Source organism: Sphingomonas sp. AP28 (genome assembly GCF_056680455.1).
Genome location: NZ_CM155283.1, coordinates 114,715 through 345,400, shown reverse-complemented (window position 1 = coordinate 345,400; position 230,686 = coordinate 114,715). Strand labels below are relative to the sequence as shown.

190 protein-coding genes and 2 pseudogenes (2 of these 192 running past the window's edge) are annotated in these 230,686 nt (G+C 63.3%); 108 read left to right on the top strand and 84 right to left on the bottom strand.

Going from position 1 to position 230,686, the window contains the following annotated elements:
- The 4 genes from AC1MH0_RS01495 to AC1MH0_RS01480 all read left to right on the top strand — a co-directional run.
- On the top strand, positions 1-326 hold the 3' portion of the coding sequence (locus tag AC1MH0_RS01495) for a polysaccharide pyruvyl transferase family protein (protein ID WP_480964387.1). 607 nt of this gene lie to the left of the window's left edge; the window shows 326 of its 933 coding nt (coding positions 608-933); its start codon lies beyond the left edge, outside the window; it ends in the stop codon at positions 324-326.
- Positions 323-1,240, top strand: coding sequence for a glycosyltransferase family 2 protein (locus AC1MH0_RS01490; protein ID WP_480964386.1), 918 nt, complete (start codon positions 323-325; stop codon positions 1,238-1,240). The genes AC1MH0_RS01495 and AC1MH0_RS01490 overlap by 4 nt, the downstream gene beginning before the upstream one ends.
- A gap of 262 nt (positions 1,241-1,502) precedes the next feature.
- Complete coding sequence (locus tag AC1MH0_RS01485) at positions 1,503-1,685, top strand: hypothetical protein (RefSeq protein WP_480964385.1); 183 nt, start codon at positions 1,503-1,505, stop codon at positions 1,683-1,685.
- Positions 1,686-1,795: 110 nt separating this feature from the next.
- Entirely contained in the window at positions 1,796-2,671 is an 876-nt protein-coding gene (locus AC1MH0_RS01480; RefSeq protein ID WP_480964384.1) for an SDR family oxidoreductase, read from the top strand.
- A 123-nt stretch (positions 2,672-2,794) separates the two neighbouring features.
- Here AC1MH0_RS01480 and AC1MH0_RS01475 read toward each other — a convergent pair whose 3' ends face one another.
- Together AC1MH0_RS01475 and AC1MH0_RS01470 are read right to left on the bottom strand one after the other, a co-directional pair.
- Entirely contained in the window at positions 2,795-3,547 is a 753-nt protein-coding gene (locus tag AC1MH0_RS01475; protein WP_480964383.1) for a fatty acid desaturase, read from the bottom strand.
- Between the two features lie 26 nt (positions 3,548-3,573).
- Positions 3,574-4,065: a sterol desaturase family protein gene (locus AC1MH0_RS01470; protein ID WP_480965802.1), complete on the bottom strand. Its 492-nt coding sequence runs from the start codon at positions 4,063-4,065 to the stop codon at positions 3,574-3,576.
- A gap of 334 nt (positions 4,066-4,399) precedes the next feature.
- Between AC1MH0_RS01470 and AC1MH0_RS01465 the strand changes: the two genes are divergently transcribed.
- Entirely contained in the window at positions 4,400-5,263 is an 864-nt protein-coding gene (locus tag AC1MH0_RS01465) for a phosphatase PAP2 family protein (protein WP_480964382.1), read from the top strand.
- Here the strand turns inward: AC1MH0_RS01465 and AC1MH0_RS01460 are convergent.
- Together AC1MH0_RS01460 and AC1MH0_RS01455 are read right to left on the bottom strand one after the other, a co-directional pair.
- A complete protein-coding gene (locus AC1MH0_RS01460) occupies positions 5,211-6,251 on the bottom strand; it encodes a glycosyltransferase (protein ID WP_480964381.1) in 1,041 nt (346 codons plus the stop codon). The two genes, AC1MH0_RS01465 and AC1MH0_RS01460, sit on opposite strands and share 53 nt — an antisense overlap.
- Before the next feature lie 464 nt (positions 6,252-6,715).
- Positions 6,716-7,597, bottom strand: coding sequence for an endonuclease/exonuclease/phosphatase family protein (locus tag AC1MH0_RS01455; protein ID WP_480964380.1), 882 nt, complete (start codon positions 7,595-7,597; stop codon positions 6,716-6,718).
- Between AC1MH0_RS01455 and AC1MH0_RS01450 the strand changes: the two genes are divergently transcribed.
- Positions 7,596-8,969 (top strand): POT-type proton-dependent oligopeptide transporter, encoded by a 1,374-nt coding sequence (locus AC1MH0_RS01450; protein WP_480964379.1) that lies wholly within the window; start codon positions 7,596-7,598, stop codon positions 8,967-8,969. The genes AC1MH0_RS01455 and AC1MH0_RS01450 overlap by 2 nt on opposite strands.
- Here AC1MH0_RS01450 and AC1MH0_RS01445 read toward each other — a convergent pair.
- Entirely contained in the window at positions 8,959-9,714 is a 756-nt protein-coding gene (locus tag AC1MH0_RS01445) for a DeoR/GlpR family DNA-binding transcription regulator (RefSeq protein ID WP_480964378.1), read from the bottom strand. The two genes, AC1MH0_RS01450 and AC1MH0_RS01445, sit on opposite strands and share 11 nt — an antisense overlap.
- Positions 9,715-9,921: 207 nt before the next feature.
- Here AC1MH0_RS01445 and AC1MH0_RS01440 point away from each other — a divergent pair, with 207 nt between their 5' ends.
- The 3 genes from AC1MH0_RS01440 (at position 9,922) to AC1MH0_RS01430 (ending at position 14,782) form a co-directional block, all read left to right on the top strand.
- Positions 9,922-12,741, top strand: a complete 2,820-nt coding sequence (locus AC1MH0_RS01440; protein ID WP_480964377.1) for a TonB-dependent receptor — start codon at positions 9,922-9,924, stop codon at positions 12,739-12,741.
- A gap of 59 nt (positions 12,742-12,800) precedes the next feature.
- A complete protein-coding gene (locus AC1MH0_RS01435; RefSeq protein WP_480964376.1) occupies positions 12,801-14,042 on the top strand; it encodes a histidine-type phosphatase in 1,242 nt (413 codons plus the stop codon).
- 170 nt (positions 14,043-14,212) lie between these two features.
- Positions 14,213-14,782 (top strand): alpha/beta hydrolase, encoded by a 570-nt coding sequence (locus AC1MH0_RS01430; RefSeq protein ID WP_480964375.1) that lies wholly within the window; start codon positions 14,213-14,215, stop codon positions 14,780-14,782.
- Positions 14,783-14,891: 109 nt separating this feature from the next.
- Here AC1MH0_RS01430 and yghU read toward each other — a convergent pair whose 3' ends face one another.
- The gene (gene yghU, locus AC1MH0_RS01425; protein ID WP_480964374.1) at positions 14,892-15,785 is read right to left on the bottom strand and encodes a glutathione-dependent disulfide-bond oxidoreductase; all 894 of its coding nucleotides are present in this window, start codon (positions 15,783-15,785) and stop codon (positions 14,892-14,894) included.
- A gap of 628 nt (positions 15,786-16,413) precedes the next feature.
- On the opposite strand from yghU, the gene AC1MH0_RS01420 reads away from it, so the two are divergent.
- The 4 genes from AC1MH0_RS01420 (at position 16,414) to AC1MH0_RS01405 (ending at position 25,006) form a co-directional block, all read left to right on the top strand.
- Positions 16,414-19,089: a TonB-dependent receptor plug domain-containing protein gene (locus AC1MH0_RS01420; RefSeq protein ID WP_480964373.1), complete on the top strand. Its 2,676-nt coding sequence runs from the start codon at positions 16,414-16,416 to the stop codon at positions 19,087-19,089.
- 149 nt (positions 19,090-19,238) lie between these two features.
- Positions 19,239-20,804 (top strand): sulfotransferase family protein, encoded by a 1,566-nt coding sequence (locus AC1MH0_RS01415; protein ID WP_480964372.1) that lies wholly within the window; start codon positions 19,239-19,241, stop codon positions 20,802-20,804.
- Between the two features lie 141 nt (positions 20,805-20,945).
- Complete coding sequence (locus tag AC1MH0_RS01410; RefSeq protein ID WP_480964371.1) at positions 20,946-23,465, top strand: TonB-dependent receptor; 2,520 nt, start codon at positions 20,946-20,948, stop codon at positions 23,463-23,465.
- A gap of 155 nt (positions 23,466-23,620) precedes the next feature.
- The gene (locus tag AC1MH0_RS01405) at positions 23,621-25,006 is read left to right on the top strand and encodes a M20/M25/M40 family metallo-hydrolase (protein WP_480964370.1); all 1,386 of its coding nucleotides are present in this window, start codon (positions 23,621-23,623) and stop codon (positions 25,004-25,006) included.
- A gap of 81 nt (positions 25,007-25,087) precedes the next feature.
- Here AC1MH0_RS01405 and AC1MH0_RS01400 read toward each other — a convergent pair whose 3' ends face one another.
- The gene (locus AC1MH0_RS01400; protein ID WP_480964369.1) at positions 25,088-25,222 is read right to left on the bottom strand and encodes a hypothetical protein; all 135 of its coding nucleotides are present in this window, start codon (positions 25,220-25,222) and stop codon (positions 25,088-25,090) included.
- Between the two features lie 342 nt (positions 25,223-25,564).
- On the opposite strand from AC1MH0_RS01400, the gene AC1MH0_RS01395 reads away from it, so the two are divergent.
- The 10 genes from AC1MH0_RS01395 to AC1MH0_RS01350 all read left to right on the top strand — a co-directional run bounded on the left by AC1MH0_RS01395 (position 25,565) and on the right by AC1MH0_RS01350 (position 39,461).
- Complete coding sequence (locus AC1MH0_RS01395) at positions 25,565-26,794, top strand: MFS transporter (protein ID WP_480964368.1); 1,230 nt, start codon at positions 25,565-25,567, stop codon at positions 26,792-26,794.
- A gap of 155 nt (positions 26,795-26,949) precedes the next feature.
- On the top strand, positions 26,950-27,585 hold the full coding sequence (gene paoA, locus AC1MH0_RS01390) for an aldehyde dehydrogenase iron-sulfur subunit PaoA (RefSeq protein WP_480964367.1): 636 nt from the start codon (positions 26,950-26,952) through the stop codon (positions 27,583-27,585).
- Entirely contained in the window at positions 27,582-28,532 is a 951-nt protein-coding gene (locus AC1MH0_RS01385) for an FAD binding domain-containing protein (protein WP_480964366.1), read from the top strand. The genes paoA and AC1MH0_RS01385 overlap by 4 nt, the downstream gene beginning before the upstream one ends.
- A 4-nt stretch (positions 28,533-28,536) precedes the next feature.
- Positions 28,537-30,756 carry an aldehyde oxidoreductase molybdenum-binding subunit PaoC gene (paoC, locus tag AC1MH0_RS01380; RefSeq protein WP_480964365.1) on the top strand — a complete coding sequence of 740 codons (2,220 nt, stop codon included), beginning with the start codon at positions 28,537-28,539 and terminating at the stop codon, positions 30,754-30,756.
- Positions 30,757-30,788: 32 nt separating this feature from the next.
- A complete protein-coding gene (locus AC1MH0_RS01375; protein ID WP_480964364.1) occupies positions 30,789-31,397 on the top strand; it encodes a cysteine hydrolase family protein in 609 nt (202 codons plus the stop codon).
- The gene (gene paoC / locus AC1MH0_RS01370; protein WP_480964363.1) at positions 31,394-33,601 is read left to right on the top strand and encodes an aldehyde oxidoreductase molybdenum-binding subunit PaoC; all 2,208 of its coding nucleotides are present in this window, start codon (positions 31,394-31,396) and stop codon (positions 33,599-33,601) included. Before AC1MH0_RS01375 ends, paoC (AC1MH0_RS01370) begins: the two co-directional genes overlap by 4 nt.
- 26 nt (positions 33,602-33,627) lie before the next feature.
- Entirely contained in the window at positions 33,628-34,032 is a 405-nt protein-coding gene (locus AC1MH0_RS01365; RefSeq protein ID WP_480964362.1) for a (R)-mandelonitrile lyase, read from the top strand.
- A gap of 23 nt (positions 34,033-34,055) precedes the next feature.
- Positions 34,056-34,964 (top strand): LysR substrate-binding domain-containing protein, encoded by a 909-nt coding sequence (locus AC1MH0_RS01360; protein ID WP_480964361.1) that lies wholly within the window; start codon positions 34,056-34,058, stop codon positions 34,962-34,964.
- Positions 34,965-35,206: 242 nt separating this feature from the next.
- Positions 35,207-37,846, top strand: coding sequence for a TonB-dependent receptor (locus tag AC1MH0_RS01355; protein ID WP_480964360.1), 2,640 nt, complete (start codon positions 35,207-35,209; stop codon positions 37,844-37,846).
- Positions 37,847-37,868: 22 nt separating this feature from the next.
- Entirely contained in the window at positions 37,869-39,461 is a 1,593-nt protein-coding gene (locus AC1MH0_RS01350; protein WP_480964359.1) for an alkaline phosphatase D family protein, read from the top strand.
- Positions 39,462-40,097: 636 nt separating this feature from the next.
- Here the strand turns inward: AC1MH0_RS01350 and AC1MH0_RS01345 are convergent.
- The 5 genes from AC1MH0_RS01345 to AC1MH0_RS01325 form a co-directional block, all read right to left on the bottom strand.
- On the bottom strand, positions 40,098-41,189 hold the full coding sequence (locus AC1MH0_RS01345; RefSeq protein WP_480964358.1) for a Ca2+-dependent phosphoinositide-specific phospholipase C: 1,092 nt from the start codon (positions 41,187-41,189) through the stop codon (positions 40,098-40,100).
- On the bottom strand, positions 41,189-43,885 hold the full coding sequence (locus AC1MH0_RS01340) for a TonB-dependent receptor (RefSeq protein WP_480964357.1): 2,697 nt from the start codon (positions 43,883-43,885) through the stop codon (positions 41,189-41,191). Before AC1MH0_RS01340 ends, AC1MH0_RS01345 begins: the two co-directional genes overlap by 1 nt.
- 271 nt (positions 43,886-44,156) lie before the next feature.
- Complete coding sequence (locus AC1MH0_RS01335) at positions 44,157-44,987, bottom strand: 23S rRNA (adenine(2030)-N(6))-methyltransferase RlmJ (protein WP_480964356.1); 831 nt, start codon at positions 44,985-44,987, stop codon at positions 44,157-44,159.
- 271 nt (positions 44,988-45,258) lie between these two features.
- Positions 45,259-46,581 carry a glycoside hydrolase family 130 protein gene (locus AC1MH0_RS01330; protein ID WP_480964355.1) on the bottom strand — a complete coding sequence of 441 codons (1,323 nt, stop codon included), beginning with the start codon at positions 46,579-46,581 and terminating at the stop codon, positions 45,259-45,261.
- Between the two features lie 168 nt (positions 46,582-46,749).
- The gene (locus AC1MH0_RS01325) at positions 46,750-47,550 is read right to left on the bottom strand and encodes a class I SAM-dependent methyltransferase (RefSeq protein ID WP_480964354.1); all 801 of its coding nucleotides are present in this window, start codon (positions 47,548-47,550) and stop codon (positions 46,750-46,752) included.
- Positions 47,551-47,985: 435 nt separating this feature from the next.
- Between AC1MH0_RS01325 and AC1MH0_RS01320 the strand changes: the two genes are divergently transcribed.
- Positions 47,986-55,146 carry an autotransporter outer membrane beta-barrel domain-containing protein gene (locus AC1MH0_RS01320; protein WP_480964353.1) on the top strand — a complete coding sequence of 2,387 codons (7,161 nt, stop codon included), beginning with the start codon at positions 47,986-47,988 and terminating at the stop codon, positions 55,144-55,146.
- 438 nt (positions 55,147-55,584) lie between these two features.
- Here AC1MH0_RS01320 and AC1MH0_RS01315 read toward each other — a convergent pair whose 3' ends face one another.
- The 3 genes from AC1MH0_RS01315 to AC1MH0_RS01305 form a co-directional block, all read right to left on the bottom strand.
- Positions 55,585-58,080, bottom strand: a complete 2,496-nt coding sequence (locus AC1MH0_RS01315) for a TonB-dependent receptor domain-containing protein (protein WP_480964352.1) — start codon at positions 58,078-58,080, stop codon at positions 55,585-55,587.
- Positions 58,081-58,242: 162 nt separating this feature from the next.
- Positions 58,243-58,863 (bottom strand): hypothetical protein, encoded by a 621-nt coding sequence (locus tag AC1MH0_RS01310; protein ID WP_480964351.1) that lies wholly within the window; start codon positions 58,861-58,863, stop codon positions 58,243-58,245.
- A gap of 23 nt (positions 58,864-58,886) precedes the next feature.
- The gene (locus tag AC1MH0_RS01305) at positions 58,887-59,138 is read right to left on the bottom strand and encodes a PadR family transcriptional regulator (RefSeq protein WP_480965801.1); all 252 of its coding nucleotides are present in this window, start codon (positions 59,136-59,138) and stop codon (positions 58,887-58,889) included.
- 297 nt (positions 59,139-59,435) lie between these two features.
- Between AC1MH0_RS01305 and AC1MH0_RS01300 the strand changes: the two genes are divergently transcribed.
- The 5 genes from AC1MH0_RS01300 (at position 59,436) to AC1MH0_RS01280 (ending at position 67,334) form a co-directional block, all read left to right on the top strand.
- Positions 59,436-60,794 (top strand): glycoside hydrolase 5 family protein, encoded by a 1,359-nt coding sequence (locus AC1MH0_RS01300; protein WP_480964350.1) that lies wholly within the window; start codon positions 59,436-59,438, stop codon positions 60,792-60,794.
- Positions 60,794-61,816 (top strand): glycosyl hydrolase, encoded by a 1,023-nt coding sequence (locus AC1MH0_RS01295; protein ID WP_480964349.1) that lies wholly within the window; start codon positions 60,794-60,796, stop codon positions 61,814-61,816. The genes AC1MH0_RS01300 and AC1MH0_RS01295 overlap by 1 nt, the downstream gene beginning before the upstream one ends.
- Positions 61,813-62,907, top strand: a complete 1,095-nt coding sequence (locus AC1MH0_RS01290) for an SGNH/GDSL hydrolase family protein (protein WP_480964348.1) — start codon at positions 61,813-61,815, stop codon at positions 62,905-62,907. The genes AC1MH0_RS01295 and AC1MH0_RS01290 overlap by 4 nt, the downstream gene beginning before the upstream one ends.
- Before the next feature lie 87 nt (positions 62,908-62,994).
- Positions 62,995-65,520 carry a glycoside hydrolase family 3 protein gene (locus tag AC1MH0_RS01285; protein WP_480964347.1) on the top strand — a complete coding sequence of 842 codons (2,526 nt, stop codon included), beginning with the start codon at positions 62,995-62,997 and terminating at the stop codon, positions 65,518-65,520.
- On the top strand, positions 65,517-67,334 hold the full coding sequence (locus tag AC1MH0_RS01280) for a glycoside hydrolase family 9 protein (protein ID WP_480964346.1): 1,818 nt from the start codon (positions 65,517-65,519) through the stop codon (positions 67,332-67,334). The genes AC1MH0_RS01285 and AC1MH0_RS01280 overlap by 4 nt, the downstream gene beginning before the upstream one ends.
- Here AC1MH0_RS01280 and AC1MH0_RS01275 read toward each other — a convergent pair.
- The gene (locus AC1MH0_RS01275) at positions 67,331-68,347 is read right to left on the bottom strand and encodes a cupin-like domain-containing protein (RefSeq protein WP_480964345.1); all 1,017 of its coding nucleotides are present in this window, start codon (positions 68,345-68,347) and stop codon (positions 67,331-67,333) included. The genes AC1MH0_RS01280 and AC1MH0_RS01275 overlap by 4 nt on opposite strands.
- A 50-nt stretch (positions 68,348-68,397) precedes the next feature.
- Positions 68,398-71,793, bottom strand: a complete 3,396-nt coding sequence (locus AC1MH0_RS01270; RefSeq protein ID WP_480964344.1) for a TonB-dependent receptor — start codon at positions 71,791-71,793, stop codon at positions 68,398-68,400.
- 248 nt (positions 71,794-72,041) lie between these two features.
- Here AC1MH0_RS01270 and AC1MH0_RS01265 point away from each other — a divergent pair, with 248 nt between their 5' ends.
- The 7 genes from AC1MH0_RS01265 to AC1MH0_RS01235 all read left to right on the top strand — a co-directional run bounded on the left by AC1MH0_RS01265 (position 72,042) and on the right by AC1MH0_RS01235 (position 83,799).
- Positions 72,042-73,574, top strand: a complete 1,533-nt coding sequence (locus AC1MH0_RS01265) for a tryptophan halogenase family protein (protein WP_480964343.1) — start codon at positions 72,042-72,044, stop codon at positions 73,572-73,574.
- On the top strand, positions 73,571-75,043 hold the full coding sequence (locus AC1MH0_RS01260) for a tryptophan 7-halogenase (RefSeq protein ID WP_480964342.1): 1,473 nt from the start codon (positions 73,571-73,573) through the stop codon (positions 75,041-75,043). The genes AC1MH0_RS01265 and AC1MH0_RS01260 overlap by 4 nt, the downstream gene beginning before the upstream one ends.
- The gene (locus tag AC1MH0_RS01255; protein WP_480964341.1) at positions 75,040-76,554 is read left to right on the top strand and encodes a tryptophan halogenase family protein; all 1,515 of its coding nucleotides are present in this window, start codon (positions 75,040-75,042) and stop codon (positions 76,552-76,554) included. Before AC1MH0_RS01260 ends, AC1MH0_RS01255 begins: the two co-directional genes overlap by 4 nt.
- 97 nt (positions 76,555-76,651) lie before the next feature.
- Positions 76,652-79,594, top strand: a complete 2,943-nt coding sequence (locus AC1MH0_RS01250) for a glycoside hydrolase family 2 protein (RefSeq protein ID WP_480964340.1) — start codon at positions 76,652-76,654, stop codon at positions 79,592-79,594.
- Complete coding sequence (locus tag AC1MH0_RS01245) at positions 79,594-81,558, top strand: glycoside hydrolase family 97 protein (protein WP_480964339.1); 1,965 nt, start codon at positions 79,594-79,596, stop codon at positions 81,556-81,558. The genes AC1MH0_RS01250 and AC1MH0_RS01245 overlap by 1 nt, the downstream gene beginning before the upstream one ends.
- A 10-nt stretch (positions 81,559-81,568) precedes the next feature.
- Positions 81,569-82,342: a GDSL-type esterase/lipase family protein gene (locus tag AC1MH0_RS01240; RefSeq protein WP_480964338.1), complete on the top strand. Its 774-nt coding sequence runs from the start codon at positions 81,569-81,571 to the stop codon at positions 82,340-82,342.
- A complete protein-coding gene (locus tag AC1MH0_RS01235; protein WP_480964337.1) occupies positions 82,339-83,799 on the top strand; it encodes a carboxylesterase/lipase family protein in 1,461 nt (486 codons plus the stop codon). The genes AC1MH0_RS01240 and AC1MH0_RS01235 overlap by 4 nt, the downstream gene beginning before the upstream one ends.
- A gap of 129 nt (positions 83,800-83,928) precedes the next feature.
- Here AC1MH0_RS01235 and AC1MH0_RS01230 read toward each other — a convergent pair whose 3' ends face one another.
- A complete protein-coding gene (locus tag AC1MH0_RS01230) occupies positions 83,929-85,185 on the bottom strand; it encodes an ROK family transcriptional regulator (protein WP_480964336.1) in 1,257 nt (418 codons plus the stop codon).
- Positions 85,186-85,562: 377 nt separating this feature from the next.
- Between AC1MH0_RS01230 and AC1MH0_RS01225 the strand changes: the two genes are divergently transcribed.
- Positions 85,563-85,808, top strand: a complete 246-nt coding sequence (locus AC1MH0_RS01225; RefSeq protein ID WP_480964335.1) for an OmpA family protein — start codon at positions 85,563-85,565, stop codon at positions 85,806-85,808.
- On the opposite strand, the gene AC1MH0_RS01220 is transcribed toward AC1MH0_RS01225, so the two are convergent.
- The 3 genes from AC1MH0_RS01220 to AC1MH0_RS01210 all read right to left on the bottom strand — a co-directional run bounded on the left by AC1MH0_RS01220 (position 85,805) and on the right by AC1MH0_RS01210 (position 87,901).
- Positions 85,805-86,599, bottom strand: a complete 795-nt coding sequence (locus AC1MH0_RS01220; RefSeq protein ID WP_480964334.1) for a retropepsin-like aspartic protease family protein — start codon at positions 86,597-86,599, stop codon at positions 85,805-85,807. The genes AC1MH0_RS01225 and AC1MH0_RS01220 overlap by 4 nt on opposite strands.
- 395 nt (positions 86,600-86,994) lie before the next feature.
- Positions 86,995-87,450 (bottom strand): PaaI family thioesterase, encoded by a 456-nt coding sequence (locus AC1MH0_RS01215; RefSeq protein ID WP_480964333.1) that lies wholly within the window; start codon positions 87,448-87,450, stop codon positions 86,995-86,997.
- 52 nt (positions 87,451-87,502) lie between these two features.
- Positions 87,503-87,901 carry a TolC family protein gene (locus tag AC1MH0_RS01210; RefSeq protein WP_480964332.1) on the bottom strand — a complete coding sequence of 133 codons (399 nt, stop codon included), beginning with the start codon at positions 87,899-87,901 and terminating at the stop codon, positions 87,503-87,505.
- A 544-nt stretch (positions 87,902-88,445) separates the two neighbouring features.
- Between AC1MH0_RS01210 and AC1MH0_RS01205 the strand changes: the two genes are divergently transcribed.
- Both AC1MH0_RS01205 and AC1MH0_RS01200 read left to right on the top strand, forming a co-directional pair.
- Entirely contained in the window at positions 88,446-91,355 is a 2,910-nt protein-coding gene (locus AC1MH0_RS01205) for a TonB-dependent receptor domain-containing protein (protein WP_480964331.1), read from the top strand.
- A 162-nt stretch (positions 91,356-91,517) separates the two neighbouring features.
- Positions 91,518-91,865, top strand: a complete 348-nt coding sequence (locus AC1MH0_RS01200) for a hypothetical protein (protein ID WP_480964330.1) — start codon at positions 91,518-91,520, stop codon at positions 91,863-91,865.
- A 251-nt stretch (positions 91,866-92,116) separates the two neighbouring features.
- On the opposite strand, the gene AC1MH0_RS01195 is transcribed toward AC1MH0_RS01200, so the two are convergent.
- Positions 92,117-92,371 (bottom strand): DUF6966 domain-containing protein, encoded by a 255-nt coding sequence (locus tag AC1MH0_RS01195; RefSeq protein WP_480964329.1) that lies wholly within the window; start codon positions 92,369-92,371, stop codon positions 92,117-92,119.
- Between the two features lie 496 nt (positions 92,372-92,867).
- On the opposite strand from AC1MH0_RS01195, the gene AC1MH0_RS01190 reads away from it, so the two are divergent.
- The 4 genes from AC1MH0_RS01190 to AC1MH0_RS01175 all read left to right on the top strand — a co-directional run bounded on the left by AC1MH0_RS01190 (position 92,868) and on the right by AC1MH0_RS01175 (position 97,136).
- Positions 92,868-93,137, top strand: a complete 270-nt coding sequence (locus tag AC1MH0_RS01190; protein ID WP_480964328.1) for a hypothetical protein — start codon at positions 92,868-92,870, stop codon at positions 93,135-93,137.
- Positions 93,138-93,785: 648 nt separating this feature from the next.
- A complete protein-coding gene (locus AC1MH0_RS01185; RefSeq protein WP_480964327.1) occupies positions 93,786-94,847 on the top strand; it encodes a YihY/virulence factor BrkB family protein in 1,062 nt (353 codons plus the stop codon).
- Entirely contained in the window at positions 94,844-95,857 is a 1,014-nt protein-coding gene (locus AC1MH0_RS01180; protein ID WP_480964326.1) for an AI-2E family transporter, read from the top strand. The genes AC1MH0_RS01185 and AC1MH0_RS01180 overlap by 4 nt, the downstream gene beginning before the upstream one ends.
- A 34-nt stretch (positions 95,858-95,891) precedes the next feature.
- The gene (locus AC1MH0_RS01175) at positions 95,892-97,136 is read left to right on the top strand and encodes a DUF2254 domain-containing protein (protein ID WP_480964325.1); all 1,245 of its coding nucleotides are present in this window, start codon (positions 95,892-95,894) and stop codon (positions 97,134-97,136) included.
- Here AC1MH0_RS01175 and AC1MH0_RS01170 read toward each other — a convergent pair.
- The 4 genes from AC1MH0_RS01170 to AC1MH0_RS01155 form a co-directional block, all read right to left on the bottom strand.
- Positions 97,112-97,966 (bottom strand): Brp/Blh family beta-carotene 15,15'-dioxygenase, encoded by an 855-nt coding sequence (locus AC1MH0_RS01170; protein ID WP_480964324.1) that lies wholly within the window; start codon positions 97,964-97,966, stop codon positions 97,112-97,114. The genes AC1MH0_RS01175 and AC1MH0_RS01170 overlap by 25 nt on opposite strands.
- On the bottom strand, positions 97,963-98,676 hold the full coding sequence (locus AC1MH0_RS01165; RefSeq protein ID WP_480964323.1) for a bacteriorhodopsin: 714 nt from the start codon (positions 98,674-98,676) through the stop codon (positions 97,963-97,965). Before AC1MH0_RS01165 ends, AC1MH0_RS01170 begins: the two co-directional genes overlap by 4 nt.
- 132 nt (positions 98,677-98,808) lie before the next feature.
- Positions 98,809-99,168, bottom strand: a complete 360-nt coding sequence (locus tag AC1MH0_RS01160) for a sensor histidine kinase (RefSeq protein WP_480964322.1) — start codon at positions 99,166-99,168, stop codon at positions 98,809-98,811.
- Entirely contained in the window at positions 99,146-99,442 is a 297-nt protein-coding gene (locus tag AC1MH0_RS01155) for a winged helix-turn-helix transcriptional regulator (RefSeq protein WP_480964321.1), read from the bottom strand. The genes AC1MH0_RS01160 and AC1MH0_RS01155 overlap by 23 nt, the downstream gene beginning before the upstream one ends.
- Before the next feature lie 11 nt (positions 99,443-99,453).
- Between AC1MH0_RS01155 and AC1MH0_RS01150 the strand changes: the two genes are divergently transcribed.
- Positions 99,454-99,651 carry a hypothetical protein gene (locus tag AC1MH0_RS01150; protein ID WP_480964320.1) on the top strand — a complete coding sequence of 66 codons (198 nt, stop codon included), beginning with the start codon at positions 99,454-99,456 and terminating at the stop codon, positions 99,649-99,651.
- Between the two features lie 338 nt (positions 99,652-99,989).
- Here AC1MH0_RS01150 and AC1MH0_RS01145 read toward each other — a convergent pair whose 3' ends face one another.
- From AC1MH0_RS01145 to AC1MH0_RS01135, 3 genes and pseudogenes are all read right to left on the bottom strand, one after another.
- A complete protein-coding gene (locus AC1MH0_RS01145; protein ID WP_480964319.1) occupies positions 99,990-102,611 on the bottom strand; it encodes an HWE histidine kinase domain-containing protein in 2,622 nt (873 codons plus the stop codon).
- A gap of 388 nt (positions 102,612-102,999) precedes the next feature.
- Positions 103,000-103,826 (bottom strand): annotated as a pseudogene (locus AC1MH0_RS01140) (ATP-binding protein); the annotation flags it as partial.
- Positions 103,827-103,837: 11 nt separating this feature from the next.
- Complete coding sequence (locus tag AC1MH0_RS01135; protein WP_480964318.1) at positions 103,838-104,401, bottom strand: SDR family NAD(P)-dependent oxidoreductase; 564 nt, start codon at positions 104,399-104,401, stop codon at positions 103,838-103,840.
- 45 nt (positions 104,402-104,446) lie between these two features.
- Here AC1MH0_RS01135 and AC1MH0_RS01130 point away from each other — a divergent pair, with 45 nt between their 5' ends.
- A complete protein-coding gene (locus tag AC1MH0_RS01130) occupies positions 104,447-105,004 on the top strand; it encodes an AraC family transcriptional regulator (RefSeq protein WP_480965800.1) in 558 nt (185 codons plus the stop codon).
- 330 nt (positions 105,005-105,334) lie between these two features.
- Here the strand turns inward: AC1MH0_RS01130 and AC1MH0_RS01125 are convergent, their stop codons facing one another.
- The 4 genes from AC1MH0_RS01125 to AC1MH0_RS01110 form a co-directional block, all read right to left on the bottom strand.
- Positions 105,335-105,796 (bottom strand): VOC family protein, encoded by a 462-nt coding sequence (locus tag AC1MH0_RS01125; protein WP_480964317.1) that lies wholly within the window; start codon positions 105,794-105,796, stop codon positions 105,335-105,337.
- An 833-nt stretch (positions 105,797-106,629) separates the two neighbouring features.
- Positions 106,630-107,829, bottom strand: a complete 1,200-nt coding sequence (locus AC1MH0_RS01120) for a cytochrome P450 (RefSeq protein WP_480964316.1) — start codon at positions 107,827-107,829, stop codon at positions 106,630-106,632.
- Entirely contained in the window at positions 107,826-108,398 is a 573-nt protein-coding gene (locus tag AC1MH0_RS01115) for a YybH family protein (RefSeq protein WP_480964315.1), read from the bottom strand. The genes AC1MH0_RS01120 and AC1MH0_RS01115 overlap by 4 nt, the downstream gene beginning before the upstream one ends.
- 38 nt (positions 108,399-108,436) lie before the next feature.
- Positions 108,437-109,384, bottom strand: a complete 948-nt coding sequence (locus tag AC1MH0_RS01110; protein ID WP_480964314.1) for a LysR family transcriptional regulator — start codon at positions 109,382-109,384, stop codon at positions 108,437-108,439.
- 415 nt (positions 109,385-109,799) lie between these two features.
- On the opposite strand from AC1MH0_RS01110, the gene AC1MH0_RS01105 reads away from it, so the two are divergent.
- Complete coding sequence (locus AC1MH0_RS01105) at positions 109,800-110,627, top strand: helix-turn-helix transcriptional regulator (RefSeq protein WP_480965799.1); 828 nt, start codon at positions 109,800-109,802, stop codon at positions 110,625-110,627.
- A 21-nt stretch (positions 110,628-110,648) separates the two neighbouring features.
- Here the strand turns inward: AC1MH0_RS01105 and AC1MH0_RS01100 are convergent, their stop codons facing one another.
- The 8 genes from AC1MH0_RS01100 to AC1MH0_RS01065 all read right to left on the bottom strand — a co-directional run bounded on the left by AC1MH0_RS01100 (position 110,649) and on the right by AC1MH0_RS01065 (position 119,664).
- Positions 110,649-111,800: an N-acetyltransferase gene (locus tag AC1MH0_RS01100; RefSeq protein ID WP_480964313.1), complete on the bottom strand. Its 1,152-nt coding sequence runs from the start codon at positions 111,798-111,800 to the stop codon at positions 110,649-110,651.
- Position 111,801: 1 nt separating this feature from the next.
- Positions 111,802-112,797 (bottom strand): proline iminopeptidase-family hydrolase, encoded by a 996-nt coding sequence (locus AC1MH0_RS01095; protein ID WP_480964312.1) that lies wholly within the window; start codon positions 112,795-112,797, stop codon positions 111,802-111,804.
- A gap of 22 nt (positions 112,798-112,819) precedes the next feature.
- A complete protein-coding gene (locus tag AC1MH0_RS01090; protein WP_480964311.1) occupies positions 112,820-113,683 on the bottom strand; it encodes a cupin domain-containing protein in 864 nt (287 codons plus the stop codon).
- Between the two features lie 195 nt (positions 113,684-113,878).
- Complete coding sequence (locus AC1MH0_RS01085; protein ID WP_480964310.1) at positions 113,879-114,895, bottom strand: D-cysteine desulfhydrase family protein; 1,017 nt, start codon at positions 114,893-114,895, stop codon at positions 113,879-113,881.
- A gap of 85 nt (positions 114,896-114,980) precedes the next feature.
- Positions 114,981-115,817 carry an alpha/beta fold hydrolase gene (locus AC1MH0_RS01080; RefSeq protein WP_480964309.1) on the bottom strand — a complete coding sequence of 279 codons (837 nt, stop codon included), beginning with the start codon at positions 115,815-115,817 and terminating at the stop codon, positions 114,981-114,983.
- A complete protein-coding gene (locus tag AC1MH0_RS01075) occupies positions 115,814-116,326 on the bottom strand; it encodes a UrcA family protein (protein WP_480964308.1) in 513 nt (170 codons plus the stop codon). Before AC1MH0_RS01075 ends, AC1MH0_RS01080 begins: the two co-directional genes overlap by 4 nt.
- A gap of 193 nt (positions 116,327-116,519) precedes the next feature.
- Positions 116,520-119,144, bottom strand: coding sequence for a M1 family metallopeptidase (locus AC1MH0_RS01070; protein WP_480964307.1), 2,625 nt, complete (start codon positions 119,142-119,144; stop codon positions 116,520-116,522).
- Between the two features lie 31 nt (positions 119,145-119,175).
- Entirely contained in the window at positions 119,176-119,664 is a 489-nt protein-coding gene (locus tag AC1MH0_RS01065) for a cupin domain-containing protein (RefSeq protein ID WP_480964306.1), read from the bottom strand.
- Between the two features lie 286 nt (positions 119,665-119,950).
- On the opposite strand from AC1MH0_RS01065, the gene AC1MH0_RS01060 reads away from it, so the two are divergent.
- Entirely contained in the window at positions 119,951-120,856 is a 906-nt protein-coding gene (locus AC1MH0_RS01060; protein ID WP_480965798.1) for a helix-turn-helix domain-containing protein, read from the top strand.
- A gap of 699 nt (positions 120,857-121,555) precedes the next feature.
- Here the strand turns inward: AC1MH0_RS01060 and AC1MH0_RS01055 are convergent.
- Entirely contained in the window at positions 121,556-122,146 is a 591-nt protein-coding gene (locus AC1MH0_RS01055; RefSeq protein ID WP_480964305.1) for a DUF4142 domain-containing protein, read from the bottom strand.
- Positions 122,147-122,298: 152 nt separating this feature from the next.
- On the opposite strand from AC1MH0_RS01055, the gene AC1MH0_RS01050 reads away from it, so the two are divergent.
- The gene (locus AC1MH0_RS01050; protein ID WP_093400728.1) at positions 122,299-122,709 is read left to right on the top strand and encodes a DUF3597 family protein; all 411 of its coding nucleotides are present in this window, start codon (positions 122,299-122,301) and stop codon (positions 122,707-122,709) included.
- Between the two features lie 348 nt (positions 122,710-123,057).
- Here AC1MH0_RS01050 and AC1MH0_RS01045 read toward each other — a convergent pair whose 3' ends face one another.
- A complete protein-coding gene (locus tag AC1MH0_RS01045; protein ID WP_480964304.1) occupies positions 123,058-123,594 on the bottom strand; it encodes a DUF937 domain-containing protein in 537 nt (178 codons plus the stop codon).
- Between the two features lie 237 nt (positions 123,595-123,831).
- Here AC1MH0_RS01045 and AC1MH0_RS01040 point away from each other — a divergent pair, with 237 nt between their 5' ends.
- Positions 123,832-124,197, top strand: a complete 366-nt coding sequence (locus tag AC1MH0_RS01040) for a DUF4440 domain-containing protein (RefSeq protein ID WP_353454061.1) — start codon at positions 123,832-123,834, stop codon at positions 124,195-124,197.
- A 98-nt stretch (positions 124,198-124,295) separates the two neighbouring features.
- Here AC1MH0_RS01040 and AC1MH0_RS01035 read toward each other — a convergent pair whose 3' ends face one another.
- The 3 genes from AC1MH0_RS01035 to AC1MH0_RS01025 form a co-directional block, all read right to left on the bottom strand.
- Positions 124,296-124,922 carry a class I SAM-dependent methyltransferase gene (locus tag AC1MH0_RS01035; RefSeq protein ID WP_480964303.1) on the bottom strand — a complete coding sequence of 209 codons (627 nt, stop codon included), beginning with the start codon at positions 124,920-124,922 and terminating at the stop codon, positions 124,296-124,298.
- Positions 124,923-125,022: 100 nt separating this feature from the next.
- Positions 125,023-126,000, bottom strand: coding sequence for an SDR family oxidoreductase (locus AC1MH0_RS01030; RefSeq protein ID WP_480964302.1), 978 nt, complete (start codon positions 125,998-126,000; stop codon positions 125,023-125,025).
- A gap of 159 nt (positions 126,001-126,159) precedes the next feature.
- The gene (locus AC1MH0_RS01025) at positions 126,160-126,459 is read right to left on the bottom strand and encodes a hypothetical protein (protein WP_480964301.1); all 300 of its coding nucleotides are present in this window, start codon (positions 126,457-126,459) and stop codon (positions 126,160-126,162) included.
- Between the two features lie 234 nt (positions 126,460-126,693).
- Here AC1MH0_RS01025 and AC1MH0_RS01020 point away from each other — a divergent pair, with 234 nt between their 5' ends.
- A complete protein-coding gene (locus AC1MH0_RS01020; RefSeq protein WP_480964300.1) occupies positions 126,694-127,011 on the top strand; it encodes a hypothetical protein in 318 nt (105 codons plus the stop codon).
- Positions 127,012-127,122: 111 nt separating this feature from the next.
- Positions 127,123-127,677 (top strand): hypothetical protein, encoded by a 555-nt coding sequence (locus AC1MH0_RS01015; RefSeq protein ID WP_480964299.1) that lies wholly within the window; start codon positions 127,123-127,125, stop codon positions 127,675-127,677.
- Positions 127,678-127,699: 22 nt separating this feature from the next.
- On the opposite strand, the pseudogene AC1MH0_RS01010 reads toward AC1MH0_RS01015, so the two are convergent.
- Positions 127,700-127,929, bottom strand: a pseudogene (locus AC1MH0_RS01010) (integrase); the annotation flags it as partial.
- On the opposite strand from AC1MH0_RS01010, the gene AC1MH0_RS01005 reads away from it, so the two are divergent.
- The 8 genes from AC1MH0_RS01005 (at position 127,867) to AC1MH0_RS00970 (ending at position 131,872) form a co-directional block, all read left to right on the top strand.
- Positions 127,867-128,442, top strand: a complete 576-nt coding sequence (locus tag AC1MH0_RS01005; protein WP_480964298.1) for a recombinase family protein — start codon at positions 127,867-127,869, stop codon at positions 128,440-128,442. The pseudogene AC1MH0_RS01010 and the gene AC1MH0_RS01005 sit on opposite strands and share 63 nt — an antisense overlap.
- A 12-nt stretch (positions 128,443-128,454) precedes the next feature.
- Positions 128,455-129,024 (top strand): hypothetical protein, encoded by a 570-nt coding sequence (locus AC1MH0_RS01000; RefSeq protein ID WP_480964297.1) that lies wholly within the window; start codon positions 128,455-128,457, stop codon positions 129,022-129,024.
- Positions 129,025-129,308: 284 nt separating this feature from the next.
- Positions 129,309-129,533 (top strand): hypothetical protein, encoded by a 225-nt coding sequence (locus AC1MH0_RS00995; RefSeq protein WP_480964296.1) that lies wholly within the window; start codon positions 129,309-129,311, stop codon positions 129,531-129,533.
- 538 nt (positions 129,534-130,071) lie between these two features.
- Positions 130,072-130,281 carry a hypothetical protein gene (locus AC1MH0_RS00990; RefSeq protein ID WP_480964295.1) on the top strand — a complete coding sequence of 70 codons (210 nt, stop codon included), beginning with the start codon at positions 130,072-130,074 and terminating at the stop codon, positions 130,279-130,281.
- 16 nt (positions 130,282-130,297) lie between these two features.
- Positions 130,298-130,474 (top strand): hypothetical protein, encoded by a 177-nt coding sequence (locus AC1MH0_RS00985; RefSeq protein WP_480965797.1) that lies wholly within the window; start codon positions 130,298-130,300, stop codon positions 130,472-130,474.
- A gap of 221 nt (positions 130,475-130,695) precedes the next feature.
- Entirely contained in the window at positions 130,696-130,917 is a 222-nt protein-coding gene (gene vapB, locus AC1MH0_RS00980; RefSeq protein WP_480964294.1) for a type II toxin-antitoxin system VapB family antitoxin, read from the top strand.
- Positions 130,917-131,324: a type II toxin-antitoxin system tRNA(fMet)-specific endonuclease VapC gene (gene vapC / locus AC1MH0_RS00975; protein WP_480964293.1), complete on the top strand. Its 408-nt coding sequence runs from the start codon at positions 130,917-130,919 to the stop codon at positions 131,322-131,324. The genes vapB and vapC overlap by 1 nt, the downstream gene beginning before the upstream one ends.
- Positions 131,325-131,602: 278 nt before the next feature.
- Complete coding sequence (locus AC1MH0_RS00970; RefSeq protein ID WP_480964292.1) at positions 131,603-131,872, top strand: HU family DNA-binding protein; 270 nt, start codon at positions 131,603-131,605, stop codon at positions 131,870-131,872.
- 435 nt (positions 131,873-132,307) lie between these two features.
- On the opposite strand, the gene AC1MH0_RS00965 is transcribed toward AC1MH0_RS00970, so the two are convergent.
- The 4 genes from AC1MH0_RS00965 to AC1MH0_RS00950 form a co-directional block, all read right to left on the bottom strand.
- Positions 132,308-133,459 carry a glycoside hydrolase 5 family protein gene (locus AC1MH0_RS00965; protein WP_480964291.1) on the bottom strand — a complete coding sequence of 384 codons (1,152 nt, stop codon included), beginning with the start codon at positions 133,457-133,459 and terminating at the stop codon, positions 132,308-132,310.
- Between the two features lie 66 nt (positions 133,460-133,525).
- A complete protein-coding gene (locus AC1MH0_RS00960; RefSeq protein ID WP_480964290.1) occupies positions 133,526-134,230 on the bottom strand; it encodes a TetR/AcrR family transcriptional regulator in 705 nt (234 codons plus the stop codon).
- An 8-nt stretch (positions 134,231-134,238) separates the two neighbouring features.
- Complete coding sequence (locus AC1MH0_RS00955) at positions 134,239-135,849, bottom strand: AMP-binding protein (protein ID WP_480964289.1); 1,611 nt, start codon at positions 135,847-135,849, stop codon at positions 134,239-134,241.
- Positions 135,831-137,360: a carboxylesterase/lipase family protein gene (locus AC1MH0_RS00950; RefSeq protein WP_480964288.1), complete on the bottom strand. Its 1,530-nt coding sequence runs from the start codon at positions 137,358-137,360 to the stop codon at positions 135,831-135,833. The genes AC1MH0_RS00955 and AC1MH0_RS00950 overlap by 19 nt, the downstream gene beginning before the upstream one ends.
- Before the next feature lie 160 nt (positions 137,361-137,520).
- Here AC1MH0_RS00950 and AC1MH0_RS00945 point away from each other — a divergent pair, with 160 nt between their 5' ends.
- The 5 genes from AC1MH0_RS00945 to AC1MH0_RS00925 all read left to right on the top strand — a co-directional run bounded on the left by AC1MH0_RS00945 (position 137,521) and on the right by AC1MH0_RS00925 (position 144,559).
- Positions 137,521-140,391: a TonB-dependent receptor domain-containing protein gene (locus AC1MH0_RS00945; protein ID WP_480964287.1), complete on the top strand. Its 2,871-nt coding sequence runs from the start codon at positions 137,521-137,523 to the stop codon at positions 140,389-140,391.
- Complete coding sequence (locus AC1MH0_RS00940) at positions 140,388-141,698, top strand: spinster family MFS transporter (RefSeq protein WP_480964286.1); 1,311 nt, start codon at positions 140,388-140,390, stop codon at positions 141,696-141,698. The genes AC1MH0_RS00945 and AC1MH0_RS00940 overlap by 4 nt, the downstream gene beginning before the upstream one ends.
- Positions 141,695-142,012 carry a hypothetical protein gene (locus AC1MH0_RS00935; RefSeq protein ID WP_480964285.1) on the top strand — a complete coding sequence of 106 codons (318 nt, stop codon included), beginning with the start codon at positions 141,695-141,697 and terminating at the stop codon, positions 142,010-142,012. Before AC1MH0_RS00940 ends, AC1MH0_RS00935 begins: the two co-directional genes overlap by 4 nt.
- On the top strand, positions 142,009-142,935 hold the full coding sequence (locus AC1MH0_RS00930) for a CE1 family esterase (protein ID WP_480964284.1): 927 nt from the start codon (positions 142,009-142,011) through the stop codon (positions 142,933-142,935). Before AC1MH0_RS00935 ends, AC1MH0_RS00930 begins: the two co-directional genes overlap by 4 nt.
- Positions 142,936-143,332: 397 nt before the next feature.
- Entirely contained in the window at positions 143,333-144,559 is a 1,227-nt protein-coding gene (locus AC1MH0_RS00925; RefSeq protein ID WP_480964283.1) for a hypothetical protein, read from the top strand.
- Positions 144,560-144,668: 109 nt separating this feature from the next.
- Here AC1MH0_RS00925 and AC1MH0_RS00920 read toward each other — a convergent pair whose 3' ends face one another.
- The 4 genes from AC1MH0_RS00920 to AC1MH0_RS00905 all read right to left on the bottom strand — a co-directional run bounded on the left by AC1MH0_RS00920 (position 144,669) and on the right by AC1MH0_RS00905 (position 148,852).
- Complete coding sequence (locus tag AC1MH0_RS00920; protein WP_480964282.1) at positions 144,669-145,079, bottom strand: hypothetical protein; 411 nt, start codon at positions 145,077-145,079, stop codon at positions 144,669-144,671.
- A gap of 472 nt (positions 145,080-145,551) precedes the next feature.
- A complete protein-coding gene (locus tag AC1MH0_RS00915; protein ID WP_480964281.1) occupies positions 145,552-146,604 on the bottom strand; it encodes an aldo/keto reductase in 1,053 nt (350 codons plus the stop codon).
- An 82-nt stretch (positions 146,605-146,686) separates the two neighbouring features.
- Positions 146,687-147,811 (bottom strand): NADH-dependent flavin oxidoreductase, encoded by a 1,125-nt coding sequence (locus AC1MH0_RS00910; RefSeq protein ID WP_480964280.1) that lies wholly within the window; start codon positions 147,809-147,811, stop codon positions 146,687-146,689.
- 147 nt (positions 147,812-147,958) lie between these two features.
- Positions 147,959-148,852, bottom strand: coding sequence for a LysR family transcriptional regulator (locus AC1MH0_RS00905; protein ID WP_480964279.1), 894 nt, complete (start codon positions 148,850-148,852; stop codon positions 147,959-147,961).
- 99 nt (positions 148,853-148,951) lie between these two features.
- Here AC1MH0_RS00905 and AC1MH0_RS00900 point away from each other — a divergent pair, with 99 nt between their 5' ends.
- Genes AC1MH0_RS00900 through AC1MH0_RS00885 form a run of 4 tightly spaced genes read left to right on the top strand, consistent with a single transcriptional unit; the run spans position 148,952 to position 153,646 of the window.
- Complete coding sequence (locus AC1MH0_RS00900) at positions 148,952-149,788, top strand: SDR family NAD(P)-dependent oxidoreductase (RefSeq protein WP_480964278.1); 837 nt, start codon at positions 148,952-148,954, stop codon at positions 149,786-149,788.
- Between the two features lie 2 nt (positions 149,789-149,790).
- Complete coding sequence (locus tag AC1MH0_RS00895; RefSeq protein WP_480964277.1) at positions 149,791-150,282, top strand: (2Fe-2S)-binding protein; 492 nt, start codon at positions 149,791-149,793, stop codon at positions 150,280-150,282.
- Complete coding sequence (locus tag AC1MH0_RS00890) at positions 150,279-151,271, top strand: FAD binding domain-containing protein (RefSeq protein ID WP_480964276.1); 993 nt, start codon at positions 150,279-150,281, stop codon at positions 151,269-151,271. Before AC1MH0_RS00895 ends, AC1MH0_RS00890 begins: the two co-directional genes overlap by 4 nt.
- Positions 151,268-153,646 (top strand): xanthine dehydrogenase family protein molybdopterin-binding subunit, encoded by a 2,379-nt coding sequence (locus AC1MH0_RS00885; protein WP_480964275.1) that lies wholly within the window; start codon positions 151,268-151,270, stop codon positions 153,644-153,646. The genes AC1MH0_RS00890 and AC1MH0_RS00885 overlap by 4 nt, the downstream gene beginning before the upstream one ends.
- Before the next feature lie 163 nt (positions 153,647-153,809).
- On the opposite strand, the gene AC1MH0_RS00880 is transcribed toward AC1MH0_RS00885, so the two are convergent.
- Positions 153,810-154,175: a bleomycin resistance protein gene (locus tag AC1MH0_RS00880; protein WP_480964274.1), complete on the bottom strand. Its 366-nt coding sequence runs from the start codon at positions 154,173-154,175 to the stop codon at positions 153,810-153,812.
- Between the two features lie 308 nt (positions 154,176-154,483).
- Here AC1MH0_RS00880 and AC1MH0_RS00875 point away from each other — a divergent pair, with 308 nt between their 5' ends.
- The 3 genes from AC1MH0_RS00875 to AC1MH0_RS00865 all read left to right on the top strand — a co-directional run bounded on the left by AC1MH0_RS00875 (position 154,484) and on the right by AC1MH0_RS00865 (position 156,465).
- The gene (locus AC1MH0_RS00875) at positions 154,484-155,149 is read left to right on the top strand and encodes a PAS domain-containing protein (protein WP_480964273.1); all 666 of its coding nucleotides are present in this window, start codon (positions 154,484-154,486) and stop codon (positions 155,147-155,149) included.
- 527 nt (positions 155,150-155,676) lie between these two features.
- On the top strand, positions 155,677-155,994 hold the full coding sequence (locus AC1MH0_RS00870) for a hypothetical protein (RefSeq protein WP_480964272.1): 318 nt from the start codon (positions 155,677-155,679) through the stop codon (positions 155,992-155,994).
- A 132-nt stretch (positions 155,995-156,126) separates the two neighbouring features.
- Complete coding sequence (locus AC1MH0_RS00865; protein WP_480964271.1) at positions 156,127-156,465, top strand: hypothetical protein; 339 nt, start codon at positions 156,127-156,129, stop codon at positions 156,463-156,465.
- A 123-nt stretch (positions 156,466-156,588) separates the two neighbouring features.
- Here the strand turns inward: AC1MH0_RS00865 and AC1MH0_RS00860 are convergent, their stop codons facing one another.
- A complete protein-coding gene (locus AC1MH0_RS00860; RefSeq protein ID WP_480964270.1) occupies positions 156,589-157,539 on the bottom strand; it encodes a polysaccharide deacetylase family protein in 951 nt (316 codons plus the stop codon).
- A 38-nt stretch (positions 157,540-157,577) separates the two neighbouring features.
- Positions 157,578-157,877 carry a hypothetical protein gene (locus tag AC1MH0_RS00855; protein ID WP_480965811.1) on the bottom strand — a complete coding sequence of 100 codons (300 nt, stop codon included), beginning with the start codon at positions 157,875-157,877 and terminating at the stop codon, positions 157,578-157,580.
- On the opposite strand from AC1MH0_RS00855, the gene AC1MH0_RS00850 reads away from it, so the two are divergent.
- The gene (locus tag AC1MH0_RS00850; protein WP_480965796.1) at positions 157,773-159,167 is read left to right on the top strand and encodes an IS1182 family transposase; all 1,395 of its coding nucleotides are present in this window, start codon (positions 157,773-157,775) and stop codon (positions 159,165-159,167) included. The genes AC1MH0_RS00855 and AC1MH0_RS00850 overlap by 105 nt on opposite strands.
- A 213-nt stretch (positions 159,168-159,380) precedes the next feature.
- Here the strand turns inward: AC1MH0_RS00850 and AC1MH0_RS00845 are convergent, their stop codons facing one another.
- Positions 159,381-160,304, bottom strand: coding sequence for a CPBP family intramembrane glutamic endopeptidase (locus tag AC1MH0_RS00845; RefSeq protein WP_480964269.1), 924 nt, complete (start codon positions 160,302-160,304; stop codon positions 159,381-159,383).
- 181 nt (positions 160,305-160,485) lie between these two features.
- Between AC1MH0_RS00845 and AC1MH0_RS00840 the strand changes: the two genes are divergently transcribed.
- Together AC1MH0_RS00840 and AC1MH0_RS00835 are read left to right on the top strand one after the other, a co-directional pair.
- A complete protein-coding gene (locus tag AC1MH0_RS00840; RefSeq protein ID WP_480964268.1) occupies positions 160,486-160,965 on the top strand; it encodes a GNAT family N-acetyltransferase in 480 nt (159 codons plus the stop codon).
- Between the two features lie 14 nt (positions 160,966-160,979).
- The gene (locus AC1MH0_RS00835) at positions 160,980-161,486 is read left to right on the top strand and encodes an N-acetyltransferase family protein (protein WP_480964267.1); all 507 of its coding nucleotides are present in this window, start codon (positions 160,980-160,982) and stop codon (positions 161,484-161,486) included.
- 57 nt (positions 161,487-161,543) lie between these two features.
- Here the strand turns inward: AC1MH0_RS00835 and AC1MH0_RS00830 are convergent, their stop codons facing one another.
- A complete protein-coding gene (locus tag AC1MH0_RS00830) occupies positions 161,544-161,954 on the bottom strand; it encodes a GNAT family N-acetyltransferase (protein ID WP_480964266.1) in 411 nt (136 codons plus the stop codon).
- A 76-nt stretch (positions 161,955-162,030) separates the two neighbouring features.
- Here AC1MH0_RS00830 and AC1MH0_RS00825 point away from each other — a divergent pair, with 76 nt between their 5' ends.
- The 5 genes from AC1MH0_RS00825 (at position 162,031) to AC1MH0_RS00805 (ending at position 167,383) form a co-directional block, all read left to right on the top strand.
- Positions 162,031-162,441: a hypothetical protein gene (locus tag AC1MH0_RS00825; protein WP_480964265.1), complete on the top strand. Its 411-nt coding sequence runs from the start codon at positions 162,031-162,033 to the stop codon at positions 162,439-162,441.
- A 34-nt stretch (positions 162,442-162,475) separates the two neighbouring features.
- On the top strand, positions 162,476-162,631 hold the full coding sequence (locus tag AC1MH0_RS00820; protein ID WP_480964264.1) for a hypothetical protein: 156 nt from the start codon (positions 162,476-162,478) through the stop codon (positions 162,629-162,631).
- Positions 162,632-163,165: 534 nt separating this feature from the next.
- Complete coding sequence (locus tag AC1MH0_RS00815) at positions 163,166-164,362, top strand: HlyD family secretion protein (protein ID WP_480964263.1); 1,197 nt, start codon at positions 163,166-163,168, stop codon at positions 164,360-164,362.
- A 20-nt stretch (positions 164,363-164,382) separates the two neighbouring features.
- Positions 164,383-165,909, top strand: a complete 1,527-nt coding sequence (locus AC1MH0_RS00810; RefSeq protein WP_480964262.1) for a DHA2 family efflux MFS transporter permease subunit — start codon at positions 164,383-164,385, stop codon at positions 165,907-165,909.
- A 4-nt stretch (positions 165,910-165,913) separates the two neighbouring features.
- Entirely contained in the window at positions 165,914-167,383 is a 1,470-nt protein-coding gene (locus AC1MH0_RS00805) for an efflux transporter outer membrane subunit (protein ID WP_480964261.1), read from the top strand.
- Here the strand turns inward: AC1MH0_RS00805 and AC1MH0_RS00800 are convergent.
- Positions 167,374-167,502 (bottom strand): hypothetical protein, encoded by a 129-nt coding sequence (locus tag AC1MH0_RS00800; protein ID WP_480964260.1) that lies wholly within the window; start codon positions 167,500-167,502, stop codon positions 167,374-167,376. The genes AC1MH0_RS00805 and AC1MH0_RS00800 overlap by 10 nt on opposite strands.
- A 713-nt stretch (positions 167,503-168,215) precedes the next feature.
- Here AC1MH0_RS00800 and AC1MH0_RS00795 point away from each other — a divergent pair.
- The gene (locus AC1MH0_RS00795; RefSeq protein WP_480964259.1) at positions 168,216-168,419 is read left to right on the top strand and encodes a hypothetical protein; all 204 of its coding nucleotides are present in this window, start codon (positions 168,216-168,218) and stop codon (positions 168,417-168,419) included.
- Between the two features lie 797 nt (positions 168,420-169,216).
- Here AC1MH0_RS00795 and AC1MH0_RS00790 read toward each other — a convergent pair.
- The 5 genes from AC1MH0_RS00790 to AC1MH0_RS00770 form a co-directional block, all read right to left on the bottom strand.
- Positions 169,217-169,933 carry a TetR/AcrR family transcriptional regulator gene (locus AC1MH0_RS00790; RefSeq protein ID WP_480964258.1) on the bottom strand — a complete coding sequence of 239 codons (717 nt, stop codon included), beginning with the start codon at positions 169,931-169,933 and terminating at the stop codon, positions 169,217-169,219.
- A 42-nt stretch (positions 169,934-169,975) separates the two neighbouring features.
- A complete protein-coding gene (locus AC1MH0_RS00785; RefSeq protein ID WP_480964257.1) occupies positions 169,976-171,547 on the bottom strand; it encodes an AMP-binding protein in 1,572 nt (523 codons plus the stop codon).
- 16 nt (positions 171,548-171,563) lie between these two features.
- Positions 171,564-172,859 (bottom strand): spinster family MFS transporter, encoded by a 1,296-nt coding sequence (locus tag AC1MH0_RS00780; RefSeq protein ID WP_480964256.1) that lies wholly within the window; start codon positions 172,857-172,859, stop codon positions 171,564-171,566.
- The gene (locus AC1MH0_RS00775; RefSeq protein ID WP_480964255.1) at positions 172,859-175,096 is read right to left on the bottom strand and encodes a TonB-dependent receptor; all 2,238 of its coding nucleotides are present in this window, start codon (positions 175,094-175,096) and stop codon (positions 172,859-172,861) included. Before AC1MH0_RS00775 ends, AC1MH0_RS00780 begins: the two co-directional genes overlap by 1 nt.
- Positions 175,097-175,184: 88 nt before the next feature.
- Positions 175,185-175,394: a hypothetical protein gene (locus AC1MH0_RS00770; protein WP_480964254.1), complete on the bottom strand. Its 210-nt coding sequence runs from the start codon at positions 175,392-175,394 to the stop codon at positions 175,185-175,187.
- 201 nt (positions 175,395-175,595) lie between these two features.
- On the opposite strand from AC1MH0_RS00770, the gene AC1MH0_RS00765 reads away from it, so the two are divergent.
- The 4 genes from AC1MH0_RS00765 (at position 175,596) to AC1MH0_RS00750 (ending at position 180,810) form a co-directional block, all read left to right on the top strand.
- The gene (locus tag AC1MH0_RS00765; RefSeq protein ID WP_480964253.1) at positions 175,596-176,543 is read left to right on the top strand and encodes a CE1 family esterase; all 948 of its coding nucleotides are present in this window, start codon (positions 175,596-175,598) and stop codon (positions 176,541-176,543) included.
- Positions 176,544-176,677: 134 nt separating this feature from the next.
- Positions 176,678-178,201, top strand: a complete 1,524-nt coding sequence (locus AC1MH0_RS00760) for a carboxylesterase/lipase family protein (RefSeq protein WP_480964252.1) — start codon at positions 176,678-176,680, stop codon at positions 178,199-178,201.
- 111 nt (positions 178,202-178,312) lie between these two features.
- Positions 178,313-179,614, top strand: coding sequence for a glycoside hydrolase family 1 protein (locus AC1MH0_RS00755; protein ID WP_480964251.1), 1,302 nt, complete (start codon positions 178,313-178,315; stop codon positions 179,612-179,614).
- Positions 179,611-180,810 carry a DUF3089 domain-containing protein gene (locus AC1MH0_RS00750; protein WP_480964250.1) on the top strand — a complete coding sequence of 400 codons (1,200 nt, stop codon included), beginning with the start codon at positions 179,611-179,613 and terminating at the stop codon, positions 180,808-180,810. Before AC1MH0_RS00755 ends, AC1MH0_RS00750 begins: the two co-directional genes overlap by 4 nt.
- Here AC1MH0_RS00750 and AC1MH0_RS00745 read toward each other — a convergent pair.
- The gene (locus AC1MH0_RS00745; protein WP_480964249.1) at positions 180,765-181,838 is read right to left on the bottom strand and encodes an SGNH/GDSL hydrolase family protein; all 1,074 of its coding nucleotides are present in this window, start codon (positions 181,836-181,838) and stop codon (positions 180,765-180,767) included. The two genes, AC1MH0_RS00750 and AC1MH0_RS00745, sit on opposite strands and share 46 nt — an antisense overlap.
- Positions 181,839-182,789: 951 nt before the next feature.
- On the bottom strand, positions 182,790-183,773 hold the full coding sequence (locus AC1MH0_RS00740) for an aldo/keto reductase (protein ID WP_480964248.1): 984 nt from the start codon (positions 183,771-183,773) through the stop codon (positions 182,790-182,792).
- Between the two features lie 146 nt (positions 183,774-183,919).
- Between AC1MH0_RS00740 and AC1MH0_RS00735 the strand changes: the two genes are divergently transcribed.
- On the top strand, positions 183,920-184,813 hold the full coding sequence (locus AC1MH0_RS00735) for a LysR family transcriptional regulator (protein WP_480965795.1): 894 nt from the start codon (positions 183,920-183,922) through the stop codon (positions 184,811-184,813).
- Between the two features lie 153 nt (positions 184,814-184,966).
- Here AC1MH0_RS00735 and AC1MH0_RS00730 read toward each other — a convergent pair whose 3' ends face one another.
- The gene (locus AC1MH0_RS00730) at positions 184,967-185,332 is read right to left on the bottom strand and encodes a bleomycin resistance protein (RefSeq protein WP_480964247.1); all 366 of its coding nucleotides are present in this window, start codon (positions 185,330-185,332) and stop codon (positions 184,967-184,969) included.
- 337 nt (positions 185,333-185,669) lie between these two features.
- A complete protein-coding gene (locus AC1MH0_RS00725; protein ID WP_480964246.1) occupies positions 185,670-186,389 on the bottom strand; it encodes a TetR/AcrR family transcriptional regulator in 720 nt (239 codons plus the stop codon).
- Positions 186,390-186,572: 183 nt separating this feature from the next.
- On the opposite strand from AC1MH0_RS00725, the gene AC1MH0_RS00720 reads away from it, so the two are divergent.
- The 11 genes from AC1MH0_RS00720 to bktB all read left to right on the top strand — a co-directional run bounded on the left by AC1MH0_RS00720 (position 186,573) and on the right by bktB (position 200,398).
- Entirely contained in the window at positions 186,573-187,361 is a 789-nt protein-coding gene (locus AC1MH0_RS00720) for an alpha/beta hydrolase (RefSeq protein ID WP_480964245.1), read from the top strand.
- A gap of 81 nt (positions 187,362-187,442) precedes the next feature.
- Complete coding sequence (locus AC1MH0_RS00715) at positions 187,443-189,377, top strand: flavin-containing monooxygenase (protein WP_480964244.1); 1,935 nt, start codon at positions 187,443-187,445, stop codon at positions 189,375-189,377.
- The gene (locus AC1MH0_RS00710) at positions 189,374-190,132 is read left to right on the top strand and encodes a crotonase/enoyl-CoA hydratase family protein (protein WP_056413781.1); all 759 of its coding nucleotides are present in this window, start codon (positions 189,374-189,376) and stop codon (positions 190,130-190,132) included. The genes AC1MH0_RS00715 and AC1MH0_RS00710 overlap by 4 nt, the downstream gene beginning before the upstream one ends.
- Positions 190,133-190,174: 42 nt before the next feature.
- Positions 190,175-191,020 (top strand): 3-hydroxyacyl-CoA dehydrogenase family protein, encoded by an 846-nt coding sequence (locus tag AC1MH0_RS00705; protein ID WP_480964243.1) that lies wholly within the window; start codon positions 190,175-190,177, stop codon positions 191,018-191,020.
- Positions 191,021-191,051: 31 nt separating this feature from the next.
- On the top strand, positions 191,052-192,233 hold the full coding sequence (locus AC1MH0_RS00700) for an acyl-CoA dehydrogenase family protein (protein ID WP_082445142.1): 1,182 nt from the start codon (positions 191,052-191,054) through the stop codon (positions 192,231-192,233).
- 10 nt (positions 192,234-192,243) lie between these two features.
- Positions 192,244-193,764, top strand: coding sequence for an AMP-binding protein (locus AC1MH0_RS00695; protein WP_480964242.1), 1,521 nt, complete (start codon positions 192,244-192,246; stop codon positions 193,762-193,764).
- Positions 193,761-194,567, top strand: a complete 807-nt coding sequence (locus tag AC1MH0_RS00690) for an ester cyclase (RefSeq protein ID WP_480964241.1) — start codon at positions 193,761-193,763, stop codon at positions 194,565-194,567. The genes AC1MH0_RS00695 and AC1MH0_RS00690 overlap by 4 nt, the downstream gene beginning before the upstream one ends.
- Before the next feature lies 1 nt (position 194,568).
- Positions 194,569-195,495 carry a 3,5-dioxohexanoate:acetyl-CoA acetone transferase gene (gene kce / locus AC1MH0_RS00685; protein WP_480964240.1) on the top strand — a complete coding sequence of 309 codons (927 nt, stop codon included), beginning with the start codon at positions 194,569-194,571 and terminating at the stop codon, positions 195,493-195,495.
- 2 nt (positions 195,496-195,497) lie between these two features.
- Positions 195,498-196,289 carry a cyclase family protein gene (locus tag AC1MH0_RS00680; RefSeq protein WP_480964239.1) on the top strand — a complete coding sequence of 264 codons (792 nt, stop codon included), beginning with the start codon at positions 195,498-195,500 and terminating at the stop codon, positions 196,287-196,289.
- 321 nt (positions 196,290-196,610) lie between these two features.
- On the top strand, positions 196,611-199,199 hold the full coding sequence (locus tag AC1MH0_RS00675) for a TonB-dependent receptor (RefSeq protein ID WP_480964238.1): 2,589 nt from the start codon (positions 196,611-196,613) through the stop codon (positions 199,197-199,199).
- A 20-nt stretch (positions 199,200-199,219) separates the two neighbouring features.
- The gene (bktB, locus tag AC1MH0_RS00670) at positions 199,220-200,398 is read left to right on the top strand and encodes a beta-ketothiolase BktB (RefSeq protein WP_056025036.1); all 1,179 of its coding nucleotides are present in this window, start codon (positions 199,220-199,222) and stop codon (positions 200,396-200,398) included.
- A gap of 1,586 nt (positions 200,399-201,984) precedes the next feature.
- Here bktB and AC1MH0_RS00665 read toward each other — a convergent pair.
- Positions 201,985-202,911, bottom strand: coding sequence for an EF-hand domain-containing protein (locus AC1MH0_RS00665; protein ID WP_480964237.1), 927 nt, complete (start codon positions 202,909-202,911; stop codon positions 201,985-201,987).
- 163 nt (positions 202,912-203,074) lie between these two features.
- Here AC1MH0_RS00665 and AC1MH0_RS00660 point away from each other — a divergent pair, with 163 nt between their 5' ends.
- On the top strand, positions 203,075-204,514 hold the full coding sequence (locus tag AC1MH0_RS00660) for an IS1182 family transposase (protein ID WP_480964236.1): 1,440 nt from the start codon (positions 203,075-203,077) through the stop codon (positions 204,512-204,514).
- Between the two features lie 341 nt (positions 204,515-204,855).
- On the opposite strand, the gene AC1MH0_RS00655 is transcribed toward AC1MH0_RS00660, so the two are convergent.
- The 4 genes from AC1MH0_RS00655 to AC1MH0_RS00640 all read right to left on the bottom strand — a co-directional run bounded on the left by AC1MH0_RS00655 (position 204,856) and on the right by AC1MH0_RS00640 (position 206,946).
- Positions 204,856-205,011, bottom strand: coding sequence for a hypothetical protein (locus AC1MH0_RS00655; RefSeq protein WP_480964235.1), 156 nt, complete (start codon positions 205,009-205,011; stop codon positions 204,856-204,858).
- 407 nt (positions 205,012-205,418) lie between these two features.
- Entirely contained in the window at positions 205,419-205,757 is a 339-nt protein-coding gene (locus tag AC1MH0_RS00650) for a hypothetical protein (RefSeq protein ID WP_480964234.1), read from the bottom strand.
- Between the two features lie 325 nt (positions 205,758-206,082).
- Positions 206,083-206,541: a GNAT family N-acetyltransferase gene (locus AC1MH0_RS00645; protein ID WP_480964233.1), complete on the bottom strand. Its 459-nt coding sequence runs from the start codon at positions 206,539-206,541 to the stop codon at positions 206,083-206,085.
- A 174-nt stretch (positions 206,542-206,715) separates the two neighbouring features.
- The gene (locus tag AC1MH0_RS00640) at positions 206,716-206,946 is read right to left on the bottom strand and encodes a hypothetical protein (protein WP_480964232.1); all 231 of its coding nucleotides are present in this window, start codon (positions 206,944-206,946) and stop codon (positions 206,716-206,718) included.
- 331 nt (positions 206,947-207,277) lie between these two features.
- On the opposite strand from AC1MH0_RS00640, the gene AC1MH0_RS00635 reads away from it, so the two are divergent.
- The 5 genes from AC1MH0_RS00635 to AC1MH0_RS00615 all read left to right on the top strand — a co-directional run bounded on the left by AC1MH0_RS00635 (position 207,278) and on the right by AC1MH0_RS00615 (position 215,909).
- A complete protein-coding gene (locus tag AC1MH0_RS00635) occupies positions 207,278-209,728 on the top strand; it encodes a S9 family peptidase (RefSeq protein ID WP_480964231.1) in 2,451 nt (816 codons plus the stop codon).
- Positions 209,729-209,903: 175 nt separating this feature from the next.
- Positions 209,904-210,236, top strand: coding sequence for a hypothetical protein (locus AC1MH0_RS00630; protein WP_480964230.1), 333 nt, complete (start codon positions 209,904-209,906; stop codon positions 210,234-210,236).
- A 55-nt stretch (positions 210,237-210,291) separates the two neighbouring features.
- Positions 210,292-211,554, top strand: coding sequence for a TolC family protein (locus AC1MH0_RS00625; RefSeq protein WP_480964229.1), 1,263 nt, complete (start codon positions 210,292-210,294; stop codon positions 211,552-211,554).
- Positions 211,551-212,705 carry an efflux RND transporter periplasmic adaptor subunit gene (locus AC1MH0_RS00620; RefSeq protein WP_480964228.1) on the top strand — a complete coding sequence of 385 codons (1,155 nt, stop codon included), beginning with the start codon at positions 211,551-211,553 and terminating at the stop codon, positions 212,703-212,705. Before AC1MH0_RS00625 ends, AC1MH0_RS00620 begins: the two co-directional genes overlap by 4 nt.
- A gap of 3 nt (positions 212,706-212,708) precedes the next feature.
- The gene (locus tag AC1MH0_RS00615; RefSeq protein WP_480964227.1) at positions 212,709-215,909 is read left to right on the top strand and encodes an efflux RND transporter permease subunit; all 3,201 of its coding nucleotides are present in this window, start codon (positions 212,709-212,711) and stop codon (positions 215,907-215,909) included.
- 253 nt (positions 215,910-216,162) lie between these two features.
- Here AC1MH0_RS00615 and AC1MH0_RS00610 read toward each other — a convergent pair whose 3' ends face one another.
- The 7 genes from AC1MH0_RS00610 to AC1MH0_RS00580 all read right to left on the bottom strand — a co-directional run bounded on the left by AC1MH0_RS00610 (position 216,163) and on the right by AC1MH0_RS00580 (position 223,929).
- Complete coding sequence (locus AC1MH0_RS00610) at positions 216,163-217,659, bottom strand: hypothetical protein (RefSeq protein WP_480964226.1); 1,497 nt, start codon at positions 217,657-217,659, stop codon at positions 216,163-216,165.
- 336 nt (positions 217,660-217,995) lie between these two features.
- A complete protein-coding gene (locus AC1MH0_RS00605; RefSeq protein WP_480964225.1) occupies positions 217,996-220,359 on the bottom strand; it encodes a TonB-dependent receptor in 2,364 nt (787 codons plus the stop codon).
- Positions 220,262-221,230 carry a FecR family protein gene (locus AC1MH0_RS00600; protein ID WP_480964224.1) on the bottom strand — a complete coding sequence of 323 codons (969 nt, stop codon included), beginning with the start codon at positions 221,228-221,230 and terminating at the stop codon, positions 220,262-220,264. Before AC1MH0_RS00600 ends, AC1MH0_RS00605 begins: the two co-directional genes overlap by 98 nt.
- 69 nt (positions 221,231-221,299) lie before the next feature.
- A complete protein-coding gene (locus AC1MH0_RS00595; RefSeq protein ID WP_480964223.1) occupies positions 221,300-221,866 on the bottom strand; it encodes an RNA polymerase sigma factor in 567 nt (188 codons plus the stop codon).
- A gap of 305 nt (positions 221,867-222,171) precedes the next feature.
- A complete protein-coding gene (locus AC1MH0_RS00590) occupies positions 222,172-222,672 on the bottom strand; it encodes a hypothetical protein (RefSeq protein ID WP_480964222.1) in 501 nt (166 codons plus the stop codon).
- Positions 222,673-222,712: 40 nt separating this feature from the next.
- A complete protein-coding gene (locus AC1MH0_RS00585) occupies positions 222,713-223,405 on the bottom strand; it encodes a VIT1/CCC1 transporter family protein (protein WP_480964221.1) in 693 nt (230 codons plus the stop codon).
- The gene (locus AC1MH0_RS00580) at positions 223,402-223,929 is read right to left on the bottom strand and encodes a DUF3833 family protein (protein WP_480964220.1); all 528 of its coding nucleotides are present in this window, start codon (positions 223,927-223,929) and stop codon (positions 223,402-223,404) included. The genes AC1MH0_RS00585 and AC1MH0_RS00580 overlap by 4 nt, the downstream gene beginning before the upstream one ends.
- A gap of 320 nt (positions 223,930-224,249) precedes the next feature.
- On the opposite strand from AC1MH0_RS00580, the gene AC1MH0_RS00575 reads away from it, so the two are divergent.
- From AC1MH0_RS00575 to AC1MH0_RS00550, 6 genes are read left to right on the top strand one after another with little or no spacing between them, the layout of a single operon-like run.
- Positions 224,250-224,780: a thermostable hemolysin gene (locus AC1MH0_RS00575; protein WP_480964219.1), complete on the top strand. Its 531-nt coding sequence runs from the start codon at positions 224,250-224,252 to the stop codon at positions 224,778-224,780.
- Positions 224,777-226,882 (top strand): AMP-binding protein, encoded by a 2,106-nt coding sequence (locus AC1MH0_RS00570; RefSeq protein WP_480964218.1) that lies wholly within the window; start codon positions 224,777-224,779, stop codon positions 226,880-226,882. Before AC1MH0_RS00575 ends, AC1MH0_RS00570 begins: the two co-directional genes overlap by 4 nt.
- Positions 226,869-227,648, top strand: a complete 780-nt coding sequence (locus tag AC1MH0_RS00565) for an SDR family NAD(P)-dependent oxidoreductase (protein WP_333927622.1) — start codon at positions 226,869-226,871, stop codon at positions 227,646-227,648. Before AC1MH0_RS00570 ends, AC1MH0_RS00565 begins: the two co-directional genes overlap by 14 nt.
- Positions 227,645-228,304, top strand: a complete 660-nt coding sequence (locus AC1MH0_RS00560; RefSeq protein WP_480964217.1) for a tetratricopeptide repeat protein — start codon at positions 227,645-227,647, stop codon at positions 228,302-228,304. The genes AC1MH0_RS00565 and AC1MH0_RS00560 overlap by 4 nt, the downstream gene beginning before the upstream one ends.
- On the top strand, positions 228,301-228,927 hold the full coding sequence (locus tag AC1MH0_RS00555) for a class I SAM-dependent methyltransferase (RefSeq protein ID WP_480964216.1): 627 nt from the start codon (positions 228,301-228,303) through the stop codon (positions 228,925-228,927). The genes AC1MH0_RS00560 and AC1MH0_RS00555 overlap by 4 nt, the downstream gene beginning before the upstream one ends.
- Complete coding sequence (locus AC1MH0_RS00550) at positions 228,924-229,463, top strand: phosphatase PAP2 family protein (RefSeq protein ID WP_480964215.1); 540 nt, start codon at positions 228,924-228,926, stop codon at positions 229,461-229,463. Before AC1MH0_RS00555 ends, AC1MH0_RS00550 begins: the two co-directional genes overlap by 4 nt.
- Positions 229,464-229,571: 108 nt before the next feature.
- Here AC1MH0_RS00550 and AC1MH0_RS00545 read toward each other — a convergent pair whose 3' ends face one another.
- Together AC1MH0_RS00545 and AC1MH0_RS00540 are read right to left on the bottom strand one after the other, a co-directional pair.
- Positions 229,572-230,228, bottom strand: a complete 657-nt coding sequence (locus tag AC1MH0_RS00545) for a Dps family protein (RefSeq protein ID WP_480964214.1) — start codon at positions 230,226-230,228, stop codon at positions 229,572-229,574.
- A 118-nt stretch (positions 230,229-230,346) separates the two neighbouring features.
- Positions 230,347-230,686 carry the 3' end of a sensor histidine kinase gene (locus tag AC1MH0_RS00540; RefSeq protein ID WP_480964213.1) on the bottom strand. It continues 1,013 nt past the right edge of the window, so the window shows 340 of its 1,353 coding nt (coding positions 1,014-1,353); its start codon lies beyond the right edge, outside the window — the gene reads right to left on this strand; its stop codon occupies positions 230,347-230,349.

The following is a 230,686-nucleotide window of genomic DNA, read 5'->3' as shown; positions in this document are numbered from 1 at the left end:
CCAATCCAGCGACCGTCGTCGATTGGCTGGAGGATGACGCCGATCTACCGATTGGGGTCGACGCCAAAGCACGCGAAGCCCAAGCCGTCGCACGCGTCAAACGCGGGCTGCGATTGCTCACGCGGGGCCGGGTCGTCGTGACGGACCGGTTGCACGGCCACATCCTCGCCGACCTGCTCGGCATTCCGCACGTCGTTCTCGACAATGACTACGGCAAGATCGCCGCGTATCTCGACGCTTGGCCTGCCCCGGACTCGATCGTGACGAGGGCCTCGACGATCGAACACGCCATGGTTCTTGCCAAGCAGCGCGTCGGCACGCGGTGACTGCCGCCATCGACGTCAGCTTGCTCGTCTGCACGCGCAATCGCGCTAGCTCGCTGGCAGCGACGCTAGAGTCCGTGGAGCGCGCGGCAGCGTATGCTGGATACACGACCGTGGAAATCGTCCTGGTCGATAATGGCTCGGTCGACGACACGCAGCAGCGATTGGCGCAGTGGCAAGCCAGACAGGCTTTCCCCGTCCACCTCGTCCACGAACCGAACCCCGGGCTCGCCCGAGCGCGCAACACCGGGCTCGCGCACTGCACCGGGCGCATCATCGCGATGACAGACGACGACTGTGTCCTGCATCAAGACTATTTCGCCGCCGTCTGTGCGGCGTTCGAAAGAATCAGCGGGCCGGCGATCATCGGCGGTCGCATCCTGCTCGGCAACCCGGCCGATCTCCCCGTCACGATCAAGCTTGAGGACCATCCCATGGTCGCACCGTCGCGCGGGTTTCCGGGCGGGTTCATCATGGGGGCAAATCTGGCGTTCACCGCGGATGTCCTACGGTTGACGGGACGCTTCGACGAACGGTTCGGGGCTGGCGCGCCATTCGTGTCCGCGGAGGATACGGATTTCCTGTTTCGTGCAGCAGGCCTCGGCATTGCGGTGCTCTACGACCCCCTGATGGTCGTCGATCATCACCATGGGCGCCGTGATACTGAAGACGAGACTCGATTGCTGGCAGGCTACAGCTTCGGCGACGGTGCGCTGTACGCGAAGTACCTCTTCTCCGATCGGCGAGCGCTATGCGCCATTCTCGACGATATATGTGCAGTGCGCCTCGACGTGACACGGCCCGTAACGACACACACTGGCATCACGTGGTTCTACTGGTTCCGGCTCCGTCACAAGGCCAGGGGCTTCGCCTATTTCTGGTGGGTCGCACGCCGGTCGAAACTGCGGCTTGTCTAGCGACCGATCGCTCGGCGCATGATGCTGCAATATCAGAGGATTGTCATCAAAGATGCGCGGCATCGGGCTTGGCAGTCCGGGCTACCGCACCATATCCTCAGCATGGGCGGGCGCGTAAAACGATTGGCAGGGCTGAAGCAGGCCAAGGTACGATCGCGCGCGACCGACGACGTCGAGCGCTGCGCGCCTGTGCGAGCGTGTTCTCGGTAGAAAGGTGGAATTGCATCACCGCATTCCGAAAAGTCGCGGGGGTACCGAGGTATTGCCGGTTCATCCGATCTGCCACCGGATCATTGACGCCAGCGTTTCCAACCAGGATCTCGCGACGACCTTCGCCGATCTCGACGTCCTGCGAGCACGCCCGGACATTAGTCGCTTCCTGCGCTGGATCGCCGACAAGCCCGCGGATTTTCACGCCCCCACCCGTCGGCCCGATCCGCGCTAGGATTGCCCGCCTGTACGAACGCCCGATCGTCCCGCGCGGACTTGCTCGTCGGCGGCACTTAACGACCGACGGACCGTTCCTTCAGCGACCCGAACAGCAGGACGCGCTCCATGACCGAAGATCCCCGCACCATCCATCCCACGAGCTTTCCCGACGAACCGCAGCAGCCCCGCCCCGGGCTTGTCGCGAACATGAAAACCAAGCCGGACCACGGCGAGGAAAGCTATGTCGGCAAGGGCCTCCTCAAGGGTAAGGTCGCGCTGATCACCGGCGGTGACTCCGGGATCGGCAAGGCCGTCGCCATCGCCTATGCGCGGGAGGGCGCGGACGTCGCGATATCGTACCTCCCCGTCGAGCAGGACGACGCAGAAGATACGCAAGTCTGGGTGGAGAAGGCGGGACAGCGCTGCGTTCTCCTGCCGGGCGACATTCGCGACCGGGATCACTGCGTGACGCTGGTGGAGCGCACTGTCGGTGAGCTTGGCGGGATCGACATACTGGTCAACAACGCCGCCGCACAGACGATGAACGAGGATCTGGATAGCGTCGACGACGACGAAATGCAGGGCGCGTTCGCTGCCAACGTGTTCGCGATGATACGCCTGGCAAAGGCGGCGGCGCCGCACATGAAGCCGGGATCCGCGATCGTGAACACGACCAGCGAGCAGGCCAAGGTCGCAACCAAGAGCATGATCGTCTATGCGGCCACCAAAGGTGCGATCTCCAGCCTGACGGTGGGCCTCTCAAATCTGCTCGTCGCGAAGGGCATCCGCGTCAATGCAGTGGCTCCCGGCCCGATCTGGACCCCGATCCAGCCGATCGCGAAGTCGCCGGAGGAACTTGAAAAGCTGGGCCAGAATACTCCGCTGGGTCGCGCGGGACAGCCTGCCGAACTGGCACCTGCCTACGTCCTCCTCGCGTCGGCGGAGGGGAGCTACATGACCGGGGCAGTGATCGCGGTCACCGGAGGCGTGCCGATCAACTGATACGAAAAGCCGCAGTCAGGGCACGAACCCTGGACCTTAACTAAGACTTGGCCGTGACGCTCATGGAGGGCGTCACGGTTGTACGGAGGTTTCCATGCCCTCGAAGATTGATGATCGCGAACGTCAAGCTTGCTTCTGGACGACCCTGCGATCGGCGGTTCGCCCGGCGAGTGCACGGCGTCGCGATGGTAGACCCCACCACGGCGTTCCCGGCGACAGATGGTGCTCGTGATGATAGCCGCCGAAGTGGAAACAGGTCAGCAACGACAATGCGGGGCCTATCTCGATACTGTGAGCGCGATGGGCGTCCGCGAATGGCGTCTCGCGCTCCCGATGCGGTAGCCATGTTCCGAAGACGAACAATTGCGCCACCGCCCCCAGGGCCGGCAACGCCCAGAATATGACGATGTTGCCGAGCGGCGCCCCGAGCCACACCGTGTAGATTAGCGCCACCACGGTGATCCGAACGATCTGCCCGTGAGAATAATAGGTCTTGAAGAACTGCAGGAACCAACCGCCGAGGCTTGGATCACCACCGTGAAAATCGGGATCGCCCGCTCTTCCGGTTTCCTTGTGATGCATATGATGCTGCGGCAGCAGCGTCGCGTATGACAGGCAGGCGTAAAGCGAAAGACACGTCGCACCGATCGCTCGGTTCAGCCTCGGACGGTCGGGCGCCAGCGCGCCGTGCATCGCATCGTGCGCGACGATGAACAATCCCGTACTGAGCCATGTCTGGATGACGACCATCATGACGGCCAACGGAATTGCAGCCGCAGTCCAACGCCAGAAGAATATGCCGGTTATGTGGATCGCAAGCCAGGCCACGACGATCGCCGCAGCCAACGATACGCCAATTCGCGTCTGGCGCCTCATGGCCTGCGATCGGGGAACCGCCACGCTCACTTCTTCACGTCTGCCGTGACGAGGTTTCCCGCCTGGTCGGAACGTACCGCACGCCGCTGCGGGTCGGCGTTCGCTCGCAACTGCGCCTTAAGTACGGCAGGCTTACGCGCGAACAGGAAGCCATGGCTGACGGTACCGTCCTTGCCCTCGACCGCATGATGCAGACGATGCGCTTGCAGCAGCCGCTTGAAATACCCCTGCTTGGGTACCCAGCGAAAGCCGCCACGTTGATGCACCAGCATGTCGTGGACGAACGCGTAGATGCCGCCGTAGACCGTGATGCCGAGCGCCGCCCACCAGAGCGGCTCCCACCAAAGGCCGACGACGAACAGCATGATCGGCACGATCGCGAAGACGACCGCATACAGGTCGTTTTTTTCGAACCAGCCTTCGTGATCCTCGTGATGCGACTTGTGCCAGCCCCAGCCCCAACCATGCATGATATAGCGATGCGCCGCCCAAGCGAAGCACTCCATGAACAGGACCATGAAGACGACGATCGCGAGTTTCTCGAACCAGCTCACTTCGCTCGATCGCACGAACTGACGGTGGACGGGGGCAACGAATTCAACATGATCCACACATAACCTTTCGCTACGACCGATGCGAGGGCACTCGGCGACAAAAATCCAAAGTCCGTGGCGACCATGCGATTTCTGTCCGAGGCCACCTCGTCTCCCAGGACGCACGATGTCCGGCTGACCTGCGCGAAAACGTCCTGCCTGGGCACCGCATGGCGGCATGCGGCGTTCGACCGGTATGACTGCCCTATCGTTTCGCGCCGACCACCGGGATACTCCCTCATGGGTATTGATCGCGGCCATGCTGGCATGCTTTCTTGCCGCGCAGTATCACCACCGCTTCACGGTGGATCCGATCCGCGCCGCCCCCGCGGTGGCGGTGCTGATGGCGCTCGGCATCGCGCTGGCGATCGGCAGGTCCACGGCGCGACCTCGCCTGGCTGCCGGCGCGAGGGCCTTCCTCCAGATGACGCTGTTCACGGTCCTCGGTGTCGTCCTCGCGTATGCGTTGGCGGCAAACGCCGGCCCGCTGTGGGACGCCCGCCTGGCCGCCGCCGACCGTGCCATCGGCTTCAACTGGCCGGCAGCACGCGCAATCCTCGACACATGCCCTCCCGCGATCTGGCTCCTCGGTCTCGCATATCACAGCCTGACCGTGCAGATGATCGTCATCATCGTAGCATTGAGCAGCACGAGTAAATTCGAAACATTGAGGACGATGGTCTGCGCGGCGATCATGTCCGGCTTCGTCACGATCCTGATTTCGGGCTTCACCCCGGCAATGGGCAATCTGTTCGATCCATCCGGGTACGTGCATCTCTGGCCGTCCATAGCGTGGCTGGAACAGGGTTTGATATCCGGGCTGCGGGATGGATCGCTACGGGTTCTGGATCTTACGATGCTCATGGGGATCGTCAGTTTTCCCAGCTTTCATGCGACGCTCGCGGCCATCTTCGTCTGGGCGTTCGGCGCGGTACCACGTCTTGCCCTGCCGGGCCGTGCATGGGCGATACTCACGATCGTCGCGACGCCAATCTTTGGCGGTCACTACGGGGTCGACGTCATCATGGGGCTGTTGCTCGCGCCGCCTGCCATCATTGCAGGCCGCCGCATCACGCAGCGCAAGCAGGCTTCCCGTTTGATGGATTCAGCCTTGCCGGTATGACTTCGGTATCGCTGCGAAGGGCCGCATCGACCATCGCGGCCGACCCGGCGGCGCCCCCCGCCCCCGCCCCCGCCCTTGCCATCTCCGTGGCCAGCAACTTTGCCGCACGGCTGTATGCCGGATCCGTCAGTACGCGCCGCAACGCTGGTACGAGCCCCCCCTTGCCTGCTTCGACGGCCGATACGATGCAGGCCGCACCAATTCGCTTCAATCGCGCGGCGGTCGCGGGCTGTTCGAATGCCAGCGGCACCGCAACGATCGGAACGCCCGCAGCGAGCGCGTCCAGAACGGTGTTGAAGCCGCCGTGCAAAATCGCCGCCGAACACTGTGGCAGGATGCGAGTCTGAGGCCAGAATGCCCGCACCAGAGGCCTGCCAGGGAGCGAACTGGCCTCGCCGTCGCTCAACCCGCCGCCATGCGCAACCACCGCACGGGCGTCGACCGCTGCGCACGCAGCGGTCATCGCGGCGAACAATGATCGGCGGGCACCCTGCAACGACCCCAGCGAACAGAATATCAGCGGTCGGCCATCGTCTTCCGGAAGATGGACGTCAGGTTCGTCCAGCCGCCAAGGTGCGCCGTATCGAAAGCTCTGGGGCAATTCCGCGCGTGGAAAATCCAGGCCGGCCGGACATTGCGCGATCTGCAGGCGGTCCGACCATCGGTGCCGAGGGTCGGGATCGAGCCTCCAGCGGCGCGCATAGGATGCCACGACCTTGGTGATCGGTCGCATCAGCAGGTCGCTGACCGCGTATCCACCATTGTTGCGGCGGCGACCTGCCGCAGTCGCACGATACGCCCACCCCAGAAAGGGTGGCGGCACCATCGGCTCCCTGAGCAACGGCAGTCCGGTGACTGCAGTCACGAACGGCAATCGGAGATGCCGCGCCACCAGCGCACCGGCCGGCTCGACGGAGTCGGCGAGGACCGCATCGACCCCAAGCCTCGACAGCGCTGCGGGAAGGGCCTCCAATAACAGTTCCGTCATGGACGCCGTGCCGCGGATCATTCTGGGCAGTCCGACCGGCCCGGAAGGCTGCGCTAACTTTCGATAATAGTCTATCAGCAAGCCCGGACAGTCGGCTGGGTGATCGAGCGCCGCAAACCCCACGCCGCACTCGGGTACCAAGGGGGCGACGTCAGCCAGATGAACTATCGTGGCTTTCCAGCCCGCCTCGACGAGCGATGTTCCCAATGCTGCTAACGGATTGATATGGCCCGCTGTTGGCGGCGCGATGATGGCGATATGTCGCCGGTTGACCGTCAATGCAGTGGAGCTTTCCGTCGCCGTCTCGTTGACCGGTTACTACCAGCATGTTCGCGGGCAGCGATAGCGCGATTTTACGGGTCGCCCCTCACAACGCCCACTTCACTGATCGGCATCAATGCGTAAATTTTCGGCGACGCTGGTTTCCGCTATTGGGGTATGACGCGATGTTCGTTGTCAGTGCTCTAGCGAGGTCGCGCGGACAGCGATTGTGGGATTCCGAATTGCAACTCTGCAACGACGGGAAAATGATCCGATGCGAAGACACCGCCGGCATGATCGGTTCGTACTTCGGCGCGAAGCGGGGTCAGACCCCGTACGAAGATATAGTCGATCCGACGGTCGGGGTGGCCGGTGAAGTCGTGGAAGGTGAGCTCCGGGCCCTGGCGTACCGGCGCCGCCGTCCATGCGTCGGTCAGCCGCGCCGAAAGCCTGGCATAGGCCCGACTGTCTGGCGTCGCGTTCATGTCGCCGGTCAGCACGATCGGCAGGGTTCCGGCGATCGCTTTCATCTGGTCGAGTAGCAAGGCAGCGGAGCGTTCGCGGGCGATATCGTCTTCGTCACGGTGCGCGAAATGCGTGTCGAACAGGACGAACTGGCGTCTGATCCGGCCGCGTGTTTCGAAGACGCCCCAATTGACCATGCGCGGCAATGTCGCACCCCACGCCATGCTGCCGATCACGGACGGCGTATCCGACAGCCAATAGTCGCCATGCCGTATCAGGGTCAGGCGATCGCGTCGGTAGAATATTCCCATATGCTCGTCCGCATGCCCTCCCCGGCGGTCGCGACCGAACCATGCATAGCTCGGCAATGCGCGAACGATATCCGCACCTTGCAACGCGAACAGCTCCTGGGTGCCGATCACGTCAGGGTTCGCCGCTGCGATCGTCCGCAGGAACACCGCGCGTCGCCGAGCCCATATGTTCGGGCCGTCGTCCGGGTTGGGATAGCGGACGTTGAAGGTCATGACGCGGAGATGGTCGGCGTTCAACGGACGCCCCGCGACCGGCCCTGCAAACAGGAGCAACGCCAGCGCGATGAAGCATAACACGATGGTCGGCATGATAAATATCTCGGCAAGGAAGGACGTGCGCAGGCTGCTGCGTCGCGCCAATGTCATATCCGGCGATCATTGCGCGACGATGACGGACATGATGCCATCCCGGACCTCGCTCGATCGACGCTTCTATCACCTCGCCAGCACCGAGACGTGGGAGCGGTTTTCGCTGCACGGCGTGAGGGCTCTGCTGACGTTGTATCTGATCGATAACGTGCTGGTCGGCGACGCCGATGCGGTCCTGGGATTGGCGCCCGTGCGCGCATTGCTCGAATCGCTGTCGGGATCGCTCACTCCCCTTGCCTTCGCCTCTCAGCTTTACGGCCTGTATGCGGCGCTGTCGTATCTGGTGCTGCCGATCGGCGGCGCGATCGGCGACCGGGTGTTGGGCCGGCGCCGCGCGACCGTCCTCGGCGCGCTGTCGATTGCCAGCGGGCATCTTTGCCTGATGCGTGAGGCGCTGCTGCTGCCCGCGCTGGCGTTGCTGATCGCGGGCACCGGGTGCATGAAGGCGAACCTGTCGGCGCAGGTCGGCGACCTGTTTCCGGCCGCGGATGGCCGGCGTAATCGTGCGTTCGCGGTGTATCTCGCCTTCCTCAACATCGGCGTGATGCTCGGCCCGCTGCTCTGCGGACTGCTCGCACAGCAGTTTGGCTGGCGCTATGGCTTCGGCGCGGCCGCGTTGGGGATGGCTGTCGCGCTCACGATCTATCTCAGCGCGCCGCCTGCCCTCCCGGAGCCAACGACCAAGCGGAATACAGCCACGCAACCGCGCCTTTCCGGCACCGCGATTGCGACGATCGTCGTCGTCGTGCTCGCCTTCTGTGCGTATGAGCAGGTGTCGAACATCTTCCTCGTCTGGATCACGGGGCATATTCGGCTCGACGTCGCAGGCCTCTCCGTGCCGCCGGCCTGGTTCGCCGCCGCCGACGGGTTCTTCACCATCCTGCTCGTCGCGCTGGTCACGCTGATCGGCAAGTCACGCGCCGGGCGGGGCTATGCGGCGCTGTCGCCCGCCACATTACTGGCGATGGGCTGTAGCGCGATCGGCGCGGGGTTCATCGTGCTTGCCGCGGCGGCCATGACGGGAACCGGCAGCGTACTCGTTCCGCTCGCCGCGCTTGTCCTGCTCGATCTAGGCGTGGTGCTCGTCTGGCCGGCGGGGCTCGCACTCGTCACCGCGTCGGCACCTGCCGGTGCGAGCGGGACGATGGTCGGGCTGTTCTACCTGCACGGGTTCTTCGCCAATCTGTTCGTCGGCTGGGTCGGCGGCTTCTACGAACGCGTCTCGATCGCCGAATTCTGGAGTTGGCATGCCGCCATCGCTGGCGTCGCGCTGATGCTCGCGCTCGCGTTACGTCACACGATCAGCAGGTGACCCAATCGAGCTTTTCCATCGCCGCCGCATAGGCCTCGTCCGGCGCACGGTCGGCGACCAGGATATCGACATCGGCGAAGGTCGCGACCGCAGCGACGCTGCATCGGTCGAACTTCGAGGCGTCGACCGCGATCAGAACGCGTTCGGATTGCGCGATCATCTGGCGGCAGAGATCGGCCTCGCCGACGTGATAATTGGTGAAACCCGCGACCGAATCGACGGACTCGGTCGAGATGATCGCCAGGCGGGGCCGAAACCGTGCGAGATAGGCGCGCGCATCGCTGTCGAAATACGCGCGATAGCGACCGTCGAGTTCGCCTCCCGCCGCGTAGATTCGATTGCCGTTGCGCCCCCCAAGCTCCTGCACGACGCCGACCGCATTGGTGACGATCGTCAGATCGCGCTTCGAACGCAGCGCCTGGGCGACGAAATGGCCGGTCGAGCTGGCATCGATATACAGCGACTGGCCGTCTTCGACGAGGAGCGCGACCGCGGCGGCGATACGCTGTTTGGCGGCGGCATTGCGGCCGAGACGCACCTCGAACGCGCCTTCTTCCACGGTCTTGGCAAGGCGTGCGCCGCCATGGATGCGCTCGATCAGCCCATCGGTTTCCATCAGGCGGAGTTCGCGTCGGATCGTCTCGTCGGAGACCGCGAGCGCTTCGGCCAGTTCGGCGATCGCATGCGCATCGCCATTGCGGAGCAGGTCGAGAATATCCTGGCGACGATCGCTGCGCTTCATCATGCGCCGTGCCTACCGGTTGGCCTTCAGCCTTCCAAGCGCGTTTTCCCGATCCATGTGAAGTTATCCATGAATCCCATCACGTTTCCGCAGATATGATCAGATTTCTCACATCATTTTACGATGTTGTCACAAAACGGTATCTAATCGGTCCTACCGCGTCTCTCGAACGGGCAGCTCAGCCCAATTCGACCATCCCAGGGGGGACCCATGAATTCGACCTTCACGATGCCGGTACGCCGGCAGCGATCGCTCACGCTTGCCTTGCTGACCCATGCCGCCCGCGGCGCGCTTGCCGTGGCGACGATCGGTGTATCCGGTACCGCCGCGATCGCGCAGACGACAGCGCCCGAGACCCAGGCCGTACCTGCGCCGACCGAAACCGTCAGCGAGGCGCTGACCGGCGACATCGTCGTCAACGGGCGCCGCCAGCAGACCGCGCTCGCCGAGGAGCATGACGCAGTTGGCGTGATCGACATCGTCACGACCGGCGACGTCGCGATCCATTCGCAGACCGGGATCGCCGATCTTGCCGAGACGCTGCCGGGAATCTCGGTCAGCCGCGATCAGGGTCGCAACCAGAGCGCGACCGGCGAGGCGCAATATGTCTCGATCCGCGGTTTCGACACCAGCTACAACGCGTACTCGCTCGACGGCCTGCGCCTGCCGCAGGTCGCGGGCAGCTCGCGCGCGATCTCGCTCAACCTGTTCTCGCCGTTCGCGGTCGGCGCAATCGCGGTCGACAAGACGCCGGGCGCTGCCAAGGATTCGGACTCGATCGCGGGCATCGTCGATCTACGCACGCCGACCGCATTCGACTTCTCGACCGACTTCACCCGGGCCCGCGTCCTCGTCCAGGGCGCGCAACTCGCACTCGATCGCAAGCAGAAGGGGTTCGGCGGCGCGGTCGGGATCGATGCCGCACGTCGGTTCGGCAGCGACCGACAGTTCGGCGTGTACGTGGCCGGCTATTACGAGGAGCGCGCCAACGCCGCAGAGTCGACCGCGGTCCAGAACGACTACAAGACCACGAACTTCAACGTCGGCACCGCGCGCGCCAATGGCGATGCGCTGTCGGCCGACGGCGTCCAGTGGAATTTCTACGACAACGAGATCAAGCGCTATGGCGCGACCGGCTCGCTCGATTTCCATAGCGATCCCGTCGAGCTGTTCGCGCGCGTCAACTACGCGACCTATCTCAATACCAACACGATGAACCAGACCGGCCTGCGCAACGAGCTGACGCGCGGCCAGACGAACGCGAACCCGGTCCGTACGCTGAACAACGGCAGCACCACGCAGGCGTACAACGCGGCAGGACTCTACACCCCGCTCGGCATCAACCCCGCCAGCTATTTCCGCACCGAGGACGTCGAGCAGGAGCTGTTCTCGGCCCAGTTCGGCGGCAAGGCGCATTGGAACGGCGTCACCGCCTCGCTCGAAGGCAGCTACGCGGATGGCCGGTTCGACCAGCCGCAGCGGATCGAGGCGGCGTTCCGCGGCATCGCGTACAACGGCGCCGCCAGCAACACCGGCCTGTCCAGCGAGGGCGTGATAGTCGACCTGTCAAACCCGCGCTCGCCGCGCCCGGTGCTGTCGTCGGGCGCCGCCGCCTATGTCGGCTCACTCGACCGACCGACGCAGCTCTACGTCCAGCAGGGCTATGACTATCTGTCGGAGACCAAGAAGACCGTGAAGGGCAGCCTCGGCTGGGAGGGTACCGGGTTCCTCGCCAGCGTCGCGGTCGGCGGACTGTACGAGGATTCGGACCGCGACGGCCGGTCACTGTCGCCCGATGTCACGCGATACCGGTTCCTGACGCCGTTGCAGGCCGGCACCGTGCAGGGGCCGACGATCAACCAGTATCTCGGCTATGTCCTCAAGGATTTCCTCGATTACTACCCGGCGCGGGGAATCAAGGTGCTCGACCGCAGCCAGCTCGACTCGCAGGTCAGCCAGTATGTGAACCTCGCCAGCGTCTCGCCGCAGGTCATCAGCCAGGGCCTGCTGAAGGCGAACGAAAAGCGCAAGGCGGCCTACGGGACCGCGACGCTCAAGCTGGGGACGCTCGAAGTCGTGCCGGGGCTTCGGTATGAGGACAACAGCTTCGACGCGCGCTATTTCTCGACCAACGCGAACGGCGTTGGCGGCAGCTTCGTGAATGCCGGACGCAACTACGACCATCTGGATCCAAGCGTTCTCGCGGCGTGGAAGCCCGACGACCGGTTCGTCGTACGGGGTGCGGTCCGCTCCAGCTATGCGCGACCGGGGTTCGACCAGATCGCCGGCCCGACCCGGCGCAGTGATGCGGATTCGAACGGCGTCATCACCGTCACCCGGCCGAACCCCGACCTGAAGCCGGTCGAGGCTTGGAGCTATGACGCAGGCGTCGAATATTATGGCGGCGTCGGGCGGTATCTCCAGGTCGCGCTCTATTACAAGGACATGAAGAACATCCTCGTGCCGACCGGTACGCGGTCGCTGAGCGAGGCGGTGGGCAGCGTCATCACGATCCAGCCCGCCAATGGTCGCGGCGGCAATGCCAAGGGCGTCGAGGCGTCGGGTCGCTTCACGATCGGCGACATGGTCGGCTCCGGCTTCCTCGGCAATTTCGGGGTCGGCGGCAACATCACCTACCAGCGGACCCGCGCCAATTACCAGATTTCGGCGACCGACATCCGCCGCTCCAGCCTGCCGCAGGCGCCGGACCTGATCTACAATGCCGAGATCTTCTATGCCGACGGCCGGTTCCGCACCAACCTCGCGTACAATTATACCGGCCGGTTCCTCGCGACGGTGCAGGACAGTCAGCCCGACATCTACGTCCAGCCGGTCGGCGAACTGAACTTCGGCCTGGCGTTCGCCGCGACCGACAATCTCGAAATCGGCGTCGCGGCGCGCAACCTGCTCGATCAGCACACCTATTGGGCGACGGTCGGCAAGTCGGAACGCTACATTTCTAACGATCGCAACGGCGGCTACATGAACACGGGACGCGTGTTCCAGTTCAGCCTCACGATGAAGATGTAACCTCCTGCCGCCGGTGCCTGCGCGCCGGCGGCGCCTCGTCTGCAAGTCAGGACATCCCGATGCGCCTTCTTCATACCCTGTCGATCACGATGATGGCGGCGATCGTGACCGGATCGTCCGCAGCGCCAGCAGCGGCCCGAACACAGCCGGCGCGTCGTGAATTCCAACTCGAGCGCGTCGTCATCGTGATGCGCCACGGCGTTCGCGCTCCGCTATCGGGCGAGGTCCCGTCCGACACCCGTACGGGACTACCCTGGCCGCGCTGGTCGGTTCCGGAAGGTCATCTGACCCCGCACGGCGCGGCGGCGATGCGCGTGCTCGCACGGCACGACCGTCGCTGGCTGGCCCCGCTCGGCCTTTCTCGCTGCCCGGTTGCCGGCACGGTCCGGATCTGGGCCAACACCGCCCAGCGGACGATCGCCAGCGGCGAAGCCTATGCGGCGGGCTTCGCCCCCGAATGTCCGATACCCGTCGGCCATTTCGCTGCCGATCGGATCGATCCACTCTTCGAACCGCTAGGCGCAGGCGCTACCGTGTTCGATCCGAAGCAGGCGATCGCTTCGATCGACCACTACACCGGCGGCATGACCGCGCTCACGGCACGACACCAACCCGCAATCGCTCTTCTGAACCGGGTCCTCGGCTGCGACGTCGGCCAGGCTTGCAGCCCTGCCACCCCGGCAACGCTCGCACCCTCTGCGGACAGGCGCGGCATAGATCTTTCCGGACCGATCCGGGCAACGTCCGGGATCGCGCAAGTCCTGCTGCTCCAGGAGGCGGAGGGCATGCCTCGCACGTCGGTAGGCTGGGGGCGTGCCGATCCCGCCACGATCGAACGTCTCGGCGCGCTTCATGCAGCCCTGTTCGACGTCTTCACCCGTTCGCCGTACATGGCTGCACACCAATCCTCGGTACTTGGCGACCGCATCATCGACACTCTTTCGGCGTCCAGCTCACCCCGCTTGGACATCTTGGTTGGCCACGATACCAACGTGACCGCGCTTGCCGCCACGCTGAACGCCACTCTTGACGCGCCCGGCTTCGCCCGAAACGACGTTGCGCCCGGTGGTGCACTGGTATTCGAACGCCTGCGCGATCGGCGATCCGGCAAGCTCTACGTCCGTGTATTCTACCGGGCTCAAGGCCTAAGCGCCATTCGCTCGCTAAGTCCAAACGTGACCGTCACGCGGCTAGGCATACCGGGCTGCGCAACACCCTGCCGCCTCGATCGATTTACCAACCTGCTGAGGTTGCGGCTTCCTGTGCTCGTAGCCGAGCCTGACCACCATGGCAGGCGATAGCATCGACAGCATCTTACCGCCCAGAAACGGCAAATGTCCAATTCGAGAGGTAACTCATCCGAGTTCGACCGGGACATGGAATAGAACGGTTCGGCCTGGATCTCGGTAACGGCATTGCGTCGTGGTGGTGAAGCAGGCAGCATGCACATTCATGAACGGGAGACCGGATTGTGCCTGTTGCTGTTTTGGATACCCAGCGGCTGAAGCTCGTCGCTCTCGTCCCGGAAAATGCTGAATCCATCTTCGACCGGTTTCAGGAATTTGCCCGGTTTGGTGAAATGCAGCAGATCGCGGTTCGGGGCCGTACCACCGCGGAGCGGACCGCATTGGCAGCGCGCATCGATGACGCGGTGGCGGTCTCCAATCGCGCCGTGATGGTCCTGGCGCAGGGAAGCGCATGTGCGGCGGCTGCATGGTGGGCACGATTGTCGCCGAAATCATACACCGCAAACGTCCTTGGCGCCTTGCTGGTGGCGCCCGAAGAACCAGGTTTCCTCAATCGGGGTTTTGCATCTCCAAGGGTGGCTTTGCCCTTCCCATCGATCGCCGTCGGCGCAGACGACGAGACGCAACGGCTTGGCGTGGAATGGGGAAGCCGATTGATCGACGGCCCGCTTCTAAACGCTGCAACGGCGCCGACCGGTCGCCTTCGCGCGATCATCGAACGCTTCACCGCGGCCGTGATCGAGCGCGATGTCGTAGCTGCACATCGCATCATCCAAGCCATGGGAGATGGCTAGATAAGCGCGGCCGGATCGACGCCGGGGCAGGCATCGATCCGGTTCGACGTGAACGGGCGTCGCGGAGGCACTGATTTGGTAACGGCCGCTCGACGTCTCCAGTAAAGCGTTACCCCGCCACGCCGTCACTCGCTGCAGCGTCGAGCTTGTCCTGAGTGCGTGTTTTGAAGTCGCCCGCGTCGTGCCGCTCGGGGAGCTGGCTGGCGGGATCACCCATCACGCGGTTGACCATGCGCCCGCGCATCACCGCGGGCCGCGCGGCGATAAGGTCGGTCCAACGCGAGACGTTCTTGTAGTCGTTCACCTGCAGGAACTCGGCGGCGTCATAGACCAGCCCGTGCACCAGCGCGCCATACCAGGGCCACACCGCCATGTCGGCGATCGAGTACTCGTCGCCGCCAAGGTACTCGCTTTCGCCCAAGCGCCGGTCGAGAACGTCGAGCTGTCGCTTTACCTCCATCGCGAAGCGGTCGATCGCATATTCGATCTTCACCGGTGCATAGGCATAGAAATGCCCGAACCCGCCGCCGAGCATCGGCCCCGCCCCCATCTGCCAGAACAGCCACGACAGCACTTCCGCGCGCTTGGCGCGATCGGTGGGAAGGAACGCACCGAACTTCTCGGCGAGATAAAGCAGGATCGAGCCGGACTCGAAGACCCGGATCGGATTTGCGCTGCTGCGATCGACCAGCGCGGGGATCTTCGAATTGGGATTGGCTTCGACGAAGCCGCTGCCGAACTGGTCGCCGTCCATGATCTTGATGAGCCAGGCGTCGTATTCGGCACCCGTATGCCCGGCAGCGAGAAGCTCCTCGAGCATCACCGTCACTTTCACGCCGTTGGGCGTGGCGAGCGAATAGAGTTGGAGCGGGTGCTTGCCGACCGGCAGTTCCTTGTCGTGGGTGGCGCCGGCGATCGGGCGGTTGATGCTGGCGAACCGGCCCCCGCTCTCCTTGTTCCACGTCCAGATTCTTGGCGGCGTATAATCGGCGGCTTCGGTCATCGGGATTCTCCGCTACGGTTGTTCCTTGGGCTGGCCGTGAGCCGCTAAGGAATGCGACGCAAGCCTGGAATACGCCCGGTGCGGCCGGCTGCATTGAATCAACCCTTGGGGTGGGCCTCAGCACAGTATCTTGGGCAATAGGACAGGTATGAAGGCCGAGTTGCCGGTGCCCATTGTCACCGGCGACGGAAGGACCGCGCGATTACCCGACCTTCGACCTGAACCGATAGCGTCATTCGACGCCGATCGGTCGACTCGGGGCTGGCGTTGAGGGCGTTGCCGATCTGATAGTCTTGAGGGGTAGCCGATCGCCAGACAGCCGACGTTTTCGCGTTTGTGCGCGGTGCAGTCACCAGGTCTGTGGCGCCGTTAGACCGGGCCCGTCGCAACCAACTGCGGCAAAAATGCAACGTTGTTACGAATGAACGACGCGCGATACTGTTTACGGTTGTCAAACCAGGCCCATTGTGACCGTTTAATGCACGAGGGCGGTGCAGCGAATGACACCGCCACGACATTCGCAGGGCTGGTCAAAAAGCGTTTTCGATACGCCGAACATAATCGACGATCGAACGCGGGAACATCTGAAGAAGGCTCTTGAAGGGCCAGGTTTCTTAAGGGGTTTCAGATGATCAGATACACGACTTCAACCGTCGCCTTGGCGGTTGCCTTGCTATCGGGCTCTACCGCGTATGCGGCTGGATCGGGTACCGCGCAGGACGTAGCTGCGGCGTCTGCCCAAGATCCGACGCCTCAAGCGGTCGCGCCCGCCGAGCCCGAACCGACGAGCGACATTCTCGTGCTCGGTACGCGCCGGACCGATCGTACGCTCGCCAATTCGGCCTCGCCCGTGGACATCATCAGCGCGGAAGACCTTACCACGCAGCCCGCCGCCAATATGATCGACGCGCTGAAGAATATCGTACCGTCCTTCTATGCCGGCCAGAACTCGATCTCGGACGCCTCGACCTTCGTCCGCTCGCCCTCGCTGCGCGGCCTGTCGGGGGATCAGGTTCTCGTGATGCTGAACGGCAAGCGTTACAATCGATCGGCGCTCGTGCAGGTTTACGGCGGCAGCGACACCGGCCTTGGCCGCGGTGCGCAGGGCCCTGACATTTCTGCAATTCCGTCACTTGCGATCGGCAACCTTCAGGTGCTGCGCGAAGGCGCCACCGCGCAATACGGCTCCGACGCCATCGCGGGCGTGCTGAACTACGGCCTCCGTTCGGATCAGGGGATCGAGTTGGTCGGCCGCGCCGGACAATATTATGCGGGTGACGGCGAAAGCTATCAGATCGCAGGTAACGCAGGCGTGAAAGGCGACTGGGGCTTCATCAATGCAACCGGCGAATATGTCGACGAAGGACAGACCAGCCGAGGCCGGACGCGGCCATCGGCGGCAAACTTCGCGGCCAATTTCCCCGCGCTCGCGTCACAATTGCCGAACTTTCCGGGCCCCGTACAAATCTGGGGGAACTCGCCGTCGCACGGGTTCAAGTCGGTGGTCAACGCCGCCATCAACGTCACCGCCGACAGCAAGATCTACGCATTCGGCAACTATGCGCAAAGCAAGGGCAACCAGAGCTTCAACTATCGTGCGCCGGTTTCCAGCACCGCCGTCGACAGCACCGGGGTGGTCCGCAACCAGGGTGCGAACGGCGCCTTCAACAACACCTTCTTCCTGACGCCCTGCCCGACCGGCAACGCCACCTGCCCAACCGGCGGCTTCGTCCGGGACGGCAACACCTTCCGGTTCGGCACGCTCTATCCCGCCGGCTTCACGCCTCGTTTCGTGGGTAAGTCGCAGGAGTTGTACGGCGTGCTTGGCTACAAGGGCACCGCCGGTGACTTCACCTATGATTTGTCGGGTACGTTGGCCCGCAACAAACTGTCGTTGTCGATGTACGATTCCGCCAACTTCTCCTACGGCCCGGCGACGCAGACCAGCTTCGAATTCGGTGACCTGATCCAGAAGGAAGTCAACTTCAACGCCGACTTCACCTACGCGGCCGACCTCGGCCTCGCTGCACCATTGACCATTTCGGCGGGTGGCGAATTCCGCAAGGAAACCTACGAACAGACCGCGGGCGATCTACAGTCCTACAACGCCGGTCCCTACGCGATCGCCCAGCCACTCTACACGCTGACCGCTCCGGGCGTGTACACCGCCTCCGGCACCACCGCCGCGCAAGGCGTCGGCGCCAGCGGCTATGCCGGCACCAGCCCGGCCACCGCAGGCAAGTTCAGCCAGAAAGCCTATGCCGCCTATGTCGGTCTCGAAACCGATCTTACAGACGCGCTGACGGTCGGCGCTGCGGGCCGGTACGAGCATTACAACACGTTCGGCGATGCCTGGGTCGGCAAGGTGAACGCACTCTACAAATTCGTCGAGGGCTTCTCGGTTCGCGGCAGCTTCGGCACGGGGTTCCACGCACCGTCACCGGGTCAGTCGAACGTCTCGATCGTCACCACCTCGTTCAACAACGGTGTCGCGTTTCAGGCCGGCACGTATCCGACGAATACTGCCGTCGCGCAATATTATGGAGCGACCAACCTGTCGCCGGAAAAGTCGACCAACTACGGCTTGGGCGTTATCCTCGAACCGGTTCGGGGCATGACGATCACAGTCGACGGTTATCGCATCGATCTGCGCAACCGTATCGGCCTGACGTCACCGTTCATCGTCAGCGCAGCCGATCTGGCGGCCCAACCCGCATTGCTGCCAGTCGGCATCGGTGGGCAAGTGCAGTACTTCACCAACGGCTTCAAGACGCGCACTCAGGGCATCGATGTCGTCGGGACATACCGGACGAAACTGAGCGATGCCCTGCTCAACTTCTCGCTAGCGTACAACTACAACGACACTAAGGTCACCGACTACGACGCCCGGGTGGTCAGCGCCGCCCAGCTTATCGATGCCGAAAACCTGGCGCCGAAGCATCGCGTCGTGTTCAACGCGAACTGGTCGCTGGACAATCTGAGCCTTAACGTTCGCGAGAATTATTACAGCTCCTTCACCAGCGCACAGGATTACGGCCAGACCAACGGCGTCGCGAACCAGCGGTTCGGGGGCAAGTTCACCACCGATATTGAACTGAGCTATACGTTCGCCGACCATTTCACGCTTTCGGTCGGTGCGCAGAACTTCACCGACGAGCATCCCGATCGACTGGCGGCCAATTCGACGGTGCAGATCTATCCGCTCACCGGCGGTACGTCGGACGGCCAGGTCTATCCGCGTAACGGCGGCCCGTTCGGGTTCAACGGCGGCTTCTACTACACCCGCCTCCGCGTGAAATACTGATATCGAGTGGGAGTGCCAGTGCGCTCCCACTTCTGTACCTTGTGATGTAGCGGCAAGCCATGTTCATCACCGGTAGCTGCGTCGGTGAAGATGCGTGTGTCGGGCCTTCGCGCTTGACGCCGACATGGTCGGCTCCGAAAGTCGGGACAATGGCATCCACACCGAACCATCGTTGGTCTAGCGATCTCATGCAGGCCGCGCTCGCACTTCACGACAACCAGTTGCACGTCGCCGAACCGCTTCTGAAAGCGTATCTCAAGCGTGATCCGTTCGACGCACGCGCGATCCGCATGCTCGCCGAACTGGCCGGGCGGATCGGTCGATACGGGGATGCGGAAGCGTTGCTGCGTCGTGCGGTCGAGTTGGCGCCGGGCTTTACCGCGGCGCGTGCGAACCTTGCGCTAGTGCTCTACCGCCAGAACCGCGCACCCGAAGCGCTGACGTTGCTCGACGCCGTGATCGCCGACGAACCCGACAATCCCGGCCACGCAAATCTGAAAGCCGCCGCACTGGGTCGGCTTGGTGGGTTCGAGGATGCGATCTCGCTCTATGAAAAGGTGCTGCATGATGCGCCGGGTCAGCCCCGTGTATGGCTGAGCTACGGTCACATGCTCAAGACCGTCGGGCGGCGTGACGACGGCATCGCCGCGTATCGCCGCGCTTTGTCGCTTCTCCCGACGCTGGGCGATGCTTGGTGGAGTCTCGCCAATCTGAAAACGGTGCGGTTCGACGACGCCGACATCGCGGCGATGGAGGCTGCACTCGCGCGACACGACCTGGACGACGAAGACCGGTTCCATCTCGATTTCGCACTCGGCAAGGCGTTCGAGGACCGTCGAGACCCGGTCCGGTCGTTCGCCCGTTACGAAGCGGGCAATGCCCTTCGCCGCACCCGGATCGTGTACGAGGCCGACGAAACGAGCGCGTTCGTCGACCGCTGCACCGCGCTGATGACCCCGGAGTTTCTGGACGCACGTCGCGGCCAGGGATGCACCGCGGCGGACCCCATCTTCGTGCTCGGCATGCCGCGCGCGGGTTCGACGCTGATCGAGCAGATCCTCGCGAGCCACAGTTCCGTCGAGGGCACCACGGAACTGCCGGACATGCCAGCGCTCGCCCGGCGTATCGCTGAGTATCCGAATGGCATCGCCACCCTATCCGCCGACAACTTGCGCGAGATCGGCGAGGACTATCTGCGACGTGCCGCGATCCAGCGACGCACCGATCGCCCGTTCTTCATCGACAAGCTGCCCAACAACTGGGCGCATGTCGCGCTGATCCATCTCGCGCTGCCGAATGCGCGGATCATTGATGCGCGCCGCGATCCGCTCGACTGCTGCTTTTCGAACTTCAAGCAGCATTATGCGCGGGGGCAGGCGTTCAGCTATTCGCTCGACGACCTCGGCCGCTATTACCGCGACTATGTCCGGCTGATGACGCATATCGACGCCGTTTTGCCGGGCCGCGTCCACCGCGTCGACCACGAAGCGCTGCTCGAAAATACCGAGAGCGAAGTCCGCGCATTACTGACCGCCTGCGGCCTTGAGTTCGAGCCCCCCTGCCTCGCCTTCCACGAGACCGAGCGCGCGGTTCGCACCGCCAGTTCGGAACAGGTCCGCCGGCCGATCAACCGCGACGGGGTCGATGCCTGGCGCCCCTACGACCAGTGGTTGGGACCGCTGCGGGCAGCGTTGGAGGTTCCCGCTCCCGTCTGACCCGTGGCGAAAACGTCACGGATGCGTCATAAAATGTTCCGCAGACGAAGCTTCGTTTGACCTTTGTTGCGCCGCAACACAGGTTGCGGACACAAATCGTCGTGGGGGCAACGAAACATGCACATAATCGATCGTCGCGTAATGATCGCGTCGCTCCTGGCGTCATCCGCTATCGTCACGCCGACAGTCGCCCAGACGGCGCCTGCCGCCACGACGACTGCGGATACGGCCGCGCCGCAAGCCGACGAATACGAGGGCGACATCGTCGTCACCGCGCAGAAGCGCGACCAGACCATTCAGAACGTCCCGATCAGTATCCAGGCGATCGGCACCAAGCGTCTCGACGATCTCAACATCTCGAACTTCAATCAATATACGCAGCTCCTCCCATCGGTCTCGTTCCAGACGACCCAGCCGGGGTCGACCGTCGTCTACATGCGCGGCGTCGCATCGGGCGGTGACGGCAACCATTCGGGGCCCCTCCCCTCGGTCGGCACCTATCTCGACGAGCAGCCGGTGACGACGATCGGCGGCACGCTCGACGTCCACATCTACGACATCGCGCGGATCGAGAGTCTCGCCGGGCCGCAGGGTACGCTGTACGGTGCCTCGTCCGAAGCGGGCACGATCCGGATCATCACCAACAAGCCCGACACGAGCGATTTCTACGGCCGCGTCGACGGCGAGGTGAACAGCGTCAAGTCGGGCGGGATCGGCAGCAAGATCGAGGGCATGCTCAACATGCCGCTGTCGCAATCCGCGGCATTGCGCGTGGTCGGCTTCTATCAGCGCGACGCCGGCTATATCGACAATGTCGCAGGCTGCCGCAGCTACCTTCCAGAACCGACCCCTACCTCGTGCACGTCGGCGAATGGCGGGGTCGTCGTCGACAATGCGGCGTTCGTGAAGAAGAACTACAACGATACCGAGACCTATGGCGGCCGCGCGGCGCTGAAGGTCGATCTCGACAGCAACTGGACGGTGACGCCGACCGTCCTGTACCAGGAACAGCGCAACCACGGCACCTATGGCTACGACCCCAAGGTCGGCGATCTCCAGGTCCAGCACTTTTTCCCCGAGTTCCGCCGCGACCGCTTCATCCAGGGCGCACTGACGATCGAGGGCAAGGTCGGCAACTGGGACGTCACCTATGCCGGCGCGTATCTCGACCGGAAGACCTACACGTCGAGCGACTATACCGACTATGCCGAAGCGTATGACTCGGCCTACTCCTCGGTCGGTGGCCTCGCCGGCTATTTCTACTACCAGGACAATGCCGGGCGGACGATCGATCCCCGCCAGAAGATCATCGGCACCGATCACTTCAAGAAGACGAGCCAGGAACTGCGCGTCGCCTCGCCCGTCGAGGACCGGTTCCGGATCGTCGCCGGCGCCTTCTACCAACGGCAGACCAACGCGATCTTTCAGGATTATCAGATCGCCAATCTCGGCACCGCGGTGTCGGTCAACGGCTCGCCGGGCACCTTGTGGCTGACCAAGCAGAACCGCGTCGACAAGGATTACGCGATGTTCGGCGAGGCAAGCTTCGACATCCTGCAGAACCTGACCGCGACTGCCGGCGGCCGCGCGTACATCTACGACAATTCGTTGATCGGCTTCTACGGGTTCGGGCGTAATCCGGCGGTCGATCCGGCCGATGGGCGGCCCTACACCGCGACACCGTTCAACGCCGCGGGCAGCAGCCAGACCGGTGTCGCGGGGTGCTATCTCGCCAATGGCCAGACCTTGCGCCAGGCCTATCTGAGTGGTGGCGATACCTCGACGCTACTACCGGCGGCGGTCGCTGGTTCGCCCTGCACCAATCTGGCGACCTACACGACGACCGGGCTGATCCCCAAAAAGACGCAGGGCCAGGGCGCGACCTACCGTTTCAACCTGACGTTCAAGCCGACCGAAAAGGTCATGGCGTACGCCACCTTCTCGCGTGGCTTCCGTCCGGGCGGGATCAACCGCCGTGGCGACGTGGCACCGTATGACGCGGATTTCCTGACCAATTATGAGCTGGGCTTGAAGACGACGCTGTTCGATCGCCTGAGGCTCAACGCATCGATCTATCAACAGGCGTGGGACAAGTTCCAGTTTTCGTTCCTGGGGCTGAACAGCTTCACGATCATCCAGAACGGCCCGAACGCGCGGATCAGGGGCGCGGAGGCCGATGCGAACTTCTCGACCGGCGGGCTCTCGCTGACCGCGGCCGCCTCCTATACCGATGCGAAGACCCGCAACGATCTGTGCGCCACTCAGATTTGCAGCGGTACCGGCACCGACGTGCTCGCACCCAAGGGAACCCGCCTGCCGATCACGCCTCGATTCAAGGCGAGCGGGACGGCGCGTTACAGCGTCCCGGTCGGCACGGCGAAGGCGTACATCCAGGGGCTGGTCGCGCATCAGAGTTCGGCGGCCGCGGATATCCGCCTCGCGCAGGCGGCGAGCTTCGGCCGGCTGAAAGCCTACACGACCGGCAACGCGTCGGTCGGTGCCGAGTTGTCCGGCTACAGCTTCGAGCTGTTCGTCCAGAATATCTGGGACGAACGCGCGCAATTGTCGCGATTCCAACAATGCGGGACCTGCTCGCAAAGAACGTACATCGTGAGCAGCACACCGCGCACGATCGGACTGCGTGCGGGGGCGAAGTTCTAGTATCCTGACGATCCCCCCCGGCAGCGGAAGTTGGCAGGCGCCGGCTTGACGGAGGGACACGGCACGGCGGTTGCCCTTCCCCCTCCTCCGTCTGGTGAAAACCAGCCACCTCCCCCTGCCGGGGGAAGACAAGATTTCTTCGAGGAACGATGATGATGACGTCCAAGCTCAAGCTTCTCCTGGCCTGCACGGGTGCGCTCGCCTCGGCCCCGGTCTCGGCCCAGGCCCAGACGGCCGCCACCAACGGCCTCGACATCGCCAAGAAGATGATCGCCTTCCGCAGCGTACGCGGCCCCGGCAACCAGACGCCGCAGCTCGCCGCCTATCTGAAGTCGGTGCTCGTGGCGGGCGGCTTTGCGAATAGCGACGTGACGATCACCCCGGTCGACGACACCGCCTACCTGATCGCCACGTGGCGCGGCAGCGATGCGGCGTTGAAGCCGATCGTCGTTTCCGGCCACATCGACGTCGTCGAGGCCAAGCCCGCCGACTGGCAGCGCGATCCGTTTACTGCGGTGGTCGAGAACGGCTATCTCTACGGCCGCGGCGCGACCGACATGAAGCTCGATGCGGCACTGGCGATCGCCACCCTGCTCGACATGAAGAAGGCCGGCTACAAGCCCAAGCGCGGCATCGTCTTGGCGCTGTCGGGCGACGAGGAAACGGTGATGAAGACATCGTCGCTGATCGCGGACACGCTGAAGGCAAGCGAGATGGCGCTCAACATCGATGGCGGCGGTGGACTATACGCCGAGAACGGCAAGGCGGAATATTTCACGATCGGCGCCGCTGAGAAAACCTACGCGGACTTCCAGCTCGAAGTGACCAACCCGGGCGGCCACTCGTCAGCGCCGCGGAAAGTCAACGCCATCAACGAACTGTCCGCCGCGCTGGTCAGGATCGGCGACTACCGGTTCACGCCGCAGCTATCGCCGATCACCAAGGGGTATTTCGAAGGCGTGGCACCGCGCCAGACGCCCGAACTCGGCGCTGCGATGCGTGCGTTCGTCGCCAACCCCGCCGACCAGAAGGCGATCGAAACGCTCGCCGCCAACACCGGCTATGTCGGCCAGATCGGCACGACCTGCGTCACGACGATGATCAACGGCGGCCATGCCCTCAACGCGCTGCCGCAGCGCGCGACCGCGAACATCAACTGCCGCATCTTTCCAGGCGTCAAGCCCGCGACCGTGATGGCCGAGCTCGCCAAGGTCGCAGGCGATCCGGGCGTGAAGTTCAGCGACGTCACCGAGGGCTCAAACCCAACCGACGCCTCGCCGCTGCGCGCCGACCTTACCGGGGCGGTCAAGGCGGCGATGGGCAAGATCCGTCCCGGCGTGCCGGTCTTCCCGAGCATGTCGGCTGGTGCCAGCGATTCGATGTGGTATCGCTCGGTCGGCGTACCGAGCTACGGCGTCAGCCCCATCTTCATCAAGCAGTCCGACGACTTCAGTCACGGTCTCAACGAGCGCACCCCGATCGATAACATTCCGCTGGCGATCACCTACTACCGCTCGCTCTTCACCGACCTGACGAAGTAATGCGCGGGTGAGGACGTTACGAGGCGAGCGCCACCGTCACGCTCGCCTCCCTGATGTTTGACGACAAGTAATTCAATCGAGTCAGGCGGGATCGGGGATGCGGCAGTATCCTTGCAGCGTCTGCACGTCCTTGCGCGCTTCCCTCGCCGCGCGACCGTCATTCGCCACCGCGACCGTAGAGCGCTTAGGGGCCAATTGCCCGAAATCGGTGCTCACCCTCGGGCACGATTACCAGACGTGATGGAGAGCTCGCACTTGCCCTAGCGGCGCCGGTCGATGGCATCATGCTCGAGCCCGGCAACGTGTTCGGCACCAGCGGCGGATGGGCAGATTATGAGGCCCGAACCCGCTCGCGTGAAGAGCATCGATACATAATCGATACGATCACGATGAGAGCATTTCATCGCTGCATCAACGAAGCGGTAAATTGTTCGGCCCAATCAGACGGTATATTCGAATTCGCCAATCAGCGACGGTTCTGTCGCAGCGCTCGTACGGCGACTGCGGTCCACCCAGGATCGTTCGGACACTCCAAATCCACCAAAAGGACGTGCCTAAATGGCCACCCTAGTTGCCACTCCAGCAATCCGATCAGACACAGCGAGCGGGGGAACTCAGTCCGCCCGCTGGGGCGCGGTCTATGCGATGGCGCTGTGCAGCTTCGTGCTCGTCGCGTCCGAATTCCTGCCGGTCAGCCTGCTCAGTCCGATCGCGGAGACCTTGCGCCTGACCGAGGGCCAGGCGGGGCAGGCGATCGCGATCTCCGGCGTGTTCGCGGTCGTCACGAGCCTGTCGTTCTCGGTAATGCTCGGCCGGATCGACCGGCGCTACGTCGTCCTCGCGCTGATCGCCATGCTGATCGTGTCGGGCGCGATGGTGGCGTTTGCGCCGAGCTACACTCTGTTCATGACCGGCCGCGCGCTGCTGGGGGTCGCGATCGGGGGGTTCTGGTCGATGTCGGCGTCGATCGCGATCCGGTTGGTGCCCGCGGACTCGGTCGGCAAGGCGCTGGCGATCATCAGCGGCGGCACTGCGCTCGCGACCGCGCTCGCCGCCCCGCTCGGCAGTTTCCTCGGCAGCATCATCGGCTGGCGCGGCGCGTTCTTCTGCGTGGTGCCGGTCGCGGTCGGTGCGCTCGTCTGGCAGGCACTGGCGTTGCCGAAGCTGCCCGTCGCCGAGCGTCAGTCGGCGCGCGCGATGGTCGGCCTGCTCCGTAGCAGGGCGGTGCTGCTCGGCCTGTTTGCGGTCGCGATGCTGTTCGTCGGCCAGTTCGCGCTGTTCACCTATCTGCGGCCGTTCCTCGAACAGGTGACGCACGTCAGCGTCGTCATGCTCTCCGTGATGCTGTTGATCGTCGGTGTATCCGGTTTCGTCGGGACCGTCGTGATCGAACGGTTCATCGCCGGGAGCGTGTTCGTCACGCTATGGGCCCTGCCCGCGGTGATGGCGGTGGTCGCGGTACTGCTGGCGGTGTTCGGCGGTTCGACGATCGGCACCGCGGCGTTGCTCGCGATCTGGGGCTTTGCCGGAACGGCGGCGCCGGTGGCGTGGTGGACCTGGCTCGCGCGCACCTTGCCCGACGACGCGGAGGCAGGCGGTGGCCTGATGGTCGCGGTGGTGCAGATGGCGATCACGCTCGGTGCGACGGTCGGCGGGGTCGTGTACGACACGGCCGGCGCGATCCCCGAGTTTCTCAGCAGCGCGGCGTTGCTGGGCGTCGCCGCGCTGGCTGCCCTCGCGGTAGCACGCTACGCTGGGCGCGATGTCGCCATCCGCAACGAACAATGATGAATCTTTCTCATTGCTTCGATGAGCGAATACGAAGAGCCGAAACCTGCCACGCAGCGTTGTGTTGATAAGCGACGCACCGGAGGTCATCCCGGTCCGTCACCGACGATCGCACAGGGGACGGCCGCGCGCCGTACGAAAAGGAAATGCAAGCGATGCCCGACGTCTCCGAACTCGAACTTTCGCGCCGTGGCCTTCTGGCCGGCGGTGCGGCGACGGCCGTGGTCGCGGCGACTTCCGCCGCCTCGGCCGCACCTGCAACTCCAGCCAAGGCCGTGCCGATGATGCCCGTGACGTTCGAAGTGAACGGCAAGCGCCAACAGCTGTCGCTCGATCCCCGTACGACCCTGCTCGACGCACTGCGCGAGCATCTGCATCTGACGGGCACCAAGAAGGGCTGCGACCACGGCCAGTGCGGCGCGTGCACCGTGATGGTCGACGGTGTGCGGATCAATTCCTGCCTCAGCCTCGCGGTGATGCACGAGGGCGACAAGGTCACGACGATCGAAGGGCTCGGCACGCCCGAAAAACTGCATCCGATGCAGGCCGCCTTCATCAAGCATGACGGTTATCAATGCGGCTATTGCACGCCCGGCCAGATCTGTTCGGCGGTGGCGGTGCTCGACGAGATCAAGCGCGGCGTGCCGAGCCACGTCCAGGACGACCTGACCGCCAAGCCGCGCGCGACCAACATGGAAATGCGCGAGCGGATGAGCGGCAACATCTGCCGTTGCGGTGCCTATTCCAATATTGCCGAGGCGATGGGCGAAGTCGTGGGAGCAGACGCATGAGAGCCTTCACCTACGAACGCGCCAAGGATGCCGGCGCAGCGGCCCGCGCGGTGGCGGGCAATCCTGCGGCGAAGTTCATCGCCGGTGGGACCAACCTGCTCGACCTCATGAAGATCGAAGTTGAAACGCCGACGCATCTCGTCGACGTCCAGGACCTCGGGTTCGACAAGATCGAGAAGACGCGCGATGGTGGCCTGCGCATCGGCGCCCTGGTGACTAACACCAACCTTGCCGCCGACGAGCGCATCCGCCGAGACTATAGCGTGCTGACGCGCGCGATCGTCGCGGGCGCTTCGGGCCAGTTGCGCAACAAGGCGTCGACCGCGGGCAATTTGCTCCAGCGTACGCGCTGCCCGTATTTCTACGATACCAACATGGCCTGCAACAAGCGCAAGCCGGGGTCGGGCTGTTCGGCGATCGGCGGCTATTCGCGCCAGCTGGGCGTGATCGGGGTCAGCGACGCATGCATCGCCACCTTTCCGGGGGACATGGCGGTAGCGATGCGCGTGCTGGACGCCGTGGTCGAGACGATCGACGCAGGCGGCCAGCGCCGGATGATCCCGATCGCGGACTTCCACCGTCTCTGGGGTGATCATCCCGAACAGGACACGGTGCTGAAGCAGGGCGAACTGATCACCGCGGTCACCCTGCCCCGCCCGCTCGGCGGCAAGCATTTCTACGAAAAGGTACGCGATCGTGCGTCCTACGCCTACGCGCTGGTTTCGGTCGCCGCAGTGATCCAGCCGGACGGTACGGGTCGCGTCGCCTTCGGCGGCGTCGCGCCGAAGCCCTGGCGGGTCGAGGCGGCGGATGCGCTGCTGCCCCAGGGTGCCGCCGCCGTGACGGCCCGCGCCTTCCAGGGCGCGACGCCGACCAAGGACAACGCGTTCAAGCTGCCGCTCGCGACCCGCGCGCTGGCAGCCGTCATCGCCGAAGCGAAGGCCTGATCCCATGAAGTTCGAAACACCCGCCGGTACGAACCCGATCGACCGCATGAAGGTCGTCGGGCGTCCCCTCGACCGCATCGACGGCAAGCTCAAGACGACGGGCCGCGCGCCCTATGCCTATGAGCATCACCGCGACGTCGCAAACCCCGCTTATGGCCACATCGTTGGCGCGGCGATCGCCAAGGGACGCATCAACGCGATCGACCTGACCGCGGCGAAGGCTGCACCGGGCGTGCTGGCGATTGTCACCGCGCAGGATGCAGGCAAGCTCGGCAAGGGCAATTTCAACACCGCCAAGCTGCTCGGCGGGCCGGAAGTCGACCATTATCACCAGGCGATCGCGATCGTCGTCGCCGAGACCTTCGAACAGGCGCGCGCGGCGGGGAACCTCGTCCGCGTCGACTATGCCCGTGGCAAGGGTCAGTACGACCTCGACGAAGCACTCAAGACCGCACCGCTCGAGGGCGGTTCGAGCGAGGAAGGCAGCGGCGCGCCGCCGGTCGACCGGGTCGGCAAGTTCGAACCCGCATTCGCCGCAGCACCGGTCAAGCTCGATGCGGAATATTCGACGCCCGACCACAGCCACGCGATGATGGAGCCGTTCGCCTCGATCGCGTCGTGGACCGGCGATCAGCTGACGGTGTGGACATCGAACCAGATGATCGACTGGGGCCGCAGCGATCTGGCGAAGACGCTTGGTATCCCGAAGGACAAGATCACGTTCCTGTCGCCCTATGTCGGTGGCGGTTTCGGCGGCAAGCTGTTCCTTCGCACCGACGCGGTGATGGCGGCGCTTGCTGCGAAGGCTGCCGGACGGCCGGTCAAGGTCGCTTTGCCGCGGCCGATGATCGCCAACAACACGACGCATCGCCCGGCGACGCGCCAGCGCATCCGGATCGGCGCGACCAGGGACGGCATGATCACCGCGATCGCGCATGAAAGCGGCTCGGGCGATCAGCCCGATGGCAAGCCGGAGACTGCGGTCAGCCAGACCAAGCTGCTCTACGCCGGCGCCAACCGCCTGACGTCGATGCGGCTCGCCGTGCTCAACCTGCCCGAAGGCAACGCGATGCGCGCGCCTGGCGAAGCGCCGGGATTGATGGCGCTGGAGATCGCGATGGACGAAATGGCCGAGAAGCTCGGGATGGACCCCATCGCCTTCCGCGTGAAGAACGATACGCAGGTCGATCCTGAGAAGCCGTCGCGTCGCTTCTCGCAGCGAGAGCTGGTGCGGTGCCTGACCGAAGGTGCGACCAAATTCGGCTGGGATCGCCGCAATGCGAAGCCGGGCCAGGTGCGCGACGGTCGCTGGCTGGTCGGCATGGGCGTGGCATCGGCATTCCGCAACCACATGAACATGACGTCGGGCGCGCGCGTCCGGCTGGGTCGCGACGGCATCGTCACGGTCGAAACGGACATGACGGACATCGGCACCGGCAGCTACACGATCATCGCCCAGACCGCGGCGGAGATGATGGGCGTGCCGTTCGAGGCCGTCCAAGTGAAGCTCGGCAGTTCGGCCTTCCCGGTATCGGCGGGGTCGGGCGGGCAGTTCGGCGCGGCCAATGCCACCGCGGGCGTTTACGCCGCGTGCGTGAAGCTGCGTGAGGCAGTGGCGCAGCGGCTGGGCTATAATTCCGGTGACGCGGTGTTCGCCGACGGCAAGGTCGCCAGCGGCAATCGCTCGGCGGAGTTGCGCCAGGCCGCCTCAGCGGGCGAGCTGGTCGCCGAGGACAAGATCGAGTTCGGCGATCTCGACAAGAGCTGGCAGTTGTCCACCTTCGGCGCGCATTTCGTCGAGGTCGGCGTCGATGCCTATACCGGCGCGACCCGGCTGCGGCGGATGCTGGCGGTCTGCGCGGCGGGGCGGATCATCAACCCGATGACGGCACGGAGCCAGGTGATCGGCGCGATGACGATGGGCGTCGGCAGCGCGCTGATGGAAGAGCTGGCGGTCGACAAGCGCTTCGGCTTCTTCGTCAACCACGACCTCGCCAGCTACGAAGTGCCGGTCCATGCCGACATCCCGCACCAGGACGTCGTGTTCCTCGAGGAGGCCGACGCGAAGGCCAACCCGATGAAGGCGAAGGGCGTCGGCGAACTCGGGCTTTGCGGCGTCGGGGCGGCGGTCGCCAACGCGGTCTACAATGCGACCGGCGTGCGGATCCGCGATTACCCGCTGACGCTCGACAAGCATCTCGACCGCCTCCCCGCGGTCGCCTGACGCGCGCGATACTCGATCCAACAGGAGTTCCCATGACCCCGAACACCACGGCGCTTCTGCTGATCGAGTATCAGAACGACTTCGTGAGCGAGGGCGGCGCGCAGCACGACGCCGTCGCCGCGGTGATGCGCGATACCGACATGCTGGCGCACAGTCGCGCGGTCGTCGCGGCGGCGCGCGCGCAGGGCGTGACCATCCTGCATGCGCCGATCAGCTTTGCCGAGGGCTATCCCGAGGCCCCGTCCGAGCCCTACGGCATTCTCGCCGGCATCGTCGGCGCGAACGCCTTCCGCAAGGGTAGCTGGGGCGTCGAGATCGCCGAAGAAATGGCACCGGCGGAAGGCGACATCGTGGTCGCAGGCAAGTGCGGCCTCGATTGCTTCGCCACCACCAACCTCGATTTCATTCTCCGCCAGCGCGCAATCACCGGGCTCGTGATCGCCGGTTTCCTGACCAATTGCTGCGTCGAATCGACGATGCGCTCGGCCTATGAGCGCGGCTACCAGGTCGTCACGCTCACCGACTGCACCGCGACGCTCAGCCCGGAAGAGCAGGATGCCGCCGTGACCAAGAATTTCCCGATGTTCTCGCGGCCGATGACGCACGATGCGTTCCTCGCGGAACTGGACGCCCGTCGGTGAAGTTCGATACGCCCGCCGGCGAGACGCCGATCGATCGTCTCACCGTCGTCGGCCGCGCGCATCCGCGGGTCGAGGGCAAGCTGAAGACCACCGGCACCGCGCGCTACGCAGCCGAGCATGATGTCGGCCCCGACCTCACCTATGGCTGGATTCTCGGCGCGGCGATCGCGAAGGGGCGCATCGATTGGATCGACGCGACGCGCGCACGGGCCGCACCCGGCGTCCGCGCGGTGGTGACGCACGAGAATGCCGGACCGACCGGTACCGGCGAATTCTACGTGCAGCGCGTCCTCGCCGGGCCTCTCGTCGATCATTATCACCAGGCAGTCGCGGTGGTCGTTGCCGACACGTTCGAACAGGCGCGCGCCGCCGCCGCGCTGATCGGGGTCGGATATGCCCGCGCGCCCGGTCGCTTTGATCTCGCCGCGCAGAAGCCCTCCGCGTCGCTCGCGCCCAAGGAGGCGTTCGGTGGCCCGCCGGAGACCATCGTCGGCAATTTCGACAGCGCCTTTGCCGATGCCGCAGTGACGGTCGACCAGCGCTACACCGTTCCCGATCAGGCGCATGCGATGATGGAACCGCACGCGACGATCGCACGCTGGGATGGCGATCGGCTGACGTGCTGGACGTCGGTCCAGCAACTCGCCTGGGGCACGCGCGATCTCGGCCGGATCATCGGTACGCCCAAGGAGAATATCCGGCTGCTGTCGCCGTTCATCGGCGGCGGGTTCGGCGGCAAGGGCACCACGCAGAGCGATCTCGCGCTGGCGGCGATCGCCGCGCGGGTCGTCGGCCGCCCGGTCAAGCTCGTGCTGCAACGCCCGCTGATGTTCAACAACACGATCCACCGGCCCAGGACGATCCAGCGTGTCCGGCTCGGCGCGGGCAAGGACGGTCGATTGGTCGCGATCGGGCATGACAGCTGGTCTGGCAACCTGGCGGGCGGGCGGACCGAGGCCGCGACGATCCCGACGCGATTGCTCTACCACGGTGAGAACCGCCTGCTTCGCCGTTATCTCGCCACGCTCGATCTCGCCGAGGGCAACGCGATGCGCGCGCCCGGCGAGGCGCCTGGGATGATGGCGCTCGAAATCGCGATGGACGAACTTGCCGAGAAGCTCGGCATGGACCCGGTCGCACTGCGCATCGCCAACGATACGCAGGTCGATCCGGAGAAGCCCGGTCGTCGCTTCTCGACGCGGCCGTTCGTCGCCTGCCTGCGCACCGGCGCCGAACGCTTCGGCTGGGACGCCCGCCAGGCAGAGCCCGGCAGCCGCAGCGAGGGTCGCTGGCTCATCGGCATGGGCATGGCGAGCGCGATCCGCGGCGCACCGATCGCGAAGGCAGGCGCGCGCGTCCGGCTCGAGACCGACGGCCGCATCGTCGTCGAGACCGACATGACCGACATCGGCACGGGCAGCTACACGATCGTCGCGCAGACTGCGGCCGAGATGATGGGCGTGCCGCTCGACCGGGTGACGGCCAGGCTTGGCGACTCGACCTTCCCCGAAACGCCGGGATCGGGCGGCCAGCAGGGTGCGGCCTCGGTAACGGCTGGCGTCTATGCAGCCTGCGCGAAGCTCCGCGATCTCGTCGCACAACGGCTCGGCTTCAACACCGCGGATGTCGTCTTCGCGGACGGCCAGGTCCGCTCCGCCGGCCGGTCCGTGCGGTTGACCGACGCAGCGCTGGGAGGCGCGATCGTCGCCGAGGATTTCATGGACTATGGCGACCTCAAGGAGCGCTTTGCACAGCAGACGTTCGGCGCGCATTTCGCGGAGGTCGCGGTCGACCGCTATACCGGCGCGGTCCGCGTGCGGCGCATGCTGGCGGTCGTCGCGGCGGGCCGGATCATCAACCCGACCACCGCGCGCAGCCAGGTCATCGGCGGCATGACGATGGGCATCGGCGCCGCGCTGATGGAGGAGATGGCGGTCGACACGCGCTTCGGCCTGTTCGTCAACCACGACCTCGCGGGGTACGAGGTCCCGGTCCACGCCGACGTGCCGCATCTCGACGTCGCCTTCATTGACGAAGTCGACGCCACGATGTCGCCGCTGAAGGCCAAGGGCGTCGGCGAGCTTGGCCTGTCGGGTGTCGCGCCCGCGATCGCCAACGCGGTCTACAACGCCACCGGGGTGCGCGTGCGCGACTATCCGGTGACGCTCGACAAGCATGTCGACGGATTGCCCGACATCGTCTGACAGTCACATTTCGAAGGAAAATGCTCATGGAACTCAAGCGCGCAGGATCGCAGCCGTCGCAACAGGGCCCCGCCGACTGGTTCACGGGAACGGTCCGTATAGACCCGCTCAACACCGCGACGGAGCCCGCCCGCCACAGCTGCGCGGCGGTGACGTTCGAACCCGGCGCCCGCACCAACTGGCACACCCATCCGCTGGGCCAGACGTTGATCGTCACTGCCGGCGCCGGCTGGACCCAATGCGACGGCGAGGCGATCGTCGAGATCCGCGCCGGCGACGTGATCTGGTGCCCACCCGGCCACAAACACTGGCACGGCGCGACGTCGACCACCGCGATGACGCACATCGTCATCCAGGAAGCGCTAAATGGCAGCCCGGTCGACTGGCTGGAGCCGGTGACCGATGCGCAGTATCTTGGGTCGGCCGCCTAGGGCGCCAGGATACACAGTAGGACATGGTCACCAGTCGATCCGATTTCGCCGACTTCAGCTATTTCTTGGCGATCGCGAAGCACCGCAGCTTCCGCGTCGCCGGGCTAGAACTCGGCGTCAGCGCATCGGCGCTGAGCCACGCACTGAAAGGACTCGAGGGTCGGCTCGGCGTCCGATTGCTCAATCGGACCAATCGCAGCGTGACGCTGACCGCGGCGGGCGAGGAATTGCGCGACGCGATCACGCAGCCCTTCTCGGCGATCGGCCAGGCGGTCGAGGACCTCAACCGCTACCGCGATGCGCCGACCGGTAGGATCAGGCTGAACGTTGTCGTCGATGCCGCCGCGCTCCTGCTCAGTCACGTGCTGCCCGAATTCGCCGATCGCTATCCGGACATCGACCTCGACATCGTCGCCACCGACCGCATGGTCGACATCGTCGGCGGAGGCTTCGACGCAGGGATCCGCCACGGTGGCACCGTTCCCGAGGACATGGTGGCGCAGCGAATCTCTGGCGATCTCTGCTGGGTCGTCGCTGGCTCGCCCGCCTATCTCGATCGGTTTGGCGAGCCGCAGTACCCGGGAGATCTCCAGCAGCATCGCTGCCTCGGCATCCGGCTCGGCGACGACCGCATCTACCGGTGGGACTTCGAAGGACCGGACGGCGAGTTCGCGGTCAGCGTTCCCAGCAAGATCTACATCAACGAAGGTCGCGCTATGCTCGGGCTGGCGCTCGGCGGGGCTGGCCTGATGTACGGTTCCGAACAGCTGTTCGCGCCCTATTGCGCTCGCGGCGAATTGCGCATCGTCCTGCGCGACTGGGCGACGACGGGTCCCGGCTACCACGTCTATTATTCGAGCCGGAGACAGGTGCCCGCCGGCCTTCGCCTGCTGATCGACCTCATCCGCGAGTTGCGTCCTTTGGGACTCTAGTGACGATCCGGACAAAGGTGACGTCTAAGTAGGCGCCCTGGCGTGCTGCAGGACGAAGCCGCACAAAGCACCTGTGACGATATCGGCGTCATAAAAGGTCAGCATCACTGACACGATTGTGTCGCATGGGTGCCATAAGTGAGGCATTCAAGACCCCAGATTGGGGTTCCGCAGTCGATAGAGCCAGCCTTCCCGGCCCCAGGAAGACCTCTTTGCGCGTCCCTTTCGGAGATGCTGAACCAATGTCGTTTCTTTTGCCCGCCAGGCGGGTCCGTTTGATCGCGTCCGCCGCATCTACCCTCCCCTTGCTCCTCCTGGCGAACGCCGCACACGCGGAGGATCCGAAGGCCGATCCCGATCAGACTAGGTCCGACATCATCGTCATGGGCGATCGCACGATCCGTTCGGACAAGGAGCAGTCGACATCGGTGCGCGATTCGATCGTGTTCGACGATCTCGAAACGCTGTCGGCCGACGGCAGCGTCGCGGGGCAGTTGATCCTGCTGCCCGGTATAAGCGCGATCGAAGACGGCGATGCGCCGCGGTTCGTTAGCATCCGGGGCATCTCGCCCGATCTCAACCAGACCACGATCGACGGCATCACGCTCGCGACGATCGGCAACGACGGCGAAGGATCGCGCAAGGTCAATCTCCAGCAGATCCCGTCCGAACTCGCCTTTCACAATGACGTCTACAAGACCTTCACTGCCGAACAGGACGGCGCGGCGATCGGCGGGATCGTCGATATCGTCACGCGCAGTGCGTTCGCGCTGACGCGCCGCTACGTCATGGTCGACGGCTACGGCATCTATTCGTCGTTCAAGGGCGATGGTGGCAGCAATGCCGGCAACGGCAGCACGCCGCATTTCGGTGGCGGCGGCAAGATGGTGTTCGCGGACAAGTTCGGCGCGGGCGACCAGTTCGGCGTGGTCCTGTCGGCGCGCTACAAGAATCGCATCCGCAACTCGCGCAAATGGTGGCAGGACACCAAATATTACTTTAGCGACGCCGGCAAGAAGCTGACGGGCCCTGACGATCCCGCGTGGAACGGCATCGCCGTGCCCTACAACCACAGCTATGGCAGCTACACCAACCGCCTCCAGACCGCGGGCAGTTCGGCAAAGTTCGAATGGCGGCCGCTCGGTACCGACATTTATGCGTCGCTGCTGGGGTTCAATTATCGTCAGTGGGAATCCTCGACGATGAACAAGAACGATTACTACACCAAGAACAGCGTCAGCGACCTGACCGCGGAGGGCGGCGGGTCGGACATCAACAGCCTCTATTCACGCTATCGCTACGACACCTGGAACAAGGCGACGGTCGGCGCGATCGGCAATGTCGAATGGCACGACGACCGCTCGTCGTTGCGCGTTCGCGGCGGCTACACGCGCGCCCGGTACGACAATACGCAGCCCTATATCGGCGTTCGCGCCTATCCGGCCGGGCTTTCGCTCGATTGGGCGGCGGGCAATGACGGCACCGGCGGGCTGCCCTACGTCACCGGGATCAACAAGCCGAGCCTCGTACTCGGATCGCCATACAAGCTCAGCACCGCGCAGACGACATACCGCATGGCCAACGAGGGACTGGCGAATGCGCGCGTCGATTATGGCTGGAACGCCGAGCCCGAGGATCGTGGCTTCGGGTTCGTCACAGGGATCGAATTTCGCAACCTGGAACTGTCGCGCAACGTCGACATGACCGAATACAAGCTCGGTCAGGCGATGAACGCCTATCTCTATGATCCCGGCTACGTCCCGGTCGGCGCACCGCAATCGTTCCCGTGGGTCGACTGGGCCCGCGTGAAGAAGGAGTTGTGGCCCAAGTTCGTCAAGGACGTACCCAACTCGACCTACGACAGCATCACCGGGGATTATCGATACACCGAGCGGCTGGTAACGCCGTTTCTGTCGCTGCATTACGCCACTGACGACACGACGCTGGTTGCGGGCGTCCGTTACGACCACACCCGCTTTTCCGCGTTCCAGCCGACGATCACCGGCGGCACCGCGTCGGCGGTGATGAAGCGGAACAACGGCGGGTACCAGTATCTGCTGCCATCGTTCACCGGCATCCAGGACTTCGCCGGCGGCAAGAAGCTCCGTTTTTCGTACAGCCGCACGCTCGGCCGGCCGACGCCCGGCAACATCGCACAACCGGAGTCGCTCAATTGCGGTGACGAGGACTCGGGCGGGGCGGATTGCTCGATAAGCCGCGGCAATCCCGATCTGCGCCCGCGTCGGTCGGACAATCTCGATGTCCAGTTCGAGCAGTATTTCCACAAGGACGGGATCATCTCGCTCGGCGCATTCGCCAAGTGGATCAAGGACGACATCTTTACGCTGACCACGACGCAGTTGATCAACGACGTCACCTACCGGGTGCGCCAGCCGCTCAACGCCGACAATTCGCGGCTCTACGGCATCGAGTTCCAGGCGGCCGATCACGACGTGAACCTGTTCGGCCAGCGGATCGATCCGTTCTTCAACGCGACCTGGCTGAAGGGACGGATGTCGATCACCAGCGATGCCGGATCGCGTACGCTCGACCGGCTGATCTACCAGCCGAAATGGATCGTCAACGGCGGCGCGACGCTCCGCCTGCCGGCGATCGACGGCGCGTTCCGGGCCACCGTCACGCACCGCGGCAGCTATATGGAGGGCATCGGCGAGACCGCGCAGGACGATAACGGTCGCGCCGAGCTGACTACCGTCAACCTCGGCCTGTGGCACCGCGTGACGAAGCACGTGACGTTCAAATACGAGATCACCAACCTGCTCAACGACCAGCCGAAATTCCTGGTCGGCAACGGGCTTCGCTACGTCAGCGAAGTCGACGACTATGGCCAGGGTGCCTTTTTCCATATCATGCTGCGCTGATAAGCCGAACGGAGTTACGACCATGTACGAAGTCGACCGCCGCTATCTCTTGTCCGCCCTCGGCAGCCTGACCGCCGCCGGTCTGCTGCCGTGGCGCGCTGGCGCCGCCGAGGTGCGCCCGCGCAACCTGATCGAGGATCCGCGTTTTCCGACCCCGCCGTTCACGCTGGGTGTCGCGGCCGGCGATCCGGATGCCTCGGGCTTCGTCATCTGGACCCGGCTCGCCCCGCTGCCGCTTCAACCGGATGGCGGGATGATGATGGCTCCGGTGCTGGTCGCATGGGAAGTCGCGGCCGATCCCGACTTCCGCCAGGTGCTTCAGCGGGGCGAGGCGATCGCACACCCGGAGCTGGCACATTCGGTCCATGTCGAGGTCGCCGGTCTCGTCCCCGCGCGGCCCTATTGGTACCGCTTCACCTGCGGCGGCGAGCGTAGCGGTACCGGGCGCGGGGCAACCCTGCCCCCGCCAGGCGCACCGCTCGACCGGGTGCGGTTCGCGGTCGCCGGATGCCAGCATTACGAAGAGGGCTATTACACCGCGTGGCGGCACATCGCGACCGAACCGATCGACTTCGTGTTCCATTACGGGGACTATATCTACGAGGGGCCGGACCGCGGCGAACAATCGCGCGGCGTGAAGAAGCCGCTGGGGCGCCGCCATCTCGGCCACGAAATCTATTCGATCGGTGATTACCGTCAGCGCTACGGCCAGTACAAGAGCGATCCCGATCTCCAGGCCGCGCACGCCGCCGCGCCCTGGTTCGTCAGCTTCGACGATCACGAAATCGACAACAACTGGGCCGGCGACATCGACCAGGACAACACCACGCCCGAAGTGTTTAGAACGCGGCGGGCGATGGCGATGCAGGCCTATTACGAGCACATGCCGCTGCGCCGGTCTTCGATGCCCGACGGGTCGCACATGCAGATGTATCGCAGCGCGCAGTTCGGCGACCTGATGGACGCGTTCTTCCTCGACACGCGGCAATATCGGTCCGACCAGGTCTATGGCGACCACGACGCGCCGCAAGGACCCGACGCGTTCGCCACCGACCGCTCGATTACCGGCGCGCCGCAGGAGGCGTGGCTGTTCAAGGGCCTGGACCGCTCGAAGGCACGCTGGAACCTGATCGCGCAGCAGGTGTGCCTGATGAACCTCGGCTACCACAAGGCGGGCCAGCCCGAGCAGCTCGTCTCGATGGATCAATGGTCGGGCTACATGAACAGCCGTCGCCGCTTGCTGTCGCACATCGACGCAAATTGCCCCGGCAACGTCATGACCGTCAGCGGCGACGCACACCGCCATTACGCCGGCGACCTCATCCAGGATCACGGCAACGGCAAGATCATCAGCAGCGAATATCTCGCGACCTCGATCAGCTCGGGTGCGGACGGTGTCGGCGAGACCGACGACTACACCCGCTCGTCGCGCGCGGAGAACCCCCAGCTCAAGGCGCTGACCGACCGGCGCGGCTACGTCCTGTGCGACGTCGGCCGCGACCAGTGGCGCGGCGACCTGAAGATCCTCGACACGATCGCGACCCGCAACGGCACGCTGTCGACCCACGCCAGCTTCGTCACCGAACGCGGCAAGCCCGGCCTCCAACCCGCGTGACGCCCAGGCTCGGGGCTATCAAGACCACGCATCCAGCCTCGCCGTAAAGGACGGGGCAGCTTCCGCAGAAGCCGTCCCATCTCGTGATCGCTTCCTTTGAAATCGACGCGCGCGCCGGTCCTAAGGGAAAACCCAATTTTGTTGCCGGTGGTCCAGGTAGCCTTGGCGTTGCACGACACCGGCGACCCATCTTGGTAGGTCACCACCGACGACGATAAGACTGCATGAGAAAACGACGGCAGTTTCTACGCAGTCAGAAGCTCGATTTTTACCGATCTCTTCTCGGATGACATTTTGCATTCTCGCCGATAATTGCCGGCAATCACATTTTCGTTTCGACCGGGGGCGGGATCCAACAATTAGGCGCTGAACTGCGGTCGGACCTCCGCAGGTCGAGGATCGGCCGAAACATGCACAACCGTTAGGATTGCCGCCGAGCGCCTTGAAGAACTGTTGATATACGAATAGCGCGATGCCGATGTAGAGCGACGCGCGGTAAGAGAAGGTCACGGCCGAATAGGTCAGCACTGCTCGCTCGCCCCCCAGGCCGCGCTTCGGCGCAGGGCTGGCGGTTAAGCCGATCAGCATCTCGGCGACAGCGCATGGGATGCCGATCTCACCGCATTAGCTTGAACCTTACGGCTGCAAACTACACCCGCCCGAAACACGCACCGGACTGCAGCGCGCCATCGCGTTCCTCGGTAGCGTCACTGTGAACGCGGTATGCAGCGGATCGGGCGCCCCCGGGTAATAGTCGGTACTGACCGCCTGCGCCCCACTCGCCATCGCCGCGTTGGCCTTGGCATGATCGCCATTGCGGGCTTCCACCGTGCCGGCGTCGGTGCGGGTGCGAACGATCACGCCCTCGGTAACCCAGCGCCGGATCCGCTCGCCATCGACCAGCGGATCCTGGACGATCTGGATCGCGGACTCGGGTTGGTCGTCCGGGTACCAGCCGAACATCGCTCGACCGGCGAGCGAAGGATGGCCGGTGCGGTAGACATCCGATACCGCTTTGCGCACGTCGAGCAGTATGTAGATCCGCCCACGTGCCGCCGCCAGGGTCGGCCAGCCCCGCGCATGCACGGCATCACGCAGGGTCGGCGCCGACCCGCGAACTTCGTCCGGAGTGATAAGTCGCTTCCCCGGCAGTGCCGCGCGGATTTCTCCGTCTAGCGCATCGAGCAGGACCTTGTCGTCGAGCGGCAAAGGGCTGCTGATTCCCGGCCGCTCGGACGGCAGGTCGGCGGCGTTGATCGTCACCATGATCGGCAGGTGCCGCGGGTGTGCGCGGGACCAGCGGTCCACCTCGCCCAGGCATCGCATCAGCGTGACGCAGGAGCTGAGATAGTCGATGTCGGGAATGTGGAAGACCTTGTACCCGGGCTTCGACATCGCCGCACGATCGAAGCCGGTCGTCTCGCCCGCGGCCTTCGCCCAGGCCTCGCCCTTGGGCGACGCATAGCGCCCGCCCCGCGGATCGGCGAACACGTCGATCTCGATCTGCCGCACCCCGCGGTCGAGCTGCTGCGCGAGCGGCAGGTGATAATAGTCCAGCCCTTCCGCCAGTCGCGGCTCGGCTGCGCGAAGCTTCGTCATCACCGCGGTCGGGATCCGTGCCTTGAAGCTGTTGTGCGAGCCGACCACCTGGATATCGTTCATCGCCCGTTGCGCACTCGCGCCGGTCGAAATAAGCGCCGCGGCGGCGAGAAGTGTTGTCCTGAGCATCAGAACTGCGCCCGCACGCCGAACAGGATAGTGCGGCCGTAATTGTTGATCTCGCCGAACTGGAGCTCCCTTTCGTTGTAGCTGTAGCTGTAGCTGTTGGCGTTGGCGATGTTGATCGCCTCGACGCTGAAGGTCACGTCGCGGGTGGCGCGGACCGAGATATTGCCGTCGAGCGTGCCGAACGCTGCGACGAAAGTCGGCACCTGCGTGGTGCTGCCGATACCTGCCAGATATTTGTCGCGCCAGGTGTACGAAATCCGCGCTGCCAGCGGCCCCTTGTCGTAGAAGCCGACCACGTTGAAGCTGTTCTTCGACAATCCGATCAGCTGATCCTTGATCGGGCGCGCACCCGCCGTGTAGTTCGCCTGCACGGACGTGTGGGTGTAGGACGCCTGGACGCCGAGCCCGTCGAGCGGGGCCGGCAGGAACGTGAACACCTGGTTGTAAGCCGCTTCCGCACCGTAAACCTTGGCGCTGCCACCGTTCACCTGCGTGCTCAGCAGCACCGTGCCGCGACCGGGGATCTCGACGTTGATGTTCTGCGCGGTGATGTAGTCGTCCATCGCCTTGTAGAACAGCGCGCCGGTGAGCGATCCCGAGCGGTTGAAATACCATTCGAGCGATCCGTCATACTGGGTGGCGAGGAACGGCTGTAGGGCAGGATTGCCACCGCTTGCGGTCGGCTGGTCGGTCGAGACGCTGATCTGCGGAGCGCTCTGCGTCACGTTCGGTCGCGTAAGCACGCGGCTGGCGGCGAGACGCCCGACCACGTCGCGCGTCAGTTCGGCGCGCAGATTGAAGCTCGGCAACCAGTTGCTGAAGGTCTGCGGAAAGCGAGCGGGCGTGACGACGTTACCCGCGGTCAGATTGCCGCTCGCGACCTGGTCGGTATGGACATAGCGCACGCCGACATTGCCCGTGACCGCCACGCTGCCGACCGGGAATGCATAGTCGGCGCGAACATAGCCGCCCGCCGTCTTCTCCGTGACGATGTAGGATGCGCGCAGGTCTCCCGCCGAGAGCGGGCTGTTGGCGATCGCGGCAGTGAACAGCTTGTCGTAGAATACGCTCGTGATTGGGACCAGCCAGGTGCGTGGGATGTTGCCGTCGACTCCGGACAGGAAGTTGTCGAACGGAAGCTGTTCGAAGCCATTCGGTGCGAAACCGGTCAGCGACGTGTTCGCCGCCGGGTTCACCGTGAAATCGCGACGGCGATAGTCGCGCTTGCGCCAGTGATATTCACCGCCGGCGGCCAGCTTGGTGATGAACCCCTCCATCGCGTGATCAACGTCAAGCCGCCCATAGGTGTCCCAGTCCCTGCTGTTCTTGGGGGCGATGTTGAACGGATAGAGCGTGTAGTTGGCGGGATCGAGGACATTGACCGGCATGGAGATCGTCGGCGCAATTTTGTAGCCGGCCGATGAATCATAGGTTAGCGGCGCGAAGAACTGTATGCGACTGCGGACCGTGCCCTCGGCATAGCTCGGGTGGTAGCTGTGCGCGTACGACCAGTTGGCGTTGGCGACGACGTTCCAGCCCTCCGGCGTCCAGGCCTGCTTCAGCCCCACCGTGATCAGGTCGTGGCGGTTGAGGCTGTATTCGCGCGTGCCCATGAAACGCACGTCGTTGATCGTCGCCGCGACCACGGTGTTGCCATCGAGCTTGACCGAACCGGGTACCAGCACAGGCTTGTGACCCGCAACACTGGCATCGTCGGGATAAATGTCGAGGCCGTATTCGTCAAAGGCGATGTCGAGCCGGGTCGCGAGCACGTCGAGCGTCGTCTCCAGCTCCGGGCTGGGCTTCCACTGCGCCGAGATCATGCCCGACAGGCGCTTGCGATCCTCGGTCTCCACGGTCGGCCGGGTGCGCCCCGGCGTGTAGAAGCCCTTGCCCAGTGCCGACGCGAACTTATCGAGGTACCAGCCGGTGTTGTAGGAGCGATCGTTACGTACCTCCTTGCCCCAATATTGCGCGCCAGCCAAAATCCCGAAGGTTCCGTCGTCGGTCTTGGCGCTGATCAACGCGGTGGCGTTGGGCTTCACCTTGTCGGTCAGCGTCGTGTAGGTGCCGCGCAGGTTCAGCGTGGTCTTGTTGCCGACGTCGAGCGGGCGGAACGTCTTCACGTCGATGTTGCCGCCCAGTGCGCCCTCGGTCATGTCCGACGTCGGCGTCTTGACGACGTCGATCTGCGACACGAACTCGGCGGGAAGCATCTCGAACCGGAACTGGCGACCGTTCGCGCCGCCGTTCTCGATCAGGTCGTTGATCGCCACCGGGCGTCCGTTGAGCAACGTGCTCTGGAACTGTGGCCCGAGACCACGGACGCTGACGTACAGCCCCTCGCCGCGGGGACGCGTGATGGTGACGCCTGGAATGAGCTGGAGTGCTTCCGCCACGTTCTGTGCCGGAAACTTGCCGATGTCGGTCGCATTGATCGCGTCCACGCCGTAACCGGCCTGCCGCTTGGTCTCGGTCGCCGCGGCGAGGCTTCGCGCGTAGGAACCGGTAACGACGATATCTCCCGCGGTGTCGACGTCGGGGTTGGCGGCGGTATCAGCCGCTTCACCGGACGCGCGGTCTTGCTGCAAGTTAGACGCACCGGCGCTAGTCTGCGCGCTAGCCGATTGCGCTGCGCCCAGAGCAACAAGGGTAAGCGGCAGCGTCGCCCAAAGCAGGCGCGAATAGTGCAACATGTCGAGTATTCTCCCCCCGGACCGACCGATCCGAATGAGCGTGGCTTAGAACTCGCATGTTGCGCGCTGGCGGCATTAAAGTTTCTCTGCCGTTACGGTCTCATTGCAGACGTGTTGCACTGCAACACGGAAGAGCGCCTGCCGACATCTAGGCTGCTCACTCGATGAGATCGCCACAGGGGCGACGAGAACGCTTCTTTTGAACGGAGAATTATAGCGGGCCGCGGCGCATGAGACCCCGTTGTGATACGGGGAGCGATGACGGCTTACTTCAACTGCCCAACCACTCGGTTGTGATCTCACCCCTATGCCCCTCCGGCGCCAGCACTGTGCGCAGCGCTTCCAACAGCGGTGGCAGCGCCTGCACGAAGGCGTAGGGCGGGTTGACGATGTGAAGGCCCGCACCGTTATAGATCCCGATTTGATCTTCGTCATACAACCAATGCTCCACCCCCAGAAATTTCGGGATGCCGAGCTTGCGCAACTGCTCCTTCCACCGTGAATGCGTGGCGCGGTCTTTCAGCGGATACCAGATTACCGTCACACCATGCGCCCATTTGCGGTGAGCGGCGGCGAGGGTGGCGGTGACACGTGCGCGTTCGTCAGACTGCTCGTACGGCGGGTCGATCACCACCACGCCGCGCGCGGTGCGAGGCGGCAGCAGCGCCAACCAAAGCTCGTAGGCGTCGCGCTCATGCACGGCGGCGGAAGTGCCGCGCATCACCCCGCGCAAGGTATAGGCGTCCTCGGGATGTTTTTCGTTGAGGATGAGAAAATCCTGCGGGCGCAGAAGCTGCGCCAGGATCCGCGGCGAGCCGGGGTAGAGGTGCGGCTCGGCCCCGACATTCACCGCGTGCACGGCGGCGCGGTAGTCGTCGAACAGCGGGTCCGGGTCGGCAAAGGCCCGCAGCACGCCCTGTGAGGCCTCGCCGGTACGTTGGGCGTCCTTGCCGCCCAGGTCGTACAGCCCACAGCCGGCATGCGTGTCGATAAGGGTCAGCGCGCCCGGTTTTTGCTGCAAGGCCCGCACGAGGGCGATCAACAGGCTGTGCTTCACGACGTCGGCGCTATTGCCAGCATGGAAGGAATGGCGATAATTCATTGCGACCCAAAAATTCTGACGATCGACCTGCTTCCGTGCTGCTGGGCGCGGCTGCCAAGCGCGGGGCGACCGAAGTAACTGATCCGGTGTTACTATAAAGTCGGGCGAAAACCTTCAACGTACTTCTAAGTGATGCCATGAGCCGGCGTTGACGATCGTCATCAGAGGGGGACGCCACGCCTTGGGAATGGCGCCGACTCCTACTCGGACATGCGAGCGCCCTCCCCCTCCGCCCAACCTGGACAACCATCTAACAGGCGGAACGGCAGGTTTAAGCTGCCGGGGACGCGAGTCCGCACCGCGGCGGATCAACAGCGGTCATGACCGACAGCAGGTCATCCACGTCTCCCACGGCAAACGCCGAGAACTCGTCGCCGATCGCGTAGGGAAGCAGGATGCGGCGATTCTGGATCAGCGCGCCGCAGCTATAGGTCACGTTCGGCACATAGCCCCCGCGTTGCTCGGCGCTTGGAAACAGCAACGGCGACGCGGTGCGCGCCAGCACCTTGGACGGATCATCCTTGTCGAGCAGGCAGGCGCCGACGCAATATCCTCGCACCATGCCGACGCCGTGCGTAAAGACGAGCCAACCCTCGTCTATCTCGATCGGCGAACCGCAATTGCCCAGCTGCACGAACTCCCACGGGTATTTAGGCGCCATGATCGGCGCGCCGGTTTCCCACGTGTAGAGATCGTCCGATCGCAGCAGCCAGATACTCTCGCTGTCCTGCCGCCCCAGCATCACGAACTGGTTGCCGATCCGCCGCGGGAATAGAGCCATGCCCTTGTAGCCGGTCATTGCGCCGGTAAGCGGCCTCATCTCGACACGGCGCAGGTCGACCCCTCGTAGGATTTCCTGACGCGCGTCCTTGCCGTCGAACGCGGTGTACGTGCCGATGATGCTGCGGACGCCGTTGTGATCGGTGAAGTTGACGAGGCGAAGGTCCTCGATGCCCTGGCGCTGGCTAGGCAGAACGGGGAAGATAACGGTTTCGGACGCATCCTGACTGTCCGCGCACACCAGGCGTACCCAACCGTCGTCCTGCCGCTCGATGCGAGGCGGGACACCGTGTTCGCTGGCCGGATCGATCACCAGCCGGTCGCCCGGTCCCCACTCGCCGGTTCGAAACGTGACCGACGAGATATGCCCTTCGCCGATACCTCGAAGCGACATGACGAAGCGGACCGCACCCGGCACCGACGGCTCTTCATCGACCAGAGCGACGATGCTGGGATTGAACAGCGCTGCGGACTCGAACGCATATTCCTGACTGAAATAGGCACCGATGAGAAGTTGTTCGTCTTCGCTGAAGTCGCCGTCCCCTATTTCCTGCCGTACCTCCTCGAAGCGGCGTAGCAGTACCTGTTCGGCGTTACGGTGGCGTTCCTGCATAGGGGTCAGCAGAAGGTCTCGCATCCTTCGGCGCATCCGATCGTCGAGCGCCCGGATGCGGTCCACGACGACTTGGCTGCGCGGTGGGTGGTCGGCCGCGAAGGCCGCTGGATAACCGAAACTGAACGGCCGGATCACGGTACGCGCCGGATCGGGCTTCAGCTCGACGTCGAGCGTCGTAAAGACATCGGCAGCTTTCATCGGCATCGGCATCTTACCTTGGGCTATGTTCGCGAAACGCTCGGGACACGGAAGGTAACGATGCCGGGCGGCTCATGATCCCCGAGGACCATCTATATCGAGGTCGATGCCCCCCGCTGGATCAAGACGCCCCGGCGCGCCGATTCCTGGCCCTGCAACCCCGTGCGATCATTTCGCCTTGACGAACCGCAACGTGAACCGGTCGCTTTCGCCGATCGCAGCATATTTCGCGCGATCGACGTCCTTCAATCGATAGCTTGGCGGCAACGTCCAGACGCCTTCCGGATGATCGTGATTATCCCTGATGTTGGCGTTGATGCGGGATTCTGCGGCGAGCACAAAGCCGGCCTCCCGTGCCAGCCGAATGACCGTCGATCTTTTGATGTACCCGCTCGTCTTTTCGCGCGCCGTGTCCATCTCCTCCGGTAAACGATGATCGACCACGCCAAGAACGCCGCCGGGCTTGAGCGCCGCGTAGAACGCTTTGAACACCCGGCCTGCGACCGGAGGGTCGTCCTGCATCAAGAGGTTGTGGACGTTGCGGAACGTCAGCAGCACATCCGCACTTCCAGGGGAGATCGTGGATGCACCGGTGTTGAAGTCGATTGTCGCGACCCGCGTCGCGCCGTACTCCGAAGTTTTGCCGGCAAAGGTGTTGCGGGTGCGTTCAGCCTGCGCTGTCGGCACCAGCGCGACATATTGGCCGCGACCTTTCACTAGAGGTGCGAGGATCTCCGCATACCAACCACCCGCCGGCAAGAATTCGACGATGGTCTGCTTCGGCGTGACGCCAAAAAATGCCAGCGTCTGCCCTGGGTGACGATAGCGATCGCGCGCCCGGTTCGCAGGCGCCCGCGTCGGTGACGCGAGCACTGCTGCAATCTCTTTAGACGGTGCAACGGACTGTGCCCCCACCCCCGTAGCCGCAAACGTGGCAATACAGGCCAAAACGGCATGCGATCGGTTCATAGCATTCGACTCCCTGCGCGATCCTCGAGCGACAATGCCTTGCCCGAGCCAGACATACAATCTTACCCGCCTTGGCGAGGCCATAGACACCCGGCATCGGCTTGTCCCACCGCGCTATCGCCGTAAAATCAGTCACTACCTGCGTTCCAAGGTCAAAATGAACACGACCGTTGCATCGCCGCCTCATGCGCCGGCCCCCACGATAATCGAACGCGCGATCCGGCCGCCCGGCGATCGGAACCGCGACGATAGACGGGTCGCAATTGCGAGGTTGGCGCGCCAATAGCTCGAGCATCACACCGGCAAACGCCGCCGCAATAATGGAATCCTTCATGTTGTGCGGCGCCTACCCACGCTTGGCTGGACAACAACGCAAAAAGTTGCACAAAGAGAACGAAATACGGCAGCAAAATGCCGGTAAAGGGGAATGCAATCGTGATCTGTTCTGCTTCGGCCGTACGCCGCCGTCGTCTGTCGTTCGTGCTAGGGACGAGCGCGCTGGCATGGGGATTGGCGCTGCCCGCGGTCGCGCAGGCGCAATGCGTGCCCGATCCGACTACGACGAACACCGTCACGACTTGCGCTGGGACTGACGCCGATGGCGTCCGCGTGACGACCCGCGACACGACACTGGTCGTCGCGAGCGGCGCCACCGTATCGAACACGGGCGCGCCGGCAATCGCGGTGGATGTTCCGCGGCCTAGCTCGGCTCCCTATTCCACGAACACGCTCACCGTGCTGGGTGCCGTCTCCGCGCCGGGGCAGACCGCGATCCTGGTGAATTCGGGCGCGCTCAACCCCAGCTCCTATTACAGCACGCAGCAGACGGCGCTGACTGTCGAAGTCGGCGGCAGCGTTACCGGCGCGACGGCGCTGGCGTTGCTCCAGTCACCCGGCAACCCCAACGGGACCGTCTCCGTTAGTGTCGACAATGCGGGCATGATAATCGGCACCGGCGGAACCGCACTGCTCGCCAACACGGTGTCGAACGCGCAGGGTTACAGCAGCCTGCTCACCAGCTTCTCGACGATCTCCAACCGCGCCGGCGGTAGCATCGTCGGCGGGATTGTCGGACAGTTGTCCACGCTCGCCAATGCGGGCAGCATCGACGGCGGCGGTGGCAGCGCGCTCGATTCGACGATCGGTTATGCGCCGACGATCACGAATGCGGCGGGTGCGACGATCCGATCGACGTCGGCCGCGGCGACGATCACCGCCGGGCCGAATTACTACATGACCGTCACCAACGCGGGAACGATCACCAATGCGGGCAGCGGCGCGGCGGTGTCGGGCGGCTTGCTGGCTGTCACCAACGCGGCGGGCGGGCAGATCGGCAGCGCGGGCGCGACCGCGATCGCGGCATCAACGTCGCTGACGCTCACCAACCGCGGCACCGTGACGGGCAACGTCGTCGCCGGGAACGGTGGCAACACGATCGATTCGACCAGCGGCACGATCACCGGATCGGTAACGCTGGGCAATGGCAACGACACGCTGATCGCGCGGTACGTGGGGACACGCGCGCTGGCGACGGGGATCACCGGCGCGATCAACGCGGGCGGCGGCACCAATACCGAGCGGGTGGTGTTCGCCACCGACACCCTCGTGACGACGCCGATCGATCTGAACGCAGGCTTCGGGCAACTCCTGCTGGCGCCCGATGCCAAGGTCACGGCGACGCTGACGGCCGGCTTTTCGACCGCGACTCCGCTGATCGTCACTGGGCAGGGCACCGTGGTCAACCAGGCGACGATCGCGTTGTCCACGCGCGCGGTCAGCGACCTGGACTATGCGTTCGGCTCCAGCGCGCAGTTCCGCAACGAAGGATCGATCACCGCGTCGGTGCCCAACACCTATGGTTCCGCCGGGGTCGTGTTAAGCAGCCACAGCTTCGCCAACAGCGGCACCGTGACCGTAACCGGCGGCACGGGCGTATCGGTATCGTACAACCCGGTGATCAACAGCGGGGTCATCACCGCCACCGGCACGGGCGTGTCGTTGTTCGACGGCGTGCTGACCAACAGCGGGACGATCATCTCCACCGGCGGCGTCGGCGTCGATCTGTACGGGAACGTCGGCTATACCGGATCGAACAGCGGCACGATCAGCGGCGCGACCATCGGCGCTCTTACAGGTATCTATCTGACCAACACCGGCACGATCAGCTCGGCCGGTACCGGAGTCAGCGTGCAGGGCTATGGCTATCTGATCAACGCGGCCGGCGGCGTGGTCAATGGCGGTAGCGGTGGCGCCATCTCGGTCGGTCCGTTCAACGCGGGCGTCGCCAACGCCGGCACGATCAACGGCAATGTGAGCTTCGGCGGCGCGTTCAGCCGCGACAACAGCTTGTTCTATATCGCGCAGACCGGCGGCGTGCTGAAGGGCAACCTGTCGCTCGGCAACGGCGCGACGCTCGTTACCGATCTGGTCAACACCGGACCAGGCCAGTTCGCCGGGATCACCGGCACGGTCACCGCCGGTAGCAGCTCTGCACTGCGATACGCAGTCAATGCAGACGCAACCGCCACGCTTCCGACCGGCAATGTTGGTCCGTTCGCCAATGTCGGCTATCAGGTGGCGAACGGCGCCGCGTTGACGCTGACGGCGCCCGCCGGGCAGCCCCGCGTGCAGCCCCTGCAACTTGCCGGCAACGGCAGCGTCGACCTGAACGCAGCGATCGTGACGTCGAATGCCCCTGCGATCCAGTCGACCTATGCCATCACCTATCCCGGCGCACCGACGACCACGGGTGCGTTGTCGATCACCAGTCGCGGGGTGATCGCCGTTACGCGTACCAACACGAACGACGCGTATTACGCCGGCGCCGTCACGCTGCTTGCGAGCGACAGCTTCACAAACGCCGGCAGCATAGCCGTAAACGACCAGACGACCTATGCTACGGCGGCGATCTATGGCGGCGCAAACGTCGCCAACACCGGGACCATCGCGCTGAACGGTGCGACCGGGATTTCGGGTGCCGCCACGGTCAGCAATACGGGGCTCATCACGCAGGCCAGCGGCGGCAGGGTGTCGAGCGGTGTGACCAGCTTCGGTTCGCTAACGAACAGTGGCACCATCAGCGTAGCCGGCAGCGCCGCGCAGTTCGGCTATTTCTATTCGTCGGATTTCTCGGGACGTCGGACGATCGTCAACAGCGGTACGCTCGTTTCCACTGGTGGCGCTGCGATTACCACGAATGACGCAAACTATCTGCTTCAGGTCACCAACCAGGCCGGCGGTACGATCGCCGGCCTCGGCAGCGCGATCCTGCTCCAGAACGCGACTCTCTACAATGCCGGTACGATTACCGGTACGGTCGATCTGGGGTACGCGGGGCCAAATTCACGCAGTTACGGCTCCTCCAGCTACATCGCGGCCAGCAGCACGATCGCCGGCGACCTGCTGTTCGGTACGGGCAGCGACCTGCTGCTACAGACCGGCGATTCGCTGGGCGTATCGGGCATCGTCGATGGCGGCGCGGGTGCCGACATCTATGGCCGCACGTTCGCAAGCAGCGGTACGGTGGACATCACGCCGGTCGGCGTCCGTAATTTCGAGGATTCGCTGGTCCAGGCGGTTGGTGTCGATACGGTCGTGACCACGACTGCGAGCGGTACGTTCACCGGCAATCTCTACGTCGCCGGCACCGGTAGCATCGTCAACCAGGCCAATATCGCGGGCATGCTGACGACATCGTTGCCCTATCCGCTGTCTTCACCTTACAACTCCGATCCGATCTTCCCCGCCGATCAGGTCCTTGCGTCGCTGACCAACGCCAGCGCGGTGGCGGGCGGCGTGTACGCGACGGTGCCGTCGTTCACGAACAGTGGGACCATCACGACGTCCAGTTTCTACGGGTCCGCGGTCAGCCTGAGCGGCGCGCCGACGCTGGCCTTTGCCAATAGCGGCACGATCGGCGTTCCGAGCACGGCGACATATTATACGCAGGCCGCCAACCTGTACGCGACGCAGGGCCTGACGATCGACAATAGCGGCCGGATCGACGGCGGCCTGTTCACCGTGCTGCGGTCCGACGACGCCACGGCGCCGGTGTCGTTCCGCGTCGCCAACAGCGGCACGATCACCAGCAGCAACGGCGCCACCGCCGCCTCTTTTGCAATCGACGCGCGCGAGAATGGCGGCACGGCGAGCATCACCAACAACGGTACGATTACCGCTCGAAGCCCGGGATCCGCGTATGCGCTCGACCTCGACGTCCGCTCGTCGTTGCAGCCCCTCGCCTATGCGCTGACCAACACCGGCACCATTTCGGCGACGGCTACGCCGGCGATGGGCGGAAACTATCCGTCCTACGCCTACGGACTGATCGTGCAGGGCGGCAACCTGTCGGGAACGATCACCAACGCGGCCGGCGGCACGATCAGCGCGACCGGCGACCTCGCCAATGCAATCCTCGCCGGGGACAGCGCGTTGAACCTGATCAACGCTGGCACGATCAGCGCGGTCGGCGCGACGAGTAGCGCCGCCGTCGTCACGTACGGCGCCTTCGACAACACGATCCGCAACACCGGGACGATCACCGGCGACGTCCTGCTTGATGCCGGCTCAGACACGGTCGACAACAGCGGTACGATCAGCGGTCTCGTCGATCTCAACGCGGGCGACGATCGCTTCGTCCAGCGGGTGGGAGGAATCTCGAACGGGCTCGTCGATGGCGGCGACGGCACGGATAGCTATGAGTTGGCCACGACCGGCGGCACGGTATCGCTCGCCGCATCGCAGATCGCGAATTTCGAACGCGTGACGCAGACCGGCACCGGGACGGGTGTTTTCTCGGGCAGCTTCGGTGTCGACACGATCGGCCTCGCCGGCGGCACGCTTACCGTCGCGGCAGGCCGGACGCTGGCGACCCAGAGCGCGACCACCGTCACCGGATCGGCCGGTAGCGGGGCCCTGGCCCTCGTCAATGCCGGCACGATCGCGGGCGGCATCACGCTGGCGGATGGCAACGATATCGTCGTTAACACCGGTGCGATCGGCGGCGCGGTCCTGCTCGGTGCGAGCGACGACATCTATGTCGAAGGGGTCGGCAGCAGCGCCAATGCAGGCGTCGACGGAGGCGCGGGCGCCAATCTCTACCGCGTCGTGCTGGGAGGGGACCGCGCCGGCATCGGCGCGCGCACCAATTTCCAGACGCTGGCGGTGGATGGTACCGGCACGCTGGCGCTGAAACTCGACCAGAACTTCCAGTCGATCGCACTAAACGGCACCAGCCTGTCGCTGGGATTGGGCGGCTACGCGGTCAGCCAGATCACCGCGACCGGTCCGGCGACGCAACTGACGCTCGACGGCGATGTCGGCTCGGTCCTGCTCGGTGCGGGCAACGACACGCTCGCGATCAGTGCGGCGACGCTGGCCGGCCACTATGACGGGGGGCTCGGCACCGATACGCTGCGGCTGACCAATACGGGTGCCGTGACGCTGACCGGTGGCGCCACGGGGTTCGAGACGCTTGCGCTTTCGGGTAGCGCGCTAACTGTCGCCGGCACGCTCGGCGGCGCCGGGAAGTCGATCGCGCTTACCGGTGGCGACAAGACGGTGACGGTAGCGCGCGGCGGCGTTCTTGCGGGAACGATAGATCTGGGCGCTGGCAATGACGGCTTCCGGCTGGCCGCCGGCGGCACGCTCGCCGGCACGGTATCCGGGGGCGCGGGCAGCAACGCGGCGACGCTCGACCTGTCGGCAGGCGATCTCAACCTACGCGCGGGCACGCTTACCAGCTTCGCACGGTTGGCGACCGAAGGCTCGGGCACACTGACGCTCGGCAGTGGCGGCTTTGCCTATGATACGCTGGCCTCGGCGGGCAACGTGACGGTCGCTGCCGACGCGAGCCTTGCGGCACGCGTGACGTTCGGATCGGCCGATAACCGCTTCGTCATCGCCGGCGGCTTTGCGGGCGCGGTGGACGGCGGCGCGGGCAGCGACAGCATCGACGTGTCAGGCGGGAGCGCCACGGCGCCCGTCGCGTTCTCGAGCATCGCCAATATCGAGGCGTATCGGATGAGCGGCGGGTTCGCGACCATCGCTGGCGCCGCATCGCTGGGCAATGTCACGCTGAGCGGCGGACGGCTGGTCGGGCTGGCCGGCTCGGGCATGAACGCCGCGACGTTCACCGTGCAACAGGGCGCGACCTTCGGTTCGGCAGGCACGGTCACCGGCAACATCGCGGTTGCCGGAACGCTCAGCCCCGGCGCCTCGCCGGGAACGATGACGGTCAATGGCAATGTCGCGCTGGCCTCGACCTCGACATCGCTGTTCGAGATCACGCCCACGATTTCCGACAAGCTGGTGGTCAACGGTGCGCTGACGATCGCCGGCGGGGCGACGTTGCAACTGGTCTCCACCGGTATGCTGAAGCCGGGCCAGAGCTTGGATCTCATCACGACCAGCGGCGGCATCACCGGGAGCTTCACCACCGTCGTCAAGCCCGCCTCGCTGTTCGGCTTCGTGGTGCAGGATACCAACACCATCCGGCTGCTCGGCCAGTTCCTAAACGACCCAAGCTATACCGGCCAGGTGCGCAGCAGCATCGACTACGTCAACGGCGTCCTGACCAGCGGGCAGGCAAGCGCCTCGCTGATCGCCGCCGCGCCACTGCTGGTCAACGCATCGGGACGCACCAACGCCGCGGCGTTCGCGCGGCTCGCCCCCGAACCCTATGCCGCCGCACGCCAGATCGGCGTGGAGAACGGGCTGACGCTGGCCGACGCGGCACGCGGCGGTGCCTTCGCGCCGACCCGCGACACGCCGGGAGTGTACACCTTCGCCTCGGCGCTCAGCGGCACGCGCACCCTGGACGCGGACGTCGCGCGCGGCACCGCGCGAACGACCGTCAACGGCTATGGCTTCCTCGCCGGCTTCGGTGTCGCCGGCGAAGGCTGGTCGCTGGGGGCGTTCGGTGGTTGGCTTGACGGCCATCAGACCCTGTCCGGTCTCGGTGCGCGGACGCATGCCGATGGCGGCGTCGCGGGCGTGCACGGCCGCGTGCAGCGTGGCACGGTCGGCATCAAGGCGACGGTCGCCTATGACGGCGCGCAGGCGGACACGCGTCGCGCGTTGCCGGGTGGGACGGCGTTTGGACGCTACGACCTGCACAGCTGGACCGCGGACGCTAGCCTCGATGCTGCGATACCGCTGTCGGACGCCTGGACAATGCGGCCGAGCATCGGCGGCACCGCGATCCGCACCACGCGTGACGGCGTGGCGGAAACGGGGGGCATCCCCTTTGCGCTCACGGTCACCAAGCAGCGCAGCACCGCGGCGTTCGTCGACGGCAGCCTGACCTTTGCAAGTGCCGTTTCGCCAGACGGGATCATGGCTGCCCGTCCGTATCTGACGATCGGCGCGCGGTATCAGATGAAGGGACGCACCCCCTATGCTCTAGCCGCGCTAGGTGGCGGCGGTCTCGGGCTGCTGGCGACGGGTGCGGCCCGCGCGCCCCTGCTCGCGACTGCGACGCTCGGTGCCGACATCGCCGTGTCGCAGCGTCTGGCGGTGTTCGGCGCGCTTTCCGGCGAGAGCGGCGACGCGGACCATCGCGCGTCGGCCCGCGCGGGAGTTCGGCTGGCGTTCTGACGCGGAGCATCCGGAAGCGCGCAGGCCCGCTTCCGGATGCTTCGTCGCCTGATTGCATCGACGGATCGAATTGGCGTGCCGGACAGACTGGTGGAAACGGCTTGATTGGTCCGCGCGTGATCAGGTCAGCAACACTACCCCGGCGACGCCGCCAGACGCATCGTCGGTGCCAGGAATTTCCGACGGTGACCAATACCCGAATGACCTCGAGTAATGGACGGCCGACCCACTACGCGACATTCAGGACCCTATCCCCCCAAGGCGGACACCGGTTCGGCTTCGGATGACGCTCCGGACTGGATATCTCGACACCGCGTGGAGCGAGTTTCCCGTTTCCGGATCAGCCCAAACGGTACGGGTATGACGCTCGGTAACAACGCGCACCGATCGAGCGAGGATGGCCGCGTCAAGCTGCGTGATGGGCAACCGTCATCTCCATCAAAACAGTTTGCGGAGCGAAAGAACGACGTTGCGCCCGACGGCATCGAGCAGGTCCGGCTGATAGCGGTAGGGGACGACGCCGTTCGCATCGCGTACGCGCTGGCGCGCATCGGTTATGTTGACGAACTCCAGCTTGAAACCAAGATGCCGAGCCCAGTCCTGGCGTGGCAGGAAATGATGGATGCTCAGCGAACCGGTAACATTGATCTTGCACAGGGGGGCAAATTTTAGGGTCGATGCGGCGACACCCCCGCGGACGGTCGCCCCGCCGGTGCAGTAGAAGTCGAAAGTGCCGCCATTGCCAAGGTAGCTCAGTCCCCCATAGCCATAACCGGCAAGGCGCTGCGTGGTACCTCCCGAAAGCGTATCGCCGTCCAGCAGATCGAGCGTCGGTGCGCCCGGCCTCAGCTCGATCCGGTCGGCAAAGCGGACCGTGGGGCCGATCCCGCCATAGAAGGTCGGGCGGTCCGGCGGGCGACCGTCCGGTGTCGTCGGTGGCTTGGCGCGACCGAGCTGGCCGTTGGCGGCAAGCGTGATGTTCAACGTCCGTCGCCGCTCCCGGAAGACATTGATCGGCCGGAATGCCACTGACACCAACGCGCCGGTATCGTCGCGGACGAACAGTTCGGGCAGCGCCGCCTGCGCGGCAGGCGTGAGCGCAAAGATAGTCTGGATTCCGTCCCGGATGTCCAGCGCTTCGTAGGTAGCGCCGATCCGCAGTTCGCTCTTGGTAAAGGGCTTCACGGTCGCGCCGATCGACCGCGTTCGGCGACGCTCGGCGGACAGCGCGGGGTTGCCGCCTAGAAACAAGGTAACCAGCGTCGAACGACCGATTCCGAAATCGAACAGCGGAACCTGGGGTGCCGAAATCTGCGGGGCGGCGAGTTGGTCGAGCGTCGGCGCGGCGGCCGACCGCTTGATCTGAGCCAATACCTGAAGACCCGCGAACGGCGCCCAGTTCGCGCCCAGCGTCGAGTCGGACAGATCGCCGAAACCGCCGACGCGGCGGACCGTGGCAGAGACATTGGCCGATAGTTCCCCAACCCATGGCAGTACGTCCTCGCGCCGCGACGCGATCGGCAGGTCGAGCGCGACCGCCCCCTCGACCCGGCTGCGATCGAAGGCGACCGCGGACGGGTTGGCCCCGCGCGTCCTGCTGTCCGTGCCGATCTGCTCGCCCTCGATCGTGGCCGTCAGCGTGGCGCGACCGGCCGGCAGGCGCAGCGGGCCGTTGGTCGCGACGAATTTCGTACCCGCACCGTAAGTGGACTGGACCGTGCGATCGACCAGTCGGTTGGCGAGCAGTGCGGGATCGAACGGTCGGAATGGGTCGGCACCTGCGGCGATCGCGACAGCCGCCGCCGTGGTGTCGATCGCCTTGGCGACGATGCCGGTCCTATGCTGCGTATCGAGAGTCCCCGTCCAATCCCATTGCCACCCTCGCCACGCGCCCCGCACCACGCTGCCGGCGTGCAGCGTGGTGGTGTCGGTGCGCTGGCTGAGCGGCGGTGCCTCGACGAGGTAGCGTTGGAGCAAGACGTCGCGGCTGAACGGCGAATACGGATTGTCGCGGGGAATGACGAAGGTCGCGCTTGCGGGGCCGAACACGGCACGCTCGCGACTATGATCCGCCGTCAGCGTCAACGAACCGGACAGCCTGCGCCCGATCCGGTTGGCAATCACCGCCTCGCCGTGGAAAGTGTTGTTGGACGGTGCCAGCGTACGCAGCGGCGACAGGTCGAACAGCCGCGGTCGATTCGCGTCCACCACGAAACTGCCAAGGCCGATCGGGCCAGCCGGTAGAGGCTCGTTCGGCACCGGGACGATCGTCACGAACTGCCCGGCCAGGCCTGACAACACAGGGTCGATCTCGCCACCCGCCAACGTCCCGGTGATATTCCCGCTTGCATCGAACGGTACGTCCGGATCAGGCAGGACGCGACGTCGCGCCTGTAGCAACGCGTCGCTATGCCGGGCGTCCAGCGACAACGTCACGCGACCGTCCCCTCGCAGACGCGTGTAATCGACATGCGCGTTGGCATTGTCGGCACCGCCCCGCGTCGACGTGCCGACCGCCTGTTTCAACGACAGTTGGCGAAACCGGCGCTTGGTGATGAAGTTCACGATCCGCCGAGTTGGCGGATAGCCGTATTGGAGCGCGACCGGCTCCGGAAAGACCTCGACCTTCTCGATCGCTTCCGGCGGCAGGTTGCCGATCTCCTGATACCCCGACACGCGTTGGGCGTTCAGCAGGAAGATCGGATCCTGCCCGTCCCCTGATTGCGTCACGCCGCGGATGGTCCGCAGCAGTTCGTCGATCGAGGTCGCGCCGGTGGCGGTGATCGCCCCGGCGTCGAGCGTCGCTAGGGGCTGGATAGCGGTGTCTATCTGCCCCCGCCTCCCGACGATCACGATATCGGGATGGGCGGCAGACGCTTCGGGCTGATCTCCCGATAGCGCGGGATCGGGTTTGTCCAGCGCATTCGAAGGCACACTAGACTGGGATATGCCCGCCGCCGGCCAGCACAACAGGCAGGTGGCGAAGGCGATACGAGGAGCCCGCAAAGTATCCCGACGCATACTCGTGGGCGGCTGCATGGTTTTGCTACCTTTTCGGGCTGACAGGATCGATAGCGTCAAACGAACGGCGTACGGCTACTCTTGACGGTGCGCGGCCGCCGGCTCCCGGTCCATTCGCCAATGCCATTGCATCAGCATCAGGACCGCGACATGCTGGGCTACCAAACCCAGGATCGGCAAGATCATGCGGGTTTCATCGAAACCAAGCAGCCCGACGAAAACTATCAGCGTCGATGTCGCAGCCGCGGCAAACCGCTCGATGGCTGCAACACGGACCCAATGACGATCAAGTATCGCCCATGCGATCAGCACGCTCGTGCCGGCCAACAGGAATACGACCATCGAGAGCGACGACGCCGCCGCCCGATTACCGTCGTCGAGAAGAGTCGACGGCGCACCCCCGAAGGCGAGAATACCAACGACATTGTCCTGCGCGAAATCAAGATACGGGAAGCCGGCGATCGCGCCGACCGCCAGCACGGCCGCGAGCGGAAGGATCAGGCCGATGGCCAACCCGTAGCTCGCCAGCGCCAAGCGTCCGTCCGGGTCGGCCAACCGTGCGCGCGACGCACCCAGCAGACAGCCGAACGCAAAGGAAAGCGGCTTTCCGTCGGCGATCGACGCCTCGAATTCGCCCCGCATGGCGATCCCCCATTCGCGTCGACGATCACCCAGGCAGACGATCGCAGCCGCCATCACGCATCGGGAGAGTGCTGTCATCATATCCGGGCCAGGCGAGCCGAGGATGCGGTGCCCCCCGTAGCAACCGTTCGCGCGAGGGATATACCGGCAGTCGTAAGCCGATAGGCATGACGCGGAGGTCGTCCCACCTGTGAGGGTTCGCGCCATTCGGCCTCGAGCAACCCTTGCTCCGTCATGCGTATGAGCAACGGGTAAAGTGTGCCGGACGAGACCCCGGTATCCTTCATAAGTTCATACCCGTGTCGCCATCCCGCCGGGTGGCCGGACATTGCGGTCAACAGCGCCACCATCTGTTTCGAGGGTCGTCGATCATGGGCCATATGACTATCCAACATATGTAGATTTGATAGTCAAGGCGGCGGTTGATCGCGCCGGAACACTGTCGTTACCGGGCCCATCCCGTGAACACCGTATCACATTAGCGATTTGCCGACCTCGCCCGAGCTGACCGAATTCATTCGTCCAGTACATTCCGCGGTGGCGCCGAGCCGGGCGCAATCCTAAGGTCGATCCGATACGGACCGATCGCGATCGGTTGGGAAACACAGGCGTAACAGGGAGTTGGCATGGCGGTAATCGACAGACGCGCGGCATTGCTCGCGGGGGTGGCTCTTGTGGCTGCCTGCACGAATACGGCACGTCTCCCGACCGGCAGGCTCGGGAAAGGACGGGCGACCTCGTCGTTCGTGACGGTCAGCGGACATGGCTTCGAGCGCAATGGCAAGCCGTATCGCTATGCCGGCGCGAACATCTGGTATGGTGCATGGCTGGGTGCGGCGACCCCGTACGGCAACCGTGCTCGGCTGGCGCGTGAGCTCGACCGGTTACAGGCGCTTGGCATACGCAACCTCCGGATCCTCGGCTCGGCCGAGCTGTCGCCGCTGAAGAACTCGATCACGCCGGGGTTCCGTGACAGGACAGCGACCTATAACGAGGATCTGCTCAAGGGCCTCGACTGGACGCTCGCCGAGATGGCGAAGCGCGACATGACCGGCGTGATCTACCTGACCAACTTCTGGGAGTGGTCTGGCGGGATGATGACCTATCTGTCGTGGGTCAATGGCGGCAAATTCATCAACATGAACGACCCCGCGCACCCATGGCCCGAGTTCGCCGATTGGAACGCGGCGTTCTATACCAACGGCCAGGCGCAGGCGATGTACCGCGACTATATCCGCGCGGTCGTCTCGCGCACCAACAGCGTTACCGGCATAGCGTATGCCGCCGACCCGACGATCATGGCATGGCAGCTCGCGAACGAACCCCGTCCCGCCGGCGGAGCAGCGGTCGCCGTACCGAACCTTCCCGCCTTCTACCGCTGGATCGACGAGACCGCGCGCTACATCAAGACGCTCGATCCCAACCACCTCGTCTCAACCGGTTCGGAAGGGCTGAAGGGCTCGATCGAGCGTGAGGATGTCGTGCTTGCCGCGCACAAGTCGATATCGATCGACTATCTGACCACGCACATCTGGCCGAACAACTGGACCTGGATGGACGCGGGCAACCTAGCCGGCACCTACGACGCGGGCGCGGAGAAGGTCGCGGACTATATCGACGCCCACATCCGGCTCGCGACAATGCTCGGCAAGCCGTTGGTGATCGAGGAGTTCGGCTATCCGCGCGACGGCGAGACCGCCTATGATCCGACCATCACGACCGTCTACAAGGATCGTTTCTACCGCCAGATCTACGCGGCGATCGAAGCGAACGCGAAGGCCGGCGGACCGCTGGCTGGCTCGAACTTCTGGGCCTGGAACGGCGAGGCGCGTACGCCGCACGCCGACCACCGGTTCCAGCGCGGCGACCTCGGCTACATGGGCGATCCGCCGCACGAGCCACAAGGCTGGTACGGCGTATTCGACAGCGACGCCGCCACCCAGGCCATCATCCGCGGCCACGCATCGGCGATGGCGGCGCTCTGATGCTCGCCCCCGCTATGGTAAGTCGGCGCGAGACGCTGGGGATGACGGCCGCGCTCGGTCTGCTCCACGGCATGCCCGCGCTGGCGGCAGTACCTAACCGGAGGTTGAGCAATCCGAATGCGTCCCCCGCAGCCCAGAGGCTCTACGCCTATCTTTGGAGCCAATTTGGGCGCAAGACCCTGACCGGCCAGCAGGAACAAGGTTCGGGGCCGGCCAATCCGAACGGCGAACTCGACTATCTCCAGCGGGTCACCGGCAAACTGCCCGCCATCCTCGGCCTCGACTATATCGACCCGCGCGACAACGACGCGGTCAACGACCGGGCCACTGCCTGGGCGCGCTCCGGCGGCATCGTCACGTTGTGCTGGCATTGGGGCGCCCCCGATATCGGCACCGGCTACGAGAATTCGAAAAAGGACTTCGACGTCGCCGCCGCGCTCAAACCCGGCACGCCGCAAAACGTCGCGATGATGCGGGACATGACCGAGGTCGCGCGCCTGCTTACCGTCCTCCGGGATCGCGGCGTCGCGGTCTTGTGGCGCCCGTTCCACGAATTCAGCGGCGACTGGTTCTGGTGGGGCAAGCACGGGGCGGACGCGTTCAAGGCGCTCTGGACGCTGATGTACGACCAGTTCACCCGCGTCCACCGCCTGAACAACCTGATCTGGGTGCTCGGCTGGGCGGGACAGAACGTCGACCCCGCCTGGTATCCCGGCCGCGCGACGGTCGACGTTGCCGGTGCGGATATCTACGCGAACGACCACGGCAATCTCGCGGCCATGTTTGCGCAGGTGAAGGCGATCGTCGGCGACACGCTGCCGATCTGCCTGCACGAAAATGGCCCGGTCCCCGACCCGACGTTGCTCGGCCCGACCGCAGACTGGCTCTGGTTCATGACGTGGCACACCCGCTGGCTGACCGGCGCCGACCAGAACACGCCGGAACAGTTGCGCCGCGACTTCGCCTCGAAGCGCTACGTCACCAGGGACGAACTCCCCGCATCGCTGAAGGTAAAAGCATGAAGACGTTTCTCGGGTTTTTCGCCGCCGCGCTCCTGTCGACCGCGGCAACCGCTACCCCGCCAACCGTGACTCCGACGACCGAGAAAGCCGGCGCGCCGCTCCCCGTCCACATCGGCGGCCGCGTCGAGCGGATTGCCGACGGCTATAAACGCCAATGGCCGGGTACATATTTCGAGGCGGCGTTCCGCGGCCCCAATGCACTGCTGAAAATCGGCCAAGGCGACGCCACCCTGCATGTCTCCGTCGACGGCGCCCCCGTCGCCAAACTCGTCAAGCCAAAACCCGGCCTCTACCGCGTCGCCGGCCTGTCGAGCGGCCACCACACGATCCGCGTCGCCTTCGCGAGCGAAAGTCAGGCCGCACCGACCGTCTTCGGCGGCTTCTACGCCGACCGAGCAACGCGCGCCCTCCCCGCGCCTGCACGCGCCCGCCAGATCGAGTTCATCGGCGACTCCCACACCGTCGGCTACGGCAACATCTCGACCAAGCGCGACTGCACGCAGGACGAGGTTTGGGCGACTACCGACACCGCGCATGCCATGCCCGCACTGACCGCCAACCGCTATGGCGCGGACTATCAGGTCAACGCGATCTCCGGCCGCGGCATCGTCCGCAACTACGACGGCATGCCCGCAGACACCCTTCCCGTCGCCTATCCGTTTACGCTGTTCGACAAGGCGACGCGCTACGCCGACCCGGCCTGGCACCCCCGCCTGTTCGTCATCGCGCTCGGTACCAACGACTTCACCACAAAGCTCCACCCCGGCGAGCCATGGCAGACGCGCGACGCGCTCCACGCCGACTATGAACGGCACTATGTCGAGTTCGTCAAACGCCTCCGCGCGCGTGACCCGAACGCGCACGTCGTCCTGTGGGCGACCGACATGGCCGATGGCGAGATCGCGTCCGAAGTCGGCAAGGTCGCCGCGCGCCTCAAGGCCGAAGGCGAGCGCAACGTCACCTTCGTCCCCGTCACCGGTCTCGCCTTGACCGGCTGCCACGCGCATCCGTCGACCGCGGACGACGCCCGGATCACGACGGCGCTATCGACCCATATCGACGCGCATCCCGAAATCTGGACAAAGAAATAACCAAATGATTTGCACATTGTAGCGCTAGCCCGGTAGCAAGGATGCCAAGGTGCGGATCATGATCGCGCACCGTCCGGGGAGAGTATGATGTCGGCAGGGTTTTCCACGTTCACGATCGCGCTGCTGCTGCAATCCGCAGCGACGCCGGTAGCGCAACCGGCACCGGCGTCGGCGGTTGCCCATCCCCAGATCTGGCCGACCGCGAACGCCCGCCCCTCGCGCGACCCGCGGGTCGAGGCGCGGATCGACGCGATCATGAAGCGCATGTCGGTCGAGGACAAGATCGGGCAGCTGATCCAGGTCGACATCGCGAGCATCGAGCCATCGGACCTGCGCACTTACAAGCTCGGATCGATCCTCAACGGCGGCAATGCCGGCCCCGGCGGCAACGATCTCGCTCCCCCGGTCGAATGGCTCAAACTCGCCGATGCGTTCTACGACGCGTCGATGGCGCGCAGCGACGGCCGCCCGGCGATCCCGGTGATCTGGGGTACCGACGCGGTTCACGGCAACAACAATATTCCCGGCGCAACGCTCTTCCCGCACAACATCGGCCTCGGCGCCGCACGCGACCGCGACCTGATGCGCGAGATCGGCCACGTCACCGCGATCGAGACCGCCGCCGCCGGCATCGACTGGACCTTCGCGCCTACGCTGGCGGTGGTTCGCGACGATCGCTGGGGCCGGACGTACGAGAGCTATTCCGAGGAACCGACGATCCAGGCCGATTACGCCGGCGCGGTGATCGAAGGCGTCCAGGGCAAGGTCGGCACCAAGGAGTTTCTCGCGCCCGACCGCGTGATCGCGACGACGAAGCATTTCCTCGGCGACGGCGGTACCGGCGGTCGCGACCAGGGCGACGCGCTGATCCCCGAGACCGCGCTGCGCGACATCCACCTCGGCGGTTATCCCGCGGCGATCGAGGCGGGCACGCAGTCGGTGATGGCGAGCTTCTCGAGCTGGAACGGCGCGAAGATGCACGGCAACAAGAGCCTGCTGACCGGCGTGCTCAAGGATCGCCTCCACTTCGACGGCTTCGTGGTCGGCGACTGGAACGGCCAAGGCCAGGTCGATGGCTGCTCGAACGAGAGCTGCGCCGCCGCGATCAACGCCGGGCTCGACATGTTCATGTATTCGGGCAGCGGATGGAAGACGCTCTACGCCAACACGCTGAAGCAGGCACAGTCGGGCGAGATCTCCGCCCCGCGCCTCGACGACGCGGTTCGCCGCATCCTGCGCGTGAAGATTCGCGCGGGCACGTTCGATCGCGGCCGCCCGTCGTCGCGCGCGCTCGCCGGCAAGATGAACCTGATCGGTGCGGCCGACCACCGGGCGATCGCCCGCCGCGCGGCACGGGAGTCGATGGTGCTGCTCAAGAACGAGGGCAGTCTGCTCCCGCTGAAGCCCTCGGCCAACATCCTCGTCGCTGGCGGCGGCGCGGACAACATTCCGCAACAGGCCGGCGGCTGGTCGCTGACATGGCAGGGCGGCGGGACCACCAACGCGAACTTCCCCAATGCCGAAACGATCTGGTCGGGCATCAGCACCGCGGTCAAGGCGGCCGGCGGCACCGCGACGCTGTCGGCGGACGGCAGCTTCGCCAAGAAGCCCGATGCGGCGATCGTCGTGTTCGGCGAACAGCCCTATGCCGAGTTCAAGGGCGACCGTCCCAACCTCGAATACAGCCCCGAGGACAAGTCCGACCTCGACCTGTTGCGCAAGCTCAAGGCGGCGGGCGTTCCCGTCGTCGCGGTATTCCTGTCGGGCCGCCCGCTTTGGGTGAATGCCGAGTTGAACGCCTCCGATGCGTTCGTCGCGGCGTTTCTGCCGGGCAGCGAAGGCGGCGGCATCGCCGACGTGCTGCTGCGCAAGAAGGACGGCAGCGTCGCCAACGACTTCCGCGGCAAGTTGAGCTTTTCCTGGCCGAAGCGACCCGACCAGTATGTGCTGAACCGCTCCGACCCCGGCTACGACCCGCTCTTCGCATTCGGCTACGGCCTGAGCTACGCCAAGCCCGGCTCGGTCCCGAAGCTCGACGAAACCCGCCCCGCCGGCATGGCCGCATCGTCGAACGGCACGATCTTCGGCAAGGGCCGCGTACCCGAGGGCTGGTCGCTGACTTTAGTCGAGCAGGACCAGTCGAAGGTTCGCTTGCTCGGCGTCAACGCGACGACCGCGACCAAGCGCCTCACCGCCTCCGCCGTCGACCGCCGCCGTCAGGAAGACGCGCGCGCGCTCGTTTGGGCGGGCGGGGCTGCCGATGCTCGGGTCGAAGCGTCCGGTCCGCTCGACCTGACACGCGAGAGCAATGGTGAACTGAGCCTTGTCGTCGACGTCCGCGTCGATCGCGCCGGTAGCGCACCCGTCGGGCTCGGTATGGTCAGTAACGACGGAAAGGCCGTCACAGTCCCGATCACCAGGACGCTCGCGGCTGGCAAGCGCGGCGAGTGGCAGCAGGTGATCGTCCCGCTGCAATGCTTCGCCAAGCGCGGCATCGACATGGCGCACGTCACCGCACCGTTCGTGATCGCCACCGACGGCAAGCTCGGCCTGTCGATTTCCGACGTGAAGATCGACTCCGCTCCCGTACCGATGACGAAGTGCGGCGATTGAGCCAGCTCCTACTCGGTGCGGCGGCCGTCCTGCTGACGACCGCCGCCACGCAAGCTCCGCCCGCGGCGATCAGGATCGACCAGGCAGGGTTCGAGACGTGCGGCCCCAAGATCGCGGTCCTGCCATCGACGCAGGCCAGGGCGCTTGCGTGGACGCTCACCGACGCGCGCGGCAAGACCGCCGCGTCGGGCCAGACGATACCGGTAGGTGCCGACGCAGCATCGGGCGAAAGCGTCCACCGGATCGACTTCGGCAGCTTCAGGACGTCCGGCACCGGCTATCGCCTGCACGTCGGCGCAACCGCCAGCCACCCCTTCGCGATCGCAGACCGTCCGTTCGCGCCTGTCGCGACCGCAGCGATGTCGTTCTTCTACCAGCAGCGTAGCGGCGTGCCGATCCTGCCCGCGTTTGTCGAACGCAGTTACCTTGCCCGCCCTGCGGGTCATGCCCCCGACATCGCGACCTGTTTCGCCGGCGTCGACCAGAAGGGCGTGAAATGGCCTGGTTGCGGCTATAAGCTCGACGCGACCGGCGGCTGGTACGACGCCGGCGACCACGGCAAATACGTCGTCAACGGCGGGGTCTCGACCTGGACCTTGCTAGACCTCCACGAGCGCCTGGCCGCGTTCGGTGACGCCAACGCTTTCGCCGACGGTCGTCTCCCGCTGCCCGAACGTACCAACGGCAAGGACGATTTGCTCGACGAGGCGCGCGTCGAAGTCGCCTTCCTGCTCGCCATGCAGATTCCCGATGGCACCAAGCTCGCCATTGCCCCGGACGCGGGCGTCGCTGGCAAGGCCATCACCCGGTTCGAGACGATCGACGCAAGCGGGCTGGTCCACACCAAGATCGCCGACGAGAGCTGGACGGGCATCCCGACCGCGCCGGTCGACGATCACCAGACGCGGTTCCTCTATCCGCCCTCGACTGCGGCGACGCTCAACATGGTCGGCGTCGCGGCGCAGTGTGCGCGGATCTGGCGCACGATCGACCCCGCCTTCGCCACCAAATGCCTCACCGCGGCACGGCGCGGCTGGGCTGCGGCACTTCGTCACCCGAACCTGCTCACCAGTTCGGACTTCACCGGCAGTGGCGGCTACGGCGACCCGGATGTCCGCGACGAGTTCACCTTCGCTGCCGCGCAACTCTACGCAACCACCAAGGAACCGGTTTTCCTCGATCGCCTGCGCAAGGACGGGATCTTCACCGATCCCGGCACGGATATTGGCTGGGGCTCGCTCAAGCTGGCGGGCGCGCTGACGCTGGCGACGGTCCCCGGCGACCTACCGGCCGATGATCGCGCCACGCTCCGCAGCCGGATCACCGCACTGGCCGACGGCTTTGTCGCCGAAGGCAATCGCAGCGGCTACGGCATACCCTTTGGCGGCACCAACTACCCGTGGGGCTCGAGCAGTTCGATCCTCAATCGCGCGATCTTGCTGGGCGTCGCGTGGCAGATCGACCGCAAGCCAGCCTATCGCGACGCGGTCGTGGCGAGCCTCGACTATATCCTCGGCCGCAATCCGCTCGACCGGTCCTACGTCACCGGCATCGGCACGCGCCCGGTGCAGCATCCGCACCACCGCTTCTGGGCCGCCGCGGCGGACAAGCGCTACCCGGCACCCCCTACCGGCGTGCTGTCGGGTGGCCCCAATTCCGCGGCGGCGAACGAACCCGGTCCGATGAAGGGTTGCGCACCGCAAACCTGCTGGATCGACGATTACCGCGCGTTCACCGTCAACGAGGTCGCGATCAACTGGAACGCGCCGCTCGTCTGGACCGCCGCGTTCCTGGACGCGACGCGGGGGCGCTAGAGGCGTTCAAGCGTCCGCGCGAGGTATCCGCGGATCGCGTCGGTCCGCTCCGGCGACGGGCTTCCTAGCACGCCGCGCATCGCTTCGGGCAGATGCGCGGCCGCGTCCTGCGCCGCGTCTCCGAACACGTATTGATCGAACCACCCCCGCACCGCCGCGCGCTCACCCGCCGGCAGGTCGCGGATCGCGAGGATCGCGTGGATCAGCGCGGGGAACGGCGAAGCCGCGCCCGCCTGTCCCCACCAGTAATTGACGAGCACGTTGAACCGCCCGAGCGCCTTCACGTCGTGCCACCACATCGACGGTATGAAGATCGCATCGCCCGGCTCCAGCACAGTCACCTGCATCTGCGCGAGCGCCTCGGCGAACCGGGGGTAACGATCCAGATCGGGCGCCTCGAGATCGACCAGGCTGACCGGCTGGCCGGCGATCGTCACGTCGAGCGGCCCGACATACAGGTTCGGCCCCTGCTCGGGCGGGAACAGGCAAAACCGCCGCCGCCCCGCGACCACGACCGCGACATTGCTGGACACGTCGTAATGCGTCGACACGCGGCTTTCGTTACCGATCCACACCCGCGGCACCGCATCGGGCGTGGGCAGCGGCAACACGTTCGCCTCCGCCCAGCCCGGCAAAAACTCGCCGGCCGCAGCCGCCCCGGCATAGATTGCCGGCGCACCGGGCACTCCCTGCAACGCGATCAACTGGTCGACCAGCGTCGGGATCGGCGCCTTGGCACGCTCGAAATTGAAGCCGATCAGGTCGTCGTTGTAGAAGAACCGCCCGCGCACGTCGCTCTGCGCGACCATGACGTCGGCCGAGCGCCCGCCATCGAACGACACGATATGCTCGCCGATCGCACGATCGGACTTGCGCGCAGCCAGGACCGCGGGCCAGTCCGCCGCCAGTCCGCGCATCACCACCGGGCGATAGCCATGCGCAATCTCGGCTTCGAACCGCGCCGCGTCGATCGGGCCGGTTTCGGCAACCGGGAGGCCAGAGATCTCACTCATCGCGTGCGTGTAATCCCTGGCCTCGTATCCCGCTACCTTAGCCCGCTACCTCAGAAGGTCATGCGCGCCGAGAGCGTGTACGACCGATCGTTCTTGAAGAAACTGCGCGGCGCCTCGAGCCCTGCACCGTTCAGCAGGAAGTTGGTCTTGGTCGTTTCGTCGAGCAGGTTCGACGCGGTCACGCCCAGCTTGAAATGCTCGTTCACCGTCACGAACGCCGATGCGTCGAGCTGTCCGGTCGGCAGCGCGTAGACCGGCAGGAACGGGAAACAACAATCGCGGTTGGTGAGCAGGAACTTCGAGCGCCAGCTATACGCGACACGGGCATAGAACGGACCCTTGTCGTAGAAGCCGGCAACATTGACGGTATGCTTCGACAGCCCCTGCAGCGGGAGGTTGTCGTAGAGACCAGCGACGTCCTGCGGCGGACGGCTGCCATCCGCGGCGCCGTTGGCAGGCACCGGGTTGGGGATCTTGCCCGCCTTCACGAAGGTGTAGTTCGCCTGCATGCCGAGGCCGCTGAGCACACCGGGTAAGAAGTCGAAGGTCTGCTGGTACGCGATTTCCGCACCCTTGATCCGCGACTTGCCGTTGACGTTGGCGGGGCCATTGACCTGCACATCGAACGTCTGGCCGTTGTTAGTCAGCGTGCGCGTGTAGCCGAGATTGTCGACGATGATGTTCGACAGCGTCTTGTGGAACACGGTGGCGGTCAGCGAGCCGACCTTCGAGAAATACCATTCGCTGGTCAGGTCGAACTGCAACGCCTCGACCGGCCGGAGATACGGGTTCCGCGACGACGCCGAGAACTGGTAGTTGCCCGCGGTGTTACCCGACGAGACACCGACGCCCACGAAGTTGCGCAGGTCGCCGAAGTTCGGACGCGAGATCGCCTTCGATCCGGCGGCGCGGAACAGCAAGTTCGGCGTGACCTGCAGCTTCACGTTCGCGCTCGGCAGCCAGAAGTTGAACTTCTGCTTGGCGACGTCGGGGGTCGATCCGGAGTTCGCATAAGCAAGGATTGCCGCCTGCTGAGTCGCGGACACGGTGCAGATGGCGTTGATCGTGCCCGACGCAGGCGGCTTGTCACGCTGCGACTGGCAGAACCCTGCCAGCGTCTTGGGATACGCGCCGCCGGTCGGCGTGGCCGGCAGATTGGACGCATCGAAGATGCTGCTCTGATTCGGGAAGGTGATCGCGCCGTCCGAGCTGTCCTTGGTGTTGACGAAGCGCACACCCACGTTGCCGGTCAGGCTCATGCCGTTGCCAAAATCGTCGACACCGAAATCGGCGCGGACATAGGCGGACTTGGTCTGCTCGCGGTTACGATAGAGCTCGCTGTTCAGATACGCGCCATCGTTCAGCGGGCTGCCATCGCCGTTCTTGCGATCTTCCAATGCCGTGTATCCGCCGCCACCCAACGCAGTGATCTTGCGCAGCAGGTCAGTGAACGCGTCGTGATCACGCAGAATATCGTCCGCGACGAACGTCGCGCTCGGTGGCATGTTGGTCTGCCCACGGAAGAAGTTCGAGAAGCTGTGCAGCGTCTGCTCGTCCTGACCGAGCGCTGCGTAGCTTACCGGACCCTTTGCGGCCCACGTTTCCGACAGATAGCCCCAGTTATTGTAATCGGCCGAGCGCACCAACTGCTTGCGGTCGGCATAGCGGCCGCCGACGCGGACGTTGCGCAGGAACGCGGTGTCGCTGACGTCGAACTGTGCGTCGCCGCGGAAGGCCCATTCGTGCCCTTCGTTATCCTGACGGCCATTGAAGGCGTCGCGGAAATAGATCGAGTTCGGGTTGGCGAAATAGCTTGTCGTGTTGAAACCCGGCGTGATCGAGGTGATCTGCGGGATCTTGCCGCGCAGGTCGATCGCGGTCTGGCTGAACGTCGCGGTGTCGAGGATGTCGTCGCGCACCTTCACCTTCGACGTCGCATACTGCCCGTCGAAATTCAGGTGCAGGCGGTCGACCGGCTCGAACTTGATGTTCAGCGACTGATCCTGCGAGATCGACTTCGAAAAGAAGTGACGATTGGACTCGGTCGTGAACACGCCGTTCGGCGCAAACTGACTGAGCACGCCGTAGCCGTTCGGGCCATTGCCCTGCACCGCGCCGGAACGCTTACCAAGCGTACCGCTCGTGAAAACTCCGTTGTCGTCGTACGTAAAATCCGTACCACCGACCGGGAACACCGTGTTCGCGTCGCCATAGTACACGTTCGGCTCGACCGTGTGCTCAAGCCAGTCGTCGGTCGATTCAGCGCGAACGAACTGTGCGGTCACCAGCAGGTTGCCGGAAACGTTCTCATACTGCGCGCCCCCCGAATAGCCGATGCGCGTGCGGTCGAAATCCTGTGTACGTGAGCCAGCGCCCAGTGGCGCGTACACCACGTTGCGACCGGCCGGCAGCGGGAAGGTGTCGAACAGCGTCGACTGGAACGGCGTACCCGCATTCAGCACGCGACCCTCGCCGGCATCCTGGACGCCGTTGCCGTTCTTGTCGTCGTTATAACGCGGCAACATCGACGACACGAACACCGAGTCCGAGCGGCTGTAGAGCTTCTGATAAGTGCCGCTGGCCAGGATGCCGAACCGGCCGGCGCCGCCGAGATCGAACTGCTTCGAGACGAGCCCGACGAACTGCGGTGCGCCGCGCTTCTCGAGGTCGCCGAGGTTCATGCCGGCCGAGAGGAACAGCAGGTCCTTCTTCGAATCGAAGGGTTTGCGCGTGTTGATGTTGACGGTGCCGGCGATGCCGCCCTCGACCAGATCGGCGGTAAGGTTCTTGAACACCTCGACCGAGCCGACGATTTCGGCCGGGATATCGTTGAAGCCAATCTCGCGGCCGCCGCCTGCTGCAAATGCGTCACGACCATTGAACTCGCCGCGGACATAGCTGAGGCCGCGGATCACGACGCCCGAGCCCTGCGCGGAATAGTGAGCCGAGTCGCTCGGCGCTGCGAAGCGACTGATCGAGATGCCGGGCACCCGCTGCAGTGCTTCGTTGACCGAACGATCGGGCAGAGCGCCGATATCTTCGGCGGTAATCGCATCGACGACCGTGTCGGAGTTGCGTTTGATGTTCTGCGCGTTGGCGAGACTCTGGCGGATGCCGGTGACGACGATTTCGCCGCGATCGGTGTCCGGGGTCGGGTTACCGGCGTCCTGCGACGCACCCGATGTGCCCGTGGTGTTGCTGGCCGAACCGGGTGCCGTGCCTGCGGTTGCAGAATCCAGGCTGGCCGAGCCCGACGTCGTGCTGGCAACGCCCGTACCCGCGGGGGCGGGCACCGCCTGCGGATCGGTAGCAGCGGGACCAGCGACTGGATCCGCAACCTGCGCGAATGCCGATGGCGCCATGACGGCGATGGCCAGAACCGAAACGCTTGTCCCGAAAAGACGCGCGGCGCGAGCGATCGCGCGCGTTGATGCAACACCAGCCATGATAAACCCCTAAGCATCCTTCAGCGCGATCGCCGCCGCTTTTCGAGCGGACGATCTATCGCGCATCCCCAGATCGGCGAACGTCCTTCGGCCGCCTTAACAGTGTGTTAGGCAGCTATTTTTTGGACCACAAGGGGAATAAGGCAATTTAATAGTCAGATGTGTGAGACGTTGCCGAAGTGTGGCCAAAGTGTAACAGGCTCGAAACGGCCCTACCGAAACCGAAGCAAAAACGCCGTGACGAGAGGATGACGACGACGATGGATCAGGCGCCAACGAGGGTTGTGGTGGTTGGTGGCGGGACGGCGGGGTGGATGACCGCCGCAGCGCTCGTACGACTCTTGCCGACCGTCTGCACGGTCCATCTCATCGAGTCCGCCGAGATCGGTATTGTCGGCGTCGGCGAAGCAACGCTGCCCCACATCCGCGCATTCGTGGAGCGCCTGGGCCTTGACGAAGCCGACTTCATGCGCGCCACGCACGCGACCTTCAAATTGGGGATCGACTTTCGCGACTTCGGTGCGATCGGCGACAGCTATATCCATCCGTTCGGGACGTTCGGTCGACCACTGAACGATATCGCCTTTCACCATTATTGGCTTCGTCTCGCGGCCGAAGGACGGGCGGCACCGATCGGCGACTATTCGGTCGCGGTTGCCGCTGCAAAGAGGCATCGGTTCTCCATCCCGAACGGGACGCCGGATGATCTCGCGGCGAGCTTCGGCTATGCCTATCAGTTCGATGCGACCTTGTTCGGCCCCTATATGCGTCGCTTCGCCGAAGCGAACGGCGCACGCCGGACGGAAGCGCGGATCATCGGCGTCGAGCAGGACTCGATCAGCGGGAATGTCCGGGCGCTACGTCTCGACACGGGCGAGACTGTCGAAGGCGATCTGTTCGTCGATTGCTCGGGCTTCCGGAGCCTGTTGCTGGGTGACGCGATGGCCGAACCCTGGGAGGACTGGTCGCGCTGGTTGCCCTGCGACCGCGCCGTGGCAATGCCCTGTGCGTCGCCCGACGGACCTATCGAACCCTATACGCGCGCGACGGCGAAACCGGCGGGCTGGCAATGGCGGATCCCGCTCCAGCACCGAGTCGGCAACGGCTACGTCTATTCGAGCGCACACATCTCGGATGACGCTGCGGCCGATGCATTGGTTGCATCGGTCGAGGGCGCGCCGCTTGCCGATCCGCGGTTCCTGAAATTTCGTGCCGGCCGTCGCGCCAACAGCTGGGTCGGCAACGTTGTCGCAATCGGACTGGCCTCCGGATTCCTCGAACCGCTTGAGTCGACCAGTATCTATCTGGCGCAGATGGCGATCACGCAACTCGTCGAGCTGTTCCCGCAAAGGGCGGGATCGCAGGGCATCTCCGCCATCGACCGGACCGAGTTCAATCGGATGGTCGATATGGAGTATGACCGCATCCGCGACTTCCTGATTTTGCATTATCACGCCACGACCCGCGACGACTCAGACTTCTGGAACCATGTCCGGACGATGGATGTCCCCATAACCCTCGCCGACAAGATGGAGCTGTTCCGCAGCTCTGGCCGCGTGGCGCAGTATAGCGAGGGACTGTTTCTCGAGCCGAGCTGGATCGCTGTGTATCTGGGCCAGGGGATCATACCGCGGAGCTGGGATCAGCGTGCCGATCGTCCCGGGCTCGACGGTCTCGATCGGGCCGTTACCAACTTGCGGGACCATGTCGCTGCCACCGTGACGGCGATGCCCGACCATGCCGCCTACATCGCGCGCCGTCACGCGACCGTTGCTGCGTGACCGGCCGTACACCCATCGCCAGCATTGCCGTACTCGGTGCCGGCCTCGTCGGCCTGTCCGCCGCGATAGCGTTCGCGCGCGCGCTGCCCGGCCTGACGGTGACGATAATCGAGACCCCGGACGATCCCACGTCGCTGACGGACCGCCTGCCTGGTACGATGCCTTCTATCGCCGAGTTTCACGACCGGATCGGTCTGCGCGAACGCGATGTGCTGGCGGCAGGCGCGTCCCACCGGATCGGCACGCGCTTATCGGACTGGACGTCCGACGGAACACCGTTCGTGCTGGCGCATGGCGAGCGCGGCGGTGCGATCGGTCCGGGTCCTTTTCATCAGCATTGGCTGAACGCGCGACGCAAGGGCAAGGTCGCAGCGTTCGATGCCTTCTCCGTCCCTGCGGTGCTTGGTGCTGCGGACAAGTTCGTCCATCCGTCCGAGGAGCCGAACGCGCGATTATCGGGCTTCGGTTATGCTTTGCGGCTTGACCCTCCCCGTTACCGCGACCTGTTGCGCGCGCTCGCCCGGCATCTCGGCATCGTTCCCACTCCCGGTATCTTTGCCGCCGTGGAGCGCGCGGCCGACGGCAGCGCCGCAGCGCTCGTCCTCGCCGACGGCCGCCGGATCGTGGCCGACCTCTATCTCGACTGTTCGGGCCCTGTCGCTGCGTTGCGCTCGGCACTGGATACGCAGTGGGACGACTGGCGGACATGGCTGCCCGTCGACCGGCTGTTGTTGGGGACGACGTCGGCGCAACTCCCGACGCCGACAGACGACCTGATTGCCGTGCCAGCGGGCTGGCGGTTCGTGACTCCATTGCGCGATCGGACCCTGACGGGGCTCGCGTTCGCTGCCGATCAGACGCCGGACTCCAGCGCGCGCCGCATTCTGCCTGCAGGTGAGGTGATCGTTCCGATCTCACCCGGCACGCGCCGTGAACCGTGGCGCCACAACGTCCTCGCGTTGGGCGACGCCGCCGTCGTGCTCGACCCGCTCGCCGACGCCAATCTTCATCTTGCACACGCCGCCATCCTGCGCGCGATCCGTTTGCTGCCGGGTGGCGACTTCGCCCCGACCGAGCTTGCCGAGTATAATTTGCACACTCACCGGCAAGCTGAGCGGGTCCGCGACTTCCAGGCAGCCCATTTCCTGTCGACCGGGCGAACGCGTGGCCCGTTCTGGAAAAGGGCATCCCGCCTGCCGCGACCAGCCAGTCTTGCCCACACGTTGGAGCAGTTCGCGCACCGAGGTCGCTTGCCATTCTATGAGGATGAGAGCTTCGACAAGGACGATTGGCACGGGCTGTTGCTGGGCCTCGGCATGATCCCGCGCACGCCCGATCCGATCGCGTCGGCCATCGCGCCCGAAATGATTGCGGGCACGCTGGCGAGGCTCGCCAGCGCAACAGCTACGGTGCCGACGCAGCTGCCCCCCTACCCTGCCTATCTTGCGCAACTGGAGCGCGGACGATGACCGGTGCGAACCTCGGGCCGATACGCAAGGTCGTTATCGTCGGTGGTGGCACGGCCGGCTGGATGGCGGCGGCCGCGGCTGCGCGGTATCTCGACGACGGCCAGCGCCAGGTCGTCCTGATCGAATCCGACGCGATCGGCACGGTTGGCGTCGGCGAGGCGACGATCCCGCCGATCCTAGGGTTCAATGCCCTGATCGGCGTTGACGAACGCGAGTTCGTGCGCGCGACCGGGGCCACCTTCAAGCTCGGTATCGAGTTCGTGGGCTGGGACACGGGCGACGATCGCTACATGCATGCGTTCGGCGGACACGGCCGTGACATCCAGGGACTCGCGTTTCACCAGTTGTGGCTCAAACTGCGCGACTATCCCGGCGTCGGCGGGATCGAAGCATATGCCCCCTCTGCCGTCGCCGCGTATCTCCACAAGTTCGGCCTGCCGACCGGGCAGCAGTCGCAACCGCTTGCCTATGCCTATCATTTCGATGCCGGGCTCTATGCTGCATTCCTGCGCCGTCGTGCTGAAGCCGGGGGCGTTACCCGGATCGAAGGGCGTATCACCGGCGCCGATCGCCATTCCGACACCGGCCATGTCAGTGCGGTTCGACTGGATGACGGCCAATCCATCGATGGCGACCTGTTCATCGACTGTTCGGGGTTCCGCAGCCTGCTGCTCGGCGAAACGATGGGCGTGCCGTTCGAGGACTGGTCGCACTGGCTGCCGTGCGACCGTGCGGTCGCGGTGCCGACCGAACCCAGCAGTCCGCTGCTACCCTACACCCGCGCCACCGCCCGCTCCGCCGGCTGGCAATGGCGCATCCCGCTCCAGCATCGCACTGGCAACGGCCATGTCTATTCCAGCGCGCATATCTCGGACGACGAAGCGACGTCCATGCTGCTCGCCAATCTTGACGCCCGACCGACCGCCGAACCGCGACAACTGCGTTTCAAGGCGGGGCGGCGCACGAAGATGTGGGAAGGCAATGTGGTCGCGCTGGGGCTTGCGGGCGGGTTCCTCGAACCGCTCGAATCGACCAGCATTCACCTGATCCAGACTGGTATCTCCAAGCTGTTCGCATTGTTCCCCGACCGTGGCTTCTCCACCGTCGAACGCGACGAATATAACCGGCTGATGGGCGACGCTTACACGTCGATCCGCGACTTCATCATTTTGCACTATCACGCCACCCGTCGCGACGATTCTGCGTTCTGGCAGCATGCCCGGACAATGCCGATCCCCGACACCCTGACGCGCAAGATCGCGCTGTTCCGCGAAAAAGGCCGTATTTTCCGGTACGACGACGAACTGTTTGGAATTTCTAGCTGGGTGCAGGTGCTACTCGGTCAGAACGTGATCCCCACCGGCTATGATCCTATCGTAGACGCGCTCGATGCGGACCGCGTCGCCGATGCGGTTCGTCAGATCCGAGCCGCGACGTTGCGCGGTGTGCAGGCGTTGCCGGACCATGCCGCGTTCATCGCCAGCCATGCGGCGGCCGGGCGCCAAATCTAATCTGCCAAATGATTTGGCTTTTTCGTCCTCGCGTGCTTTTTGAGGCTTCGATCGCGCAGCCCGGCCACAGATCCGGCTGCCGAAAAGGGGATGACTGATGACCGACCGCTCGATCCGTATCTATGGCGCCACAGCTCTCGCATCGCTGCTTGCCTCGACGGCGATCGCCCAGACTGCCCCGCCTTCACGATTGCCTGCGGGCTACGCTCAGCGCGACCCGGTGCCGTCGCATTGGCCTGTGCAGGTCCGCCAGTCGCTCGGCCAGGTCAGTCCCCAGGATCCGGCTACGCTGCCGCGCAGCCGCGCGCCCTTGTCGAAGCCGATCGCAAAGCCTGTACCCCGCGGCCCCTCACTGGCGCAGCGGTCGCTCGGACTATGGACCATTGCCGGCTGGCGGCTAGCGGAAGCACCCACCGTGCGGGCGGATGGCGCGACGGTGTCCCGCGTCGGCTATGACATGAAATCCTGGTACGTCGCCACCGTGCCCGGCACCGTGCTGACCACGCTCGTCGATCGCGGCGTCTATCCCGACCCCGCGTTCGGGTTGAACAACATGGCGATCCCCGAACGCCTCGCGCGCCAGGACTATTGGTACCGCACCGAAATCGACGTACCCGTAGAGACCGTCGGCAAGCATCTCGAACTGAACTTCAAGGGCGTCAATTATGCCGCCGAGATCTGGCTCAACGGAGACCGTCTGGGGACGATGAAGGGCGCCTTCATCCGTGGCCGGTTCGACGTCACGGGCAAGCTTGCTCCCGGGCGGAACGTCATTGCGGTGAAGGTCTCGCCACCGCCGCATCCCGGGCTCGCGCACGAGGAATCGATGACGGCAGGCGTCGGCGAGAATGGCGGCATGCAAATGCTCGACGGGCCGACCTTCGTCGCGACCGAGGGCTGGGACTGGATCCCGTCGATCCGCGACCGCAACACCGGCCTGTGGCAGGGCGTCGACCTGATCGCGACCGGCCCCGCAGCCCTGGGCGATGCGCAGGTCGTCACGACCTTGCCCAACGCTGACAACAGCGTGGCGAACGTCGAGATCACCGTTCCCGTTCGCAACCTGACCGAGCAGCCGACGACCGCGATCGTTACCGCGAAGTTCGACGACGTGACGGTGACCAAGTCGGTCGCGCTTGCACCGCATGCAAGTGCTGATGTGACGATGGCGCCCGCCGAGTTCCCTGCACTCGCGGTCCGCAATCCAAGGCTGTGGTGGCCGAACGGTTACGGCGCGCCTGCACTCCATGACCTGACGCTCACCAGCACGGTTGGCGGCGCGATATCGGATACCAGGACGCTGCGCTTCGGTATGCGCCAGGTGACATACGAAATCTCGCTGATGGACAAGGACGATCGTCTGCGCCGTGTCGGGATCGACCTGTCCAAGGCGCGCGCGCTCGGTACGCAGATCGTCGACGGCACGCACCAGGGTATCCGACAGACCGAGAATGGCTGGGCCGCGTCGCTAGTCCCCGGCGCGGAAACTTCGCCCGCGGTGACGCAGGTCGCGGGCGATGCCGGCCTTGCGCCCTATCTGCTGATCAAGGTCAACGGCGTGCGGATCGCGGCACGCGGTGGCAATATCGGCATGGACGACTTCATGAAGCGGTCCGAGCGCGCACGTCTGCTGCCGTTCTTCCGCCTGCATCAGGATGCCAATCTCAACATCATCCGCAACTGGGTCGGCCAGAATACCGAGGAAACCTTCTACGATCTCGCCGACGAACACGGTTTGATGATCCTCAACGATTTCTGGGAGTCGACGCAAGATTACAACATCGAGGCGCAGGACGTGCCGCTGTTCGCCGCCAATGCCGAGGACGTGGTCAAGCGCTTCCGCAACCACCCGTCGATCGTCGTCTGGTTCGGCCGCAACGAAGGCGTGCCACAGCCTATCCTGAACGAGGCTCTGCAGGAGATCATCAACCGGAACGACGGAACACGCCTGTATATGGGCTCGTCGAACCGGGTGAACTTGCAAAACAGCGGTCCGTACAACTGGCGTCCCGAAGCCAGCTATTTCACCGAACACGCCAAGGGCTTCTCGGTCGAGCTCGGTACGCCAAGCTTCCCGACCCTGGAGGCGTGGACCCGCGCGATGCCCAAGGCGGATCTCTGGCCGATCGGCGATACATGGGCGTATCACGACTGGCACCAGACCGGGAACGGCGCAGTCAAGACGTACATGGATGCACTGGCGACGCGCTACGGTGCTGGCATCAACCTGCCCGACTTCGAACGCAAGGCGCAGATGATGGAGTATGACTCCTACCGCGCGATCTTCGAAGGGTTCAACGCAGGGTTGTGGACGACCAACAGTGCGCGGATGCTGTGGATGACGCAGGCGGCCTGGCCTTCATCCGCATGGCAGATCTTCTCGTCGGATTACGACACGCACGCCGCGTTCTATGGAACGAAAAAGGCCTCGGAGCCGGTCCATGTTCAGATGAACCTGCCCGATCACAAGGTCGTTTTGGTCAATAACGGCCGAGCGCTCGCGGACGCGGTGGTCCACGCCAAGGTCACGTCGCTCGACAACCGGCTGCTCGCGGAACAGCGCGCGACGCTCAGCGTGGGCGCGGGTCTCGTCGGCGACGCCTTCACGCTCGATCTCGCACCGTTGCTTGCGAAGGGCGTGGTGCTCGTATCGCTCGATGTCACCGACACGGGCGGCAAAATCGTTTCGCGGAACGTCTATTGGCAGGGCGCCGACGATGCAGCTTATCGCGGCATGACGACGATGCCCAAGGTTCGTCTCGCCGCCAGCGCGACCAGTCGTCGTGACGGCGACGAGATCACGACGATCGTCGACCTGTCGAACGCAGGTCCGGTCGCCGCCCTTGCTACGAAGATGACGATGATGAACGGCGACGGCACTCAGGTGCTGCCCGCATATTTCACCGACAATTACGTGTCGTTGCTGCCAGGCACATCACGCCGCATCGAGATCCGCTATCCGGCCTCTGCTGCCAAAGGTCGCACGACCGTCGCATTGCGCGGCTGGAACGTGACACCGACTGCCGTGACGGTGCGCTAATGAGGATTTTTTTCGCCCTCTCGCTCCTGTGCACCGCCGCCTCCGTGTCGGCGCAGGACCGTCACCTGGTGTCGCCCGATGGCGCCATCGACGTCACGATCGGCCAGGATGCGACGAGCAAAGGCCCGACCTACGCCATCGCGTTCCGCGGTCGGTCCGTCATCGCGACCTCACCGCTCGGTCTTGCGTTCGAGAGCTATAAAAAGCTTGGCCCGGATACCGCGGTCACTGCCACGACACGGGCGGGCGCAGATACCCGCTATCGCCTGCTGGCGGGCAAGACTGCGCTGGCGCGCGACCATTATAACGAACTCACGCTCGCATTCACCGAAACCGGCGGCGCACGACGTCGGCTGGAAATCGTGTTCCGCGCGTATGACGACGGGGTCGCGTTTCGCTATCGCTTGCCCGTCCAGCCGGGCTTTACCGACCTGCGGCTGGCAGGCGAGCTGACAGAGTTCGCTTTCCCCGCCGATTATCACTGCTGGGGCCTCAACCTTGGTCGGTTCGATACCAGCCACGAAGGCGAATACGACCCGTTGACCGCGTCGCAGGTCCGCCCGCACAACCTGTTCGAGACCCCCGTCACTTGCCGAACGGGTGCCGGCGACACCAGCTTTGCACTGACCGAGGCCGATCTGCGCGACTATGCGGGCTCCTACCTCACCGGTCGCGAGACCGGCGCGCTCGGGTTCACCACCCGGCTGTCGCCGCGACTGGACGATCCCGCGATCGCGGTGAAGGCCGACGTCCGGAATACCGGGCTGACGACGCCGTGGCGCGTCGTGATGCTGGGCGACACCGCCGGCAAACTGATCGAGTCCACGATCCTGACCAACCTCAACCCATCGTCGAAGGGCGATTTTTCGTGGGTGATACCGGGCAAGACGGCGTGGGACTGGTGGAACGGCCCGACGCTGAAGGCACTCCCCGCCGCGGGCATGAACGACGCGACGATCAAGGCCTATATCGATTTCGCCGCGGCCAACGGCCTGCCGTACATGCTGATCGATGACGGCTGGTACGTGAACAGCGGCGGCGGGCCAGTGGTGTATCCGGGTGTCGACATCATGAGTACCGTGCCGGCGATCGACCTGCCAGGCCTCGTCCGGTACGCGGCGGACCGTAAGGTGGGGCTGTGGCTGTGGGCGAACTGGCGCGTGCTGGATGCGAGAATGGACGCGGTATTCGCGCGTTACGCCGCACTCGGGATCAAGGGCTTCAAGGTCGATTTCATGGATCGCAGCGATCAGCAGATCGTCGAGTTCTACCAGCGCATCTTCAAGGCAACCGCGGCGCATCATCTGATGCTGGACCTGCACGGCGCGTATCATCCGACAGGCGCGACGCGCACCTGGCCGCAGTTCCTGACTCAGGAGGGTGTGCTTGGCGCGGAGTATAACAAATGGACGCGGCGGATCACTGCGCGGCACAACGTCACGCTGCCGTTCACACGCGGGCTGGCCGGTCCATACGACTATACACCGGGCGGTTTCCGCAACGCGACACCTGCGACGTTCCGGATCGAACCGCAGACGCCGATGGTCCAGACGACGCGGGGTCACGCGCTGGCGATGTATGTCGTGTTCGACAGTCCCTTCATGGGTGTGTCCGACAGCCCCGACAATTATACGGGCGCGTCGGGGCTCGACTTTCTACGGGCCGTCCCGGCAAGTTGGAACGAGACTCGGGTGGTGTCGGGCGCGATCGGCGAGCAGATCGTGACCGCGCGGCGATCCGGCAAGAACTGGTTTGTGGGGGCGATGACCAACGAAACGCCGCGCGTTCTCGACGTACCGCTTAGCTTCCTTGGCAGCGGCCGGTTTACCGCGACTATCTGGCAGGACGGTTCGACCCCGACCGACGTAATTACCACGACCCGCATCGTCACCGCGCGCGACGCGCTTTCCCTGACCCTCGCAGGATCGGGCGGCGCCGCCATCCGCCTCGTGCCGATCCGATAAGGAAACCCTGATGAAAATGCCCGCCCCGTTGCTCGCCGCGCTGGCCATCGCCATCGCATCTCCGGCGATCGGAGCCGAACCTACGCCCGCGCAGAAGGCGCAGTGGGCGAAGGAGGCGGAGGAGCGACTGCATACCGATTGGGCCTATCTCGGCCGATACCGCGACGCGAACGCCGCTCTGCCCGCACCTGTTGCGGGCCAGCCGCGGATCGTCCTGATCGGCGACTCGATCACGCAGGGCTGGTTCGACCAGGTCCCGACGTTCTTCACCCCCGGTCGCATCGGTCGCGGGATCGGCGGCCAGACCACACCGCAGATGCTCGTACGCTTTCCTGCCGACGTGATCGCACTGAAGCCTGCCGTGGTACAGATCATGGCCGGCACCAACGATATCGCGTTCAACACCGGGCCCATGACGCCCGACGAGACCAAGGCCAATATTCGCGCGATGACGGAACTGGCGCAGGCCAACGGCATCCGCGTCATCCTGGCGTCGATACCACCTGCGGATCGCTATCCCTGGCGCCCGGGTCTCGACACCGGCAGCAAGATCGTCGCGATGAACGGCTGGCTGAAATCCTATGCTGCTGCGACCGGCTCGACTTATGCCGATTACTGGTCCGCGCTGGTCGCCCCAGGTACCACTGGCATGCGCGACGGGCTGTCGTCGGATCATGTCCATCCGACCCCGGCGGGGTATGCGGCGATGGCACCGATCGCCGAACGTGCGTTCAAGGCGGCTCTGGCCCGCCCCGCCCCGACGCGTGCGATCATCGCCCGGTGATACTGCTCGCCGCGCTCGCCTTAGCCGCCACGGTCGTTCCGACCCAACACGGTGCCGTCCGCGGCGATGTCACCGCGGACGGCCGCCATCTCTTTCGCGGCATCCCCTATGCCGCGCCCCCGATCGGGCCCCTTCGCTGGAAACCGCCGCAGCCGGTGCAGCGCTGGAGGGTCGCGCGGGACGCCACCAGATCGGCACCGTCCTGCCCGCAGGTCGATCGCGGCTGGAATACCCAGGCGGCGACCTTTGCGAGCGAAGACTGCCTGTATCTCGAGGTGGCGACGCCGGACCTGAAGCCGCGCAAGGCCATGCCGGTGATGGTCTGGATTCACGGCGGCTCGAACTATGCCGGTGGTGGTGCGGGGACGATCCAGTCCGGGCTGGTCCGCAAGGGCGTGGTGCTGGTCAGTCTGCAATACCGGCTCGGCGCGCTTGGCTTCCTCTCGCACCCGGCGCTGACTCGTGAAGGTGGTGGCGCGTCGGGCAATTACGGGCTGATGGACCAGCAAGCGGCGCTACGCTGGGTCCGTGCCAATATTGCCGCGTTCGGCGGCGATCCCGCCAACGTCACGCTGTTCGGCGAGAGTGCGGGCGCCATGGATGTTGGCCTGCACCTGCTCAGTCCCGGATCGCGCGGACTGTTCGCCAAGGCGATCGAGGAAAGCGGCACGCCGGGCTTCGGTACCCCGCCACGCAGTCTCGCCGCGAACGAGCGCCTCGGCATGTTGATCGCAGCGAAGGCCGGGATCGCTCAGACTGCCACTGCTTTGCGTGCGCTGCCGGTTGCCGACCTGATCGCCGCGACCGAGGCGATCCAGGTGCCGGGGCTCGCCGACAAGAGCTTCATCTGGCTCCAGGCGATCGTCGACGGCCGCGTCCTGACGGAAACGCCCGCCGCAACGCTGGCGAAGGGCGGCAACCCCGCCCCGCTGATCATCGGCAGCAATGCACGCGAACTGACGCTGCACGGCGGCGTGGCGCGCGCGAGGGAGGCGATCGCCGATGCATTCGGAAGCAACGCTTCCATAGCGCGCAAGGCGTACGGCTTGGACACGATCCCCGTTGCTGATCCTCGGCTGGGTGATCTCGACCTGATCCTGTCCAACGACATCACGTTTCGCTGTCCGGTGACCCTGGTCGCCGCGGCGCGGGCGCGTGCGGGCCAACCGGTCTGGCAGTATCAGTTCGACTACAGCGCGCCCGACGGCAAACCCGTGACGCACGGCAGCGAGATCCGCTACGTCATGGCAGGCAGCGACGAACTCGAAGCGGGCGCGCCACCGATGCAGGCCTATTGGCTTGCCTTCGCGCGTACCGGCGTCCCGAACGCGGCGGGACTTGCGACGTGGAAGCGCTACGATCTGGCGACGAAAGCCTATCTCGGCTTCGTCAATGGTGGCCCGCAGCCCGGTGCCGACCTACGTGGCGGGGTCTGCGGCTTGCGCACCGCGCCCTGACGCGCCGGGCGTTGTCTCGCGGACGCAACGTCCGGTCCGAGCCCATTCGTCCGACCCGGATCGATCCACTCCTGACTGGCGGCACGGGAGAACGTATCTCCGGACGCCGCTGCGGTCACCCCAGTCTCGTTAATCACTACGACTTGCGTGGCCGACCTGCATGAGGATCGCATCGGAGGGCAGGACGTGATCGAGAAACGGCAGGATAGCCGCGCCGATCGCCGGCGCATCGTCCGACATGGCCGCGCGGACGACCCGGGCCGGGGACGGCAATTTCGCGTCGGCAAGCATCACGTTCAACCGGTCGACGAGCGCATTGACGAGCGCGGCAGGCAGGCGCCCACCGATCAGCACCGCATCTGGATCGACCAGACAGCTGACCGCGATCAACGGCTCGATCAGTGATTGCGCGGCGTCTTCGATCCAGCGCTCGGTGATCGCTGCCACCGCGGGGTCGTCGCGGGTCAACGCCTCGATCCCGTCGACCTCGCACCCACCAGCCCTCAGCCTTAAGTAAAGCGCGGACAGCGACACGGTTTCCTGTACCGTCTGACCCGCGGCGCGGCGCGTCATGTCGGGCATGAAGCCGATTTCGCCACTCCGCGCGCTCGCGCCGCGAAAATAATTGCCGTCGATCACCAATCCGCCGCCGAGGCCCGCGCTGACGAGCACGTAAAAGAAGCTGCTCAGGACCATTCCCGATCCGAACTGTGCTTCGCCTATCGCCGCCGCGGCGGCGTCATTGTCGACGTGCACGGACCAGGGGACGAGTTCCTCGACCATTGCCTTGACGTCGATGTCGTTCCAGCTTTCATACGCGGACGGTCGATGCGGCAAGGTAACCCGACCGAGATCGTCGGGCATCGCGACGCCGACGCCGAGCATGCGCCGTTCGTCGATCAGCTTCGATGCGCGGATAAGGGCAACCTGCTCGCGCAGCCATCCGGCAACCACTTCGGGCAGGGCGAAGGCCGCCTCCAGAGTCGCACGCGTCAGCACGGTACCGGCCAAGTCGAGCGATACGATCGTGATGTGATCCCGGTCGATGTTGATCCCGATCGAGAACCCGCCAGCGGGATTGATGACGAGCTGCAACGCAGGCTGTCCGCGCGCGCCCTGTCGTCGCCCGGCCTCGCTGATCAATCCGGCATTGAGTAGCCTGCGCGCGATGTTCGCGATGGTCGGCGCAGTCAGTCCGGTGATCGCGGCCAGATCGGTCCGGCTAGCTTCCCCGTTCACCCGGATCGCCTGCAGCACGGTACGCTGGTTGTAGTCGGCAGCGCGCTCAAGATTGGTGCCGGACAGGCTGATGCCCAGTCTGGCGCCGCGGTCTACGGATCTGGGCCTTGCGGCGAGGGGGTCGGAATTCGGGGGACCGTGCTGCATTGCCATGTCGTCGAGAATTTCGCTCCCTTCCCTGGTCTTATACTGGTCCTAACGTGCCAGTCTTGATCTCCCCTGGCAACGCCGTGCGTCACATTGATGAAAGCTGCCCCCGCCCTGCCGTCAGACCGTAGTCACACCGGCTGATGCCGATGGGACCGCGCCGACGATTGTCGGTAAAGCGCCCGAATACGCGAAAGACCTCGGGAAGCAGGGATATGGCCGCGCGGCCCCGGCCTAATATTGCTCCAGTGACGGCAAGGCGCGGTTTACTGCGCTGTAAGTCACGTTCGGCAGATGGCCCGCACGTTGCGCCGTCCGGTGCACTAAGTCAGGCGTCGCTCTCGCCCGGCGAATATCCGGCAACCGGTTCGGGGGTCGTGAGCCACACGGCCTCGATCAAATCGGATGCGCATAATCTCGCGCTATCGGAACGGCGCGGGCGCGGTGTGGAGGAGACCCTGGTCGATCGCGCAGCCGATCCGGGTCGCCTCGACCTCGAACCGATCGGCGAGTCGCAGCCGATCGGCGCAATGCGACGAACGCAGGCTGCGCCACCAACCGAAGGGTCGAGGTCGTCTTCCACCCGCACGAAGAGTCCCGCGGAGCAACTGGCATTGATTTAGCGCATGGCGACCTGCGTCGCCCCCCCACGCGGGGTGATCGTCATCACGCCGTCCTCGATCGTGACGCGTCCCAACCGCGCGATCTCGGGCTGTCCGAGCAGCGTATAGGGGATGCCGGGCTGGCCGATGCGCATCGTCATACGGCCGAGGCTCTGACCGCCGATCTCGACCGACGCGACGCGCGCGACGCCGACCCGCGTGTAGCCGCCGATGCCGACCGCCATCTCCTCGCGCTGCACCGCACGATCGGCACCGGTCTCGCGGGCGTCATCCGCCGAGAGGATGCTGTATGCCGCGCCGGTGTCGATGATGGCACGGATGGGTATGCCGTTTATGATCATCGACGCGACGAAGTGCCCGCCCCAGGGATCACGATTGATGCGCAGGACCCTTGGCGTCTCGGGGGCGACCGGGTCGTCGAGGTCGGCCAAATCGATCTCGATGCGGGGTACGGGGGGCGGCGCATACGCGACGACGGCAACGGTCGCCCGTTGCGGCACGATCGAGGTGACGATGGTGCGCGACAGCACGTGACCCTCACCGTCCTCGTCCGTGGTCTCGGTGGAGGTGATCGTGGCCATGCCAGGCGTCCCCTCGCCGCCCTGCCATGCGGCGTCGACGACGTGCGTGCGTCCGTTGACCGTGGTGACGGTTCGCACGGTGTTTGCGGGAACGTCCTGTATCTGTCCCTCGATCTCGACGCGGACCTGGGCGGCGGCGGGTGTCGCGGCCAGCGCAGATACAAGAGCGATCGCGATTGCTGCCGCATGGCCGGTTGCTCTGGTGGCCATCGCCTCCCTCGTTTTCGTCTCGTCCAGGGGAATCCGTGCCTGGCGCCGCGGTGTATTTTAGCGTCCGTTCGTTTACATCTGGTTAGCGAGTGCAGCGGGACCGTGATGCGTCTCGTGTCGACGCAAGGGCCGATAGGCGACAGCGGTCGGCTCCGTCATCTCTGCATCGGCATCCGGCCCGGCGAACCGAGACGAGTGTGATTGGTCGGGATCGGCAACGGAGACGATCCAGTCGTGGACGTTTGCGAGCTACTTTAAGCTTCCAGGCTTCGATCGCTCGTTGATTGCGCTGCGAAGGCGGCGTTGGGCGGCGAATTACCGACCGCCGCCCCTTTCCCGAAGCAAATGGCGATCTGGGAAAGTCCCAAATCAGATGTTGAAGCGCAAACTATTGCCTAATTTGCCGATGGCATCTCGAACACCAGCAACGTCGAGGTCGCCGTCGCACAGACCTGCCCCTTATCGTTGTGCAGCGTGGCTTCGGTGAAGGCGGCGCGACGGCCCATGGAAATCAGGCGGCCGGTGGCGCGGATCGTGCCGCTGGTGCTGCTAAGGCCCTTCACGAATGAGACCTTCAATTCCAGCGTCGTATAGCCGTAGCCAGGCTTCAGTGCCGTGTGTGCCGCGATACCGCAGGCGCTGTCGAGGATCGTCGCGATGTAACCACCATGAACCGAGCCCATCGGATTGTAGGAACTTCCGTCGGGCGTCGCTTCGAAGACCGCGTGCCCATGGTCCGCTTCGATCAGCGAGATACCGAGCTTTTCGCCTAACGGCGGTTGCCGTCCGGTCGCGAGCAGCGCGCGGACCTGAGTGAGCCCATCGGTTCCTTCGGCAGCCTCAGATGACATGGTCTTCCTCCTTCTACTTATTCTGGCTAGCTAGCATCATGCCGGCGCCGTTCTACGTCGTAAGTTGAGCAGGATCCCAGCCGCCGCCCAATGCCCGGAACGACACGACCGCGCCGCGACTTGCCGCCGCTCGCGCTTGGATCGCCCCGTCGCGGGCGTCCAACAGGCGCCGATCCGCGTCCAGCACTTCGATGAGGCTGATAGCGCCGCCGCGGTATGCCGTATCGGAGGTCGCCCTTGTCCAAGTGAGCGACAGCTCGTTCTGTGTCAGCATCGTGGCGCACGCTTCTTGATGTACAAAGGTCGAGAAGGCGTCCTCCACATCATGCGACGCGCGCAGGACGGCCAGGCGATAGGCCGCCAAGGCCTCCGCGTTGCGCCCTTTCGCTGCCTTGATCTCGGCATCAACGCGGCCGAAGTCGAACGATCGCCAGCACAGCCAGCAAGCCATTTGCCTGTATCGCACTGCCGCCGAACAGGCCACTCGCAGCCGTGGTGGCCGTGCCAAGCAGGCCGCTGAGCGAGAATTTCGCAATCGATGCTGCATTCATGTCCATTCGAATACGGCCTGCCCCAAATTGCGATGACGACGCCGGACACAGCATGAGCAGTTGGTCAGTCCAGCTTCAGCCATTCGTCCACTCAGTGAACGGAGGCTCGTTGCGGACGGATCAACTGGCCTCTGGCTCAAACGAGTGGCAAGCCGCAGTTCGCTTCAGCGGCCCGAAGCATGCGAAAAAACGTTCATTCTAATGACGCCGGCACCAATCAGCCTCACGCCACTAACGACAGCGCCATCGAGCTTTCGATCTCAGAACGCCCACGCCACCCGATGCCGGTCATCCCCGATCCGTTTCTGACATCAAACTCGCTTATGTTGCAGATTTGCAACGGCGGTTGAAACTTCGCAATAGAATGCTCGACACCAAACGACAGTCTATTGCGCCGCCGCACGATTTCCGAGACACCTCCGTCGATAAACCGGGGGAAAATTAATGATAAACCTGACTTTGCTGCGTGCAGGCATATGCCTGCCCGCCATGCTTTGTGCCGCGGCTAGCGCACATGCGCAGGCGGTGGACGTGGGACCAGCGGCTGCCGCAAGCGCTTCCAGCAACGAGGCGGCGGACACGCCCGACGATATCATCGTCACCGGATCGCGCATCCGTCAGAGCCCGCTCGAACAGCGCTCTCCTGTCGTCACGCTCGATACTGCCGCGCTCGCACAGACCGGCCTGACCTCGGTCGCTGATATTCTTCAGCGCCTCCCAAGCGCTGCGGGTGGGTTGAACACGAAGGCGAACAATTCCGGTAACATCGGCAATCCGCAGGATGGCGGCGGTGTAGGTGCTGGCTCGGCCGAGATCGACCTGCGCTACCTGCTGGCCAAGCGGACGCTCGTGCTGGTCGACGGGCTCCGCTACGTCAACGGCGCGTCGGCGAGCGGCATTCCCGGCACGGTCGATCTGAACACCATTCCCAACAGTTCGATCGAGCGGATCGAGGTGCTGCAATCGGGCCAGTCGCCGCTGTACGGTTCGGATGCCATTGCCGGCGTCGTCAACATCATCACCAAGGCCAGCCAGCAGGGACTGCGCATGTCCGGCCAGTTCGGTACGTATCGTGCAGGCGACGGCCATTCCTACAACGGCGACATCAGCTACGGCGTGAAGGGTCCCAACACGTCGCTCGTCTTCGGCGCCAGCTATGTGAAGGAAGGCAGCGTCCGCACCAGTGATCGGGCCCTTTCACAATTTCCAAATCCGGGCCAGACGACCTGCCTCGATCCTCGCGGCGGTTGCTCGGGCGCGGCGCTGGGCGGTCGCATCGTCTTCAACCCCGGCAACGCCATCCGTCCCCAAGGCGGCACGCTCACGGTGCGCCAGAACGGCTTGACCAGCCGCGGTGTCTACGATCCCACGCTCGCGGGCGGCGACTTCCGCGCGTTCACCACCGCGGACCGGTTCAACTTCTCACCGTTCAACTATTTCCTGACACCGTCCGAACGCTACGGTGCGTTCGTCAGCTTCAAGGGCGACCTCGGCTCGGGTATCAACCTGCGGATCAAGTCGGTGTACAATCACCGGAACTCGCAGAACCAGGCCGCCTTCCTGCCTCTGAACGTTGGTCCCGATGCGGGGACCGGCACGCTCACCGACCGCATCTCGATCGATGCGACCAACCCGTTCAATCCCTTTGGCGTCACGCTATCGGCTGGTGGCGCCGGCCAGCCCCCCGCAAACTACGGGTTTATCGGACGACGCCTCGTCGAGGGCGGGCAACGCACCTACAATCAGAGCGTCGATACGATGTCGGTCACCGCGACGCTGGACGGCAAGTTCCAGGTCGGCGGGAAGACGTTCTACTGGGACGTGAACGCGGTCCAGGGCTTCAACGACGCCAAGCAGGTGTTCACGGGCAACATCAACACACAGCGCCTCGCGCAGGCGCTTGGTCCGCTCGCGCAATGCACGGGGGAGTGCGTACCGTTCAACATCTTCGGCGGCGCAGGCTCGATCACGCCGCAGATGCTGGCCTTTGTCGGCTTTACCGAGCGCGCCAAGAGCAGCCAGGAACTGCGCGACTACACCGCCAACCTCACGGGTGAACTGTTCGACCTCCCCGCCGGCCCGATCGGCTTCGCGGTCGGCTACGAACATCGCTACCAGAAGGGATCGTTCACCCCCGATGCGTTGATCCAGGCCGGTTTCGGCGCCGACATTCCCGCGCAGGCGGCGAGCGGCGCGTTCAACTCGGACGAGTTCTACGGCGAAATTCGCGTTCCGCTGCTGAAGGACGTGCCGTTCTTCAGCTCGCTGGAAGCCTCGGGTGCGGTCCGCCATGTGAACTATTCGATCAGCGGCAGTAACACCACCTACACCGGCACGGGTCTCTGGAAGCCGATCCCCGATCTGCTGCTACGTGCCTCCTATGCCACGGGATTCCGTGCGCCCAGCATTGGCGAGCTGTTCGGCGCGCAGTCGCGGTCCGATATCGGTATCCCCGATCCGTGCAGCAATATCCCAGGCTCGCGCTATCAGGCCTCCGCCACGGTGCGGGCCAACTGCGCCGCCAACGGTGTTCCCACGAACGGCAGCTATCAGGAACCGACGGGTCAGCTCGGCGTGACGACGGGCGGCAACCAGGCGCTTGCGCCGGAAACCTCGAAGACCTGGCTGTTCGGCGCCGTCCTCAGCCCGGCGTTCATGCGGACAAGCGGCATCGCCAGCCAGTTCGCGTTGGAAGCGAATTATTACGACATCGAGGTATCGGGCGCGATCGCCTCGACCAACCCGCAGGTGACGTTGGCGCGGTGCTCCGAGGCGGGTGACGCGCTGAGCTGCTCGAACGTGGTGCGCAGCAGCAGCGGCCGCATCTCGAGCATCGTCGGCTTGCTGCAGAACATCGGGCAGATCCGCACGCGCGGCATCGACCTGACGCTCAACTATCGTTCGCCCCAGACCGGCATAGGCATTTTCGGCCTGTCGCTGAACGGCAATCATCTCATGAAGTACAGCGAGACGACACCAACCTCGACCGGGTTCAGTGCGATCAGCTATCGCGGCACGACCCGCGGTTCACCCGACCAGTCCTACCCCAAGTTCAAGGGAACGGGCGTGGTCAGCTGGAGCATCGCCGATGTCGAGGCGTCGTTCACCGGCCGCTACATAAACCATGTCCGCGAGAATACGGGCGCCCGGCTGGACAACACCTTCTACGGTGACGTGCAGTTGACCTTCTCGCCCGCCTTCCTGGACAGGAAGTTCGATTTCACGGCAGGCGTGCGGAACGTCTTCAACCAGGATCCGCCGGCGTGCACGACCTGCACCGGTCCGAACTATGATCCCACGACCTACGACGTACCGGGGCAGTTCGGTTATCTGCGCCTCTCGTACCGTATGTGATACGGTCATCTGATTATTCAGGCGACCTTTGGTGGCCTGATCGTATATCGAGGGGGGACGTCGCTCTTCCCTCGATATACGAACGATCTGCGCGCGTTGAACCTCGTGGCAATGTCGACGGCTACGTACAATAAGAACGGCATATTTACGTGGGACGTTGGAATGGCGAAACATCTCAGTTTGATGATCGTCATTGTGATCGTGACGGAGACGCTGGGTGCACCGTTGATCGCGAATGCCCAGACACCGATTCATTTCGACTGTGACGCACCGGTCGACCAATTCAGAACGGAAGCACAGATCGTGGCGCTGCCGGTCACGGTTGTCGGCACGATCTCAGCAGTCGCGATGGCATCGAAAGACTATGTTCCGTCCGCCAGCGTAGCGGTCGTCAGCGAAGATGATAAGAACGGTGTTGGATTTCAGATGAATTCGCCGGCAGACGATGCGACTGAATTAGATGTTGATCATATCGAGATGCAACGCGGTGTTCTTAAGGAGACACCTTAAGGTCGTGTACCTTCCGCTGGAGCAATGCCCTTTGCCTTGTCGGTTTCGAAACTAGGCGACGTCACGGTAAGTGTCGGCACCATAGTGTTCACCGCAAAGTTCGCGCCGGTTGCGCGTATGAAGGTGGCCGCAACCTGCACCAGCGGCCATTTCAAATATCTTGGCAGCCTATCAAATGCGGAGGGCGCGACCATATCCACGACGCCGTAGAGGCTCGGACGGGGAAAAATGGAATGGCCGGAATGGGAAGGTTAGTTACCGTCCTCACGCGCTCTGTCCCGCGCAGTGCATTTGGGTGTTTCCAAGCAACTTTTCGAAGCCGTTAAACCTCTTGTGCCTTCTGCCGTGGCGATTCTACTGGCTTTTAGAATCACGTCGTCCAGTGATCCCATTCCACCGTAGAGCCGCAAAAGTCGATCGACGCCGTGATAATCGGATTGTACGATACTCGATCTACACCGCTCGACCTGCTTGGCCAATCTGTTGTCACCGTGCAGCTTTACCAATGTGCCATTGCTTCGAGTGTTCCAGCGAGCCGAGCAACATCGGGATGCAGTGCCGTTTTTACTAGCGTAGCGGGTCTATCGGAATGACTGCAAGTGGGCGTAAGGCACCCTGCCCGACAGCTTCCAGCCAGCTCCAGATGCGGGCATTCCACCGGGAGCTTCGCCTCCCCAACTTCTGCCATTCATTCACGTCTGTAGCGATCGTCGGCAACCAGTCTTTACGGCCATAGACCAATTGGCCGATCACCTTCAGGGCGCAGTCCATCTATCCGTCTCGGTCCCCTTCTAGAGCTGGGTTTGGGGGATCGCTGGCGCGCTGATCGCGGTGCCGTTGACCGCTGCGATCGTGACGATCTGCGGCCAGTTCGATCGCAGCCGCTGGATCGCCAAGCTGCTGTCGTCGTGACGACGAGGTGAAGTTCCTGATGAACAGGAACAAAGCCTCGGGTCAGCGATTACGCCGTAAGAACACGCACTCAAAAACAGGGGACCGAAAATGAAGAAGACATTCGTAATCGCGATTGCAGTAGGGCTAGCTTCGCTTTCGGCCTGCAACTCCAGCCCACGTGAACAGGCTGCAGACAAGATCGAATCCAACACCGAAGCGGTTGCGGATAACCTCGAGGATGCCGCTGACCGGGTCGATAACGAAGCCGTCGAGGATCGCCTGGAGAACAAGGCCGACGCTGTTCGCGCAACCGGTCAAAACCAGGCTGAAGACATGCGAACGAATGATCCCGATACGAACCTGTCCAACGGCATGTAGTTTTGCGAGACAGAATGGGCCGCTCCCAAGCACAGCTCGTTCTGGAGGGGCGTCCAAGTAACATTGGGCGCCCTTTTCCGTTTCTTCCCCTGTCAAAGCTGCCTTCAAGACAGACGCAGGAAGTCCGGCCTTTCCATCTACTGACGTTCCTGACGATGATCGACGCTTTGTGCATCCTTGGGTCCAACGGGCATCGACGCCACGATGAATGCAGCGGAAAAACGTAGCTTCGACATCTCGTTCTCCTCGTTACCGCTCCTTCCACGCGGTGTTGGCCTAATTCGGTCGCGTGCAAATTGAAATTGCATTGTTGTCGTCTTCTTGATCTGGCTCGAGCACGAACAGATCGCGAGATTACGCTGCACGAACGCACGTATGCAGAGGTGGCGCCTCCTGCGTAAGTGCTTCGCAACACAAAAGACGACCCACATCCGGACATTCCGCTGGGCACTGCGCTTCCCGAATTCCTGCCATTCATTCAGGTCTGTAGTTATCGTCAGCAACCGGTCTTTACGGCAATAGCCCGATCGGGCGATCACCTTCCGAGTGCAGCTCAATCACGCGTTGCGGCAAGCCCCATCCCGGGGGCCGTAACTGACGGACCAACCTTGGCCATGATCGCAGATGGACCGCGGTAAGTGATCGACGATGCGGACGATTGCGCGGAACTCCGTCCCCATCTCGAACGGTATGCCGGAGCAATGTGGAGCTGACCGTGACCGACTTATCCTGCCGCTGGTCCACGGCTTGCCCATGGACCAGAAACAGCGACCCATGATGGCTACGGATTTAAAAGGTAGCCAAGCCCTTCGTGCCGGAGTTCGCCTTCTGCGCTTCAAGATGTCGACCCAAGCACATGGTCGGATCGGGCTGTGGGCTGTGCTTTCGGCTCGAACGGTCCGTAGCGCGCTCCGTGACGATTTTGGCATAGCGGCGAGTTCGATAGCGTTTGCCGCCTTCCTGGCGATGATCCCGCTCGCCGGTGTCATTGCGGGCGTTTATGGCATGGTGGTTCCACCGACAGCCGTCGCCGACAATATGCGCAGGATCGTCGCCATCCTGCCAGTCAGCGCGCAGCAATTGGTTGCCGCTAACCTGAACCGCGGACTTGCCAGCGGTCGCGACGGGATCTTCACGCTGATCGTGTCGCTCGGGATCGCGCTGTTCAGTGCGCGTCGTGCGGGACGGTCGCTGCTTCACGGAATCAACCTTGCCTATCGGATCGAACGCGAGCGTCGCGGGCTGCGTCGACAACTGGTGTCGACGATCGTCGTCTTGGGCTGCGCCGCGCTCGTACTGACCGCGCTTATCTCGCTGTCCGTCCTCACTTTCCTCCAGAGCTATGTTCCCGACGGACTGCCGGGTGCCCGGCTGGCGTCGGCGATCACGCTGTTCGGTTCGTTGACGCTCGACGCAGGTGGCGGCCTGATCGTGCTCTATCGCTATGCCCCGGCGTCGGAGGCGGTTCCGTGGCACAGCGCCCTGCCCGGCACGATCGCCGGCGTCGCCCTGTGGCTGACCGCGACGATGATGTTTCGCGCCTATGTCGCGCGGTTCGCGCGCTTCGACGACACCTATGGTTCGCTGTCCGCGGTCGTGGTGCTGATGCTCTGGCTGATGGTGTCGGCCTGGGCCCTTCTGCTCGGTGCGCGGCTCAATGCCGAAGCGATGCGCCATGTCGGCGAACACATAAAGGAACGTGCCGAATGACCGACATCCCGGTGCAGGACCGCTATCGCAACCGCCTGCTCGGCATCATCACCGCGATCCTGCTGATCGCCTCGCTACGCATCGGCTTTGCGGTCATCATGCCGATCGCCTTTGCCGCAATTATCGTCGCCGCGCTCTGGCCACTGAAACGCTGGCTGGCGCGGTTCATGCCGTCCTGGATCGCCTACACGCTGACCCTCCTGTCGCTGGTCATGATCCTCGGAGCGTTCGCCGCCGCGGTATACCTCTCGGTCGGCCAGGTGATCGGCGCGGTGGCGTCGCAATGGGCAGGTCTCGAGCGCGGATACAACCACCTCGCCAGCTGGGCGGCGGACCGCGGCGTGCCGATCGCCGGGACGATCAACCGGCAGCGGATCACGATGCTGGTCCAGATGCTGGCGAGCGGCGTCTACGCCTTCGTCACCTATGTCGGCTTCATCGGGATCGTGGTGATGCTCGGCCTGCCCGAAGTGCCACGGCTCTGGCGCAAGCTGTACGAGATGTTCGAGGGCGGTGCGCGACGCGACATGCTCGAAGTTGGCGAGGAGATTTCCGGCCAGATCCGCCGCTATCTCGGCACCACGCTTGCGACCAGCATCCTGACCGGCGTCGCGTCAGCGCTATGGTCGTGGATGACGGGGCTCGAGCTGGTGCTGGTCTGGGGCATCCTCAACTTCCTGCTCAACTTCGTCCCCGTCATCGGCAACATCGTCGGCATCGTCCCGCCCGTGCTCTTCGCGTTCATCCAGTTCGGCGGGTGGCAGATGCCGTTACTGGTGTTCGCCGGATTCGTGGTCCTGCAGATGACGATCAGCAACGTCGTCTACCCGATCCTGCAGGGCAAGCAGCTGTCGCTGTCGCCGCTGGCTATCATCGTCGCCATGACGTTCTGGAGCTGGGTATGGGGGATCGCCGGCGCGCTGATCGCGGTGCCGCTGACCGCCGCCGTCGTGATGATCTGCGGCCAGTTCGATCGTAGCCGCTGGATCGCCAAGCTGCTGTCGTCATGATGATCGGGGACAACGACCGCTCGAGGAACGCAGCATGAGGCAATGGTCGTGGATCCTGAAGCGGATCGTCCGGCAGATCTGGTTCCGCGCGGCGATCATCAGCATGCTCAGCGTCGCGCTGGCGATCGTCGCCGGGCTCGTCACGCCGTATCTGCCCTACACGTTCGACGCCGATATCGGGCAGCGATCGGTGGGTACGATCCTTCAGATCATGGCCTCCAGTATGCTGGCGGTCACGACCTTTTCCCTGACCGCGATGGTCAGCGCCTATTCCTCCGCGACGCAGCTCGCCACACCGCGCGCGACCCAGTTGATGGTCAGCGACCCGACATCGCAGAACGCGCTGTCGACATTCCTCGGCGCCTTCGTCTTCTCGATGGTGGGTATCGTCGGGCTGAACACCAGCGCCTACGGGCATGACGGCCGGATCATCCTATTCGCGGCGACGGTGCTGATTATCCTACTGGTGGTCGGCACGTTGTTGCGCTGGATCGGGCATATCACCGCCTTCGGACGGATGGCCGACGTGATCGACCGCGTCGAGGAGGCCGCGACCAACGCCATGCAGGAATTTGCAGCGCATCCGTATCTTGGTGGGCGGGCTCCTGTCGCCATCCCCGCCGACGCCGTGGCGCTGCGTGCTCCGCAGACCGGCTATATCACGCATATCGACGTCGCCGCGCTCGGCGCCATCGCCGACCGCGACCGCCTGACGATCTATGTCGACGTCCTGCCCGGCGCGATGATGCACCCCGCGCGGACGCTTCTGCGGGTCAAGGGGGAGGCGAACGACGCGGTCCGGTCCGCCCTGATCAAGACCTTCACGATCGAGCGACATCGCTCGTTCGATCAGGACCCGCGGCTGGGCTTGATCGCATTGTCCGAGATCGCGAGCCGTGCGCTGGCGCCGGCAACCAACGATCCGGGCACGGGGATCGAGGTCCTCAATGCCTTGCTGCGCGTGTTCCTGACGCTTCGGCCGGGCGAAGCACGCATCGATGACAAGGTCGAAACCCATCCGGTTCACATCGGCAGACCGACAATGGACGATATGCTGACGGACGCGTTCGGGCCGATCCTGCGCGAAGGCGTTCAAGAGGTCGAGGTATCGCTGCGGCTGACAGCGACGCTGGCGGCGCTGCACGCGAACCTGCCCGATGCACGGGCCGCGATCGAACGCTGGGCGCACCGCCACGCAAAGCGGGTGACGACCACCATCACGGATCCCGACGATCTGACGGCCTTCGATACGGCTTACAGGAAGCTCTGGCGTGCTTGAGGCGGGGGCATAATCCCCGATTGCCGGGCAACTCCTTCGAAATACGGGGTCACCAGCAGATGCGGCATTGCCAGTGCCGCGATGCCGGCAAACAGCGAACGCACGCCCGAAGGGTCCCATCGCAGCAGCAACCCGCTTACGATCCCCACCAGCGTCACGGCCGCGACGAGGACCGGCGCCGTGGTACGAAGGTACGCGGTGGTCGTGACGCACTGCAAGCGATCACGACGCTCTTTCGTCTGTGGCACCGCGTGCAGCACGAGGAACCCCAATGAAAACCCGACGAGCGGGGGTAGAACCAGAAGTGCCGTCGTTCCAACCAGGAGACGTCGATCTTGACTCGCCACGCCGATGATCGCGAGGCAGCCGGCGGCTATGCCACCGGCAATCGCCAGACTGCTGACCATGGTCGGCAGACTTGACGCTTGAACGCCGGCAGAATGGAGAATGCGGGTCAGGCTCGCCGCATGCAGCGTCGCAGGGGTGGCAACCAGGCTTATGCCGCGGGCCACCCTCTCGAACGGCCGGCTTGCCGGGGCATCCTCAAGGCCAAAATGGACGGCGGATGCCAGCAGGAATGCGGGAAGAGCGATCGCGGGATCGACGATCCACCACCAGAGACAGACCAGTAGCGCAGAGACGTACAGTGCCAGGAATGTCGGGCGTCGCTGGTGCTCGATGATTTCAAGATCACTGGCGCCGTGCACTATGCCGACGATGCCGACCGCGATGGCTGCGAACGCAAGCTGCACGGTGAGCGAGCACAATGATGCGATCAAAGCCGCCCCGAAAAGGAGGCCCCAGCCAAGGGCCGGGGCGCGTCGTGTCATGCCCGGTAGCCGCGTTCGTCGCCCTGATGCGCCAACGCCTTGTCGAGGTTGGCTGCCGCATAGAACGCATAGACGACCTTCGCGATGATATCCATTATCAGGAACGCCCAGACCGATGCGGGATCAGTGATCAGCTTTAGACCTTCCGGCCCGACCAGGAAGACGATGGGATAGAGGAACCAGATCACCGTCAGGAAGATGAGGTTCTTGGCGTAAGCAGTGCCCAACGCGGCGCCTCGGCTGAAAGCCTGTGACCGCAATGGACCCCAGAGCAGATACAGGACGCCGAGAAACGCGACGCAGGACCATCCGTACCAGATCCATTTCGCCAGCGATGGGGCGGCAAGCGACGATATCAGGCCCGTGACGATCATCAGGACATCGAGGACGATGACCGATGTCAGATACCCGCCGACTTCACCTGTCTTTCCGTGCTCGTGGAACGCCAGCAGCACCAGCCCGGACAATAGTATCGGCGTCGTTACCGACCAATCGACATAGCGTGCCAGATAGGTCGCCGAGCCGTCGCTGTTGACCAGCGTGCCGATCCCAAAGGCCATTGCGAGATACGCGGTTGCCGCGATGAACGGGACGCTGGCGTGCAGGAGCGTATGATGACCCGACGGCTGCGTCTTCTTACCCGTCGCGTATATCGCCAGCGACGCGACCGACATCACGCTGAAGCCGATCAGAAAAGCGGTTTGATCCACGAGGGAGCCCCCTGTCATGAGGACGACCCGGCGCCGACCTTAAGCCCCTAACATCGCTCACATGTTTTGGGTCCTAACTCGCGATAAGTTCATGAATGCGTCATGTTTGGTGGGGCCGCGACAGACTGATGCTTACGCTTTCGGAACGTGCACGGCCGCACAAAGCCCTGGCGCATTGTCGCTCAGCGTCAGCGAGGCGCCATGAACGCGGGCAGCGACCCGCGCGATGCTGAGACCAGGGCCGCTGCCTTCGGAATGACGGCTGGTGTCGAGCCAAGCGAAGCGCGTCATGGCATGCTCGCGCTGGTTGGCCGGTATGCCCGGTCCCGTATCTGCCACGATGAGCGTGACCCCATCCAGCCCGCGCGTGAGCGTCACCAAGCGATCCACGCTACGGGCCTTGCTGCGTTTGCGGCGCCTCGGATTGACCACGGCGATCCTGCATGCCGAAACCGAACAGCTGTTCCAGTCAATCGGCCAGTTCGCCGTCATCCGATTCGAACTGCGTCGGTTCGAATTGCTGCTCCTGCGCCAATCCGGGCTTGACCTTGATCTGAACGACGCTCGGTCCGACCTGACACATGATCGAGTGCCTCGCGGCGCGTGAACGTCCGTCGATCAGGCTCTCGATAGCTGAGCCAAGCGCTCTTCCTATGGCACTTAGGGCATACTCTACCTTGGGCGGCCCCTGGCCATAAGTCTTCCGGGTGACGATGCCGTCCTTTTCCAACTCCTTGAGTTGCTGGATCAGCATCTTCTGCTTCACGGGACGGTTGGATGGACACTGTCCCGCGCCATCCCGATGCTGAATCTGCGGGCGAGATCTTCGAGTGGTTCGGCGCGGCTAGCGACATCAGCGCCCTACGCAATGCGGAGGCCGCGCTACACAAAAGCGAAGCGAAGTTGCGCGAGCTAAACGCCACCCTTGAACAGCAGGTCAATGAGCGCACGGCCGAGCGCCACCGCCTTTGGTAAACGTCGCCAGCTCTATCGTTAATGATTGATTTCAAAGACGTTTCTCAGCGCGTCAACCCGGCCTGGACCACTCTTCTTGGCTATGCGCCTGACGAGCTGTCGGGTTGCGGAGAGGATGAGGGACGGTGTTGAAGTTTAGGCTTCAGGCGGCGGGAGATCAGGCATTTCTTACCGATGATCGTCTTACACGGAACAGCCTCACGCGCTTCGGTGCCGTACCGCCCCGACGGCAGCAAGGCCTTAGCAACACGCCGAACTCTACCTAAATTACCTCGCGGTGCAGCACGCCCATTTGTCACCATCTCACGGCAGGCCATTGCTATCGTTTGGAACGGATTTCAAAAAGCGCCGACGTCCATGGGTTTTATCGACGCCGGCGTATCCTCATGCCCTATGGACACAGGCGATAGGACTGCCGTGATTGCCTCGTGAAGATCATGTATACCGTACGGCTTTCGCACGACGACGCTCCTAGCGAGATCCGCGCCTAAACCTGCATCGTCGCCGTAGCCGCTTGCGAAGAAGAAAGGGATCGATGCCCCACGCAATCGCATCGCTATCCCGATACTCGTCTCATCCCCGAGGTTGATGTCTAGAATAGCGAAATCAACGGCCTCGCGGTCCAGGATCTCTTCGGCGCCCTCGATATAGGATGCCGTCCAGACGTGCAGCGCGCCTAGATCCTCCAACAAGTTTTCACCAGTCAGAGCAACGATCATATTGTCCTCGAGCAGGAGTACCCGCTTGCCGCTAAGCGGCTTGGCGGCGCCGTTAAGGCTGACCGGGGTAGCTGACTTGCGAACTTCGACCGCACGTTTCGTATCCTGTTCGGCCCGACCCGCGAGATGGCGAGCAGGAACGAAAAAGTCTGCTTCGAACCCTTCGACCGGGTACCGGACGGTCGCGGTACCTTGGAGGTCAAAGGGAATAGTCCGCTCGATAATGACGGTCCCAAAACCGATCCGGGTTGGCGGGGTTACGGGCGGCCCGCCCCGTTCTCGCCAGGTCACGGAGAGGCCTTCGCCAGCGCGGTGATCAAGTACCACCTCGACCGATCCGCCATCCGATAGCGCGCCATATTTCATGCTATTGGTTACAAGCTCGTGCACGACGAGCGCCATCGACGAGAACGCCTCGGGGCGCAGCAGGATGGCCGGGCCGACAACGCGAAAGCGGTCTTGCCGGTCGGGCATGAACGCGGCAATTTCCGCTTCGAACAGGTCAATGAGCGGTGCTGGCGACCAGTTCTGGAGGGTGACCTGGTCGTGGGCGCGCGCCAGCGCCTGAACCCTGCCGCCAAGGGCCTCGACATAGGCCGCCGTCGTTATCCCTGGCGCGTTGGTCTGAACGATGAGCCCGCGGATCAAAGCAAGAATATTGCGCACCCGGTGGTTGAGTTCGGCAATCAGCACCTCCTGCTGCTCGCTTGCGCGGTGTCGGGCAACGTCGGTCTCTTCCGACAAGCGGAGAATGACTTCGATGAGCGCGGTTCGGATAGTCTCGCCGACGCGGCGATCGCGCTCGACAAAGGGCACTGAACAGTCACGTACAGTTTGCTTGAACGCCTCGAAGCTCCTGCGGGGGCTCAGGCGGCCGCCTTCATCGGCAGTGACCGACTTATCAGGATTACCGCCCCAGGTGATCGCCTCGATACGCTCCCGCCTGAACAGCATGACGTAATCGCGGGGCGTTCGGGAAATCGGGATAGCCATCATCCCTGCTGCGTGATCGCTCACGCCGACGCCGTCCGCACCAATCTTGCGTATGCTGTCGGTATCGAACACCCGGCTGGCCGGCATCGTGTCTAGGTACCGTGCGATGCCCAGCAGTTGCCCACGATCGGGCGTCGCACCGGCTGCGTTGAGTTCTCCGCGTAGGTACACAGCGACGCCGTCGCACGCGATCACGTCACCGATTGTATCCATCAGCCAGATGGGATCAGACAGAAGCGGAGCATTGCTCGCAACAGTAAGGATGATGCGATCCGCGAAGCTTCTTGCGTGCTCGTCGTCGACCACAGCCAGGCTGCGCAGCCGGCTTTCCAGCGTCAGTGAAAACATCGCGCCGAACAGTTCGGCTGCGCTGCGCATGACGAAGCTTGGAATCCGAGCCGTCTCGTGGTGGCAGGCGATCAGTCCCCACAGGCGGCCCTCGACGATGATGGAGATCGACAGCGACGCGCCAACGCCCATGTTTCGGAGATATTCGATATGAATGGGCGAAACGGCACGGGTGACCGCGAGTGAGAGATCGAGCGGCTGAACCGCCTGCGATTGTGGTAGGATCGGGACGGTTGGTGCATGCACGTCGGCAATGATGCGAAAGGGATTGCGGAGATACAGCGCGCGCGCTTGCACCGGGATATCGGAGGCTGGGTAATGAAGGCCCAATAATGAGTCGGCTGGCGACTTGGCGGCCTCCGCAACAACCTCCCCGACGCCGTCTTCATGGAACCGGTAGATCATTGCCCTGTCAAAACCGGTGATCGCTCTAGCCTGTCTGACGGCATCCCGTAACAGGGCCGGCATCATCGATTGCGCCTGCAACCTCGCCATCATCGAGCGCACCAACGTCGCCGCCTCAGCAGGTAGATCTGTACCGCAGGGCTCTCCCTCGATGACTAGCACCTCGCCAGCATAATGCAGCGCGAGATCAAACAGGCGCCGATCAGCGGTCAGCCTGACGCCGTATAGTCGCTCTGTTCCGGTGCCGCCTGAAAGCGCGGCCAAACGATTGCGCACGTCATGAAGCGCACCTTGCGCAATCAGGCGATCGGCCTTCATGCCGATCGCCTCGCGTGCCTCGGTTCCAAGAAATTCGAGAAGGTTGGCTGACGCCCGGACAATGGTCCAGTCGTTTCCCAGTGCGATCAAAAAGCCGAAGCTTTGGATATGATCTAGAAAGGCGATCGGCTCGCGTGCACACTGATCGAGATCGGGCGAAGCAATTTGATCACGCATTTGTCATAGCCTTAACCCGAGACGAAGCCGTCCATCGGCAAGGGTTCTGACCGAATGAAAGTAGCGCTAGATACTTACACGGAACATACTGATCTTAATCGTAACACGCCACGGATATTATTACCGGAATCGAATATCAATGTTTCTTCCGATTTAACGCGCCTGCGAGCTTGAGATTGTTCGACCCGCAGTTAGCGAGATTTAGATCGTACCATCTGTCCTTTGCGGTGAGATCGATCGGCACGGCCGGGAAGATCCGTAAAAAATTTCGGATCGAATTGTCGGTCAGGCGCGGACAGGCGTGGACTGCTATGATCGGCGGATGCTTGTCTGCGGCAGACAGCCACCTTCGATAACGTCCTGAAAAATGCTACGACCGGCCGACATATCACAGCATTGTGGCGACCTTCGACGACAGTGCCTCTAGCGTAAAGGGCTTCGTCAGCAGCTCCATACCGGGCTCCAGATGACCGTTGCCCACCGCCGCGTTCTCGGCAAAGCCAGTGATGAACAACACCTTCAGCCCTGGTCGTAGCCGGCGTGCCTCGTCGGCGACCTGACGCCCGTTCATGCCGTTGGGAAGGCCAACGTCGGTGATGAGCAGATCGATCTTCGCACCGGACTGAAGCACCTTGATCCCGGCAGCGCCGTCCGCCGCTCCGATAACCGTATAGCCGAGGTCGTCCAGCACCTCGTCGATCAGATGCCGGATCGTCGCCTCGTCGTCGACGACCAACACGGTTTGTCCTTTCGTACCGTCGACGAGCGCACCGTGCTGATCTGATCCTCCTGCACTACGTCGCCGTGATGGCGTGGCAGGTAGATGCAGATGGTCGTGCCTTGCCCGATTTCGGAGTAGATGCGCACCTGCCCCCCGGACTGGCGCGCAAAGCCGTAAATCATCGACAGGCCAAGGCCCGTTCCCTGTCCGATCGGCTTCGTGGTGTAGAACGGCTCGAACGCTCGCGCGATCGTCTCCGGGCTCATGCCCGTACCCGTATCGGTGACGCAGACCGAGATATACTGGCCAGGCGGCAGGTCACGGTCACGACTGGTACGCTCATCGATCCACTTGTTGGCGGTTTCAATGGTCAGCCTGCCGCCTTCGGGCATCGCATCGCGCCCGTTGATGCACAGATTGAGAACTGCGTTCTCAATCTGTGCAGCGTCGATCTCCGCGGTCCATAGGCCGGCTGCCCCAACAATCTCGATGTCGGTCAGAAACGTCACCAAGCTACCGTACCATCATCGTCGAAGAAGCCACCGGTGGGTCCATCGTCAGGTAAAGTCGCTAGTCGAATGCCGATCGCGCCCCCCTGCTCCGGAGTGCGCGAGCCTGAGTGCTGGTTCAGGTCGGTAGCGGTGTAGCCTGGGCAGCCGGCATTAACCTTGAAGCCAAGCGGCGCGAGATCCTTTGCGAATGCCACTGTCACCGCATTCAATGCCGACTTGGCGCTGTTATAGCCAAGCAGATTGACCTCGGCCATCGGCGCCTCGAAGTCCGATGCCCAGGCAAGCGAGCCCAGGCTGCTGCTGACGATGACAATCCTCGGCTTGGACGCCTTCTTTAACAGAGGTAGGAAAGCCTGCGTTGCTTGGATCACGCCAAAGACATTGACGTCGTAGATTGCTCGCACATCCGTGATCGTCTCCTCGCTAAGCGGTCCCCAGCGGGTTGAGATGCCCGCGTTGTTCACTAGAACGTCGAGCCGGTCGACCTCTCGTCCCATAGTTTCTGCGGCCGCAGCGACGCTCGATCGTCCGCAACGTCTAGCGTCAGGACCAGCCAATGATGGCGTTGATCCTAAGCGGCGCAAAGGAGATCGCGATCGGCGATCGGCGACCGCCGGCTTCGCTATGATCCGGCCAGCTATTTCATCGCTACCGTCGAGCTACCCGCGTCCGGCTGCGTCAAACTCGATCAGCCAAACGAGCAGTATCTTGCCGTCGGCCTCGACCTCGACAGCGACCAGCTCGCATCCGTTCTCAGCGAGGCGGACGTGCCCTCCCCTATAGCCGAACCCGCGTTTGCAGTGAACCCGGTCACGTCGGAACTGCTCGACGCGTGGCTACGTCTCTTACGGCTTCTCGATGCGCCACAGGATATTGCCGTGTTGGCCCCGCTTTGCGAACGGGAGATCCTCTATCGTCTACTTCAGGGGCCGCGGGGGTCAATCGTCCGGCAGATCGCGCGCGCTGACAGCCGGCTTTCGCAGGTACGCCGGGCGATCGCACTGATCCGCGATCACTTCGATAGGCCGTTGCGCGTCGAGGCGTTGGCCGACGTGGCCGGCATGAGCTCGGCGTCGTTACACCGGCATTTTCGAACGGCAACGGCGATGAGCCCGCTGCAGTACCAGAAAAGCCTCCGACTTCAGGAGCTCGTCGGCTGATCCTGGCTGGCCGCGACGTCGCCGCAGCTGGCTTTGCGGTGGGCTACGAAAGTGCATCCCAGTTCAGCCGGGAGTACGCCCGCCTTTTTGGTTCCGCGCCGTCCCGTGATGCAAAGAGCACCAAGGTAGCAGGCGAAAGCAACCGCGCCCTAGCTGCCTGAAACGAAGCAGACTGTTGACCCACTTGCGGTCATTCGCGGCCGCTTTCTGGCTCCCCGATTTCCGCCATCCATTCAGTATTGCAGCAGAGAAGGTGCTGTGCCTCGGCCCTACCCGCTGCCTCACCAGCTTTCGAAAGGATGATGAGGCGGCAAAGCTTTTGCCGGCCCATCAACGGGCTGTCGGCTGCATAAGCTCTATCGTGATATGATCGGGGCCTGAAACGTAGGCCACCAACGTTCCCTTCCGTGGACCACCCGGGATCGGCAGCGGATTGCCTTTCGCCTTCCATCCTGCTGCCTCGACGCGGGCAATGGCGACGTGAATATCCTTTACGGTCAGAGCCAGGTGGGCCGCTCCGATCGATCCCGCGCCGCTGGGCACCGTCCCGTTCTGGAGCCCGTTTGAATATTCCAACAGTTCGACCACGTAGCCGCCTGGTGCCTTGACGATCGCCGTTTTCACACTCGGATCATCGACACCTGTCACCTGATGCAGGAAGTCGCCCCCCATCTCAGATTGCCGCTCAAGTGTGAAACCGAGCGCTCCCGTCCAGAACCGAACGGCTTCGTCCAGAGACGACACAGCGAAGCCTGTGTGGTCCACGGCAATTACGTTTGCGGCGTCCGTCATTACTGCCCTCTCACTGGTATGCCGGTCGTGCTTACCACGCGACCGTTCACCATCGTAAACCGCTTTCCCAAAACCCTTCCCCCATACACTTCCCAATATGGGCTGGTGGACACGGAGAAAAGGAAAGGCTTCGAGCCTCTTGAAGCAGCGGGTTCCAGGATGCGAAAGACCTTGGGAGCAGACTAGCGTGGTCATGCAGCGATCAGGCGACCAGCGGCCGCGGAGACGCAAGAGTGGACGTTCGAGCACCTACCTTGGCGTCCCAACGCCCGACACTCATTCATCGTGATAGTAGACTGTAATCGGCTGCCAAGTCAGTCGGGGGACAGCCCAATGGAGTGGGAGCAGACCGGCATTTCAGATACGCTGCCGTCTCTGAACGATCTCCGCGAGTACCGGCACGAGGGTGCATCGGATATTTACACCAGAGGTTTTCTGTCCGGGTGAGGCTGGATCAATCATGGATCAGAACGGTTCGCCTTACACAGCATTGCGTCGGATGTTCCTTAAACGCGCTAAACCCGAAGTTGACTTGTTTAAGGGGACGATACTACCCGGTTCAGTCCGCGAACAAGCCCGCACTTTACTACGATCTCGTACGGGCCGGCGTCCACTCCTTCGGGCGGTTGTAGGGTTCCCTGTTCTAGTGTTGGCGGCGACATTACTGCACGATCCATTCATACGTCCGCGCGTCGCGCAGAGATCAATTTGGAGGTGAACTGCTTGTTTATCGGGTTCGGCGCGTCGTTTGTGCTGAGGAGTTAACGGGCAGCGCAGTCAGCCGCTCCCCCGAGAAGAGCGGCTACGCGGCAAAAAGTCGAGCAGCTAGAAATTCAGTAGCGACTCAGTGCTACTGGCAGTTGGCGATAGCCATGGATGAAACAGGCCGCGACCCGGTCAGGCTCGCCCATGACGTTTACCCGCAGGCGCCGCTTCGCCATTTCCTCGAGCAGCACGGCGATCTGCAGTTCCGCCAATCGCGCGCCGACGCAGCGGTGGATGCCGTGGCCGAATGCCAGATGACGCCGGGCGTTGGGACGATCGATGACGATGCGGTCGCCGTCCGGAAACACGCTCTCGTCGCGATTGGCGCTGAGATACCAGAGGATGACCTTTTCGCCCGCTCGGATCGACTGGCCCTCCAGCTCGACATCCTGCGTCGCGGTGCGGCGCATGTGCGCGATCGGGGTCTGCCAGCGGATGATCTCGCTGACTGCCGAAGGGATCAGCCGCGGGTCGGCCTCGAGTCTGCCGCGCTCGTCGGGCTCGCGGTCGAGGCCATAGGCGCAGGCGGTCATGGAGCTGCGAGTCGTATCGCTGCCTCCGACGATAAGGAGGACCAGATTGCCGATGAATTCGAGCGGGTCCATGCTGCTCATCGCTTCCGAATGGATCATCATGCTGATTAGGTCGGGGCGCGGCGCGGCGTCAGCACGCTCGTTCCAAAGCTGCTGAAAATACGCGGCGCACTCGCGCACATGGACGAGCCGTTCCTGCCGCCTTATCGGATCACGCATCGCCTCGACATCACCCGCCCAGTCCGACCACAAAGTCAGCTTGCGTCGGTCCCTCCAGGGGAAGTCGAACAGGATCGCCAGCATTTGGGTCGTCAACTCGATCGAGACGCGGTCGACCCAGTCAAAGGTTCCGCCGATGGGCAGCGTATCGAGCACTTCAGCGGTTCGCGCCCGAATATCTGAGGAGAAGGTTGCCATCGCGCCGGGCGCGAAGGCTGGCGCCACTGTCCGCCGCTGACCGGCATGCTTTGGGCCATCCATGGCAATGAACATCGGCGTGCGCACGCCGTCCGGCGGGACGCTCGCGATCGTGATGCCGTCGGCGCTGGAAAACAGATCGGGTTGCGCCTCGACCCGCACGATCGGATCGAAGGTGGACACCGACCAATACGGCCCGAAGTCGCTGTCCTCGACATAATGAACGGGTGCCTGCGCACGAAGCTCGCGGAACGGCTCGTGCCATGTCCCGTCGCGGTAGAGTTCCGCACGGCTGACATCCCAGCGATCGGAGGTCATCGTGGGCTCACCACGTCGCGCACGATCTTCCACCCGCCTGCACGCGTGCGCCGCCAGACGACCTGGTAATTGGACTCTTGTATCTGCTGGTCGCTAACGAGCTGAAGCCGGGCGGTGCCGTTCTCGACCAAGATGTTCGGGCCAAGCGGTACGACGGACGTCGACTGGAGCTTCATGCTCGTCACGCCGCGCGCGAGAACCCGGAGGACTTCGCCAATCGCCGCACGCCCTTTGGCAGGTGGCGCGCCTGGAAGTACCAACCACGCGCCCTTCTCATACATCGCCGTGAGCGATGGCACATCGCCGCGCTTCAAGGCAGCGACCCAGCGATCTTCCTGATGCTGGACCACCGCGTTTCGTGTTTGCGCGAGGATGGGGCTGCTCACCAGCAAAGTGGCGGCGGCGATCGCGAAATATTTCAATGTATTCTCCGTTTGCCGTTCAGCAAAAGACCAAGTTCTCCCCACATTCCGTCGACGGCGAACCGTCGCTTGAGGGAGCTCCGTTTTAGCGGCCACGCCCTGCCTGCCCAGATCACCGTTGCTCAGCTCACCATGAAGGATCGTCACGGAGGGATCGTCACGCGATCCGCCTAGGCGAATTCAGGCTAGTGACGGACGGCAGGCTTCGCAGGCACACAGAGGTGCGTCAGGACCATGTTGCGCCACCAAATGTGAGACGGCTCGTCGTGAACGCGCGTATGCCACCAGAGATAGACATTGGCAGAGGGCAGATCGAATGGTGGCGCGACCGCCAGGACCTCGCCGGCCGAAATAGCATCACCGGCGACGCTTTCCGGTACAGTTGCGACCAGGTCGGAGGTCGCGACGCAGCGCACCGCAGCCCTTGCGTCGCTGACGGTCAAGATGACGCGCCGCTCCCTGCCAAGCGCCCCCAGGCTGTCGTTCACCACGCTGCGGGTCTGGTCCGAAAGGCGCACCGCAACATGGGACAGATCAAGATAGCGTTCCAGATCAAAGTCTTCGCCACAGAAACCGGGATGGTCGCGCCGCAGGACGCAGACGAACCGGTCGGTGCCTGCGGAAACCCGCATCGTCTCTCGGTCGAGTTCCAGGAAACTTTCGGCATCGCCATAAGCCAATGCGAGATCGACCTCGCCGCTCGCAAGGCGTTCGCTCAGGGGACCGTTGATGCCGAGCAGCTTCATCCGGACGTGCGGCGCGATGCGACGGATCGACGCGACCGCACTTGGGAGGCGCTCCATGATGCAGTCGCTCGCTGCCAGCGAGAAGCGATGCGCGGAGGTGCGTGGATCGAACTCGGCCTCCTCGGTTAGCACGGTGCGAAGATCGACCAGCGCACGTTGCAGCCTCGGCTGCATCGCGAGCGCGCGTGGCGTGGGACTGAAACCGCGTGCGTCGCACACGAACAGTTGGTCACCCATCCGCGTCCGCAACGCCGACAGCGAGTGGCTGACCGCCGAAGGCGTGACGCCTAGCGCCTGCGCCGCGCGGGTGACCCCGCCTGTATCGAGCAACGCGCTCATCACCCGCAGTAGTCGTAGATCTAGATCGCTCACCTGATTGCTGTTCATCGCGCTCCGTCTCGCGCTGCGCGGCAGGGGATGCCCCCTGAGCGGTGAGCAGGTCGTGGAAGCATCACAATTCTCCTTTCGGACATGCCTGTTCAGCAATCCGCGTTCGACGTCCCTTCCACGAAGATCGCGCTCGTTTCTTGAACGATTCTGCGGCGCGCAAAGAGCATCGGAAGGACGCTAGACACATCGGCGAAGCTTTTGGTCTATGGGTCTCACGTCTGATCAGAAGCCATATTGGCCGACCCGCGGTTCATAAAATCAGGAACACCTCAAGACGGGCGCAGATGTTCTGCTCGACGGACGGTATTGGATCGTCGCATTTGTTGCTCAACAGCCGGAGGTCGACGTGAGTACAGGCCGGTATAACGACGTCACGTCTTGGCTTCGTTCGGAGGAGGCGGGCGCGTTGACGGTGGAAACGCCGCGAAAGTCGACGCTGGCGATAGCGTTCATTCGCTACGGGCAGCCGTTTTCTGCAGAGCCGGACACTGTGTTGGTGCCCGAAGAGGCACATACCTTTGGCTGGAACTTGCGCGGTGCGGCAGGGGTCGAGTGCATATCACGCGATCCAAAGGTGAAGTCAGCCGCCAATGACTTCGAAACGACGTTCTGCGCGTTGCCGGAACTGGGTTTTCTACGTCTGAGTAAGCCTTGTGTCGCACAGCACTTTGTCTCTACGCGCGCGTTTCTCGATAAGCTTACGGACGGTCTGGAAGCTCCGCCGATCAGCCATGTCGGTCGGCCAGAACTAGCCATCGACGATCCAGTTCTTGCCACATACGGCAGCCGCCTTCTTCAATATGTTGGCTCGTCAGAGGAATTGGATGTCCTTTCGGCAGATTATGTCATGACGAGTATGGCTGTAGGTGTTTGCGGCCATTATGGTGGCTTGGTGACGAAGCGGCCGCTCATTGGTGGCTTGACGCGTTGGCAGATGCGTCTCGCCCAGGAGATGATCGACGCGAATCTCGTCTCGGGCGTACCGTTGAAGACGTTGGCGGAAGCGTGCGGGCTGCGCACAAGTCAATTCGCCCACGCGTTCAAGCGGTCAGTGGGAGTTGCGCCCCATCGATGGTTGATCAGCCGTCGGCTTGACCAAGCGCGGACGCTGTTGCGCGACACGAAGCTTCAACTGGCGGAAGTTGCGCTCGTCTGCGGGTTTGCCGACCAAAACCATTTCACACGCGCGTTTCGCCGTCACGAAGGTTTGGCGCCCAGCACGCGGCGCGCGGTCGCCTGACACGGGGCAAGATACGGCGCCCTACAATGTTCTTTCGTAGATGTTGTAGATCTTGTTGATCCGGCTGCCGAGCGTCATCGCGATCGATCGCATCCCCTGATTGTCGTCCAGGATCCAGCCGATTTCGCTTCGGCTAGCGCCGTAATTATCGATCGACGCGCGACGAATGTATCCGATCATCATGAAGGCGAGCTGGCTCGCGATTCGAGACGCCTGCAGTTCCTTGACGACGCCCATCAATGGCACGCGCATCGTACGGACCTTGGGTTTGCGCAGCCATAGCAGCAGCTTTACCCAGCCAAATGGGAGCAGCGATCCGTTAAGTGGCGCGATCGCTTCGTTTAGATCGGGGAGCGTGATCATGAAAGCAACCGGCTTGCCGTCCAATTCGGCTATGCGGATCAAGTCGTTGAATACGATCGGCTTCAACTTGACGCCGACGTCCTTGATCTCAGGCGGAGTAAGCGGGACGAAACCCCAGTTTTCGCTCCAAGCATCATTGAGGATCGTGAGGATGATAGCGGCCTCGTCCTCGAATCTGGATTTGTCGACCTCGCGCACCACGATCCGTGGATTATTCTCGCCGGACTTGATGATCCGCTGGACGATGGGCGGAAATTCGATGGCGAGGTCGAGTTCATAGGTTAGAAGTTGCTTAACAACGGCGTAGCCGGCACGCTCGATCCAGCCGCGATATTCGACCTTGGCATGCCCCATCATGATCGTCGGTGGATGATCATAGCCATCGACCAGGAGACCCGGCTCCTCCCAGATCGACTGGGAGATGGGGCCGAGCGCGCGGGTCATACCCTGGTCGCGCAGCCAAATCTCCGCACTGGCGAGTAGGGCGACGAAGATGTCTTCGCGCTCGGCGTCCATCAACCCCCATTGGCCGACGCCGGGACCGAAGCCCTGTGCCGCCGGCATGTCGAGCGCGAGCGTATCGAAATGCGCCGAGATCCGGCCGACGACCCGGCCATTCTCATGGGCAAGGAAGAGCTGCGCCTTGGCGTGGCTATACCAGCCGTTTTTCTCTGGGATGATCAATCCGAGCGCTTCCCCTTTCAGGGGTGGCACCCAGTTCGGGTCGTTGTCGTACACTCGATAAGGCAGATCGATGAACGCCTTGCGCTGCCGCTTGGTGGTCACAGCCGTTATGGTCAGATCGCTCAAGTCACTGGCTCCGCCCTCGGCGTGTCGTGGAAGGTCGATCTTTCTCGAGAAAGCCAAGGACGATGTCGGTGTAGCGTTCGGGCTGCTCGACCATCGAAAGATGGCGGGCGCGGGGTAGCACCGCGAGCGCAGACCCGCGGATGCCTTGATGCAGACGCTGGTGGCAGTCCAGCGTGACCTCATCCCATTCGCTCGTCATCACCAGCGTCGGCACGCGGATGTCGGCCAGCGCGGATCGGGCGTCCCAACCCTTCAACGTGCCGGTCACGCTGAACTCGTTCGGCCCGTTCATCACCGGATACGTGCGAGACGAGCCGAGGTTCTCGAATGTCCGCGTGAGATAGGCCGGTGGCTTGTCGACATGCACGACGTGCCGATCGTAGAACGTCTCGACGATCTTCGCATATTCGGGACTGTCCATCGCGCCGGCGGCTTCAAGTTGTCGACGCCGCGCGTCCATACCGTCGGGTAGCGCGGCAAGCAGACGCTGTGCACCAGCAACGAATTCGGCGACGCTCGCGGATGTGGATGCGAGGACGAGCTTTTCGACGCTTTTTGCACCATCGCTACGGCGCATATACTCCTGCGCGAGCCAGCCACCCCATGAGTGGCCGTACAGGACGACGCGATCGAGCTTCAATGCCTGCCGCAGGACATCGATCTCTTCGACGAAGCGGTCGATGCGCCACAGCGAAGGATCGTCGGGCTTGTCCGAGCGTCCACAGCCAAGCTGATCGTAGAAAATCACCGGGCGATCGACCGCCAGCGATGCCAGCGGCTCGAGATAATCATGTCCAGCTCCGGGGCCGCCATGAAGGAGGAGCAGCGGCGTCTGCGATCCAGACCATAACGAGCGCCACCAGACCCGTCCGCCTGGCACATTCGCGAACCCTTCTTCGATCACAGGCGGTTGCGACGCCAAGCTTTTGCGCGGCAGCGTCGCCGCGAACAGGGTAGCGGCGCCAGCCGTAAGAATCTCACGTCTTTGTAATGTCATAACGGTATCCTCAATCGGAAGATCAGTGGATCGGAAAACCGCGTCGCACAGAGTGGTCTTCGTCGGCAGCAGAGACCGCGCCATCCAATTTCAAGTAATTCGCAGAGTGAAGCGCGGTGAGGACGAGCATCAGTCGCCCAAGCGGTCCGCCATCGGCAATCATGAGCTCCGCCATGGAATGCTCGCGCAACAGTCGCAGCATTTTCTCGGTGGTAACTGCGAGCAAGGCAGGCTCCGATGCCGGCGTCAAAATGCCCTGCCGACTGCCGTTCGAGGAGGTTTTGCCCGCAAAGAACCGCGCGGTTGGCGCGTTTGGAGCGCGAAGGCCACTCTTCGGGGCGATCGCTACGGCACGAACCAGAACGATGCCGTCCTCCTCACCGCCAAGACGCGCCAGCATCTCGATCGTGGCGCCGAAAGCGATGAACGTTTCGCGCTGGTCAGACGGGACATCGTAGCGCGTCGGATGCGCAAACTCTGCGCCGTCCGTCAGGCGAACGCCATACGCCGCGGCATTGCCGACCAGCAGGCGCACGTCGTCGTCGTCCACGTCCCGAGGCATTGCCACGCCATCGACGATGCGAGTCCCCGCACGCCGGACGAATTGCTCGAAACCGGAGGGCGCACAAAGCAGCAGATAGCTGGCATCTTCGTCGCCAGCGTTACTCAGCCGGTGGACCTGACCGGGTGGCAGCGTCGCCCAATCGCCGGCACGCAGGATCATCGATCGCCCGAGCGTTTCCACAGTCAAGGCACCGCCCAGCATGACCAGTGTTTCGCTGTCGGTCTCGTGGAAGTGCGAAGGCGTCGTATTTCCGCGCGGAACTTGTGCGAGCAGCAGCGAGTAACGGCCGCCGGTAAACGCGGCGTCGGCGAACACGGTCATCAGCCCACCGGCGAATTGATAGATTTCGTGGCCGGCATCGGGGTAGGTGGATCGCATAGGAAGGGAAGCTCCGTGGGGGAGTTTCCAGAATAAACTGCACAGCCGTCAGGGGGAGGTCATACCTGTTCACGAACAGATGAACGCGTCTCATCATCGGGCGGCTGGTGAGGTTTGCCGGCACCGATGCAGCACCAGTCAGCCGTGGTCGTCGAAGACACTGCGATAGGCGTAGAGACCAGGCACGCCGCCCGTCATTACGAAAAGCACTGCCGATTTTGCGGGGAAGATTCCTGCGCGGACGTCGGCCATGAGACCTGCAAAGGCCTTGCCGCCATAGACTGGATCCAGCAATATCCCTTCGGTCCGTGCCACGGACCGTACAGCCTCGATCATCGCAGACGTCGGCATGCCGTACCCCGCCCCCAACTGGTCGCCCGACACGACGATCTGCTTGTCCTCGACTCGCGCGCTACCGTCGAGCAGCGCGAGCGTTTCGCGCGCCAGATGCAGCGTGTCCCGGTGCGTCCGATCGGTATCGGCTAGAACCGCGAACGACCGAATCCGACGAGGATCTTGCCCCAAGGCCGCAAATCCGGCGGCGAGACCAGCGTGCGTTCCGCCACTGCCGTTCGGGACGATGATCTGCGCAAAGCGCTCGTCCAGCGCGTCTTCCTGCGCCAGCAACTCCGCCCCGGCGGCAGCATATCCCAGGCACCCAGTGGGCGACGAGCCGCCCATACCGACCACATAGGGGTTGCGCCCATCACCCCTGAGAGCGTTCGCGCGGGCGTGCGCGGCGGCGAGCGCATCCGTGTCGCCGGGCAGTTCATGGATCGTCGCTCCGAACAGTCCGTCGAGCAGCACGTTGCCGTTAAAGCGATAGTCTTCATCGTTCCGTGGCACGACCCGGGTGAGGAAGAGTTCGCACGCCATCCCCGTACGCGCTGCCGCCGCGGCGCTCAGACGCGCGTGGTTCGATTGTAGTCCACCGGTGGTGATGAACGTGTCGCAACCTTGGGCAACGGCCTCCCCAAGCAGAAACTCCAACTTGCGCAACTTGTTGCCGCCGCCACCCAGCATCGCCTGATCGTCGCGCTTCGCATAGATGCGAACATCGACGCCCAGCGCGCGCTCCAGTCGCGGCAGCCGTTGGATGGGTGTCGGCACCTCGAGCAGGAGTACCCGTGGACGGTCGTTCAGTAACTCCAGCATTCCGATCCCCGCATTATCCTCGTGATCATCCTAGCATTCCTCATCGCTTTGCCGCGACGGTAGATTGAACACTGCACGGTGTTCGTCAGTGTGCATTCGAAAGCTGAGACGCAAGAAATTCGCTCAGAAGGCGGTTCACGAAGTCCGGTGCCTCAAGGCTCGCCGTGTGCCCGGCAAGCGGGATCTCGACGAACGCGCAGCCGATCCGCTCAGCCATTGCGCGCCCCTCTGCGACTGATCGCGCCTGATCTTCGGCGCCCGTGGCCACCAAGACCGGCATCTTCAACGCCGCAAGATCGGCTAGCGCTTCACGACGATCGAAGATGATCCGCCCGAGCGGCACGAGACTGTCCACCACGCGGCCAGGATCCCAGGACCGCAGTCGCGCCATGAATGCCGCCTGCAGCGTCGGATCACGCTCCTCCACTGCCGCCGAGAAGAAAAGCGGTGCGGCGGCGGCGATGACTGCCTCGGGAAAGCCTCGGTACGCCGCGATCGTGTCCAGCAAACCCATATAGGCAGCGTGTGTGGTTGCAGGCTCGGCTGCAAGCGACGTATCCATCAGCACCAGTCCGGTGACCCGGTCCGGCGCCATCAGGGCGAGTTCCGCGCCCCACATGCCACCGATCGACAACCCTGCGATCGTGCACCGATCGACCTTCAAGGCGTCTAGCAGTTCAAGATACTGACGGGCCACGTCGCGCATCGAGTCAACACCAGTCGGGAGGGGGCCGGACAGACCATGACCCCACAACTCTGGAACGATGACGCGGTAGCGCGTCGCCAACGTCTCGATCTGCGGCAGCCAGGCGTCGCCATCGCAAAGAAAGCCTGACCCAAGAACCACGGCAGGGCCCGAGCCTACGTCGATGACGCTTATGGCGGACCCCGCGACCGGGACCAACTTCCGCTCGTAGCTCATGCTGCGTCTTCGGCTTGAAAGAAGCGGTGTGAGCGATCGAAGTAACGGTTTTGACGGGTGATCCGAGCGGCAATCCCGGCTTTGAGAAGGCTTACCCGGCTGCGGATCGAAGCGGACGCTATCGGAGTGCTCGAGAGGTGAACGCCGTTAATAGCGGCGTATCGAACCAGCGCCAGTTCGCCGCGCGTGACGCTTTCCTTGCGACAGCGTGATGCGGCAGAAAACGTAAGCTGCATGGCACAGACGCGCGCTGCCGCGCTTGCCACACGTGACTTGGCCGATCGCCAGCCCTGCTTCGTCTGTAGATCGAGATCGTCAAGCCGGACGTGCTCGCTTGCAACGGGGTCATCGAAGCCGGTCGATACTGCGTTGGCGCCAGCTGGTTCGGAGAACAGCAACAGAAACGGTATGAAGGGAATAATGCACAGGCGTGACGCTGATTTAGCGGAGGCCAAGGCACCATCATACTCTGTGGCGCCGTCTTGCATTGGTATTGCTTCGAAAGTCATCGGTATCTCCATTTTTGGAAAATGACTTTTGAACCAGTAAAGTTTTTCGACCTAGATCACGGAGTCTCACCTTCACATGAGCGATGCTCAACTTGGCAATGACTGCTCTCACTCGCAGTCGGAAGTGCCGCGGACTGACGCTAATCTGCGTTGGCATCCCGCGTCGACACGGCGGCATGTGTCCGCCGCGTCCCTATGACCCCAGCGCGGCAGGGACCTCAGCGCTCCACCTGTCGTGCAACGATACGCAGTTGCGGATCTTCTCCAGCGTAGCATCCAGAAGCAACCGCATTTTCGCGTCCTTGCCGATCCGGGAGTTTAGGGCATCGCTCCAAGATCTTGCATCTGCCGCGGAGCAGGCATTGTCGGCCAAGCCGATAACCATCGGCCGGACGCCCTGACGTGACAGCAGGTCGAGATGCCCTTTGGCCCAAGTCAATGTGGCGGGACGCGTCGCTGGCTCCTCCGCCAGACTGAAGAGCACATGCTGTCGATCAAGATAGGAGAGCCGGGTATCGCCAAGGCGGTCGAGCAGCCAGGTGGCCCCGGCGGGGTCCCTCCGTGTACCGAGCGCATAGGCAATGATCTCGCGCTCGTTGGCGTCGGTCGTTTTGGCGAACCGCTCGAACAATGCCGGCACCCGCGTCCCCGGCATCGCCCTAAGATAGGCAGCAAAGGCGGCAACCTGGAGCTGGGGCGCCAGCGCCCCAACTTTGCCGGCAAGCGTATCCGCTGCCCCTTGCGCCAGCCCAGCGAGCACAATGGGATCTTCGGCTTCGTCAGCGAGCAATCGCTCCAGCCCGACCCGCAATCGTTGGTGTTCGGCCGTGTCGCCCGGCTTCGTTCCCGTGGCCACGAAGCCCACTTTGTCGAGCAATGGCCGGTAAAGCGCACGCAGCAGTTGGCTGTAGTGCGCCTGCTCGTCCGCCTGGATAATGCCTTGATGTCGCAGTACCGCCAATCGATTGCCGGCGTCGAGCGCAGCCGGCCCAAAGCTGTTGCCGACCATAAATCGGGCGGCATCGACCAGCAGATTCGGTGCAATCTCGCCCGCCCGAAATCCGGCCCATAGACTATCTGTCGTCATCAGCGCCTCTGCCGGTACCATGCTGGCCGAAGTGGCGATCAGCGCTCGCCAATCCTGCAGAGACAGCGAGAAGCGATAATACCCCTGCCCGCCCGCATTAGGCATCAAGACCCGGGCTCCACTGATGGGGATGGTCGCATCGAGCCCTTGGAGCATCACGCAGCTACGCGCAGCATCGGCGCGGTAGCAGATCGGAACCGTCCAACGTTGTGCCGCCGCGGTCGTGCCGATTGCTGCGTAGCGCGACTGGATCAGGCGATACCCGGTCGGCGTGCGGTCGAATCGGATCACGGGGATCCCGGGCTGGTCGACGAAACTGCGCAATGCCATCACTACCCGAGGATCGTGCACCGTGTCCTCCAGCGACGTGAAGAAATCTATCGTATCGGCATTGCCGTCGGCGAAGCGCGCCAAGTGGAGTTGCAGGGCGGCCCGAAACTTCTCTTCGCCAAGATAGGCCTCGAGCATCCCGAGGACCTGGCCGCCTTTTCCATAGGTAATATCGTCGAACGCTGGCTCGCTGTCTTCGCCGACGCGTTCGTGGACGGGATGGCTAGCCGCCAATTCGTCCAGGTTGAGTGCAGCGATGGCGTCCAGCGTCGACTGCACGCCTATTTGGAGCTCTGGGCGCCAGCGATCGCCTATCCGGTAGCTCATCCAGTTGGCGAAGCTCTCGTTCAGCCACAGGTCGTCCCAGGCTTTCGGCGTGACGAGGTCGCCAAACCATTGATGTGCAAGCTCGTGAGAAACGTCGCGAACAAAGTTCGCCTGGCTGGCCGGTGACCGGGGGTCTAGCGGAACGAGCTTCTCCTGATCGTATATGATGGCCGCCGCGTTCTCCATTGCGCCCGACATCATCGGAGACGCAATCTGGTCCAGCTTGGGATAAGGATAGGGCCGGCCCATATAGGCCTCGAGTTTCTCAAGGATCGGCCCGGTCTGCGCCAGCGCAAGATCAGGGCTGCCAGCCCCTTGCGGCGCCAGGATACGCAACGGTATGGGCGTTTTGCGCGCGGCGCTGGCCGGGATAGTGGCGGATGCAACCGCAAACGGCCCCACGGCGACCGCAACCAAATATGTCGGCAAAGGCGCGGTGGTTGCAAAGCGATGGCGGATCAGCGCGCCGTCTGCCTCCGCTGTCTGCTCGGCACCGTTGCTGGTGGCGACCATGCCGGCGTATGTCGTCACCGATACCGTGTAGGGAGTCTTGAACCCAGGCCGGTCGAAACTGGGGAACAGCCTGCGGGCGTTTCGTGCTTCGAGTTGCGACCAGGCGTACCAGCGGCCGCCGACGTCTGCGCGGTAGAGCCCCGCGAGCGATTCCGCGAAGCCCGCCTCATAGTCCAGTATCAGTGTCGCGCGTCCCGCCGAAACCGCACGCGCGAGATCGAGCCTTGCGTGCCCGCCTGAATCCATCTCGCGATACGTGGCCGGAAACTCGGCACTCCCTCGCCGCAGCACGGCGCGGCGGACAGTCAAATCCTGTCCATCGAGCGCCACGTGCGACGTGGCGTTGACCAGATCCACGTCGATCTCGACATGACCATTGAACCGCGCACGATCAGGCAAGATCGTAAGGTCCAGTCGGTAATTCACTGGCCGAATGCTCGCCTTTGGCGGCTGTGCAGGGACTGCGGCCGTCATGGGCATGACCGCTCCAGCGACCACCGCAACGGCATGTTGCAAAGTCCGAGTAAGTCCCGAAAACACCACGATCATGACGACCTCCATCGAGGTTGAGCGGTGCGCGATACCCAGATTGTCATGGTCGAGCGAACACAGAGTCCGTATCGTCACCAATTGCAGCTACGCGCGCCATGGCCGCCTCGGGCGGCATCGCCGCAAAGGGCTGCTCGCGGTCAGCCGCTACCAACGCGTCGAAAAATCGCTGGTGCTCCGGAACGCTGATGCTCAGCAGGCGCGCCTCGGTATTACCTTCGTTGGCGAACCCGTGAAGGCCGGTCGACCTCGCCACAACGACATCGCCAGTGCTCGACCTGAACGCATGACCGTTGTCCGGCTCTCTGAAGAAGGTAACGGTGCCTGCCAAAACGTAGAAGGCCTCAGTATAATGGTGGAGGTGGAGCGGTACGACGTCGCCCGGCGCGAGCACCTGCTCGAAAAAGCAAAACCGCATGTCCGAATCTTCGGCTTTGACTTTCCAGGTTAATTTCGCACCCGCCAGATCGAAATGTTCGCCGTTCCCCGCGGATATCATCGATAACCGTTGTGGATGAGAATGTTCAGGCATCGCATGCTCCCCTGGGCAAGCGCTCAGCGCTCATCCGTCGTAATATGAACTCGATTACTGCGTGTCCCGGACTGCCGATGCTCACCATTTAAAAATCCTCAAAGGCCGGTGAACCCAATTCACAATGACTGACAGGACGGGGAATAAGCGTCAACGATGGCATCTCTGTTGCGGTACTACGGTCTAGAATCTATCAAAAGTCTACGCTTCGACATTCCCACCGTAGTAAGCTAAGGATCGCTCGCCCACGTCTTTGCGGTAACGGGCAGGACGCGCGGAGGTGAAGATGGCAACATTTGGTCGCTTGGGCGAAGTTGCGACGGTGCCACTGGAGCTTTCTGCCGGAAGTTCTTTGACGCTGCGCGCCCGTGGCTTGGTCAAATCCAGGCTCTATATGGCGGAAATCGACATTGGCGAGCATGGCATTGCGCAGAACGACGAATATCCCCAATGGGACGACGTGTTCACGGTCGGAATACGTTATCGCGAAGAAGTAAGCGAAACCTTGGTTTACGGACAGAGATTCGATTTTAAAGCACCAGTGGGTTTCTCTCATATACTGTATTTGCCGGAAGTTGATTTTGTGGAATTCAGTTCCGAGCGCCATTCCGTCGAGATATTGCTGCCTCGGGCCTTCATGCGTCAGATCGCCGAAGATCTGGAGGTCCCGGCGATTACGCATCTCGGGAACGATGCCTGCTTACTGGCATTCGATCCCGTACTCGTTTCGCTGGCGAACCGTATCCATCCTTATCTCAACGACCCGGACATGCTCGACACGCTCTACGCCGATAGCTTTATGTGGTCGTTCGGGATCTACGTAATGAGCCGTTACGGCGATCTCGCCTCGCGTCGCTCCTCGGTCGGTGGGCTGACTACTTGGCAGGAACGGCTTGCTAAGGAATTGATAGAAATAAATCTCACCGACGGGATTGCCCTTGAGGAACTTGCGCGATGTTGTGATCTTCGCGTCAGCCAGTTCGCTCATGCCTTCAAGCACTCGGTTGGTGTGCCACCGCACCAGTGGCTCATCAATCGGCGAGTATCGCGTGCTACAGACCTGCTGCGCGGACGTAGTTTCAATCTTACCGAGATTGCGGGTCAATGCGGCTTCGCCGACCAAGCACATTTCAGCCGAGTCTTCCGAAAACGGGTTGGAGTTGCGCCGGCAGCTTGGCGCAAGCAAATTTGACATGTGCTCAAGCCTATCGGATCATTGACAGCAGTGTACGCTACCAATCAAATTTCCATGGAGTGGCTTGACTGAACCGAGCAGGTCTTTCAGATCTTGCCACAACTCGTTGCTACGTCACGTATAAGGCTCTTCATTACTGGTGTGTCACCCGCTGAGTTGTTGACGACGACGGCCAAGACCCACAATCGGACGTTCGCGCCCCTTTCCTCGCTTCCCAACTCTGGACGTGGTTCATTTTTGCCACAAACGCCAACACAGCGCTGTGAGGGCGGCAAAGATCGTTTTGTGTTGTAGGAGTCGGTTGCGGGGACAGGATTTTACCGCTGCAGAACTCGCTTCCCGCTATACGGCAGCGCTATCGTCGGCCGGTGACTAACATCGAGACGGCGCTACGATATCTAGCCCTCCGCGAGAATAGCGATTGTTCGTACAAGCCAGATGAGCGTAAAACCTAGTCATATTCACAACTGTGCGACAAACAGGTGTTTGCCGTCATCCCGTGAATGTCATGGGCGCGCGAGCTGCGCGATGAGCATCAACGTTCTAAAACGCGAACGTCCGTGCTGCGGTCGCAAATTCAGGACTTCCGCGACTATGCTGCGGAAGTCCCGTGTGGTTCCAGTTTAGGATAGACCAAGCCAAGCGGTACACGTGCGGTGTACCTCTTGGTTTAGAGCTTGATAAACTGAGACGCGATTAGGACTTCAGCGATTTCGCCATGTTGAGATGCGCTGCAACCGTCGGTGCCAAGCCCGCCGCAAACGTCTTCAGCTGGGACACGTCGCCGGTTGCAGCATATCCCTTGAGCGTATCGAGCGTCTGCTCATGCCCGGCGACCTGGGCCGCTGCATACGCGGTGTCGAAGTCAGTGCCCTGCTTGGTCTTCAGATCGGCAAGCTTCTGCTGCTGCTCGGCACTCAGCGCCGGGTCGGGCGACAAAGCTGGCGACAGCGTTGCCGTCAGTGCCTTCAGCTTCGCAGTCGAACCCTCGTGTGCGGTGATCATTTGGCCAGCGAACTTCTTTACCGCAGCAGATGCGCCATTAGTCACAGCAAGCTTCGAGGTCTCGATCTCGAACGCATCGCTCGCAGCTGCCATGTTGACGAAAGCCTGCCCACCTAAGACGGTTGCTGCCACGGCGTCATTGGAACCGGATGCATTAACGTCCGTGGCGGTCGTGTTGGCGTAGGTGCTGTTATTAACAACGGTCGTATCGTCGGCCTTCTTGCCGCATGCGGCCAGTGACAGGGCCGCTGCCGATACCAGTGCCAGGGTCTTGAAGTTCATCATACTCTCCATCCACTTGTGTATTGCTATTGCCGCTCAACGCGTGCCTCTTGAGGACCGTTCCGCACGAGTAACGAGCTCTGGACCGTTCCTGAGGTGCGTTCGTTCTAGCGGTCTGCCGGCGCAGCCGCCGGCCTTATCGGGACACGGCTATGAGCATCTTCAGCACGATCATGAACAAGGTTTTCCATCACAAAGCCGCACCAGCCGCTGCGCCGGCTCAGGCTCCCGCCGCTGCGCCCCAAGCTGCGCCACAGGCCGCGCCGACCGCTACCGCCCAGCCCGCCCCCGCAGCGGCTCAGCAGTCCGTCGATGTCGGTGCGGTCCTTAGCGAGATGGCATCGATGAAAGATGGCGGGGGCAATTACCAGAGCTCGATCGTCGATCTTCTGAAGCTGCTGGACCTAGATTCCAGTCTGACGGCTCGCAAGGAACTCGCTAGCGAACTGAACGTCCATGCAGCAGCCGACGGCTCGGCCGAGCAGAACATCGCCCTTCACAAGGCAGTGATGCAGAAGCTTGCCGATAACGGCGGTATCGTTCCAGATAGCCTGCGCAACTAAACAAGCCGATCCGGGGGACCACACCCAACGCGGTCCCCCCGGCCTCAGACCGCCAGTTTAATCGTCGTCACCGTTATTGGGCAGGAGCAGCGTTCGGAGGCGTCGCAGATACGGGCCCCTGCGCTGCCTAAGCTGGCAGCGTCTTACTACCACGCGGTGATCCATTCGGCTCTTTCTGAAAGCCACGCGCCGCGAGCCAGCAGATCGTTACGACGAGTGCCACGATCATCACGAAGATGACAATTGCCACAGGATCGGCTCGCTTGTTTCCCCGTCGCCGCATCACATGCGCTCCACAGTCGTGCCGTCGATGTTATCGCCGTGCCGTAGCCACGTGGCGACGAGGTGTTAGTGGACCCAGACGGCTCTATCGCCGCTCGCCGAAGACCGAACCAAGAATGCCCCCCAGGCCGCCGCCGAGACCGCCCCCGGGGCGCAGCGGCTGCGACTCCAGCGCCACCTAAGGCTGCCGAGTACAGATCCAAGGAGGCCACCCTGCTGCCCGGCCGAGCGCCCTGTCAGATGCCCGGCCACCAGCATGACCAGGATCGGCAGTATCTGCTTGAGAAGCTCGGGCGCCAGGCCGCTGCTCTGCGCCGCGTCGTCGGCGACCTCTCGACTGCCGTCCTTCGACCCGAAGATACCGCCGAGGAACTGATTGCCGCGATCAATCGCAGTCGGCTCATTGCCCAGCACATTGGAGGCAAGGCTTGCGCCGCCAAGCGTGTTCACATGGGCGTCTAACTGCGTCGTGTTATTCCCCATGCCGCCCAGAACCGACGGCAGCAGCGCTTCTGCGCCCCGCTGGGCTTGGTCACGCGGTATGCCTAGCTGGGCGGCGAGTGCGTCGATGCCACCATCTGGGAGGAGGTCATTGAGATTCATGGCAGCGTCCTTGTTGTTACGGGTGTCAACAAACGCTGGGACCGATACGTCCGGTCCCCTTTGATCGCGCTTGGACCATGGATCGGTAGGCATGCGCTGTTTGCGCAATGTTAGTCAGGGAGTTCGGGCGTACGGGCGCCAAAACGTCTTATCCGGCGGTAGATATTGACGCGATGGTGCCGAGACACGGGAACCCTCCCCCATACTCTCGCGCTTGAGCCATGAAGGAGAGACGGCATGGACGACCAGCGCGTATGGGAATTCGAAGGGAGCCTATGGGATGCCAGCGACGAGCATTACCAGAACCGGATCGACGAGGAGATCGTCATGGTCTTGCCCCGTCCGCCTTATGTCTTCCAGGGGCAGGAAGCGAAGGATGCGGTCAAGGCTACGCCTGATTGGGATACGGTTGAGCTATCGGATCGACGAGTGTCACGACCTCAAGAGGGGCTGATCGTCGTTGCGTACACGGCACGATGCGCGAGCGGCGACGAGAAGTACGAGGCGCATTGCACCTCGACTTTGCGGATGCGGGGACACGACGATTGGCTGGTCGTCCAACATCAGCAGACGCCACCCTTGACCGCCAGCGTCGAAGCCTGACCACTGGGTTGCCGTCGCGCCTGATACATACCTGTAACAGGCGCGACGGTACTGAACCGGGAGTCGGCGCCCTCGTCGCTGGTGTGATCCCGACAGCCTCAACTGCGACCGGTTATCGCGACCAATGGATCGCCAATGCAACCGTCGGCGAGTAGGGAAGCCGTGACATCGCGGAACCCTGCTTTTTCCAGATAGAGGCGGACAAGCGAGGCGTGCCCCTGCGTATCGAGAGCGCGCCAGACCGCCACGGCCTTGGTTGGGAAGCACCGGTTCGAGAAGCTTATGATGACGCGGCCTCCCGGCTTCAACACGCGACGAACCTCGCGCAGTACCGCCAGGGGGTGTTGCAGATATTGAATCCCGACACAGATCAGTACGGCATCGTAGCGCGCGTCCCCTTCGGACAACTCAGGCACATCGTTCAGGTCTTGGACGAACCAGCGGTCGAGGCGCGGATTGGCCGTCAGTTCCTCTGCGTTCATGCCGTGGCCAACGACCTCGCCGTAGGCGACGTCGTCCGGCAGGTGGCTGACCCAGCTCGACATGATGTCGAGCACCCGCCCGCCAGCAGGGATCGCATCGCGGTACAGGCTGGTCAGTGCGCAGACAGCTGCCTCGTCAATGTGCGTGACTAAACGCGGGGGTGCGTAGAAGCCAAGATCGTCGCCATCATCCTGACGGTCGAAGGCATGCGCCGGCAATCCCAACTCGATCGCTTCGGTCACGCGGTGAACCCCTGCCAAGTAAACCAGCCGGTATTTGCGACCACATCGTCCGTTCGTAGCCGTATGCCCAAGCGCAACGCGAGATAGCGGTCGTCCTCAATCACCGGCGACGGCCCAGCCATACACCGACCCCCGCAAGGCCGAGAACCGCCATACCGCCCGCTGCGGCTGCCACCTTGCGCCCCCGGTGTGGATCGCGTCGGCCACCATCAGAACCGGCCGGGACGCCATGTTCGAACAACACCCCATCGCTGTCGTTGCCGTCGGCCGCGCGGGCTGACCAGGTGTCGAGGAAGCCGCTCATGATCGCCGCCAGCAGGTTCGGCGCCGCGAACTCGCCGAGTTTGAATGCGATTGCCGGCGCGCCGACGGCGGTGAGGTTACGAGGGTGCGTGGCGAGCCGCACGACTGCCTTCGCCACCGTCTCCGGTGCGAGCGAACCGGGGGGAAGCGAAAGCCGGGCACCGGTATAGTTGCCGGCATGGTCCACGCCGGGCGTATCGACGAAGGTCGGGCAGACGTCGCATATGTGAATGTGCGGACGCTTCGACACCTCGCCGCGCAAAGCCGAACTGAACCCGCGCAACCCGAACTTGCTCGCCGAATAGGCCGCGGCATACGGCGTAGCGACAAAACCGCCCGCCGAAATCATGTTTACCCAGCTGCCGTGATCCTGCGCGAGGAAGATCGGCAGTACGGCATGGACGTCGTTCATGTGGGCGACGAGGTTCACATCGATGACACGGGCATGATCTGCGATCGGCACGTCTTCGTACCGGCCGAGCACACCGACGCCTTCGCAGCTGAACCAAAGGTCAATGCCACCGAGCAGATCGCGCGCCTCAGCGGCGAATGCGGCCACTGCGCCTGCGTCGGTGGAATCTACCGGTCGGACGATTGCGCTGCCGCCAGCTTCGACGCAGCGCTGCGCGACGTCGTCCAGCCCGTCCTTGCCGCGAGACCCTAGGACAAGCCGCGCTCCCGCTTTTGCGAAAGCCATCGCCGTTGCCGCGCCGATGCCGCTCGATGCACCGGTGATTACCACGCGGCGCCCGGCCAGGTTACGATCAGCGCTCATCGGACGATGTTCAAGGCGGCTGCCTCTACACTTACGGGAAGACAACGCGGTCGCGTCAGACGAACTTTCCTATCATCATGCATAGACACTCAACGTCTCGGAGGCGCAGGATGTCCAACCGAAACCGCGCGATGTTCCTTGAAAGTGATCCCAGGATGATCAGTTGGGATTGGTATGCGGTTCCTTGGGGCCATCGCTCAACGATCTGAGCTGCGCTTCGCGAGTTGGGTCACCACTACCGCCATGTGGAACTGGCACATCGATAGGGCTGTTCGGTGTCGCACCACCGCTAAGCTTTCCCGATCCGCTCAAGACATCCGCGGCGTCGGTACCGCCTAGACCACCGCCGCCCGGCGTTTTGGTCATCTGCGCATCGTCCAAAACGGTCGCAGTGCTATCGGCGTCGTTCGGCTCCGGCTTCATGTCGTCAGGTACAATGTTCGGCTGTTCGGTTGCCATGTCGATCTCCTTGACTCGCTCTAGAACCTTTCAGCCGGCGCAAGTTTCCCACCAATTCAATGATCCTGGTGCTCGAGGAAGATAGCCAGCCCCTAGAATACCGTCTCGGTTTGCCCTTCCCGATGGCCTAGTCATCCAGCATCACCTGGGAGGGCCAGAGGCAATACCGCCGATACACGCTCATGGATATGTTCGAAAATCTAGGCGTTTGAACATTGCCACAGGGAGAGCATGATGCCCGATACGTTCAAACCAACCACGAAGATCGCCGCTAATGCAAAGAAGGGGCTAAAGTTGCGCGACGATTTCGGACGAGGCGGTACGGACGTCGGGGTTCGTCGTGCCGAGCAACTCGCGGCGCAGGACGATGTGACCGCCGAGGATGTGAAGTCGATGCACAGCTACTTCGCGCGTCACGAGGTCGACAAAGACGGCAAAACCCATGAGTGGGGATCGGACACCGATCCGTCCGCGGGCTACATCGCTTGGCTCCTATGGGGAGGCGATGAGGGGAAGGAATGGGCTGGTCGACACGCCGAGAAGCTCGACTAGAGTGCTATCGGAACGGCAGATCGCGATCACGATCGTTGTTCGATCACGGTTCATTACCACTTCCAACGCGGAGGGTCGACGCGATGCCGTTAGCCCCCCTCGCCCCAGTAATTGATCGGCACATGTCAGATGTACGTTCTCCTTTTCGCCGCGGTCGCAGCGCTGATGCAATCGCCAGTTGCTGCATCCGTAGTGAAGCCAGGCACGATAGCGATCGTTGCTACAGATAGCTCAACCACGTCTCCCGCGATCACGAAAACTTTCACGGACGCCGTTCAGCGAAGCTTCCTTCGAACAGCCTTCCTGCCCATGCCCGACGCGAACCACAGCCTTTACGTCGCTAAGGTTGAGGTATCGCAGACGCAGCGCGGCGTCGTACGGTCCGGCAACGACCGATCAGACCGACCGGGTATGGCAGCGGGCCTTGGAGGCCTGTCGCTGACTCAGCCTTCGGGGAAGGATCAATTGCGCGGTCTGATCGTGACCCGTCTCGAAGTGACCGTGTCGCTGCGCCGCGATAAACACGTCGTCTGGACAGGGCAGGCAACAACGGTGCGGGCTAGCGGCACACGAACAGGCGACCCCTCGATTGTTGCAGCAGCCCTGTCCGATGCCCTCCTGACGTGGTTTCCCCGGCAGCTGCCGGGACCGCTGTCTGTCCCGTAAGACTCACCGGGTAAGGCGATTATCAGCCTCTGATCTTAGCCAACACGCGCGCTGCAACATTGCTCCTAACGGCAAGCTTCCGCCATAGCGCAGTGCCGTCGACGGCGATGACCGACGTAGTGCCTGGGCAATGCCAACGCCGTCCTCGCCGGCGGCAAACAGATCCTGCGTCAGCCCAACGCGCAGCGAATGGCTCGACGGCGCGCGAGCGGCCTCCTCGACTTTGGCGATCGGCATCTCGACCAGCCCCTGCCGGGCTCGCCACGCGCACGCGAGTGCGGCAAATACAACGCCGGCGTCTGGAATCCGTCGACGCTATCCGGCGATGTGACACTCGGCGAAGGCATTCTAAACAACGAGCTTCATATCGGTCGGCGGATCTTCAGCCGGCGGACGTGGGTGGAGGTCGCCAACGAGCGGCGCGGCTTCTCACGGCGCCCCCGTGATGAACCCAACCTGCGTATTATCGATGATGCTCTTTGGGACCAGGTCGAAGCCCAGCAGATCGAAGCCCGTGCCGCGCGCGACGTGAAGTTCAAGCTTACCGGCAATCCGCTCAGCGGGGCCAAACGGCCCACGTATCTGCTGTCCGGACTGGTGATATGCGGGGCGTGCGGGGTGCCGTTTTTGGCACGGGAGCGGGACGCTGGCGCTGCAAGGGCCACCGTACGGGCGAGTGCGAGAATGGCTCAATTACGATCAGGGAACTCGGAACCCGAGCCCTTGCCGGTATACACGGACGACTGCTCACACCCGAGGTCATAAGCCGGTTCGCTGTTGCCCTTCAGCAGGAACTGGCAGGAGCATCGCGGGTCGGTTGCCGATCGTATCCGGGCCGAAACCGACCTGGCCGACACTCGTGCGCGCATCACCAAGCTTGTCGCCCATATTGAAAAGGATGAAGACGCGCCACGCTCGCTCACCGCGCGCCTGAAGGAACTTGAAGCTGACGAACACCGCCTTCAACAGATGGCCGCAGCGACTTCCCTATCACACGTTGTTCGCCTGCCGGCCAACTATGAAGCGCTGTACGTCCGCGCGATCGCAGAGCTCGACAGCCATTTGGCATCCGATGACGCAGCAGTTGTTTGGCAGACGATCCGTCCTCTCATCGAGAGGATCGTGGTTCAGCCGGGTAGCGGGCGTGGCGGAAAAAGCCGGCCCATTCGGTTTCATGGCGATCTTTACCGGATGCTGGCGTTTGCGGAGGGTGCCTGTACGCCAAACACACAAAAGCCCCGGTCCATTGGGACAGGAGCTTTTGTGACAGAGTTGGTTGCGGGGACAGGATTTGACCGCTGTAGAACTCGGTTCCGGCTGCTCGGCGGCACGATCGTAAGCCTGTGAAGGTGACCCAAGCAACACTACTTACGCCCCACCGCGGTCCCGGGCGACGACCGTGATTTGCGGCTGGGTTGTAAGCCAGGCGCACCTATCTCCCAGCCAGTGGCAGATCGGCGATACCACGCTGATAGCGGCTATAAACCCCACGACTGTCAGTTCCTCACGTATGGCAACAGCTCGATTTCGAAATGCTGCGAACCTTAACGGTCGTTCGGTCGCCATCGCTCGACGCAGGGACCATTGCAAACCCATCATGGGTAAGGGGCGAGGGATGAAGCGCCTTGTGCATGACGATTATCCAACTTGGCGCCACCGCCATCGAGCCTCAGGCCCTCGGCACCAACGGCGCGCATGCGGTCAAGCAGCCTGAATACCTGGCGTCGGCCCAGTCCGAGAACCATAGCAGCATCATCAATCCGCAAGTCGCCGCGCTCGACCCTTTGCAACGTGTCGTACCGCGAGAGTTCGCCTTGGCTCATCGAAACCACCGTCATCTGCGCACACCCTCGTGAACGTGGGCGGCATGACAGCGAAGATCCGCCCGGTATGGAACCGTGACATTTCTATCTAGTGGAAGGGTGACATTTCTATTTGGCGCTTACAATCATTCGGATCGATACTAATCGTTATGTTAAATAGGAAGTTGACGCTGGGTAGGCATTGATCTTGCATAGGCAACCTCAGCAGATTGAGATGATAGCCGATACCTTAAATAATCTGACTCCGGTGGCCATCAAACAGGCTGGTAGCAACGTTTGTTTCTGACCCTCATACTCTCTGGCTTGGAGATCGTGACACGCAATAGGTTGGTCTGCGCGACCGTTTTACCGCGATTGATGAACTGCCGGCCGGTGCAGTTTATACGGCATATACAAGGAGGCTCGATATGGCACGATCATCTTCCAATTTTCACGTGCGCGAAGCTAAGCCGCGACTTCTCGATATTCTGAAAGGGCTAACTCTTCTCGCCTCCGACGATCAATTCCCACACGATTTCGATGCGACGCTGCTTCCATTGAAGGCAGTCGACCTGTGACTGGCGCGCGGTACATGCTCGACGCCAATATCTTCTCCGATCTCGTTCGCAATCCGCAAGCCGCTGTGGTCGAAAGATCGTCGGGAAGAGACAACCTGTCCATCAGCATTTCACCGCGGCTGAGCTTCGCTACGGTGGCGCTCGCAAAAGCTCCCCACGCCTTCTTAAGCAAGTCGAGGCCATCCAAGGCGGCCTCGAACCCTTCCGCTCGACGTCCCGGCTGACGTCGAATATGGCGGCATCCATGCAAAGCTTCAGGCTGTGGGCAGACCAATCGGTCCCAACGACCTCCTGATCGCAGCCCAGGCCCATGCACGGGGTGCCACGCCAGTCACCGCCAATGTCGGTGAGTTCGCGCGTGTTCGGGTCTCAGCATGGAAAACTGGCTCGCGTGATACTGGGGCGTTCCGCATCTAAAAACAGGTCTTTAAGCGTCGCAGCGATCCCATCCGCATCGATTAATGGATCACCCGCCGCCTATCCTAACGAACGCCACCATCTCCGCATTGCGCTGTTTTGGCGTGATATCCGACTCCTGTTCCTGATCGCGCAGCGTGACATTGTTCGCTGCGTCCTTGACCAAACGTATATCCCATATGTATATCCCACATCATGCACAATCAATGATGGACTGTTAGATGACACGTACCACCCTATTCCAGTCGAACCGGTCTCAAGCGGTACGTTTGCCCAAAGATGTGGCCTTTCCCCTCGACGTGCGGGAAGTCACTATCCTTCGCGATGGAGACAGGCGTGTGATCGTTCCCGTCGACCGCATCTGGGACGAATTCTTCGCAGCTCCTGGGGTTGATCTCGGTGATCGCGAACAGCCAGCGGCGCAGGAGCGGGATGCACTTTGATGCTGCGTTATATGCTCGATACGAACCTGTGCATTCGTGTGTTACGTGATCGGCCGCAAAGCATTCGGGAACGCTTCAATGCCGAAGCGGGCGGCCTCTGCATCTCCACCGTCGTTCTGTACGAGTTGTTCTACGGCGCTGCGAATTCGGACCGCCCGATCGAGGCACGTCGCGAGGTTGAGCGCTTCGCCGCCCGTGTTGATGTATTGCCGTTTGATGCCGACGCCGCGGCGCATGCTGGTGACATCCGAGCCGCACTGAAGCGAGAAGGGCGCATGATCGGAAGCTATGATCTGCAGATTGCCGGCCATGCGCGCAGTCGCGGACTGATTGTCGTCACTGGCAATCTCGGGGAATTTGATCGTGTGCAGGGTTTACGCTGCGAAGACTGGTTGCCGGCGCATTAGCGTACACTAGCGGATCGGCGTCGCCGATTCGCACATTACGCGCGAACGTATTGCCAGTCGCTAGCGATCAATGTTTCGAGCGCGCTTCGCTTCGGCTACGAGGTCGGCGATCGGCCCCTGCCCTGAGGTGGCCTCGTAGATTTCGGCTGCATCATGATCAGCAAACTTTTCTAGTATCAGCCGAACCGCCGCGACGCTGGCGTCGTTCAGTACGGTCTTTGTCTCGTCGTTCGCCTTGGCTAAGGTCCCGCCGGTGTTTCCAATGGAGAACGAATAGCATGAACGTAGGTGACCTGGCCAAGGGCGTCGCCGAAGCGACCGGTTCGAACGAGGCCGATGCAAAGAAGGCGATCACCGCCGTATTCGACCAGATCGCAGCCGCAGCCGTGAAGGGCGAGGAGGTTTCGATTCCCGGGTTCGGTAAGTTCACCGTCAAGGACCGCCCGGAGCGCGAAGGCCGTAACCCCGGCACCGGTGAGGCGATCACGATCGCAGCGTCCAAGAAGGTTGCGTTCACAGCCGCCAAGGGGCTGAAGGACAAGATGTAAGACGTGTGCGCCGGCGAGCGGTCTCGTCGGCGCCAACGGGCATGGCTCCATTACAATATCAAAAAACCTTCGACCCTACGAAGCAGGACGGTTGCTCCTGACCGAACCGACGAGCGCGAGCTCGGCCGCCTTCTCGGTCTGTTATCAGAGCGTGTCTCAATTCAGTCGGGAATACTGGCGAATGTTCGGCACACCGCCGATGCAGGGCATTCGAACGCGCCGGTTGGATTGATTGCTAGTCTGAGCATCCATGTATGTGCGTGAACTGCCGGTCCCATTGCGGTCGACGAGACCCACTTCCAGACGTTCAAACGCCCTTCCCGGCTTCCCAACTTCAGACGCTCGTTCATCCGCGATCTGAAATCGCAGCCCTCAACTATTCGCTCGCGAAGAACTGAGTCCTACAGTCTTGCACTGGCAGGGTAGGCGGAAATTTCAGCTACCTGTACGAGGAGGCTGGTACTTGCTCTTGGGCGCATCGACCAACCGCTTAATTAGGTCGACCTCCGACTGACGGTATGGCGTCCCATCGGCCTTCAGCATGTCGTGGAACCAAATCGTTGGCTGCGTGAGTGTGTAAGGATGGTACCAACTGTCCCACGGCAGCCGCGTCTGTGTTTTTCCGTCGACGAAGCCCCAGTTCATCATTGCGACGTTGTATCGCTTACCGATCGGCAGGCTGCCATCGAAGGTTGAGCCGTTACCTCGTGCCATATACTCGGTGCACAGTATCGGCCGGTCATAGGGGATTAGCTCTTTGATCTTGGCCTCGAACGTTTCTGGCCAATCGTAATTGTGAAAGCTGACGATATCGGATTGGTCGAGCTGGATGGCTTCGATCGGCTTTCGCTTACCCCCCGGCGTCCAGTCACCGTCATGGCTCCAAACCGGGCTTGTCAGCGGTTGCGTTGGATTCATCGCCTGCGCCCATCGAAAGACATCGCCGAGCATTGCTTGGACTTGAGCGACCTTGCCGGGAGTCGGTGCATAGGCTGGTGCCAGATTGTCGGGCTCGTTCCAGACGTCCCAGGCGAGAATGCGGTCGTCCTTTGCGAAGGTCCCGACGATATCCTGCACATAGGCTTTGAGCTGCGGCCGCGCCCCGGTATCCGCCAGGATCGCCGTCCCCGGAGACTGTACCCAGCCCGAGTTGTGGACGCCGGGTATCGGCGGATGCTGCGGCCCGACCTTCGGGTCGGGATCCCAGCAACTGTCGAAGAAGACCAGCATGGGGCGGATCCCGTGCCTCTTCGCGATGGCGAGGAACGCATCGATCCGTGTCTTGAATCCTTTGGGATCCTGCTGCCAGAGCTTGTCGTGAAGAAACACGCGCATCGTGTTCATGCCCATCGCCTGCGCCCAGCCGAACTCGCGGTCGATTGCCGCGGGATCCCAGGTCGCGGCCTGCCACATCTCCAGCTGGTTGATCGCGTTGGCCGGAACGTAGTTCGCGCCGACCAACCAAGGCTGCTTCGCATACCAGGCGTTAGCCTGCGCGCTCGTCCACCGTTCGCGGGCACCGGCTTCGCGCGCACCCATGGCGGTGCAAGCGAGAGCGATCAGGGCGAGCCCCATCCGACGTTTCATGTGCATCTCTCCTGTCGCCGCGACCGCCGCTGCGATTCTTTCGGCTTGTTGATCAGTGTCTTCTGCTCAGCATTCCGCATCCTTAGCGCCCGACGTCGCTGCAAACTCACGGAAACCCGCTGCCATAAACCGCGCCATCCGCGCTTTGACGGCTTCGAAATCGTCGGAGTGGCACAGACCGTTCGACAGCTTGTCGATCCGCCCGGTCCGCGCGAGCGTGAGCAGCAGGCTGCCGGTAACGAAGTGATAGCCCCAGAAGATATCCTCTTCCGCCATATCGGGCATCGCCCGCTTGAGCAGGTCGATCAGCCGCATCACGACCGGATCGAAATGCTTGTCCATCAGCTCGGCGCCATAGTCGGTGTTGCTGAGCTGGCCTCCGAGTGCGCCCCAGTTGCGCCACCCTTCCCCGCCGGAAATGTACAGATCGAGATCGGTATCAAGGAACGCGTGCAGCGCGCCCTCGACGGTCGGACGACCGCCGCACGCGCGTTCATAGGCATCGAGAGCCTCGATCCGCCGCGCGCGCGTGACGGTGGCACGTCGTTCGAAGACCTCGACGAACAACGCCTGCTTGTCGGCGAAATAATAGTGCATCAACGACGTGTGGACGCCGACGCGCTGCGCGACGTCTTTTAGCGTGACGCCGTAGATGCCGTGTTTCGAGAACAGATATTCCGCCGCATCAAGTATCTGCTCGATGCTGTCCTCGCGACGCTCTTTTCTTGAACGTTTGGTCTGCGGGCGTTCGGCGGGTGTATCAGTGGCCATGACGAGGGTCATGCGCGGAGGACCGCGTCGGACGCAACCGCTTCGGCTGTGCCAAAAGTTACGCGGAGCGCCTGCTTGTCGATCTTGCCGGTCACGGCGAGCGGCATCCTGTCGACCCTGACGATCGCATCGGGCATCCACCACCGCGGGATCCGACCATCCAGCAGCGCTTCGACATCGACGTCGGTGCTGGCTTCGTAGATCAGAACCGGTCGCTCGCCCCATTTGGGATCGGCGCGCGCGATCACCGCGACCAGGCCAGTATCCAAATTCTCGGCGACAATGCGTTCGATCTCGCCGGGATTGATCCACTCGCCCCCGGATTTGATGAGGTCTTTCGCCCGGCCGGTGATCGTCAGGCTGCCGTCCGGGTCGATGCGCGCCAGATCGCCGGTATCGAACCAGCCTTCGGCATCGGTCGCATCCTGCGCAGTCCCGAAATAGCGCTGCACGACACTCGGTCCACGGACTTGCAGATGCCCCTCTGTCTCGCGCTGTCTGGCGAGCACTGTGCCAGATGCGTCCGTCAACCGCAGATCCAGGCCGATCGGCACACGCCCCGCCGATCCGGAACGCGTCCGCTCCACGCCGTGGGGTGCCACGGTGCCGAGCGGTGAAAGCTCAGTCATGCCCCAACTTACATGGACGGACACGCCCAGACCGCGTTCCAGTCGGCGTTGTGCGTCGATCGGCATGGCCGCCCCGCCGAGATAAATTCGTTGCAAGGACGGTAACGCAATGTCGTGACGCTCGACATGATCAAGCAGGTCGAGCCAGACCGTGGGCACACCCGCCGCGACCGTCACCGCCTCCGACGCGATCAAGCCGGCGAGGCTGGCGCCGTCCAGGTTCCTCCCAGGCAGCACGAGTCCGGCGCCCACAGCTGGCGCTGCAAACGGTATGCCCCAGCCATTGGCATGGAACATCGGCACGATCGGCAGCACCCGGTCGTCCGCCGTCAACGCCAGCGCATCCGCCTGAAGAAGGCGCAGAGTGTGCAAATAGTTGCTGCGATGCGTGTAGAGGACACCCTTGGGCGGACCCGTCGTCCCCGACGTGAAACAGAGCCCGGCAGGATCGTCCTCCAGGGCGCCCCCCCAAACCGGCGCCTCATAGTCACAACCCCCGGCCGTAAGATCGCTCAGCGATGTACCGGCAGAACGCTCTGGATCGTCGATCGCGATCGTCGCCAGAGCACCGTTGGTGATCTCGGACGCCAGCGACGCGAGGTCGGACCCATAGAACAAAAGGCGTGGGCGGCTGCGCGCCGTCATCGCCGCGAGCTGCGCTGCGCTGAGCCGTGGATTGAGCGTGTGGGAAATCGCACCGATCGCAGCAGCCGCATACCATAGCAGCACGTGCCCCTTGGTATTCCAGCCAAGCGTTGCGATCATGTCGCCCCGCCCGATCCCCCCCGCGGATAGCGCGGCCGCCAGCTGGCCCGCCTCGCGTCGCAGTTCGGAATAGCCTGTTCGAACCACCCCATCGGGGCCTGCCGACGCCACGGTTACGTCGGGATGCCATTTGGCCGCATGGTCGAGAAATTTCTCTACGGTGAGGTCATGGCGCTGCATCGATCCTGCGTACGACCGCTCGCCGGTCATGGCTCGTTCGTCCACGCGGCGATCGAAGTTGCCAGCGCAGCCTTTCTCGCCTGCTCCTCCAACGGAGTCAGCATCGTCGCCTTGATCGGCGTGGCGATCGTCAGGCTGCGCGGTGCCGTCGCACCGTCGATCCGCGGCCATGCTACCAGCCCCTTGGCGTTGGGATCACCGGTTCGCGCGAACTGCACCCAATAGTCACCCATCGCTCGCGAAACAGTGCGATCGGCATCGTCCCACACCGCACCGTCATACGGGTTCCCGAACAGATATTGCAGCTCGTCGCCATGTCCCGTCCCTCCGGAACCGGTGCGTTGCGATGCGGGGACCTGGTCGAAATAATAGCTGAATGCACGGCCACCGGCCGCGGCATGCATCGCCCCGATCGACACCGAAGGCAGGATCGACAGGACATCCTCCGCCAGATCGGTTTTCGCCGCGTCGGCCGATTTACCCGGCCGTGCCGCGACATAACGCGTCTCGAAGTCGCTCACCGCGGTGCCCAATGCCAGCTTCACCCCATCGGCGTTGTTGGACGATAGGGTCGACTCGTTCGAATTGGCGCCGATGATCAGCGGCACTTTCCTCTCGCGCTTGCGCAAGAACGCGGTACCCGGACTCGCAACGACCACCTTCCCGTCGATGAAGGGAAAGCTCCGCATCAGCAGCTTGTCGGCCGGCAGCCCGCGTAGCCGCGCCGCGGTCACATTGCCCAGCCCGGCGGCATCGCTCAGCGTCTTGCCCACCGCCTCCACCTTCGCAAAGCTCGGCAGTACCGAGCCGCCCGCACCGGACTGACTGATCGCCTTGTCGAACAAGCCCTCTGCGGCAGGCGACCCCATCAGGAGCTGCACGGTGCCAGCCCCCGCGGACTCGCCGAACGCCGTGACGTTACGCGCATCGCCTTGAAAGGCAGCGATGTTCTTCCGCACCCATCGAAGTGCAGCGATCTGATCCATGATTCCATAGTTGCCAAGCGCGCTGCCCGGTGCCTCACGCGTTAACGCGGGATGCGCGAAGAAGCCCAGCACGCCGAGTCGGTAGTTGAGCGTCACCACGACGACGCCGCGCCGCGCCAGGGCGGCACCGTCATATAACGGTACGCCTGCCGATCCGTAGGTGAACCCTCCGCCGTGGAGAAACACCATTACCGGATATTTGCCGGGCTTTGCCGGCTGCCAGATGTTGAGGAACAGACAATCCTCGCTGGTCGGACCGACCTGTGCCCAGGCTTCCGTACGTCCCGCCAGCTGCATGCAGGCTGCGCCGAACCGCGTCACGTCGCGCGTCCCCTGCCATGCAACGACGGCGGCCGGGGCGCGCCACCGGCGATCGCCGACAGGCGGCGCGGCGTACGGGATACCCTTGAATATCCGGAGGTCGCTCGTGGCGCGTCCGACGACAACGCCCCCTTCGATGGTCGCGACAGGCCCGTGCGGTGCGGCATACACCGGTGCAGCGCTTGCGAACATGGCCAGCGCCGAGACCAGCCCTGCCGTAACCAGCCCCCTCGTCAATCCAGATGTCATGCGCCCTGCTCCTCTATCCGATCCGCAGGCTCTGTCGGCCCCGCTAATACCCCTTTTCATCATTCACTAATTCACATGTCAATCAGTCTTGACTCCATTTTTTCTTTCGGGGATGACTATGGGCGAGCGCCGAAGAGCGCCGTTTTTAGGGAGTAAGAGGATGCGAGGGCTTCTTCGTGCATCGGTGTCGATGCTCGTGTTGGCGGCATGGCCTGCCGCAGCACAAACCGTGGTAGCAGGCGAGCGCGCGCCGGGAGCGACCAGCGCAGACCCGGTTCAGGCGGATGCCACCCCGGTCGACGACAGTACCGCATCCAAGGATATCATCGTCACCGGCTCACGTACGATCGTCGACGGATCTCGCGCACCGACACCGATCACCGTCGTATCCGCCAGCCAGCTCGAAACCTCGGCACCAGGCACAATCGCACAGGGGCTGAACCAGCTCCCCGCCTTCCGCGGATCGACCGGCGCGGCCAACGGCCAGAGCGGATCGAACGCCGCAGATTCCGGCAGCTTCATCAACCTGCGCAATCTCGGCGCACAGCGCACGTTGCTGCTGCTTGACGGCCGACGTGCGCCACCGTCAACGCCACTGGGTACGGTCGACACCAACATCCTGCCGCAGGAACTCGTTAAGCGGGTCGATGTCGTCACCGGCGGTGCGTCGGCTGCCTACGGGTCCGACGCGGTCGCGGGTGTGGTCAATTTCGTACTCGATACCGGCTATGAAGGGCTGAAGGGCAGCGTCCAGGCCGGCACCACGACGTACGGCGACAACGGCACGCAGAAGGTCACCCTGACCGCCGGCTCTGGCTTTGCCGGCGGACGTGGCCGCATCGTCGCAAGCGCTGCGTTCTACAGTTCCGACGGCGTCGGCAGCAGCGCGAAGCGCCCCTGGGGCCGAGATGCCTATGCCGTCATCCGCGACCCGGCAAATCCCGCGCAGAGCATCATCGTCTCGGACTTCAACAATCCGATCTTCTCGCCCGGCGGCGTGATCTATGGCGGCACCGGTCTCGGGTCTGGCGTGCTGCAGTTCGGTCCTGGCGGCACGTTGCTCCCGTTCAACCGTGGCACCATCGTCGACAGCGTGCAGGTCGGCGGTGACGGCCCCAAGACATCGACTAACCTGATCGCCAAGGTGCGATATGGCAGTGGATTTACGCATGCCGAATTCGACGTCACCGACACGCTGACCGTCTTTGGCGAAGGCATGTTCAGCAGCGTGCGCAACCGCTACAAACAGGTCGAAGACTTTTTCATCCCCGGCTTCAACGCGCCGACCATCCTGAGCGGCAACGCGTTCCTGCCAACCGCCGTGCAGTCGATCCTGACCGCCAACCGGCTCGGTGGATTCCAGCTTGGGCGCTTCTCGTACGATACCCAGCCCGCAACCGCGACGACGACCAACGACACCTATAACTTGGTCGCCGGCCTTAAGTGGAAGCTGCCGAGCGACTGGCGGCTCGACGCCTATTATTCGCGCAGCCACAATACCCAGCTCACCAAGGTCGCGAACGACGTCATCTACAGCCGGTTCTTCGCGGCGGTCGACGCGGTCCGTAATCCCGCTAACGGCCAGATCGTCTGCAATGTCACACTGACTAACCCGGGCATGTATCCCGGTTGCGTGCCGATCAACCTGTTCGGTAGCGGCAGCCCGTCCCAGGCCGCAATCGACTATATCAAGGGCACCGCCTTCTACCGTGCCGTGGTCAAGCAGCAGGTCGCAGAGGTCGCGCTGAGCGGTTCCGCGTTCACGCTCCCCGCCGGCGACGTCAGGGTCGCGATCAGTGCCGACTACCGCAAGAACTCGGTCACGCAGACCACCGACTCGCTGTCGACTACCCCAGTGTCCGCCACCGGCCTGCGTCTGGTTCCCGCCGCGGTGCTCGCCGGCGCCGGTAGCTATCAGCTTGGCAATACGCAGCCCTTGGGTGGTTCCTTCGACGTCAAGGAAATCGCCGGCGAGGTCAACGTGCCGGTCCTGTCGTCACGCTCGCCGATCGGCTCGATCGATCTCAACGGCGCCGCGCGCTACACCGATTATAGCATCTCCGGGTCGGTCACGACGTGGAAGGCGGGCGCAGTCTGGAAACCGGTCGACGGCATCGCGCTGCGCGGCACCGTGTCGCGCGATATTCGTGCGCCCAACATCCAGGAACTGTTCGGCGGCTCGATCCAGAGCCAGGTCACGGTCAATGATACGCGCAACAACCTCGCCGCCAACGTCATTCAGAGCCGGATCGGCAGCATCGCGCTCGATCCGGAGATCGCCAAGACCTATACCGGCGGTGTCGTATTCACCGGTATTCGCGGGCTGGTCGCGTCCGTCGATTACTTCAACATCAACGTGAACGACGTCATTCAGACGTTGACGCCGCAGCAGACGATCGATGCGTGCACCGCCTCGGCGTTCACGTCGGCCCAGTGCGCGAACCTCGTCTACACGAATCCGGCTGCGCGGACCGGACTGGTCCGTGTCTTCACACCGCAACAGAATTTGAGCCGGCTGAAGACGAGCGGGATCGACGGCGAGGTCGGCTACACAACACCGCTCGCCGGCGGCACGATGCAGGTCAGGGCGCTGGCGTCGTATCTGATCAACTATTCGATCGGCGTCCCGGGCGGCGCGACGATCGATTACACCGGTGTCGTCGGGACGTATCAGAACCCGCGCGTCACCGCCCTTGCCAGCGCATCCTATTCCGCCGGCGCCGTCACGCTCTACGCGCAAGAACGGCTGGTCGGGAAAGGCAAGTTCCAGGCGAGCACCGACTATTACAATCCGGCGCTCAGCCCGTCCGACAACCGCATCCGCGCGGCCTGGTACACCGACATCACGTTGAAGGTCGATGTTGGCACGGACCGCCGCATGCAGTTGTTCGGCACCGTCAACAACCTGTTCAACGCGCATCCGCCGATCATTCCCAGCGGCGCGTTCCAATATGATTATCCGACCAACGCCAGCCTGTACGACGTCGCCGGTCGCACGATTACCGTTGGCGCACGAATGAAGTTCTGGTGACCGCTGCCAGCGTCACGCCGGAGGTCCCCTCCCCGCGCACAACGGGGAAGCCGACGCCAGCGCGGCGCTGGATCACGCTCGGCATTCTAACGTTCGTCTACATTCTCAACTACGTAGACCGGACGCTGCCGTCAGTCCTGGCAAAGCCGATCCAGGACGATCTGAAGCTGACCGACGGCCAGCTCGGATTGCTCGGCGGACTGTATTTTGCGCTGTTCTACGGCGTGCTGTCGCTCCCCGTCGCCTGGATTGCGGATCGGTCGAACCGGGTGCGCATCGTCGCCGTCGCGTGCGCGCTGTGGAGTGCGGCGACGATCGCTTGCGGTCTAGCCCGCGGCTACGGAGAACTCGCGACGGCGCGCATGGCGGTCGGTGTCGGTGAGGCTGGCGGCGTTGCGCCGTCCTATTCGATCATCGCCGATCTGTTTCCCGGTGAACGCCGCGCCACCGCACTCTCGCTTTATAATCTCGGGCCACCGCTGGGCCAGATGCTCGGCGTCGCCGGCGGTGCGGCGCTGGCCGCCAGCGGTGGTTGGCGCCACGCGTTTCTGGTCGTCGGCGCGATCGGCGTGGCGGCAGCGCTAGCGGCGTCGATCACCCTGCGTGAACCCGCGCGGGGGACGATGGATGCTCCTGTTCCAAATGCTCCGGAAGCGCCCGTGCGCGTCGGCTTCATCACAAGCGTCCGCCTGTTTTGGGCCGATACGACACTCCGGCTCGCGGCGTTCGCGGCCGCCGCATCGGCGTTCATAGGCTCGGGCACGCTCGCCTTCCTGACGCTGTTCCTGATGCGCGAAAAGGCCATGACCCTGCAGCAGGTGGGCAGCTACTTCGCGGTCCTGCTCGGCGTCTGCGTGTGTTCGGGCATCTTCGCCTCGGGCCGGCTGGTCGATGTCCTGTCGCGACGCTCGACCGCGGCGTACGGACTCGTTCCCGCCCTTGCCACGGCGGTGTCGCTGCCGTTCTTCCTCGGCTTCGTCGCGGCGCCCGATTGGCGGATCGCGCTCGCGCTGCTCGCCGTGCCTCTGTTCTGCAACTACTTCTACCTGACCCCGGCCGGTGCGCTGGTGCAGGCTCGCGTCCCCGCCGAGCGTAGGGCGACCGCCAGTGCGGTGATGTTGCTCGTCATGAACCTGATTGGCGGCGGGCTCGGTCCGATGTTCCTCGGCATGGTCAGCGATGCCGCGCACCGCGGCCAGTCGGCTACCCCGCTGCAATGGGCATTCTACGCGATGGCGCCGGTCTTTGTGATCGCGGTCTGCCTCCACCTTGCCGTGGCACGCAGGCTCAGGCGGCCGGCATCGTGACGCGCGCCGTGGCGCTGATCGTAGCTGCCCTGACGCTCACTGCGTGCGACGGCAGCAAACGCCACACCAGCGGCAGCGACATCGTCGTCGTCCGCAACGACACCGACCTGCACGCCGATCTCGTTGAGCCCGTCGTCAACCAGGAACGGCAGACGCCGATAGTCGCGCCGCCCACGTCGTCCGGCCTCGAAACCCAGCCAGCCGTCAGTGGAACCTTCACCGACACCCCACTGCCACCCGAATTGGCGCACCTGAAAAATCTAGGCGCCGCGCCGATCTCGACCATTTCGAAGCCCGAGGAGAGGATACCATGACGATCCGTACGCTCATCGCCGCACTGATGCTTGTATCGGCCTTGCCAACCGCCGCGGTTGCCCAGAGCCTGGCACCGACCTCACTCGTGCCCGGCGATGGCGATTACATCATCGCACCCGATATCGTCCCCCGAACCTTCAAGCTTCACGTACCGGCAAGCTATGACGGTACGCAGGCGGTACCGCTCGTGCTCGACTTCCACGGCTTCAGCTCGACCGCCGAGGAAGAGCGCAGCGTCTCCGGCCAGCTTCAGCAGTCCGACAAGCGCGGCTTCATCGTCGTCTATCCCGAGGGACTGGCGCGAAGCTGGAACGGCTATGGCTGCTGCTCGACGAGCAAGGCGACCGAGGTGCCCGACGTCCACTTCGCACGCGCGATCATCGACTGGGTGAAGGCCCGCGCGAAGATCGACGCGACCCGGGTCTACGTCACCGGTATCTCCAATGGCGGCTCGATGGCACACCGCATGGCGTGCGAAGCCGCCGATGTCGTCCGCGCATCGGCCGCGGTGTCCTTCCCGCTCAACCTCGACAAATGCACGCCGCGCCGTCCGATCACGATGTTTTCGATTGCCGGCACTGCCGACACGACGATCCCCTATGACGGATCGAACCCGGATGCGCCGGTCAGCAACATCGCCGGCGTGCCGGTCCGCATCCAGTCCGCGCCGGCAAGCCTTGCCGCGTGGAAGGCCAATGACAGCTGCTCGTCCACCCTCTCCAGCCGTGCCGTGATCCCGGATCGAGTACTCGAGGATGTCTATACCGACTGCGCGGGCGGCGTCCGGACTGGACTGCTGACGATCGTGGGCGGCCGGCATGTCCTCTACAACGGCTATCGCGGTCCCACGCTGAGCTACAGCGGCGACAACGCGCCGATCGATGTGTCCGAATATATCTGGACCACCGTTTTCACCCAGTGACCGCGGGACGGCACCATCCTTCCGACAGCGATCAGAACGAGGCGCATTGCACCATGTCTCAGAACCGGCCGATAGGCGTCACGACACGCCGTGAAGTATTATTTGGCGCGGGAGCACTCGGCAGCATCGCTCTAGCGGAAAGCGTTGCGGGGGCGGTGGCGGCGTCGCCCGGTCGCGACATCGTCCCGTTGCCGACGCCCGAGACGATCCGCCGCGACTATCAACGGATGGTGATTTTTGACCGAGGCTGCCAGGGCATCCCAATCATGTTCGCTTCGTCGAGTTCCTCGCGCGCGAGTTCCAGCAGATCGGACTGACCCTCGGCCCGTGCGACAGTTACGCCTATCGACGCTGGGATCCGCTGGCCTACGGCCTCGATCTCGAAGACGACGGAACGATGAAGCCGGTCCCGAACATTGCCTATTACGTCCGATCGCATCCCGCACCGCCCGGCGGTATCACCGCCCCGCTCTATTATGGCGGAACGATCGACAAGAGCGGCCCGACTGCGCTCGGCGAGGTTCCTGCCGGCAGCATCGTCGTGTTCGACGGCAAGCTCCCACAGACAACGATCCAGCAGCTTGTCGATCCGCTCTACATCCAAGTGCCGGAGGCGGAGAAAGCGAAATATCTGTCGCGGCCCTATAAGCGGCTGTGGCTCATGCCCGCATTTCCGCTCGAGGCCGTCCTGGCGAAGGGGGCGGCGGGTGTCGTCATCATCATCGACGTATCGGACGCGATGATCGCCGGAAACTTCTCGCCACATGCCAGCCACTACAAGCCGCCGCTGCCAGCACTTTTCGTCGGAAACGATGCCGGCAATGACCTCCGTCGGCGGGCCAGGCTCGGCAAGCGCGCAAAGCTCACGCTCGACGCACAGTGGGTCGATTGCACTGTGCCCTCTCTAACCGCGATCCTCCCAGGCGAGAGCGACGAGGTCGTGGTCATCGACACCCACACCGACGGACAGAACTTCATCGAGGAAAATGGCGGCATGGCAATGCTGCAACTGGCACGGCATTTTGCCAGTCTACCCAAGCACCAGCGCCTCCGCCGGACCTTGGTCTTCGCAGGCTGGCCCGGTCACATGAGCGGTGCCCTGCCCGAATGTGCAGGCTGGGTCCGGGCGCATCCGGATCTCGTCGAGCGTGCCGCGGCTGCGGCAACGATCGAACATCTCGGCGCGCCCGAATGGGAAGACGTTCCCGGCAAGGGCTACGCGCCAACGGGGCGCAACGAATATATGAACTTTGCAACAACCGGCGGGGTACTGACCGATTTGGTCAAGGACGGGTTTCGTAAGTTCGACCTTCGTCAGCATGGTATCCAGGCTGGTCCGGAAACCACAACCGGCGCAGTGTTTCATGAAAGCGGCGTTCCGCATGTCGGGGTCATAGGCGGACCTAATTACCTGCTGGGCATCGTCAAGAACGGCCACTTGGACAAGCTGGACGCCGACCTGGCAGCGCGACAGACGGCCATGATCGCCGAGTTGCTCACGCGCATAGACGGCGTATCGGCAACGGTCCTCAGGTCAGCCGATCATACCCTTGGGGCGCACCCTGCGCTCGGTGCCGATTCAAGCGTGCGCTCCGCATGTCGCCCAGCATTAGCGCCGGGCTAACCCGCCCAACGGACATGGCCGAGGCGACAGGACCCATGAGCGGACATCCGAGCGCAAAATTGCGGCGCCCACAAACGGACGTTCGTTCAGGTCCGGCTTACGCCTCAGATTATCGAAGGCCAGCGAAGCGATAGGTAAAGACTGAAAGCCCCGCGCCCGCTAGATATCGCGTCGGGCGCGCTTGGGGATCGGCAATGCACAGATCGACGATCGGCTGGGCATCGTGAAAAGCTTGCTCGTAGCTAGCGGTCCCCGGGGTCGAAGCAAGAATGCGGTCAACCATCCTTGGTGCCTTTTGCATGATACAGATATACCCCGTCGAATTGACAGAACGTGCAATGTTTCGACCCATAAGTTGAAAACGGGCCTGTCGTAGGTAAAAGCGCGCAGCGGCACCGGTGTAATAGACGAAGTTGTCAGGGCCAGGAGCTGTGTAAGGACAGGCCCGACGTGCTGCTATGAAGGTGCGGAACGCACGCGCCGTATCGGTCGATTTCGGCGCCGCCAGGAACTTGTGCATTTCAACCGGATATGTTTTTGCCAAGCACTACGCAAATGCATCAAGCCTCAGCATTGCCGCTGGAGACGGCTCGACTAACTGTACAGCGGCCTCGGTCGGGGCGACCGCGATTATTCCAAGACCCATCGCGATGAAGGAAGAGGTTGCCCCAACATCCAGCCAGCGAACAAACGTTCCTGCACGCATTGTTCTACGATCCTCAAACCGAGCCACCTCGGCATCAACGAGTGGACTTCTATATGGGAGGGTCAGCTCGGCTAAAACTAAATTCTTCACTGCGCCGACGAACGTGGAGGAATCGGAGGGGAAGGTCGACCCAGAACCAGACATTCCTGAGGCACTTCGCGCTGCCCAGCTTCGGACGTCCGTTCATGCAAAATTATGATACCGGTCGCTCAATTGCTGGGGGTCTAATGCAGCTAGCTAGTAAGGGACTGGCCAGCGACACGAAGTGCGCCAGCCAGTTCCGTTATCAGAGTTCGCGCAAAGCCTGCTCACTGCTGTCGATATAGCGCTTCCGCTGCAGGACGCCGAAGCGGCCATACGGATAATCATCCGGCGTGGGCGCACTGGCGTTGTCCAGCATGGTCATAGCGTCTGAATCTAGAACGACGTCCGCGGAACCTAGATTGTCGCGAAGCTGCTCCATCGTGCGTGCGCCGATGATCGGCGCGGTCACGGCCGGCTGGTCCCGGACCCACGCAAGAGCCACTTGGCTTGGGGTGGCGCCGATGCGATCGGCGATGGCACGGACGGCGTCCAGCGTGCCCCAACTGCGATCGTCGTTATGCAACTGCTTGGCTTGATGCTGTGTCATGGGGTCGTCGGACGCCAGCCGCCCCTTCGGCGCCGATGTCTCGCCGCGCACATACTTCCCCGTCAGGAAGCCCGCAGCGAGCGGCGACCACGGCAGGATACCCACGTCGTTATGGAGGGCGGCGGGCACGACCTCGTATTCGACCTCTCGGTACACCAGGCTGTACTGCTGTTGCAGCGTCACGGGCAGCGGTACCCCCATCGCCTTGGCGGTCGAGACGAACAGCTGCAGCTGCCAACCGGTGAAGTTGGAGATGCCTACATAGTGGATCTTGCCCGCGCGCATCGCTGCGTCGAGGAAGGACAGCGTCTCCTCGACCGGCGTCAGCGCATCCCAGCCGTGCATCTGGAACATGTCGATCGTCTCGACGCCCATGCGGCGCAGCGATGTGTTGAGCGAACGGTCGAGATGGCGACGGGACAGCCCGACATCGTTGATACCCGGCCCGGTCCCGAACCGCGCCTTGGTGGCGATCGCGACCTGATCGGTCACGTCGCTGGAACGACTGGCGCGCCAACGGCCGATCAGTTCTTCGGAGGCGCCCTTGCCGTACACGTCCGACGTGTCGATCATGGTGCCGCCGGCCTCCACGAACGCGTCCAGGATCGCGAAGGCGTCCTTCTCTTCGGTTTCGGTGCCGAAGCCCATGGTGCCGAGGATCAGGTCGGAGACGGACAGGCCCGACGAGCCGAGTTTGCGGTATTTCATGAATGATCTCCTGTTCGACGGTGTCGAGGGGTTGGTGAATAGGGAAAAGGTTGGGCGGTCCGGACCGGTGGGACCGGCGCGATTACTCCGGGCGAACTTTGAACCAGCCCTGCGCCATCTCGATGATCGCCCACAGTTTATCGGGAATGTGCAGCGCGCGGGCTTCGCTCTTGGCGACGTCGGTCTTGATCGCGTCGTCGCGACCGTCGCGCGCCTTCGACACCCAGTCGGGGTCGATGACCAGCGCCTGGCCCAGGGCGACGAGAGACAGCCCGGCGGCGATCGCCTCCTTGGCCTGCGCTGGCGTTCGCACCTGACCAGCGGCGATTACCGGCACGCGCCCGGCGACATGCCGCGTCATCACTGTCACGATCGGCGTGCCATCGGGATCGTCGACCGGTGTAGCGTGCAGCGCATCGGGAAGCGAGACGTGCAGGTAGTGGATGCCGGCGTCGATCAGGCGATCGACCAGCACGAGCGTATCCTTGATACGCAAGCCGTCCTCGTTCGGCTCGTCCGGCGAGATGCGATAGCCGATGACGAACGGCTGCGTGGCATGCTCTGCGACGACGCTGCGGACATCCTCGACCAGCGCAAGCGGGAAGCGCAGTCGCTTCTCAAGCGTGCCGCCCCAACGATCGTCGCGTGTGTTGGAGTGGGGCGAGTAGAAGTTCTGCGGGATGAAACCGTGCGCGCCGTGGATCTCGACGCCGTCGAAGCCGGCTTCGATCGCGCGCCGCGTGGCCGCTCCGAACGCGGCGATCATGTCCACGACCTCGGCATCGCTTAGCGCACGCGGGGTGACGGCGGCCGAGAACGGACCCGGCTCACCCGGTACTGCGCTGGCCGCGACGATGTCGTCGGAGAGGTCTGGCGTGGTCTTCACCCCAGCATGGAAAATCTGCAGGATCGCGGGCGCGCCGCCGCTCTTCGCAGCAACGGCGAGCTTCGTCAGGCTAGGCAGGAAGCTGTCGTCGTACGAGGCGAACTCGCCGGTGAAGCCGACGCCGTTGGGCTGGACATGCGTGCAGCCGGTGATGACGAGGCCGACGTCCTTCACCCGCGCCTGGTAATAGTCGACTTCCTGATCGGACACCGTGCCGTCGTCGTTGGCCGACCACGTCGTCATCGGCGACATGACGAGCCGGTTGCGAAGCGTCAGGCCGGGGGCGAGTGCGAGGGTTTCAAAGATGCTGGCGTCGTTCATGCTCGAATTCCGGTCCTTGCCTGTGATGGCGTGACGCGGCCTCTCCGCCGCGCCCTGAATTTAGGACGGGTCGGACTGGTCGATTAGATCACCAGATGTGCATGAACCTAGAAGTGGAGGTAATGAAACCAGTTCGCAAGTCCGATGCTACCCCCTGTAGCGCAGCGCATTCACGAGGAGCGTGAAGGCCGGCGTGGGCTGGCGCCGGCTCGGATAATAGAGGTGATAGCCGGGTAGCGCCTGGCTCCAGTCGGGCAGCATTTGGACAAGTCGGCCGGTATCGAGATGATCCTGCACGATCATCTGGGGCTGGTAGCTGAGGCCAAGCCCGGCGATGGCGCCCTCGACGATCATGTCGATCGCGTTGAACACAAGCTGCCCTTCGGTACGGACTTTCAGTTCGTGGCCGTCCTTCTCGAACGGCCAGAAGCGCAGGCCACCTGAAGTCGGCAGCCGCAGGTTGATGCAGCGATGCCGAACCAGGTCCTGCGGATCGTCGAGCGGCGGATTTGCGTCGAAGTACGCAGGTGAGCCGACGAGAGCCATCGGCATGTCGGGTGCGATCCGGACCGCGATCATGTCCTTGGCGACCTGCTCCCCCAGACGGACGCCGGCATCGTAGCGTTCGCTGACGATGTCGGTCAGACCGTAATCGTTGACGATCTCGACGTTGAGGTCGGGATAGTCGGGCAGCAACGTCTTGAGGACCGGCCAGAGATAGGCTTCGGTGGCGTGCTCGACCGAACTGATCCTGATCGTGCCGGCTGGTTTCTCGCGCAGTTCGCTCAGCGCGGCGATGCTGGCATCGAGATCCTCCAACGCCGGCTGCAACGTGTGGAGCAGGCGCTGCCCTGCATCGGTCGGGGCCACGCTCCGGGTCGTTCGCGCCAGCAGCCGAAGACCTAGCCGCGTTTCGAGGCGACGGACGATCTGGCTGAGCGCGGACTGAGAAATGCCAAGCTTAGCCGCGGCGCGCGTGAAGCTCTGCTCCTCGGCAACGACGACGAAGGCGGTCAGATCGGCCATCTCCTCACGGCGCATCTATAACTCCCGCTTCTAGGCTCATGCACATCTACCCGTCTAACCGCACAAATCGATACATGCCACTTTAGGATCATCGCGCACTTCGAAGGGATGATCATGAGCAAGGTCTGGTTTGTGACGGGGGCAAACAGCGGCATTGGTGCCGGCATTGTCAACGCCGCGCTTGCGGCCGGTAACCGCGTCGTGGCGACCGGCCGGAGCATAAAGAAGCTCCGCGCGGCGTTCCCAGACGCCGACGACCAATCGTTGGCGCTGGTCGAACTCGACGTCACTGACGAGGGGCAGGCCTATGCCGCCGTCGCGAAAGCCGTCGAACTGTTCGGCACCGTCGATGTACTCGTCAGCAACGCCGGGTTCTGCGTGCTCGGCAACTTCGAGGATCTGGCGGCGGCCGACTTCGAACGCCAGATGGCGACCAACTTCTACGGCGCGGTGCACGTCATGCACGCGGTGCTGCCGGTGATGCGTCGGCAGCGTTCGGGGCACATCTTCACGATCAGCTCGGTCGCTGGCGGGGTCGGCATGAGTCAGTGCTCGGCCTACAGCGCTAGCAAGTTCGCGCTCGAAGGCCTGTCGATGGCCGTTGCCGCAGAGGTCGAGCAGTTCGGCATCGACGTGACAATCGTCGAGCCCGGCTTCTTCCGGACCAGCTTCCTCAACCAGAACAACTACGAGGCGATCGACACCAGGATCGACGACTACGCGACTGAAGGCTCGGCCCGCGAAGGCTACGCCGCGTATGACGGCAACCAGCCCGGCGATCCCGCCAAGCTCGGCGAAGCACTCTTGACGATCAATGCGATGGACAAGCCGCTGAAACTGTTTGTCGCGGGCAGCGATGCGATCGGGATGCTCAAACCACCAGCGGAAGAGCGTCTGCGCGCGATCTCTGCGCAGGTCGAACTGTCTCACTCCACCGACGGCGCCTTCTGACGATGTCGCCTGCTCGACCCATTACGCTGGAGGTTAATGGCCAGCGCCATGACCTCCGGCTGGACACCCGCACGACACTTCTCGATGCCTTGCGCGAGCATGCCGATCTCCCCGGTACGAAGAAGGGCTGCGACCAAGGGCAATGCGGCGCATGCACCGTCCATATCGATGGCGAGCGCGTGCTGAGTTGCCTCACGCTGGCGGCGCAGGCCGAGGGACGACGTATCACGACGATCGAGGGCCTTCAGGCACCCGACGGGGCCTTCCACGCCGTGCAGACCGCCTTCATGCAGCATGACGCCTTCCAGTGCGGATACTGCACGCCGGGCCAGATCATGTCCGCCGTCGCGTGCATTCGTGAGGGTCACGCCAACAGTGACGACGAGATCCGCGAATATATGAGCGGCAATCTGTGCCGCTGCGGCGCCTATCCGCACATCGTCGCCGCGATCCGCGATGCTGCCGGTCGGATGAGCAAGGGAGCGTCGCTGTGAAGCCGTTCGATTACCTGCGCGTCGACGACGTACCGGCCGCCATAATCGCGACAACAAAGCCGGAGACGAAGTTTCTCGCGGGCGGCACCACGCTGCTCGACCTGATGAAGCTCAACGTCGAACGACCGGCCCACGTAGTCGACATCACGCGCCTGCCCGGTCTCGATGCCATCGAGGTTGGCGACGATGTCATTCGCATCGGTGCGCTCGCCAAGATGAGCAAGGTCGCCGATCATCCCGGTATCAAGGACGCGGCGCCAGTACTGTCCGAAAGCCTCTGGCGCGCCGCGTCGGCGCAGTTGCGGAACATGGCCTCCATTGGCGGGAACCTGATGCAACGTACGCGGTGCACCTATTTCCGCGATCCTGGCGCCTACGCGAACTGCAACAAGCGCAACCCAGGTTCTGGCTGCGCGGCAAAGTCGGGGATCAATCGCAATCATGCGATCCTCGGCATCAGCGACGCCTGCATCGCGGTCTATCCCGGCGACTTCGCGGTTGCGCTGGTGGCATTCGATGCGACCGTGATCGTCCGTGGATCGGTCGAGCGGCGCGTACCCATCGATCGCTTCTTCCTGTTGCCTGGCATCACGCCGCATCTTGAGCACGCGTTGGCACCCGGTGAGATGATCGTGGCCGTGGAAGTGCCGCGCTCCCCTGTCCTCAAGCGTTCGCACTACCTTAAGGTACGTGACCGGGCGTCGTATGAGTTCGCCACGACCAGCGCCTCGGTCGGCATTGAACTTGCGGATGACGGCTACACGATCCGCGACGTCCGGATTGCAGTGGGCGGCGTTGCTACCAAGCCATGGCGCTTGCACGCCGTGGAAGCCGTGCTGAAGGGCAAGCGCTTCGACGAGGCGACCCTGCGTACCGCGGCAGCAGCGGCGGTGAAGGGTGCACGGTCGAGCGGTCATAATGCGTTCAAAATCGAGCTGACGCCGAAGGTCATCGCGCGTGCGCTGATGACGGCAGGAGACCTGGCATGACGTCCACGAACGATCTCGATCGCCGCGCCATCATGAAGCTGGGCGCTGGCGCAGCCGCAGTGGCTGGCATGACGGTCGATCTGACAGTCAGCGAAACTTCGGCCAGTCCGCTTGCGCCTTCGAAGGAGCCGGCGCTCGGCGCACCATTGTCGCGCGCAGAGGGGCCGCTCAAGGTGACCGGACAAGCGCGATACGCGATCGAACAGGCGTTGGAGAACATGGCCTACGGCGTCACCGTGCAATCCACACGACCGGCCGGGCGCATCGTCAGCATCGATATCACTGCCGCAAAGGCATTGCCCGGCGTCATCGACGTCTACACGTTCCAGAATACGCTAAAGCTCAACAGACCGACCTTCTACGGCGCCGGTGGCGGAGCAACGGAGGTGTTCACGCCGATCCAAGACAATGTGGTCCGGTTCAACGGCATGCACGTCGCGCTCGTCGTCGCGGATAGTTTCGAGCAGGCGACCGAAGCAGCCAGCCTGCTCAAAATCGTCTACGAGAATGCACCTCCGATCGTCGATCTTGACGATCCCAACGCCAAGCCCCAGCCGATCGACGCGATGGGCGCCAAATGGGGCGACGCTGCAACCGCCCTCGCCAATGCCGCGATCAAGGTGGAAGCCAGCTACTCGACAGCCCGCGAGTACAACGTACCGCTAGAGCCGCATGCCTGCATCGCATCCTGGGAGGGGGACCGGATCACCGTCTGGGAACCAAGCCAGTGGGTCGGCGGTGCGCGCAGCGTCGTCTCTGAATGGCTCGGCATTCCGGCAGAGAACGTTCGGATCATCTCGCCCTATGTCGGTGGCGGCTTTGGCTCGAAGATTGGTGCGCATCCCCATGTCGGGCTGGCCTGCGCCGCCTCGCGCAAACTCGGGCGGCCGGTCAAGGTGTCGCTGACCCGGCCGCAGACCTTCACTGGCCTTGGCGGCCGGCCGGCGACGCGGCAAAACATCGCGATCGGTGCGAGCAAGGACGGCAAGATCGTCTCGATCGTTCATGAAAGCTGGAACGAGACGGCGATCGATGAGGTGCACGTCGAGACCTGCAACAACGTCACCAAGATCATGTACGCGACGCCGAACTTCGTCTCGCGCGTAAACGTCACGCCGGTCCATACAGTCATGCCCGGCTGGAAGCGCGGCCCCGGCGAAAACCCGAGCGCCTGGGCGCTGGAAAGCGCGATGGACGAGCTCGCTTATGCGCTCGACATGGACCCAATCACGCTCCGGCTCGCGAACTGGGCCAAGGTCGATCCGAGCAACCAGATGCCTTGGTCGACACGTCAGCTGCGTGAAGCCTATGCCGCGGGGGCGGACGCAATCGGCTGGTGGCAGCGGGACCGACGTCCTCGTTCGATGCGCGAGGGCCGCGAGTTGATCGGCTACGGCATGGCGGCCGGCGCCTATCCGATGATCCGCACCGCCAGCGAAGCGAAAATCGTGTTCCATGCGAATGGTCTGATCGAGGTACTGAGTTCCGGTACCGATATCGGCACCGGCACCTACACCATCCTCGCACAGGCGGCTGCTGATGTGCTCGACGTGCCAGTCGACACCATCAAGGTGCGGCTGGGCGACACCATTCTGCCGCGGTCCGCGCTCGCTGGCGGGTCGCAGCAGGCTAACAATCTCGGCGGTGCCGTCACACGCGCCGCAAGGAACGCGCGCGACGCGCTAGTGGCGCTGGCGGCTAACGATCCAAGATCGCCGTTGGTGACCGCGAAAATCGGGGATCTGACCTACGCCAAGGGCGCGATCCGTCCGACCCGCCGTCCCGGCAGAGGTTTGGCGATCGCCGACCTGCTCAAGGCGGTCGGCAAGGTCACGCTCGAAATCGAGGGCAACACATTCGCCGCGGATGCTACCGAGGAGATGAAGAAGGGCGCCGACCGCAGCTTCGCGCAATTGAAGGGCGCGACGGAGGGCGGCGTGTCCGCTCATGCCTGGTGCGCGCAATTCGTCGAGGTGCGCGTCGACGAGGATTTCGGCACGATCCGCGTCAAGCGCATGGTGTCGGCGTTCGATAGCGGCCGCATTTTCAATCCAAAGCTTGCCGAAAGCCAATGGTTTGGCGGCATGATCATGGGCATCGGGCAAACCCTGCTCGAGGAGGGGCTGATCGATCAGCACGACGGCCGCACCGTCAACGCCAACTTTGCCGACTATGCGGTACCGGTGAACGCTGACGTCCCCGAGATGCAGGCGATCTCGGTTGGCATTCCCGACATGAAGGCTACCGCGTTGGGCGGCAAAGGCGTCGGCGAAATTGGCGTGGTCGGTGTGGCGCCGGCTATCGGCAACGCCGTTTTCCACGCAACAGGTCAGCGCATCCGAAGCTTACCAATCACGCCGGAAAAACTGGCGTAGTCCGCGCGATTAACTGGGTATTCCCCTGCATCGACCTAGATCTGGACGTTCACGCGCCCTCCCGAGCTCCTCAACTTCAGACGCGTGTTCAACTTCGCAATGTGAACAAATTCGAAACCCGGCTTCGCGCTCGCGAATGTCGCCATGGAAGGATAATGGACATTCAATTCGGAGCCTGAACTAGCCGGATTAGCGAGCCGTCCGGGTCGATTAGCGCGCCAACGAGGCCACCCCACGGCTCCCTTTTCGGCCGATGAATGCGCGGCCAGCCCTTCGTGGATTCGGGTACACCTGCAGATAATAGAATCTCGAAGAACGCGCCAACGTCGTCCATCCTAAAACAGCAGCTAAACGAGCTCTGTGCCGGATCAAGATCGGGGAACGGGAAGAATTCCAGAATGAGATCACCCCGTTTAAGGATCATCCAATGAGCGTCTTTCCAAGTCGGCTCAAATCCACACTGCTCGTAGAAATGGGCTGTAATCTCGAACTGCCTAGAAGGAAGGTTGGGCGTAGCTAAGTCGGGCATCTCAACGGCTCCCATCATAATCCGACTCCGGTAGATCAACTTCTCCGTTTGGCCGCAAGGCGCCAAGACGGCCAGCAGTGCAGATCCAGCGAGACCCAATTGCGGTCATTTCCGGCCGCTTCCTCGCTCCTCGACTCCGGTCGTTCATTCACCTCGCCGGGAAGCCCATTCTACAATCTGCGTGTCGCGGGATTGATAGCTGACGCGGACGTAGCAGCAGGTTAGATCGCCGGCACGGCCACGACACTCCCGTTGCACCAAGCCCTCACTATTATATATTATCGGTTTAATTAGTTTGCGGGGTAACTATGCCGGCAGCTCATTGTGTATCAACGCTCAATGGGGTCATCCTGCAGGCAGATCAGGGCTTTCTCGATCTATTGCAGCGCCGTGAAAGCGACGTGATTGGGATCTCATATAGGCAGATTACCGACCCCCGGGATTTGCAGCGAAGCGGTAATATGCTGTCGGTCTTAGAAGCGGCTGCCGCCCCAGTCCGATTGCAGAAGCGATATCTGCGCCCTGACGGTACTTCAATCGCAGCGAACCTTCTGGTCACTCGCTTCTCTGACCCTGACCGCCTGATTAGTACTCTGTTCTGGCACGAGGGCGGCCGTGATCTGCCGCCAGCTAGGCTATGGGAAGCGGCGCTCCGTATACGCCATGTCCACGATGCACGAGTCAAGCTCTTCGGCGCTGACCTCAGCACCGACCCAATTGGATCGCTCCTCATCGGCATTTATCTGGCCGAAGCAGAAGGCCGTGCGGTAGGCTTGAACCAGATCGCGACCTATGCGGGCGTAGCAATCTCAACTGCTACCAGGTGGGTGGCCGTACTGCGCCAGCGCAATATCATTGACGCCCAAGCGGACGCTACATTCAATCTTCAACTAACTCGAGCGGGATTGGATCGGGTCGAGGCTATGCTTGCAACCGTCTACGAAGCGCCCGATGCATCCATCATGCTGATGTGACGCTAGGGGACCATCGGGCAGAGGTGACCCAATCCCGGCCATTCAGGCGCCCCTTCCCGCTGCCCGAAACCTGCCGCTCGTTCATATGTGCGGACGACTGACCGTCCGGGCGAGCCTGGCGAGCCGGTAGGAACGTCTTATTCTGGGTACTTTTTGCCAATCAGCTTTCAGGATTGGAACGTTCGAAAGCCGTCGGTACAGGGTGTCACAACCGTTCGGTTGTGACACCGGGCGCATCATGGCCACTCGCGCTCCATTTCGGCCGTTCACTCGATCGGCATGCGTTCCCGAAACCGGCCGTTCAAACCGCTCGTCCAATTCCCGTTTTCCCATGTCCGACCGGCAATTTCAGGAAAATGCAATCGGGAACAGATTTCGAGAAAGCGTAACCCGGAAGGGACGCGCAGCGCGTGTATCAACGGCCTTGTCCTGTTTGACCTTCCCTTTTGGGAATGGTGAGTTGGGCACGAAGTTGTCCAGCCGAGACTTAACCCGGAAATAATCTGCCGGTTCTATCGGCATTGAACATGATCGATCGCCAAACGAGAGCAAGCGCGTCAGCGGTCCTCAGCGGATCCTTGGTTTTGGCCGTTGTCCTTCTGGGGGAAGGAGGACCGTTCACTTCCGAATGGATATTTCCCGGATTGCTCATGCTATTCAACGGTTGGGCTGTGACCTTCAACTTGCTGACCTTCGCTATCGGCCGCAGCGAGGAGGCGTTTACGGTCAACCATATGAACGATGGTGACGAGCCCGACCGTCCAATGTCACCTCGGCTAACAACCGCAGTAATGGCCGTTTTTTGGATCAACGGCGCGGTTTTGCTAGCAACCGTCACCGGCTGAAACGCAACTTTGCGGTTTTAGTATAAGCAGATCAATCCTCGAATTTTATTACCTCCGAGTGGGGGTTTCATAATATACTATTTACCGATACTTCATAATACTTGAAAATGATCAAAATATCATAGAGGCAATATGCGCTTATTTTTTATCTTGGCCTCCCTTCTGGCCTCTTCTTGTAGTTCTACTGGCTATTCGTCTGCCGATCGTCAAGTAAGTGACTGCTTTGCTATGTCGATCGTCTACAAAAATATGGCAGAATTCACGAATGCGCCATCGGAACAAAAAAGAGCTATGGAAGTCTTAAACCGCCACTACACGAGCGTCTTTCAAAATACCGTTGCAAGACTTAGCGAAAAAGATGGAGATGTGAACGGCTACAGCGCAATGACGAAGAAGACTATGAGGCAGGTTGCGGACGCACCTTTGGAATGGAAGGACAGGTTCATTCACTGCGCACCGCAGCGGACATAACCCTTAACGCAGCCCCTTCTCGATGGCCGCTTTGCTTACACCTATTGTAAAAGCAGTCCATCCGCATTTGTCTCCAACCCGGTGATTCCCGATTCGATCCCAATCGACAAGCCGAAAAACGCCCTACGGCGTCTTACTGGCGTAGGCGCTGATCCAAGCTGGCGGCTCCTGCTCTAGTCGCCCGTCAACCTTCACCTGTCGCTCCCGAGCCCATCGGTACGCCCACATGGGACCGAACTTCGTCGCGACCGCAGGCATGACCGAATAGGTCGGGTCGGCTTGTGCCTGTGCGAGTGAAACGAACCCGTAGCCGGCTGACCGAAACAGGCTGAGTAGCGGTTCGATCGTCGCGGCATTCAAGCGGTTGGCATGAAGAAGCATGATGGCCGGCACCTCGCGGCCAAGAACCTTGCGGTCCAGCTCTCCATAATAGGTAATCTGGACCCGGGTATGGTCCAAATAGGCCCGCTCGACCCGCTGCATCATAGCCATGTCACGCTTGGCGAAGGCGCGTTCGTAGGCACTGTTGAACAGGTAATCGGACGTGTCGATTGTCGATGCAGCGAGTTTGTAGCCATGACTGGCGAGAAGCTTTTCGATCGCGAGCCGCTTGGCCTCGGTGTCGCCGACATGGTTGTAGGGGAAGCGGAAGAACTGGATGAGACAGTCGCTCGATGCCGCCATCGGTCGGATGGTTGCTTCTCCCTTCATGACCTCCTTCTCGATCCCCGCAACGTCGAGGTCGTTGCTGTCGAAATGGCTGTAACCGTGATTGCCAAGGGCTAGGAGGCCCTTGTTCCACTCGGCAAGTAGGCGAGGACCAGCAGGCCCAAGTGCCTGCACCTTGTCCTCGTTGACGAAGCCGGTCGCGGGAACGCGAGCGCGCCGCAGCGCGCTGACGATGCGGCGCTGTGCTTCAATAGCTGCGTCGGGGGAGACGGCCGATCCGTCACTGGCATAAGGCAGGTCATCGAAGGTGATCGCAACGACCCGACCGGCTCTGGGCGGCGACGGTCGATCAGCGGACACGGGGACCGCCAAGCTGGCGAAGCCGACAAGCGTCAGCGTGGTCATCAAGGGCCGGCGAAGGGAACGGACTGTGAGACGGACTTTCATGTCCCAACACCTAGCCGATCGTGGTCGAAGGTGAGAAGCTTTCCCGATTTACCATCGATTCCGAGAACGCCTGTTTCGTCTCGATCACCGTTCCAGACCGTGCGAAAACTCGCTGGGTGATTCCACAAGGTTGCTGACGGGCGTATGCTGTAATCATGGCATATATCGAGGGTCATGCGCGCGACCAGGCGCTGCTGCTGCCGGCATCGGTAGAGGATTATGTGGCAGCGGATAGTCCGGTTCGGTTCATCGACGCGTTCGTTGATGACCTCGATCTGGGCGAGGCCGGTTTTCATCGGTCGCGGCCGAAGGCGACGGGGCGGCCAGGCTATGACCCGGGCGACATGCTCAAGCTGTACCTGTACGGCTATCTCAACCGGGTGCGGTCGAGCCGACGGCTGGAAGCCGAGGCGGCACGCAACCTCGAGCTGATCTGGCTGCTGCGTGGGCTTCGGCCAGACTACAAGACCATCGCTGACTTTCGCCGCGACAACCGGAGCGCCTTCAAGGCAGTGTTCCGCGCCTTCGTCGTCCTATGCCGCAAGCTCGACCTGTTCGGGCGCGAGCTGCTGGCGGTGGACGGCACGCGGCTGAAGGCGGTGAACAACCCGGGACGCAACTTCTCCCGTGACAAGCTGGCCAGGTATATTGCCGCGGCCGACGAGCGGCTTGAGGGGTATCTTGCCGAGATGGACGCCATCGACCGCGGCGAGGATGGCCATGGGCCTGGCCGCAGCGGGGCACTGGCCGCAAAGATCGCCAGGGTGCGCGAGCGGCGTCAGGCCCAGGAGGCGATGCTGCACGAGCTGAACGCCAGCGGCGAGAGCCAGATATCGCTAACCGACCCAGATGCGCGCGCGATGGTCACGGGTCGAAAGACCACGGTGGGCTACAACGCGCAGGTAGCGGTGGATGCGAAACACAAGCTGATCGTCGAGCAGCACGTTACCAACGCCGGCACCGACATGGGTCTGCTGGCACCCACTGCTGGGGCGGCGAAAGACGCGCTAGGCGTCGAGCAGATCGATGTGGTCGCCGACATGGGCTATTACAAAGGCGAGGACATCGAAGCATGCGAGGCGAATGGTATCACACCCTTCGTCGCCCGACCGAGACGGGGCAGCGCCATCGCCAATGGCCGTTTCTCTAAGGATCTCTTTCGCTACGATGCTGAGGGGGACGCGTACCACTGCCCAGGTGGCCGGACCCTCGACATCAGCTATCGCGCAGTGACGCGCGGCCACGCCAACATCCAATATTCCAACCCCGCCGCCTGTTCAGACTGCGCAATCAAGGTGAACTGTACCAGCAGTCGCTGGCGGCGCATCAACCGTTGGGAAAACGAGGCGGTGCTGGACCGCATGGCGGGGCGCTTGGTTGCGCGCCCTGATATTCTTGCCGTTCGCCGCGAGACGGTCGAACACCCGTTCGGCTCGATCAAGCAATGGATGAACCAGGGCGCATTCCTGATGCGCGGGCTGGAGAAGGTTCGCGCCGAGTTCAGTCTGACCGCGCTCGCATACAATCTAAGAAGAGCCATTACCCTCATCGGCGTGCCGGGGTTGATCAGGGCCGTACAGGGCTGATCAAGCTCGCCAAATCTGCTGCGCAGCGCTCAATGGCCTCCCCTTGAAGCCACCACAGCGCCACCACGGCAGTAACTCAAAAATATTTGCGCCCAGCTCCACCGTTTAACAAAAGACGTCCGTGCCCATGTGACGGCGAGTTCTCGCACGGTCTGCGTTCGTTTTTAGGAAGACCGGGTCGGCCCCACAGCCGCCTCCGACCGTAAAGCAGTGTCAGCAGGTTGTCGGAATCGAGGGTGTCGCGCTGTCCGAACGTTCGCAGGTTGGGACGGCGATCCGCTGGATGATTGCGAACAGGACGATCAAAACCGGAAGAACGAGCAAACTGGCTTCCGGTCCGGTGGTGCCCCCCGTTAGCAATGGCGAGCCGTCGAGGTTGGCGGACAGGAGGCTGGCTGGGGGTTTGCCTCCGCTGTTGTTAAACCCGAAGACGAAGCTCTGGCTGAAATTCCACGAGGCGTGAAAGCCGAGCGCGAACCAGAGGGAACCCGTCTTTAGCAGGCTGTACGATAATGCCAGGCCAAGCAGTCCAGCGGCGATGATGCCGAGTACCGTCTCGCCTTCGTTTCCGATGTGCCCGTACATGAACCAGGCACTACTCAAGACGGCGGTCGGCCAAAAAGAGAGCGCACGGCAAATTTGCACGAAGGCATAGCCGCGATGCAGACCTTCCTCACCTGCTGCTTGAGCCAGCCACAATATCGCAGACATCATCAAGCTCGAAATCGCTGCTGATATGGTCGGGGTGGCGATGCCGAACGTGACAGCACCCAACAGCCACATCAAACCTGCCATAACCGCGAGTAGTATGAAGCCGGTCGCAAGCCCCCAAGCTGTGAGCTTCATTGCGCTGCCGAATGCCCATGCCGAGAGTTTAAACGGCTCTTTGAAGATTCGGAGAACCAGCGCGGTCGGCACAATAACCAACCCAAGCAGCAATAACACTGCCCTCGCCGTACCTGTCGCCGTGCCGCCTTGCGCGAGTTGAAGAAGAGATGCGCCGAGGAGGCCCTTCGCCACAGCCGAGACGAGAAGCGCACCGACAAATGCCAAGGCTAGATAGCTGACTGCCTTTCCAACGGCGCTTAGCCTTGATCGGGAACCCGATCGAGTTGCCAAGAACGATTTGGTCGTCATCGATCCTCCTGCCGCGCCGTGCGATCTTCGTGTGTTGCTGCGGTACAACACAGCGGTCAACGAGGCATTCCGACGGTACCTCGCTTTTCCCAAAATTCGATCCATTCCGAGAATCCCGCGCCCCGCCGCGCGGTGACATATATCGCTGACAGAAGGTGCCAATTAGCGCTGATATCTACAGATGCCGTTCCGTTTTGAGATGCCTTTAATGGAGAGTACCGTTCGGTTACGTTGCGATATGCCACTCCAAATTACGATTCCTGAGCATCCATCTGACGCCGACCGTAACGCGATTGCCGCGCCGCTTCGCGCATACAACGTTGCCCGTGGCGGGGACCCGCGCATTCGTTCGGTCGCTATCCTACTGACGGATGATGCTGGCTCTCATGTAGGCGGCTTGTGGGGTAAATGTGCCTACGATTGGCTGTTTGTCGACCTACTCACCGTGCCGGAAGAATATCGTGGTGGAAGCTATGGCAAAAGGTTGATGGCAGAGGCGGAGAGCATCGCTCGCGCAAACGACTGCATTGGGGTGTACCTTGATACCTTCGAGTTCCAGGCCAGGGGGTTCTACGAAAAGCTGGGTTTTGAGGTTTTTGGGGAATTGGAAGATCATCCAATCGGACAGCGGAAATTCTTCCTTCGAAAGCGCCTTAAATAGAAGAGCATCTGCCCTTGATCCTCACAGAGAATGATGTTGAGGATGTTGCCGGCCTATATGCGCGCTGCGCCGACTACTTCCTCTTGCAGGACGGTGAGCCGGCAACACGTGCGGATGCCACCGAGCTGTTTCGCGATGTCCCGGAGGGGAAAAGCGCTGCGGATCAAACCATTCTTGGTTGGCGCGGTAACAACGGCCTCTACGCCGTCGCAGCCATCCTAAGTGATTATCCAGACGATGGCGTTTGGTATTTGGGCTTCCTGATCGTCGACGAGGCCCAGAGAGGCCAGGGTACAGGTCGCTCGATCTATGAAGCCATTGAGCGATGGGTCGAAGCTCGCGGAGCGCGGGAGATGCGGCTGTCTGTCCTTGAGGAGAACGAGGGGGCAGAAAGGTTCTGGCGGTCGCTGGGATACAGGGAGCTTCGGCGTGTCGGCCCCGACCTTTTCAAGAGGCTAAGGCATCGCCGCATAGAGCTAACCCGTCCCTTGTGCGGCGTTCCGGGCATACCAGCCCTCTAACGCCATTGCAGCTGCCACTCTCATTTCTCGATCCTTTTGGGAATGAGCAGGAGCCGGTTAGACGGATAGGCGGTATCGCCGCATACGGAGGTCGCCCCGCGCATACAGGTCGCTGTCGAGCGGGACTGAAACCGTTCCTTCATAGCTCGCTCCGGCATTATCCAGCGTGCGGCAAGATGCAGCATTATCCGGCCGAACGGTGATCCAGATTTCATTGAAACCGTGGTGGTGAGCAATCGGACGCAATACCGCTAGCGCCATGCTCGCGTAGCCGTGGCCCCTATGTTCTGGTTCGACCTTGTATCCCACATGCCCGCCATACATGCGCATATAGTCGGTGTTCCCGAGGCGAAGCTGGATGGTACCAACCACCTTCCCGGCAGCCACTATGTCGTAGAATTCAGCCGGTGACCAACCCCGTGCCGGATCGGCTTCCGTCACCTTCTGCAATTTCAATGTGACCGCCATAATCGCCTCTAGCGTCCGATACCTCGATCTATCACGCCATCTAGCACGCGCTACGGGCGCTTCACGCGCTTCCCGTTTGAGCATCCTATTTGAGAAATCGGCCGACCCAGTGCTCTGGCTATTGAGCGAGGGGGCTTCGCTTGTGGTGTCAACGCTCTGGATTGGTGATCGTAACACCCCCATATTCAAGTTTGAAAAGGGGACGGCGATGGTCAGCACATCCAACGACGGCATCATGTCCGAGTATCTCGTAAAATACGCTCTTGTGAAAACGAGCGAGCGTGAGCGGCCGACAGAGCTTCTTGAAACGCTCTATATATCCGAGCGCTTTCAGGCTGGCGAGGACCTTAAGTCTTTGAAAGATAACTACGATCATTCTGTATGGAATGGGGTTCCCGCATCGGAAATAGACCAGCGCCTTGTCGCACTGGACACGTTCATGAAGGAACTTGCGCGAAATCGCGCGGCTATGTGGGGCGTGAACTAATCCATCTGCCCGGAACCGCCATTTGGAGGTGGAATTGAACGACGATAAGATAGGTGATCGCTACCTTCTGGAGCAAGCCAAGGCCGCATTGAGGGACAATGATCAAGATCGAGCAGCCCCTATCTTGTTCCAGATAGCCGAGCGTGGCGCCGCCCTGGCGAAGATGAAAGTTGCAAACGACGTTGTTTGATGACTACCAAAGCAGCGTCGCGTTGGCGTGAAGCCGTTCCCGTATCCTGATCCTTTTCGAAAATGCGGGCCGTGTCACAACCGGTCGGTTTTGAAACCGGCTCACCACCCTAGCTTTTCCGCGGGTTGCGGAGTGTCACGACGCCGGGTCAGAATACGAGTGTGTGAACTATGCCGCTGCGTTCTCAGCAGGGACGATCTGCCCAGGGGGCGTGCGGCCGCGAGGACCCACAAGCCGCCATTCAGGAGGCTGTTTCGCCTCCCCGACTTCCGACATTCGTTAATGTACCAAACCGACCGGGTTCCCGTCCGTACATCACACGCGAGCATGTCTGGAAGGTGAGATAACCGGCCAGTTGACTGACGGCCATGACGACATGCCGATCATCGGGTTTGCGTGAGTTCCCAACAATCTAAGCGTCCCATTTACATTCCGCCGATCACCATTAATTAGGTCAGGCTACCATACGTAATATGTATGCCGTGCCGATGAACCAGGTAGCTGTCGATACGGTGCTTTTAGATGAGGCAGCCAATGGCGGACGACGCTTCCCGCATTGAAATCGATCGTAATGCCGAGGGCCATGGCCTTCTTGGCGACGAGTTCGTTCCAGGCGAGACCGTCTCAAAGGAAACCGCGCCTGCGACGGGGCCTGTCGTGCCACTCGAGCCTGCGCGACGACGGTGGCGTAAGCCGTTGCTGTTGATCGCGCCGATCATTCTGATCGTCGGCGCGCTTGCCTTCTACCTGCACGGCGGACGTTACGAGACGACGGACAACGCTTATCTCCAGTCGGGGCTGGTGTCGGTCAGCCCAAACGTACCGGGCCGCGTGATCGCGATCGCGGTGCGCAACAACCAGCACGTGCGCAAGGGCGACCTCCTGTTCCAACTCGATCCGGCCCCCTTCAAGGCTGAGGTCGCCGAGGCTCAGGCGCAGCTGGCGGCAGCAGTCACCGAAGTAGCATCACTGCGTGCCAATTATGCGCAAGGCGCCTCCGAGCTCGCGACGGCGCGTACCCGCGTGGTCTTTGCCGAACGCGAGGCGGCACGACAGAAGCAGCTCGTCGGCGAAGGGATCTCGAGCCAGGCGCAATATGACCAGGCACAGCTCGCCGCACAGACCGCACGCCAGGCGATCCAGACGACGACGCAGCAGAATGCAAGCGTGCAGGCGCAGCTGTCCGGTAACGTCGATACGCCGCTCGGCCGACAGCCGGGCGTGCAGCGTGCGCAGGCGGCGCTTGAACGTGCGCAGCTCAACTTGGGCTATACGGCCATCCGCGCTGCGCAAGACGGGATTGTCGCCAAGGTAGACCAACTCCAGGTTGGCAATTACGTCACAGCCGCCCGCCCCGTGTTCAGCCTGGCCGGCACTCGCATATGGGTCGAGGCAAACTTCAAGGAGGACCAGTTGCGCTACATGCGTCTCGGCCAACCTGCTACGGTGAAGATCGACGCATTTCCCGACCTGCATCTGACCGCACGCGTGACCAGCTTCAGCCCCGGTACGGGCAACAGCTTCTCGGTGCTCCCTGCGGAGAATGCTACGGGTAACTGGGTGAAGGTTGTCCAACGCCTGCCGGTCGAACTGACGTTGGACCGCGTTCCAACCGACGTCCCGCTCCATGCCGGGCTCAGCGTCGAAGTCGATGTCGATACAGGCCATGTCCGTCACCTGTTCGGCGCTGATACACCGCCCTCCGCCCCGCGGGGGAACGCTGTCCGGTGACGAATGCCGTGACAAACACCGTGACCGATACGGCGCTTCCCGATCCGACGACGCGCAAGTTCATTACCGCATCGGTGATGGCGGCAACGGTCATGAACTCGCTGGATTCGACGATCGCCAATGTCGCGCTTCCGCACATGCAGGGTAGCGTCTCGGCCTCTGCCGATCAGATCACCTGGGTTCTTACGAGCTATATCGTCGCCGCCGCGATCGTGACCCCTTTGACCGGTTGGATGGCGGGGCGGTTCGGGCGCAAGCGGTTGATGCTCTACTCGATCATCGGCTTCACGATCGCCAGCGGGCTTTGCGGGGTTGCCACCAGCCTTGGCGAGCTCGTCGGCTTCCGCCTGCTCCAGGGCGTGTTCGGCGCAGCGCTCGTGCCGATGAGCCAGGCCATCCTCCTCGACATTAACAAGCCCGAGGATCACGGATCGGCGATGTCGATCTGGGGAATGGGCGCGATCCTGGGGCCGATCGTCGGTCCTGCGCTCGGCGGTTGGCTAACCGACAATTACGACTGGCGCTGGGTGTTCTTCATCAACCTGCCGATTGGCGTGCTCGCTTTTGCAGGGCTGTATTTCTTCCTGTCGGAGACCAAGTCGATCGAGAAGATCAAGCTCGACCTGTTCGGTTTCGCGATGCTGGCGCTGGCGATCGCCTCGTTCCAGGTGATGCTCGATCGCGGGCAACAGCTCGACTGGTTCTCCAGCCGCGAGATCATCATCGAGGCTGCGCTCGCGGTCTTCTTCTTCTACCTGTTCATCGTCCAGACGCTGACCGCGACGAAGCCGTTCATCGACATCTCACTGTTCGCGGACCGCAATTTCGTCGCCAGCTCGGTCCTGGGCTTCTTCCTCGGCGTGCTGATCTTCTCGGTGCTCGCGTTGCTCCCGCCCATGTTAGAAGGGCTGATGGGGTATCCCGTTGTACTGACCGGACTCGTCACTGCGCCGCGCGGTCTCGGCACCATGATCTCGATGATCACCGTAGGCCAGCTCATCAAGCGCGTTGATCCACGCCTATTGATCGGCAGCGGCCTGGCGATCGCGGCCTATTCAACGTGGCGGATGAGCGGGTTCTCGCTGGGTATGGACGAGAGCCTGATTGTCAGTACCGGCTTTATTCAAGGGCTGGGAACGGGTTTGGTCTTCGTGCCGCTGTCGACGGTCGCATTCGCCACGCTCGACAGCCGGCTGCGCAACGAAGGCGCGGCGATGTTCACGCTGATCCGCAACATCGGCTCGGCGATCGGCATCTCGGTGCTGCAGTTCATGACGATCCGCAACACCGACACGGTGCACGCCCGGCTTGTCGAGGGTGTGCGGCCCGACAATCCGGCGTTGACCACCGGCCTGCCCGACTTCGACTTCAACTCGCTGTCGGACCTTGCTCGGCTCAACGGCGAGATCACCCGCCAGGCCAGCATGGTGTCCTATATCGACGCCTTCTATGCGTTGTTCGTGGTGACGCTGATCACCGCCCCGCTAATCTTCCTCATGCGCCCGCCTCGAAAAGGGGCTGCGGCGCCGACCATGCACATGGACTGAGCCAATGACGCGTCGCCCCCCATTCTTCGCGGCGAGCGCCGCACTCGCGCTAGCCGGTTGCACCGTCGGCCCGGATTTCACGCGCCCCGCCGCTCCCGGCCAGACCGGCTATGTATCGCCAGTAGATCCGGCACCGCGCAATACCGGGGGGCCGTCTGCGGCGCCCGGACAGGGACCACAACTCGCCTGGTGGCGCGCGTTCGGATCGTCGCAGCTCGACGCGTTCGTCGATCGGGCGATCGCGCACAACGCCTCGCTAGAGGCCAGCAACGCGACGCTCGCGGCGGCGCGGCAGGAACTGGCGGCGGCGCGTGGGCGACAACTGCCTCAGGTCGACGCGAACGCCCGCGTCGAGCACGAACAGGTCAATCTCCAGGCGTTCGGTTTTCCCGGGACCAATCCGGAATTCGATCTCTATTCGGTCGGCGGCGGCATCTCGTATCCGCTAGACCTGTTCGGACGACGCCGTCGCGAGACCGAGCAGGTCGGCGCCGAAGCGGAAGCGCAACTCCGCCAGACGCAGGCCGCCCATCTCTCGATCGCGGGACAGGTGGTCAATCAGGTCCTGCTAATCGCCGCGATCCGCACGCGTATCGAGACCGCAAACCAGCTGCTGGCCGAGGATCGCCGCAACGTCGATCTGACGCAGAAGCGCAAGGATGCGGGCGAAGGAACGCTGGTCGAGGTTCTCAACGCGCAGGCGCAGTACGAAGCCGATCGATCGGACATTCCGCAGCTGGGGCAACAGCTTGCCGAGGCGCGCCACCTGCTCGCGACGCTCACCGGCACCGCGCCGGCGGATCTCGGCGCGACCGAGTTCGACCTGAATGGCTTCACGCTGCCGCGGTCCGTCCCGGTCACGCTGCCGTCCGCGCTGGTCCATCAGCGGCCCGATATCCTGCAGGCGGAGGCAAACCTCCATGCGTCGACGGCCGCTATCGGCGTCGCCACGGCGAACCTGTATCCCGACATCACGCTGGGCGCGACGGTGACGCAGGGTACGCCAAGGATCGGCGACCTCTTCTCGGGCGCGACGCGCGGCTTCGATCTGTTCGCCGGGCTGACCGCGCCGATCTTCCACGGCGGGACGCTGAAGGCCGAGAAGCAAGCCGCCTTCGAGCGGGCGCGGGCGGCAGACGCGACATACCGCCAGACTGTACTCGACGCCTTCCGCCAGGTCGCCGACCTATTGCAGTCGCTCGACAGCGACGCGCGGTCGGTCGCCAACCAACGCGAGGCCGTCGACGTGGCGAGCCGCTCGCTCGGCTTGTCGCGGCGAAGTTTCCAAGTCGGAAACACGGGCATCCTGCAGACACTTGACTCGGAACGGCTCTACCAACGGGCAACGTCGAACCTGGTCGAGTCGCGTGCGCGTCAGTTCCTCAACGTCGCGCGTCTATACGTAGCAACGGCGGGGGGCTGGACAGGCAACGCGAACTCAGCCGACAGCTCTACGATCGCCGCTCAGAGATAGCCCAGGCAGAGCGCCAGAACGAGCGCGATCATTGCGGCGAGTATCGAACCAAACACCGTGGGATACAGACTGGTATCCCGACACAAGCCTTGGCCGGCCACCTGGTTAAGCTCTTCCATGCCACGCTCCATAAGAACGCTCTCGGATCTTGCCCGATGGCCTATCGTGTCTCAACCTCGAGGTCGGTTCAAGCCAACGATCCTTACCTTTGCGAGCTCGATGCCAACGCGTCGCGCGCGTCGATATGAGCAGGGCATACAAGCGCTGAACAACCGCCTCACCCATGACATTTACCGCCACGTCGGGTCTGTCACAGGGCATCTCGGGAATCCGGCCGAGGATCTGATGAGCGAAGCGGCGCGCGGTCTCTGGGGCGGCTTCTGGGTAGTTGCCGGCCTTCGGGAGGGGGCGGCTTCTTTGTGCGGCGCGTCCTCGATGCCGTCTCCCACATGTACCAAGGGGCATCGTTCGAAAGCTTGCATCGGCCGGTCGTCGCAGTGCTCAAGCTGTCCAACGAATTATTCTCGTTGGGCGGTCTGCACGGCACGCACTTGGAGCCGAGACGTCCCGTAGAGCGGTTACAAAGGAACAGCTCGGCAAATGGATGGCAGAGTTGTCAGCTAACGGCTTACCAGCCTAGATCGACCCGGGTGCGCGTCCCGCCCGGTTTTTCTGGACGTCCTTCGTAACCAGCGCGATCTCGTCACCGGCGTTCATGCATCTGGGCGGATTGCTGATCGTTTCGTCGCACCATTTATTTGGGGTAGGAACCCTGTCATTTCTTCTGCGTAATACTCTCGCTTGCCCGATGTCGGGGACTGAAAGGAAACGTATGAAGCTCGCCAAGATCCTCGCTGCCGCTGCGATGGCTGCCTCGCTCGGCCTCACGGCTGGTGCAGCGAATGCCCAGAACCACGGCGCCCGTGAAGTCCACAAGACGGTAGTTCATCGTACCATGGTCAAGAAGAGCGTACGTCACCGTCAAGTTTGCCGGATGGAATTCCGTAACCACCGCAAGGTGCGCGTCTGTCGTTAAGCGGCGGAAGAACCGGTGCCGGCCGTCGTCACCGGACACCAATTCAATAGGGGAGTTCGTTTAGTGAAAAAACTGATGATGCTGATTGCGATGGCTTTGATGTTCACCGGGATAGGTGCTTCGGTCAGCCCCACCGAAGCTACGGCACAATCTTACCGTTCCCACGGAGGATACAGCAGGGCACATCGGCCGCAAGTCCGTCGCGCTCAGCGCGCCCGTGCATATCGCTACAACCGCCGTGCAGCAGTTCATCGCGGCTATGCGCGCCGCAATGCATACCGCGGGAACCGTGGCTACCGGAGCCCGCGAAACTACCGAAGCCCGCGCTACTACCGGCATAACCGCCGCTGACCGAAGATCGTAGCGGCGCCCGCTTGTGCCGCTATGATTACTCAAGATAGAGCGACGGCATTTGGGATGCCATCGCTTCTATAACTCTCATCGCGCACGCCGCCTCATCGACGTCGCGAACAACCAGCGTCGATTGAGGAATGCCGTCCAGGACTAAAGGTGCGTTAACTGCGCGCGTGATCGACGCGGCGTTCCATCAAAGGCAGCGCCGATCGTGTCCCATGTGTATGCTGCGATCAGCCAGGTAGTTCCGGTGACGACCCCATGGTATCCTATCTCAATTAATAGGTTGCCGGCGTCAGCTTAAACCGATGTACGGTGTCAGGTGTAAACCGGTGATCGAACATCGATCCCAATCCTGCCTGTCTAGATAATCGCCCGTTCAACCGAGGTCGCCGGAAGCCTCGAACGAGCATCGCCTAACGTTCGCGACCGGCATCCTGGCGTCAGCTACCGCGTTGTAGTTCTACCCGCTCTGCCTTGCGAGCCTGGCAGGTGGCTAAGAACCCCGCCGCCATGAACCGAGCCATGCGCTCCTTCACCGCTTCGAAATCGTCCGAGCGGCACAACCCGTCCGACAATTTGTCGATCCGGCCGGTCCGCCCCAATGTAAGCATCAGACCGCCGGTGACGAAGTGATACCCCCAGAACAGATCCTGACGCGGGCAATCCGGAAGCGCGCGCTGCAGCAGGTCGATTAGTCGGAGCACGATCACGTCGAAATAGGTGTCCATCAGCTCGGCGCCCCATTCGGCGGTGTTGCTCATCTGCGCACCTAGCTGACCGTAGTTGCGCCAGCCCGCGTCACCATGGCCGTGCAGGTCGAGGTCAACATCGAGATAGGCATGCAGCGCGCCCTCGACGGTAATCGCATCACCCACCTCGCGCTCGTAGGTGTCAAGCGCGGCCATGCGCCGCTCGATCGTCACCGGCGCACGGCGCGCGATCACCGCGTCGAACAGCTCCTTCTTGTCCTTGAAATAATAGTGCAGCAGCGACTGGTGAACGCCGACCTTCTGCGCGACTTCCTTTAGCGTGACGCCGTAGAGGCCGCGATGCGAGAACAGTTCCTCGGCGGCGTCGTAGATCTGTTCCATCGTGGCGGCACGCTGATCCGCCTTGGTAGTGCGCGTGCGTGGCGGTTGTGCACCCAGTTCCGGCATGCGAGCTCCCAAATCTTTCAGTTCCGTGCCGCGTGCATGGCCTCAGCCATGCTCGGCGCGCAAGCGCATCTTGTCGATCTTGCCGGTCATCGCCAGCGGCATGGCGACGACGCGGACGATCACATCGGGCATCCACCAGCTTGCGATCCGGTCCTTTAGCGCGGCGAGCAGCGTCTCGTCGGTCGGTTCAGCACCCTGCCGGGGCTCGACCACCAATACCGGCCGCTCTCCCCATTTGGGATGCGCTCGGCCGACGACGGCGACCAGCGCGACCTCCGGCAGCGCGCCGATGATCGCTTCGATCTCGCCTGGGTTGATCCATTCGCCGCCCGACTTGATCAGGTCCTTGGCACGACCGGTAATGCTCAACCTACCGTCGGCGTCGATCGTCGCGAGATCGCCGGTGTCGAACCAGCCCGCCGCATCGAGCGCGGTTTCGGCGGCGCCAAAATAACGCTCCAGCACGCTTGCGCCACGCACGCGTAGCCGGCCCTCATGCCCGCGCTGTTCTGGCAGCGGTTTGCCCGCTTCATCGGTCAACAGCAAGTCGACGCCGATCGGTGGCTTGCCGGCTTGGGCTGAACTGCGGACAGAGGTGTCGGCTGGCATGATCGTGCCGAGCGGCGACAGTTCGGTCATCCCCCAACTCGTCTGCACCGTGACGCCGAGGCGGGTTTCGATGCGGTCCATCAGCGCCTGCGGCACCGACGAACCGCCGAGAATGACCCGCTGGAGCGACGGGAGATCACCACCCGACCGCTCGAGATGATCGATCAGCCCGAGCCACACGGTCGCGACCCCGACCGCGACAGTCACCTGTTCGTCGTCGATCAGGCGTGCAAGGCTTGCACCGTCCTGGTTGCGGCCAGGCAGCACCAACCGTGCGCCGGTCGCCGGTCCCGCAAAGGCAAGGCCCCAACCATTGGCATGAAACATCGGCACCGCAACCAGCACTGCGTCGGACGAACGAAGGCCGATCACGTCTGCTTGTAACAGGTGTAGCGTCTGCAGATAATTCGAACGATGCGTGTAGGTCACGCCCTTGGGCGCACCGGTGGTGCCCGAGGTGAAGCAGAGGCCCGCAGGCGCGGTCTCGTCAAACGCGCCCCAAGGCATCGGTGTGCCGTGCGTTTCAAGCAACTCGTCCAGTCGCCAGATGCGGACGCGATCGGATGTCGGCACCGGATGATCGGCGCCCGGATCACCCAGCAGTACGACGTGCGCGATCGTCGGGCAGGCGGCGATCAGCTCCTCGACCAGCGGTGCGAGGCCAGGACTGACCGCGAGTATACGATTCTGCGCCTGATGGATCATGCCAACGAGATGCGCTGGCGCTAGGCGCGGGTTCAGCGTGTGGCATACGACTCCGGTACCGACAGCACCGTACCAACATTCCATATGGGCCTGGCTGTTCCAGGCGAGCGTCGCGAGATTATCACCCTGCCGCAGGCCCAAAGCAGCAAACGCACCCGACAACCGATTGGCGCGCTCGCGCAACGTGGCATAGTCGACCCGTGTCGAATTTTCGTCGTCGCCGGTCACAACCTCTGCGCGACCATGCCATTTGGCGGCATGGTCGAGAAACTTGTCGAGCGTCAGAGCATAGGGCTGCATCAATCCAGGGGTCATGTCATTCCGTCAGGTTCAAGGTGCGTTCGCGCTTCAGCGCGCGGGCGAGCGCGAAATGCAGCGCAATGGCGAGGAAGTAGAATGGCACCAGCGTGTAGAAAGCGAACTGAAGCGAATGGCCGGGGTGACTTGCTTTGAACCAGTCGCTGGCCGCGCCCAACCAGGTCGGCCCAAGTCCAAGGCCGATCAGGTTCATGATCAGCAGCAGCACCGCGCCCGCGAGCGTTCGCTGCCGCGGTTTGACGGCGTTCTGGACGAGCGCAACGGCCGGCGTCAGATAGAAGTAGTTGAAGAAGGTCGGTCCAATCAGACAGGCCATCGCCAGCGGCCAAGTCGGCGCCCAGACGAAACCGATGAAGAACGGCACGGCTAGCAGCAGGGCATAGCCCGGCATTGTGCCGTAGATCTCCGGCTTGCTCGCTGCATGGCGGTCGATTAGCCGTGCGGACAAATAGATGCCCGCGCTAACCCCGATCGCCAGTACTAGCGCATACCAGATCGCGATCTGGTCAAGCGTCATACCTTTCTCACGCATTAGGAACAGGGTGGTGAAGCCGAGCGTCGCATAGGTCACGAATTGCGTTGCGCCGGCCGCCAGCGACACGAGCATCAAGGTCGGCCGCGTGAAGAAGAGCTTCAATGTCGATCCGAAGGTAGGCGCGTCGCCCTCCTGCACTACGGGCAGGGGGAGATCGGTGGCGCCGCGCTTCGGCTCCCGTACGAACGCCCATACGGCTGCCGCCGCGATCAGCCCGGCGGCTCCCAGCAGTATGAACGCTAACCGCCAGTCGTACGCCGCTGCGATCTTCGCTCCGAATGCGACGCCCAGTGCCTGGCCGAGCGGCGGCCCCAGGTTGAACAGCCCCAAGGCAAGCCCGCGACGATGTGGCGGGAAATAGTCCGAGATCACAGAATAGGACGGCGGTACCCCGCCCGCCTCGCCAATGCCGACGCTCATCCGCGCCGCTGCAAGCTGACCGTAATTGGCTGATAGCCCGCACGCGATGGTTGCCGCGCTCCACAATGCACACGCGATCGTTAAAACGCGCACGCGGTTGCCGCGATCCGCCAGCCAAGCAACCGGTACGCCAAGGATGCAGTAAAACAGCGCGAAATAGAGCCCTCCGAGGCGCCCGAGCTGTCCGTCGGTAACGTGCAGCTCGTCCTGGATCGGTTTGGCCAGGATCGACAGCAACTGCCGATCAAGGAAGTTCAGTACATAGACGAAACATAGCAGGCCAAGCACCACCCAGGCGTAGCGGCTCGGCCGGGCGGACATTTCGGCCTCGCTCGCCATCAGAACGACCGGCTGACGCGGAGGCCGTACTGGCGCGGGGCGCCAGCCAGGCGGCGCACGCCGTTGATCGCAGCAACGTAATGCTGGTCGCTGAGGTTGGTCGAGAAGCCTGCAATCGACCAATCGCCAGTCGCGAGCGTCAGCTGAGCGTTGACGATGTTCCGTGCCTCCAGCCGGTCACCCAGCAACGTATTCTGGAACAGCGTGCCGAAGGTCGACGCAATATGTGCATAGTCAGCGCGCGGGGTCAGCGTCGCCTTCTCACCAAGCGGAATGGCATATTGCACGCCAGTGCTCAGTGTAAATTTGGGCGCATAGGCCTGCTCGTTCCCCGTCAGGTTGATGCAGCGTGCTGTCGCGGGCCCGGTCGATGCGTTGCAGACGAGCGTGGCTCCGGTCCCGAGCCGCGGATCGATCGCGTAAAAGCGGCCGAGCTTCGAATTGGAGATCGAAGTAGCAAGGTCGACGCGGAGTGGTCCGAAGCTGCCCTGCGCTGACAGTTCTACGCCGTAGAGCTTTGTCTTGCCGGGTACGTTGAAGATCGACGAAATGCTCGGCGTCGTCGGATCGACGATGCTGATCTGATATTTTTTGTACTCACTGTAATAGCCGCCGAGTTGCGTGCGCAGATGGCCGTCCAGGAACGTGCCCTTGTAGCCGAGCTCGTAGTCGGTGACGTCCTCGGCATCGAACGCGCGCGGCGTGATGCCATTGACGTTGGGGCCGTTCAGGCCGCCTGCCTTCGCACCGGTCGCGACGAAGGCGTAGAGGAAGTGGTTCGGGTTCACAGTCCAGTTGAGAGCAACCTTGCCGTTCACCTTCTTGTCGACGGTCTTGTCGTTCTGAACGAGCGAAATGATCGGATTGGCGAGGAACGGCAACGTCGCCCGCGCAACCGCATCGTTCGCCGAGGTCGTACGCGACCAGCGCGCACCGGCCTGGATCTGGAGGCCATTTGTTATTTCGTAGCCCACCTGCCCGAACCCGGCGAGCGCGGTCTTGGGGTTCGTGCCCTCCAGCGTAGTATCGAACACCAGCGGACTGATCGAATTGGGCGTGTTGTCGACGACGTAGCCGCCGTTCGCCGGGATGGTGATGTTGTCGTGCTGGTAGAAGCCGCCGAGGACCCAGGTGAACGGGCCGGTATCTGGCGAGACGATATTGAATTCCTGGCTCCAGATTTCTTCAGTGATGTTGTCACGGAAGTTGATCGCCGGGTTCGCCGGCGTGCCCGTCGCCGCAGTGCCGTCGCCGTCATAGGAAACGTGCGTAGTGCCCCGCTGGAAGCCGCTGATCGAGCGCAGCACGACACCGCCATTGGTGGTGTAGCTCGCGTTCAGCACGACGCGGCCGAACTCGTCGCCGCCCGAGAGCGGCGCATTACTGGAAATCTTGAGCGGATCGCCGGTCTCGGTCGCGCGACCGGCAGGAATGCCGCCATAGTTGATGTTGTTGTAATCGCCCTTCAGCAGGATGCGGATCTGCGGGGTTGGCTGCCAGAGAATGCTCGCGCGCGCGCTGTAGTCGCGACGATCGCCCGCATTGCCGGTCCAGGGGCCGGACACGTCGTAGAAGCTGTCGCGGCGTTCCATGTTACCGGCAAAACGGATCGCCAGTTTTTCGCTGCTCGGGATGTTAAGCGCGCCCTGGAGTTTGACGTCATTATAGTTGCCATACTGGCCAAGCACATATCCGCCGACCGCATCGGTCGTCGGGTTTTGTTCGGTGATGAATACAGCGCCACCGGTCGCGTTTCCGCCTGCAAAAGTGCCCTGCGGCCCGCGCAGCACTTCGACGCTGGCAATGTCGTAATAGGGCTCGCTCTGGAAATAACCGGGCAGCGTCGCCACGCCGTCGCGATAGGTGATGACGCCAACGCCGATCGCACTCGACTGTTCGGTCTTGCCGATGCCGCGAATGTTGAAGGCATTACCCTGCCCTGCGGTGTTGACCGTCAGCGACGGAGTCGCGAACTGCAACTGTTCGACGCCGTTGACGCCCTTTCGCACCAGATCCTCGCCGGTAAGCACCGAGGCGGCAACGGGCGTGCGCTGCAGGCTGGTCGAGCGGCGCTCGGCGGTAACGACGATATCCTGGTCGGTCGACGCAGAATCGGCAGGGGCCGCTGCCGCAGCGGGGTCAGTGGTCTGACTGGAGTTCGCAGGCACATCCTGGGCGCGGGCAATGCCGGCAGTCATCAAGGCGCACACCGACGCCGACAGCAGAAATTTGCGCATTCTTGATCCTCTCTGAAGATCGCGCTCTGCGGCGCGTCGACACTTATCTGGCACCGGACACAGACTGCTGTCAACTTTCATTAATTCTCTAGTTAATGTCTTTTTGTTGCGATACGCTGCGTTGTGAACCGCGATAGCGCGGTCGCAAGGAGAGGATCATGCGCGCGATACCGTGTCGGTGGATGATGGTGTTCTTTGGCCCGGCCTTGCTGCCATTGGCGGCGTGCGATTCGCGACCGGACACGACGGACGAGCCCCGAACGATTCGTGTGGTGACCGTACCGACGATCGCGCTCACCCGTCCCGCACCTCGGCCCGATCTGGCCCCTGCTAAGCCGACACTGACCTTACCGATCGCTGCACTCCCACCGCAATCGCTCGCCGAGATGCGGCCGCGGAAGGCGTTCGTCGATCCGCCCCTACCCCCCGAACTTCGCGACGATGGCGGCCTACGCCCACTGCCGCAGCGGGCCCCGCAATAACAAAAGAGGAGAGGACCATGAAGATACGACAACTGTTCGCCCGGCTATGCGCCATGGCATTGTTGCTTGCCGGCCTGTTTGTGCTGGTGCCTGCCGCCAACGCGGCGCCGTGCGCGACCAATTGCCTGAAGCCCGGCGACTATTCGATCGTCATGCTGTCGGGCGGTTTGCCACGCACCTATCTGGTGCACGTGCCGGCCAGTTATCGCGGCGACCACGCGGTGCCGCTACTACTCGATCTGCACGGCTTCACCAGCTACGCCGCGGACGAACGCAAATATTCGGGACAGCTTGCGCAGTCCGACAAGCGCGGCTTCATCGCGGTGTGGCCCGACGGGATCGCCTTGAGCTGGAACGCCTATGGCTGCTGCGCGGTTGGCGACGCGGTACGTGCCGACGATGTGGGCTTCCTGCGCGGCGTCATCATCGCGCTGAAGGGCCGCGCCAATATCGATGCCGACCGGGTCTTTGTCACCGGGATCTCGAACGGCGGCGGCCTTGCGCAGCGGATGGCATGCGAGAGCGCCGACTTGGTCCGCGCGGTCGCCTCGGTGTCGTTCCCGCTCAACACCAATACGTGCCGGCCAGCCAAGCCTATCAGCGTGACCGAGATCGCCGCGACCGACGACAAGACGATCGGCTATTACGGCTCCACGCCCGCGATACCCGGCCTGCCCAACGATCTCGCCGGCGTGCCACTGGGTGTGCAAGGTGCGCGTGAAAGTCTAGCCGAATGGAAGCGGATCGACGGCTGCAGCGACGACCTCACGCGCCGCCAAATCAACGACGAGGTCCGATCGGAATCCTATCGCAGCTGCAACGGCGGCGTAAACGCCGAGCTCGTCACCGTGAGCGGGGGCAAGCACGTGCTCTACGGCGGCTATGTTGGGCTAGGCTATGACGGCAGCTATTTCCCGCCGATCGATGTCTCGGAATATATCTGGGAAAATGTCTTCAGACTTTAAAGCGTCGCGATCCTCCCCCAACCGGGGGAGGATCGGGTGAGACGTTGACTAATACATGAATTAAGATGTTAGTGCGGCGAAGACGGATCGCAGGCGAGCCTGACGAGACGCGTATCTATGGAGAAGGACACCCGATGATTCTGCGCCTCCTGCTTGCAATGGCCGCGCCCGTTGCGCTTGCCACGGTCCCATCCGCCCACGCGCAGAACGGCCCGGTGAAAATCGACTCGGGTGCGGTCGCCGGCACGACGGAAGGTTCGCTCACCGTCTTCAAGGGTATTCCCTATGCGGCGCCGCCCGTTGGCCCACTACGCTGGAAAGCCCCGCAACCCACACTATCCTGGACCGGCGTCCGCGACGCCCGCAGCTTCGGCGCTGCCTGTCCGCAGGGGGTCGAGCACAAGGAGCCCTGGGCACAGGTCGGGGCGATGAGCGAGGATTGCCTGTTTCTCAACGTCTGGCGCCCTACAAAGCCTGGCCGCTATCCAGTGATGGTGTTCCTGCACGGTGGCGGCTTCACCTATGGCGCTGCAGGCGTTCCGTTGTACGACGGCACGGCATTGGCGAAGCGCGGCGTGGTGATTGTGACGATCAACTATCGGCTTGGCCGGCTTGGCTTCTTCGCGCACCCCGCACTAACGAAAGAAGACCCGAGCGGCCAGCTCGGCAACTATGCGATCATGGACCAGATCGCCGCTCTGCAATGGGTCAAGCGCAACATTGCCAGCTTCGGCGGCGATCCCGCTAACGTCACGCTGTTCGGTGAATCTGCAGGCGCCGGATCGGTGCAGATCTTGATGGGGGCGCCGGTCGCGAAGGGGCTCTTCCACAAGGCGATCTCGGAATCGGGCGCGGGCAGCAGTCCGTTGTTTCCGATCCGCGGCGGCATGCTCAACGCCGAGCGGGTGGGTGAGATGTGGGCTGACAGCCTTGGCCTCCAGAACGCCACAGCCGAACAGCTCCGCGCCGTCCCGCTCGCCGATGTCGTAAAGAATGGCCGCGCCTTCCCCTTCATCGACGGCAAAGTCGTGGTGCAAAGCCCGGGCGAGCCCTTCTATCGTGGCGACGAGGCGAAAATTCCGTTGATCATCGGCGGCAATTCGAACGAATCGAGCCTGGGCGGGATGACCGAAGCAGCGGCCAAGGCGTTGCTCGGCGACGATTTCACGGCGCTTCGCGACGGCTATGTCGCGATGACCGGCAAGCCGCTGGCCGCAGCGACGACCGATCTCGCCGAGGATGTCGGCTTTGTGCTCCCCTCCTTCGCGCTTGCCGATCGCCATGCCGCGAATGGCCAAAAGGCGTTCGCCTATTATTTCGACCAGGTCTTCGTCGATCAGCGCGCGACCGCGACCGGCACCGACCATGGTGGCGAGCTCGAATATGTCTTCGGTACCAAGGCGGCTGAGCATGGCTGGGACGCGCAGGACGCCGCGGTTTCGAAGATGATGGGCGATTACTGGGTACGCTTCGCCAAAACCGGTGACCCCAATGGTCCTGGTGCGCCCAAATGGCCGGCGGTTACGACTGTGCCAACGCAGTATCTCGCGATCGGGGCGACGACGCAGACGTCGCGTCTGCAGCCGATCCAAGAACGTGCCAAGGCCGCTGCGATGGCAGATGCGCAGAAGAAATGGGCGGCGACACCAAAGCCGTGATGTCCGTCCGTCAACGATCGATAGACCTTCCCCCTCGGAGCGCACCGCGTAGCTCCCCTCCCTGAAAGGGGGGAGAGATACAGGGTCGAGCATCATATTGAAGGACAGTCCATGCCCCTGAACCCCAGCAGACGCGAGCTCGTCGCTGGCGCGGCCGGCCTGATCGTCGGCGGCTCTACTAGTGCCCACCCCCGCCGCCCTCGCGGCTTCCTTTGGGGCACCGCGATCTCGGCGCATCAAAGCGAGGGCAACAACGCCGCGTCGGATAGTTGGCTGCTCGAGACCATCACGCCGACCGCGTTTCAAGACCCGTCGGGAGACGCGTGCGACAGTTACGAGCGCTACGAAGAAGACCTCGACATCGCGGCGGGCCTTGGCCTCAACTGCTATCGGTTCGGGATCGAATGGGCGCGAATCGAGCCTGCGGAAGGCATGTTCTCCGAAGCCGCACTCGACCATTATGTCCGCGTTCTGCAGGCGTGCCACGCACGCAAGTTGCTGCCAATCGTCACCTACAACCACTTCACCGTACCCTTGTGGTTCGCGATGCGGGGCGGGTTCGAGGTGGCGGACGGCGCCGACCTGTTTGCTCGCTTTTGCGGCCGAGCCACTCAGAAGCTCGGGCCGCTGATCGGCATGGCGTCGACCTTCAACGAGGCGAACATCGTGCTGTTGCGTAAAGTCCTGCCGCGCTTCGCAAGCGACGCGGCGGCGGCGAATGCGCGCGCGATGATCGCGGCTGCAGCGCGGCGCACCGGCTCGCCTGCTTTCTCGTCGATGCTGTTCGGCGATCCGGACAAGATCAGTGCCGTCATGCTCGACGGGCATGCCAAGGCCTATGCGGCGATCAAGGCGGGTCCGGGTGATTTCCCCGTCGGCGTGACGCTGTCGATGCAGGAGATCCAAGGCGTCGGCCCGGGCAACCGCGCTGCCCAGGCCGAGCAGACGATGTATGGTGGCTGGATCGAGGCCGCGCGGGCGTCTGATTTCGTTGGCGTCCAAACCTATTCGCGCCTGCACATCGACGCGCACGGACTGATGAAGTCCGAGCCCGGCGTGCCGCTGACCGACATGGGCTATGAGAATTACCCGCACGCGATCGGCGCGACGCTGCGCTACGCACACGCGCATACCGACAAGCCAATCTACCTCACCGAGACCGGCATCGCCGCGACCGACGACCGCCTCCGCGCGCAATTCATCGACGCGACGGTGGCCGAGGTCGCCAAATGCATCGCTGAGGGAATCGACGTGAAGGGCTATCTCTACTGGTCGCTGCTAGACAATTTCGAATGGACCTCGGGCTACGCCAAGCAGTTCGGGCTGGTCGCGGTCGATCGCAAGACGTTCAAGCGGACGGTAAAGCCGAGTGCCCGGGTGCTGGCGGCGCATGCCAGGGCGAACCGGCTGTGACCGCGCCGCGAAGCTGGATAAGACGGGGCCTCGGATGCTTCGGGCTGGTCGTCGTCGTCCTGCTGGGGGCGTTCACTGCAATCGGCGGGTGGGCTACGCTTGCAAGCCTGCGCGGTCCGGCCAAACCCTACGACGCGCGAACCCTGCCGTCCGCTCCCGACTACGCAAAAGCAAGCGCCTGGCTGGCCCTGCCCGGCCACAACGGGCTCGAACGATCCACCCCGCCGGGGTTAACACCGGTCGACGAACGCCCCGCGCCTGCGGACGTTTTCTTCGTCCACCCGACAACCTTCAAGGGCAGTCCGGTGTGGATCGCGCCGTTCGACGCCTTGGACACCGCCGCGCCGCTCAACCCGCCAGTGCTCCTCGATCAGGTCAGCGTCTTCAACGGCTGTTGTCGGCTCTATGCGCCGCGGTACCGCCAGGCCACATTGGCAGCGCTCAAGGTGAACGCGGCGATGGACGTCGCCTATGGCGATATTGCCCGTGCCTTCAGATATTATATCGCGCACCAGAACCACGGCCACCCGTTCATTATCGCTTCGCACAGCCAGGGGACGGCGCATGCGATCCGGCTGCTTCAGGAAGAAATCCTCAGAACGCCACTCAAACGGCGCCTCGTCGCAGCGTATCTCATCGGCGGCTATGTGCCCGATACGTTCGGCGAACTCGGCCTACCGATCTGCAGCACTGCGCGGCAGATCGGGTGCGTGGTGTCATACAATACCAGTGAGACAGGCCGCAGCGGCGCGCGGATGATCACCGACAACCGCGCCTATTGGTGGCGGGGTCGCCACGTCACTGACGGCCAGTCGCACGCCCTTTGCGTCAATCCGCTGACCTGGCGACCCGCGGGTGCGGCACCGGCGACCGCAAATGCCGGCAGCCTCCCCTTCCCCGTCGCGCCGTTCGGGCGGGTCGCCCAGCAGTTACCTGCGCTCGTACCGCATCTCACTGGCGCAGTGTGTCGCGGTGGTCTGCTCACCGTGCACGTGCCTTGGTCCGCGCCGTCCGGGTTCATCGACAAGCTGAGCCTTGCATTCGGAAGCTACCACCTCAACGACTATGGGATCTTCTACGACGCGCTGCGCCGCAACGCCGTTGACCGGGTGGCTGCATGGCAGGCACGCCACCAAGCGATAGCGATGGCTTATCGTAAGTCCGAAAGCGTGACCGCGTCCCCCATCACCCGGTAGCCCGCATCATTTGGATGCAGCCAGTCACCCGATTGCAGATCAGCGCGCATGCGGCTTGGGCGGGCAGGGTCGCGGAGTGCCTTGTCGAAATCGATGGTGCCATCGAACGCGCCAGAGGTCAGTATCCAGCGATTGACGGCCTGTCGGACGGCTTCGCCCTGTGGGCTATAATAATTGGCCCCCTCGTACGGCAGCATCGTCCCACCGAGGATTTTGATACCCCTGCTATGTGCACGGGCGATTATTTGACGGTATCCTCCGATCAGAGCATCCACACCAGCTGGGGTGTCGAGTCCTCGGCCGATATCGTTGATGCCCTCCAACAAAATGACGGCACTCACGCCCTGAACCGAAAGTACGTCACGATCGAACCGTGCGATCGCGCTCTGTCCGAACAGCGCAATAGCTCCATCGGCGAGAACGCGGTTGCCACCGATGCCGGCATTCGCGACCCCGAAGTGTTGAAATCGGGGGGCTGAGGAGAGCCGTTCACCCAAGCGGTCGGGCCAACGATGATCCGTATCGACGCTGGACAGAAAGCCGTCGGTGATCGAGTCACCAAACGTGACAACCACTGGTCTCTTCGATGTCGCTCGGACATCGACTTCTGAAAGGAAAGCGCGTGCTGTAAAGGTAGCTACCGGAGTGAATGGAGTATCCGTAAAATCGCCGGTCGGCGACACCCTCGCCGTTGCGCCTCCCACCGCGTGGCATGTGCACAGCCCGGTATCCTCGGGAAGATAGAGGCTAATCTGCAATTGGGCTCGTGGTGGTACAGGCAAATCGATCGCATCTGTGACCCACGGTGCGCCTATCGGAATCTGCGTACCTGAACGACCATCGAACAGCACCGCACGTTGTGTGCCGACTATCACCCGTCCGCCAGCATCGACGAGAGCAACGCGCGCTGCGCCGATCCGCAGCGGCTTCGTCCCGTACTCATTAGTAAGGCGAAGACGAACACCGTTTCCACCGCTACTCAGACGAACAAGCTGAACGATGGTTTGGTCCTTGAACGTACGCGCCATGGCATCCGCTGGCAGACCAGGACTTGATGCGAGCGGCGGTACTGGTGAGGCAGCCCAGCTAGCTGACCAAACTCCCCGAGGAAGGGCGGTCGCGGGTCCTGAAAATAGCAACGCAAGAGCTAACACAACCGACCATTGCGCGCATTTCATGCGACTATTATCTGCTTCAAAATCGCGGTCACGATCGTACGCCCCCATCCTAGTTACCGAAGATCATATCGACGGATCCGGCTCAAGGGGAAGTGATTCTTGATACAGGGATCACTGCACGTCGTAGAAATGTTACCGGCCTCTTAGGCCGGATATGGGCTACAATCGCAAGCTAATATAAGAAAGCAAATCAGCTAAGCGGGAGTTATTCCCGGACGCTTAACGCACGGGCACCGCTACCTAAAAGCAGACGGACATTTATCTAGCCTCGTGACCGTCACTCCGTCAAAACAATTCAGGAATCAATCTACCAATTGACGGTTTTTTCATCTGCACCACATGATGGTGTCTGCCGAAGCCGAACGATGGCAAAGAACGAGCACACGAGCGAAAAGGCCGGCAAGGCCGCCTCGAAGGTCCTGAAGGACGGACGAACCGGGAAGGACTCAAAGACAGCCGCTGGATCGGCGTTATCTCGGCGCCCCGACACGAAGAAGACGTAATCGACGGGGCCGCTGGGTACCGACCCCATCCATCAGCACATCTGACCCATACGTAGGCGTTCGACTGCACTTCCCCCGCATTCCAACTTCTGCCGTTCGTTCGCCTTTGCGATGTGGTTGCTTTCACGTGGCGCCAGGTAATGGGTGGTTCAACTCAACTTGTGCGGCTTGTTTCGCCCTCCCAACGCGGGTCGTGCTGGCAAGCGGCAGCACGACCCGCGTCGTGCTGGCAAGCGGCAGCACGACCCGCGTCGCAAGCACCGTTCGGTGCTTGGTGGGTCTACCCTCCTCGATGGGCTCAGCGGTTGATCATGCGCTGCTGCGAGACAGAATAGCGCTCGCCTTGGAGCGCAATGCCGTCGAGAGCCTGCCCGATGCGTGTGAGATCCTCGCCAGTCAGCGTCGTGTCGACGGCACCAAGATTCTCTTCGAGCCGGTGAAGCTTGGTGGTGCCGGGAATGGGGACGATCCAGGGCCGTTGCGCCAGCAACCACGCCAAGGCGACCTGCGCCGGTGTCACACCCTTCTCCGCAGCGATCGATCCGACGAGCGTGACCAGCGCCTGGTTTGCCTTCAGCGCGTCGGCTTGGAAGCGCGGCACGGTGCTACGGAAATCGTCCGGGCCGAAGACGGTATTCTGATCGAAGCGCCCCGTCAGGAACCCCTTGCCGAGCGGCGAGAACGGCACGAAGCCGATCCCCAGTTCCTCCAGCAGCGGCAGGATTTCGGCCTCCGGCTCGCGCCAGAACATCGAATACTCGCTTTGCAACGCTGCAACGGGTTGGACCGCATGGGCGCTGCGGATCGACGTCGCGCCCGCCTCGGACAAGCCGAAATGCTTCACCTTGCCGGCCTGGATCAGTTCCTTCACCGTGCCGGCCACGTCCTCCATTGGCACGGTCGGATCGACGCGGTGCTGATAGAACAGGTCGATGCGATCGGTCCCGAGCCGGGCAAGCGCTTCGTCGGCAACCTGTCGGATACGCTCGGGCCGACTGTCCAAGCCTTCGCTCGGAACGCCGTTCTTGAAGCCGAATTTGGTTGCGATCACCACGTCGTCGCGGATCGGCGCCAAGGCCTCACCCACGACTTCCTCGTTGAGTCCGGGTCCATAGGCTTCAGCCGTGTCGAAGAACGTCACGCCGCGCTCATGCGCCGCGCGGATCAGCGCGATCGCCTCGGTGCGGTCGGTTGCCGGGCCATAGCCGAAGCTTAGCCCCATGCAGCCAAGCCCGAGAGCCGATACTTCGAGGCCATTCCGGCCCAATACGCGCTTCTGCATGGTTCGCTCCTGTCTCGTCATTACGGTTCGCGAAGGGATCCGCCGTCATAGCCTAGATAAGCGCTGCGCGTTGTTCTGATTAGACAGCAAGAACGGCATGAGCCTATGACCGGACGTCATGAAACCTTTTCAATGTGGGCGGCATAATGGGGCGTGAGGATCTTGGCGGTCTGGCGATGTTCCTCGCGGTCGCGGAGGAGAAGAGCTTCACCCGTGCCGCGGCTCGGCTTGGCGTGTCGCAATCCGCGCTCAGCCACTCGATGCGTCGTCTGGAGGCGAAACTCGGATTGCGACTGCTGACCCGCACGACCCGGAGCGTGTCGCCGACGATCGCTGGGGAGCGGCTGTTGGCGACGTTGGGTCCAGCGCTGGACGACATTGACGACATGTTGTCCTCGCTTACCGAATTGCGCGAACGGCCGGCCGGGACGATCCGTATCACGACGTCGAAGCACGCGGCGCGAACGATCCTTTGGCCCGTTGTCGAGCGGCTGACAGGCGAAAATTCAGACATCGTGGTCGAACTTAGCGTCGACAGCGGTCTTACCGACATCGTTGCCGACCGGTTCGATGCCGGTGTGCGTCTTGGCGAGAGGCTCGAGAAGGACATGATCGCGGTGCGGATCGGTCCGCAGCTCCGGATGGCCGCAGTAGGCTCCCCCGCCTACTTCGCCAAGCATGGCACACCGATGACGCCCAACGATCTTGCGCATCATTCCTGTATCAACCTCCGCTTCACGACGTCAGGCGGCCTGTATGTGTGGGAGTTCGAAAAGGCGGGACGTGAGTTGAAAGTGAAAGTTGAGGGCCAGCTAGTTCTAAACGACGTCGATCTTACAGTGGATGCGGCAGTCGCCGGTCGCGGTATCGCGTTCATGATCGAGGATCATGCTACCGACCATATCGCGAATGGGCATCTAGTTAGGATCTTGGAAGATTGGTGCGAGCCCTTCGATGGGCACTATCTCTACTATCCCAGCCGTCGCCAACCGTCCCCCGCGTTCAGTCTGCTTTTAGAAGCGCTGCGGCTTCGAAAGTAGCAGTGCTTCGAAGACAAATAGTGGGACCAGATACGGACGTTCACGCTCCTTCCCTAGCTCCTCAACTTCAGACGCTGGTTCAACTTCGCGATGTGACCAATTTGAAACCCGGCTTCGCGCACGCGAATGTCGCCATGGAAGGACAATGGACTTTCAATTCGGAGCCTGAACTAGCCGGATTAGCGAGCCGTCCGGGTCTATCAGTGCGCCAACGACGCCACCCCACGGCTCCCTTTTCGGCCGATGAACGCGCGGCCAGCCCTTCGTAAGTTCGGGCACACCTGCATATAATAGAATTTCAAAGAAAGCGCCAACGTCGTCCATTCTGAAACAGCAGCTAAACGAACTCTGTGCCGGATCAAGATCGGGGAACGGGAAAAATTCCAGAATGAGATCACCCCGTTTAAGGATCATCCAGCCAGCGTCTTTCCAAGTTTGCTCAAATCCAAACTGCTCATAGAAACGGGCTGTGATTTCGAACTGCCTAGCAGGAAGGTTGGGCGTAGCTAAGTCGGGCATCTCAACGGCTCCCATCATGATCCGACTGCGGTAGATCAACTTCCCCGCTTGTCTGCAAGGCGCGAAGACAGCCAGCAGTGCGGGTCCAGCGAGACCCACAAGCAGACGTTCAGGCCCCTTCCCTCACTTCCCAACTTCGGACGCTGGTTCATCTTTGCGAATGACCGATTTTGACGCCCGGCTATCCGCTCGCGAATGTCGTGATGGGGAGGATTGCGGACAGTCACGTATCGCCAAAATGTAGTTCAATGAGCCTCGTTATAAGATCGTCGTCGAGATTGATTATCGCTTCCGTGACCCCATGATGGCCCTTCGCAACGGATAGTCCGGATAGCCGTCAGCGATAAGGGTCTTCCAATCCCGACAAGATCATGTCCGCGTAAGTACGGCCGATATCTGCCGCGCTGACATCGCTCGTATCGGGCCGGAACCAGCGGTGAGTCCAGCCGATCACACCGAATATGCCATTGGCCACGATCCGTGATGGGCCCACGTTGCGTAGGCTCTTGTCGGCATAACCCTGCTCGATGATCGCAATCATGCTCTGCGTCGTCAGGCGATTGATCTCACGCATGTCGTTCGACCACGCCGAGCGAGAGTCGCTGACATGACCCAGATTCTCGCGGATGTAGATATAGAAGAGCGGGTAGTGGTCGCCATACGACGTCATCAGCGTCGTGATCAGGTCGCGAAGCTTGCGGCGGGGCGAGAGATCGCTTGTTTCGATCTGCTTGGCGATCGCGCAATTGCGCTCGACTACGGTGCGAACCACCTCGTCGAACAGCGCCTCTTTCGAGGAGACATAATAATAGAGCGAGGCACGGTCGACGCCCATCTCCTCAGCGACCGCAGCAATGCTTGCCCGTTCGAACCCCAGGCGATTGAAGACGCGCACCGCGGCTTCCGCGATTTCCTTGCGCTTGGTCTGGTAGGAGGCACTCGAATCGGTACGCGCCGCAGAGCGCCGGCGACCGATGCCGCTCTGTACCTCGGGCTTGCCCTGATCATCTTCGTCCATCGTCGCTCCATGAACCAGCCTGGGCGGTAGATCAAACACCGCCGCCTCAGGATCAACACAAGCGTTGACATCGCGCCGGTGAGAGGTGATCCTTCTGATATGAGCGCTTCTACCGAACTGGATCCCACTTTCGTATCCCTGCTCGCCGATCCAAGGGTAACGTTGCGCCCCCCGCCCCCAAGCCTCTCGATGAAGGATTATCGGCAAAGGCTCGACCGGCCGATGGCGGCGGTCGCAGGGCCCGCAATCTGGTCGGTTCGGTCCGACGAGACCGAGGCCATCCGACGCCGCATCTATCGCCCCACTGCGCAAACACACGGAACGATCCTGTTCTTCCACGGCGGTGGCTTCGTTGTTGGATCGCTCGACACCCACGACGCACTGTGTCGCTCACTGGCTGCGGCAAGCGGTGCATCGGTGGTCGCTGTCGAGTATCGACTCGCCCCCGAAGCCCCCTTCCCTGCCGCACGCGATGATTGCCGTTCCGCCCTGCAACAAGTGGCGGGCATCAGTCGAGGCGATAACGGGAAGCTGGCAGTATGCGGCGACAGCGCGGGGGGCTATCTTGCTGCCATGACCGCATTGCATGCGGCACGCCAAGGTATCGGCATAGACGCGCTTGGCCTTTTCTATCCCGTGGTCGCCCCGGCGTGCGAGACTGAGTCCTGGCGAACACTGGGGGCCGATCACATGCTGACGCGCGATTGGATGCGTTGGGCCTGGGCGTCCTATCTGGGCGATGCTGGTTCGTTGGCGGCCGATGTCGACCTGCTGCGCGCAGATCTCGCCAGCTTGCCGCCGACCCACATCATCACAGCGGCCTTCGACCCCTTGCGTGACGAAGGCGAGGCGCTTGGCGCGGCGATTCGTACGAGCGGCGGGGTGGTGACGATGACGCGCTACGAAGGGATGATCCACGGCTTTGCAAGTCTGCCGATGCTAACGCCGATGGCCGACCGCGCGATAACCGAGATGGGTCGCAAACTTTTCGTCAACAACAGTGTTGACTGAGGAAGAGGCTGTGCGCATATTCCTGTTCTGACCTGTGCCATGCCGCTCCGTCGCGGCGCGACACCAATGAAGATAGAGCCGATGGCCGACAGAATTGGACAGGATGCCCCCCTCTGGCTTGCAGAGGCCATCGCGCAGGCGAACATTCCGACGCTAGCCTGCGTGCTGGTGCAGTTGACCGGGGACCGGGAATGGATCGAGGGCCGGTTCGTGCCGACCCGTACGCGTGGGCTGGACGATAACGACGATGGCGGGCTGCCTGGCGCGCTACAGGACGAGATTCGAGCCGCAGCGACGACGGCGTTCGCGGCGTGGTTCGAGGGACGCCCTCCTGCCCTCGCCAATCCGGATGATGCGTTGCTGGTCGAGATGATGAGCGTGTCGTTGGGTGAGACTATCCCCGCGAGCTACGCAGCGATGATCAGGCATGAGCTTCAACTAACCGAGGGACAGCCTGCAATCGACGGCGCTCAGGATATCGCGCCGCCTCCGGGGTTTCGCGCGCTGATCATCGGCGCCGGCATTTCGGGAATGTGCGCCGCGGTACAATTCGCTGCGGCTGGTATCCCTTACACCATCCTCGAGCGGCGACCCGACCTCGGAGGCGTCTGGTTCGAGAACCGCTATCCGGGCGCAGCTTGCGACGTGCCGAGCCACCTCTATTCCTTCTCCTATGCGCCCTATGAATGGTCGCGTTATTTCGCGGGAAGTCGTGAGATCCACGCGTATCTGCAGGATGTCGCCGACCGCTTCGACATCCGCCGCCATATCCGCTTTGGTCTTGAAGTGACCGAGGCGCGCTGGGATGCAGACGCGGGCGAGTGGCAAGCCGACGTGATCGATGCCGATGGCAATTCGGAAACGCTGACCGCGAGCATGATCCTCAGTGGCGTGGGCGCGTTCAACAAGCCGCGATTGCCCGACATTCCCGGAATGGACCGGTTCGAAGGGCCGAGCGTGCATACCGCACGCTACCCTGAGGACGGGATCGAGCTCGCCGGCAAGAAGGTCGTGCTGGTCGGCAACGGCGCGAGCGCAATGCAAGTCGGGCCGGCAATCGTCGACAGTGTCGTGTCGTTGACGGTGGTAAACCGTACGCCTCAATGGGTCGCGCCGTTCCCGAAGTTCAAGCAGGCGATCCCAGAAGCGTTGCAACATCTGATGCAGACGATGCCGCTGTACCGGCTCTGGTACCGATTGCGACTGAGCTGGGCGTTCAACGACAAACAGTATGAGGCGTTACGGCAAGATCCTGACTGGGACGGCCAAGGCAAATCGATCAACGCGATCAACGACTCCCACCGTCGCGGGCTGACCGCTTATATGACGGCACAACTGGGCGAGCGGCAGGACCTACTGCCCGACATGATCCCGTCTTACCCCCCGTTCGGCAAGCGCATGCTGCTCGACAATGGCTGGTACCGGATGCTCGCCCAACCGCATGTCGAGTACGTCAACGGTGCAGTGACCGAGGTCCTGCCGCACGCCATCGTGACCAGCGACGGGACGACACATGAGGCGGATGCGATCATCTGGGCGACAGGGTTCGACGTGGTCAACCTGCTGGCACCGATGCGCGTCGTCGGCTTGGACGGACGCGACCTGCATGGCGACTGGGATGGCGACGATGCGCGCGCGTATCTCGGGACAACGGTGCCGGGCTACCCGAACTTCTTCTGCCTGTACGGACCGAACACGCAATACGGGCATGGCGGAAGCCTGATCTCGGTGCTCGAACGGCAGATGCACTACGTCATGTCCTTGCTCCGCCAGATGTTCGCAAAGGGGATCGCGACGATCGATGTGCGGCAGGATATCCACGACGCGTACAACGCAAAGGTCGACGAGACGCATGCCGGGCTCGTCTGGACCTATCCCGGCGTCGATGGCTATGTCCGCAATTCAAAGGGGCGGATCGTCGTCAACAACCCGTTCCGCATCCTCGACATGTGGCGGATGACCGATTCCGCAGACCTAGACGACTACCACGTGACCCTTAAACGGGTGTCGGCATGAGCGTGGTGGTCGAACGCCGCGCCGCGGTGCTGGTGATGACGATCGATCGGCCGGCGCAGCGCAACGCGGTCAACCGCGCCGTTTCGCTGGCTCTGGCCGAGGCGCTCGACGTGCTGGATGCGGATCCGACGTTACGCGTTGGAATCGTCACCGGCATGGGCGGAAATTTCTGTTCGGGAATGGACCTGAAGGCGTTCGTCGACGGCGAACGACCGGAACTCGAAGGTCGCGGGTTTGCCGGCGTCACCGAAAAACCGCCCGCAAAACCATTGATCGCTGCCGTCGAAGGCTACGCGCTGGCGGGAGGGTGCGAGTTGGCGCTCGCGTGCGACCTGATCGTCGCAGGCGACACCGCGATGTTCGGGTTGCCAGAGGTCTCGCGTGGGCTGGTCGCGGGATCGGGCGGGCTGGTGCGGCTACGCGAGCGCATCCCGCCAGCGATCGCGCTCGAATATGCGCTGACCGGCGCGCGAATGGACGCCGCCACTGCGCACCGCTGGGGCTTGGTTAACCGGCTCGCGCTGCCCGGTAGTGCGCTGGAAGCCGCTCTGGCGCTGGCGAACGAGATTGCCGCGAACGCACCGCTGTCGGTGATGGCGAGCAAGCGGATCATGGCCGCGTCGCCCGACTGGCCGCTTGATCGACGGTGGGACCTGCAACGCGACATGGTCGAGACCGTGCTCGCTTCCGCCGATGCACAAGAGGGCGCGCGGGCTTTTGCGGACAAACGCGCGCCGGTCTGGCTCGGCGAATGACCCACAATCGCAAATCCGCTGCAACGGAAGAGAGGATGTGACGTGACGGACGATATCGCAGTGATCGGCGGCGGCACGATGGGCGTGGGTATCGCCTATGTTGCAGCGTTGGCCGGACGAAGGGTCCACGTCGTCGAACCAGACGCGACGCGCGCTGCGATTATGGCGCGAACGGTCGAGACCACGCTGGCGGGGGCAGTGTCGCGTGGCAAGCTGGACGCCGATGCAGCCGAAGCTACCGCCGCCCGCGTCGTTCGCGTCGAGACGATGAAGGCGATTCCCGAAGGACTGGCGCTGATCGTCGAATCCGTACCCGAGCGGCTGGATCTCAAGCGTGACGTCCTCTCCAGCGCGTCCGCCAAGTCCCCCCAGTTACTCGCCACCAACACCAGCGCGATGTCGATCGACGTGCTGGCCGAAAGCGTACGGGATCCGTCGACGTTCCTCGGGCTGCATTTCTTCAATCCGGTCTGGTCGATCAAGCTTCTCGAGATCGTGCAGGGCGCCGCCACCTCTTCGGACGCGCTCGCGCAAGCCCGTACATTCGGCAAGGCGATCGGCAAAGAGACGATCACGGTGCGCGACGTACCGGGGTTCGCGACCAGCCGGCTCGACTTCGCGGCGTCTCTGGAAGCGATACGGATGCTCGAGGACGGCGTCGCCAGCGCGGACGATATCGATCGCGCCGCAGTGCTCGCCTATCGCCACCCGGTCGGCCCGTTGCGGCTGAGCGATATCGTCGGCCTCGACGTTCGGCTGGAGGTCGCACGCGCGCTGGAGGCAGCGCACGGGCCACGCTTCGCACCGCCAGCTATGCTTGCGAAAATGGTCGCCGAGGGCCGGCTCGGCGCAAAATCTGGGCGCGGTTTCTTCGACTGGCCCGCCTGACATTCCATAAGATCCACAAGGAACGCACCGCATGTCCGCTCAACCAATGTTCTTCTCCCCCCTAGTCGACACCGCCGATCACCACCGCGAACTGCGCGAAAGCGTCGCCAAGCTGGTCGGCAAGTTCGGCCGCAAATATTATCAGCAATGCGTCAAGAGCGGCGAAGAACCGGTCGAACTCTGGCGTGCGCTGGGCGAGGCCGGGTTTCTCGGCGTGCACATCTCGGAAGAGCATGGCGGCAGCGGCGGCGGGATCGGCGACTATAACGTCGTGATCGAGGAGTGTGCTGCGCAGGGATGCCCCTTGCTTTCGCTGGTCATCAATTCGATCACAGCGCCGATCATCGCTGCGCATGGTTCGCCCGAGATGAAGGCCGAATGGCTGCCGGGCATCGCCAACGGTACCAAGAAGATCTGCTTCGCGATCACCGAGCCGGATGCGGGCTCCAACACGCACAAGGTGAAGACTGGTATCGTGTCCAACGGCGACGGGTTCGTGCTCAACGGCTCTAAATACTGGACGTCGGGAATCGACGTGTCGGACGCGGTGATGATCGTCGCCCGCGATCCGGAGATGGAGACGGGCGACGGGCGCTCAGCACTGTCGCTGTTCCTGCTGCCGACCAGCGCACCGGGGCTCAGCTACCAGCCGATCGATGCCGCGGTGATGACGCCCGAGAAGCAGTTTACGACCTTTTACGACGACATCCAGCTCGACGCATCGATGCTGATCGGCACGCGCGGTGCAGGCCTGAAACAGGTGTTCGTCGGACTGAACCCTGAGCGGGTAGCAGCAGCGGCGATCAACAACGGCATTTCGCGGTTTGCGCTCGACAAGGCGGCGCAGTACGCGCGCGATCGCAGTGTGTGGAAGACACCGATCGGCCAGCACCAGGGCGTCGCGCACCCCCTCGCCGAGGCGTATATCAACGTCCAGGCGGCGCGCCTGCTCAATGCGCGCGCGGCTCAGCTGTACGATCAGGGCGAGGATGCTGCCGAAGCCGCGAACATGGCAAAGTTCGCCGGCGCCGAGGCGTCGCTGAAGGCACTCGACCAGGCGATCCAGACGCATGGCGGCAATGGGCTGAGCTACGAGTACGGGCTTGCCGACCTGTGGTTCATTGCCCGGTTGCACAAGACCGCGCCCGTCAGTCGCGAGATGATCCTGAACCACGTTGCGCAACACAGCCTTGGCCTGCCGAAAAGCTATTGAGGGGCGAACGATGCAACCGACCCTGCTGACGCTGATGCAGCATTTCGCGACCGAGACACCGGACGCGAAGTGCCTCGCGTTTGACGACGAGCTGCTGACGTTCGCGGATATCGATCGACGCAGTACGCAGCTGGCCAACGTGCTGCGCGAGCGCGGCGTGGGTGCGGGGGACCGGGTGGCGCTGCTGTCGCATGCGGCGTGCGTGTTCTACGAGCTTGCCTACGCATGCGCGAAGATCGGCGCGATCATGATGCCGTTGAACTGGCGACTGGCGGCGGGCGAGATCGCGGCGATCATTGCGGATGGCGAACCACAGCTGGTGCTGGTGCAGGATGTACTGGCCGATCGCCTTACCGGCGTAGCGGTCGAGACGATCGATCTGACGGCGCTCGATGCGTTGCGCGACGCAGCGTCCGATGTGCCACCGAAGATTAGGGTCGATCCCGATGCGGCTACCCTTCTCCTCTATACGTCGGGGACCACGGGGGTGCCGAAAGGCGTACTGATCAGCCAGACCAACCTGTCTTATGTCGAGCGGATGGCACGCGAGGTATGGGCGTTCACCGCTGACAGCGTCAATCTGGTGGCGATGCCGCTCTTCCATATCGGCGGGATCGGCTACGGCATGATGGCGCTCAGTCAGGGCGGGCATACCGTGCTGCTCGAAAAGCTCGACCCGGCCAGTGTGGCGGCGACGATCGACCGGCACGGGGTGACGCACACATTCTTCGTCCCGACCGTGGTGCAAAGGCTGGTCGACCATGTCGACACAGGCGGCATCGCGCCGCAGGGACTGCAACGCATTCTCTACGGTGCGGCCCCGATCGGCGAACCGTTGCTGCGCCGCGCGATCGCGCTGTTCGGCTGCGAGTTCAGCCATGCCTATGGCGCGACCGAGACCGCCGGGACCGTCATAAGCCTGCCGCCGCACGAGCATGATCCCGATGGCCCGACGCCCGAGCGGTTGCGATCGTGCGGCCGGCCCTTGCCGTGGGTCGAGTTGCAACTGGTTGATCCGGACACCGAGGTGCGCGTCGCACCCGGCGAGGTCGGCGAGGTCCGGATCCGGTCGGGGATGGTGATGATCGGCTATTGGCGGAAGCCCGCCGAGACGGCTGCGGCGGTCACGCCCGATGGCTGGCTCAGGACCGGCGATGCCGCCTATTGCGACGGCGAAGGGTTCGTCTTCATCCACGATCGCTACAAGGACATGATCGTGTCAGGTGGAGAGAACGTTTATCCGACCGAGATCGAGAACGTCCTTGGCGCGCACCCGGATGTCGGCCAGGTCGCTGTGATCGGCGTGCCGCACGCAAAATGGGGCGAGACCCCGAGGGCGTACGTGGTGCCGCGGATCGGTGCAGACCCGGACGAGGCGGCAATGATCGCCTACACGCGCGAGCATCTGGCGCATTACAAATGCCCAACCTCGGTTCGCTTCGTCGGTGCACTGCCGCAGAACGCGTCCGGGAAAATACTGAAAAAGGATCTGCGCACGCTCGACCGCGCGCGGTCGGAAATTGTGGCATGACGTTGTCCCCCCAGGCACGCGCACTACGCGGGTTCGCAGTCGATTTTTTGACCTCGCACGATCCGCAAGCTGTCGAATGGGTGATGGACCCGGCCTATAAGCTGTCGATCGGTGGACACGTGTTCGACGGGCGCGACGACCAGTATCTTCCCGCAACCGCGGCACAACTCGATCAGTTTCCGGGACTGACGGTAACGGTCCACGACACGATCCTCGGCGTCGACGGTGTGGCGATGCGCTTTACCGAGCACGGCGCATCGGTGCGCGACGACGGTCGCGTCGCAGCATGGCGCGGGATCACGGTATTCCGTCTAGCTGGCGAGCGGTTGTCGCATGGCTGGGCGGAGGAGGATTACTTCGCCCGCAAGCGTCAGTTGAAGAGCGGCCTGCCCGACGCGGTTGCCGCCCCTGCCCTCGCGCCGTGGGATCAGCCGGTACTGCCGCCCGATCCCGCAACCGAGGCGATTGTGCGCGATTGGTTGCCTGGAATGTTAAGGGCTGCCGCAGTCGAGCCCGTGCTAGTCGACGGACCGGACTTTGCCGCGTTGGTCGAGATCGATACGCTGACGATCTCCCACATGTTCACCGCCGGCCCCCGCGCGGCCGCGCATGTCGAAAGCCACGGACGCTATGCGGGCGGGTTCGTCGACATCGACCGGGCATTGGTCGGAGAACCGGTCACCCTCAGACTGGCGGCGATTATCGACGTGGCCGACGGCACGGTTTCACGCGCGCAGGTATCCGGCGACCGGCTCGGGCTCCATCGTCATCTGCTCGCCCTGCAACGCGAGCGGAAAGGGTAACATGGCCAAGATCATCATCACGTGCGCGGTGACGGGCGGCGCGCATACGCCGAGCATGTCGGACGCGCTGCCGATCACGCCCGAGGAAATCGCCAACCAGGCGATAGCTGCCGCAGAGGCGGGCGCTGCGATCCTGCATCTCCATGCGCGCGTGCCCGAGACGGGACAGCCGACCGGCGATCCGGACGTCTACGCGCAATTCCTGCCGGTGATCCGCCAGCGTACCGATGCGGTCGTCAACCTGACCACGGGTGGCTCGGCGACGATGCCGCTCGACGATCGGCTGGCGGCGGCGACGCGCTTCAAGCCGGAGATGTGCTCGCTCAACATGGGCAGCATCAACTTCGCGTTCCACGGCGCGGGGCGGCGGATCACCGACTGGAAGCACGCGTGGGAAAAGGACTATGTCCTCAACTCCGACGACTATATCTTCCGCAACACCTTCCGCGACATCGACCGGATCATTACGACGATGCGCGAGGGCGGCACCAAGTTCGAGCATGAATGCTACGACGTCGGCCACCTCTACAACCTTGCGCATTTCGTCGCTGCGGGGATCGTCGAGCCGCCGTTCTTCATCCAGATGATCTTCGGCATTCTGGGCGGGATAGGTCCCGATCTCGAAAATCTGATGTTCATGAAGGCGACTGCGGACCGGCTGTTTGGGCGCGGATCGTATCAATGGTCGGTGCTGGCGGCGGGCAGGTACCAGATGCCGTTCCTGACCCAGGCCGCGCTGATGGGTGGGCATGTCCGCGTCGGCCTGGAGGACAGCCTCTTCATTGAACGCGGCGAACTGGCGGTCTCGAACGCGCAGCAGGTAGCAAAGATCGTCCGCATTCTGCACGAGATGGGGCATGAACCTGCCACGCCGAGCGAGGCGCGCGCGATGCTCGGCCTCAAGGGTGGCGACCGGGTGGAGTTCTGAGCATGGCACGCACGATCATCGACCTATCGGTGTTCCTCGAAAACGACGTGATCTCCGATCCGCCCGGCTACGGCCCGAGTATAGAATACATCGATCACAAGGCGTCGGTCCCGGGGTTGCTCGGCTTTTTTCCGGGTTTGGCAGCAGACGACCTTCCCGACGGCGAGGCCTGGGCAATCGAACGCGTTGCGCTCACCACGCACAACGGAACGCACCTCGATGCGCCGTATCACTATGCGTCTACCATGGATGCCAAGATTGGAGATGGCGGCAAGCGCGCGATCACGATCGACGAGGTACCGCTCGATTGGTGCTTCCAGCCCGGCGTCAAACTCGACTTTCGGCATTTCTCCGACGGCTACGTTGCGACCGCTGAGGACGTCGAGGCGGAACTGGCGCGGATCGGACATACGCTGTCCCCGCTGGAGATCGTCGTCGTCAACACCAGCGCGGGCGACCGGTTCGGATACGACGATTATGTCGCTTCGGGCTGTGGCATGGGACGCGACGCGACGCTGTACCTGACGGAGCGCGGCGTGCGCGTGACCGGCACCGACGGCTGGAGTTGGGACGCGCCGTTCGTCCATACCGCGGCTGAATATGCGAAGAGCGGTGACGCAGGACTGATCTGGGAGGGTCACAAGGCCGGGCGCGACATCGGCTACTGCCATATCGAGAAATTGCACAACTTGGAGAGCCTGCCGGCAACCGGGTTCACGATCGCCTGCTTCCCCGTAAAGATTCGTGCGGCATCGGGCGGATGGACACGCGCGGTGGCGATACTCGATTCCTGAGCCGCTTGGGTTGCAGATATCGTCAACGCCTGCGTGGATTAACTGCTCTGTCCCCTACTCGTCGGAAGGCAGAACGAGCCGCTGAAAAAGTGTAACGCGCTTCTGTTTGTCAGCACGACCTGCTCGATGTTGCGTAATTACGCCTCAAACCGATCACCCAAGTTATTGTCAACGTTTCTGTTGACAGCCGACGGAAGGCGCGCCTAGCTTTCGACATGTCGGGGGGGAGGTTCCCTCACCGACCACCACAGCGGCTTCGGCAGACCATCCAAAACTGGAGGTCGGCCGGATAATCATACCGCGACACAGGAGGAGGATGGCATGAAGGTGCGTTCATATCGTTCGGTCCGGATCGGCGCGCTTGCCGCCGTCTGTTCTTCAGCATTGATAGCGGGGACCGCGCTCGCGCAGCTCGCACCCGCCCAGGGCACGCCGGTCCCCCCCGCCGCTTCAGTCGCCGTCCCGCCAGGCAACCCCACGCCGCTTGAGCAGGCCACGGATGCCGCCCCGGTCGCCAGCGACGCAGACATCGTTGTCACCGCGCGTCTCCGGAAGGAAGGGTTGCTCGACGTGCCCGTCGCCGTGTCCGTGCTGTCGGCCGCAGAAATCAACAAATACAACGCCACCGACCTTACCAAGATCGGCGAACTAACCCCAACCGTGATCGTCAGCAATTATCGCACGATCGGTGGCGGTTCGATCGCGATCCGCGGGATCAGCTCGCCGCCGACGCAGGTTGGGTATGAACAGCCCGTCTCGGTTGCGATCGACGGCATCCAGTCGTCCTCCGGGCGCGTTGCGACACTCGGATTCTTTGACATCCAGCAGGTCGAAGTGCTGAAGGGCCCGCAGGCGCTGTTCTTCGGTAAGAACAGCCCGGCCGGCGTCATCTCGATCACCACCGCAGGACCGACCGATCGCTTCGAGGTCGGCGGACGCGTCGGTTATGAATTCGTCGCCGACGAAGTGTCGGGCGAAGCGCATGTCTCCGGCCCGATCACCGAGACACTTGGCGGCCGCGTGGCGATCAAGCACCGTGATGCGAAGGGCTGGCTCTACAACAACGCGCAAGTCGCGCCGAACCCGTTCTTTCCGGCCGCACTGCCCGCGTCGACCGGAACGCTACCCGGCGCACCGGGTCGCAGGGTCGGGGACGACGAGACGATGGGTCGCGTGACGCTCGAGTACAATCCGACCAGTGCATTTTCGGCAAGCGCAAAACTGTTCGGGCTGATCGCGCATGATCCGGGCGGCGGCTCGTTCTCACAGAATATCGGTCCGTGCACGGGCGACCGGCCACGGTCGTTCGGGGTCGCCGATCCGTTCGGCGATTGCCGCGCCGACAACCAAACCAGCTTCAGCAACATCGTCCCCGCGATCGCCAACCGCATTCCCGCGCTAGATGGTGACAACCGCTCGCGCGGGCTGAATAAGGCGTACACGGCGTCGCTGGTGCTTAAATACGATACCGACGACTTCAACCTGTCGTCGCTGACCGGCCGAATCTACAACCGGTATCGCAGCGTATCGGGCCTGACGCACACCGTCGACAACGCGCTGACCACGTACGAAGACACCAGCTACGCTAGCTTTAGCCAGGAATTCCGCCTGCTGACCAAGCTTGACGGGCCGGTCAACTTCCTCGTCGGCGCGTATTATGGCGACACCCGCGACGAACTGTACAACGACACCAATTTTCGCGCTGACATCAGCTACAATCCGCTCAACGATAGGATCGAGACGTACGAGAAGGACGCGTACCTGACCGGCCGCACCTATTCGGTGTTCGGCCAGGCAACTTGGCTGATTGTGCCTAAGCTCGAACTTGCCGCAGGCGCACGTTACACGTCGGAGAAGAAGAAGACGCGGAACCAGAACCTTTATGGCATAAACTCGGCGCTGGGCCGGTTTAATACTGCCGCAACCGTGTTCGCAAGTTCGACCGACCAGACTCCCGGTATCCTCGCCGGGACCTTCAAGGATGACAACATTTCGCCCGAGGCGACGTTGTCCTACCATCCGGTGGCCAATTCGACGCTGTACATCGCCTACAAGACCGGTTTCAAATCGGGCGGGTTCGGGATCACCAGCCCGATCCAGACCAACACGACGCTCGCCGACATCGACTTCGATTCGGAAACGGTGAAAGGCTTTGAGGCGGGCGCCAAGGGTGAGCTGTTTGACCGGCGGCTGCGACTGACTGCATCAGCCTTCGCATACAACTTTAGCAATCTGCAGGTCACGCAATACGACGCCAGCACGATACGATTCCAGATCAGCAACGCCGGACAGGTACGCCAGCGTGGTGGCGAGCTTGAGGCCAATTTCGACGCCACACGGATGCTGCGACTGCATGCCGCGGTTGCATACGTGCACAACCGGTTCCGCGATTACACCGGCCAGTGCTACGGCTACACGATTCCAGCGGCCGTTGCGCTTACCGCCGCTGCACCGTCCGGATGTTCGTTTGTGACCAACGCGACGGGTACGCGGACTTTGACCGCGGCAGGGACGCCGATCCTGCAACAGGTGCTCGACGGCCGAGCCCCAGCGCGTTCGCCCGACCTGACCGGCAATGCGGGCTTCGAGCTGACCATCCCGGCCAGCAATGATTTCGAAGTCGGGGTGACCGGCGATACCTTCTATAACTCCGCATACTTCGCGAGCGACTCCTTTGCGCCCGCCTCCAAGCAGAACGACTTCTGGCGGTTCAACGCGAGCGCCCGCGTCGGGCCGACCGACGGCCGGTGGCAGATGTCGCTGATTGGTCGCAATCTGACGAACAAGTACTATTTGCTGTTTGCGGGTGATCGCACCGGCGGCACTAGCATTCCACTCACGCAGGGCGAGCAGCGCGGAGTCGTGGCGCGCGGCCGGGAAGTCCTGCTGCAGGCAAGCTTCAAATATTGAACAACGTCGGAGAGACGAGCGTGAAGCCAGTGTATATCGTGTCGGGCGTACGGACCGCGATCGGTGATTTCGGGGGCAGCCTGAAGGATCACGCGCCCGCGGACCTGGGCGCGAGCGTCCTCGCCGAAGCAGTGCGGCGAGCCGGGTTGACGCCGAACGATATCGAGCATGTCGTGATGGGTCAGGTGATCCAGACGATACCGCAGGACGCGTATCTGGCGCGGGTCGCGGCACTCAAGGCTGGGGTTCCCGACCGCGCCCCTGCCCTGACACTCAACCGGCTATGCGGATCGGGCCTACAAGCGATCATCTCGGCCGCGCAGATGATCGCACTCGACGAGGTCGAGATCGCGGCAGCCGGCGGTGCAGAGGTAATGAGCCGGTCGCCTCACCACGTGCCCGCGGTTCGGTTCGGCCAGAAGATGGGCGACGTGCAGATGGTTGATGCGATGATCGCGGTCCTGAGCGATCCGATCGACGGCTATCACATGGGCATCACTGCGGAAAACATCGCGCGCGATCACGACGTCTCGCGGGTCGATCAGGATGCCGCCGCGGTCGAGAGCCACCGGCGGGCGGCGCAGGCGCAATCCGAAGGACGGTTCGACGACCAGATCCTGCCGATCACCGTCAAACAAGGTCGCGGCACACGCGAATTCGCGGTCGACGAACACGTCCGCGGCGACGCGAATGCCGACTCGATGGCGAGTTTACGCCCTGCCTTTCAGAAGGCCGGCACGGTGACGGCAGGCAACGCGTCGGGGATCAACGACGGTGCCGCAGCCGTGATTTTAGCGTCGGCATCTGCGGTGGAGGCGCGCGGCCTGACGCCGCTCGGCAAGATTCTCGGTTGGGGTCATGCCGGCGTTGCGCCCAGCCACATGGGGTTGGGGCCTATTCAGGCGGTACCGATTGCACTCGAACGCGCTGGTCTGACGCTTCACCAGATCGACGTGATCGAGTCCAACGAAGCCTTTGCCGCACAGGCCTGTGCGGTATCGCGAACGCTTGGGTTCGACCCCGACAAGGTGAATCCGAACGGATCGGGTATATCGCTCGGCCATCCGGTCGGTGCGACGGGGGCTATCCTGACGGTGAAGGCTCTCTACGAACTTGCCCGCAACGGCGGCCGCTACGCTCTCGTGACAATGTGCATAGGCGGGGGGCAGGGTATAGCGATGATCGTCGAACGCGGTTGAGAGGATTCGTGGTCTCCTTGGGGCAGAATCATTCTTTGTTGTGAGCGGCAACGAGCGAACGCTATCGACAACGCAAGATGCGGGAGTGCCGCTAGTTCTGATATCATTGACTTTGGACGTAATATTTCGTCCCAGCTTCACCACATCATGAATATTTCGCAACCACTGCGCCTTAATTGCCCCCCTATCTTCACTTGTCTGCTTCCCCGCCGGCTTTAGTCTATCGCTATCTTCATTTTTAGAGTAGAATGAGCTTTTCAAAGCGTTTGAGAACCTTGTCGCCGATACGTTAGTATCGAAGCTTCGTTTTGACCCAGAACCGGACGTTCACGCCCCTACCCTCGCCTCCCAACTTCAGACGCTGGTTCATCTTTGCGAATAGCCGATTTTCAAGCCCGGCTATCCGCTCGTGAAGTCGTGATGGGGCAAGGAAAGCGGACCGTCCGCTTTGGAGGTCACACCTCAGGAAACGGACCACTGAACGGGTATCTCAGATGCATCAGCATTTTGCATCGCTGGAGCCCTCAGCTTCCTGCCGTTTTTGGGCTGATGCGTAATCCGTGATTTTTGCATCAGAGCGCCTACCGCGAATGTCGAATTTGTCACTTTCAAGGTGCCCATCAACGTGCTTTGCTAAGTACAACCTATGGGAAGTATCCGGATGGTTGATGCCTTTCTCCGCATGCCGTTACGGTTCTGGCTTCGCGTCGGCACCGTATTTTCCGTGCTCTGGTTAGTGGTTGCAAGTTTAATGCGGTGGTCATTGCTATCGCACGAGCATTTTAGAATATACTTTCACAACCTTGATGCGTGCCATTTGCACACAGTTGATTCCGGTAGCGCCTGCGTCAAACTTGCCGAGTATCAACTAAGGGTCAGTAATAATTCTGTCTTGCCGCTATCCATTGGAACAAGTATTTTTCAGCTAGCGCTTATTTGGGCTCTTGGTGCTGTAATCATCAGCGGCTCAAGATGGACAAGCCGAGCAGCAATACGATGACGATAGATTTTAACAACCTTTCATATCCGTAATGTATAAATTACTGAGTTTGTATCATGTCTACAGCCGTCCAAACTTTGGCGCCATATGTTAAGTAAAATTACAAGGGTTTGTAGATTAGTTTTAGGCGGTATCAGCATCATACTTTTTGTGGTAATGATCTGGCTAAGGTCAAAAATTCCTCATAGCTCCGACCTGTACAATCTAGTTTATTATAATTCGAGACCGCAGAAGCCTGAGGATACGAACACGTTTCTATTCATATTTCCGCTGTTTTGCTGTCTTTCTACCGTATTTTCTCCGTTTTTCTTTGATGGTAGTATAAAGAAAAGAGATGGTCTTATACCCTACACTGATCCCTTATTCTTTATTGTATTTATCGCATTTGCGGTTGGTTCAATAGTTCGATTTAGCATCGTGGCGAAGTTTTATGGGATTTCAGTTTGAAAGGTTTATGGAACGTTGGTCGAATCAACCGACAAACCACACACCGTAGTGATACATAATAATCGCTAGGCCTGCGCAAACTAAAAGCGCCGCCAAAAACAGATATGGTGCTAGTGTTGATTGTTGGCGCATAATAAGCTTACTTTGTTACTTTAACCGTCACGGGCGACGAAATAGCCTTGGCATAGCGAGCCGGCGTTGCGCTAGGATCGAACAGAGAGATCATCGCCTGGACTTGGTAGATACCCGGCCTCGGAAAGATCGTCCGCGTCTTTTCGTGAATGGCGACGTGAAAAGGCGTCTCGCGGCGGATGGCAGTCAACTCGCCGGGCGCAAGCGGCGGTGGCGGCGGTGATCCTATCATTAGTTCTGCAGGCTCGACGAACTGGCCGGTCGACGATCTGACCAGAAAGGCGATCCCGCGTGTCACCTGAACGAATGGCGAGATAGCGAAACCATCATTCGTTGCAGTAAGATCCACTGTAAGCGACGCCATGCCGCTCATCGGCGCTGCGCCGGCCTTCAACGCTATTTTGATAGGAGTTGCTGATCCCGACCACACAGCCTGAGCGGGCGGATTCCATATCTCACCCGCCTGTCCGGCGTCCTTGGCACCTGATGAAGGACGTAGCGATACGCCTTCCGGCGTCTTCCCATCGCTTATGATCTTTTGCATAAATGCCATTCGTTCTTCTGGCGTCACCACACCATCGTGGTTTGTGTCCTGAAGCGCAAAAGCACGCTTTGCCGCGGCGATCTCTTCGGCGAGAGATATCCGACCATCCTTGTCGATGTCGCCTGCTTGGAAAAGTGCTGCTGACAACGGCGGTAGCGGATGAGCGGTATCGGTTCCCGGTATTGCCAAACCGTTCATCGACTTCGTGACGAACCCGGCCATCTCTGTTGGGGTAACGTATCCATCACGATTGGCATCCATCTTCTTATGAAGCGCGGTGGCGCTCGCCACGGACGTCGCTTCGGTGTCACGACCCAACGGATCGAGGCTCGATATCGCGCCGGAAGCGGCAGCCTGTGCTGCAATAATCAGAAAGAAAGGCATCACCATTTGCCATCCTAGCCCCGGATGACATTACACGTTGCTGACGCGAGGATTAAATCGACTCCCTCGGGTGATTTCTAGCCGCGCTCTTGATGCAAAACTTTTGCAGACTGTGTGAGAACCCGGTCTGAGGATTCCCGTAGATCGCGGCGCATGGTATGTTTGTGGCATGGCGCATCTGTCTGGAACGGACCGCTCGCAGCTCCTGCTGCTGCCCGAAGCGGTGGATGATTATGTCGGACCGGATAATCCGGTCAGGTTCATCGAGGCCTTTGTTGACGGGCTCGACCTTGGGTCGGCGGGGTTCGTCCGTGTACAGCCCAAGGCAACGGGCCGCCCGGGCTACGATCCGGCTGATCTGCTCAAGCTGTACATCTACGGCTACCTGAACCGGATCCGGTCGAGCCGGCGCCTGGAAGCCGAGACGCGCCGCAATGTCGAGGTCATCTGGTTGCTACGGCACCTCAAGCCGGATTTCAAAACCATCGCCGACTTCCGCCGCGACAACCGTGCCGCCTTCAAGACGGTGTTCCGCGAGTTCGTGGTGCTGTGTCGTCAGCTCGATCTGTTCGGGCGCGAGCTCGTGGCGGTCGACGGCACGCGCATCAAGGCGGTCAACAACAAAACCCGGAACTTCACCCCCGCATCGCTCGCCAAAGCTATCCAGGATGCAGACGAGAGGCTCGCCGGCTACATGAAACGGCTCGACGAGGGCGATGCCGACGAAGACCGCACGCCGGGCGGCGGTTCCGGCAATGGCGATGGCAAACTGGCCGAGAAGATCGCCGCCATTCAGGGCAAGCGCGATCGTCACAAGGAGATGCTCGCCGAACTGGATCGCACCGGCGCCGACCAGATCTCGCTGACCGATCCGGACGCCCGCGCGATGGCGCGCATGACCAAAGTGGGGGTCGGCTACAACATCCAGCTCGCCGTCGACGTGAAGCACAAGCTGATCGCCGAGCAGGCGGTGAGCAACCAGGTCCTCGACCTCGGCCTGCTCGCGCAGACCGCGACAGCGGCAATGGAAGCGCTTGGCGTTGAGCGGATCGAGGCCGTCGCCGACCGGGGTTACTTCAAGATCGAGGATATCGAGGCCTGCGAGGTGGCCGGGGTTACGGCCTATGTGCCCAAGCCAATCCGCGGCCCCGCCGTGCGCGAGGGCTTTTTCGGCAAGGACGTGTTCCGCTACGAGCCTGACCGAGACGTCTTCGTTTGCCCGGCTGGGGCAGCGCTCTCGCCGCGTTACAGGGGCAAGTCACGCGACAATGTGAAGGTCGACTATGCCAACCGCGATGCCTGCAAGGCGTGCGCGCTGAGATCGCGCTGTACTCGGTCATTCCGCCGCGTCTCGCGTCTGGAGAACGAGGCCGTTCTCGACCGCATGGCGGCGCGGTTGGCGGCCAGACCCGAGATGCTGGACCACCGGCGAAACAGCGTCGAGCACCCCTTCGGCACCATCAAACAGTGGATGGGTCAGGGCGCGTTCCTGATGCGCCGGCTCGAGAACGTTCGCGGCGAGTTCAGCCTGACCGCGCTCGCCTATAATATCAGACGGGCCATCACTCTGGTCGGTGTTCCGGGCCTGATCGCCGCGGTAAGGGCGTAAAACCGGCCTTCTCGCGCCACGAACGCCAGACCGGACCTCCAACAGCCGTCTCTCGCCGCCTCAAGGCCATCAACGGCCACCTTCGGGCTCATTTGGTTCTCGAACCGCTCGAGATTGGAAATCGCTGACACCGACCGCGTTGTTCACGACTTTCCACACAGTCTGTTTGATTTTTGCATCAACGCATCGCCTTGTTGGCATCATCGTGATGAACGGATGTCCGCTTTCGAGACTGCAAGTTGCCCACTGGAACGTCCGGCTTTGGGCGTTAACGGACACGACCGCGTCAAGTAGGGCGCCAAACCCTCCTACCCGCCAGACATTCGCGGGACGGGGAGGGACTATACGGCCCGACGATTCTGCCGGGTTTCGATAGCGAGCGTGTCCAATGCCTCCGCGATCCGCACGCCCGTCAGTAACAGGCTGTGACGATCCGCCAACGCCAAAACTTCCTCAAGCCGGGCCTTTAGGACGTTGCCGTCTTCTTCCGTCATCATGGGGGCTCAGTGCGTGGTATGGCAGATGAGGCCGATAGCACTCGCTATCACTGCCCCGACGGTCCTCTGGTTCAGCCGGATTGCCAGGAGCCTTAGCTCCTCAAGTGCATCGCACAGGTCCTGTGTGGTCTTGAGCTCACCATGTCCCATCCGTTCAGGGCTGATGTCGTCAGGGTCGCTCGGTCTCACCGTCTCGACGGTAAATTACTCGCAGCTGCGCGTCGATAGCCCGAAAGACAGAGCCGGCTAGTACATTCGAACACTACGGTTACTGAACGGGCAGCCCGCTGAACGCCTATCATCTACGCCTTGATCTAACTGCCACCGAAGATCCTCAGGTATCATGGCACTCTTCGGAAATGGACGTGAGGGGGAAGGGCCGGAATTGGTGGAAAGCCCACGGGGCCTTAGGAACGATGCCGGCCCATCAACAGCCCTTTAACGTCACCACGAGTTTCGATGCTCAGTATCAGTAGGTATGGTAGAAGGAAGCCTGCGCCCCCGACGAATGCTACGGCGCCTAGTACGAACCCGCCAGAAGTGAAGTTGTTACGCCACGCGGTCCAAACCGCCGAAAGAGCAAGGAAGCACAGGAAGTCGGCATTAAACTGACCCGACCAGGTGACCTTGGCAATGTCGCCGAAAAACACCGGCAGCAGGTTCAGCCGATACTCGGCTATCACGACTACGGTGTATGACACTAGCGCAAGCCATGCCGCGATCAGCAGCGTTCGAAACCCCGTCATATAACCTCTCCCTCTGGCGGATCACGGAAAGCTGCATGAGAAAAGGAAACTCCGCAATTGGGCGATCACCCCCTGCCCTACGGCTTCCGGCCAAACCCATACCCGGACGTTCGGGCGCCCTTCCGCGCCTCCCAACTTCAGCCATTCGTTCATCAGGCTTGATGGTAGCACTCGGCGGCTGATCCGTTGCCTCAACGGGTTGAAAGGCGGGCATAGCGGTCGTTCGGCTTCCGGCGAGGCAGACGGTTAAAGCCGAGATTGTCAAAAACCGAGATTGTCAGATGCTGAGTTGGCGGGAACGCGGTGATTCAGGATGGGAGTGGAATTACAAATCCAGATGTAAAAACTGGTTGAACGCCGTAGCTTTATATTCTCCAAACGCGGCTCCGTTCGTAAAACCCCGACGGCGGTAAAGCGCGAGAGCCGGCTCGAACGCATCACCGCTACCAGTTTCGAGGCTCAACCGTCTTACACCCCTATTTCGCGCCACACCGATAATCGTATCCAGAAGGGCTGCTGCTGCCCCCTGCCGCATGAAATCAGGATGGGTGCGCATCGACTTCACTTCGGCGTCATCGTCGGGCAGCATCTTGATCGCGCCAACGCTGGCAACACGGCCGTCACGCCACGCCGTCCACACTGTGATTTCCGGAGCCTGCAGACCTGTGAGATCGAGAGCAAAGACATTGTCCGGGGGCGAGGCCGCATGCATCCCAGCCAGATGAAACGCCAATAAGGAACGGGTTTGATCACCGGATAGGTCGTCTTCGCGGATTTCGAACATCTTGCCTCCTGCTCGCCAGTTCACATCCCGGCGTGAATGTCCGTTACGTGGATTTTCATCAAGGTCCCCACCGTGCCGGTCAGCCCGATCACGACAACATTCTGGGATAACTGAGATGGGAGGACTGCGGCCCGACCGCTTTGACTAGCGCGGTTTGAGGTTTGAGCTACGGCTCTACAGGTCATTCTTTAATTTGCGCGGCCACGCGGGATCGTAATCTGGAGGCTTCAATCGGTGGATTGCTAGCCACAGCCCGACTAGAAGTAGATCAATGGCTAGCATTCGCGGTGAACGTTCGGCCCACCATTCAAGGGTCGCAATGATGAAAACGGCCAGCGTCAGTATTTTGGCGACTGCCCAAGCAGGCACATATTCGATCTCTTCATCTTCAGGTTTTGCCGACACAGAACTACCCTTCGACCTCTCCGCCGGCACGCTACCGAGCGATACCTGAAATAGAATGAACGACCGGTTGTAGGCAGATCGTAAGCAGCGCGGAGTGTCTACAATTGGGCGAACACCCCCTGCCCTACGGCTTCCGGCCAGACCCAGATTCGGCCGTTCAATAGCCATCAGCCGATCCTCATGACCAGACGTTCGTTAATGTTGGCGCTGAAGAGATCCCAACAATTTACCCTACGACGAAACTCACGTAAGCTCTGACCTCTCGCCATGTTGTCACCGCCTACCAAACCCTGGCGCTAAACGGCTTGACGATAGCGACAAAGGAATTCGAATGCGAGCCGGTGTCTGCCTGATTGCCCTTCTCCTGACCACCACGGCTTACGCTCAGACGCCTAACGGCAGCGCTTATCATCGCGCGCCCGACGCGATCGCCAGGGCGCTGGAGACGCCGCCCACCCCCGGCGTCGCCGTCAGCCCCGATCACCGCACGCTCGCCATCCTGGGGCGTGAGAACTTGCCGTCGATCGCCAATCTGTCGAAACCGATCCTGCGGCTGGGCGGCTACCGCATCGATCCCGCCACCAACGGCCAAGCCGAAGTGCGCGTGCAATGGCTGAACGCGCTCAGCTTCAAGGACGTCGGCTCGGGGCGGACCGTGACGGTCAAGCTGCCCACCGGCTTGCGCTTCGCCGCGCCCGATTGGTCGCCCGACGGCACCCGCCTCGCCTTCTACGCGCAAGAGGCCGACGGACTGTCGCTATGGATCGCCGAGCGCGACGGCAGCGCCCGCACGGTCGCCCGGGGGTTGAACGGTACGTTCGCCAAGCCCTTCGCCTGGATGCCGGACAGCAAGGCGCTCGTCGCCAATACCGTGCCCGCCGGTCGCGGCGCGGCACCCGTCGCGAGCAGCACCCCCACCGGCCCGGTGATACAGGAAAGCGCCGGTCGCACCTCGGCAGCGCGGACCTACGAGGATCTGCTCGGTGATGCGCATGACGAGGCGCTGTTCGACCATTACTTCACCGGGCAGCTGGTCCGGATCGATCTCGCCGGCGCTGCACAGCCGATCGGAACGCCCGGCCTGATCACCGAGTTCAGCGTCTCCCCGGACGGTCGCTACCTGCTGACCGAGCGGCTCAAACGGCCGTATTCCTATCTGCTGCCCGCCAGCTTCTTCCCGACCGAGATCGCCGTCTCGACGATCGGCGGCCAACCGGTGAAGACTCTGGTCGATCGCCCGCTCGCCGACGATCTCCCGGTCGATTTCGACGCCACCGTCAAGGGCCCGCGCGAGGCGGTCTGGCGGTCGGATGCACCGGCGACGCTGGTTTGGGCGGAAGCGCTGGACGGCGGCAATCCGCGCACGAAGATCGCGTTCCACGACAAGGTGATGATGCAGGCCGCGCCGTTCTCTGCGGCCCCTGTAGAACTGGCGCAGACCCCGGCCCGCTATGCGGAGACCCTGTGGGGCGACGACGGCTTCGCGATAGTGGTCGACCGCGAATGGCGCACCCGCACCGAGCATCGCCTAGCCGTCGCGCCATCGCAACCCGGCCCGACGCGGACGATATCGACGCTCAACTATCAGGATCAATATAATGATCCCGGCGAGCCGATGGAGGAGGAGAATGCTGCCGGGAAACCGGTGATGCGCTTCACGCCGGCGCATGACGGCGTGTACGTCACCGGCGACGGCGCGACGAAAGCGGGGGCGTTCCCCTTCCTCGCCACGATGCCGCTGGCCGGGGGCGAACAGACGCGGCTGTGGACCGCCGAGGCACCCTATTACGAAACCGTCGTTGCCTTGCTCGACGAGCGTGGCCAGCGCATCCTGACGCGGCGCGAGAGCGCGAAGCTCGCACCCAACTACATGATCCGCGGCGTGAAGGGCGGCAGCGCCAAGGCTGTCACCGCGTTCGCCGATCCCGCCCCGGTCTTTGCCGGCGTCACGCAGCGGACGATCACCTATCCCCGCGCCGACGGCCTGCCGCTGTCGGGCTCGCTGTACCTGCCCGCCGGCTATGACGTGAAACGCGACGGACCGCTGCCGACGTTGCTGTGGGCGTACCCGGCGGAGTTCACCGACGCGAAGGTCGCCGGCCAGACGGTCGATCAAGGCAATCGGTTCGTCCGGCCGCGCGGCATCAGCCACCTGTTCCTGCTGACGCAGGGCTATGCGATCCTCGACAACCCGTCGATGCCGATCATCGGTGAGGGCGGCGCGGAGGCCAACGACACCTACGTCAAGCAGTTGCAGCAGGATGCGCAGGCCGCCGTCGATGCGGTCGTCAAGCTGGGCGTCGGCGACCGCAGCCGCATGGCCGTCGGCGGGCACAGCTACGGCGCGTTCATGACCGCCAATCTGCTCGCGCATACCGACCTGTTCCGCGCCGGCATCGCGCGGTCGGGCGCCTATAATCGCACGCTGACGCCGTTCGGCTTCCAGGCCGAGCAGCGCACCTACTGGCAGGCGACGCCGACCTATACCGAGATGAGTCCGTTCACCTATGCCGACCGGATAAAGGCACCGATCCTGCTGGTCCATGGCGGTGCGGACGACAATAGCGGTACGTTCCCGATCCAGTCCGAGCGCATGTACGCAGCGCTCAAGGGCAACGGCGCGACGGTACGCTACGTCGTTCTGCCCAACGAACCCCACGGCTATCGTGCGCTGGAGTCGACCGAGGAGACGCTGTGGCAGATGACCGACTGGCTGGACCGCTACGTCAAGGCGAAGCAGCAGCCCGGATCGATAGTAGCGGCGGTAGCCACGGAAAAGTGATCGAAGTACCGATGACCGTCCAAAATTAGATAAGCAATTGACCCATAGCCGGACGCCGAAAGGCCCCTCGCCGCTCCCCAACTTCGGTCATTCGTTCATTCTCAAACCGAACGTGATCGGGCCGCCCCGCTGTGCCCTGTTACAGCAGTGACTTAATCTGCTATCGCACCTGCCGATGCGTAGGCTTTTGCCATTCCTTGCCTGTCTGATGCTCGTCCTGACCGCTTGGGTCGGGGTGGCGCATGCTGCTGAAAATGGCGGGTGCATCGAGACGAGCCAGTACGAAGCAGCGTCGCACGTCGATGGCGACGGCGATCAGGTCGCTGCCGACGCCGACAAGGGGTATCCGCATCATCATGGCAGCTGCCACGCGCACCATATGAGCACGCCGGATGCTGACACGCTTGCCGGCACGACTGGTCCGGCCGGCTCCATGCTCGCGTTCGGTGTCGACGCCACGCTCGTCGGCCGCGATGCCGATGCCGCCCTGAGACCGCCGAAAGCCTGACGCGTCGATCGGGTGCGCCGTGCGCGCCCGCGTCCTCGTCGTCAGGAGCATCTCAATGCATCGCATCATCGCGGCCGTCATGGCCGCTGGGGTCTGCGCATCTTCGCTGCAGGCCCAAACCCGTCCGCCGGCCTCGACGGAACTGGTCCTCACGCTTGCCGAGGCGCTAGCCCGCGGCGGCGCATCCTCGCCCTTCCAGGATGCCGCGTCGGCCGGAGTCCGCGCTGCCGAGGCGCAGCGCCGGGTCGCGGCGCTACGGCCGAACCCGTCGATCGTCGCCGAGACCGAGAACGTCGCCGGGTCCGGGATCTATCGGGGCCTGCGCTCGTCCGAAACGACGCTGGGGTTGGCGTTGCCCCTGGAACGCGGCGGCAAGCGGCAGGCCCGGATGGCACTTGCCGACGCGCAGATCGGCCGCGCAGGTATCGCAGCAGCGATTGCGCGCGCCGACCTGCGACTGCGGGTTACGCAGGCATACGTCGTCGGGGTGACCGTGCAACGTCGTGTAGCGGTCGCGCGCGATCAGGTCGGGATTGCCGCCGAAGTGCTCCGCGCCGCCAAGGTTCGGGTGCAGGCGGGGCGCGCCTCACCGCTGGAGGAACAGCGCGCAGACGTTGCGCGCCTCGCAGCCGAGGGCGCCTTGGAGCGTGCGGACCGATCGGCCGCCGTCGCCGCTGCGAACCTCACCCGGCTTATTGGAATGCCGGTCGGCGCGCTCGACGACTCCTGGTTCCAGCAGGTGGACGCGCTCGGCCCTCTCCCGCCATCCGGTTCGACGGGTACGCTCATCGCCGCGGCAGCCCGCGCGGGTCTCGACACCGCGACCGCGCAGGTGCGGCTTGCGCGAAGCCAGCGCGTGCCGGACCTGACGCTCAGCGCCAGCGCCCGACGGCTAGAGCAGACCAACGACACCGCCGCCGTCTTTGGCGTCTCGATCCCGCTGACCGTCTTCAACGGCGGTCGATCGGCTATCGCCGTCGCCGATGCGCAACGCGACCAGTCGGACGCGCTGCGCCGCGTGGCCTTGCTCGATGCCGAGCAGGATATCGCAACCACGCAGGCCGAGGCGGCAAACGCCGCGACCACAGCGCGCAACGCGACGGGGCCTGCACTCACCGCCGCCGTGGAGGCCGCGCGGATCGCGCGCATCGGCTACCGCGAAGGCAAGTTCGGGCAGCTCGACCTACTCGACGCGGAGCGGACGCTTCTCGACACACGGACGGCCGCGATCGACGCGCTTGCCGCCTATCACGACGCACGTGCGCGCCTCGAACGGCTGACTGCCGAAGCGCCGATTGCCAAGGACACCGACCGATGAACCGCACGATCTTGCGCGCGATCGCGCCTGCCGCTGCCGCCTTGGCATTCGCAGGCTGTGGCCCCTCCCCCGACCCGACGCCCGCAGCCAACGCTACGACGAACGAGGACCCCGAGAGGGCTTCCGGCGATCCGGCGGTCGTGACCCTGTCGGCGCAGCAGATCGCCGACGCCGGTATCGAGGTCACGCGCCCGACCGTCGGCGGCGTTGCCGGGGCGATCGAACTGCCCGCGACGATCGAGGGCGATCCGCAGGGCGTGCAGGTCGTGGCCGCGCCGATCGGCGGCCGGCTGGTCTCGCTCACCCGCAACCTCGGCCAATCCATCGCTCGCGGCGAGACGCTGGCGATCATCGAGAGCCGCGAGGCAGCGTCGCTCAATGCCGAGGTCGAAGCGGCCGGCGCGCGGTCCGCGCTTGCACAATCGAACCTACACCGCGAACAACGATTGTTCGCCGAACGCGTGTCACCTGAGCAGGATCTCGTCGCCGCCCGCACCGCCGCAACCGAAGCCAACATCGCGTTCCGACTCGCGAGGCAGCAGCTGTCGGCCACGGGTGGCGGAGGCGGTGCGCTCAACCGCATCGCGGTACGCGCGCCGATCGCCGGCCAGGTGATCGCCCGGTCGGCCACGCTTGGGCAGCAGGTCGCGGCCGATGCCGAAATCTTCCGCGTCGCCAACCTCGCCAAGGTGTCGGTGACGATGTCGCTCGTTCCCGCTGACGCCGGTCGCGTAAAGCCGGGTGCACGCGTGGAAGTCACGTCCGCCGGTCGTCGCCAGGATGGCCGTGTGACCTTCGTCTCGCCGATCCTCGACGAAACCACGCGGCTCGTCCCCGTGATCGCGACGATCGACAATGCGGGCGGCCTCTGGCGCGTCGGCGAGAATGTCGGCGTGTCGGTGCTTCTCCCCGCCAGCGGCGACCGCAGCATCGCCGTGCCCTCGGCTGCCGTGCAGATGATCGGCGATCGGCCGCACGTCTTCGTACGCACCGCGAGCGGCTTCAGGGCGACGCGGGTAACGCTCGGCCGCACCAATGGCGGCGCGGTCACCGTGACCGCGGGCCTGAGCGGCGAGGAGCGCATCGCCTCGACCAACTCGTTCACGCTCAAGGCCGAACTCGGCAAGGGCGCGGCGAAGGACGAGGACTAGACCATGCTCTCCCGTATCGTAACCTTTGCCGTCGAGAAGCGCTGGCTCGTCCTGCTGCTGACCGTCGCCGCGGCGCTAGCCGGTGTGTTCGCCATCCAGCGGCTGCCGATCGACGCCGTCCCCGACATCACGAACAACCAGGTCCAGATCAACGTCCGCGCCCCCGCGCTGTCGCCCGACCAGATCGAGAAACAGGTCGCCTTCACCGTCGAGACCGCGCTCGCTGGCATCCCCGGCCTAGACTACACGCGGTCGCTCAGCCGAAACGGTTTCGCGCAGGTCACGGCGGTGTTCGACGAAGAGACCGACATCTACTTCGCGCGGTCGCAGGTGGCGGAGCGGCTGCGCACCGCCGAGGAGGACCTGCCGGACGACGTGGTGCCCGAGATGGGACCGATCGCGACCGGTCTCGGCGACATCTTCATGTGGACGGTCGAATATCGCGAGCTCGACCAGGTTCGCCACCGCAACGGCGAGCCCGGCCTGCAGAAGGACGGCAGCTACATCACGCCCGAGGGCGACCATCTCGTCAGCGAACCCGACAAGGCGACCTATCTGCGCACCGTACAGGACTGGATCGTCACGCCGCAGCTGAAGAGCAGTGCGGGTCTAGCCGGCGTCGACAGCCTCGGCGGCTACACCAAGCAATATCTCGTCGTCCCCGACATCCAGCGGATGGCGGCGATGAAGATCACGCTGAACGACCTCGCCGCCGCGCTCGAGCGCAACAACACGAGCGCCGGCGCGGGCATCGTCGATCGCAACGGCGAAGGTCTCGCGGTTCGTGCCGATGGCCGCGTTCGCAACGCCGACGAACTCGCGCGCACCGTCGTCGCGACGCGCGAAAGCGTGCCGATCCTGCTCAGCCAGATCGCCACGGTCCGTACCGGCCAGGCGCTGCGCATGGGGTCGGCATCGGAAAACGGCCACGAGGTCGTCGTCGGCACCGCGGTCATGCGGATCGGCGAGAACAGCCGCACCGTGTCGACGGGCGTGGGCATGCGGCTGGAGGAGATCGGCCGCGCCCTGCCCGTCGACGTCGTGGTGAAGCCGGTGCTCAACCGCACCGAATTGGTCAATTCGACCATCGCGACCGTCGCCCGCAACCTCGCCGAAGGGGCCGTGCTGGTCATCGTCGTCCTGTTCGTGCTGCTCGGCAATTTCCGCGCGGCGCTGATCGCGGCGCTGGTGATCCCGGTCACGATGCTGCTGACCAGCATCGGCATGCTGAAGGCAGGCGTGTCAGCCAACCTGATGAGTCTGGGTGCGCTCGACTTCGGGCTCATCGTCGACGGGGCCGTCATCATCGTCGAGAACGCGTTGCGTCGTCTGGGCGAGGCGCAGCATGGCAGGGACGGACCGCTGCCGCTTCGAGAGAGGCTGGATCTGGTCGCCGCATCGGCGCGCGAGATGATCCGACCGTCGGTCTATGGTCAGGCGATCATCATCCTCGTCTACGCCCCGCTGCTGACCTTCACCGGCGTCGAGGGCAAGATGTTCGAACCGATGGCGCTGACCGTCATCATCGCGCTGGTCTTCGCGTTCGTCCTGTCGATGACGTTCGTCCCCGCGGCGATCGCGATAGCGCTCAGTCGGCGCGTCGACGAGACGGAAAGCCGGATCATCGGCTGGCTGCGTCGCCGCTACGAACCGGGCCTCGGCAAGGCGATGCGCCGCCCGAGCATCACATTGGGCATAGCCATCGGCGCGCTCGCGCTGGCGGGCGTCGCCTTCACCACGCTCGGCCAGGAATTCCTGCCCCAGCTCGACGAGGGCAACATCCTCGTCCAGGCGGTCCGCATCCCGGGCACCTCGGTCGACCAGAGCCAGGCGATGCAGTTCCAGGTCGAGAAGCTGCTCGCGCGCCAACCCGAGGTACGCTTCGCCTTCTCGCGCACCGGCACGTCCGAGATCGCCAGCGATCCGATGCCGCCGAACGCCACCGACACCTTCGTCATTCTGAAGCCCAAGGCCGAATGGCCCGACCCCGGCCTCGCGAAGGAAGCGCTGGTCGCGCGGATGGCGAAGCAACTCTCGACGCTGCCGGGCAACGCGTACGAGATCACGCAGCCGATCCAGATGCGCTTCAACGAGCTGATCGCCGGCGTGCGCGGCGACATTGCGGTCAAGGTGTTCGGCGACGACTTCGGGGGCATGAACGCCGCGGCCGACCGCATCGCCAAGGTCCTGCGAGCGACGCGCGGCGCGGTCGACGTGCGCGTCGAGCAGACGGAGGGTCTGCCGATGCTCGACATTCGTCCGAACCGGATGGCGATGTCGCGGATTGGCGTCACCGCGGGCGACGTGCAGGACACCGTGGCCGCCGCGATCGGCGGACGCGAGGCCGGCATGATCTTTGAGGGCGACCGGCGCTTCCCCGTCGTGATCCGCCTGTCGGAGGCATCGCGCTCGGACCTCACCCACGTGGCGCAGATCCCCGTGCCAACATCGGCAGGTGGGTTCGTGCCACTGTCGACCGTCGCCGACATTGCGGTCGTCGATGGACCCAACCAGATCAGCCGCGAAAACGGCAAGCGCCGCGTGGTCGTCCAGGCCAACGTCCGCGACCGCGACGTCGCCAGCGTGGTCGCCGACGCACGCGCCGCGATCGATGCGCAGGTGACGATGCCGCCCGGAACCTATGTCGAATGGGGCGGCCAGTTCGAGAACCTCGCCTCCGCGCGCAATCGGCTGATGCTGGTCGTCCCGGTCTGCTTCGCGGTCATCATGGTGCTGCTCTACGGCGCGCTCGGCTCCGTCCGCGACGCGGTGATCGTCTTCACCGGCGTGCCGCTCGCGCTGGTCGGCGGCGTGCTCGCGCTCGTGCTGCGCGGCATGCCGTTCTCGGTCTCAGCCGCGGTCGGCTTCATCGCGCTGTCGGGGATCGCCGTGCTCAATGGTCTGGTCATGGTGTCGTCGATCCATGACCTGATGGCGCGCGGAATCGACCGGGTCCGGGCTGCGCACGACGGCGCGCTCGCCCGGCTGCGACCGGTCGCGATGACCGCGCTCGTCGCCAGCCTCGGCTTCGTACCGATGGCGCTCGGCCACGGCGCTGGCGCCGAGGTGCAAAAGCCGCTGGCGACCGTCGTCATCGGCGGCCTGATCTCGGCGACGCTACTGACGCTCTTCGTCCTGCCGACGCTCTACGCACGGTTCGGTGGATGGGGCGTCGGAGGATATGACATCCGGGGACGAACTTGATCGGGGGAACGCTTGATGATTTAAGACTGCGACGACCCACATTCAGACATCCGCGGCATCACGGACGCTCCCAGCTTCTGCCGTTCGTTCATGTTGTTAGCGACGGCACAATTGAGGGCCTCATAAGATCGGTAAATAGATGAATGCATAAAAGCCATCAGACCTAGCGGGCTCGAGCACCTCGGACGGTGCGGTCCCAAGGAGCGGATGCTTTAGCAACGAGCGCACGTACGGTGCCGGCTTGCGGCTGCTCTTAATCGCTGAACGGCTCAATCTGCGACCATTTCATGCGCCGCCAAGGGGTGCACCACTGGCCAGTCCGGTACGCGCGCACGAACACCCAGCGCGGGTGAGCAGCGCCGCAGTCATCGACGACATGGATGTCGCTTGAGCAGCTGTCGCTAAACCGCTGACATTGGCGCCGCTTGTGAGCAGGGATAAGGCGGCGAGCCAGCCGTTCGTCGAGGTTCTCGGAGTCTCTCCAACCGCGCTTTCGTCGCCGCTCGCGAAGGGCCTCGCGTGCGGTCGCCACCCGGTGCAGCGGCACGCGAATCGCAGCCGCCGGTCGCGGCAAGACGGCTATCGGCGGGACGTCGTTTACTCCAACATCTCGCCTATCGGCTTCCTCAATGATCTTCGCGCGCGTCCCCAGCGGAAGGTCATTCCAAAACTTGTTCTCCATGAACCAATGGTCGGTACCGTAGAGGAGAAAGCGCTCAATCAGCGCGACTAGGGCATCGGGGTCGGCCTCCTCGCCCGACCGCAGCAGATCGCTTTGCTTCAGATATGCGTCGAGCAGCGGCCCCTGCTCGGCGGGTGATGCGATAAATACCTGGGTGCGGCCGGCCTCCGGCACGACGACCAGTAGCACCACAACTCGGTGTGTATCCGGTCCCAGCGTCATCTTGAGCACGCTCTGGCCGGACAGGGTGATCGGCAAGCGCTGAGGCAGGATGAAGCGGTGGAAATGCGCGCCCATCATGCCCTGGTCCATCGCCACCATCGCTTGGCTGAGATGGACGATCATCTCGCGGATCGTGTCGCGGTCCTGTCGAGCCTCGTCGCGCCACCGGTTGAACCGGTCATCCTTATCACTCGGCGCGCTGATCTGGTACGCGGCAAGGATTGGATGCTGATCGACCAAAGCAGCCGTTTCCGCGTGAACGAGCGCGCGCAGCTTCTCGTCATAGAGCTGCTCGAATTGCTCCCTCGACTGGGTGTGCTGCCGGACGTCGAACTCCAGCCGCACCGCCTCACGGCAGGCCGATCGGTAAAGCTGCAGCACCACGTCGCGCGTCGTCGTCAGCGTCGCCCGCGATTCAAACACATCGAAGATCGCCTCGTGCTTCGAGCAGAAGCCCGGGAAGGTGCTGGCGAGATCGAGCCCCTTGCGGCCGGCGACGAGGCGCTCGGTCCGATGATCAATCTCGAGTGTCGTCACGTGCCCGTCCTGGCCGCGCAGCTCGGTTAGCGGACCGCCGCGCTGCAGCGTGTGCGACCGCGCGATGCTGCGGTTGCCGCAGCCGGGATATTGGCACTTGCCTGGTTTGTCCCAATTCTTGAACACCGCGGCACGGCTGGCGAAAAACAGCCGGCGGTGCTCGTTTTCGGGAACGACGACGCACGTGCCGCTCGCGATCCGCGCGCTTACCCGCTCGGCGCCTTCAAGAAAGGCCGTCTCCACCGTTGGGGGCGCGGCAAGGACAACCATGTCGGGGCCGCCATCGGGCCAGCGAAGTTCAACCGTCATCATCTCGTACCCGCGACGCTCGTCGGGCTTTCATTGTTGTTTGGTACTGGCGGACCGCGGCATCGGCCGCCTCGCCGAGCGGGCCGCCGACCTGATCGCGCCGACCCTTACACGTTCAGCAGCGTCGTAAAAAGTCTGCTTTCCTACATCGCTTGGCGCTTTCCGGTAGAGCTGGTCAGTGGCCGCCCTGATCGACCGGCATGCCCAGATCCCCTCCGGCAACGCGGACCCATAACCGGTCATTCCCGGCCTGCCTGCGACTGCTCTACTCCGGCCGTTCGTTCATATAGGCGGAGAAGCGGTTCCAGCTGCCCCCCTGTAAGCAGCTACGTCATTTCAAAGCCCAATCGCTAACCGCAGCGTGATCGTCCGCGGACGCACGGGCACGGTCTGCATCGTGCTGCCGAGAGTAAAAGGGTTGCCGAAGCCGAAGCTGTTGCCACGGCTGTCGAGCAGATTGGTGACGTCGACCGACCAGCGCCGTGCGCCCATATCGATCGAGCTACCGGCATCGATCGTCGCATAGCGGCCTGCCGGACGGTCCAGCAACGGATCGAAGCTCAGTCGGGTCCGACCGATATAACGAGCGGCTGCATAGACTTGAGCAGGCAGCCCGCGCACGTCAAAGTTTCTCGAGGCAGCGAGCCTCGCAGATATATCAGGTACTACGGGCAGCCGGCGATCATCGCCATCGACCGTTGCAACCGACGAGGTTGAGGTCAGGCGCGCGCGCTGCAGCGTCATGCTAAAGTCGATTGCGACCGGCGCTAGGTCCAGCCGGCCCCCTAGTTCGAGCCCGTAATTGTTCGCGTTACCCGCATCGACCGTCCCGAGCAGGCCGTCCGCGCCAACGGTATCGCTGCGCAAATGCTCCCAGACCGAGCCGAAGACTGCTCCGTGTAGCGCTAGAACATCCCCGCCCACGCGGATCCGCCACCCCAGTTCGAGGCTCTGCAACTCGTCGCCGGGGATGCGGCGGTCGGCGATCGGCGCGGTGCGACTGACGCCCGCCGGACGGACCGCGCTAGCATAGCGCAGCCACACGAGACCGAGATCGTCGCGATGCCAGCTGAGTGTCGCGCTGGGCGTGACGCCGACCCGCGCCGCGCGTTCGCGTTCGGGGTCGACCTGTTCGAGATGGCTGATGGTCGAAAACGCGCGCAGACCAAACTTGAAATCGAGCGTCTGCGTCAATTGCTGGGTGCCCTCGGCGAACACAGCGGCGTCGATCACATCTTCTTCGTCGCGCCGCGCGGTCACCGCAGGGGATCCGCCGGTGGAGAAGTACCGGCCGTCGAGTCGGCTGGTCGAATGCAGGATCGTCGCACCGACGATCCACGGATGGCGCGCGGTCAGATTGCTGACGCGGATCTCTTGCGACAGGAGTTGAGCCGAGCGATCCTCAATATAGGCCAGCGGCGCCGTCAGGCCGAGCGAGGACGCCAACACGCTGGCATCATAGGTACTGCCAAATTCTTGGTCGACGAATGCGGTCGTCGCCTGTGCGTCGAGCTTGCCGATCGGCCCCTGGAGGGTGAGCGTTGCCGCAGTGAAGTCATTGTCCTGCGGCTCGGCGATCCGGGTCGCGCGCGACAGGCCATCGGTCGCATATTGGCTGTCGCGCGCATCGATCCGCTGCGCGATGCCGCCAAGCGTCACGTGCCAGTCGCCGAACGCCCAGCGCAACGCCGCCCGACCGCCGATCCGGCGTGTCCGATTGACGTCTCGGCGGTTGCGCCCGATGTCGTCGATCCAGCCGGGCATCGTCTCGCTCCAGCCAGAGGCGCGCAGGGCCAGCGTGCCGGGCAGGATCGGCACGTTGACGATGCCTTCGACCGCACCGCCGAGCGAACCGTTGGCGACGCCCGTTCCCTCGATTGCGGCGCTACCGGTGATGCGATCGAGATCGGGCGCGACCGTGACGATGCGGACGACGCCGCCCAGCGCACCGGTGCCGTACAGCGTACCCTGCGGACCACGCAGCACCTCGACACGGTCGACATCAACGAGCCGCAGATCGGGATCGGGCGCGGCATAGCCGATCCGCACGTCGTCGAGATACAGGCTGACCAGCGACTGGCTTGTGCCGTTGAATGCGCTGTCGGCGACCCCGCGCAGGAAGATGCGGTCGCGACCGGGCCCCAGATTGGTGGAGAACGCGCTGTCGGTGCTTGCCATCACGTCGACCAGCCCACGCCGCCCGGCCAGACGGTCGAGCACCTGCCCGCCCGCAATGCTGATTGAGGCGGGTAGATCGGAGAGGCGTTCGTCGCGCTTGCTGGCGGTGACGATGATGTCACCGCTGGCGAGGTCGGGCGGCGGCGCGCGGCGCCGAGGCGGACGCGAGGGACTCCGCGGAACCGCCTCTATCCGCCACGTGGTCGCGTCGACCCTGACGGCACGCAGCCCGCTGCGGGCAAGCATCTGCCGCAATGCATCGCCGACATCACGCGCGCGATCGATGCGCCGGACACGCAGGTCGGGAAGCGATCCCGCCATCCCGATCGATATGCCGCTCTGCCGTGCGAGAGCGTCGAGCGCCGATCGCAGCGTACCGGCCGCGATCGTCAGCCCCGGCCGCCCGCCCTTAGCTTCGACCTGCTCAGCGTGAGCCGGCGGCGTCCAGATACACCACGCCGCCGTCGCGACGAGCGCGTATCGGCAGCACCGCGCGAAGCTGATCGACGAGCCGTGATCCATCACCAATCGTCAATACCCCGGAAAAACGCAGGTTCGCCGCGGACGGATCGACCATCAGCGGGGCGTCGGCATACCGCGATATGTCGGCCGCAACCAGCGCCAGCGGTGCGCCATCGTAATCGAGTCGTCCATCGGTCCAGTCCGAGACGCGTGCAGGATCGACGGTGCGGCGCTCGGCGATCTGCTTCGACGGCGTGATGTCCAGGCTTTGTCCGGCGTGCAGCATCGTCGTGTCCACCGATGACCCGCCGATCGGCGTGACGTCAACCGCACCCTCCGCGACGGTGACCGCTACGCGCCCGCGCGCGCTAACGACGTCGAACCGCGTGCCGATATCGCGTATTTCATAACCGCCGGCGCGCACTATCAGCAGGCGCGAGGGGTCATGGCGCACCGCGAAACTCGCCGCCCCGTCCGCAATCTCGATCACTGGGCTCGTCCCGCCGCTGACCGACACGCGAGACCCGCGGTCGATCTGCATGCGGCTGCCATCGGCGAGCGTAACCGCTTGGGTTTTGCCGCGACCGGTCGTGTAAAGCTGTCCCGCCGTATCGGCCGACGGGACGGCGAGCAGCACCGCGAGGCCTGCCGCAAGCGCGCCGCCACTGCCGAGCGCAGCCCAACGCCAGCGCGGCGATCGTGTCGGCGCGGGCGTCTCGGCGACCATGTCGTCGTTCGCGGGCATCGCAGCTGCAATCGCGGGCGCGGCCTCGCCGATCTCGGCGTCGAGCAGCGCGATGCTGTCATAGGCGCGGCGATGCGACGGGTCGGCGTCGAGCCAGGCGCCGAACGCCTCCCAGTCCATCTCCGGCGAATCAAGGCAGGCGTGCCAGGACGCCGCGTCGTCGATCGCCGTGCGTATGTCCGTCATGCCGCCCTCCTTTCCCCGCCCGAATGATAGACGCCGCCGCGCATCGCGCACCACAGTTGCTTGCCTCGATCAATCATCGAGCGCCTTTCTGAGGTGCCGGAGCGCGACCGCGACGTGTTTTTCCACCGCGCTACGGGATATGCCCAGTTCGGCGGCGATCTCCGAATGCGAGGCGCCATCGATGCGGTGCCGTCGGAAAACACGCATCGCGCCTTCGGGCGGCCCCGACAGAGCAGCGACGAGCCGGTCGAGCCGCTCACGCCCCATGGCCGCGTCGAAAGCGGAGGGCGCATCGTCGATCGCCTCCGCGGCCATGACCGACGTCGTCACCTCGACATAGCCCGCGTCGCGTCGGCGGCGCCGCTCGCCGGCCCGTACCCGGTCAAGCACGATGTTCATGCCGACGCGGTGCAGATAGGCGAGCGGGTTCGCGATCGGGCCCGTCATGGGCTCGGCGATGTGCAGCCATATTTCCTGCACCACGTCTTCGGCCTCCGCGACGCTTCCCGTTCGTCCGGTGAAGAACCGGACGAGTTGCGGGCGGTTCGCCGTGAGCACCGCGGACAAGCCGGCGGGCGGGATCGGATCGGCGTCGGCTACAACATGGCTCTGCGGTTCAGGCGCCGAGCCTGGCATTCACCTTGGCGAGCAATCGTTGCACGTCATCCCAGCGCCCGGCATTGGCAATCTCGTGGCATACTGCCCTCGTCCGAACAGGAAGTCGCCTTCGAAATATTTGAAAACGATATCACGCCGCCCGCCGGTCGAACGGTCCGGCGGATCATTGCGTTGCCGGACGGCGCGCGGCTGCGTGGAGAGCCGGCGGATATCGCGGTGTCGACGGCGTGCGCAAGGGCTGGCTGATGCACCGCGCCCATCGCAGTATCCGACCCGAACCGCACCTGATCCTGGCAAGACGCTGACGGCCGATCGCCAGCGTTTCAGGCCAGCAGGAGCAGAAGCGGCAACACTGCTCCCGCCACGAGAACGATCACCGACGTCCGGCGCATCGTCCGATTGGTGAGCGCGATGACGATGCCGAGGATCGCCGACGCCAGCAGCCCGATCGACATCAGCACGACGAAGATCTTCAGGGGCAGCGGCGAGATGCGTGCGAACGGTCGATCCTCCCCGCGCTTTGCGGGGCCGGACGGCGATCCCGACGACATCTCGGTGGAAGGTCCCGACGCCGCCCCGGCGCGCGGTGCCGACGGCGTTAAAGTGCGAGGCCCGCCGCGTTTCTCGCGCGGCAGCGACTGGTCCTTGTGCACGCTGGCCATCCAGACGATCCAGCCGGGCGGCGTGCCGCCATAGCCCTTCGCCTCCTGCAGGCGGAATGTCTGGAGCGCACCGCTCAGCGCGAACAATAAGATCGCGGGCGCGAAGAACATGCCCAAATAGAAATGATACTGGCGGATACGGCGCATCGTCTGGGCTTTCATCGCGGACTCCGGTGGCTGGCCTCGGCATAGGGCATGACGTTCATACCGCAGTGCCGACGAGATGCCCGATCCCGGCGGTCGCCGCCATCGCTGCCGCACCCCAGAGCAGCACGCGGACCGCAGGGCGGAACGGGCGGGCGCCCCCTGCCCTCGCGCCTACCACGCCGAGGATCGCAAGACAGACCAGCGTCGCGCCGATCACCACGACCAGCCGGTGCGGCGCCGGGGCGAGGGCCGCGACCGCGAGCGGCACGACCGCGCCGGTGACGAAGCTGATCGCCGAGGCGAACGCCGCCTGGACCGGGCGCGCCATGACGATTTCGGAGATGCCGAGCTCATCACGCGCGTGGGCGCCGATCGCGTCATGCGCCATCAACTGCTCCGCGACCTGATGCGCGAGCGTCGGATCAAGCCCGCGCCCTACATAGATCTGCGCCAGTTCGTCATGCTCGTGCGCCCAGTCGCTGGCGAGTTCGGCATGTTCGCGCGCAAGGTCGGCGGCTTCGCTATCCGCCTGCGAACTGACCGAGACATATTCGCCCGCCGCCATCGACATCGCGCCCGCAACCATCGCTGCCGACCCCGCGACAATCACCGCGCCGGTGGTCGCACCCGACGCGGCGACGCCCGCGATCAGGCTTGCGGTCGAGACGATCCCGTCGTTCGCGCCGAGCACCGCCGCGCGCAACCAGCCGGTCCGCGAGACGAGATGGCGTTCGCTATGGACGCTCATGGCAACTTCCTAATGGTTTCCTCTAGCGTCGCGACGGTAACGCCCAACTTGCGGACGATGAGATGGTTCTGCGCCACCTGCCCATCGGACGACAGCCTCAGCCACTGATCGACGCGCATGCCGCCCTTCATCGAAAAGCCGAGGTGCAGCCGATTGCCCTCGACCTCCCCAGTTACCGGGCCGGAGGCGTCGGTCAGCGTGCCCTTATAACGGCCGTTGCCGAGCGGCCGGATCCGCCACTGCCGATCGCGTGCGGGCTTACCCTGCTGTTCGATGTGCTGGTCGAGCAGCAGGATCCCGTCGGCGTCGACACGACCGATGCTGATCACGTGCGTCGTGATCGGCGCGTGCAGCACGATCTTGAGCGTGCCGACGCCATCGAGGCGGCCTGCGAAGAAACGCTCTGCGACGAAGCGCGGCGCGGCACCGGAGGTGTTGGCTACGGGTGGAGCGCCCGCACAGGCCGAGACGAGCACGGCGAACGCTATCGCGACGGCTGGCCTCGAGGTCAAGAACGGCATCATCGCAGGGGCTTTCGGCAGGAGCGCGGTGTGGTCGAACGGCACGATTGCAACGTCCGATACTATGCTCAGTGCCAATATCTAAGCTATCGACGACCCTTGCGCCACCACCCGTTCCCTAAACTCAAGTTCATGGGACCGATCTACGCGCTGAAAGCTGATAATGAGTATCATTTATTCCTCCGGCTTCTTTGAAAGGACGACTAAATCGTCGATTGTCCCCGTTTGCCGACGTCAAATCGTCGTTAACTGATGTTTTTTGTCAGCGTGGACTGAGGTCGTGACGTGAGGGCGGCGTCCCATCTGCATCTGGGAGGATGCATATGCACGACGCCGCGCTGATCGCGCTGATCCATGACCGTTACGCCGCCGTACACGGGGCCATCCCTGCGAGCGATTATCCGACCTACCTGACTGTCGGTGCGCCTGATTTGCCGCAAGCGACCCTCGGCTATCGGCTTGCCGAAGCCGGCACCCTGTTTCTTGAGGGGTATCTCGACCGCCCAATCGAGGTGCTGTTGACCGAACGGTTCGGGCGACCGGTACCCCGCGCGCGGGTCGTCGAGCTCGGCGACCATGCCTCGCAGCGTCCCGGCGCGACGATAACTCTGTGGCACGAGGCGGCAGCGGCACTCGCCGGTCAGGCGGATGTCGCGGTCGCCGTACTGACCCGGCCGTTGCGGTCGATGTTCGCGCGCCTGGGTCTCGAGTTGATCGAACTCGCCCCCGCACGGATCGACGCGCTCGGCGCGGCAGGCGAGACCTGGGGGCGTTATTACCAGACCGATCCGGTCGTGTGTGCGGGCGACATCGCCGCGTGTCGCGCGCGGCTCGACCGGAGTGTGCGCGCATGACGCGGTTACTCGACGCGATCCTCGGCCATGCCGAACGCCGTCCCGATGCGATCGCGATAGACGGCGCCGCGCCGATGACCTGGGCCACGCTTGCACGCGTGCTTGCGCTGTTGGTCGAGAACTTGGCGGGGCGGTTCGCCCATGGCCGCCCGGTCGCGATCCAGCTCGATCACGGTATTGACGAATGCATCCTCGATCTCGCTCTCCTCGAAGCGGGCATAGCAACGATCCCGCTTCCGCCGTTCTTCACGCGCGCCCAGACCGATCACGCGCTCGACGCAGCGGGCGCGGAGATGCTGCTTTCGGGGCCGGTAATGCTGTCACTTGGCGCGCAGCCCTCGCTGCATGTTAGGGAGGATTGTCGGAGCAGGTCCGCTCGCATCCTGCCCCAGGGTACGGCCCGCATCACCTTCACCTCGGGGTCGACCGGCGATCCGAAGGGCATCTGCCTGTCGCGCGACCATCTCTTCGGCGTCGCGCAGGCGGTGGTCGATACGCTCGGCGTGCATCATGCGGGGCGGCATTTGCCGATATTGCCGCAGGGCATCCTGTTAGAGACCGTCGCTGGCCTGCATGCGACGATGCTGGCAGGCGGGACCTATGTCGCGCTGCCGCAGTCTGCGGTCGGCATGGCCGATCCGTTCCGCCCGGACGTCATGGCGATCCTCGGCACGATCGATCGTGAGGCAATCACGTCGCTGATACTTGTGCCGGAATATCTCGGCGGCCTCGTCGCGGTGATGCGTGCGACCGGTATCCGGCTGCCACGACTGACACTCGTGGCGGTCGGCGGTGCGCGGGTTGATCCCCTGCTGCTCGACGCCGCGGCGGACCTCGGATTGCCCGTACGTCAGGGCTATGGCCTCACCGAATGCGCCTCGGTCGTTTCACTCGACGACGGCGATCCGTCATCGCGCGGCAGCGTCGGCAGGAGCATCGGTGCCAATATCCTGCACCTGGCCGACGACGGCGAAATCCTGATCGACGGGCCGCTTTTCCTCGGCACCGTCGGCGCACCGCGCGCTCCCGGCCTGCTCGCGACCGGCGATCTGGGACGGATCGACGATGCCGGCCGGCTTTGGATCGAGGGGCGCAAGTCGGCGCTCATCGTTACCAGCCACGGTCGCAACATCGCCCCCGAATGGGTCGAGGGGATACTGACGCGCCAACCCGCCATCTTCCAGGCGATGGTGCGCGGCGACGGGCGCGCGACGATCGACGCGCTGCTCGTCCCGTCATCACCGACCGCGGACGTCGAGGCCGCAGTTGCCGCCGCCAACGAAGCGCTCCCTGCCTACGCGCACATCGCGGACTGGCAGGTCGTCCCGCCATTCACCCCCGCGACGGGACTTCTCACCGGCAACGGCCGCCTCCGCCGCGCCGCGATCGACACCGCCTATCCCGCCCAGGAGATTCCCATGGATCACGCGCCATCAGAGCTGCCCTTCTTTAACCGCCTCGTTGCCGACACCCGAGAGGCACAAGCGCGGTTTGCGATGACCCCGCAACTCGTCGCCGGGATGACCGGACGGATCACGCGCGCGGATTACATCGCGTATCTGACGCAAGCGTTCCATCACGTCCGCCACACCGTGCCGCTCATGCAGGAAGCACGGGCTCGGCTTTCGCACCGACCTGTCCTGGTCGCCGCACTCGACGAGTATATCGAGGAAGAGACCGGTCACGAATTCTGGATCCTGGAAGACATCGAAGCGGCTGGGGGCGACAGCATGGCAGCGAGCAAAGCCCCCTCTCCTGCCACGCGCGCCATGGTAGAACATGCGTACGAGACGATCCGCACGGGCAACCCCGCCGCGTTCTTTGGCATGGTCTATGTCCTGGAGGGCACCAGCATCGCGATGGCGAGCCACGGCGCCGGCGCGGTGCAGGCGTCGCTCGGGCTGCCCGACGACGCGTTTCATTACCTGACCTCGCATGGTGCGCTCGACCAGGACCACATGGTGTTTTTCGAAAAGCTGATGAACCGGATCGACGATCCCGAAGACCAGCGCGCGATCATCGACATGGCCAACGCCATGTTCCGACTGTTCGGCGCGCTGTTCGCCGGGATCGAGCTGGAGGCGACGCGTGTCCCGGCTTGAAGGCCGCCATATCGTGCTGACCGGTGCGGCCGGCGGGCTCGGCGGCCTGCTCGCGGCCCGACTACGCACGCGCGGTGCACACGTCACGGGGATCGATCGCGTCGCGTCGAGAGACTGCGACGATCATCTCGTCGCCGATCTCGCCGATCCTAAGGCGCTGGCCGACCTCGCCCGCACGCTCGCCGAGCGCAATGTGGACATTCTCGCCAACGTCGCGGGGCTCCAGTATTTCGGACCGTTCGAACAGCAAGGCGTAAGCCGGATCGCGCTCGGCTATGCGGTCAACCTCGTAGCACCCGCGGTCCTGGCAGGCGCAGTCGTGCCGCAGATGATCGCGCGCGGCGATGGCCAGATCGTCAACATCGGCTCGGTGATGGGCGCGGTCCCCTACCCCTATTTCACCGCCTATTCGAGCGCGAAGGCAGGGCTGAAGGGTCTGAGCCAGGCATTGCGCCGCGAACTCGGTGGGCGCGGGATCGCGGTCACGCACGTCGCGCCCCGCGCGGTCAGGACCGGCTTTAACACCGCGACGATCGAGCGTTTCATGACGCTGACCAAGATGACCGCGGACGATCCCGCCACCGTCGCCGACCGCATCTTCCGCGCGATCGAGCGGCGCGAGCGCGACGTGTCGATCGGGCTGCCCGAGCGCGTCTTCACGCAGCTCAACGCGATGCTGCCGGGCGTCGTCGATCGCGGTCTCGCGGGACAGGTGCTGACCGCGCGCGGCCTATTTCAGGACAATCCTTCAGGAGCCCTATCATGACCGTCCGTTACGCTCTCGCTTTCGCAGCGCTCACCTTTGCGGGTGCCGCCAACGCTAGCAACAACCCGGCGATGGACGCCGCGGTGCGCCGTATCAACGATCAGTGGGCGCATATCCGCTATCAGGTTGCCGACCGGAACGAGCAATATCGCCAGCTCGATGCGCTCGCCGGCCAAGCCGCGCAGGTGTCCGCACGCTATCCTGGCCGGGCAGAGCCCCTGTTGTGGCAGGGGATCGTCGTCAGCGAAGAGGCTGCGCGCGCCAGCGTCCTCAAACAACTCGGTCTCGCCCGATCGGCGCGCGACATCCTCGAAAAGGCGCAAGGGATCGATCCGAACATCGCCGATGGCGGCGTCAAGATGAGCCTCGGCGTCCTCTATTACCGCGTCCCCGGCTTCCCGATCGGCTTCGGCAGCACGGCGAAAGCGCGCGCGCTGCTCGAGGCGGCGCTGAAGCAGGACCCGAACGGTCTCGACAATAACTTCTTCTATGCCGACTTCCTCAACGACGAGGGGCATCCCGCCCAGGCCAAGCAATATGTCCTGCGCGGGTTGCAAGCGCCGGCGAACACGGTCCGCCCAGTCTGGGACGCAGGACGTCGTGCGGAAATGCGGGCGCTGCTCGGCAAGATCAACGCAAAGCTCAAGGCGGCGTGAACCCGCTCGCCGCTACCCTCGCGCGGCAGCTTGAGAACCCTAGCGGCGTGGGCGGTCGGCTGGTCGGGCATGCGATGCGCGTCGCCAACCGTCGGCCGACGCGCCTCGCGATCGCGGCGCTCGATGTCCGACGCGGCGATAGCGTTCTCGATTTCGGCTGTGGTACCGGCGACGCAATCCCCGCGCTGACGACGGCAGCGGGAGCAGGACGAGTTTATGGCCTCGATCATTCGCAGGACATGATCGACACCGCCCGCCGGCGTAACCCCGGCGCGGTTTTCTACCATGCGCCGTTCACCGACATCCCGATGCCCGATGAGTGCGTCGACCGCATCCTAGCATCCAACGTCGCCTATTTCTGGCACGACGATCGCCCGGTCCTTGCCGAACTGATGCGCGTGCTGCGTCCCGGCGGACGGCTCGCAGTCTATGCGACAACCGCAGAATCTTTGCGCCGCACCGGGATCGGACGCAGCAGCACGCACCGGCTGCTCACCGTCGCGGACTTGATGAGCATGCTCGGACCGACCGCCGAGATCACCACGGTTAAGGCGGGGTTTGGCGTGGCGGGCATGATCGGAACTTTCGATAAATCACCGCAAAAAGGGACCCTGGCGGAATGAAGGTCAAGATTATCGCATTGCTGGTACTCGTGCCGGTGGCGTGGGCAGCCCCCGCCACCGCCGGTCCAAAAGGCTGGGCAGATGGCAGCGATATCGGCCGTGACCTGCTCGTCGGTGCCGCCCTCGGCGTGCCCGCTGTTCAGGGTGACTGGCGCGGCGATCTGGACGCGGGTGCCAGCATGCTCGTCGCTGGCGGCACGACATTCGCGTTAAAGGAACTGATCCATGAGCGCCGCCCGGATCGTAGCGACGATAAAAGCTTTCCCTCCGGCCACACCTCGGTGTCGTTCGCCGCGGCGGCATCGCTCGAGAAACGCTACGGCTGGGAAGCGGGATTGCCCGCGTTGCTGGTTGCCTCGTTTGTTGGCGTCGCACGGGTCCGGGCCGACAAGCATTATGTCCACGACGTCCTTGCCGGCGCGGTGATCGGCAGCGCCAGCGGTTTCCTGCTGACCTCGCGCCACGACGACCGCGTCCGCCTGACGCCGTGGGAGGGCTCTGGCGGCGGCGGGATCGACGTCGCCATGCGGTTCTGAGTCATGCGCTTTTGACGCGGTAGGTCAGGTTGCACGATTGCGCACCGGATCGCCCATCGGCGTGATGCCTCCCCACGGGACTGCACCACTCCAACGCTCGCCCTCTCCTTAGTTGATCGGCGCGCTCGGCGTTCCGGCGGGGGCAAGCGTGAGACCGTTGTTGAGGTCAGCACCCGTATTGGGATCGGTGGGCGTCGACTGGATCATTGCACGCATCTGCCACTGATACTTGTCGATCGCGTGCTGTACTTCCTGCAGCAGGTTGCCTGTGGTCGGATCGGTATCGTTGGTCGCCTTGATGCCCTGCCCCAGCTCGTCGCTGGTAACGCGGTAATATTGCGCAAACCACTGGATCACTTTGCCGTCGTCGACGAAACCGCCCGGGAATTCGGGGATTCGGCTGGTCCGGATGATCGTGTTGGCGCGTCCGTCGGACGAGACGCCCACGCTCTGCAAGCGCTCGGCGACTTCGTCAGCGTATTTGGCAACGCCTTCGTAATGCTCCTGAAGCAGTTCGTGGAGCGGGTAGAACAACGTACCCGAGACGTTCCAGTGCGCCTGCTTGGTCTGCAGCTGGAGCTGCTGCAATTCGGTCAGCGCCTGCTGCAGCGCCTGGATCGAGTTGCGCAGATCGCCGGCTTGCGGTCCCGAATGGACCCGGTCGGTGACGCTGTTGAGTGGGAACGGGCCGGTCTGCGACTGGGTCTGTGCCAGCGCGGGGGAGGCGAGCAGAAGCGAAGCCGTAGCCAAGAGAATATACCGCATAGATCGTCCTTTCGAGCGAGGAACGGCGGCGGATGCAGGACGAATTCCCCATCTCGTTACGCGTCGTTTCGTCGAGGATTGAACGTGCGATCGGCACCCTGGTTGTCTAAATTCGGGTTCAGTCTTGATGTACGCGTCCGACCAGCGAGACTGCGCTGCCGCCCTCGGCGAACTGCAACGTGAAGCCATGCAGGTCGGCGATCGCCTTGACCAGGCTGAGCCCGAGCCCGGCGCCCTCGCAATCCTGCCGGCCGCGGTAGAAACGTTGCGTGACCAGCGAGCGCTCGGCGATCGGTACGCCCGGCCCGTCGTCGGCCACGGTGACGACCACGCGCTCGCCCTCCTGCCGCAACGACAGCCGGACGCGACCGTGCGGGGGTCCGAACTTCATCGCGTTGTCGATCAGGTTCGAAACCGCTTCCATGAGCAGGCTCGCATCGCCTTCGACCGAGGCAGTC

Excerpts from the sequence above, each read along its gene's own strand:
- AC1MH0_RS00780 (WP_480964256.1), bottom strand. The coding sequence starts at position 172,859 with ATGGCGAGCGAGGCCGAAATGTCCGCCCGGCCGAGCCGCTACGCCTGG.
- AC1MH0_RS01205 (WP_480964331.1), top strand. The coding sequence starts at position 88,446 with ATGATAAACCTGACTTTGCTGCGTGCAGGCATATGCCTGCCCGCCATG.
- AC1MH0_RS00580 (WP_480964220.1), bottom strand. The coding sequence starts at position 223,929 with ATGATGCCGTTCTTGACCTCGAGGCCAGCCGTCGCGATAGCGTTCGCC.
- AC1MH0_RS00915 (WP_480964281.1), bottom strand. The coding sequence starts at position 146,604 with ATGAAATACCGCAAACTCGGCTCGTCGGGCCTGTCCGTCTCCGACCTG.
- AC1MH0_RS01170 (WP_480964324.1), bottom strand. The coding sequence starts at position 97,966 with ATGACACGACGCGCCCCGGCCCTTGGCTGGGGCCTCCTTTTCGGGGCG.
- AC1MH0_RS00865 (WP_480964271.1), top strand. The coding sequence starts at position 156,127 with ATGCGCTTATTTTTTATCTTGGCCTCCCTTCTGGCCTCTTCTTGTAGT.
- AC1MH0_RS01090 (WP_480964311.1), bottom strand. The coding sequence starts at position 113,683 with ATGACCGTGTTCGCCGACGCCGCGTTTACCGGCGGCCGTTACTCGCTG.
- AC1MH0_RS01230 (WP_480964336.1), bottom strand. The coding sequence starts at position 85,185 with ATGCAGCACGGTCCCCCGAATTCCGACCCCCTCGCCGCAAGGCCCAGA.
- AC1MH0_RS01120 (WP_480964316.1), bottom strand. The coding sequence starts at position 107,829 with ATGACCTCCGATCGCTGGGATGTCAGCCGTGCGGAACTCTACCGCGAC.
- AC1MH0_RS00970 (WP_480964292.1), top strand. The coding sequence starts at position 131,603 with ATGAACGTAGGTGACCTGGCCAAGGGCGTCGCCGAAGCGACCGGTTCG.
- AC1MH0_RS00665 (WP_480964237.1), bottom strand. The coding sequence starts at position 202,911 with ATGGTGATGCCTTTCTTTCTGATTATTGCAGCACAGGCTGCCGCTTCC.
- AC1MH0_RS01240 (WP_480964338.1), top strand. The coding sequence starts at position 81,569 with ATGAAAATGCCCGCCCCGTTGCTCGCCGCGCTGGCCATCGCCATCGCA.
- AC1MH0_RS01310 (WP_480964351.1), bottom strand. The coding sequence starts at position 58,863 with ATGGCGGCTGCGATCGTCTGCCTGGGTGATCGTCGACGCGAATGGGGG.
- AC1MH0_RS00875 (WP_480964273.1), top strand. The coding sequence starts at position 154,484 with ATGCCGGCAGCTCATTGTGTATCAACGCTCAATGGGGTCATCCTGCAG.
- AC1MH0_RS00630 (WP_480964230.1), top strand. The coding sequence starts at position 209,904 with ATGCGTAGGCTTTTGCCATTCCTTGCCTGTCTGATGCTCGTCCTGACC.
- AC1MH0_RS01360 (WP_480964361.1), top strand. The coding sequence starts at position 34,056 with ATGGTCACCAGTCGATCCGATTTCGCCGACTTCAGCTATTTCTTGGCG.
- AC1MH0_RS01340 (WP_480964357.1), bottom strand. The coding sequence starts at position 43,885 with ATGTTGCACTATTCGCGCCTGCTTTGGGCGACGCTGCCGCTTACCCTT.
- AC1MH0_RS01190 (WP_480964328.1), top strand. The coding sequence starts at position 92,868 with ATGAAGAAGACATTCGTAATCGCGATTGCAGTAGGGCTAGCTTCGCTT.
- AC1MH0_RS00660 (WP_480964236.1), top strand. The coding sequence starts at position 203,075 with ATGGCGCATCTGTCTGGAACGGACCGCTCGCAGCTCCTGCTGCTGCCC.
- AC1MH0_RS01305 (WP_480965801.1), bottom strand. The coding sequence starts at position 59,138 with ATGTCCGGCCACCCGGCGGGATGGCGACACGGGTATGAACTTATGAAG.
- AC1MH0_RS00870 (WP_480964272.1), top strand. The coding sequence starts at position 155,677 with ATGATCGATCGCCAAACGAGAGCAAGCGCGTCAGCGGTCCTCAGCGGA.
- AC1MH0_RS00755 (WP_480964251.1), top strand. The coding sequence starts at position 178,313 with ATGCCCCTGAACCCCAGCAGACGCGAGCTCGTCGCTGGCGCGGCCGGC.
- AC1MH0_RS01220 (WP_480964334.1), bottom strand. The coding sequence starts at position 86,599 with ATGGCCACCAGAGCAACCGGCCATGCGGCAGCAATCGCGATCGCTCTT.
- AC1MH0_RS00945 (WP_480964287.1), top strand. The coding sequence starts at position 137,521 with ATGCGAGGGCTTCTTCGTGCATCGGTGTCGATGCTCGTGTTGGCGGCA.
- AC1MH0_RS01300 (WP_480964350.1), top strand. The coding sequence starts at position 59,436 with ATGGCGGTAATCGACAGACGCGCGGCATTGCTCGCGGGGGTGGCTCTT.
- AC1MH0_RS01475 (WP_480964383.1), bottom strand. The coding sequence starts at position 3,547 with ATGAGGCGCCAGACGCGAATTGGCGTATCGTTGGCTGCGGCGATCGTC.
- paoC (WP_480964365.1), top strand. The coding sequence starts at position 28,537 with ATGAAGTTCGAAACACCCGCCGGTACGAACCCGATCGACCGCATGAAG.
- AC1MH0_RS00675 (WP_480964238.1), top strand. The coding sequence starts at position 196,611 with ATGAAGGTGCGTTCATATCGTTCGGTCCGGATCGGCGCGCTTGCCGCC.
- AC1MH0_RS00950 (WP_480964288.1), bottom strand. The coding sequence starts at position 137,360 with ATGACATCTGGATTGACGAGGGGGCTGGTTACGGCAGGGCTGGTCTCG.
- AC1MH0_RS01210 (WP_480964332.1), bottom strand. The coding sequence starts at position 87,901 with ATGGCTTGCTGGCTGTGCTGGCGATCGTTCGACTTCGGCCGCGTTGAT.
- AC1MH0_RS00615 (WP_480964227.1), top strand. The coding sequence starts at position 212,709 with ATGCTCTCCCGTATCGTAACCTTTGCCGTCGAGAAGCGCTGGCTCGTC.
- AC1MH0_RS00690 (WP_480964241.1), top strand. The coding sequence starts at position 193,761 with ATGACGTTGTCCCCCCAGGCACGCGCACTACGCGGGTTCGCAGTCGAT.
- AC1MH0_RS01480 (WP_480964384.1), top strand. The coding sequence starts at position 1,796 with ATGACCGAAGATCCCCGCACCATCCATCCCACGAGCTTTCCCGACGAA.
- AC1MH0_RS01180 (WP_480964326.1), top strand. The coding sequence starts at position 94,844 with ATGACCGACATCCCGGTGCAGGACCGCTATCGCAACCGCCTGCTCGGC.
- AC1MH0_RS01025 (WP_480964301.1), bottom strand. The coding sequence starts at position 126,459 with ATGGCAACCGAACAGCCGAACATTGTACCTGACGACATGAAGCCGGAG.
- AC1MH0_RS01415 (WP_480964372.1), top strand. The coding sequence starts at position 19,239 with ATGGCATCCACACCGAACCATCGTTGGTCTAGCGATCTCATGCAGGCC.
- AC1MH0_RS00920 (WP_480964282.1), bottom strand. The coding sequence starts at position 145,079 with ATGCACAAGTTCCTGGCGGCGCCGAAATCGACCGATACGGCGCGTGCG.
- AC1MH0_RS00730 (WP_480964247.1), bottom strand. The coding sequence starts at position 185,332 with ATGCCCGACTTAGCTACGCCCAACCTTCCTGCTAGGCAGTTCGAAATC.
- AC1MH0_RS01065 (WP_480964306.1), bottom strand. The coding sequence starts at position 119,664 with ATGCCTGAACATTCTCATCCACAACGGTTATCGATGATATCCGCGGGG.
- AC1MH0_RS01060 (WP_480965798.1), top strand. The coding sequence starts at position 119,951 with ATGGCAACATTTGGTCGCTTGGGCGAAGTTGCGACGGTGCCACTGGAG.
- AC1MH0_RS01460 (WP_480964381.1), bottom strand. The coding sequence starts at position 6,251 with ATGACGGAACTGTTATTGGAGGCCCTTCCCGCAGCGCTGTCGAGGCTT.
- AC1MH0_RS01265 (WP_480964343.1), top strand. The coding sequence starts at position 72,042 with ATGACGACGACGATGGATCAGGCGCCAACGAGGGTTGTGGTGGTTGGT.
- AC1MH0_RS01085 (WP_480964310.1), bottom strand. The coding sequence starts at position 114,895 with ATGCTGGAGTTACTGAACGACCGTCCACGGGTACTCCTGCTCGAGGTG.
- AC1MH0_RS01325 (WP_480964354.1), bottom strand. The coding sequence starts at position 47,550 with ATGAACCGATCGCATGCCGTTTTGGCCTGTATTGCCACGTTTGCGGCT.
- AC1MH0_RS01050 (WP_093400728.1), top strand. The coding sequence starts at position 122,299 with ATGAGCATCTTCAGCACGATCATGAACAAGGTTTTCCATCACAAAGCC.
- AC1MH0_RS00960 (WP_480964290.1), bottom strand. The coding sequence starts at position 134,230 with ATGGCCACTGATACACCCGCCGAACGCCCGCAGACCAAACGTTCAAGA.
- AC1MH0_RS01145 (WP_480964319.1), bottom strand. The coding sequence starts at position 102,611 with ATGCGTGATCAAATTGCTTCGCCCGATCTCGATCAGTGTGCACGCGAG.
- AC1MH0_RS00760 (WP_480964252.1), top strand. The coding sequence starts at position 176,678 with ATGATTCTGCGCCTCCTGCTTGCAATGGCCGCGCCCGTTGCGCTTGCC.
- AC1MH0_RS00550 (WP_480964215.1), top strand. The coding sequence starts at position 228,924 with ATGAAGGTCAAGATTATCGCATTGCTGGTACTCGTGCCGGTGGCGTGG.
- AC1MH0_RS00790 (WP_480964258.1), bottom strand. The coding sequence starts at position 169,933 with ATGCCGGAACTGGGTGCACAACCGCCACGCACGCGCACTACCAAGGCG.
- vapC (WP_480964293.1), top strand. The coding sequence starts at position 130,917 with ATGCTGCGTTATATGCTCGATACGAACCTGTGCATTCGTGTGTTACGT.
- AC1MH0_RS00855 (WP_480965811.1), bottom strand. The coding sequence starts at position 157,877 with ATGAAAACCGGCCTCGCCCAGATCGAGGTCATCAACGAACGCGTCGAT.
- AC1MH0_RS00895 (WP_480964277.1), top strand. The coding sequence starts at position 149,791 with ATGTCGCCTGCTCGACCCATTACGCTGGAGGTTAATGGCCAGCGCCAT.
- AC1MH0_RS01095 (WP_480964312.1), bottom strand. The coding sequence starts at position 112,797 with ATGACATTACAAAGACGTGAGATTCTTACGGCTGGCGCCGCTACCCTG.
- AC1MH0_RS00585 (WP_480964221.1), bottom strand. The coding sequence starts at position 223,405 with ATGAGCGTCCATAGCGAACGCCATCTCGTCTCGCGGACCGGCTGGTTG.
- AC1MH0_RS01335 (WP_480964356.1), bottom strand. The coding sequence starts at position 44,987 with ATGAATTATCGCCATTCCTTCCATGCTGGCAATAGCGCCGACGTCGTG.
- AC1MH0_RS01185 (WP_480964327.1), top strand. The coding sequence starts at position 93,786 with ATGCGGACGATTGCGCGGAACTCCGTCCCCATCTCGAACGGTATGCCG.
- AC1MH0_RS01455 (WP_480964380.1), bottom strand. The coding sequence starts at position 7,597 with ATGCCGACCATCGTGTTATGCTTCATCGCGCTGGCGTTGCTCCTGTTT.
- AC1MH0_RS00815 (WP_480964263.1), top strand. The coding sequence starts at position 163,166 with ATGGCGGACGACGCTTCCCGCATTGAAATCGATCGTAATGCCGAGGGC.
- AC1MH0_RS00605 (WP_480964225.1), bottom strand. The coding sequence starts at position 220,359 with ATGGATCACGGCTCGTCGATCAGCTTCGCGCGGTGCTGCCGATACGCG.
- AC1MH0_RS00930 (WP_480964284.1), top strand. The coding sequence starts at position 142,009 with ATGACGATCCGTACGCTCATCGCCGCACTGATGCTTGTATCGGCCTTG.
- AC1MH0_RS00610 (WP_480964226.1), bottom strand. The coding sequence starts at position 217,659 with ATGACGGTTGAACTTCGCTGGCCCGATGGCGGCCCCGACATGGTTGTC.
- AC1MH0_RS00570 (WP_480964218.1), top strand. The coding sequence starts at position 224,777 with ATGACGCGGTTACTCGACGCGATCCTCGGCCATGCCGAACGCCGTCCC.
- AC1MH0_RS00680 (WP_480964239.1), top strand. The coding sequence starts at position 195,498 with ATGGCACGCACGATCATCGACCTATCGGTGTTCCTCGAAAACGACGTG.
- AC1MH0_RS00830 (WP_480964266.1), bottom strand. The coding sequence starts at position 161,954 with ATGGCGGTCACATTGAAATTGCAGAAGGTGACGGAAGCCGATCCGGCA.
- AC1MH0_RS01355 (WP_480964360.1), top strand. The coding sequence starts at position 35,207 with ATGTCGTTTCTTTTGCCCGCCAGGCGGGTCCGTTTGATCGCGTCCGCC.
- AC1MH0_RS01080 (WP_480964309.1), bottom strand. The coding sequence starts at position 115,817 with ATGAGCTACGAGCGGAAGTTGGTCCCGGTCGCGGGGTCCGCCATAAGC.
- AC1MH0_RS00910 (WP_480964280.1), bottom strand. The coding sequence starts at position 147,811 with ATGAACGACGCCAGCATCTTTGAAACCCTCGCACTCGCCCCCGGCCTG.
- AC1MH0_RS01215 (WP_480964333.1), bottom strand. The coding sequence starts at position 87,450 with ATGTCATCTGAGGCTGCCGAAGGAACCGATGGGCTCACTCAGGTCCGC.
- AC1MH0_RS01275 (WP_480964345.1), bottom strand. The coding sequence starts at position 68,347 with ATGAGTGAGATCTCTGGCCTCCCGGTTGCCGAAACCGGCCCGATCGAC.
- AC1MH0_RS01070 (WP_480964307.1), bottom strand. The coding sequence starts at position 119,144 with ATGGAGGTCGTCATGATCGTGGTGTTTTCGGGACTTACTCGGACTTTG.
- AC1MH0_RS00775 (WP_480964255.1), bottom strand. The coding sequence starts at position 175,096 with ATGCGCAAATTTCTGCTGTCGGCGTCGGTGTGCGCCTTGATGACTGCC.
- AC1MH0_RS00650 (WP_480964234.1), bottom strand. The coding sequence starts at position 205,757 with ATGACGGGGTTTCGAACGCTGCTGATCGCGGCATGGCTTGCGCTAGTG.
- AC1MH0_RS00880 (WP_480964274.1), bottom strand. The coding sequence starts at position 154,175 with ATGCCCGACTTAGCTACGCCCAACCTTCCTTCTAGGCAGTTCGAGATT.
- AC1MH0_RS00740 (WP_480964248.1), bottom strand. The coding sequence starts at position 183,773 with ATGCAGAAGCGCGTATTGGGCCGGAATGGCCTCGAAGTATCGGCTCTC.
- AC1MH0_RS00655 (WP_480964235.1), bottom strand. The coding sequence starts at position 205,011 with ATGATGACGGAAGAAGACGGCAACGTCCTAAAGGCCCGGCTTGAGGAA.
- AC1MH0_RS00625 (WP_480964229.1), top strand. The coding sequence starts at position 210,292 with ATGCATCGCATCATCGCGGCCGTCATGGCCGCTGGGGTCTGCGCATCT.
- AC1MH0_RS01285 (WP_480964347.1), top strand. The coding sequence starts at position 62,995 with ATGTCGGCAGGGTTTTCCACGTTCACGATCGCGCTGCTGCTGCAATCC.
- AC1MH0_RS01255 (WP_480964341.1), top strand. The coding sequence starts at position 75,040 with ATGACCGGTGCGAACCTCGGGCCGATACGCAAGGTCGTTATCGTCGGT.
- AC1MH0_RS01040 (WP_353454061.1), top strand. The coding sequence starts at position 123,832 with ATGGACGACCAGCGCGTATGGGAATTCGAAGGGAGCCTATGGGATGCC.
- AC1MH0_RS01270 (WP_480964344.1), bottom strand. The coding sequence starts at position 71,793 with ATGGCTGGTGTTGCATCAACGCGCGCGATCGCTCGCGCCGCGCGTCTT.
- AC1MH0_RS01470 (WP_480965802.1), bottom strand. The coding sequence starts at position 4,065 with ATGGTCCTGTTCATGGAGTGCTTCGCTTGGGCGGCGCATCGCTATATC.
- AC1MH0_RS01055 (WP_480964305.1), bottom strand. The coding sequence starts at position 122,146 with ATGAACTTCAAGACCCTGGCACTGGTATCGGCAGCGGCCCTGTCACTG.
- AC1MH0_RS00595 (WP_480964223.1), bottom strand. The coding sequence starts at position 221,866 with ATGCCAGGCTCGGCGCCTGAACCGCAGAGCCATGTTGTAGCCGACGCC.
- AC1MH0_RS01350 (WP_480964359.1), top strand. The coding sequence starts at position 37,869 with ATGTACGAAGTCGACCGCCGCTATCTCTTGTCCGCCCTCGGCAGCCTG.
- AC1MH0_RS01110 (WP_480964314.1), bottom strand. The coding sequence starts at position 109,384 with ATGAACAGCAATCAGGTGAGCGATCTAGATCTACGACTACTGCGGGTG.
- AC1MH0_RS00765 (WP_480964253.1), top strand. The coding sequence starts at position 175,596 with ATGAAGATACGACAACTGTTCGCCCGGCTATGCGCCATGGCATTGTTG.
- AC1MH0_RS01450 (WP_480964379.1), top strand. The coding sequence starts at position 7,596 with ATGATAAATATCTCGGCAAGGAAGGACGTGCGCAGGCTGCTGCGTCGC.
- AC1MH0_RS00575 (WP_480964219.1), top strand. The coding sequence starts at position 224,250 with ATGCACGACGCCGCGCTGATCGCGCTGATCCATGACCGTTACGCCGCC.
- AC1MH0_RS00805 (WP_480964261.1), top strand. The coding sequence starts at position 165,914 with ATGACGCGTCGCCCCCCATTCTTCGCGGCGAGCGCCGCACTCGCGCTA.
- AC1MH0_RS01245 (WP_480964339.1), top strand. The coding sequence starts at position 79,594 with ATGAGGATTTTTTTCGCCCTCTCGCTCCTGTGCACCGCCGCCTCCGTG.
- AC1MH0_RS00545 (WP_480964214.1), bottom strand. The coding sequence starts at position 230,228 with ATGCGGTATATTCTCTTGGCTACGGCTTCGCTTCTGCTCGCCTCCCCC.
- AC1MH0_RS00600 (WP_480964224.1), bottom strand. The coding sequence starts at position 221,230 with ATGACGGACATACGCACGGCGATCGACGACGCGGCGTCCTGGCACGCC.
- AC1MH0_RS00885 (WP_480964275.1), top strand. The coding sequence starts at position 151,268 with ATGACGTCCACGAACGATCTCGATCGCCGCGCCATCATGAAGCTGGGC.
- AC1MH0_RS00715 (WP_480964244.1), top strand. The coding sequence starts at position 187,443 with ATGGCCGACAGAATTGGACAGGATGCCCCCCTCTGGCTTGCAGAGGCC.
- AC1MH0_RS00840 (WP_480964268.1), top strand. The coding sequence starts at position 160,486 with ATGCCGTTCCGTTTTGAGATGCCTTTAATGGAGAGTACCGTTCGGTTA.
- AC1MH0_RS01175 (WP_480964325.1), top strand. The coding sequence starts at position 95,892 with ATGAGGCAATGGTCGTGGATCCTGAAGCGGATCGTCCGGCAGATCTGG.
- kce (WP_480964240.1), top strand. The coding sequence starts at position 194,569 with ATGGCCAAGATCATCATCACGTGCGCGGTGACGGGCGGCGCGCATACG.
- AC1MH0_RS00645 (WP_480964233.1), bottom strand. The coding sequence starts at position 206,541 with ATGTTCGAAATCCGCGAAGACGACCTATCCGGTGATCAAACCCGTTCC.
- AC1MH0_RS00635 (WP_480964231.1), top strand. The coding sequence starts at position 207,278 with ATGCGAGCCGGTGTCTGCCTGATTGCCCTTCTCCTGACCACCACGGCT.
- AC1MH0_RS01440 (WP_480964377.1), top strand. The coding sequence starts at position 9,922 with ATGAATTCGACCTTCACGATGCCGGTACGCCGGCAGCGATCGCTCACG.
- AC1MH0_RS01045 (WP_480964304.1), bottom strand. The coding sequence starts at position 123,594 with ATGAATCTCAATGACCTCCTCCCAGATGGTGGCATCGACGCACTCGCC.
- AC1MH0_RS00590 (WP_480964222.1), bottom strand. The coding sequence starts at position 222,672 with ATGAAAGCCCAGACGATGCGCCGTATCCGCCAGTATCATTTCTATTTG.
- AC1MH0_RS01160 (WP_480964322.1), bottom strand. The coding sequence starts at position 99,168 with ATGACGGCGAACTGGCCGATTGACTGGAACAGCTGTTCGGTTTCGGCA.
- AC1MH0_RS01345 (WP_480964358.1), bottom strand. The coding sequence starts at position 41,189 with ATGCTCAGGACAACACTTCTCGCCGCCGCGGCGCTTATTTCGACCGGC.
- AC1MH0_RS01125 (WP_480964317.1), bottom strand. The coding sequence starts at position 105,796 with ATGACGGACGCCGCAAACGTAATTGCCGTGGACCACACAGGCTTCGCT.
- AC1MH0_RS00620 (WP_480964228.1), top strand. The coding sequence starts at position 211,551 with ATGAACCGCACGATCTTGCGCGCGATCGCGCCTGCCGCTGCCGCCTTG.
- AC1MH0_RS01150 (WP_480964320.1), top strand. The coding sequence starts at position 99,454 with ATGGACACTGTCCCGCGCCATCCCGATGCTGAATCTGCGGGCGAGATC.
- paoA (WP_480964367.1), top strand. The coding sequence starts at position 26,950 with ATGCCCGACGTCTCCGAACTCGAACTTTCGCGCCGTGGCCTTCTGGCC.
- AC1MH0_RS01365 (WP_480964362.1), top strand. The coding sequence starts at position 33,628 with ATGGAACTCAAGCGCGCAGGATCGCAGCCGTCGCAACAGGGCCCCGCC.
- AC1MH0_RS00735 (WP_480965795.1), top strand. The coding sequence starts at position 183,920 with ATGGGGCGTGAGGATCTTGGCGGTCTGGCGATGTTCCTCGCGGTCGCG.
- AC1MH0_RS00905 (WP_480964279.1), bottom strand. The coding sequence starts at position 148,852 with ATGCGCCGTGAGGAGATGGCCGATCTGACCGCCTTCGTCGTCGTTGCC.
- AC1MH0_RS00860 (WP_480964270.1), bottom strand. The coding sequence starts at position 157,539 with ATGACCACGCTGACGCTTGTCGGCTTCGCCAGCTTGGCGGTCCCCGTG.
- yghU (WP_480964374.1), bottom strand. The coding sequence starts at position 15,785 with ATGACCGAAGCCGCCGATTATACGCCGCCAAGAATCTGGACGTGGAAC.
- AC1MH0_RS01330 (WP_480964355.1), bottom strand. The coding sequence starts at position 46,581 with ATGAAAGCTGCCGATGTCTTTACGACGCTCGACGTCGAGCTGAAGCCC.
- AC1MH0_RS01420 (WP_480964373.1), top strand. The coding sequence starts at position 16,414 with ATGATCAGATACACGACTTCAACCGTCGCCTTGGCGGTTGCCTTGCTA.
- AC1MH0_RS01295 (WP_480964349.1), top strand. The coding sequence starts at position 60,794 with ATGCTCGCCCCCGCTATGGTAAGTCGGCGCGAGACGCTGGGGATGACG.
- AC1MH0_RS00900 (WP_480964278.1), top strand. The coding sequence starts at position 148,952 with ATGAGCAAGGTCTGGTTTGTGACGGGGGCAAACAGCGGCATTGGTGCC.
- AC1MH0_RS01375 (WP_480964364.1), top strand. The coding sequence starts at position 30,789 with ATGACCCCGAACACCACGGCGCTTCTGCTGATCGAGTATCAGAACGAC.
- AC1MH0_RS00800 (WP_480964260.1), bottom strand. The coding sequence starts at position 167,502 with ATGGAAGAGCTTAACCAGGTGGCCGGCCAAGGCTTGTGTCGGGATACC.
- AC1MH0_RS01445 (WP_480964378.1), bottom strand. The coding sequence starts at position 9,714 with ATGATGAAGCGCAGCGATCGTCGCCAGGATATTCTCGACCTGCTCCGC.
- AC1MH0_RS00995 (WP_480964296.1), top strand. The coding sequence starts at position 129,309 with ATGACGATTATCCAACTTGGCGCCACCGCCATCGAGCCTCAGGCCCTC.
- AC1MH0_RS01410 (WP_480964371.1), top strand. The coding sequence starts at position 20,946 with ATGATCGCGTCGCTCCTGGCGTCATCCGCTATCGTCACGCCGACAGTC.
- AC1MH0_RS00965 (WP_480964291.1), bottom strand. The coding sequence starts at position 133,459 with ATGAAACGTCGGATGGGGCTCGCCCTGATCGCTCTCGCTTGCACCGCC.
- AC1MH0_RS01405 (WP_480964370.1), top strand. The coding sequence starts at position 23,621 with ATGACGTCCAAGCTCAAGCTTCTCCTGGCCTGCACGGGTGCGCTCGCC.
- AC1MH0_RS01465 (WP_480964382.1), top strand. The coding sequence starts at position 4,400 with ATGCTGGCATGCTTTCTTGCCGCGCAGTATCACCACCGCTTCACGGTG.
- AC1MH0_RS00695 (WP_480964242.1), top strand. The coding sequence starts at position 192,244 with ATGCAACCGACCCTGCTGACGCTGATGCAGCATTTCGCGACCGAGACA.
- AC1MH0_RS01435 (WP_480964376.1), top strand. The coding sequence starts at position 12,801 with ATGCGCCTTCTTCATACCCTGTCGATCACGATGATGGCGGCGATCGTG.
- AC1MH0_RS01290 (WP_480964348.1), top strand. The coding sequence starts at position 61,813 with ATGAAGACGTTTCTCGGGTTTTTCGCCGCCGCGCTCCTGTCGACCGCG.
- AC1MH0_RS00560 (WP_480964217.1), top strand. The coding sequence starts at position 227,645 with ATGACCGTCCGTTACGCTCTCGCTTTCGCAGCGCTCACCTTTGCGGGT.
- AC1MH0_RS00990 (WP_480964295.1), top strand. The coding sequence starts at position 130,072 with ATGCTCGACGCCAATATCTTCTCCGATCTCGTTCGCAATCCGCAAGCC.
- AC1MH0_RS01030 (WP_480964302.1), bottom strand. The coding sequence starts at position 126,000 with ATGAGCGCTGATCGTAACCTGGCCGGGCGCCGCGTGGTAATCACCGGT.
- AC1MH0_RS00745 (WP_480964249.1), bottom strand. The coding sequence starts at position 181,838 with ATGGCGCGTACGTTCAAGGACCAAACCATCGTTCAGCTTGTTCGTCTG.
- AC1MH0_RS00845 (WP_480964269.1), bottom strand. The coding sequence starts at position 160,304 with ATGACGACCAAATCGTTCTTGGCAACTCGATCGGGTTCCCGATCAAGG.
- AC1MH0_RS00720 (WP_480964245.1), top strand. The coding sequence starts at position 186,573 with ATGGCGGCGGTCGCAGGGCCCGCAATCTGGTCGGTTCGGTCCGACGAG.
- AC1MH0_RS00925 (WP_480964283.1), top strand. The coding sequence starts at position 143,333 with ATGAAGCCGGTCCCGAACATTGCCTATTACGTCCGATCGCATCCCGCA.
- AC1MH0_RS01075 (WP_480964308.1), bottom strand. The coding sequence starts at position 116,326 with ATGACTTTCGAAGCAATACCAATGCAAGACGGCGCCACAGAGTATGAT.
- AC1MH0_RS01250 (WP_480964340.1), top strand. The coding sequence starts at position 76,652 with ATGACCGACCGCTCGATCCGTATCTATGGCGCCACAGCTCTCGCATCG.
- AC1MH0_RS01005 (WP_480964298.1), top strand. The coding sequence starts at position 127,867 with ATGGCTCGACGGCGCGCGAGCGGCCTCCTCGACTTTGGCGATCGGCAT.
- AC1MH0_RS01020 (WP_480964300.1), top strand. The coding sequence starts at position 126,694 with ATGCCCGATACGTTCAAACCAACCACGAAGATCGCCGCTAATGCAAAG.
- AC1MH0_RS00710 (WP_056413781.1), top strand. The coding sequence starts at position 189,374 with ATGAGCGTGGTGGTCGAACGCCGCGCCGCGGTGCTGGTGATGACGATC.
- AC1MH0_RS01395 (WP_480964368.1), top strand. The coding sequence starts at position 25,565 with ATGGCCACCCTAGTTGCCACTCCAGCAATCCGATCAGACACAGCGAGC.
- AC1MH0_RS00795 (WP_480964259.1), top strand. The coding sequence starts at position 168,216 with ATGAAGCTCGCCAAGATCCTCGCTGCCGCTGCGATGGCTGCCTCGCTC.
- AC1MH0_RS01385 (WP_480964366.1), top strand. The coding sequence starts at position 27,582 with ATGAGAGCCTTCACCTACGAACGCGCCAAGGATGCCGGCGCAGCGGCC.
- AC1MH0_RS01200 (WP_480964330.1), top strand. The coding sequence starts at position 91,518 with ATGGCGAAACATCTCAGTTTGATGATCGTCATTGTGATCGTGACGGAG.
- AC1MH0_RS00785 (WP_480964257.1), bottom strand. The coding sequence starts at position 171,547 with ATGCAGCCCTATGCTCTGACGCTCGACAAGTTTCTCGACCATGCCGCC.
- vapB (WP_480964294.1), top strand. The coding sequence starts at position 130,696 with ATGACACGTACCACCCTATTCCAGTCGAACCGGTCTCAAGCGGTACGT.
- AC1MH0_RS00700 (WP_082445142.1), top strand. The coding sequence starts at position 191,052 with ATGTCCGCTCAACCAATGTTCTTCTCCCCCCTAGTCGACACCGCCGAT.